The 230686-nt window shown below is 70.2% G+C and carries 206 protein-coding genes and 3 pseudogenes; 103 read left to right on the plus strand and 106 right to left on the minus strand.

Annotated features, from left to right (window positions below; all coding sequences use genetic code 11):
• Positions 1-167 precede the first annotated feature (167 nt).
• Positions 168-1019 carry a helix-turn-helix transcriptional regulator gene (locus K1T35_RS16655; RefSeq protein WP_255622010.1) on the minus strand — a complete coding sequence of 284 codons (852 nt, stop codon included), beginning with the start codon at positions 1017-1019 and terminating at the stop codon, positions 168-170.
• Between the two features lie 131 nt (positions 1020-1150).
• On the opposite strand from K1T35_RS16655, the gene K1T35_RS16660 reads away from it, so the two are divergent.
• From K1T35_RS16660 to K1T35_RS49765, 4 genes are all read left to right on the plus strand, one after another.
• The gene (locus tag K1T35_RS16660) at positions 1151-1594 is read left to right on the plus strand and encodes a nuclear transport factor 2 family protein (protein ID WP_220261047.1); all 444 of its coding nucleotides are present in this window, start codon (positions 1151-1153) and stop codon (positions 1592-1594) included.
• Complete coding sequence (locus K1T35_RS16665; RefSeq protein WP_220261048.1) at positions 1591-2439, plus strand: NAD(P)H-binding protein; 849 nt, start codon at positions 1591-1593, stop codon at positions 2437-2439. Before K1T35_RS16660 ends, K1T35_RS16665 begins: the two co-directional genes overlap by 4 nt.
• 244 nt (positions 2440-2683) lie before the next feature.
• Positions 2684-3373 (plus strand): hypothetical protein, encoded by a 690-nt coding sequence (locus K1T35_RS16670; protein ID WP_220261049.1) that lies wholly within the window; start codon positions 2684-2686, stop codon positions 3371-3373.
• 439 nt (positions 3374-3812) lie between these two features.
• Positions 3813-4214, plus strand: coding sequence for a DNA methyltransferase (locus K1T35_RS49765; protein WP_370645387.1), 402 nt, complete (start codon positions 3813-3815; stop codon positions 4212-4214).
• A gap of 340 nt (positions 4215-4554) precedes the next feature.
• Here K1T35_RS49765 and K1T35_RS16680 read toward each other — a convergent pair whose 3' ends face one another.
• Positions 4555-5565: an NmrA/HSCARG family protein gene (locus tag K1T35_RS16680; protein ID WP_255622013.1), complete on the minus strand. Its 1011-nt coding sequence runs from the start codon at positions 5563-5565 to the stop codon at positions 4555-4557.
• 93 nt (positions 5566-5658) lie between these two features.
• Between K1T35_RS16680 and K1T35_RS16685 the strand changes: the two genes are divergently transcribed.
• Complete coding sequence (locus K1T35_RS16685) at positions 5659-6444, plus strand: AraC family transcriptional regulator (RefSeq protein ID WP_220261051.1); 786 nt, start codon at positions 5659-5661, stop codon at positions 6442-6444.
• 453 nt (positions 6445-6897) lie between these two features.
• Here K1T35_RS16685 and K1T35_RS16690 read toward each other — a convergent pair whose 3' ends face one another.
• Positions 6898-7833: a sigma-70 family RNA polymerase sigma factor gene (locus tag K1T35_RS16690; protein WP_220261052.1), complete on the minus strand. Its 936-nt coding sequence runs from the start codon at positions 7831-7833 to the stop codon at positions 6898-6900.
• Between the two features lie 70 nt (positions 7834-7903).
• Between K1T35_RS16690 and K1T35_RS16695 the strand changes: the two genes are divergently transcribed.
• On the plus strand, positions 7904-8461 hold the full coding sequence (locus K1T35_RS16695; protein WP_220261053.1) for a dihydrofolate reductase family protein: 558 nt from the start codon (positions 7904-7906) through the stop codon (positions 8459-8461).
• A gap of 622 nt (positions 8462-9083) precedes the next feature.
• Here K1T35_RS16695 and K1T35_RS16700 read toward each other — a convergent pair.
• From K1T35_RS16700 to K1T35_RS16710, 3 genes are all read right to left on the minus strand, one after another.
• Positions 9084-9779, minus strand: a complete 696-nt coding sequence (locus tag K1T35_RS16700; protein ID WP_220261054.1) for a Clp protease N-terminal domain-containing protein — start codon at positions 9777-9779, stop codon at positions 9084-9086.
• Between the two features lie 448 nt (positions 9780-10227).
• Complete coding sequence (locus tag K1T35_RS16705; RefSeq protein ID WP_220261055.1) at positions 10228-10443, minus strand: hypothetical protein; 216 nt, start codon at positions 10441-10443, stop codon at positions 10228-10230.
• 524 nt (positions 10444-10967) lie between these two features.
• Positions 10968-11678, minus strand: a complete 711-nt coding sequence (locus K1T35_RS16710; protein ID WP_370645510.1) for an HIRAN domain-containing protein — start codon at positions 11676-11678, stop codon at positions 10968-10970.
• 24 nt (positions 11679-11702) lie between these two features.
• On the opposite strand from K1T35_RS16710, the pseudogene K1T35_RS16715 reads away from it, so the two are divergent.
• Positions 11703-11967 (plus strand): annotated as a pseudogene (locus tag K1T35_RS16715) (iron chelate uptake ABC transporter family permease subunit); the annotation flags it as partial.
• Positions 11968-12090: 123 nt separating this feature from the next.
• Here the strand turns inward: K1T35_RS16715 and K1T35_RS48875 are convergent.
• Positions 12091-12441: a hypothetical protein gene (locus tag K1T35_RS48875; protein WP_255622017.1), complete on the minus strand. Its 351-nt coding sequence runs from the start codon at positions 12439-12441 to the stop codon at positions 12091-12093.
• A gap of 62 nt (positions 12442-12503) precedes the next feature.
• Here K1T35_RS48875 and K1T35_RS16725 point away from each other — a divergent pair, with 62 nt between their 5' ends.
• A complete protein-coding gene (locus K1T35_RS16725) occupies positions 12504-13313 on the plus strand; it encodes a class I SAM-dependent methyltransferase (protein ID WP_220261058.1) in 810 nt (269 codons plus the stop codon).
• A gap of 497 nt (positions 13314-13810) precedes the next feature.
• Here K1T35_RS16725 and K1T35_RS16730 read toward each other — a convergent pair whose 3' ends face one another.
• The 8 genes from K1T35_RS16730 to nikE all read right to left on the minus strand — a co-directional run bounded on the left by K1T35_RS16730 (position 13811) and on the right by nikE (position 23117).
• Positions 13811-14254 (minus strand): Fur family transcriptional regulator, encoded by a 444-nt coding sequence (locus tag K1T35_RS16730; RefSeq protein ID WP_255622019.1) that lies wholly within the window; start codon positions 14252-14254, stop codon positions 13811-13813.
• A gap of 10 nt (positions 14255-14264) precedes the next feature.
• Positions 14265-15143 carry a metal ABC transporter permease gene (locus K1T35_RS16735; RefSeq protein ID WP_220261060.1) on the minus strand — a complete coding sequence of 293 codons (879 nt, stop codon included), beginning with the start codon at positions 15141-15143 and terminating at the stop codon, positions 14265-14267.
• Complete coding sequence (locus tag K1T35_RS16740) at positions 15140-15859, minus strand: metal ABC transporter ATP-binding protein (protein ID WP_220261061.1); 720 nt, start codon at positions 15857-15859, stop codon at positions 15140-15142. The genes K1T35_RS16735 and K1T35_RS16740 overlap by 4 nt, the downstream gene beginning before the upstream one ends.
• A 32-nt stretch (positions 15860-15891) precedes the next feature.
• Positions 15892-16836, minus strand: coding sequence for a metal ABC transporter solute-binding protein, Zn/Mn family (locus tag K1T35_RS16745; protein WP_220261062.1), 945 nt, complete (start codon positions 16834-16836; stop codon positions 15892-15894).
• A 141-nt stretch (positions 16837-16977) separates the two neighbouring features.
• Entirely contained in the window at positions 16978-17658 is a 681-nt protein-coding gene (locus K1T35_RS16750) for a cyclopropane-fatty-acyl-phospholipid synthase family protein (protein WP_220261063.1), read from the minus strand.
• 419 nt (positions 17659-18077) lie between these two features.
• Entirely contained in the window at positions 18078-19928 is a 1851-nt protein-coding gene (locus K1T35_RS16755) for an ABC transporter permease subunit (RefSeq protein WP_255622021.1), read from the minus strand.
• Positions 19925-21451: an ABC transporter substrate-binding protein gene (locus K1T35_RS16760; protein WP_255622022.1), complete on the minus strand. Its 1527-nt coding sequence runs from the start codon at positions 21449-21451 to the stop codon at positions 19925-19927. Before K1T35_RS16760 ends, K1T35_RS16755 begins: the two co-directional genes overlap by 4 nt.
• Positions 21452-21482: 31 nt before the next feature.
• On the minus strand, positions 21483-23117 hold the full coding sequence (gene nikE, locus K1T35_RS16765; RefSeq protein ID WP_220261064.1) for an ABC transporter ATP-binding protein: 1635 nt from the start codon (positions 23115-23117) through the stop codon (positions 21483-21485).
• A 400-nt stretch (positions 23118-23517) separates the two neighbouring features.
• Here nikE and K1T35_RS16770 point away from each other — a divergent pair, with 400 nt between their 5' ends.
• A complete protein-coding gene (locus K1T35_RS16770; RefSeq protein WP_220261065.1) occupies positions 23518-23796 on the plus strand; it encodes a hypothetical protein in 279 nt (92 codons plus the stop codon).
• A 281-nt stretch (positions 23797-24077) separates the two neighbouring features.
• On the opposite strand, the gene K1T35_RS16775 is transcribed toward K1T35_RS16770, so the two are convergent.
• Positions 24078-24365 carry a hypothetical protein gene (locus tag K1T35_RS16775; RefSeq protein ID WP_220261066.1) on the minus strand — a complete coding sequence of 96 codons (288 nt, stop codon included), beginning with the start codon at positions 24363-24365 and terminating at the stop codon, positions 24078-24080.
• Positions 24366-24597: 232 nt separating this feature from the next.
• Positions 24598-25554 carry a tyrosine recombinase XerC gene (gene xerC / locus K1T35_RS16780; protein WP_220261067.1) on the minus strand — a complete coding sequence of 319 codons (957 nt, stop codon included), beginning with the start codon at positions 25552-25554 and terminating at the stop codon, positions 24598-24600.
• A gap of 870 nt (positions 25555-26424) precedes the next feature.
• Here xerC and K1T35_RS16785 point away from each other — a divergent pair.
• From K1T35_RS16785 to K1T35_RS16810, 6 genes are all read left to right on the plus strand, one after another.
• Positions 26425-28035 (plus strand): helix-turn-helix transcriptional regulator, encoded by a 1611-nt coding sequence (locus tag K1T35_RS16785; RefSeq protein ID WP_220261068.1) that lies wholly within the window; start codon positions 26425-26427, stop codon positions 28033-28035.
• An 86-nt stretch (positions 28036-28121) separates the two neighbouring features.
• On the plus strand, positions 28122-29492 hold the full coding sequence (locus tag K1T35_RS16790) for an FAD-binding oxidoreductase (protein ID WP_220261069.1): 1371 nt from the start codon (positions 28122-28124) through the stop codon (positions 29490-29492).
• A 133-nt stretch (positions 29493-29625) separates the two neighbouring features.
• Positions 29626-30672: a trans-aconitate 2-methyltransferase gene (locus K1T35_RS16795; protein WP_220261070.1), complete on the plus strand. Its 1047-nt coding sequence runs from the start codon at positions 29626-29628 to the stop codon at positions 30670-30672.
• Positions 30673-30733: 61 nt separating this feature from the next.
• Positions 30734-31150 carry a DsrE/DsrF/DrsH-like family protein gene (locus K1T35_RS16800; RefSeq protein ID WP_220261071.1) on the plus strand — a complete coding sequence of 139 codons (417 nt, stop codon included), beginning with the start codon at positions 30734-30736 and terminating at the stop codon, positions 31148-31150.
• A 46-nt stretch (positions 31151-31196) separates the two neighbouring features.
• Positions 31197-32021 (plus strand): alpha/beta fold hydrolase, encoded by an 825-nt coding sequence (locus K1T35_RS16805; protein WP_220261072.1) that lies wholly within the window; start codon positions 31197-31199, stop codon positions 32019-32021.
• A gap of 347 nt (positions 32022-32368) precedes the next feature.
• On the plus strand, positions 32369-33208 hold the full coding sequence (locus tag K1T35_RS16810; protein WP_220261073.1) for a class I SAM-dependent methyltransferase: 840 nt from the start codon (positions 32369-32371) through the stop codon (positions 33206-33208).
• On the opposite strand, the gene K1T35_RS16815 is transcribed toward K1T35_RS16810, so the two are convergent.
• Positions 33189-36575, minus strand: coding sequence for a BTAD domain-containing putative transcriptional regulator (locus K1T35_RS16815; protein ID WP_220261074.1), 3387 nt, complete (start codon positions 36573-36575; stop codon positions 33189-33191). The genes K1T35_RS16810 and K1T35_RS16815 overlap by 20 nt on opposite strands.
• A 345-nt stretch (positions 36576-36920) precedes the next feature.
• On the opposite strand from K1T35_RS16815, the gene K1T35_RS16820 reads away from it, so the two are divergent.
• The 4 genes from K1T35_RS16820 to K1T35_RS16835 are packed head-to-tail and all read left to right on the plus strand — an operon-like array spanning position 36921 to position 40434.
• Positions 36921-37475 carry an OsmC family protein gene (locus tag K1T35_RS16820; protein ID WP_220261075.1) on the plus strand — a complete coding sequence of 185 codons (555 nt, stop codon included), beginning with the start codon at positions 36921-36923 and terminating at the stop codon, positions 37473-37475.
• Between the two features lie 28 nt (positions 37476-37503).
• Complete coding sequence (locus K1T35_RS16825) at positions 37504-38754, plus strand: NAD(P)-binding domain-containing protein (protein WP_220261076.1); 1251 nt, start codon at positions 37504-37506, stop codon at positions 38752-38754.
• 11 nt (positions 38755-38765) lie between these two features.
• A complete protein-coding gene (locus tag K1T35_RS16830) occupies positions 38766-39176 on the plus strand; it encodes a nuclear transport factor 2 family protein (RefSeq protein ID WP_220261077.1) in 411 nt (136 codons plus the stop codon).
• Positions 39130-40434, plus strand: a complete 1305-nt coding sequence (locus K1T35_RS16835; protein WP_220261078.1) for a cytochrome P450 — start codon at positions 39130-39132, stop codon at positions 40432-40434. Before K1T35_RS16830 ends, K1T35_RS16835 begins: the two co-directional genes overlap by 47 nt.
• A 156-nt stretch (positions 40435-40590) precedes the next feature.
• Here K1T35_RS16835 and K1T35_RS16840 read toward each other — a convergent pair whose 3' ends face one another.
• The 5 genes from K1T35_RS16840 to K1T35_RS16860 are packed head-to-tail and all read right to left on the minus strand — an operon-like array spanning position 40591 to position 44611.
• Positions 40591-42084, minus strand: coding sequence for an FAD-dependent oxidoreductase (locus K1T35_RS16840; protein ID WP_220261079.1), 1494 nt, complete (start codon positions 42082-42084; stop codon positions 40591-40593).
• A 32-nt stretch (positions 42085-42116) separates the two neighbouring features.
• Entirely contained in the window at positions 42117-42596 is a 480-nt protein-coding gene (locus tag K1T35_RS16845; protein ID WP_220261080.1) for a hypothetical protein, read from the minus strand.
• Positions 42597-42645: 49 nt separating this feature from the next.
• Entirely contained in the window at positions 42646-43350 is a 705-nt protein-coding gene (locus K1T35_RS16850; RefSeq protein WP_220261081.1) for a DUF4389 domain-containing protein, read from the minus strand.
• Positions 43347-44129 (minus strand): CPBP family intramembrane glutamic endopeptidase, encoded by a 783-nt coding sequence (locus K1T35_RS16855; protein ID WP_220261082.1) that lies wholly within the window; start codon positions 44127-44129, stop codon positions 43347-43349. The genes K1T35_RS16850 and K1T35_RS16855 overlap by 4 nt, the downstream gene beginning before the upstream one ends.
• The gene (locus tag K1T35_RS16860) at positions 44126-44611 is read right to left on the minus strand and encodes a DUF6653 family protein (protein ID WP_220261083.1); all 486 of its coding nucleotides are present in this window, start codon (positions 44609-44611) and stop codon (positions 44126-44128) included. The genes K1T35_RS16855 and K1T35_RS16860 overlap by 4 nt, the downstream gene beginning before the upstream one ends.
• Positions 44612-44827: 216 nt before the next feature.
• On the opposite strand from K1T35_RS16860, the gene K1T35_RS16865 reads away from it, so the two are divergent.
• Positions 44828-44992: a hypothetical protein gene (locus tag K1T35_RS16865; protein WP_220261084.1), complete on the plus strand. Its 165-nt coding sequence runs from the start codon at positions 44828-44830 to the stop codon at positions 44990-44992.
• Positions 44993-45104: 112 nt separating this feature from the next.
• On the plus strand, positions 45105-47378 hold the full coding sequence (locus K1T35_RS16870; RefSeq protein ID WP_220261085.1) for a LuxR family transcriptional regulator: 2274 nt from the start codon (positions 45105-45107) through the stop codon (positions 47376-47378).
• Positions 47379-47602: 224 nt separating this feature from the next.
• Here K1T35_RS16870 and K1T35_RS16875 read toward each other — a convergent pair whose 3' ends face one another.
• Positions 47603-48076 carry an NUDIX domain-containing protein gene (locus K1T35_RS16875; RefSeq protein ID WP_220261086.1) on the minus strand — a complete coding sequence of 158 codons (474 nt, stop codon included), beginning with the start codon at positions 48074-48076 and terminating at the stop codon, positions 47603-47605.
• 119 nt (positions 48077-48195) lie between these two features.
• The gene (locus K1T35_RS16880) at positions 48196-48924 is read right to left on the minus strand and encodes a hypothetical protein (RefSeq protein WP_220261087.1); all 729 of its coding nucleotides are present in this window, start codon (positions 48922-48924) and stop codon (positions 48196-48198) included.
• A gap of 2197 nt (positions 48925-51121) precedes the next feature.
• Between K1T35_RS16880 and K1T35_RS16885 the strand changes: the two genes are divergently transcribed.
• Positions 51122-51508: a nuclear transport factor 2 family protein gene (locus tag K1T35_RS16885; protein ID WP_220261088.1), complete on the plus strand. Its 387-nt coding sequence runs from the start codon at positions 51122-51124 to the stop codon at positions 51506-51508.
• 1363 nt (positions 51509-52871) lie between these two features.
• On the opposite strand, the gene K1T35_RS16890 is transcribed toward K1T35_RS16885, so the two are convergent.
• Positions 52872-53270, minus strand: a complete 399-nt coding sequence (locus K1T35_RS16890) for a tautomerase family protein (protein WP_255622601.1) — start codon at positions 53268-53270, stop codon at positions 52872-52874.
• Between the two features lie 167 nt (positions 53271-53437).
• Between K1T35_RS16890 and K1T35_RS16895 the strand changes: the two genes are divergently transcribed.
• Both K1T35_RS16895 and K1T35_RS16900 read left to right on the plus strand, forming a co-directional pair.
• On the plus strand, positions 53438-54100 hold the full coding sequence (locus K1T35_RS16895; RefSeq protein ID WP_255622025.1) for a winged helix-turn-helix transcriptional regulator: 663 nt from the start codon (positions 53438-53440) through the stop codon (positions 54098-54100).
• Positions 54101-54487: 387 nt separating this feature from the next.
• Positions 54488-54976, plus strand: coding sequence for a zinc-binding dehydrogenase (locus tag K1T35_RS16900; protein ID WP_255622027.1), 489 nt, complete (start codon positions 54488-54490; stop codon positions 54974-54976).
• A 26-nt stretch (positions 54977-55002) separates the two neighbouring features.
• On the opposite strand, the gene K1T35_RS16905 is transcribed toward K1T35_RS16900, so the two are convergent.
• On the minus strand, positions 55003-55890 hold the full coding sequence (locus tag K1T35_RS16905; RefSeq protein WP_220261091.1) for an MBL fold metallo-hydrolase: 888 nt from the start codon (positions 55888-55890) through the stop codon (positions 55003-55005).
• Between the two features lie 144 nt (positions 55891-56034).
• On the opposite strand from K1T35_RS16905, the gene K1T35_RS48880 reads away from it, so the two are divergent.
• Complete coding sequence (locus tag K1T35_RS48880; protein WP_370645388.1) at positions 56035-56574, plus strand: winged helix-turn-helix transcriptional regulator; 540 nt, start codon at positions 56035-56037, stop codon at positions 56572-56574.
• A 341-nt stretch (positions 56575-56915) separates the two neighbouring features.
• On the opposite strand, the gene K1T35_RS16915 is transcribed toward K1T35_RS48880, so the two are convergent.
• The 3 genes from K1T35_RS16915 to K1T35_RS16925 are packed head-to-tail and all read right to left on the minus strand — an operon-like array spanning position 56916 to position 60603.
• A complete protein-coding gene (locus K1T35_RS16915; protein WP_220261093.1) occupies positions 56916-59159 on the minus strand; it encodes a xanthine dehydrogenase family protein molybdopterin-binding subunit in 2244 nt (747 codons plus the stop codon).
• A 2-nt stretch (positions 59160-59161) separates the two neighbouring features.
• Positions 59162-60133: a xanthine dehydrogenase family protein subunit M gene (locus tag K1T35_RS16920; RefSeq protein WP_220261094.1), complete on the minus strand. Its 972-nt coding sequence runs from the start codon at positions 60131-60133 to the stop codon at positions 59162-59164.
• Positions 60133-60603 (minus strand): (2Fe-2S)-binding protein, encoded by a 471-nt coding sequence (locus K1T35_RS16925; RefSeq protein WP_220262661.1) that lies wholly within the window; start codon positions 60601-60603, stop codon positions 60133-60135. The genes K1T35_RS16920 and K1T35_RS16925 overlap by 1 nt, the downstream gene beginning before the upstream one ends.
• A gap of 276 nt (positions 60604-60879) precedes the next feature.
• Between K1T35_RS16925 and K1T35_RS16930 the strand changes: the two genes are divergently transcribed.
• The gene (locus K1T35_RS16930) at positions 60880-61332 is read left to right on the plus strand and encodes a MarR family winged helix-turn-helix transcriptional regulator (protein ID WP_255622030.1); all 453 of its coding nucleotides are present in this window, start codon (positions 60880-60882) and stop codon (positions 61330-61332) included.
• Positions 61333-61421: 89 nt separating this feature from the next.
• On the opposite strand, the gene K1T35_RS16935 is transcribed toward K1T35_RS16930, so the two are convergent.
• From K1T35_RS16935 to K1T35_RS16945, 3 genes are all read right to left on the minus strand, one after another.
• A complete protein-coding gene (locus K1T35_RS16935) occupies positions 61422-61685 on the minus strand; it encodes a hypothetical protein (protein WP_220262663.1) in 264 nt (87 codons plus the stop codon).
• A complete protein-coding gene (locus K1T35_RS16940) occupies positions 61682-61918 on the minus strand; it encodes a helix-turn-helix domain-containing protein (RefSeq protein ID WP_220261095.1) in 237 nt (78 codons plus the stop codon). Before K1T35_RS16940 ends, K1T35_RS16935 begins: the two co-directional genes overlap by 4 nt.
• Positions 61919-62058: 140 nt before the next feature.
• On the minus strand, positions 62059-63606 hold the full coding sequence (locus tag K1T35_RS16945; RefSeq protein WP_220261096.1) for an MFS transporter: 1548 nt from the start codon (positions 63604-63606) through the stop codon (positions 62059-62061).
• Between the two features lie 124 nt (positions 63607-63730).
• On the opposite strand from K1T35_RS16945, the gene K1T35_RS16950 reads away from it, so the two are divergent.
• Entirely contained in the window at positions 63731-66847 is a 3117-nt protein-coding gene (locus K1T35_RS16950) for a BTAD domain-containing putative transcriptional regulator (protein ID WP_220261097.1), read from the plus strand.
• Between the two features lie 261 nt (positions 66848-67108).
• Here the strand turns inward: K1T35_RS16950 and K1T35_RS16955 are convergent, their stop codons facing one another.
• Together K1T35_RS16955 and K1T35_RS16960 are read right to left on the minus strand one after the other, a co-directional pair.
• The gene (locus K1T35_RS16955) at positions 67109-67570 is read right to left on the minus strand and encodes a LysR substrate-binding domain-containing protein (RefSeq protein ID WP_220261098.1); all 462 of its coding nucleotides are present in this window, start codon (positions 67568-67570) and stop codon (positions 67109-67111) included.
• Between the two features lie 532 nt (positions 67571-68102).
• Positions 68103-68597 (minus strand): hypothetical protein, encoded by a 495-nt coding sequence (locus K1T35_RS16960; RefSeq protein WP_220261099.1) that lies wholly within the window; start codon positions 68595-68597, stop codon positions 68103-68105.
• Positions 68598-68608: 11 nt separating this feature from the next.
• Here K1T35_RS16960 and K1T35_RS16965 point away from each other — a divergent pair, with 11 nt between their 5' ends.
• The 4 genes from K1T35_RS16965 to K1T35_RS16980 all read left to right on the plus strand — a co-directional run bounded on the left by K1T35_RS16965 (position 68609) and on the right by K1T35_RS16980 (position 72939).
• Complete coding sequence (locus K1T35_RS16965) at positions 68609-68932, plus strand: hypothetical protein (protein WP_220261100.1); 324 nt, start codon at positions 68609-68611, stop codon at positions 68930-68932.
• Between the two features lie 173 nt (positions 68933-69105).
• Positions 69106-70599 carry an MFS transporter gene (locus tag K1T35_RS16970; protein ID WP_220261101.1) on the plus strand — a complete coding sequence of 498 codons (1494 nt, stop codon included), beginning with the start codon at positions 69106-69108 and terminating at the stop codon, positions 70597-70599.
• Positions 70600-70660: 61 nt separating this feature from the next.
• Positions 70661-71917: an aromatic ring-hydroxylating dioxygenase subunit alpha gene (locus K1T35_RS16975; protein ID WP_220261102.1), complete on the plus strand. Its 1257-nt coding sequence runs from the start codon at positions 70661-70663 to the stop codon at positions 71915-71917.
• Positions 71918-71928: 11 nt separating this feature from the next.
• Entirely contained in the window at positions 71929-72939 is a 1011-nt protein-coding gene (locus tag K1T35_RS16980) for a PDR/VanB family oxidoreductase (RefSeq protein ID WP_220261103.1), read from the plus strand.
• An 8-nt stretch (positions 72940-72947) separates the two neighbouring features.
• Here the strand turns inward: K1T35_RS16980 and K1T35_RS16985 are convergent, their stop codons facing one another.
• The 4 genes from K1T35_RS16985 to K1T35_RS17000 all read right to left on the minus strand — a co-directional run bounded on the left by K1T35_RS16985 (position 72948) and on the right by K1T35_RS17000 (position 77171).
• Positions 72948-74747: a potassium channel protein gene (locus tag K1T35_RS16985; RefSeq protein WP_220261104.1), complete on the minus strand. Its 1800-nt coding sequence runs from the start codon at positions 74745-74747 to the stop codon at positions 72948-72950.
• Between the two features lie 9 nt (positions 74748-74756).
• Positions 74757-75143, minus strand: coding sequence for a DUF6394 family protein (locus tag K1T35_RS16990; protein WP_220261105.1), 387 nt, complete (start codon positions 75141-75143; stop codon positions 74757-74759).
• Positions 75144-75510: 367 nt separating this feature from the next.
• The gene (locus tag K1T35_RS16995) at positions 75511-76308 is read right to left on the minus strand and encodes a transposase family protein (protein ID WP_220262664.1); all 798 of its coding nucleotides are present in this window, start codon (positions 76306-76308) and stop codon (positions 75511-75513) included.
• 128 nt (positions 76309-76436) lie between these two features.
• Positions 76437-77171, minus strand: a complete 735-nt coding sequence (locus tag K1T35_RS17000) for a class I SAM-dependent methyltransferase (protein WP_220261106.1) — start codon at positions 77169-77171, stop codon at positions 76437-76439.
• Between the two features lie 284 nt (positions 77172-77455).
• Between K1T35_RS17000 and K1T35_RS17005 the strand changes: the two genes are divergently transcribed.
• Positions 77456-77629, plus strand: a complete 174-nt coding sequence (locus tag K1T35_RS17005) for a hypothetical protein (protein ID WP_220261107.1) — start codon at positions 77456-77458, stop codon at positions 77627-77629.
• A 540-nt stretch (positions 77630-78169) separates the two neighbouring features.
• Here the strand turns inward: K1T35_RS17005 and K1T35_RS17010 are convergent.
• Both K1T35_RS17010 and K1T35_RS17015 read right to left on the minus strand, forming a co-directional pair.
• Positions 78170-78760 (minus strand): dihydrofolate reductase family protein, encoded by a 591-nt coding sequence (locus K1T35_RS17010; RefSeq protein ID WP_220261108.1) that lies wholly within the window; start codon positions 78758-78760, stop codon positions 78170-78172.
• Between the two features lie 151 nt (positions 78761-78911).
• Positions 78912-79286, minus strand: a complete 375-nt coding sequence (locus K1T35_RS17015; RefSeq protein ID WP_220261109.1) for a hypothetical protein — start codon at positions 79284-79286, stop codon at positions 78912-78914.
• Between the two features lie 210 nt (positions 79287-79496).
• Here K1T35_RS17015 and K1T35_RS17020 point away from each other — a divergent pair, with 210 nt between their 5' ends.
• From K1T35_RS17020 to ribA, 4 genes are all read left to right on the plus strand, one after another.
• On the plus strand, positions 79497-80081 hold the full coding sequence (locus tag K1T35_RS17020; RefSeq protein ID WP_255622032.1) for a TetR/AcrR family transcriptional regulator: 585 nt from the start codon (positions 79497-79499) through the stop codon (positions 80079-80081).
• A gap of 541 nt (positions 80082-80622) precedes the next feature.
• The gene (locus K1T35_RS17025) at positions 80623-86037 is read left to right on the plus strand and encodes an AAA family ATPase (RefSeq protein ID WP_220261110.1); all 5415 of its coding nucleotides are present in this window, start codon (positions 80623-80625) and stop codon (positions 86035-86037) included.
• 72 nt (positions 86038-86109) lie between these two features.
• The gene (locus K1T35_RS17030; protein WP_220261111.1) at positions 86110-86253 is read left to right on the plus strand and encodes a hypothetical protein; all 144 of its coding nucleotides are present in this window, start codon (positions 86110-86112) and stop codon (positions 86251-86253) included.
• A 703-nt stretch (positions 86254-86956) separates the two neighbouring features.
• Positions 86957-87703, plus strand: coding sequence for a GTP cyclohydrolase II (ribA, locus tag K1T35_RS17040; protein WP_370645389.1), 747 nt, complete (start codon positions 86957-86959; stop codon positions 87701-87703).
• A 7-nt stretch (positions 87704-87710) separates the two neighbouring features.
• On the opposite strand, the gene K1T35_RS17045 is transcribed toward ribA, so the two are convergent.
• Together K1T35_RS17045 and K1T35_RS17050 are read right to left on the minus strand one after the other, a co-directional pair.
• The gene (locus tag K1T35_RS17045) at positions 87711-88232 is read right to left on the minus strand and encodes a flavin reductase family protein (protein WP_220261112.1); all 522 of its coding nucleotides are present in this window, start codon (positions 88230-88232) and stop codon (positions 87711-87713) included.
• 83 nt (positions 88233-88315) lie between these two features.
• A complete protein-coding gene (locus K1T35_RS17050) occupies positions 88316-89257 on the minus strand; it encodes a LysR substrate-binding domain-containing protein (RefSeq protein WP_220261113.1) in 942 nt (313 codons plus the stop codon).
• A 254-nt stretch (positions 89258-89511) separates the two neighbouring features.
• Between K1T35_RS17050 and K1T35_RS17055 the strand changes: the two genes are divergently transcribed.
• The 4 genes from K1T35_RS17055 to K1T35_RS17070 all read left to right on the plus strand — a co-directional run bounded on the left by K1T35_RS17055 (position 89512) and on the right by K1T35_RS17070 (position 94627).
• Complete coding sequence (locus K1T35_RS17055; protein WP_220261114.1) at positions 89512-90984, plus strand: NAD-dependent succinate-semialdehyde dehydrogenase; 1473 nt, start codon at positions 89512-89514, stop codon at positions 90982-90984.
• Positions 90981-92420 carry a lyase family protein gene (locus tag K1T35_RS17060; protein ID WP_255622034.1) on the plus strand — a complete coding sequence of 480 codons (1440 nt, stop codon included), beginning with the start codon at positions 90981-90983 and terminating at the stop codon, positions 92418-92420. The genes K1T35_RS17055 and K1T35_RS17060 overlap by 4 nt, the downstream gene beginning before the upstream one ends.
• Positions 92421-92494: 74 nt before the next feature.
• Positions 92495-93250: an SDR family oxidoreductase gene (locus K1T35_RS17065; protein WP_220261115.1), complete on the plus strand. Its 756-nt coding sequence runs from the start codon at positions 92495-92497 to the stop codon at positions 93248-93250.
• A 30-nt stretch (positions 93251-93280) separates the two neighbouring features.
• The gene (locus tag K1T35_RS17070; RefSeq protein WP_220261116.1) at positions 93281-94627 is read left to right on the plus strand and encodes an MFS transporter; all 1347 of its coding nucleotides are present in this window, start codon (positions 93281-93283) and stop codon (positions 94625-94627) included.
• Positions 94628-94779: 152 nt separating this feature from the next.
• Here the strand turns inward: K1T35_RS17070 and K1T35_RS17075 are convergent, their stop codons facing one another.
• Entirely contained in the window at positions 94780-96168 is a 1389-nt protein-coding gene (locus tag K1T35_RS17075; RefSeq protein ID WP_220261117.1) for an FAD-dependent oxidoreductase, read from the minus strand.
• 468 nt (positions 96169-96636) lie between these two features.
• Positions 96637-97671 carry a zinc-binding dehydrogenase gene (locus tag K1T35_RS17080; RefSeq protein ID WP_220261118.1) on the minus strand — a complete coding sequence of 345 codons (1035 nt, stop codon included), beginning with the start codon at positions 97669-97671 and terminating at the stop codon, positions 96637-96639.
• A 201-nt stretch (positions 97672-97872) separates the two neighbouring features.
• Here K1T35_RS17080 and K1T35_RS17085 point away from each other — a divergent pair, with 201 nt between their 5' ends.
• The gene (locus K1T35_RS17085; RefSeq protein ID WP_220261119.1) at positions 97873-98616 is read left to right on the plus strand and encodes an IclR family transcriptional regulator; all 744 of its coding nucleotides are present in this window, start codon (positions 97873-97875) and stop codon (positions 98614-98616) included.
• A 25-nt stretch (positions 98617-98641) separates the two neighbouring features.
• On the opposite strand, the gene K1T35_RS17090 is transcribed toward K1T35_RS17085, so the two are convergent.
• Genes K1T35_RS17090 through K1T35_RS17100 form a run of 3 tightly spaced genes read right to left on the minus strand, consistent with a single transcriptional unit; the run spans position 98642 to position 101713 of the window.
• A complete protein-coding gene (locus tag K1T35_RS17090) occupies positions 98642-99715 on the minus strand; it encodes an NADH:flavin oxidoreductase/NADH oxidase (protein ID WP_220261120.1) in 1074 nt (357 codons plus the stop codon).
• Positions 99715-100509 (minus strand): alpha/beta fold hydrolase, encoded by a 795-nt coding sequence (locus tag K1T35_RS17095; RefSeq protein WP_220261121.1) that lies wholly within the window; start codon positions 100507-100509, stop codon positions 99715-99717. The genes K1T35_RS17090 and K1T35_RS17095 overlap by 1 nt, the downstream gene beginning before the upstream one ends.
• Before the next feature lie 55 nt (positions 100510-100564).
• The gene (locus K1T35_RS17100) at positions 100565-101713 is read right to left on the minus strand and encodes a CapA family protein (protein ID WP_220261122.1); all 1149 of its coding nucleotides are present in this window, start codon (positions 101711-101713) and stop codon (positions 100565-100567) included.
• A gap of 140 nt (positions 101714-101853) precedes the next feature.
• Here K1T35_RS17100 and K1T35_RS17105 point away from each other — a divergent pair, with 140 nt between their 5' ends.
• The 3 genes from K1T35_RS17105 to K1T35_RS17115 are packed head-to-tail and all read left to right on the plus strand — an operon-like array spanning position 101854 to position 105561.
• Positions 101854-103050 carry a dipeptidase gene (locus K1T35_RS17105; RefSeq protein WP_220261123.1) on the plus strand — a complete coding sequence of 399 codons (1197 nt, stop codon included), beginning with the start codon at positions 101854-101856 and terminating at the stop codon, positions 103048-103050.
• Positions 103051-103058: 8 nt separating this feature from the next.
• Positions 103059-104366 (plus strand): MFS transporter, encoded by a 1308-nt coding sequence (locus K1T35_RS17110; RefSeq protein WP_220261124.1) that lies wholly within the window; start codon positions 103059-103061, stop codon positions 104364-104366.
• Between the two features lie 7 nt (positions 104367-104373).
• On the plus strand, positions 104374-105561 hold the full coding sequence (locus tag K1T35_RS17115) for an amidohydrolase (protein WP_220261125.1): 1188 nt from the start codon (positions 104374-104376) through the stop codon (positions 105559-105561).
• A gap of 43 nt (positions 105562-105604) precedes the next feature.
• Here the strand turns inward: K1T35_RS17115 and K1T35_RS17120 are convergent, their stop codons facing one another.
• Both K1T35_RS17120 and K1T35_RS17125 read right to left on the minus strand, forming a co-directional pair.
• Positions 105605-107023, minus strand: a complete 1419-nt coding sequence (locus tag K1T35_RS17120; RefSeq protein WP_220261126.1) for an amidase — start codon at positions 107021-107023, stop codon at positions 105605-105607.
• Positions 107024-107120: 97 nt separating this feature from the next.
• Positions 107121-109436 carry a pyruvate dehydrogenase gene (locus K1T35_RS17125; protein ID WP_220261127.1) on the minus strand — a complete coding sequence of 772 codons (2316 nt, stop codon included), beginning with the start codon at positions 109434-109436 and terminating at the stop codon, positions 107121-107123.
• Positions 109437-109563: 127 nt separating this feature from the next.
• Between K1T35_RS17125 and K1T35_RS17130 the strand changes: the two genes are divergently transcribed.
• Positions 109564-110043: an Lrp/AsnC family transcriptional regulator gene (locus K1T35_RS17130; RefSeq protein WP_220261128.1), complete on the plus strand. Its 480-nt coding sequence runs from the start codon at positions 109564-109566 to the stop codon at positions 110041-110043.
• An 840-nt stretch (positions 110044-110883) separates the two neighbouring features.
• On the opposite strand, the gene K1T35_RS17135 is transcribed toward K1T35_RS17130, so the two are convergent.
• Positions 110884-111507, minus strand: a complete 624-nt coding sequence (locus tag K1T35_RS17135) for an alpha/beta fold hydrolase (RefSeq protein WP_220261129.1) — start codon at positions 111505-111507, stop codon at positions 110884-110886.
• A gap of 172 nt (positions 111508-111679) precedes the next feature.
• Between K1T35_RS17135 and K1T35_RS17140 the strand changes: the two genes are divergently transcribed.
• Together K1T35_RS17140 and K1T35_RS17145 are read left to right on the plus strand one after the other, a co-directional pair.
• Positions 111680-112255: a PadR family transcriptional regulator gene (locus K1T35_RS17140; RefSeq protein ID WP_220255862.1), complete on the plus strand. Its 576-nt coding sequence runs from the start codon at positions 111680-111682 to the stop codon at positions 112253-112255.
• 2 nt (positions 112256-112257) lie between these two features.
• Entirely contained in the window at positions 112258-113238 is a 981-nt protein-coding gene (locus tag K1T35_RS17145; protein WP_220261130.1) for an NADPH:quinone reductase, read from the plus strand.
• Between the two features lie 21 nt (positions 113239-113259).
• Here K1T35_RS17145 and K1T35_RS17150 read toward each other — a convergent pair whose 3' ends face one another.
• Positions 113260-114501, minus strand: coding sequence for a helix-turn-helix domain-containing protein (locus tag K1T35_RS17150; protein ID WP_220261131.1), 1242 nt, complete (start codon positions 114499-114501; stop codon positions 113260-113262).
• Between the two features lie 403 nt (positions 114502-114904).
• Between K1T35_RS17150 and K1T35_RS17155 the strand changes: the two genes are divergently transcribed.
• The 7 genes from K1T35_RS17155 (at position 114905) to K1T35_RS17185 (ending at position 128549) form a co-directional block, all read left to right on the plus strand.
• Positions 114905-115693 (plus strand): SDR family oxidoreductase, encoded by a 789-nt coding sequence (locus K1T35_RS17155; protein ID WP_370645390.1) that lies wholly within the window; start codon positions 114905-114907, stop codon positions 115691-115693.
• A 68-nt stretch (positions 115694-115761) separates the two neighbouring features.
• On the plus strand, positions 115762-122667 hold the full coding sequence (locus K1T35_RS17160; RefSeq protein WP_370645391.1) for an SDR family NAD(P)-dependent oxidoreductase: 6906 nt from the start codon (positions 115762-115764) through the stop codon (positions 122665-122667).
• Positions 122664-125279 carry an acyltransferase domain-containing protein gene (locus tag K1T35_RS17165; RefSeq protein ID WP_220261134.1) on the plus strand — a complete coding sequence of 872 codons (2616 nt, stop codon included), beginning with the start codon at positions 122664-122666 and terminating at the stop codon, positions 125277-125279. Before K1T35_RS17160 ends, K1T35_RS17165 begins: the two co-directional genes overlap by 4 nt.
• Positions 125276-125575, plus strand: coding sequence for a phosphopantetheine-binding protein (locus tag K1T35_RS17170; protein ID WP_220261135.1), 300 nt, complete (start codon positions 125276-125278; stop codon positions 125573-125575). Before K1T35_RS17165 ends, K1T35_RS17170 begins: the two co-directional genes overlap by 4 nt.
• Positions 125572-126384: an alpha/beta fold hydrolase gene (locus K1T35_RS17175; RefSeq protein ID WP_220261136.1), complete on the plus strand. Its 813-nt coding sequence runs from the start codon at positions 125572-125574 to the stop codon at positions 126382-126384. The genes K1T35_RS17170 and K1T35_RS17175 overlap by 4 nt, the downstream gene beginning before the upstream one ends.
• Positions 126381-127517 (plus strand): glycosyltransferase, encoded by a 1137-nt coding sequence (locus tag K1T35_RS17180; RefSeq protein ID WP_220261137.1) that lies wholly within the window; start codon positions 126381-126383, stop codon positions 127515-127517. The genes K1T35_RS17175 and K1T35_RS17180 overlap by 4 nt, the downstream gene beginning before the upstream one ends.
• 321 nt (positions 127518-127838) lie before the next feature.
• Positions 127839-128549, plus strand: coding sequence for a nuclear transport factor 2 family protein (locus K1T35_RS17185; RefSeq protein ID WP_220261138.1), 711 nt, complete (start codon positions 127839-127841; stop codon positions 128547-128549).
• Between the two features lie 264 nt (positions 128550-128813).
• Here the strand turns inward: K1T35_RS17185 and K1T35_RS17190 are convergent, their stop codons facing one another.
• The 3 genes from K1T35_RS17190 to K1T35_RS17200 all read right to left on the minus strand — a co-directional run bounded on the left by K1T35_RS17190 (position 128814) and on the right by K1T35_RS17200 (position 130559).
• The gene (locus K1T35_RS17190; protein WP_220261139.1) at positions 128814-129158 is read right to left on the minus strand and encodes a hypothetical protein; all 345 of its coding nucleotides are present in this window, start codon (positions 129156-129158) and stop codon (positions 128814-128816) included.
• Positions 129159-129300: 142 nt separating this feature from the next.
• Positions 129301-129531 (minus strand): 3,4-dihydroxy-2-butanone-4-phosphate synthase, encoded by a 231-nt coding sequence (locus K1T35_RS17195; RefSeq protein WP_220261140.1) that lies wholly within the window; start codon positions 129529-129531, stop codon positions 129301-129303.
• Positions 129528-130559, minus strand: coding sequence for a sugar-binding transcriptional regulator (locus tag K1T35_RS17200; RefSeq protein WP_220261141.1), 1032 nt, complete (start codon positions 130557-130559; stop codon positions 129528-129530). Before K1T35_RS17200 ends, K1T35_RS17195 begins: the two co-directional genes overlap by 4 nt.
• 173 nt (positions 130560-130732) lie before the next feature.
• On the opposite strand from K1T35_RS17200, the gene K1T35_RS17205 reads away from it, so the two are divergent.
• From K1T35_RS17205 to K1T35_RS17245, 9 genes are all read left to right on the plus strand, one after another.
• Positions 130733-132307, plus strand: a complete 1575-nt coding sequence (locus K1T35_RS17205; protein WP_220261142.1) for a DUF4038 domain-containing protein — start codon at positions 130733-130735, stop codon at positions 132305-132307.
• Between the two features lie 42 nt (positions 132308-132349).
• Positions 132350-133606, plus strand: coding sequence for an ABC transporter substrate-binding protein (locus K1T35_RS17210; RefSeq protein ID WP_220261143.1), 1257 nt, complete (start codon positions 132350-132352; stop codon positions 133604-133606).
• Between the two features lie 11 nt (positions 133607-133617).
• Positions 133618-134595: a carbohydrate ABC transporter permease gene (locus tag K1T35_RS17215; RefSeq protein WP_220261144.1), complete on the plus strand. Its 978-nt coding sequence runs from the start codon at positions 133618-133620 to the stop codon at positions 134593-134595.
• Positions 134568-135437, plus strand: coding sequence for a carbohydrate ABC transporter permease (locus K1T35_RS17220; protein ID WP_220261145.1), 870 nt, complete (start codon positions 134568-134570; stop codon positions 135435-135437). The genes K1T35_RS17215 and K1T35_RS17220 overlap by 28 nt, the downstream gene beginning before the upstream one ends.
• A 57-nt stretch (positions 135438-135494) precedes the next feature.
• Positions 135495-136382, plus strand: a complete 888-nt coding sequence (locus tag K1T35_RS17225) for a transketolase (RefSeq protein ID WP_220261146.1) — start codon at positions 135495-135497, stop codon at positions 136380-136382.
• Positions 136379-137341 carry a transketolase family protein gene (locus K1T35_RS17230; RefSeq protein ID WP_220261147.1) on the plus strand — a complete coding sequence of 321 codons (963 nt, stop codon included), beginning with the start codon at positions 136379-136381 and terminating at the stop codon, positions 137339-137341. Before K1T35_RS17225 ends, K1T35_RS17230 begins: the two co-directional genes overlap by 4 nt.
• Positions 137338-138792, plus strand: a complete 1455-nt coding sequence (locus tag K1T35_RS17235) for an FGGY family carbohydrate kinase (RefSeq protein WP_220261148.1) — start codon at positions 137338-137340, stop codon at positions 138790-138792. The genes K1T35_RS17230 and K1T35_RS17235 overlap by 4 nt, the downstream gene beginning before the upstream one ends.
• Before the next feature lie 27 nt (positions 138793-138819).
• A complete protein-coding gene (locus tag K1T35_RS17240) occupies positions 138820-139797 on the plus strand; it encodes a sugar phosphate isomerase/epimerase (protein ID WP_220261149.1) in 978 nt (325 codons plus the stop codon).
• Between the two features lie 271 nt (positions 139798-140068).
• Positions 140069-140905 (plus strand): TIGR03619 family F420-dependent LLM class oxidoreductase, encoded by an 837-nt coding sequence (locus K1T35_RS17245; RefSeq protein ID WP_220261150.1) that lies wholly within the window; start codon positions 140069-140071, stop codon positions 140903-140905.
• Between the two features lie 20 nt (positions 140906-140925).
• Here K1T35_RS17245 and K1T35_RS17250 read toward each other — a convergent pair whose 3' ends face one another.
• Positions 140926-141525 (minus strand): hypothetical protein, encoded by a 600-nt coding sequence (locus K1T35_RS17250; protein WP_220261151.1) that lies wholly within the window; start codon positions 141523-141525, stop codon positions 140926-140928.
• Positions 141526-142065: 540 nt separating this feature from the next.
• Between K1T35_RS17250 and K1T35_RS17255 the strand changes: the two genes are divergently transcribed.
• Both K1T35_RS17255 and K1T35_RS17260 read left to right on the plus strand, forming a co-directional pair.
• Positions 142066-143553: a DUF1996 domain-containing protein gene (locus tag K1T35_RS17255; protein ID WP_220261152.1), complete on the plus strand. Its 1488-nt coding sequence runs from the start codon at positions 142066-142068 to the stop codon at positions 143551-143553.
• Positions 143554-143666: 113 nt separating this feature from the next.
• Positions 143667-144104 carry a hypothetical protein gene (locus K1T35_RS17260; protein WP_220261153.1) on the plus strand — a complete coding sequence of 146 codons (438 nt, stop codon included), beginning with the start codon at positions 143667-143669 and terminating at the stop codon, positions 144102-144104.
• Between the two features lie 82 nt (positions 144105-144186).
• Here K1T35_RS17260 and K1T35_RS17265 read toward each other — a convergent pair whose 3' ends face one another.
• Positions 144187-144345 carry a hypothetical protein gene (locus K1T35_RS17265; RefSeq protein ID WP_220261154.1) on the minus strand — a complete coding sequence of 53 codons (159 nt, stop codon included), beginning with the start codon at positions 144343-144345 and terminating at the stop codon, positions 144187-144189.
• A gap of 269 nt (positions 144346-144614) precedes the next feature.
• Between K1T35_RS17265 and K1T35_RS17270 the strand changes: the two genes are divergently transcribed.
• Positions 144615-144812 (plus strand): hypothetical protein, encoded by a 198-nt coding sequence (locus tag K1T35_RS17270; protein ID WP_220261155.1) that lies wholly within the window; start codon positions 144615-144617, stop codon positions 144810-144812.
• Positions 144813-144815: 3 nt separating this feature from the next.
• Here K1T35_RS17270 and K1T35_RS17275 read toward each other — a convergent pair whose 3' ends face one another.
• Positions 144816-145160, minus strand: a complete 345-nt coding sequence (locus tag K1T35_RS17275; RefSeq protein ID WP_220261156.1) for a helix-turn-helix transcriptional regulator — start codon at positions 145158-145160, stop codon at positions 144816-144818.
• A 62-nt stretch (positions 145161-145222) separates the two neighbouring features.
• Between K1T35_RS17275 and K1T35_RS17280 the strand changes: the two genes are divergently transcribed.
• The 4 genes from K1T35_RS17280 (at position 145223) to K1T35_RS17295 (ending at position 148381) form a co-directional block, all read left to right on the plus strand.
• Positions 145223-146617: a rhodanese-like domain-containing protein gene (locus tag K1T35_RS17280; RefSeq protein WP_220262667.1), complete on the plus strand. Its 1395-nt coding sequence runs from the start codon at positions 145223-145225 to the stop codon at positions 146615-146617.
• Positions 146614-147339, plus strand: coding sequence for a rhodanese-like domain-containing protein (locus K1T35_RS17285; RefSeq protein ID WP_255622049.1), 726 nt, complete (start codon positions 146614-146616; stop codon positions 147337-147339). The genes K1T35_RS17280 and K1T35_RS17285 overlap by 4 nt, the downstream gene beginning before the upstream one ends.
• 315 nt (positions 147340-147654) lie before the next feature.
• Positions 147655-148032 carry a hypothetical protein gene (locus K1T35_RS17290; protein WP_220261157.1) on the plus strand — a complete coding sequence of 126 codons (378 nt, stop codon included), beginning with the start codon at positions 147655-147657 and terminating at the stop codon, positions 148030-148032.
• A 205-nt stretch (positions 148033-148237) separates the two neighbouring features.
• Entirely contained in the window at positions 148238-148381 is a 144-nt protein-coding gene (locus tag K1T35_RS17295; RefSeq protein ID WP_220261158.1) for a hypothetical protein, read from the plus strand.
• Here the strand turns inward: K1T35_RS17295 and K1T35_RS48890 are convergent.
• The 6 genes from K1T35_RS48890 to sigJ all read right to left on the minus strand — a co-directional run bounded on the left by K1T35_RS48890 (position 148378) and on the right by sigJ (position 152467).
• Positions 148378-148797, minus strand: a complete 420-nt coding sequence (locus K1T35_RS48890) for a hypothetical protein (protein ID WP_255622050.1) — start codon at positions 148795-148797, stop codon at positions 148378-148380. The genes K1T35_RS17295 and K1T35_RS48890 overlap by 4 nt on opposite strands.
• Positions 148798-148959: 162 nt before the next feature.
• A complete protein-coding gene (locus K1T35_RS17305; RefSeq protein WP_220261159.1) occupies positions 148960-149463 on the minus strand; it encodes a hypothetical protein in 504 nt (167 codons plus the stop codon).
• A 336-nt stretch (positions 149464-149799) separates the two neighbouring features.
• Entirely contained in the window at positions 149800-149934 is a 135-nt protein-coding gene (locus tag K1T35_RS48895; RefSeq protein ID WP_255622051.1) for a hypothetical protein, read from the minus strand.
• Between the two features lie 72 nt (positions 149935-150006).
• Entirely contained in the window at positions 150007-150441 is a 435-nt protein-coding gene (locus K1T35_RS17310) for an ester cyclase (RefSeq protein WP_220261160.1), read from the minus strand.
• A gap of 513 nt (positions 150442-150954) precedes the next feature.
• Positions 150955-151308: a hypothetical protein gene (locus K1T35_RS17315; protein WP_220261161.1), complete on the minus strand. Its 354-nt coding sequence runs from the start codon at positions 151306-151308 to the stop codon at positions 150955-150957.
• A gap of 208 nt (positions 151309-151516) precedes the next feature.
• Positions 151517-152467: an RNA polymerase sigma factor SigJ gene (gene sigJ / locus K1T35_RS17320; RefSeq protein ID WP_220261162.1), complete on the minus strand. Its 951-nt coding sequence runs from the start codon at positions 152465-152467 to the stop codon at positions 151517-151519.
• Between the two features lie 149 nt (positions 152468-152616).
• Between sigJ and K1T35_RS48900 the strand changes: the two are divergent.
• Both K1T35_RS48900 and K1T35_RS49770 read left to right on the plus strand, forming a co-directional pair.
• Positions 152617-153087, plus strand: a pseudogene (locus K1T35_RS48900) (carboxymuconolactone decarboxylase family protein); the annotation flags it as partial.
• A gap of 1213 nt (positions 153088-154300) precedes the next feature.
• Positions 154301-154669: a hypothetical protein gene (locus K1T35_RS49770; RefSeq protein WP_220261164.1), complete on the plus strand. Its 369-nt coding sequence runs from the start codon at positions 154301-154303 to the stop codon at positions 154667-154669.
• Between the two features lie 319 nt (positions 154670-154988).
• Here K1T35_RS49770 and K1T35_RS17335 read toward each other — a convergent pair whose 3' ends face one another.
• Positions 154989-155855, minus strand: a complete 867-nt coding sequence (locus K1T35_RS17335) for an LLM class flavin-dependent oxidoreductase (protein ID WP_220261165.1) — start codon at positions 155853-155855, stop codon at positions 154989-154991.
• A gap of 175 nt (positions 155856-156030) precedes the next feature.
• Between K1T35_RS17335 and K1T35_RS48910 the strand changes: the two genes are divergently transcribed.
• On the plus strand, positions 156031-156156 hold the full coding sequence (locus tag K1T35_RS48910; RefSeq protein ID WP_255622053.1) for a hypothetical protein: 126 nt from the start codon (positions 156031-156033) through the stop codon (positions 156154-156156).
• A 448-nt stretch (positions 156157-156604) separates the two neighbouring features.
• On the opposite strand, the gene K1T35_RS17340 is transcribed toward K1T35_RS48910, so the two are convergent.
• The 14 genes from K1T35_RS17340 to K1T35_RS17405 all read right to left on the minus strand — a co-directional run bounded on the left by K1T35_RS17340 (position 156605) and on the right by K1T35_RS17405 (position 169368).
• Entirely contained in the window at positions 156605-157339 is a 735-nt protein-coding gene (locus K1T35_RS17340; protein WP_220261166.1) for an SDR family NAD(P)-dependent oxidoreductase, read from the minus strand.
• 20 nt (positions 157340-157359) lie between these two features.
• A complete protein-coding gene (locus tag K1T35_RS17345; protein ID WP_220261167.1) occupies positions 157360-158466 on the minus strand; it encodes an alanine racemase in 1107 nt (368 codons plus the stop codon).
• Between the two features lie 16 nt (positions 158467-158482).
• Complete coding sequence (locus K1T35_RS17350; protein WP_220261168.1) at positions 158483-158947, minus strand: RidA family protein; 465 nt, start codon at positions 158945-158947, stop codon at positions 158483-158485.
• Positions 158944-159378 (minus strand): GntR family transcriptional regulator, encoded by a 435-nt coding sequence (locus K1T35_RS17355; RefSeq protein ID WP_220261169.1) that lies wholly within the window; start codon positions 159376-159378, stop codon positions 158944-158946. Before K1T35_RS17355 ends, K1T35_RS17350 begins: the two co-directional genes overlap by 4 nt.
• Positions 159314-159658 (minus strand): GntR family transcriptional regulator, encoded by a 345-nt coding sequence (locus K1T35_RS17360; protein ID WP_220261170.1) that lies wholly within the window; start codon positions 159656-159658, stop codon positions 159314-159316. Before K1T35_RS17360 ends, K1T35_RS17355 begins: the two co-directional genes overlap by 65 nt.
• On the minus strand, positions 159655-160335 hold the full coding sequence (locus K1T35_RS17365; RefSeq protein ID WP_220261171.1) for a haloacid dehalogenase type II: 681 nt from the start codon (positions 160333-160335) through the stop codon (positions 159655-159657). Before K1T35_RS17365 ends, K1T35_RS17360 begins: the two co-directional genes overlap by 4 nt.
• Before the next feature lie 190 nt (positions 160336-160525).
• A complete protein-coding gene (locus K1T35_RS17370; RefSeq protein ID WP_255622058.1) occupies positions 160526-162154 on the minus strand; it encodes a PucR family transcriptional regulator in 1629 nt (542 codons plus the stop codon).
• Positions 162151-163308: an N-methyl-L-tryptophan oxidase gene (gene solA, locus K1T35_RS17375; protein WP_220261172.1), complete on the minus strand. Its 1158-nt coding sequence runs from the start codon at positions 163306-163308 to the stop codon at positions 162151-162153. Before solA ends, K1T35_RS17370 begins: the two co-directional genes overlap by 4 nt.
• Positions 163305-164108, minus strand: a complete 804-nt coding sequence (locus K1T35_RS17380; RefSeq protein WP_220261173.1) for an amino acid ABC transporter ATP-binding protein — start codon at positions 164106-164108, stop codon at positions 163305-163307. Before K1T35_RS17380 ends, solA begins: the two co-directional genes overlap by 4 nt.
• Positions 164105-165004, minus strand: coding sequence for an amino acid ABC transporter permease (locus K1T35_RS17385; protein ID WP_220261174.1), 900 nt, complete (start codon positions 165002-165004; stop codon positions 164105-164107). The genes K1T35_RS17380 and K1T35_RS17385 overlap by 4 nt, the downstream gene beginning before the upstream one ends.
• Positions 165005-165013: 9 nt before the next feature.
• Positions 165014-165931, minus strand: coding sequence for an ABC transporter substrate-binding protein (locus K1T35_RS17390; RefSeq protein ID WP_255622059.1), 918 nt, complete (start codon positions 165929-165931; stop codon positions 165014-165016).
• Positions 165928-167403 (minus strand): aldehyde dehydrogenase family protein, encoded by a 1476-nt coding sequence (locus tag K1T35_RS17395; protein WP_220261175.1) that lies wholly within the window; start codon positions 167401-167403, stop codon positions 165928-165930. The genes K1T35_RS17390 and K1T35_RS17395 overlap by 4 nt, the downstream gene beginning before the upstream one ends.
• On the minus strand, positions 167400-168677 hold the full coding sequence (locus K1T35_RS17400; protein ID WP_220261176.1) for an FAD-binding oxidoreductase: 1278 nt from the start codon (positions 168675-168677) through the stop codon (positions 167400-167402). Before K1T35_RS17400 ends, K1T35_RS17395 begins: the two co-directional genes overlap by 4 nt.
• A 16-nt stretch (positions 168678-168693) precedes the next feature.
• Positions 168694-169368: a haloacid dehalogenase type II gene (locus K1T35_RS17405; protein ID WP_220261177.1), complete on the minus strand. Its 675-nt coding sequence runs from the start codon at positions 169366-169368 to the stop codon at positions 168694-168696.
• 143 nt (positions 169369-169511) lie between these two features.
• Here K1T35_RS17405 and K1T35_RS17410 point away from each other — a divergent pair, with 143 nt between their 5' ends.
• From K1T35_RS17410 to K1T35_RS17420, 3 genes are all read left to right on the plus strand, one after another.
• A complete protein-coding gene (locus tag K1T35_RS17410) occupies positions 169512-169685 on the plus strand; it encodes a hypothetical protein (RefSeq protein ID WP_220261178.1) in 174 nt (57 codons plus the stop codon).
• Positions 169682-170371 carry a GntR family transcriptional regulator gene (locus K1T35_RS17415; protein ID WP_220261179.1) on the plus strand — a complete coding sequence of 230 codons (690 nt, stop codon included), beginning with the start codon at positions 169682-169684 and terminating at the stop codon, positions 170369-170371. Before K1T35_RS17410 ends, K1T35_RS17415 begins: the two co-directional genes overlap by 4 nt.
• Before the next feature lie 214 nt (positions 170372-170585).
• Entirely contained in the window at positions 170586-171392 is an 807-nt protein-coding gene (locus K1T35_RS17420) for a GntR family transcriptional regulator (protein ID WP_220261180.1), read from the plus strand.
• A 15-nt stretch (positions 171393-171407) separates the two neighbouring features.
• Here the strand turns inward: K1T35_RS17420 and K1T35_RS17425 are convergent, their stop codons facing one another.
• The gene (locus tag K1T35_RS17425) at positions 171408-172646 is read right to left on the minus strand and encodes an aspartate aminotransferase family protein (protein ID WP_220261181.1); all 1239 of its coding nucleotides are present in this window, start codon (positions 172644-172646) and stop codon (positions 171408-171410) included.
• Positions 172647-172819: 173 nt separating this feature from the next.
• Between K1T35_RS17425 and K1T35_RS17430 the strand changes: the two genes are divergently transcribed.
• The 4 genes from K1T35_RS17430 to K1T35_RS17445 all read left to right on the plus strand — a co-directional run bounded on the left by K1T35_RS17430 (position 172820) and on the right by K1T35_RS17445 (position 179362).
• Complete coding sequence (locus K1T35_RS17430; RefSeq protein WP_220261182.1) at positions 172820-175669, plus strand: FAD-binding and (Fe-S)-binding domain-containing protein; 2850 nt, start codon at positions 172820-172822, stop codon at positions 175667-175669.
• Complete coding sequence (locus tag K1T35_RS17435) at positions 175666-177132, plus strand: NAD-dependent succinate-semialdehyde dehydrogenase (protein WP_220261183.1); 1467 nt, start codon at positions 175666-175668, stop codon at positions 177130-177132. The genes K1T35_RS17430 and K1T35_RS17435 overlap by 4 nt, the downstream gene beginning before the upstream one ends.
• A 707-nt stretch (positions 177133-177839) precedes the next feature.
• Positions 177840-178040 carry a hypothetical protein gene (locus K1T35_RS17440; protein WP_220261184.1) on the plus strand — a complete coding sequence of 67 codons (201 nt, stop codon included), beginning with the start codon at positions 177840-177842 and terminating at the stop codon, positions 178038-178040.
• A 524-nt stretch (positions 178041-178564) separates the two neighbouring features.
• The gene (locus K1T35_RS17445) at positions 178565-179362 is read left to right on the plus strand and encodes a formylglycine-generating enzyme family protein (RefSeq protein WP_220262671.1); all 798 of its coding nucleotides are present in this window, start codon (positions 178565-178567) and stop codon (positions 179360-179362) included.
• 154 nt (positions 179363-179516) lie between these two features.
• Here K1T35_RS17445 and K1T35_RS17450 read toward each other — a convergent pair whose 3' ends face one another.
• From K1T35_RS17450 to K1T35_RS17475, 6 genes are all read right to left on the minus strand, one after another.
• The gene (locus K1T35_RS17450) at positions 179517-181553 is read right to left on the minus strand and encodes a 4-oxalomesaconate tautomerase (protein ID WP_370645393.1); all 2037 of its coding nucleotides are present in this window, start codon (positions 181551-181553) and stop codon (positions 179517-179519) included.
• Positions 181550-182896 carry a 3-carboxy-cis,cis-muconate cycloisomerase gene (gene pcaB / locus K1T35_RS17455; RefSeq protein WP_220261186.1) on the minus strand — a complete coding sequence of 449 codons (1347 nt, stop codon included), beginning with the start codon at positions 182894-182896 and terminating at the stop codon, positions 181550-181552. The genes K1T35_RS17450 and pcaB overlap by 4 nt, the downstream gene beginning before the upstream one ends.
• Positions 182897-182926: 30 nt before the next feature.
• A complete protein-coding gene (locus K1T35_RS17460) occupies positions 182927-183751 on the minus strand; it encodes a CoA ester lyase (protein WP_220261187.1) in 825 nt (274 codons plus the stop codon).
• A 1-nt stretch (position 183752) separates the two neighbouring features.
• Complete coding sequence (locus K1T35_RS17465) at positions 183753-184928, minus strand: CaiB/BaiF CoA-transferase family protein (protein ID WP_220261188.1); 1176 nt, start codon at positions 184926-184928, stop codon at positions 183753-183755.
• A 14-nt stretch (positions 184929-184942) separates the two neighbouring features.
• Positions 184943-185797, minus strand: coding sequence for a MaoC family dehydratase N-terminal domain-containing protein (locus K1T35_RS17470; RefSeq protein WP_255622604.1), 855 nt, complete (start codon positions 185795-185797; stop codon positions 184943-184945).
• A gap of 120 nt (positions 185798-185917) precedes the next feature.
• On the minus strand, positions 185918-186859 hold the full coding sequence (locus tag K1T35_RS17475) for a LysR family transcriptional regulator (RefSeq protein ID WP_220261190.1): 942 nt from the start codon (positions 186857-186859) through the stop codon (positions 185918-185920).
• Between the two features lie 208 nt (positions 186860-187067).
• On the opposite strand from K1T35_RS17475, the gene K1T35_RS17480 reads away from it, so the two are divergent.
• The 4 genes from K1T35_RS17480 to K1T35_RS17495 all read left to right on the plus strand — a co-directional run bounded on the left by K1T35_RS17480 (position 187068) and on the right by K1T35_RS17495 (position 191214).
• On the plus strand, positions 187068-188231 hold the full coding sequence (locus K1T35_RS17480; RefSeq protein ID WP_220261191.1) for a hypothetical protein: 1164 nt from the start codon (positions 187068-187070) through the stop codon (positions 188229-188231).
• Positions 188232-188241: 10 nt separating this feature from the next.
• On the plus strand, positions 188242-190272 hold the full coding sequence (locus tag K1T35_RS17485) for a tripartite tricarboxylate transporter permease (RefSeq protein WP_220261192.1): 2031 nt from the start codon (positions 188242-188244) through the stop codon (positions 190270-190272).
• A 90-nt stretch (positions 190273-190362) separates the two neighbouring features.
• Positions 190363-190788 (plus strand): universal stress protein, encoded by a 426-nt coding sequence (locus K1T35_RS17490; RefSeq protein ID WP_220261193.1) that lies wholly within the window; start codon positions 190363-190365, stop codon positions 190786-190788.
• A 93-nt stretch (positions 190789-190881) separates the two neighbouring features.
• On the plus strand, positions 190882-191214 hold the full coding sequence (locus K1T35_RS17495) for a YkvA family protein (protein WP_220261194.1): 333 nt from the start codon (positions 190882-190884) through the stop codon (positions 191212-191214).
• Positions 191215-191295: 81 nt separating this feature from the next.
• Here the strand turns inward: K1T35_RS17495 and K1T35_RS17500 are convergent, their stop codons facing one another.
• Positions 191296-192213, minus strand: coding sequence for an NADP-dependent oxidoreductase (locus tag K1T35_RS17500; protein ID WP_220261195.1), 918 nt, complete (start codon positions 192211-192213; stop codon positions 191296-191298).
• Positions 192214-192477: 264 nt separating this feature from the next.
• Between K1T35_RS17500 and K1T35_RS17505 the strand changes: the two genes are divergently transcribed.
• A complete protein-coding gene (locus K1T35_RS17505; RefSeq protein WP_255622063.1) occupies positions 192478-193536 on the plus strand; it encodes a ferritin-like protein in 1059 nt (352 codons plus the stop codon).
• Positions 193537-193668: 132 nt separating this feature from the next.
• Here K1T35_RS17505 and K1T35_RS17510 read toward each other — a convergent pair whose 3' ends face one another.
• Positions 193669-193980, minus strand: a complete 312-nt coding sequence (locus K1T35_RS17510) for a hypothetical protein (protein ID WP_220261197.1) — start codon at positions 193978-193980, stop codon at positions 193669-193671.
• A 214-nt stretch (positions 193981-194194) separates the two neighbouring features.
• On the minus strand, positions 194195-194644 hold the full coding sequence (locus K1T35_RS17515; RefSeq protein ID WP_255622064.1) for a hypothetical protein: 450 nt from the start codon (positions 194642-194644) through the stop codon (positions 194195-194197).
• Between the two features lie 306 nt (positions 194645-194950).
• On the opposite strand from K1T35_RS17515, the gene K1T35_RS17520 reads away from it, so the two are divergent.
• Both K1T35_RS17520 and K1T35_RS49775 read left to right on the plus strand, forming a co-directional pair.
• A complete protein-coding gene (locus tag K1T35_RS17520; RefSeq protein ID WP_220261198.1) occupies positions 194951-195736 on the plus strand; it encodes a hypothetical protein in 786 nt (261 codons plus the stop codon).
• 41 nt (positions 195737-195777) lie between these two features.
• Positions 195778-196170 (plus strand): annotated as a pseudogene (locus K1T35_RS49775) (RDD family protein); the annotation flags it as partial.
• 78 nt (positions 196171-196248) lie between these two features.
• Here K1T35_RS49775 and K1T35_RS17530 read toward each other — a convergent pair.
• Complete coding sequence (locus K1T35_RS17530; protein WP_142100035.1) at positions 196249-196656, minus strand: YccF domain-containing protein; 408 nt, start codon at positions 196654-196656, stop codon at positions 196249-196251.
• Positions 196657-196856: 200 nt separating this feature from the next.
• Between K1T35_RS17530 and K1T35_RS17535 the strand changes: the two genes are divergently transcribed.
• From K1T35_RS17535 to K1T35_RS17545, 3 genes are read left to right on the plus strand one after another with little or no spacing between them, the layout of a single operon-like run.
• Positions 196857-199562 (plus strand): glucosidase, encoded by a 2706-nt coding sequence (locus K1T35_RS17535; protein ID WP_220261199.1) that lies wholly within the window; start codon positions 196857-196859, stop codon positions 199560-199562.
• Positions 199563-199594: 32 nt separating this feature from the next.
• Positions 199595-201712 carry a glycogen debranching protein GlgX gene (glgX, locus tag K1T35_RS17540; RefSeq protein ID WP_220262673.1) on the plus strand — a complete coding sequence of 706 codons (2118 nt, stop codon included), beginning with the start codon at positions 199595-199597 and terminating at the stop codon, positions 201710-201712.
• Positions 201713-201730: 18 nt separating this feature from the next.
• Positions 201731-201883, plus strand: coding sequence for a hypothetical protein (locus K1T35_RS17545; protein ID WP_220261200.1), 153 nt, complete (start codon positions 201731-201733; stop codon positions 201881-201883).
• 11 nt (positions 201884-201894) lie between these two features.
• On the opposite strand, the gene K1T35_RS17550 is transcribed toward K1T35_RS17545, so the two are convergent.
• Positions 201895-202095 (minus strand): hypothetical protein, encoded by a 201-nt coding sequence (locus K1T35_RS17550; protein ID WP_220261201.1) that lies wholly within the window; start codon positions 202093-202095, stop codon positions 201895-201897.
• A 371-nt stretch (positions 202096-202466) separates the two neighbouring features.
• On the opposite strand from K1T35_RS17550, the gene K1T35_RS17555 reads away from it, so the two are divergent.
• Positions 202467-202961 (plus strand): DUF1269 domain-containing protein, encoded by a 495-nt coding sequence (locus K1T35_RS17555; protein WP_220261202.1) that lies wholly within the window; start codon positions 202467-202469, stop codon positions 202959-202961.
• A gap of 14 nt (positions 202962-202975) precedes the next feature.
• On the plus strand, positions 202976-203278 hold the full coding sequence (locus K1T35_RS17560) for an amphi-Trp domain-containing protein (RefSeq protein WP_220261203.1): 303 nt from the start codon (positions 202976-202978) through the stop codon (positions 203276-203278).
• A 71-nt stretch (positions 203279-203349) separates the two neighbouring features.
• Here the strand turns inward: K1T35_RS17560 and K1T35_RS17565 are convergent, their stop codons facing one another.
• Entirely contained in the window at positions 203350-203946 is a 597-nt protein-coding gene (locus tag K1T35_RS17565; protein WP_255622068.1) for a potassium channel family protein, read from the minus strand.
• A 341-nt stretch (positions 203947-204287) separates the two neighbouring features.
• Between K1T35_RS17565 and K1T35_RS17570 the strand changes: the two genes are divergently transcribed.
• The 3 genes from K1T35_RS17570 (at position 204288) to K1T35_RS17580 (ending at position 207924) form a co-directional block, all read left to right on the plus strand.
• Positions 204288-206105 carry an alkyl/aryl-sulfatase gene (locus K1T35_RS17570; protein ID WP_255622070.1) on the plus strand — a complete coding sequence of 606 codons (1818 nt, stop codon included), beginning with the start codon at positions 204288-204290 and terminating at the stop codon, positions 206103-206105.
• Between the two features lie 96 nt (positions 206106-206201).
• Entirely contained in the window at positions 206202-207326 is a 1125-nt protein-coding gene (locus K1T35_RS17575) for an AI-2E family transporter (protein ID WP_220261205.1), read from the plus strand.
• 7 nt (positions 207327-207333) lie between these two features.
• On the plus strand, positions 207334-207924 hold the full coding sequence (locus K1T35_RS17580; protein ID WP_220261206.1) for a hypothetical protein: 591 nt from the start codon (positions 207334-207336) through the stop codon (positions 207922-207924).
• Between the two features lie 12 nt (positions 207925-207936).
• Here the strand turns inward: K1T35_RS17580 and K1T35_RS17585 are convergent, their stop codons facing one another.
• The 10 genes from K1T35_RS17585 to K1T35_RS17630 all read right to left on the minus strand — a co-directional run bounded on the left by K1T35_RS17585 (position 207937) and on the right by K1T35_RS17630 (position 218171).
• A complete protein-coding gene (locus tag K1T35_RS17585) occupies positions 207937-209256 on the minus strand; it encodes a peroxidase (RefSeq protein WP_220261207.1) in 1320 nt (439 codons plus the stop codon).
• A gap of 83 nt (positions 209257-209339) precedes the next feature.
• On the minus strand, positions 209340-209924 hold the full coding sequence (locus K1T35_RS17590) for a hypothetical protein (RefSeq protein WP_220261208.1): 585 nt from the start codon (positions 209922-209924) through the stop codon (positions 209340-209342).
• Positions 209925-210001: 77 nt separating this feature from the next.
• Positions 210002-211081, minus strand: a complete 1080-nt coding sequence (locus tag K1T35_RS17595; RefSeq protein ID WP_220261209.1) for a lipopolysaccharide assembly protein LapB — start codon at positions 211079-211081, stop codon at positions 210002-210004.
• Between the two features lie 5 nt (positions 211082-211086).
• Entirely contained in the window at positions 211087-212424 is a 1338-nt protein-coding gene (locus K1T35_RS17600) for a Dyp-type peroxidase (RefSeq protein WP_220261210.1), read from the minus strand.
• 12 nt (positions 212425-212436) lie between these two features.
• Positions 212437-213450: a DUF4331 family protein gene (locus tag K1T35_RS17605; protein WP_370645394.1), complete on the minus strand. Its 1014-nt coding sequence runs from the start codon at positions 213448-213450 to the stop codon at positions 212437-212439.
• A gap of 118 nt (positions 213451-213568) precedes the next feature.
• Entirely contained in the window at positions 213569-214147 is a 579-nt protein-coding gene (locus K1T35_RS17610) for a hypothetical protein (RefSeq protein ID WP_220261212.1), read from the minus strand.
• A gap of 21 nt (positions 214148-214168) precedes the next feature.
• Complete coding sequence (locus K1T35_RS17615; protein ID WP_220261213.1) at positions 214169-214465, minus strand: putative quinol monooxygenase; 297 nt, start codon at positions 214463-214465, stop codon at positions 214169-214171.
• A gap of 12 nt (positions 214466-214477) precedes the next feature.
• Positions 214478-216622: a xanthine dehydrogenase family protein molybdopterin-binding subunit gene (locus tag K1T35_RS17620; RefSeq protein ID WP_220261214.1), complete on the minus strand. Its 2145-nt coding sequence runs from the start codon at positions 216620-216622 to the stop codon at positions 214478-214480.
• A gap of 11 nt (positions 216623-216633) precedes the next feature.
• Positions 216634-217626, minus strand: coding sequence for a xanthine dehydrogenase family protein subunit M (locus K1T35_RS17625; RefSeq protein WP_220261215.1), 993 nt, complete (start codon positions 217624-217626; stop codon positions 216634-216636).
• Positions 217623-218171: a 2Fe-2S iron-sulfur cluster-binding protein gene (locus tag K1T35_RS17630; RefSeq protein WP_220261216.1), complete on the minus strand. Its 549-nt coding sequence runs from the start codon at positions 218169-218171 to the stop codon at positions 217623-217625. Before K1T35_RS17630 ends, K1T35_RS17625 begins: the two co-directional genes overlap by 4 nt.
• A gap of 109 nt (positions 218172-218280) precedes the next feature.
• Here K1T35_RS17630 and K1T35_RS17635 point away from each other — a divergent pair, with 109 nt between their 5' ends.
• Entirely contained in the window at positions 218281-218736 is a 456-nt protein-coding gene (locus K1T35_RS17635; RefSeq protein WP_220261217.1) for a hypothetical protein, read from the plus strand.
• Here K1T35_RS17635 and K1T35_RS17640 read toward each other — a convergent pair.
• Positions 218733-220022: a cation:proton antiporter gene (locus tag K1T35_RS17640; RefSeq protein WP_220261218.1), complete on the minus strand. Its 1290-nt coding sequence runs from the start codon at positions 220020-220022 to the stop codon at positions 218733-218735. The genes K1T35_RS17635 and K1T35_RS17640 overlap by 4 nt on opposite strands.
• Positions 220023-220207: 185 nt before the next feature.
• Between K1T35_RS17640 and K1T35_RS17645 the strand changes: the two genes are divergently transcribed.
• Positions 220208-221848 (plus strand): MFS transporter, encoded by a 1641-nt coding sequence (locus tag K1T35_RS17645; protein ID WP_220261219.1) that lies wholly within the window; start codon positions 220208-220210, stop codon positions 221846-221848.
• Between the two features lie 2 nt (positions 221849-221850).
• Here the strand turns inward: K1T35_RS17645 and K1T35_RS17650 are convergent, their stop codons facing one another.
• The 3 genes from K1T35_RS17650 to zwf all read right to left on the minus strand — a co-directional run bounded on the left by K1T35_RS17650 (position 221851) and on the right by zwf (position 225304).
• Positions 221851-223200, minus strand: a complete 1350-nt coding sequence (locus K1T35_RS17650) for a diacylglycerol kinase family protein (RefSeq protein WP_220261220.1) — start codon at positions 223198-223200, stop codon at positions 221851-221853.
• A 171-nt stretch (positions 223201-223371) separates the two neighbouring features.
• Complete coding sequence (locus tag K1T35_RS17655; RefSeq protein WP_220261221.1) at positions 223372-223854, minus strand: hypothetical protein; 483 nt, start codon at positions 223852-223854, stop codon at positions 223372-223374.
• Between the two features lie 67 nt (positions 223855-223921).
• On the minus strand, positions 223922-225304 hold the full coding sequence (gene zwf, locus K1T35_RS17660; RefSeq protein WP_220261222.1) for a glucose-6-phosphate dehydrogenase: 1383 nt from the start codon (positions 225302-225304) through the stop codon (positions 223922-223924).
• A 332-nt stretch (positions 225305-225636) separates the two neighbouring features.
• On the opposite strand from zwf, the gene K1T35_RS17665 reads away from it, so the two are divergent.
• The 6 genes from K1T35_RS17665 to K1T35_RS17690 all read left to right on the plus strand — a co-directional run bounded on the left by K1T35_RS17665 (position 225637) and on the right by K1T35_RS17690 (position 230616).
• Entirely contained in the window at positions 225637-227466 is a 1830-nt protein-coding gene (locus K1T35_RS17665; RefSeq protein WP_220261223.1) for a glycoside hydrolase family 15 protein, read from the plus strand.
• Between the two features lie 78 nt (positions 227467-227544).
• A complete protein-coding gene (locus K1T35_RS17670) occupies positions 227545-227820 on the plus strand; it encodes a DUF3040 domain-containing protein (protein WP_220261224.1) in 276 nt (91 codons plus the stop codon).
• A gap of 74 nt (positions 227821-227894) precedes the next feature.
• Entirely contained in the window at positions 227895-229097 is a 1203-nt protein-coding gene (locus tag K1T35_RS17675) for an AI-2E family transporter (protein WP_255622077.1), read from the plus strand.
• Between the two features lie 52 nt (positions 229098-229149).
• Positions 229150-229605, plus strand: coding sequence for a DUF6325 family protein (locus K1T35_RS17680; RefSeq protein ID WP_255622079.1), 456 nt, complete (start codon positions 229150-229152; stop codon positions 229603-229605).
• 47 nt (positions 229606-229652) lie between these two features.
• Positions 229653-229928 (plus strand): SHOCT domain-containing protein, encoded by a 276-nt coding sequence (locus K1T35_RS17685; protein ID WP_220261225.1) that lies wholly within the window; start codon positions 229653-229655, stop codon positions 229926-229928.
• A 16-nt stretch (positions 229929-229944) separates the two neighbouring features.
• Positions 229945-230616 (plus strand): GAP family protein, encoded by a 672-nt coding sequence (locus K1T35_RS17690; RefSeq protein ID WP_220261226.1) that lies wholly within the window; start codon positions 229945-229947, stop codon positions 230614-230616.
• Positions 230617-230686 lie beyond the last annotated feature (70 nt).

Genomic DNA, 230686 nt, shown 5'->3' on the forward strand with positions numbered 1-230686 from the left:
CGAGGTGGGGGAGGCGTTCGAGCTCCTGCGCAGCGGGCTGGTCGGCAAGGTTGCTGTGGAACTGGTCCGTTGACATCGCAGGCTGCCGAGGCCCGGTCGCCGCAGCGGTCCTCGATCGGCTGGTGCGACCGCCGGGGCTGCGGAGAAGATCCCTGCCGCGGCGACGGTCACGCCGGCGAGTCCTCTTCCCGCGACGGGGGTCCCAGCCGGGCGAGCGCGGCGGCGCTCGGACCGCCGGGGTCTGCGGTGTAGATCACGAGCCGCAGGTCGGTGCCGGGCAGCAGGAGGGTACGGCGTTCCAGCTCCAGCTCGCCGAGCTCGGGGTGATGCAGGCGTTTGCGCAGCGTCGGCCGGGGTCGCACGTCGTGGCTGCGCCATGCGGCGGCGAAGTCCGGGCTGTGCGCGGCGATCTCGTTGACCAGCTCGCCGAGCGCGCGGTCTGCAGGGTGGCGGGCGCTGGTCGCGCGTAGTTCGGCGGCGGATTGCCGAGCGAACTCGCCTTCCCCGCCGGCTGGGGCCGAGCAGAGGGTGTCGCCCAGCCGGACGGCCAGCCGCAGGGTGTTGCGCTCCTCGGCGGGCAGCAGCTCGAAGTCGGTGATCAACGCCGCCGCTGCGGCGTTCCAGGTCAGGATGTCCTCTCGTTCGTCGACCAGGTAAGCGGGAATGGGCCCGAGTTGGTGCAGCAGCCGTCGGGCGTCGGCGGGCACGGGCGCGCGGTCGGTGTCGCTGCTGGGCGGGGCTTGCCCGGCCAATCGGGACAGGTGCTCGCGCTCCGCGGTGGTGAGCCGCAGCGCCGTGCCCAGCGCTGCCAGCACCTGGGGCGACGGATGCGGTCCGCGGGCCTGCTCGAGCCGCTCGTAGTAGCTGGTGGACACCCCGGCCAGGCCTGCCACCTCTTCCCGGCGCAGCCCGGGCGTGCGTCGGCCACGCCGACCGGTCGGGCGGGTGCCCTGCACCTGGTCCGGGTGCAGCGCTTCCCGCCGGCGGCGCAGGAAGTCCGCCAGTTCGCCTTTGCTCACCATGACAGGTTGGCACGGCGGCGCCCGTTTCATCCACGGACCGCCGGTCCGGGGCTCACCCGTCCGTTCCGAAACCACGGCCTCGCCGCCACGTTGGTGTTCTCGCACCCACGAAACGTTGGAGGACCACGGTGTCACGCACACCTGAGGAGACATTCCGTCGGTTGCTGGATCTACTGCTGGCCAAGGACATGGATGCCATCGCCGACCTGTGGGCGGACCACGGCACCGCCGCATTCCCTTTTGCCGAGGGCGCCTCGCCCCGGCGGCTGGACGGGCGCGAGGCTGTCCGCGACTACCTGGCCGGCTATCCGGAACACATGGACGTGCAGTCCGTGCCGACGATCACCGTGCACCACACCCAGCAGTCGGACACCATCGTGGTGGAGTTCACCGCGCACGGCTACACGGTGCGCACTGGCGAGCCCTACCGGTTGGACTACATCACGGTGGTCACCACCCGAGATGGCCTGATCACCCGCTACCGGGACTACTGGAGTCCGCTGGCCGCGGCCGAGGCGGCCGGCATGCTGCCCGAACTGCTCGGCTCGTTGCGCCCGGAGGGCGCCCGATGACCGCGGTGCTGGTCACCGGCGGCACCGGGAAGACCGGGACCGTGCTGGCAGAGCTGTTGCGCGGGAGCGGTGTGCCGGTCCGGGTGGCCAGCCGCAACCCGTCGGCCGGTGACCCCGAGGCGGTCCCGTTCGACTGGGACGACCCGGCCACCCATCCGGCGGCACTGCGCGGGACGGACCAGGTCTACCTGGTGCCCCCACCCCACGCAGTGGATCCGATGCCGCTGGTCGGGCCGTTCCTGGCCGAGGCGGAACGCCTCGACGTGCGCCGGGTGGTGCTGCTCGGCTCCGCCATAGAATTGCCGAACGCCCCCGGCGCGCTGGAGCTGGCCGCGCGAGTGCGGGCCCGGCCCGGCTGGGTGGTGTTGCGCCCGTCCGGGTTCATGCAGAACTTCCTGAGCCCTCATCCGTTGGGCGACCGGATCAGGCGACACGGCGAGATCCGCACTGCTGCCGGTACCGGCCGGGTGGGGTGGATCGACGCCCGGGACATCGCTGCCGCCGCCTCCGCGCTCCTGACCGACCCGGACGGCCGCACCGCCGACCAGCGCGATTACCTGCTCACCGGGCCGAAGGCGCTCAACTACCAAGACGCAGCAGCGATCATCACGGCCCAGACCGGCCGGCCGATCCGGGTCGAGCCCATCGGGGTCGACGACGCGGCGCTCAGCTACCGGGCCACCGGGATGCCGACTTCGCTCGCCAACGCTCTCGCCGCAGTCGACGCCGGCCTCACCGCTGGCCGGGAGGACCGGATCACCACCGCCGTGCTGGACCTGACCGGCTGCCCACCCCGCACCTTCGCCGAGTTCGTCCGTGGCCACGCGACCGAGTGGGCGAACTGAGGGTCGTGGGAGCTACCCGATTATGGTGGCCGGGTGACGGAGGAGGCCAAGGCGGCCCGGCAAGACCGTAGGCGCCGCGGCCTCAGCCACCCCGGCCCGAGCGTTGTCGCGGCAACGGAGGCGGCGACGGATGTCAGAATCGTGCGCACCGCGGTATGTACGGAGCAGGTGAGCGGCGGCTTTGCGCTCTCACGAGGACCGCCCACCGAACCCACGGCGACGGCGCGGGTTGGTGCGCTGCGCGGTGTGCCAGCGCAAGATGTCGGGCGAGATGGTGCGCAAGAACGGGTACTACCGGTGCGCCGCACGAACCCTCGCGCCCGGATCGGCCGCGCTTGCCGACCACCCGCTCACGGTCAACCTGCGTGAGGACGTGATCGTCGATGCGCTGAACCGGTGGATCGGGCGCCTGCTCGACCGCGAGAACCTCGACCAGACCGTGGCGCAGCTGCTCGGCTCGCAGCCGGCCAGCGGGGTGCCGACCGATTCGAGCGCTGCGAAGGCCAAGCGGGCTGACGCGGAACGTCGCCTGCAGCGGTTCCAGGACGCGATCGCGGCCGGTGCCGATCCGGCCGCTGTCGTCGAGCCCATGAACCAGGCGCAGGCCGAACGAGCGGCAGCGCAGGCGGAGATCGACGCTGTCTCGAAGCAAGGCACGGCACTCGACGTCGCAGAGGTCTACGCCATGATCGACTCGCTGGGCGACGTGGGCGCCACGCTTTCGGAGGCCAAACCGACGGCACTCAACCGGCTGTACCGGGAGCTGAACGTCAGCGCCATCTACCTGCCAGAGGAGCGGGCCGTGGATGTCACGGCCCGACCCCGTGTGGATAGTGCGCGTGTCCGAGGAGCGAGGTACCCACACGCCCCCACATCCACGGCGGCAAGTCGGTGTGTGATCACGAGGCGTATCCCCGTGACGGCCGTGTCCTGAGGTCCTGCGAGCCCGCCCTGGGCACCGCAGACTGTGACTGAATGTAGTCGGGGTAAAGAAACCATGGCGCGGCCATGTCGAAGTCGCGACGTGGACACCGATCCGCAAAGGTCTCCACGGTTCACAAGACACGGGATCGGGCCCCGACGGACAAGGAACTGAGCAGTGTGACCGTCTGCCTTCCCGGCGGCCGCCCTCCTGCACAGGCGGCCTCCCCGGACTCTGCCGAGTCCGCCGTTTGCCACGGCAAGATCATATATTGGAGTGGTGATCAACAAGGCCTCAGGCCGATCATAGAAGAGCGTTCCCGTCAATCCGCCATTCAATGCAAATAACATTGTTTGACGACGGCGTGGAACAAATGTACAGTCCGAATGATTCGACGTTAGATGTCGATCGTTGGCGCCGACGGCACGGCCTGCGTCGGACGCAAGCCGACATGGAGGGTGGAGTGCGGCGGGACGGACCAATCGAAACTGGCGTCCTGTACTGTGCCGACAACCTCCGTCAGTTGACAGCCCTGCCAACCGAAACCGTCGACCTAGTATATCTAGATCCGTCATTCTTCTCGAATCGACGCTATGAAGTAATCTGGGGCGACGAGGCAGAGGTGCGGTCGTTTGAGGATTGCTGGGAAGGTGGAATTAACGTCTACGTAGACTGGATGCAACGGCGTTGCCGGGAGCTGCATCGCGTCCTAAAATCCACAGGGTCCTTGTACTTGCACTGCGATCCGCATGCAAGTCACTATCTCAAGGTCATGCTGGATGGAATATTCGGCATGGGCAATTTCCGAAACGAAGTAATATGGCGCCGTATGGGCTCTCACGCGAAGTCTTGAAGAGGGCTTCGGTGTTTTTCGCCAAGGAACTCGACCGCCCCGCGACGAAGTGATCCGCTACATCGACGAGCACAAGGATCGCTTCGGGGTCGAGGCCATCTGCCGGATCTTGCGTCCGGCACCGTTACGGGTGGCCGGCACGGTCAAGCCCGTGCCGGCCGTCTGCTCTACGGGTCCAGACGCGGGCGCGGCGGCCTCGCGGGCGTAGTCGGTGAGGCCCTTGGTTGGTGGCCTGGGACCTCCTGGACGTGAATCTTCACCTCGCCGTCGACCGGCGGCCTCTCGACAACCAGTATGCCGGCGTCGGCCTCGGGCACGCCCTGGGAGCTTCGTGACTACTTCAACCGTTGGCGGATGCGTTGACGTGCCCAGAGTGCCGAGACCGTGGGCACGATCGCGGGGCGTTCATCGCGGCCGGAGGCTCAGGAACCAGCCACGTTTGTGGCGCGGTCCAGCCGGTGGATCGGATCCACTCGGCCAGGTCCAGGGTGGCCGGCTCGATCGCCCGCACCACCGCAAGATCCGACGGGTGTTCCGCCGCCTTCGCGAACTGGCGGAACATCGCCCTGTCGAGGTCGCTGGGAAGCACGCTCAACGGGAGGGCCTCGTAACGTGCCGGGAGCCCGGCGCGCGCGCCGAACGCCGCGGCGATCTGAGGGCCCGTCAGCTCGTCGCCGACGAGCTCGACGGCTCCGCCGGGTGCCTCCGCGGTGTCGAGCAGGAGCGCGGCGGCGACCCGGCCGATGTCCCTGACCGAGATCATCTTCAGGGCGACGTCCTCCGGCAGCGGCAGTCTCAGCACGATCTCTCCGTGCTCCAGGCTCGGTGCCATCACCTCCATGAAGGGGGCCGGGCGAACCATCGCGGCCCTGAGGCCGGACTTCCTCAGATGCTCCTCGATCGAGTGCTTCGAGTCATGGTGCGGCACACCCGACTCCCGGTCCGCGCCGAAGACCGAGTTGAACACGACGTGCGGGACGCGTGCCGCGACCGCCGCGTCGACCAGCGCGGTGCCGATGCGGATCTCCGTCTCGACCTCTTCGAGGTTGTTCGCCTCCGGGGTCATGAAGTAGAACGCCTCGACCGCCGTCAGCGCGGCGGCCAACGACGCCGGGTCGTCGGTCCGGATGGCCGCCAGCTCGACGCCGCGGGCGGCCAGCGCCTGAGCCCGGTCGGACTGCGGGTTGCGGACCAGGGCCCGCACCGGGGCCTTGTGGTCCAGCAGCGCGTCGACCACCGCCCCGCCCTGTTGCCCCGTCGCGCCGAAGACTGCGATCGTGCCGGTCGTCTGTGTGGCGGTGGGGGAGGACGACGCGGGCGCGGCGTCCTCGAGCTTGATCTGTTGTGACATGTCTCCACGATGCGGTCTGCGGCGCCAGGCGCACCACCGGTATCGCGCCAGGTTCTTCCGATAACCCGCCAGTGGCGGGGTAGCCTCGATCGCGTGTCCGACCCCAGCGGCGAGCCGAGCTTCTGCACCGACGATGCGCCGTTGTCGGCGCCGCTGGCCCATGGCGCCGACGTGGCCGCGCACTTCCACGACTACGGCCAGCTCCGCTACGCCGCGCGTGGGGCCCTGGTCACAGCGACCCAGGTGGGCACCTGGGTGGCGCCGGCCAGTCGGATCATGTGGGTGCCGCCCTTCGCGGTGCACAGCAGCAAGGCGTACGGCGAGACGGACATCCGGGTGCTGTCGCTGCCCGTGACGCTGACCGGACAGCTGCCGGCCGAGCCGTCGGTCTTCGTGGCGAGCGCGTTGCTGCGCGAGGCCTATCTGGCTCTGATGAGTGAGGGCGAGCCGCTGGAGAGCCCCCGTGCGCGGCTGCTGATCGACGTCGTACTCGCCGAGCTCGCCCGCGCCGCACAGGAGCCGCTGCGCCTCCCGGAGCCGAGCGACCGGCGTCTCATGGCGGTCACCGACCTGCTCCACGTGGACCCAGCAAGCCCGGCGACCCTGGCCGAGCTGGGCCACCGCACCGGCGCCAGCGAACGCACCCTGAGCCGACTGTTCGGCAGCGAGCTGTCGATGAGCTTCCACCAGTGGCGCACCCTGCTGCGCATCCAACGGGCGCTGATCGAGCTCAGCGACGGTGCCTCGGTCACCGACACGGCGATCCGGCTGGGCTGGTCGAACCCCAGCAGCTTCATCGACGCCTTCACCGAGCTGGTCGGTCAGACACCCGGCCGCTATCGCTCGTCGGCTCGGTCCTCCCGCAGCTCCCATGGGTGAGAGGTTGGCGGGGTAGCCGTAGTTCCTGGCGGAACATCGGTCGCAGCCCAATTGTGCGGGAGCCCACGCTGGAAGGGTGACTCCCTCCGCCACCACCCAGAGCTCCTCGCCAGCATCGACGGCCTCGGCCGGTGCGACGCTGAGCGATCTCATCGTCCAGTCACGGTGTATGTGGTGCGTGCGGAAGCTCGGTTTGGCTCTGTCCGTGAGTCATGACCGCCGATGTGCGTGAGTTTCAACCGCAGCTGCGATGCGCCTGCCTGATCAATGTCGGTGAGATTTGACCGCACTTGCCGCCAGCGGGCGGCGTCGTCGGGGTGCCGGCTGGCCCCGTAACGGTCAGTCGGCGGACAGATGCGTTCGCGGGCGGCCGCGGCCGTCGGGAACTCGGCGCGGATGGTGGGCAGCCGCACCATCCGTCCCGTCGCGCCTGCGGCGCTCGACGCGATCCTGTCAGCTGATGACGACGGGAAGCTCGAATGCGGCGAAGACCGCGGGATCCTGGAAGACGACCGTGTGCGAGATCTTCCCGCCGGTGACGGTGAAGACCTGCAGCGTGTGCAGCCGGTGTCCGCCGTCGGGCTCCGGTGCGTACGCGGCGACGGCCGGCTGACCGTTGGCGGCGGTCGGCACCATCCGCCAACCCACGCCACGCATCGCGAAGACGCGCCGGATGAAGGCGCCGTAGTCGTCCCGGCCCACGTACCACAGCGGGACGGGCGGCATCTCCAGGATCGCGTCCTCGGTGAGCAGCTCGACCAGTGCGTCGACGTCGCCGGCCTCGAACGCCCGTACGTAGGCCTCCACCGCGTCGCGGACGCCGCGGTCTTCGGCAGGGGTGACCTCGTCCTCGACGACATCCGCCAACCCGGCTCGTGCGCGCTGCAGTGCGCTGTTGACGGAGGCGACCGACGTGTCGAGCAGCCCGGCGACCTCGGCCGCGCTGAACTCCAGCCCTTCACGCAGCACCCAGACGGCGCGTTGGCGAGCCGGCAGTAGTTGCATGGCCGCTACCAGCGCGAGCCGCATGCTGCCGCGTCGCACTGCCTGGTCCGCGGGGTCGTCGGGGAACGGCTGCAACCAGGGCACCTCGAACGATGGCAGCAGCGGCGCGTCGGGGTCGGTGCTCGGCGGGCCGAGCCCGGAGGGGAGCGGCCGGCGCGCCTTGCTTTCCAGCGCGGTCAGGCAGACGTTGGTCGCGATGCGGTACAGCCAGGTGCGGACCGACGCCTTGCGCTCGTCGTAGCGTTCGCGCGCCTTCCAGGCCCGCAGCAGCGTCTCCTGCACCAGATCCTCGGCCTCGTGGACCGACCCGAGCATCCGGTAGCAGTAGGCCACGAGCTCGCGCCGGTGCTGCCCGGTGGCCGACTCGAAATCGATGGCGCTCATCGCGATGAGTATCGCGGGCCCCGCCGGTATGTACGGCATCGAGTCACACCGACCGAGCGAGGAGTTCGTCATGGGCAATGTGATCGTCATCGAGTACGTCACGCTGGACGGCGTCGTCGAGGACCCGGACGGGTCGGGGGGCACACCGGCCGGCGGCTGGATGTTCCGACACGGCCCCGAGCCCGTCGAGGGCGACAAGTTCGGGATGGGGCCGGTGCTCGACACCGGCGTCATGCTGCTGGGCCGCACGACCTGGGATACCTTCTCGAAGATCTGGCCGAGCCGGACGGACGAGTTCTCGACCGCGCTGAACAACATCCCGAAGGTGGTCGCCTCGCGCTCGCTGACCAGCACCGACGCGTGGCAGAACTCGTCGCTGATCAAGGACGATGTGATCAGCACGGTGCGCAGGGAAGATCGGGATGTCATCGTCACCGGCAGTCTCGGCATCGTGCGCGAGCTCGCCGAGCACGACCTGATCGACGAGTATCGGCTCATCGTCCTCCCGACCGTCGCCGGCACGGGCCGTCGCCTGTTTGCCGACGGCACCCCGCCCGTCGACCTGGAGCTCACCTCGGTCGAGCAGAAGGGGGCCGGCGTGCTCCTGCGCTATCGCCGAGCTCGCTAGTGCTCCCCAGTCATGGTCCACGCGACCGAGGTCGGGTCGCCGATGCAGCAGCCCTAGGAGGGTCCTGAACAACTCGGGCCGTAGCGAGCGGCGTCCAGGTGGTGTCCTCGCAAGGCGGACGATCGCGCCGATACCGCTGTTGTATCGGCGCGATCGTCCAACGCGGCGAGGGCGCCGCTTGGGCGCCGCGCAGTAGGTCCGAGTTGTTCAGGGCGCTCCTAGGCGGGTGACGGTGTCGACGGTCAGCTCCCGGCCTCGGTCGTGACGACGAGCCACGTCAATGGCAGTAGATGCTGGGGTCGAGCAGTCAGAACAGCATGGTCTGCGCAGGGTCGATCCGCAGCAGGACAGCGCGCACCGCCGCGTCGTCCCAGCCGTCGCGGACCGCGGCGGCCAGCTGGCGGGATCGTTCGGCGAGCATCACCGCGCACCTCCGCGCCCCGATGCTGACACCGTTGCGCGCACTCGAGTGCGGTCAAAACTCACCGACATCGACTCCGGCCGTTCAAGGGTGCGGTCGAGACTCACGCACATCTGCGGTCACCACTGACGGACAGAATCATCGGTTCTCTTCGCGCTCACGGATTCGCTTGAGCGATCTCGCCACCCCACTGCGCCGGCCCTATCGGGATTCGACCAGGCGGCGGGCGACCTCGACACGGACTTCCTGCTCAGCCGTGGCCAGGTCGAGGCCGAGCTCCGCCAGCACATCGCTGGCCGAACCGCCGACGTGCAGCAGCCCGAGAAGGACGTGCTCGGTCCCCACGAAACCGTGATCGAGATCAGCTGCGGCGCGGGTGGCGTGCTCGAGCGCGGCCTTCGCCGGCGGCGTGAACGGCGGCTTCGCGGGCGGGGCAGCGGCTTCCGCGGGAGGAAGCTTCCCAAGGATGACGGTGTTCGCGGCGTCGGCGGAGCCAGCGTGCCGGATGATCAGCTCCGATCCGATTCCCTGGGGTTCTCCGAGGAGCCCGAGCAGGAGGTGCTCGGGTCCGACGTGCTGGTTGCGATGGTGGCGGGCGGCTTCTTGAGCAAGGACCACGACGTGGCGGGCGCGGCCGGTGAACCTGGAGAAGAGCCCACGACGGCTCTGCTGGGCGGCCTGCCGGGAGACCCCGAGCGCCTCACCGATCGCAGTCCATGAAGCTCCGGTCGTCTTGGCGGCGCTCACGAAGTGCCCGACCAGCTGATCGCCGGTATCGGCTAGGAGGTACGCAAGGTTCTGCGCCTTGGTGACGCGCTCGACCGGCGCGTCGGAGGGGACTGCTCGTTCGACCTCGGCGATCAGCTCGCGCAGGTGAATGCTCGGCGATGGCGGCATCTGTCAAGCCTGGATTGACGCCCCACTGCTGTCAAGCGGAGATTGACGCCGCATCAGCTTCGATGAGACCCACATCAGCTACCGCCGCCTCGGCATCAGCCTGCCCCCGTCGGCATCACCCCTGGTGAGACCGGACAGGTCCCTGAGGTGAGCTAGGCCGGCCACCGGGCGACGGGATCGGATATCTGGGTTTATCCGACGTGACGCCATGAGCTTCGATTGCGCCTACCTTATTCATAATCAATTTCACGATTGCGTAATCGCAACCGAGCAGTATCCAGTCGCCTCCGAACTGCCCCGGCTGCAGCCCGATCGTTGAGGATGTTGGCCTGACCAGGCGCCAAACCAGGCCCGTTCCTCGTCGTGACGGCGCAGTCAGCGTGCACGACCAGGCCGCATACCATCGCATGAGGGTGATCATCTGACGGTGGGCGACCTGGTCGTCTGGTCAGCCTGCCGGTGCGGTGGTCTTGCTCGGAGCCTCTTTGATGACGGTCGCGCGTAGTCGGTCGGCTCTGGTGGAGCCGAGTGCCCACTGTTCGATCATCTGCCTGCGCCCGGGCACCTGCCCGGTGATGCGTTCGCGCTCGCGCAGCCAGTCGAGGATGTGGTCGTCGGGCACTCCTCCGGCCGGGATGCGGTCGTTGTGCCTGTGTTCTGGCACGCTTGGCTGCCCAGCCGGGTTCGAGGCATCCCGCGGGTGTTGACGGGGCGCAGCGTGCTCGAGCTCGTACAGGTGCCCGTTCGTGCCCGCCGGTCCGTGCCCGTTGTTGGCCGTGGGCTCGGCGGGCACCTCGTTCCGTGGGTGCCTGGTCTCGCTGTCGTGGCGGGCTCCGCGGGTCTGCGGTGCCCGTGCTTGGCGACCGGGCTTGATGGGCAGGTGTCCGGGCGCGAGTTGGGCGTCGTTGGGCACATGACCGGTCAACTCGCCGCGCCGTGCGCCGGTGGCGATCGATTGCTGTTGGGTCGGGTATGCGACGAGCGCAACCAGTTCGAGTGTGATCGCTAGGCAGTTCGAGTGTGATCGCTAGGCAGATCGGTGGCCACAGGGCGACGACGAGGTCTGCGACTACTCAGCGGCGACGTGCCTGATCTCCGATCTGCTCCCAGACGAGTACATCCGCTCGAAGCCGGCGGCTTCCGGCGGCATTGCAGGCCCACGATGGCGTGGTGGCGAAGCGGTAGCGCCTACACCCCTTCGAACCAGTGGTCGTCGAGCTGGTGCGCATGTGCGACATAGAGCTTCCTCGTGACAGCGGCGCGATTCCCACTCACCAGCAGCCGTGCGGCGGTCACACGTCCGTGTGCCGCGAGGAACCGCACGGCGGGCAGGACGTCGCCGCTCATCTTCGGTGTCAGCTTCCCGACGCGCTCACCGTTGACACGCACCTCCACGATGTCCCGCGTCGCCCGAGCAAGCTGCTCAATGACGTGATGCAACGTCGCGTACACCCATTGCTGGCCGTCCGTGCCGGGGATCGCGGCGAGCTGGTCAAGGCGTGAGGTCGTGTCGTGGACTTGAATCGTCGACCCGTCGGGTAGCAGGACGTGCGGCTCTTGCGGTGTGCTGTTAGTGGGTAGCAGCAGGTGCGGTTCGTCGAGCGCAACGTGAACCCCTGCGCCGTATCGCGTGACCGTCGCGTCTTGGTTGGGGTCCCGGTCTTCGTAGTCGCCAGCCCAGATCCGGGCGGTGACCGTCGGTCGCCGACCTGATGCATAGATCTGGTCGAGCGCCGGGCGATACCGCCGTGCGTCCTCTCGCGGCAGGTAGCCGATCCGCTGTTCGTCGGTGTGTACCGCTACAGCGTGCGGATCGAAGCGGTTGGTCGGTTCACGAACGAACGTGGCTACTGCGCGGTGTTCGGTGCCCTTCGACGGTGTTCGGCTCCGACCACGGATCGAAGCGCAAACAGGTGCGCCCGCGCGATGGTCGCGGTCAGCGGTGCGATCGGGTTTCGTCGGGCTGGTCATGCCACACCTCGTCCGCCTCGTCGTCAGCGCGGGTCATGCACGGGTGCTCGTCGTGACCCCGCTCGTGGGAGCGATCTTCATCGAGTGGGTCGACGTGCTCTCGCGCACCCTTGTCGCGCCGCGTGAACTCCTGCTCGGGACCATCACCGCGCTGGTCGGGGTGCCGGTGTTCGTCGTCTTGATGCGCCGCAAGGCGTACCTGTTAGGGAGCCGCTAGTGGATGTCCGCCGGAACGGGCTATCCGTCGTCGTCGATGGGAAGGCCCTGGTGCGGGAGCTGTCCCTGGATGTCGCCGAGCGGCAGGTGGTCGGACTGATCGGACCCAACGGCAGCCGGAAATTCACCGCCCTGCGGTGCATCTATCGGGCGCTGCGCCCAACCGTCGGCGCGGGCTGGTCGGGGTGATGACGTGACTGCCCTGAGTCGATGCGAGAGCGCTCGCCGGGGTCGCAGCCCTGACCCAGGAGGGCGGATCGGATCGCGACTTCACCGTAGCCGAGACCCGTGGGACCTCGCCTGGTGGCGCGACGAACCCGACGAGCAGGAACGAGAAGACGATGCCGACGATCCCCGCGGCCAGTGCCTGCGCGAACGAGATCCCGAACCCGAGCGCGAACGCGCCGTAACTCAGCCCGAGCACGGCGCCGAGGCCGGTCACGATGATGAGGGCGGGCAGGTGCCAGGTGAGCACCGCCGGTTCGACGACGATCCCGCGGTTCGCTGCGAGGCGTCCGCAATGAATATCATTGCAACATGCCTGCTGCTCGCGTGAGCGACACCCGCCGCGCGTTCGACACCGCTGCAGCCGACTTCACTGCACTCGGGCACCACCTGTGGGGTCCCATCGGGGCGGCGACTGTGCGGGCAGCGGGACCGGGTGCCGGCGACCGCGTCCTCGATGCCTGTTGTGGCACCGGGGCTTCGGCCATTCCGGCGGCCCGTCTGGTCGGACCGGGCGGTGTGGTGGACGCGGTCGATCTGTCGGGTCCGATGATCGACGAACTGCGCAGGTTGTCGACGGGCCTACCGCAACTGCGCGCTCATCAGGCCGACGTGACGGGGTGGGATGATGGTGGCTACGACGTGGTTCAGTGCGCGCTCGGCGTCTTCTTCTTCCCCGATATGACGGCCGGCGCCGAATGGTTGATCGGCCTGGCCCGCCCAGGGGGGCGGGTCGTGTTCACCATCTGGCGCGGCGCGGCGATGCAGGCCGCCGGTCGGCATCTCGGCCGCGCGGTGGCCGCGGCCACCGACACCCCGATGCCCGGTGAGCGGAAGCCTCACCTGATCGACCGGATCAACCAGCCGGACAGCTACGCCGCCTGGCTGGCCGAGCGCGGCCTGGCCAACGCCGAGGTCGTGGTACACGAGCTGTCCTTGACCATGACCCCCGACGTGGCATGGCTGGTGATCACCGGTTCTGGGTTCCGGGGGGCCCTCGCCGATCTCGATCCTGGCACTGTCGAGTCGGTGCGCCGGCATTACCTCGACTCCCTCCGTGCCGACGGGCTAACCGAGCTGGACGCCACCACACTGATCGGGGTTGGCACCACTCGGCCGTGATCCGATCGCACTGCGGCACGGCACCCGCACCGGAGGCGGGGCAGGCGGGCCGCAAGGCCCCGCATTCGATCGTCGATCACAGGAGCGCTCGACCTCGCGCCGCGCGAACTCAGCACCTCGCTGCGGCGCGCATTGCCGACGAGACCCTCGGCAATGCGTTCACGACGATCGTGGTCACGGGTCGCTCGTAGCGGCGCAGATTTACGCGGCATCCAACCGTCGCTCTCCCGAACCCGGCATGCAGAAGGCCGTGGCGGCCGTCGCCCGCGGTGGGAAATCGCTGGTCATCGACCAAGGCTCGGTCATGTCCGGATGGTGTCGGCGCGGATGGCCGGCTCGACACTCCAGGGGGTGCACGACGGCCTGGAGCTCGACGCCACCGACCAGGTCCCCGCGCTGCGCGCTGGGCACTTTGTTCGGGACACCCGACACGTCGAGGTCGCCGTCGCCGTCGCCGTCGCCGGAAGAACAGGAGCGGGCGGGGCATGGATTGCTCGTCAGGGTGCCTTCGATGAGTCGGTGACCGCGTCACGGCAGTTCCTGCAGATGCCGACGACGTCGGTCTGCCGCGGGTCGGGCATGAAGTCCTCGTCGGCGCGGATGCGATCGAGCACCGATTCCAGCTCGTCGGCGGGGCGCTCGACGACGGTCCGGCAATCGCGGCAGACCAGGTGGTGATGTCGTCCGTACCGGCAGTGGCGGTAGCTGTCCTGGCCATCGAGGTGGAACACGTGGACCAGGTCGACAGCGGCGAGGGCGTGCAGCGTGCGGTACACGGTGGCCAGCCCGATTCGGTGCCCCTGCTCGCGCAGCAGGAGGTGGATGTCGCCTGCGCTGAGCGCCTGAGCCCGCCCGTCCAGGACGGCGAGCACGGCACACCGGGCCGCGGTCGCCGTGAGTCCCGCGCGTCGAATCTCTGCTGCTGTGTCGTGATGTGTCATCGCTTCCCCGTCAAAGGGTGGATCGGCCCGGCCGCCCGTTCGCCGGCGACACACGGCCGGTGTGTCGAATGCGGGTGCCGACGGAGCGGACCAGCGCGGCGAGGGCGACCTCCGTGGCGGCGAGCACACCGACGGTGGGTCCCGCGGGCAGCCCGAGGTGATAACTCACCATCAACCCGACCAGTCCGGCCGCGACGCCCAGGCCCGCGGCGAGGAACAGGACACGCCGGATGCGGAGGGACAGCAGCCGAGCTGCCGCGGCGGGTGCGATGCAGAGGGTGAGCGCCATCAGTACCCCGACGGTCGTGAGGCTGATGACGACGACGAGGCCGAGAGCAACGATGACTGCGGTGTCGACCAGGCCTGTTCGTATGCCGAGCGTGCGGGCGTGTGCGGCGTCGAACGTCGTGGCGACCAGCAGGGGTAGGGACGTCGCCACCGCGAGGACGACCAGTCCCGCGACCACCAGCTCGGCGATCACATCGGCGGTGGTGACTGTCAAGGGATTGCCGAACAGCACGTGTGTGAGTGCACGGGGATCGGCCGACTGTGAGACGCCGATGATGCCGAGCGCGAACAGGCACTGCCCGGCGACCCCGATGGCGCTGTCCTCGGAGAGCCGGACGTGGATCACCAGCACTGCGACCAGTAGCGCCATCGCCATCGCGGCGACGAGCCCGCCCACCAGTAGCGACGCTCCGAGCAGCGCCGCGGCGGCCACACCCGCGAGGATGGCGTGGCTCATCGCGTCGGTCAGGTACACCAGACGCCTGGTGGTCGCCCACACGCCCGCGACCGGGGCGGCGACCCCGACGGCGAGCGTCGCGGCGCACGCCCGTTGCATGAACGGGTATGCGAGCGGCTCGGTCAGCCAGCCGGCGACGCTCACGGCAGCACGCCTCCGAGCACCGCGGGTATCGACGGTTCCCCGGCGAGGCCAGTCGCCAGGATCTCGTCAGCGGGTCCGTCTGCGAGCACGCGACCGTCGAGGAGCACGGCCCGCCCGAACACCCTGCGCGCCAGCGGCAGGTCGTGGAGCGCACAGCAGACCGCCGTGTCCGCGGCGGCGAGATCGGTCAGCGTGGCCAGTACGGCGTCGAGGCTGTCGGCGTCGAGCCCGTCGAACGGCTCGTCGAGCAGCAGGAGGTCCGGCTCCTGCGCCAGCGCTCGTGCCAGCAGCACACGCTGCGCTTGGCCGCCGGACAGTGCACCGACTGGCCGCTGCGCCAACGCGCCCAGGCCCAGCCGGGCGATGGCCGTCTCGATGGCGTCCCGGTCGGTGGTGTCCGGACGCCGCCACCACCTCCGCGTCGAGATCCTGCTGGTCGCGACCGCCTGCCAGACCGAGATCGGCAGGTCCCAGCGCGGCGTTGCACGCTGGGGGACGAAGGCTATCCGCACATCGGAGGACGGCGATTCGCTCCTGGCCGGGGGAACGCGCTCCGGAGATCGCCGGACGATGGTGCCGTCGTGGGGGACGAGACCGGCGAGGGCGCGTAACAGGGTGGACTTGCCGACCCCGTTTCGGCCGACGAGGGCGACCGACTCGCCCGCGGCCAATGTCAGGTCGACGTCCTCGACCGCCGTGATGTCCCCGTACCGCACGGTCAGACCGTGAGTCGCCAGAAGCAGCGGTTTCACGGGCAGCCCAGGCCCGCGTGCAGACGGTCGCCGTTGTCGGCCATCACGCTCAGGTACTCCTGGCCGGGGCCAAGAGCCTCGCGCGGGTCGAACTCCAGTGCGGCGAGCAGGTCGATCTTGGCGCCGATCGCCGATGCGACGGTCTGCGCCGTGTCGGGCGGCAGGGCCTCTTCGAAGAACACGGTGGTGACGCCGGCAGCCCGGGCAGTGTCGGTGATCTCGGCGAGGGTCTGCGCATCCGGCTCCGCGTCGGGCGACAACCCGGCGATCGCGACCTGCCGCAGCCCGTATCGATCGGCGAGGTAGGCGAACGCGGCGTGCGAAGTCACGATCGTGGACTGGGCGCAGCCGGTCAGATCCGCGCGTAGACCGGCGTCCAGGGCGTCGAGGTCGCGCTGCAGCGCGGCGAGGTTCGTCCGGTAGGCGTCGGCGTTCGCGGGGTCGGCTTCGGTGTAGGCGTCGGCGACTGCGCTCGCCATCGCCTTCATCCGCACCGGGTCGAGCCACACGTGCGGGTCACCGCCACCTGCGAGGGACTCCTTGCCCAGATCGGCGGGTGCTGGGAGGACGTCGACACCCGGGGCCGTGAGCAGGTCGCGACGGACGGCGTCGGTCGCGTCGGCGACAGCCTTCTCCACGTCCGGTTGGAAGCTCTCTCCGAGATAGAGCACCACCTTCGCCTCGGCCAGCGCCGCCATGCTCTGGCCATCCAGCGCCAGGTCGTGCGGCTCGGATCCGGGTGGGGTCAGGTTCGTCACGGACACCCGGTCGCCGCCGACCCGCTCGGCCAAGAACTGCACCGGGTAGAAGCTCGCCACCACCGGGAGCGCGCCGACCTCCGGCGCCGCGGCGGGTGCGACGCCGGCACAGCCGACGAGCACGAGCGCCACGACAGCGGCAACACAGGAGAACGGAAGGCGTGACGCGCGCGACTGACCCACGCAACGACACTATACGAAAATGACAACCGTTATCAACGAGTGGTCACTCCACGCGGCCTACACGTCCCTCGCGTTCGTCACGGATCGACCGATCGACCCGCACCGCTCGTCGACATCCTGCAGCGTCGCCAGGCAATCGGATCAGCGCCCGGCTCGGCGGACCAGCAGCACGTTGTCGACGACCACGGCGGTCTCGCCGTTCGGTCCGGTGGCTTCGCGTCGGGGCATGTCGGTGCGCACCGGTGACCACTGCCGCCGGTCGAGATCCATCTCGGCGAACACCTCGTCCGGAGTGGGGAAGTGGGTGTCGCGGTCCTGGTTCCACGACCACGGTGCGATCGAGCCGTGGTCGACGAGGAGGAGTAGCCCGCCGGGCCGCAGGGCGTGGGCCGAGGTACGCAGGACCTGGCCGCGGGGGAGCGCGAACGGCGTGTGGAAGTACTGCGCGGAGATCAGGTCGAACTCCCCGGACGGGAAGCCCGTGGCCACGTCGTGCTGCTCGGCGACGACGCGATCGCCCAGGCCGAGCTCCAGCGCCTGGCGCCGGACCTGGTCCACGGCGGTCGAGGAGATGTCGACAGCGGTGACCCGCCATCCGCGGCGGGCGAGCCAGATGGTGTCGCCACCCAGGCCGCAACCGAGGTCGAGAGCCGTACCAGGCGCAAGGGGGGCCACCGTCTCCACGAGCAGGGGATTGGCTCGGGCCGCCCACGGCCCCCGGTAACCGCGGTAGTGCCCCTCCCAAAATCGCTCGGATTCGGACGCGCTGTAGTCCGCGACCGTGCCGTCCGAGTCGGCGCCGACGTGCGGTTCGGTGCTCATGCGGGCTGCTCCAAGAAATTCGGTCAACCGGTCGAGTAGGCCGCCACAGCCGCGGATCGCCGCTGGATGCCGGCGCGCGACCTGTGACATCGCACGCTCCTCACTGTGTCGCCTCGGCCTACCGGGGCGCCGTTCGTTTGCCGTCTCGGCAAAGTTCCGGGTCAGGGGGGATCACCACGCCCTCCTGAGCCATCGCACGATCCACACAGCAGCTTTGGGCCGAGCGCCTTGAGAGCCAAGCACTTGTCACACGCGTACCGTCGATCCCGCTCGCAATCTGTGGTGGCGAGCGGGCCTGGAGAACGTCATGGCCGAGAGATTCTCCTGGATCGACGAGGCACTCCGAACAGAGTCCTCCCTCGAGACGGTGATGATGTGTCGCGATCTCTCGTTCTACCTGGTCGAGGGCACTCGCCCGATCACTCGGACCGGGCCGTGGCGTCCGAGGGACCTGCACCGCTACGTGCGGACAGCGACGGCGGTGTCCCTACCGGGGCGGTCCGGTCACAAAGCGGACCGAGCCGTGTTGGTCGTGCAGAGCCACCAACCCGTACGGTGCGCCCGGCGAGGCCGGACAGTGCAACCGCGAGCACCGAGGCGAGCACGAGGACGGCGGTCGGTGCGAGAACGGCCCATGGCGCGCGCTCGACGTACGGCAGCCCGTCAGCGAGCAGCTGACCCCACTCCGGGCTGGGCGGTTGCGGGCCCAGACCGAGGAACCCGAGCGCCGCGAGCGCGAGGACGACGCCGGGCAGGCGCAGCATCGCGTGCCGCACGAGCGGCCCGGCGACGGCGGGCAGAACGTGCCGGGTCAGCAGGCGGACTGGGCCCACGCCCAGGACGGGCAGGATCCGCACGTGCGGCTGGGCGCGGGCCTCGGCGACGAGTGCCGCGGTGTGCGCAGCGAGCGGGGCCCAGCTCACGATCGCCACGGCGATCGCGGCACCGACCGCGGACGGGCCGATGACCGCGGCCACCACGATCCCGGCGATGACCGGTGGCGCGGCATTGGTGACCTCGACCGGCCCGGTCGACAGCCGCGGGAACAGGCCGATCAGCACCCCGATCGCGAGGCTGAGGAGCACGACGGCCAGGGCGGTCCCGACCGTGAGCAGGGCTCCGTGGGCGGCGCGGGCGAACAGGTCGCGCCCGCTGGCGTCGGCGCCGAACGGCAGTGCCCACGACGGTGGCGCGAGCCGGGCGTGCGCCGACGTGTACGGGTCGCGCAGCAGGCCGACCCCGACGACCCCCGCCAGCAGCGCAGCCGCGCCGACGGGTACCACCCACCAGCGGCGCCCGAGAGCCGTCACCGGCACGGGCACCGGCACGTCGCCCGTACGCAGCGCGCCGCCCAGCAGGGCGCGGCCGACCAACGCGGCGGCCGTCCCGGCGACCGCAGCGACGGCAAGCAGCATGAGCACGCCGAGCTGCAGGGCCGGCAGGTCGAGCGCCGCGGCAGCGCCGAGGGTGGCGCGGCCGAGGCCGGGGATCGCGAAGACCTGCTCCGCCGCGACGGCCCCTCCGGTGAGCCCGACGAGGACGAGCCCGACCTGGGGCAGCAGCGCCGGCAGCGTCCGGCGGGCGACGGCGGCCACGATCCGCGCCCGTGAGAAGCCGGCCACCTGCCAGGTGCCGAGCCACGGCTCGGAGAAGGTGGCGGCCACGCCGTCCGCGAGCAGGCGGCCGACCAGGCCGCCGGCCGGCATGCCGAGCGCGAGCGCCGGCAGGACGGCGTAGTGCACGCCCTCCCAGCCGTAGGGCGGGAACCAGCCCAGCCACACGGCGCCGACCACCAGCAGCACCGCCGCGAGCAGGAACTCCGGCAGCGCGGTGCACGCCGCGGCGGCCCACCCGGACGTCCGGCCGGCCGTCCCGGAGAGGCCACGCAGCACCGAGGGCAGGGCGAGCAGCGCCGCGACCACGACCGCCACCACCAGGGCGAACGCCATCAGCGTGAGCGAGACCCCGAGCGCGGCCAGCATGCCCGGCAGGACCGGCCGCCCGGACACCCACGACGTGCCGGGGTCGCCGGACAGCAGCCCGCCGATCCAGCGGCCGAACAGCACCAGCGGGCCGGCGTCGAGGCCGAGTTGTTCGCGGATCGACGCCAGCGCCTCGGGCGTGGCCTCCTGCTCGGCAGAACGCGCCCGCAGGATCGCCAGCTCCGGGGAGCGCAACGACAGCCAGGGCAGGATCCCGATCAGGAACACCACCGCGCCGGCGGCCAGTACCCGGCTCGTCCCGACCACGACGGCGTCCCGGCGGATCACGGCGCGGTACCCGCCACCGTCGAGCCCGGCATGATCAGCTCGCGCTCCCGCGGGTCGCGCGCCACGCCGGAGACGCGCGCCGACTCGCCCTGGATCACGCGCTCGTGCAGCATCGGGACGGCCGCGTCGGTGGCGAGTACGGCTGCCTCGGCGCGCAGGATCGACGCGCGCCGCTCGGGCCCGGCCGGGGTGGCCGCCGCCTGCCGGACGGCGGTGTCCACGCCCGCGTCGCATAGCTGGGAGATGTTGAACGAGCCCTCGCAGGTGAAGTCGCTGGCCAGGTAGGCGACGGGGTCACCGGAGTCGAGCACGGTGGCGCGGGACAGGATGAACGCGTCGAACGCCCCTGCGAGCGCGTCGGCCTCGATGAACGAGTACTCGCGCACGTCCTGCGTCACGACGAACCCGGCGGCCTCGAGCTGCTGCTCCAGCAGCACCGCGACCTCGGGCAGCTCGGCGCGGTCGGTGAAGGTGCCCAGGGTGATCGGCACGCCGGTCACCGGGGCCGGCGCGGGACGGCTCGAGAGGGCGCCGGCGTACTCGGCGGTGTCGCGACCGGGAGCCGCCCAGGGCAGCGCCGGACCGAGCAGGCCGGCCGCGACGTCGGCGCGGCCCTCGTACACGTTCTGCATGAGGGTGGCCCGGTCGATCGCCGCCCGCGCGGCGGCCCGGACGGCGGGATCCGCGAACGGACCACGCTCGGTGTTGAGGTAGAGCGTGTTGGTGCGCGGCATCGGCACCTCGTGCACCAGCGCGGGGTCGAGAAGCGAGACCTGGCCCACCGGGATCGCCTCCACCACGTCGGCGGTGCCGGTGCGCAGCGCGGCTGCTCGCGCCCCGCCGTCCGGCACGAAGTCGACGTCGATGCCGCTTGCCGTGGCCGGCTCGCCCCAGTAGCCGTCGAACCGGTCCAGGGTGGCGCGGGACGTGCCGTTCACCGCGGTCAGCACGAACGGCCCGGTCCCGCCCCGCACCGGGTCGACGGTGCCGTCGGGCCGGTAGGCGGCCGGGGCGAGGATCGACAGCTGCGGGCTGGACAGCCGCTGCGGCACGAGCGGGTCGGGATCGGTGGTGCCGACGAGCACATCGTCGCCCTCGGAGCGTGCGGTCAGCTCGACCCCGTCGAGGATGCGCGGCGGCGGCGCGGCCTGGGTGGCGGCCGTCAGCACCGTGGCGACGTGCGCGGCCGTGAGCTCGGTGCCGTCGTGGAAGCGGACGCCGTCGCGGATCCGGAACCGCCACGTCCGCTCGTCGACCTGGGCCCACTCGGTGGCGAGCGCCGGCTGCGCGTCACCGTTGGCGTCGAGCACGACGAGGGTCTCGGCGGTCCGCCACCGGGAGAGCTTGAACGCGTCGTCGCTGAACGGGGACAGGCCCGAGCGCGGCGGCTGGAGCATCGCAACGCCGATGCGGCCCTCGCCGGCACCGCTCGGCGTCGCCGGGGTGGAGAAGCATCCGGTGAGCAGGAGCCCGCAGGCGGCGAGTGCGGCGCAGAGAACGCCACGGGAACGGGGGAGGGACACGGATCTCCTCGGGAAGGTGCGATCGGGACGGTCAGGCGGCGGGGATACCGGCTGGCGGGAGGTCGGGGACCGCTTCGAGCAGCTCTTGGGTGCGGGGGTGCTCCGGCGCGGCCAGCAGGTCTGCGGTCGGCCGGTCCTCGACCAGCTCGCCCTCGGCCAGCACGGCGGTCCGCTCGCACAGCGCCGCCACCACGGACAGGTCGTGGGAGACCAGCAACAGCCCCATGCCGGTGTCGGTGCACATGCGCTCCAGCAGGGCGACGACCTGGTCGCGCAGGGGGAGGTCGAGGCCGCTCACCGGCTCGTCGGCGATCAGCACAGCGGGGCCGGTCGCGACTGCTCTCGCGATCGCCACTCGTTGGGCCTGGCCGCCGGACAGCTCGCCGGCCCGCCGCGCGGCGCAGTCGGTGGGCAGCCCGACCCGGTCCAGCGCCGCGGTCACGGCAGCCCGGTGGTCGCCCGGGACGCGCAGCCGGGCGAGCGGTTCGGACACCAGGTCGGCCACGCTCATCCGCGGGTCGAGGCTGCTCGCGGGATCCTGCGGGATGTACTGCACCGCGTGCCGGTACCAGCGCAGTGCAGCGGTTCGGGCGGGGCGGACGGCACGGCCGCGGAACTCCACCGTGCCGGCGTCCGGGGTGTCGAGCGCGAGCAGGATTCGCAGGAGCGTCGACTTGCCCGAGCCCGAGACGCCGACGAGGCCGACCCGTTCGCCCGCGCCCACGGCGAGGTCGACACCGCGCAGCGCCGGCACCGGGGGCGGAGCTGGGCGCGGCCAGGAGCGGCGTACGCGGTAGCTGCGGTGCAGGCCGGTCGCCCTGAGCAGCGCCGTCGGTGTGCTGGCCGGCGCGCGCCGGGCGGGTGTGAGGCGGGTCGCCTGCGCGGTGTCGACGAGCAGCCGGGAGTAGTCGTGCCGCGGCTCGGCGAGCAGCTCGGCGATCGGCGCGTCCTCGACCACGCGTCCGCCGGCGAGCACCACCGCGCGGGTGCACACCTGCGCGGCAGCGGCGAGGTCGTGCGTGATGAACAGCAGGCCGGCGGCCGAGGCGGCCATCCGGTCCTGAAGGACCTGAAGCACCTGGCGCTGGCTCACCACGTCGAGCGCCGTGGTCGGCTCGTCGGCGAGCAGCAGCTGCGGCCTGCAGGCGAGCGCGAGCGCCATGCACACCCGCTGGCGCTGCCCGCCGGACAGCTCGCCGGGATAGCCGCGCAGCACCCGCACCGGATCGTCGAGCCCGACCGACGTCAGCAGCTCGGCCGCCGCCGAGCGGGCCTGCTGCGGGGAGAGCCCTCCGTGGTGGCGCAGCGGCGCGACGAGCTGCGCGCCGATCTGCACGAGCGGGTTGAGCGCGGTTCGGGAGTCCTGGAAGAGCGCCGCGACCCCCGCGTCGCGGCTGCGGCGGGCGGCGGGCATGCCGAGCACCTCCGCCCCGCACACGCGCACGCTCCCGTGGGCGCTCGCGGTCACCGGCAACCGGCCAAGCACCGCGGCGGCCGTCAACGACTTGCCGGAACCCGAAGCCCCCAGCAGGGCCACACGTTCGTGCGCGGCCACGTCCAAGTCGATCCCGTCGAGGATCCGACGGCCGCTGATCTCGACGACCAGGCCGCACACGACGAGCGGGCACCGCCCGCCCTCGGCCCCGTCCCGCTCGTCGAGTGTCACAGGCGGGAATGGTAACGGTTTTCGTTGTATGATCTACCACCTGTCGCCGTGGCGCGTGCCACGCTCTGGGCTCCGCCAGGCTCTCCCCGCTATTGAAAACGGTTATCGTTGCGTGACATGGTGGGTGGGTGAACCTGGCCAGCTGCGCATGGCGTCGGATCGAGCCGGCCCGGATCGCCGGCTCGTCACTCGTGTTCGAGAACGGTCGCGGAGTCGGAGCTCGGGAGCGCCCGCGAGCCTCCGGGTTCTCCTGTGCGGGCATGCTCGTTCTCGGTGGCTCGCTCTCCGCGCCGGGTGAGTCGGGACCGTGAATCCTCGGGTGGGGTACACGCTGGTACTCTGCGGCGAGTCGAGATGTGCCACGGAGGTATACGACCGCGCTGTCGCGGCGTTGCGCCGCGTGGTTCGCTCCAGTCGGCTCGGTGTGCTGGTCGTCGCCCAATGTCCTGTCGGGCACCTCGCCTGCGGGCTGCGCTCGCCGGGCCCGATGCTGGTGCTCCAACCCACTGATGTGCGACAGCGCCCGATCGGTCCCGCGGTGCGCGTCGGTCCCTTGCTGACCGACGAGGATGTCGCAGCCGTCGAGGGCTGGGTCCGCGACGGGCGATTCGACGCGGAGCTCCTTCCCGAGCGACTCGCGTCACTTCACCGGATGATGCGCGCGTACGTGCGCAACTGAGCCGCGCTTCGGCGGTGTCGGATCGGCGGGTTGAGCCTCTTCCCGGTCCTCGAACCGGAGGAGACGAGAGCGGTCGTCTGACTTCGACGAGAACCGGTGCGATCATCCCCGCGTTCACCCACCCGCTCCAGCTCGTCGGCGTGCTGGCATGTGATCTCGACGCTAGACCGGATGACGTCGCCGACCCGGCCGCGGCCAGCCCGGTCGCTGCCTTCCTTCCGAAGAGCCTTCTGTCGGCGCGGGCGGTCTGCGAGCTCGCGCGTTCGCGGAGCCAACCTGTGTCAGCACGGCGGGTAGTTGATGCGCCCCCATCCCGCGTTGCCCCGCGCGCGGCCGCCGTCGCGCGGGCGCCCGCGGCGGGCCTGCACCAGCAGCACACCGGCTGCGATGCTCTGTGCGCCGAGCCCAGGCCACCCCGATCCCGGTGACGCCCACGATGGCGCGAGGAGCCGGTGACGGCCGTCCATACCGTCCCGGTGTTGGGGGATGCGCCAGCTGCGCAGGAAACCGGACCGCGACGGCGGGCGGCTGCTGCGGGCGGGAGCGGGATCGTCCTGCAACGTCGACATCGGGCCTTCCCTCGCGGTTCCCCGAGGCGCCACTCGCCTGGGGTGATCAAACTGTGCGGGTCGGGCGCTGAAGTCGCGCTGAGAGTCAAGCGATTCCTGAGGCGCACTGCGGCGAGGTGGTCGCAATGTGGTCGCACCCGGCCAGGCCGCGGCCACTGTCGTCGTGCGGTGTGCCGTGGTGCCCACCGGCCGGTGAGGGCTGGTCGATCATCGGGTGGTCGCAATGTGGTCGTCAGGCGGCCTGCGTCGGGTCTTCGGCCGAGGTGAGCGCGGTGTCGATGGCGTCGACGGCTTGCTGGGCGACGTGACGGAGCAGGTGGCCGTAGACCTCGGTGGTGGTCGACAGGGTCGCGTGCCGCATCGTCTTGGACGCCATCGCCAGCGGGACCTGCGAGGACAGCATGGTCGTGGCGGCGAAGTGGCGCAGGTCGTGCACCCGGATGTGTGGCAGGTCCGCCTGGTCGGTGAGCTGATGGAGGTGCCGGAGGACGTACTCGGGTCGCAGGGGTTGCCCGTCGCGCCGGGTGAACACCAGGTCCTGGTCGCGGTAGGCCGGGCCGGTGGCCAGTCGGAGGACGCGTTGCCGTTCGGCCTGTCGGTGCAGGGCGCGGACGGCGCGGGCGGAGAGCCCGATCCAGGTGTGGCTGCTCTTGGTCTTGGGTGTGGTGCACACCGGGGTGGCGTTGTTGATGTTGGACAGGGTGTAGCGCACGAGCAGGACTTTGGCGTCGAGGTCGACGTCGGCCCAGTGCAGCGCGAGCGCTTCGCCTTTGCGTAGGCCAGTGCAGAGGATGAGCTCGTAGAGCTCGGCGAGTGGGTCGTGGATCTGGGCGCAGTAGTGCAGGAAGGCTACGGCTTGCGCCGGTGACCAGCAGACTCGTGGGCTCCGGCGTGGACGGGGGATGTTGGCGTAGCGAGCCGGGTTGTGGATGAGCCGGTGGTGGCGGACGGCGTCGGTGAGTGCGCTGGACAGCGTCGCCACGCAGCGGTGCAGGGTGATGCGGCCGCGCCCGGCGGCGAGTTGGGCGCGAACGAAGCCGGCGATGTGGTGGTGGGTGAGTTCCTCGAGCCGGATGGCGCCGAGCGCGGGAACGAGGTCCTTGTGGACGTAGTCGAGGTAGCGGGCCATCGTGGTCGGTTTCAGTGACCGTTGTTTGATCTCGAGCCACGCCTCGAGATACTCGGCCACGGTTTGGCGGTCATCGACGTGGATGCCGGCCCTTTCACAGGCCAGCACCCGGTGCAGCGCGGTGCGGGCCTTGGCCTGGGTGGGGAAGCCGCAGCGGCGCAGGTCATGCGGCGGCCGTCGATCGTGGGGAGGTCGACGGCGAAGGCCCAGCGGCCGTGGCGGCGGTTGGTCAGCTCGGGGCAGCGGGCACCGAGCTGTTTGCCGGCGTTGTCGCGGCAGGCGCAGCGGCGGTAGATCCGGCCTCGGTTCGGGTTCCGGCACATGATCGTGATCCCTCCATGCCTCTCATCGGCCCGCGGGTGTCCCGCGGGATGACGAGGGTGCGCCGGGTGCGACCACATCGCGACAACACCGGTCATCGATGCAGGTCAGCGGTCGAGCACTTGTCGCCATGTCGAGTGACTGGTTCGGATGCTTCAAGATCCGGCGTTCCCATCCTCGCGCAGATCCCGTGCCGTGCCCGCGTATCGAGGTCGCCCACCTGCGGGAGCGGTTCCACTACGCCGACAACTGTGCCGGGCCCCGCCGCTGAACGGTGTTAGTGAATACCGGCCTGGCGCGTAGTGTCGCGGTCGGACCTGCTTGCGCAGGGTGGCCCGTCGCTGGGCTCCCTGCGGCGTGAGCTGCACCGGGCCCCGACCGGACCTGAGCCTCTGACCTCGCTCGGCGCCCCCTCCGACAGGCTCGGGCCCGCGTTGCGTCGTCCGGTGCCAGCCGTAGCCCGGTACCAAGCAAGAAGGAACCCGGTGGGAATCCGGGACTGCCCAGGAGCGTCGCTGCCGCGGAGCCCGTCCGGCTTCGGCGTGGCCCACCGGCTGGTGCGTCATTTGGTCTCTTGTCGGGTGGGGCCGGGCCCATGATGCTGGTCGGATGCTCAGTGAGTCAGATCCGCTGGCGATGGGCCGAGTGGCGCTCGCGCAGGCGGCCTGGCCGAGGGCCCGCGTCCATTTCGAGGCGGCGGCGGCGTTGGGTGATGCCGCTGAGGCGTGGGAGGGTCTGAGCTGGGCGGCGTGGTGGCAGGGCGATCAGGACGTGACGTTGTCCGCGCGCGAACGTGCCTATCGTGCTTATCGAGGGAACGGCGATGTGTGCGGCGCGGCGCGGATGGCGATGTGGCTGGGTTCTGACCACCTGAAATTCCGTGGTGATGACGCGCTCGCATTGGCCTGGGTGGCGTGCGCCCGGGCGCTGGTGAGCGGCCACGCGCCGTGCGCCGAGACGGGCTTCGTCAGGGTGTTCGAAGCGGATATGGCGTTGCTGGCCAAGGGTGATCCGGCATCCGCCGAGCGCCTGGCGCGGGAGGCGCTCGACCTGGCGCGGGGTATTGCGGACGTGGGAGTCGAAGTCGTCGCGCTAGCGGTCCTCGGTAGTGCCCTGGTCACCTCGGGGGCGGCCGAGGAGGGCCTGAGCCGGCTGGACGAGGCGGCGGCGTTGGCGGTCGGCGGGGAGTTCGCTGAGACGATCGCACCGGGTTGGGCGCTGTGCCACACGGTCTCGACGTTCGCCGAGGTCGGCGACTTCGGGCGGGCTGCGCAATGGTGTCGTGCCCTGCACAGCTGGTCGGCGACCTGGCACGCGCGCCTCTTCTTCGGGGTCTGCCGCACTGCGTACGGTCAGGTGCTCGCCGCCGGCGGCGACTGGCCGAACGCTGAGTTGGAGCTGCGGAGCGCACTGGCCGACCTGAATGCGACACGCCCGGGGCTGGTCGCGCCGACCGCTCTGCGGTTGGGCCTGCTGCGGGCGCGGCAGGGCGAGCTCGCCGAGGCCCGCCGGTTGTTCGAGACGGCGCTGCCGCTGCCGGCGGCGATCGCCGCGCTCGGCGAGCTGGACCTGGCCGGCGGCGATGCTGCGGCGGCGGCGGACGCGGCGGACCGCGCATTGCGCCGGATGGCAGACGCGAGCGTGTTGGATCGGCTGCCAGCGCTGGAACTGCTCGCGCGGGCGCGCGCGGCCGGCGGGGACAGGGCTGGCGCGGCGGCGGCTGCCGAGCAAGTGGAGTGTCAGACAATGCGGTTCGCGACGCCGTACATGCGCGGTCGCGGGCGGCTGGTGCGCGCGGAGGTGCTGTTGGCGGGGGGCGACCACGACGGCGCCCGGCGGGCCGCCGAGGATGCCGCCGACCTGTTCGGCGCCTGCTCGGCGCCCTACGAGGCAGCCCAGGCGCGGATGCTGCTGTCGGAGGCGCTGGCGGCACTGGGGCGCCGCGAACGCGCCGAAGCAGAAGCACGCTGCGCGCGGGAGGCGTTCGCGCTGCTCGGTACGCGCAGGCCGAGACGGCCGGCCGCATCCGAGGAGCTCAGCCTTCGGGAGGTCGACATTCTGCGCCTGGTGGCGGGCGGATTGGGCGATGCCCAGATTGCCGAGCGACTGTTCCTCAGCGTGCACACCGTGCACCGGCACGTGGCCAACATCCGCACCAAGCTCGATGTGTCCTCACGCGCGGCGGCGGTGGGACACGCCACCCACCACGGCATGCTCTGAGGTGCCTGATGGCCGTTTCCGGCCATCACACGTGATGGCCGATTGCGGCGAAGCGGCATGGCAGGTGCCGGCGCGAGCCTTACCCCATGACAAGCACCCTCACCGCCAGTGCCGACGAGCTGCGTTTCCGTCTGCACGGCGGTTTGCATGAGCCGGGTGACTCCTACTACGAGGACAGCCGCACACTGTTCAACACCATGATCAACCGGCGGCCGCGGTACGTGGCGGAGTGCCTGGCGGTGGACGATGTGGTGGCGGCGCTCGCGTTCGCCCGCGGCCATGACCTGCCAGTAGCCGTCCGCGCCGGTGGGCACTCGGTGGCCGGGCTGTCGCTGTGTGACGACGGCATTGTCCTCGACGTGCGCGGCATGGCCGACATCGACGTCGACCCGGGTCGGCGCATCACCCGTGTGGGCGGCGGTGCCCGCTGGGCGGACCTCGACCGCGCGACGCAGGCCCAGGGGCTGGCGACCACCGGCGGACGCGTCTCCACGACCGGCGTGGCCGGGCTGACGCTCGGCGGTGGCTCCGGGTGGCTGGAGCGCAAGCACGGCTTGGCCTGCGACAACCTGATCGGCGCCGAGCTGGTCTGCTGGGACGGCCGGATCGTTCGCGCATCCAGTGAAGAGAATCCCGAGCTGCTGTGGGCGCTGCGCGGCGGCGGCGGGAGCTTCGGCGTGGTCACAGCGCTCGAGCTGGCTCTGTACCCACTCGGACCTGAGGTGTTCGGCGGCGTCGCCCTGTTCGCCGCCCATCGCGCCCACCAGGTGCTGCGCACCTTCCGCAACGTCATGCACCAAGCCCCCGACGAGCTCTCGCTGGCCTGCGCGTTCATCACCGCGCCCGAGGAGGACGACGTCCCGACGGAGCTACGGGGACGCCCGGCCATCGCGATCCTCGGCATGTGGGCGGGGAGCGTCGCAGACGGCGAACGGGCGCTGGCACCCATCCGGGCGCTGGGTCCGGCCGCCGACTTCTTCGGCCCCACCGGCTACGCCGACTTCCAGTGCTCGGTGGACGACCCGCCCGGCTACCGCAACTACTGGACCGCCGAGAACGTCGTCGACCTGCCCGACGAGGCCATCGACGCTTTGACACGGCGCGCGGCCGAGCTGCCGGCCGGCCCCTCGCAGCTGTTCATCGTGGCCTGGGGCGGGGCGGTCGATCGGATCGGCCCGGAGCACTCACCGCTGGCCGGCCGCGACGCGGGGCTCATCGTCCACCCCCTGCTGCTGTGGGAGGACCCCGCCGACGACGAGCGCAACCGGGCCCTCGCCCACGCGTTCCGCACCGATCTGCGTCCGTGGTCGACCGGCGCGACCTACCCGAACTTCCTCGGCGACGAAGGCAGCCAGCGGATGCGCGCCGCCTACGGCACCAGCACCGAGCGGCTGGCCGCCGTGAAGGCCGAATGGGATCCGCACGGCGTCTTCCGCACCCACCAAAACATCCAGTAGCCAGCCGCAGCCGCACTCACCGAGTGCGGGTGCATCACTCCGCGCACCCGACTTCACGACGGGCGACGCGACAGCGGGCCCGCCGAGCGTCGTGCGGAACCGGCCGTGAGCCGGCACAACCGAAGGATGGATCATGGATCAGGACAAGTTGACGGAGTTCCTCGGCCGCTTCACCGCTGACCTGGGCGCGACCGGCTCCGCCGGCCTCGCGGTGATCGGCAACCGGCTCGGGCTGTACCGGGCACTCGCGCAGGGCCCGGCGACGCCGGGTGTACTCGCCGAGCGCACCGGCTGCCACGAGCGCTACCTCACCGAGTGGCTGAACAACCAGGCCGCCGGTGGGTATGTCAGTTACGACCTCGCGACCGGTGAGTTCTTCCTGTCCGACGAGCAGGCGTTCTGCCTCGCCGACCCGAGCGGGCCGAACATCTCGGCCGCCTTCCTCATCGCGCTCGGCTACCTGCGCGCCGAGCCGCGGATCACCGAGGCGTTCCGCACCGGCGCCGGTCTCGGGTGGCACGAGCACCACGAGGACGTCTTCGTCGGGTGCGACGCCTTCTACCGGCCGGGTTACGTCGCTGAGCTGGTACCGAGCTGGATTCCGGCACTGGACGGCGTGGCGGAGAAGCTCGCGGCCGGCGCCCGGGTGGCCGACCTCGGCTGCGGCCTGGGTTCCTCGTCGGTGCTGATCGCGCAGGCGTACCCGAACACCAAGGTCATCGGCTCGGACTACCACGCCGAGTCGATCGAGCTGGCGCGCAAGAAGGCCGCCGACGCCGGGGTTGCCGACCAGGTCGAATTCGAGGTGGCCACGGCGCAGACCTTCAGCGGGACCGGCTACGACCTCGTCACCATGTTCGACGCCCTGCACGACATGGGCGACCCCGTGAACGCCGCCCGCCGCGTGCACGACGCCCTGGCGCCCGACGGCACCTGGCTGCTGGTCGAGCCGAACGCCTCGGACACCGTCGAGGAGAACTTCAACCCGGTCGGCCGGCTCTACTACGCAGGCTCGACGTTCCTGTGCGTACCCAACGGCCTGTCCCAGCCGGGCGGCTACGCACTGGGCGCGCAGGCCGGCGAGGCAGCGATCCGTGAGGTCGCGGCAAAGGCCGGGTTCACCAGGTTCCGACGGGTCGCGGAGAGCCCGTTCAACGTGGCGTACGAGATCCGGCGATAGCCGGACGGCGACCCAGGTCCGAGATCCAAAACCGATCCATTCACAGCCGAGGAGACCCGTCATGGAAAAGCTCGCCATCGTCGTCCGGGACGACGGCTACGACAAGATGCTCACACCGCTCACCTTCGCCTACCTCAGCGCGAGAAAAGGCGTGCAGGTCGACATCCTGTTCGTGCTCTGGGCGGTACGCGCCCTCACCAAGGAGGGCGCCGCCGCACTGGAGATCGACGGCCGGCATGCCGCGGACGCGGCCGCGCTCCGCCGCACGCTGGTCGAGGACGGCGACCCGACCGACATCCTCGACTGGCTCACCCTCCTCGCCGGCACCGGCAAGGTGAACCTCTACGGCTGCCGCCTCGCCGCCGCCACCTTCGGCGTCGCCGAGTCCGACCTCATCCCGGAGGCGGCCGGAATCGTCGATGCCGCCTGGTTCCTCGAGGAGAAGGCGATCGCCGCGGATCACTGCCAGTACTTCTGATCGCGGACACCAACCGCCATCCCCGTCACGAGAGAGGACCATCATCATGCCCACGTTCATCGGCTCCCGGGGCCGGATCTTCCACGACAGCTGGCAGCCCGACGGCGCCGCCGCCCGCGGCGCGGTCGTCCTGCTGCACGGCTACGGCGAGCACCTCGGGCTCTACGACGCGCTCGCGCGCAGGCTCGTCGGCGACGGCCTGGCCGTGCACGCGATGGACGCCGTCGGCCATGGGCGCAGCGACGGCGAGCGTGCCGTGATCGCCTCGTGGGGTGAGTTCGCCGACGACGCCCGCAGGCTCGTGCACCTCGTGCGAGCGCAGCACCGCCACGTGCCCCTGGTCGTGATCGGGCACTCCGGCGGCGCGCTCGCGGCGATGCTGCTCGCGCTTCGCTCACCGCAGATGCTCGACGGGCTCGTGCTCTCCGGCGCGCCGCTGCTCGCCCAGGAATGGATCAACGCGGAGCTCGCGACCGGCGCCGCCGAAACCGAAGTAGGCGATCCGACCGAGTGGATGAGCACCCACCCGCGGTACGTGCACGCCCTCCTGCACGACCCGCTGACCTGGAAGGGCGGGTTCCGGCGGGAGTCGCTGCTCGCGGTCAGGGCCGTATGGCCGGAGGTCGCCGCCGGGCTCGCCGAGGCCCGCCCTGCCCTACCGGTGCTCCTCGTCCACGGCGAGGCAGACCCGATCGTGCCCGTGACCGACGCGCACGCCGTGGCGCAGACCCTGCCCCAGGCGACCCTCCGGGTCTTCCCCGGGGACCTGCACGACGTACTGAACGAGCACGATCGCGACGCCGTCCACGACGTCGTGGCCGCGTTCCTCGGCACGGTGCTCGCGGGCCGACGGACACCACTCGCGTCCTGAGTGCCCTGGGATCACCAACAGGCCTCGAGCGGTGCGACGAGGAGCCGGCGCGAATCGCGAGCGACCCGGCGATGAAGCCCTCCGCGCGGACAGCGCCGAATGGTGGGATCCGGCTCGCGCGGCCTGCCGCCTTGGTTGGGCGTCCCGAGACAGACCACGGACAGGCCGGCGGTGCGCCCGCCGCAGCGGCGGAGTCGCGGCGATCGTGAACCGGGTGGGCGGAACCGCGCGCCCGCCATGGCGCCCGTAGGCCACTGAGCAGCGGATTTCACGTGCGCCGAGCACGGGCGCATACCGCCGGCTGCACGCTCGGGACCGCACCTGTTTCTCGAGTCCGTGGAGACGACATGACCACCAGCAGTGCCGGCGTGTCCGCCGTCCAGCGGCTCGAGGCGAAGCACCGCGCCATGTGGCCCTCGCGTGACTACCTTGGCATCGCGGCCGAGCTGATCTCGGAGCTCGGCCCGGAGCTCGTCGAGGCCGGCGGGATCCGCGCCGGGCAGCGCGTCCTCTGCGTCGCGGCGGGCGCCGGGAACGGCGTGCTCTCTGCCGCCGCGATCGGGCCCGAGGTCGTCGCCTCGGATCTGGCTCCCGGGCTCCTCGAGCGCGGCAGGCGCACTGCCGTCGAGCGCGGGCTCGCGGTGGAGTGGGTCGAGGCGGAAGCCGAGGCGCTGCCCTTCCCGACCGGTGGCTTCGACGCCGTGATCTCGTGCGTGGGCGCGATGCTCGCCCCGCACCACCGCGCGACCGCCGACGAACTGCTGCGCGTCTGCCGGCCGGGCGGGACGATCACGCTGGTGAACTGGACGCCCGAGGGTTTCATCGGCGGCCTCTTCGCGACCTTGGCCCGGTTCGCCCCGCTGCCGCCCGGCGCGCAGCCGCCGCTGCTGTGGGGTCGCGGGGAGCAGGTGCGCGAGCTGTTCGGCGACGGCGTCACGAGGCTCGCCGTGCGGCGCCGAATCACCGTGTTCGACCAGTGCGCCACCCCGCTCGAGTTCCGCGAGTACTGGAAGCGGACCTACGGCCCGACGATCGCGGTGTATGCGGCGAACCCCGGCGACCCCGAGCGCGTCGCGGCGCTCGACTCCGCGTTCCTGGAGTTCCTGGAGAGCTGGAACGTCGCCCCGGTGGGCCGACCGGCCCGCTGGGAGGCGCAGTACCTGCTGGTCACCGCGACGCGGGCGTGACGGGCGTGGCCTGCTCCATCGGGGTCGCGCCCATCGCCGCCAGGACGGCGCGGCCCGCGTCCCGCTCGGGGCCGCCCGCGAAGACCAGGGTGCGCGCCCACTGGTAGCGGCACCCGGTGGGCTCCAGCGCGGCCGCGGCGGCGAGTAGCCCGGGGCGGTCGCCGGCGGCGAGGGCGGCGGCGCGGTCGACGACAGCCGCGGCGATCGGGTTGTCGGCGGCGGTCGCCCGGGCGGCGGTCACGACGGCCGCGGCGCCGGTCTGCCCGGACAGGACGGCGGCCTCCGCCCGCAGTGCGGCGTACCAGGGGCGCCAGCGGACCGTGAACCAGGTCCGGAACTCCTCGGGCGGGGTCTGCAGCAGAGCGGCCGCCTCCGCCGGGCGGCCGCGATGCAGCAGCAGCCAGGCGTCGAAGAAGGCACCGAAGTTCTGCTCGGCCAGCCGCCACCCGGGCTTCGGGATCTCCAGCACCTTCACCAGGTCCAGCCATGCCGCCCGGGCGGCCTCGTCGCCGCGCAGCCCGTGTACCGCGGCCGCCGCGGCGGCGCTGACGCCGTGGCTGCCCCCGGCGGGGCGGCCCGCCCGCTCCCACCCGTCGCGGAACCGCTCGGCCAGCGCCACCGTCTCGTCCCAATCCCCGGCCAGGGCGGTCACCACGATGAGCCGGCTGGTGGCGAGGTGGCCCTCCTCGCGGTGGAAAGGCAGGTCGCGCGCCACCGCGGCGAGCCTGCGCGCTGCGATGAGGTCGCCCGCGGCCAGTACGGCCTCGGTGGCGAAGTGGTAGGCGTCGGCCAGCTCCACCCCGATCTCGGCCCGCACCGGCAGCGGAGCGAGCACCTGGGTGCGCCGCAGCACGCTCTCCGTCGCGCCGCGGATGTCGCCGCTGGCCAGCTGGATCGTGGCGAGCTGGTCCAGCGCGGCGCTCTCGACGATCGGGTCCTCGATGATGCGGGCGAGCTCGATCGCCCGTAGGGCGAGGGCACGGCTGCGCGGGTCGAGGTCGGGGATCACGGCCGCCTCGGCCGCGAGCACCTGGGCCTCCGCAGCCGGGTTGCCGCGGGCCAGCGGCCGTGCCTCGGTGAGCAGCGCCTCGGCGGCCCCGTCCGGGGGGACGGTCAAGAGTAAGCCGGGGAACCGGTTGAGGACGTCGGCCGCCTGCGCGAGGTCACGCGCCGCACCCGCCGGATCCGCTGCCCGCAGGGCCGCGTCGGCGGCCCTGCGGAACAGCGCCAGCGCGTCGTCCCCGCCGTGCCGGCTCAGCGCGGCGCCTGCCGCACTGCGCAGGGCCGCAGCGGCCGCGGCGTCGTCGCCTGCCCAGGCCGCCGCCTGCTCGTAGCGCCGCTGCGCCTCGCCGGGCATCCCGCGGGCGTACGTGAGGTCCGCGAGCACGACTGCGAGCCGGTGGGCTTCCCCGAGGTGCCCGCTGCGGGTTGCAGCCCAGGTCACGGCGCTGCGCATGTCGTCGGCGATGCGATCGAACGCGGCCCCCCACGCCAGGGGGTCCGTGCCCGCGGTCACGGCGAGCACCTCCCCCGCCTCCAGGCACCACGCCAGGTGCCGGGTGGCGGTCGCGTCCCGCTCCCTCGCCGCGACGAGCATTCCCGTGCCGTACTGGCGGATCGTCTCCAGCATCCGGTATCGGGTCCCGCCGGGGTCGGCGACCGTGGAGAGCAGGTTCTGGTCCACCAGCCGCGCCAGCCCGCCCCGCACGTCCTCCACGGGCGGGGGCGGCCGGTCCCCGGCCACGATGCGGGCGGCCTCCACGGTGAAGGGAGCGGCGAACACCGCTGTGCGGCGCAGCAGCGCCTGGTCGAACTCGCTGAGCAGCGCGTAGCTCCAGTCCAGCGCGGATCGCAGCGAGCGGTGCCGATCGTCGGCGCGGGCCCCGCCTGCGAGCAGCTGCAGCCGGTCGGCGAGACCTGCCTCCACGCCGTCCAGCCCGACTGCCGGCAGCCGCGCGGCGGCCAGCTCGATGGCCAGCGCGGTCCCGTCGAGGGCATCGCAGACCGCCGCGACGCGGGCGAGGTCGGCCGGGTCCGGCGGGCTCCCCGCCGCCGTGGCGCGGGCGCGAAACAGCGCCACCGCGTCGCCGTCAGCCGCGACCGAGAGCCCCGGCACCGGGAACACCCACTCGTAGGGCACCTGCAGCCGGGCCCGGCTGGTCGCCAGCACCCCCAGCCCGGGGGCTCCGGCGAGCAGGCCCTCCACCAGCGCGACCACCCCGTCCACGACGTGCTCGCAGTTGTCGAGCACGAGCAGGCACTGCCGGTCGGCGAGCCGGCCGAGGACGGTCTCCTCGGGTGAGCGGGACTGCTGCTCGCCCAGCCCGAGCCCCGCGGCTACGGCCGGAGCGACCATGGCGGGATCGGTCACCGGCACCAGATCGACGAATAGGACGCCGTCGGCGAACCGGTCGGCGACCTCGGCGGCGACGGCGAGCGCGAGGCGGGTCTTGCCGACCCCGCCCGGCCCGACGGCGGTCACCATCCGGTGCTCCTCGAGCAGGGCCGCGAGCGCCGCGCGCTCGGCCGCCCGGCCGACGAACGAGGTCAGCGGAGCGGGCAGGGCGGGACCGCGGGAGGCGGTGACACGGGAGGTTACGGGCGGCGGGGCGGGCGGGAGCGGGGCGACCGATCCGGGATCGCCGTCGAGGATCTGCTGGTGCACCGCACGCAGCGCGGGCCCGGGGTCGGCGCCCAGCTCCTCGACGAGCCGCTTCCGCACCTGCCGGTGGGTCTCCAGCGCGTCGGCCTGCCGCCCGCTGCGGTGCTGGGCGAGCATCAGCTGCCCGGCGAGGCGCTCGTCGAGCGGATGGGCGCGCAGCGCCGCGGTGAGCCCGGCGAGGAGTTCCGCGTGCCGGCCGGCGGCCAGCGCCGCGTCGTTGCGGTCGAGCACGACGGCGCGCTGCTCGGCCTCGGCCGCGGCCCGCACGCTCTGCGCCCATGGCGTGTCGATGCCTGCCAGCGGCTCGCCGCTCCACAGGCCCAGCGCCTCGTCGAACAGAGCGGCCGCAGCCGCGGCATCGCCTGCGCCCCGGGCCCGGGCCGCCAGGTGGCGGAAGCGATGCAGATCAACCGCCAGCGGGTCGGCAGCCAGCACGTAGCCGCCGGGCTCGCGGGAGATGCGCACGCCGTCGGCGTCCGCCAGCACCCGGCGCAGCCGGGAGAGGTAGGCCGCCAGCGCGTTGCGGGCCCGGTACGGGGGCCCGTCCGCCCACACCCGGTCGACGAGCTGATCGGCCTGCACCGGGCGGCCGACGTCGGCCAGCAGGGCCGCGAGGACCGACCGCTGGCGGGCGTGCCCGGCGTCGAGGTCGCGCCCGTCGAGGCGCACCGCGACGTCGCCGAGCAGCCGGAACTCCACCGTCACGCAGCTCACCGCCTGACCGGGACGCCTCGCCCAGCGCGACGCCCGATGTTCGGGGCGGGTCGTCGGCCGGGGTACGGGAGCGAAGGTCCTCGCCCGTCCAGTCTGGCCCGCCGGCCCGCCCGTGACCAGCATCTTTCACATTTTGCGAACTCCTGCCGAGCTCGTGGCGCGCATGGTCGGTCACGGCGGAGGTCGTCATGAGGATCGGCGCACCGGCCCGGCTGATACCCGGCCGACCGTCACAAGACCACGACAACGAGGGAACGGAACGACGATGGCTACCTTCCTGATAGAGCGCAACGTGCCCGGCGGGCCGCAGACCGCGAACTCCGACGGGAGCGCGTCATGACCACATCGGTCGTCGACAACGGTGTGAACGTCGAGGCGTTGCTCGGCGCGAGGGAGGCGTTCGCCGCCGCACCGGAGATCGCCCGCTTCCAGTGGCGCTCGACGGTGTCCTGGGTCACGGGCGCGCACAGCCGGTCCGAGGTCGAGACGTTCTTCGGCTTCGGCGAGGAGCAGCAGCACCGCTCGACCTTCGACTTCGACATCGACCACCCGCTGCAGTTCGCCGCGCAGGACAACGGGATCACACCGGTGGAGTACGTGCTGGTCGCGCTGGGCGGATGCCTGACGGCGGGCATCGCGGCGGTGGCCCAGCAGCGGCAGATCCAGCTGCACTCGGTGCAGGCCACGGTCAGGGCCGAGATGGACCTGCACGGCATCCTCGGGGCCGACCCGGACGTGCGCAACGGCTTCAGCGGGGTCAGCGTCGACTACCGGATCGACGCCGACGCCACGCCGGAGGAGATCGAGGCGATCGTCGCGCAGTCGCAGAAGCGTTCCGCGGTCTACGACATCCTCACCAACCCGACGGCCGTCACGGTCACCGTCTCCTGATCGGGCCTGCAGGCTCCGGAGGATCGCGATGCGGTACACGACCACGGTCGTCATCGGGGCAGGGCACTGCGGGCTGGCCATGAGTCGCTGCCTCGCCGAGCGTTCGGTCGACCACGTCGTACTCGAACGGGGCGAGGTGGCGCACTCGTGGCGCACCCAGCGGTGGGACTCGCTGCGCCTGCTCACCCCCAACTGGATGACCCGGCTGCCGGGCTTCTCCTACCGAGGCGACGATCCGGACGGCTACCTCGGCGCACCCGAGGTGGCCCGGCTGATCGAGGCCTACGCCGCGGTGTCGGCGGCGCCGGTGCAGACCGGCACCGCGGTCACCTCGGTCCGCCCCGATGGGTGCGGCTACCTGCTCCGCACGGACCAGGGGGACTGGCACGCCCGCACGGTGGTGGTCGCAACCGGTGCCGCCTCGGTCGCGACCGTGCCGGCCCAGTTGGCGGCGCAGGTCCCCGTCGGAGTCACCACGGTGACGTCCGCGGAATACCGCAACCCGGGCCTGCTGCCGGGCGGTGCGGTGCTGGTCGTGGGCGCTTCGGCGAGCGGCATCCAGATCGCCGAGGAGCTGCAGCGCTCGGGGCGGCCGGTCACGCTGGCCGTCGGCGAGCATGTGCGGATGCCCCGGACGTATCGGGGCCGCGACATCCTGTGGTGGATGGACGCGTCGGGCCTGCTCGACGAGCGCTACGACGAGGTGCCGGACCTGCTCCGGGCGCGCAACCTGCCATCGATGCAGCTGGTCGGCTCGCCGCAGCGGGCGACGGTCGACCTCGACGCCCTTCGCAGGCTCGGCGTGCGACTGGTCGGCCGGCTCGCCGCTGTCCGGGACGGCACGGCGCAGTTCTCCGGCTCGCTGCCCAACATGTGCGCGCTCGCCGACCTCAAGCTGGGCCGGCTGCTCGACACCATCGACGCATGGGCGGGGAAGGCAGGGGCCGACGCGGACCGCCCGGAGCGTTTCGCGCCGACCGAGGTGCCGGCACCCATCCCGCTGTCGGTGCGTCTCGCTGCCGACGAGATCGGCACGATCGTCTGGGCGACCGGCTTCCGGCCGGACCTGTCCTGGCTCGACGTCCCGGTGTTCGACCGCAAGGGCCGGGTCGTGCACGACGGAGGGGTCACGACCGCTCCCGGCCTGTACATGATGGGCCTGCCGTTCCTGCGCCGCCGCAAGTCCACCCTGATCGACGGCGCCGCCACGGACGCCCACGAGCTGGCCGCCCACCTGGTCGGGCACCTGGACGCCGTGGCTCGCCGCCGGGCGGGCTGAGCGGAGTCGTCATGCGACACCATCCCCTCGCGGCGCGCATCGCCGCAGCCGTCGCCGATCCCGATCCGCAGCGGTTGTCCACGGCGCTGACCGACACCGTCCGGCTGCGCGCCCTGCTACCCGGCGGCGCGATCGAAGCGCACGGGCGCGCGGACGCCACTGCCCTGTTCCGCGCATGGTTCGCCGACTTCGACACGGTCGAGGTCGTGGAGTCCGCCGCAGAGGCGGTCGCCGACCGGCTGCTGATCCACTACCGCCTCCACGTGCGCCAGGCGGAGACCCGCTGGGTGTGTACCCAGACCGCGATCTGCAAGGTCACCGACGGCCGCCTGGCCGTGATCAATCTGCTGTGCTCGGGCTTTCGGGAGATCACTGATGACGACGACGCACACTCGCCATCCAGCACTCGACGCGTGGGGTGACTTCGACCGGGACAACCCGTTCCCGCTGTTCGCGCAGGTGCGCTCGGCCGCCCCGGTGCACCAGGTCAGGCTCGCCGACGGGCACCCGGCGTGGCTGGTCGTGGGGCACGAGCAGGCCAAGGCCGCGCTGAACGACCCGCGCCTGTCCAAGGACATGCACGCCGCGCTGGCGCGCAGCGGCGAGGTCGTCGCCGAAGGCCTCCCCGGACCCGCGCTGGCCAGGCACATGCTCAGCGTCGACCCGCCCGACCACACCCGGCTGCGGCGGCTGGCGATGCCCGCGTTCAACAGGCGGCGCATCGACGCGCTGGAGCCCCGCATCCGGTCGATCGTCGACGCCCTGCTCGCCGACCTGGAAGCCCACGGGGGCGCGGACCGGCCCATCGACCTGGTGGCCGGCTACGCGTTCCCGCTGCCGTTCACCGTGATCAGCGAACTGCTCGGCATCCCGGAACCCGACCGCGCCGACCTCGGCAGCTGGTTCGGCATCCTGCTCGCCCCGTCGAACGGGCCGCAGCCACCGGCGGAAGCGGTGGAAGCGTCCCGATCGATCGTCGACTACCTCACCGCGCTCCTCGGCCGCAAGCGCGCCGAACCCGGCGAGGACATGGTCACCGACCTCGTCGCCGCCGCCGACCGCGACAACGCCCTCAGCCAGCAGGAGATGCTCTCCACGATCTTCCAACTCGTCGTCGCCGGACACGACACCACCACCAGCCTGATCGGCAACGGGACCGTCGCGCTGCTGCGCCACCCCGACCAGCGCGACGCGCTGGTCGCCGACCCCGGGCTCGTCCCGCGCGCCGTCGAGGAGTGCATGCGCTGGGACGCACCCGTGCCACACTCGACCTTCCGCTACACCACCGAGGAAGTCCGCATCGGGGACGTCGTCATCCCGGCCTTCGCCCAGGTCATCGTCTCGCTCGCGGCGGCGAACCGGGACCCCGCCCGATACCGCGACGCGGAGTCGTTCGACATCCACCGGTCCGACGGCGGTCACCTCGCCCTCGGACACGGCATCCACCACTGCCTCGGCGCCCCGCTGGCCCGGCTGGAGGCGCGCATCGCCCTGACCGCGCTGCACACCCGGTTCCCCGCGATGCGCCTCGCGGTCGACCCGTCCGCACTGCGCTGGGGGCACGGCGACGGGCTGGTGCTGCGCGGGCTGTCCGAGCTCCCGGTCGTCCTCGGGTCGCCCTCCTCAGCTGGTCCCCCCACCGAATGCCCCCCGAATAGTTCGGCGACGGACACCAGGTGATCGGCTACCGCGCCAGCGGGCGGCCGCCACCGCCTCGCCGCGCGACCGGACGTCGAGCTTGCCTCGGATCACCGGCACGTGGCGATTCGCGGTGTTGCGAGAGATCACCAGTTGGGCGCGCGCTGCCCGTCGGTCGAGTGGCCGGGTTGGCGGTACTCACGCTGACGCAGGCCGTACCTCGCTGGCCTCGACATGTGCGCTGGTGCCGCACCAGTGCGCGACCGCGGACCGGGCATCGTGAGCCAGGTCTGAACGGTCGTCGTCACCGGCCCATGCGACGTAGCCGTCGGGACGGACCAGGACCATCGCGGGCAAGCCTGCCGCGGCCGAGCGCTCGCAGCGCGCGAGCCTCACCTGCCTCCCGCCCGCGCTGGCGCCCACGCCGCCTGCGGTGGCCTCCAGGAGGACGAACCGTCCGTCCCGCATGAGCTCGTAGAGCCGCCCGTCGGTGCATCGGAGGTCGGGCATGCGGCGGCCGGCCCACGGGTGCGGGCCCGGCCCCGTGGCGGGATAGGTGATGCCGATGCCGGTCAGGCGACCGGCCATGGCCCTTCGGGTAGGGCCGAACCGCACGATCAACCGGAGGACCGTCGCCTGAACCGCCCTGCCGATCGCGGAGCGGCCGAGGATGAGCCGGTTGAACCCGTCTGTCAGCGCAAGGACCTGTGTGCCGACGCGGTGGCGCTCGTCCTGATAGCTGTCGATCAGCCAGGTCGGCGCCCGGCCGTGTACGGCGGCGGCGAGCTTCCAGCCGAGGTTCATCGCGTCCTGGATGCCGGTGTTCATGCCCTGCCCGCCGAGCGGTGAGTGCACGTGGGCGGCGTCGCCGGCCAGGAACACCCGACCGATCCGGTAGTGCCGGGCCTGCCGGCGCTCGCTGAGGAAGCGTGAGCTCCAACGCTGCTCGCGCATCCCGAAGTCGGTGCCGGCGATGCGGCCGAACGCGGCGCGCATCTCGTCCATCGGCAGCGGCTCGGTGAGGGGCACCTGCTCGCGCGCCCGGTCCCAGGCGATGGCGCGGAACCAGCCGTCGCCGAACGGCACCACGACGACCGCGCCGTTGTCGTTGCTGCTCGCGAACATGGCGTCCTGCGGCGGGTCGGTCAACCGGACGTCGGCGAGCAGGATGTGGGTCTCGTACTGGGTTCCGACGAAGTCCACCCCGAGCAGGCCGCGAACGGTGCTGTGCGCCCCGTCGCAGCCCACGACGTACCGCGCGGCCTGAACGCTGCCGTCGGCGAGCTCGACGACGACCTGGTCCGGGTCCTGCCGGAGCGCGACGATCTCGGCACCCTCGACGACGTCCACACCCAGCTCGCGGGCACGCTGCAACAGCAGCTGCTCGGTGCCACTCTGCGGCACGATGAGGATCATCGGGTATCGGGTGCCCAGCTCCCTCAGGTCGATGTTGGCGCCCGGCGCCGGCCCGACCTCGCGCACCACGACCCCGCGGGGCACCAGGTCGTCGCCCAGTCCCCGAGCGTCGAGCAGTTCGAGGGTGCGGGCGTGCACGGCGAACGCGCGGGTGATGTTCGGTTGCTCGGCGCGCCGCTCCACGACCCGGCAGCGAACACCCCGGAGGGCGAGTTCGCACGCGAGCATGAGGCCGGTCGGACCGGCCCCGACAACGATGACATCGGTGTCCTTCACGGAACACTCCTCAGATGGTGAGACGGTGGGTTTCAGCTGAAGTGGACGTAGGCCGCCGCGACGAACAGGGCGAACGCCGACCACGTCAGTCCGGCCCGGGCCCAGTTCAGGCGGAAGTACCGGCTGCGGGCCACGCGCCAGTCGGCGGGTGGTCGCAGCGGGTCCCAGCCCAGGATGACCTTGTAGTTCGGTTCGGCGAGGAAGGTGGAGGTCAGCAGCGGGCCGATGACGGTGGCGGTCAGCCCGAGCGCGGTGAGGAAGAATGCGGCACTCGTCGGTTGCCCACCGAGGCCGACGAGCGCGAGGGCCGGTGCGAGCACCAATGCGATGACGAGGACGAAGTTGGCCGGGGATCGCCGGGCGATCGGCAGGAACCGGCGCATGTCCTCGACGAAGCCGCCCGCGTCCCGCGCCGCATACATGGGGTGCAGGATCGTGGTCACGGTCAGCAGGAGCCCGGACCACAGCCCGGCTGCGACGACACTCAGCCCCAGACCGATATCGGCGATCATCGCGGTTGTCCTTTCCGGTCAGCGCAGGCGAGAGCGCCAGGCGGGCAGTTCACGATGTGCCGCCGGCGACGAGAGCAGGCGTTTCTCCCGTCGCGGGAGCAGCGGGGGGCGGCTCGCATCCGCCCTGGTCCAGCCGGAAGGGCGGGTACACATCGGTCATCAGCGCGACATAGACGAGGACCCGGAAAGCCCACCGGTCCAGCCCGATGACCAGGTCGAACAGGCCTGCCGGGTACCGCCGGACCACTGTCAGGTGGATGCCCGCGACCAGCACGAGTACGCCCAGTAGCCCGCCCGTGAACACCGCAGGCGACGTGGGGCCGAACCGGCTCACGGAGCCGAGCAGGATCCCGACGATCAGCAGGTGCGGGACGGCGAGCAGCCACTTCACCAGTACGAGCGGTCGGGACAGCCGCGTCGGGTACGCAACGTCCAAGCTCGCGGGATGGTCGGTGGCCCGGAGGCTGAACGGCGGGTACCTGTCGGTGCCGAGCGAGAGGTAGCTGTAGTGCCCGACGCGCCAGGTCCAGCGCAGCACACCGACGTTCACGTCGAACAACGCGCGCGGGTAGCGTCCGCTGACGAGGATCGACGCGCCCGCGACCACCGTCAGCAGGGCGAACACCGCCCAGAGCACGGTGAGGACGAGGACGTGCGGCAGTGCCAGCAGCCACTTGACGGTCCAGAGCCACCGCCCGGGCACCTCCTCGCGGCGGGCCTCGATCGACAACGGGTGCGCTGAGCTGGTGATCATGAGGACGCCTTGTCTGTCGAGGCGGAAACGGCGGACCGTCGCGGTAGCGCGAGGACGAGCAGCGGCACGACGAGGCTGACGGTGACGAGCAGCAGCGAGAAGGTTGTCGCGGCGGCCACCGGAATGACGAAGAGCTTGAAACTGTCGATGGCGGTGTGGAGCACGGCGGGCGCCCAGAGCGTCCGGCGTCCGGCCTCGTAGAGGTGGGCGAACGGCAGCGATGTGGCTGCCGCGACGGCCATCGCCCCGATACCGACCGCGAGGCCCGTGGTCAGCACGATCGGTACATGGGTTGCGGCGACCAGCGGCATGGTCCACAGCACGGCGGACCGGAAGGAGCGGCCCTCGCGCAGCCTGCGGAAGGCGTAGCCGCGCCAGACCAGCTCCTCGGCGAGCCCGTGAAAGGCGAACACGCCGACGAGCACCCACGGCCAGTCGGCGCGCAACGCCAACGTCGAGCCGCTGACGACGGCGAACAGCGGGTACACGCCCAGCACCATGGTCGAGACGCCGACGGCGGTGGCCAACGAGCGCCCGTCCGGGCGACCGAGCCCCCAGCGACGCAGGAGCCCTCTGACCGGTGCCGCGTACAGGACCCACTCGGCGACCACGGCGGTCAGCAGCACCGCCGCCGCGATCACGACGTGCCACCGCCCGCTGGAGTCGCCGGCCGCGGGGACGGCGAGCACGCCGTAGAGCACCGCGAAGCCGGCGAGGAACCGCAACCACGTCCCGGGTGATCCGACGGCCGGCCGCGGCATCGAGACGTCGGTGATCACGGGCTCGCCGGCATGTCGTCGTGCAGCAGCGCCATCCGGTCGAGGAACCAGCACTTCCCGGCCATGTGCACCGCCAGCCCGAAGAGGGCGATCCAGACGTCGAGCGCGACCAGACCCCACACGATGAAAGGCAGGCCGAGGGTGTTCATCGCGATCAGGACGTTCGGCGCGACCCGGTGTCGCGCCGGCACGGGGACGTGGTTGCGGTTGGCCCAGAGGGTCTCGCCCAGCACCGCCTTCGACGCCCAGTGGTCCGTCGATCGCGGGGGCGGGAACACCCGCGGGTTGATCGCGATCCAGGCGCAGACGACGGCGACGGGGATCAGGGACCACCAGCCGATCCAGGCGTAGGTCCAGATCGCCGCGACGAGCGCCGCAGGCACCGGGATCCGGGTGTAGACGCTCCACGGGTTGGCGTGGCGCTGCCAGGCGTCGCCCTCGAGCCCGAACGCCTTCGCCATCGACTTCTCCATCGCAGCCATCGCGGCCCTCCGTGTTTCGCCCGTCTCCGAGGCGGCACGGAGGAGCGTCGCGGCGACCCGGGTGGGCCCGCACCACCCACCCCGGGATCCACCCGGGTGGATGCCGGCGGGGGTGGTGTGCGACCCGACGGTGCGGAGCCAGGGTGGAGGTGACCAGAGGAGGCGACCGTGGTGTCGAGGTATCACCTGGCTCTCCGGGGTCCGATTCCCCGATCCGTGGCGGAGCTGATCCGCGTCCGGTTCGGGGACGTGACGATCCGGTCGGATCCGGGACGGACGGTGCTGGAGGGCCCGATCGCCGATCAGGCGGCCGTGCGGGCCCTGCTCAACCTGGTGTGGGACGCGGGCGGTGATGTGCGCCTTCTCTGGATCACGGCATGAGATCCGGCGAACCCGACTGATCGGGGGCGCGGACCGGGCGAACGGCGGTTACCGGGCATCCCGCACCTGCCACACTTGTGGCCACAGTCGAAGGCCGGCCGGGGGCCCGAGCATGCCGAGTCGTCGTGAGGCACCGCTGATCGCGGTGAAGCAGGCGATCCCGCCGGTTCGCCCCGCAGCGGTGCCGCGGCCGCGGCTGCACGCCGTCCTGCACGCCGGGCTGGATGCCCGCCTCACGGTCGTCGTGGCGCCGGCAGGGTGGGGAAAGACCACGCTGTTGTCCCAATGGGCCCAGGACCCGGCGATGCCCCGCGGCGTCACCTGGGTGTCATTGGACGAGGGCGACGACGACCCGGTCCGGTTCTGGACCTACGTCCTGACCGCGCTCGACCGCGACGTCGCCGGGCTCACCGGTGCACCGCTGGCGAGCCTGCTCGCTCCCGGGCTCGACCCGGTCGACCTCGCATTGCCGACGCTGCTCAACGAGCTCACCGCACTCGACACCGAGCACGTCCTGGTTCTCGACGACTACCACCTGCTCGATCACCAGGGCATCCACGAGGGCATGGAGTTCCTCCTCACCTACCTGCCCACGGCGCTGCGCGTCGTGATCGCCGGTCGCGCGGACCCACAACTGCCGCTGGCCCGGCTCCGGGCGCGGGGTGAGCTCACCGAGCTCAGGGCCGTGGATCTCCGCTTCACCGTCGAGGAGGGGACCGCCCTGCTGACCGCCGTCGGTGACACCGATTTCGATAGGGCGACCACGACGATGCTGTGCGAGCACACCGAGGGCTGGGCCGCCGGATTGCAGCTCGCCGCCCTGACGATCCGGGGTTCGCCCCACCCCGCGGCCGCAGCGGCAGCGCTCCAGGGCGACGACCGGCACATCCTCGACTACCTCTCCGACGAAGTTGTCGGCGGGCTGCCGGCCGAACATCGTGACCTGCTGGTACGGACGTCCGTCCTCGAACGGCTTTCGGGGGCGCTGTGCGATGAGGTGCTCGACCGGGTCAGCTCGGCCGCGATCCTGGACGCGCTCGCACGCGCCGACCTGTTCGTGGTGCCCCTGGACTCCCGAGGCGAGTGGTACCGGTGTCACCGACTCTTCCGAGACGCTCTGCTCCGCCGGCTGGAGCCGAGCGACCCCGCCGAGGCATACCGCGTCCTCGTCCGCGCCGCCGATTGGTTCCTTGCCCGCGACTACGTCGTCGAGGCGGTCGGGCTCCGCATCCGCGCGGGCGACGAGGACGGCGCGGCGGAGCTCCTGTGTTCGAAGGTGCCGGTGTTCCTCGAGCGAGGCGCCCTGTCCGCGTACCTCCATCTGGGCCGGCGGCTGTCTGCGTCGCGGGTGTTGCACGACCCGAGGCTGTGCGTGTCCTTGGCCTGGGCCGCGGGTCTGAGCGGACAGTTCGCGCGAATGGGGCCTTGGCTCGAGGCCGCCGAGCCGCTGATCGGCGACGACGGCAGCGAGCTGGACGGCTGGCACACCCTGCGCGGGGCGTGGGCAACGCTGCGCGCGGTCGAGGTCAGCGTGGTTCGAGCCGACGCCGAGGCGGCACTGGCGGCGGCAACTCTGGCCGTCGAGCTGGAGTCCGATCCGATGGTGGCGGGCTACGCCGTGGCGCGGACGGTCCTCGGCGCGATGCTCAGCTTCGCCGGGCGGACCGCCGAGGCGATCCCTTTCCTCGAGGATGCGTGGCATCGAGCCAGGGCACTCGACCTACCGGCCCTGCTGGGCCTGCAGGCCGCCAGCATCCTCGCCGCGGCACTCTCCGAGACCGCGCAGGTCCACCGGCTCCGCCGCCTCCTCGCGGAGGTGGCGCCCGCCGTGCAGGCGGCCGAGGACTTGTGGGGCACCGTGACGGCACCGGGGATCGTCCGGCTACGCACTGCCGAGGGTCAACTCGCCCACCGGGACGGCGACCTCGGCACCGCCCGCACCAAGCTTCGGCACGCCGCCGAGCTCGCCCGCCCGTACGGTGAGACACCGGCGCTGCTCGCGGCGTTGATCGCATTGGCCGGCGTGGAGCTCGACGACCGCGACCGCGCTGCCGCCCGAACGGCGCTGCTGGAGGCACGCGAGATCGTCGATACCGAGCCCGTGCTGCCGCACTTCGTCCGACTGCTCGAGGCCATGGAACGTCGGGCCGGGCGCGGCGCGGTGCGGGTCGCCCGCCGCACCGGTGTCCTGATCGAGGAGCTGACCGACCGCGAACAGGCGGTGCTGCGCGCGCTGACCAGCGATGCGACCCAGCGGGAGATCGGCGCCGCCCTCTACTTGTCGATCAACACGGTCAAGGGCTACACGAAGGTCCTCTACCGGAAGCTCGGCGTGGTCACTCGGCAGGACGCGGTCCGGCAGGCCCGGGCGCTCGGGTTGATCTGAGCGTCACAACCTGAACCGATGATCATGCTTGTGACAGGTTAGAGCTCGGGCCGCAAGGGGATCTCCCCCGACCTCCGACGGCATTGACTGCTTCGGTGGAGCAAATGTGGAGCACGGCATTGCGCCAAGTGGGTCTGAACGACGCTGAGGTGTGTCGTGCTGCACCGCGCCAAGCAATGGATTCTCTGTCTTCAAGAAGATCACGCGGTGGCCGCCCTATTCGTCTATGCCACGCCCCTCGCCAGGGCCTGCGCACACCACTCTGCTGGACGCCACTCCCCGACCTTCTCGAAGGATCGCCACAGATAGATATCCATCGGGGCATCCACCATCCCCGGGAGTGGCTGGAGGCGTGTGAGGTGCACTGGCTCCCCGACGGGAGCCCAGCCGCTTTCCTCCACTGCTTCGCGGGCTGCTGCTTCGGCAGGCTGCTCGTTCGCTTCTACTAGTCCGCCAAGCAGCTCGTAGCCCCACTCGTCGGTCGCGAAGCGGTGCCGGTGCACCATCAGTACCTCGTCATCATCGTTGACGAGAGCAGCAATCGCTACTGGCTTCATGTGAACGACGTGGTGCTCGAACCGACTTCCATCGGGTGTCTCGATATCGACGAGCGTCAACCGAACCCACTCATTGTCGTAAACAGTGTGCTCACCGAATCGCTTTGTTCGGTGAGCATCCGGCTGTCTTGGGTCGGTCACGGGCGACGAGTCTAGCAGCGGGAGAGCCACGCAGCCGTTCAAGAAACGGGCGTTCGGCGCGCAGCACGGTGATCAACAGATGCGCACATCACACAAGAAAAGAGTGCAATGGCGAAGCCTTAATGTGCAGAGGCGGACTCTTGTAGCAATGCGACGCAACGTTCGGACGCCAAAAACTCCCGCGCTGGGATACTAACCGCCCAGTGGCTATCGAATCGCTGCCGCAAGAACTGAGCAAGCTTCTCGCCTCGCGGTCGAACGCCTCCTAACTGTTCATGCGTATGGCCCGAGAACGCAAGATATATCGTTTCATCGTCGATGATGACCATACTCATAGGCTCTACGGCGCCAGCACCTGTATCTAATACGCGCACATAGTAGCTCGGAATACTATTGTCGAGGTCCGCTTGCGCGCGACACCACTCGACCATCTCCTTGTTGTTAACGGAAATGATCCTTCGAACGGTTCTTCTCCTAGTGCGAGCAAATTCGACAATGTCTTCAAAGTATCTTTCACATGCATCGCCAACTGCCTCACCGGGGGGAGCATCTCTGAAATAGGTTGCACGGATCTCACGCTTACCTCGACGCACTGACTCGGCAGCGGTAGTGTAAAAGTCTTGAGCGCTCTCAAAGAAGCTTTCGCGATTCCGCCCTCCACGTACCTCGACGCGAAGATCGCGCACCTGCTTTAGAATGAAAAACACGGCAGCGAAGAGGGCGGCCTCAAGTCCCTTTTCGAGCAATGGAAACACGTCTTTAAAGAAGGAGAGGAGAAAGCAAGCAACAAGGAAGATGGCGAGGGCCCACTCCTCGTAAACTTCAGACTTTGTTTCGGAGTTCATCATTGCACCCTCCTTGCTTCCTTGTGACGAGCGCACCCTTGACAGGGCTAAGCAGTGCCTCAGCCAAGTGGGGCGTCCCCCGATGTCGCTCTTGGTCGCAACCCGGATCATCCGGCCGTTCCCACCCGCTCATGCTCATCAAGCTCGCGAAGAGTCACTGCCGTGTTACCGCATGCGGCCGTCGCCTGGTGCACTCGCCCTGCCGTACCTTCTCCGAAGGCCGCTTCCCCGCCCAGTCGCACCATCTGGAAGGGGGAGCCATGTACAAACCGTGGTCCGCATCACATGCACAGCCACTACCGCCACTGGACCGCCCGGTCTGGATCGACCTTGAGGCGTTCTGGGGACCGCCCGACGACGGCACTGCTGAGGCTGACGATCCCCCGCCTGGCGGCCTCCTTGTCGCCACCGGACGCGTCCCCGGCCTACTGAAGCGCTGGGCTCGCTCCACGGACGGCCGGTGGTTCGGCCGCGTGAACTTCAAGATCACTGACTCATACGGCGCCCAAGTTGCCGAGCACGTGTCTGTGCTCGTGCCAGCACACGCGTTGAAACCTCGCCGGCGAGCGCATACCCAGCACTGCTGACAGCGCGCCCTGACAGCAACGACCCCAACATCTGGCCGACCGCCAGCGAACCCAGGCTCAAGGGCAGCCCAGGTCATCGACTGTCCCGGACCCTCGGAGACACCAAGAGCTCGATTTTGGTTCCGATGGCTCGTTGTGGACACCGGCAGACCACCCTCGTCCTGATCGCGTATCACCGCACGAACTTGACGCCTCTCCAACCTGGCGTGCAGAGAGTGCTTCGGGATGCTCTTCGGCGGGCGAATCATGCCCTTCAGCGCCTGGAGGAGTGGTTCTCATGGTGTGGACAAGATCCGACAAGATCTCGGCGGGTAGCTTGGTCATCGCCCTTCTGGCTCTACTGTACGGACCGGGAAAGGACTATCAAACAGCACAATCTGTTCCTTCGGCACAGATTGAAATCATGAAAGTATGTGAGACTGTGCTGAAGGGCCAGCCTCTGAGGATCCGACCGAAGAACCGGTACCTGGTCAGTCGACGACGGATGGAAAGCCGAACGAGGCAGAGTCGTTGGCTCCCCCCGCTCCAGATGTGCCAGCACCAAGCGGCACGATATACACAGCGTGTGATGTCCAGTCTATCGAGTCGATAGAACCAGACACAAGCCTCAATGGTAGAGCGCAGAGGACCATCTACTTTGATGAAGTGCAAATCAGAGGAGTATCCAATAATGTTCCCGCAGATAGAGATCTATGGATTGTACTCCGTCCGGAGGATGATGGACGATACTATCCAGTGGCACGCGCAAGAAAGCTAAGCGACGGCGCTTGGAGCCTAAGGAATTGGCCCTTTGATCGAATCCAAATACCCAAACCAAAGGTGACGTACGACGTATTCTTATATATGGCTGATAGTCAATCATCGCGCCAATTAGCAACCTGGGATGAAAGAGAAGACGGGAAACCTAGAGAGCAGTACGAAGGTATGCCGAGCCTCCCTCCCAACCTCGTCCTCCTAGGTTCAGCGTCGATTAAGCGGCCGACATAGCGCCTTTGGAGCTACCATGCTGGCCGGGTCAGGTCTAGGCCGGATGGTTTCGGCAAGGTTCGATCAAGACGCAACTGTGCTTATCTTAGGTCTTCTGATTCAGTTATCAACGATCATGCTCGCTCGCTTCCGGACTGGTGGCGGCCGATGTAGTAGTCGTGTAGCACGACCCCCAGATCAGCGATACCGAGGCCCACCTCGCCCCACATGCGTCCGCTGGCCACAGTCAGATTCACACCAACCTGCCGAGGCTTCGGTGAGCGAGGGGGTCGCCGGGTTGACAGCACGACCCGACAGCAACGAGCCCGGACTCGCACATCGGCCAGGCAGCTCAGGACCAGCATCGATCCTGGACAAGAACGAGCGCAGACGGCCTCAGACGGCCGAGCCGAGCCTACGGATCAAGGGGTAGGGGTACAGCTGCGAAGTACAGCAACGCCAGCTGTCGTGGGCAGCTCAGGCGATCTTCGACATGCCCCTGACCTCGCACGAAGCCCCTCGAAGCTCGATCGCCACGAGTTCACACCGAAGAGGTAGCGAGCGGGACGCATACACGGCCACTGTTCGCTGGCGCCGACCAGCGCTAGCCTGGGGCGCTTCCGCACCACGAAGGGGAGGGCGGACGAATGGCCGCGACCGAACCAAACCAGGTGATCGAGCAATTCGCGGAGTGCTTCAACTCGGGTGATGTTGAAGGCCTCGCCTCGCTGTACGAGGACGGAGCCGCCTTCATACCGCAGCCGGGCACAGTGCTCTCGGATGCCGCCGGATTGCGGGCAGCGCTCCAGGGCTTCCTGGACACGAAGGGAACCCTAACCATCGTCTCGACATCAGCGGTGGTCAAGGACGACCTGGCCCTGACGCACAGCCACTGGCGGCTCGACATCCCCGGTGGCGAGGCAATGGATCACACGTCGGCTGAGCTGGCCCGCCGCCAGCCGGACGGGACCTGGAAGTATGCCATCGACAATCCCTATGGGGGCGAAGTCCTCGGCGACCCAGCTGATCGATAGCGCTCGTCTCTGCGGTGCCAAGTGACACGATGAGTGACTAGGTGAGTGACAACCAACGCGACGTAGCGTGGACGCTGCCGGACGTCAATGGACGCTTGACCTGCACAGACGGCGCGAATACGCAGTACCTGGGGTCAAGGCCAGTGCCTGGGGGTCAAGGGGTCGCAGGTTCAAATCCTGTCGTCCCGACGGCGCGATGGGCGGTTCCCTTGCTACTGGGGAGCCGCCCATCAGTCTATCTACCAGCGGAAACGCCCGCTTCTAACGATCTTCAGTTGATCATTACTTGATCTTGCTCGGCTGTCCACCGTGGTCGTTAAGCGGCAAACAGGAGCGAATCTGGAGCGGCGTGCCCCCGGCTTTGACTGAACCCGCCATATGGGGTCAGCTTCCTTGTCGAGATCGCACCAAATGGGGTCAAGAGTGGCCGACGTCACATGGCGGCGGTTAGGGCACCGGAGCCGTCCGACGCCCGTGTTTCTCAGGTCAGAACCCGTCGCGGTGGTAACGCTGTAGGGGACTGCTGGACTGCGTGAGACGCCCACCCACTCGACGGGTTTGCGTGAAGACGATCGGGTCATGCTGAAGGCGCCCATCGGGTATACAGGGCGAGGCACGGGTTGCCAGTTGCTGATGAACGTGATCAGTCGCGCTCCCTGATCGTTCATGGTTGGCCAGCACGGGCAACGCAACCTGGCCGGTATGGGCACGCATCACTGGCGGCGGTCGCCGATGGCTCGGGCGAGGCAAGCGGGGCACACAGATATGCCAGGCCGAAGCGGTGCACCGCGACGCGCGGAGCCTGTCGATGGTCGCCGAGACTCCGAGGAATCGCGACCCGGGCCAGTCGCCGTCGCTGGCGCTCACACGCCGACTGCGGCAAGCGTCGTTTTTGCAGCACAGCCGCGCGGCGCCTCTACCAGCACAAACCGTCCAGTCTGACCCGGTCGGCTGATGTGGCCGCCCTTCTTGTTCGGGGCGGCGGCGAGCGCGAGGATCCGCACAGATCTCCGATCGGGTGACGGGGAGTGTGATCATTCTGGCGGAGGAGGCCGACGCCCGCGGCTTGGAACTCGCATGTCGCAGCGATGCGGGCGGAACGATGGTGGGATCGGGGAAGCTCGCAGGGCGCAGCCCAGCCCCCGCAGCTGATCTTCGCTCACATCGAGCGATGGATGGCCCGCAACTGCGGCCACGGCTCTTCAGGGGGGCTTCCCGGCGTTGGGGCGGCGTTGCCGTCGACGCCTGCGGGAATGCGCGACCTACGACTGCGACTGAGCTGGGAGGGATTGTCTGCCGTTCGAAGAGAGCCCGAGTGTGGCGAGCCGACAGATCGCGGCCCACCACACTCACGAAATGGTGGCTAACCGTTGAGCTGTCTGACGGCCTCGACGATCTCCGGGTCGTCGGACTGCAGCCGTCCGGCGAATCCGGCCATCTCCAGGGGGTAGTGGTTCATCATGATGAGCGTCTCGTCGGTGTTGGCCAGGCCGGAGTAGGCCTCGCCCACTGCCGCATGGATCTTGGCCGCCATCACGCGTCGGGCGTCGATGCTGTTCAGCTCGGGAGCCTCCAGGAAGCACATCGGCCGGGGCGGCTCGGCTCCGACCCGCCCGTCCTGGGCGATGTTCTCGGCCGGGTACTCCCGCAGCCACACGCGGACGTCCTGGAACTGGTAGGCCTCCTCGATCGCATCGCTGACCTGCCGCATCAGCTTCTGCTTGGTCCCTGCGTCCGCTCCGACCGGAGCGTCGATCAACATAATCGGCACCTGGACTCCTCGTTCCTTCGAGTCACTGCTCGGATCACCGGCTCGGCACCGGAGCGGTCGGTTCATGCCCCAACTGCTAGTCGAACAGTACGACTATGAAGTTGGAAAAAGCAACTATGAAGACGAACTGTCCGATCTCTGCTGGTAGAGTCGGGTCTGTGGTCGGCAGGCGGAAGTACGACAGCGACGGGTGCCCGATGGCCCATGGGCTCGATCTGATCGGCGAGCGCTGGGCGTTGCTGGTGGTCCGTGAGCTGCTGCTCGGGCCCAAGCGCTTCACCGACCTGCGGAGGGGTCTGCCCGCCGCCAGCCCCGACATGATCAGTCAGCGGCTGCGGGAACTCGGCGAGTCGGGGATCGTACGGCGTCGCAGGCTGGCCGCGCCCGCGGCGTCGTGGGTGTACGAGCTCACCGAGTGGGGCAGCGAGCTGGAGCCGGTGGCGCTCGCGCTGGCGAAATGGAGTAGCCGCTCGCCGGGCATGCACCCCGACGCCCCGATCGGGGCCGACTCGGTGGTGCTCTCGCTGCGTGCGCTTTTTGACGCCCCGGCGGCGCGCGGGTTCCACGCGGGCATCGCGCTGTGCCTGAACGAGGACTGGTTTCGGATCACCATCGCTGACGGCGAGCTGCAGGCGATACGGGGCGAGCCGGACTCCGGCGACGCATTGCTGCGTAGTGACCCCGATACCTTCTCCGCGCTGCTGACCGGCCGGGTCACCCTCGCCGACGCCGAGAATGCAGGCGCCGTGAGCCTGGAGGGAGACCGGGCTGCCGTGGAACGCGCGCTCCAGCTCTTCCCGGTGCCGGAACCAATTAGCTGACCCCAGTCCTCGACATGCTGTTTCGGTGCGATGATGCAGTGCCCGAGCAACGTGGGGTAGAGACGACCCAGGAGCCGGCAACTCGGCAGGCGTGAATCCGGCCACGCCAGCGACTCTTGATCATCGCGCATGATCATCCGGTCAGTGACCGGATATACACGGCCGGCCGTTCGGGACCTCGGCCGAGCTGGTGTGCGTCCCGGCGGCGCACGCGGTGCCGCTGCCGGCCGCGGCACCCCGAGGCGGACGGCGTCTGCCTCGGGGTGCCGGCACTCACGGCGCACCGCTGCGTGCACGCCGACGGCCCGGTCGAGGGCACGACGGTCCTCGTGACCGGGGGCGCGGGTGCCGTCGGCCGCTACGCGCTGCAGTTCGCCGCGCTGGCCGGTGCCACGGCGATCGCGACCGCCAGCACCCCGGAGAAGCAGGCGATCGCGCTCGGCCGGTGCGCGCCACGTCGTGGACCGCTTCGCGCCGGACGCCGCGGCGGCGGTGCGGGATCTGGCCGGTCCGTCCGGGGTCGCTCGCAACGTCGACGTCGCGTTCGGCGCCAACCTGCCGCTGGTCGACGCCGTCGTGGCGCCGAACGCGACCGTCGCGACGTACGGCTCGGACGCAGACCCGGCGCCCCGGCTGCCCTTCTACTCGCTGATGCGGCGCGGCATCACCATCCGCACGGTGCTGGTGTTCACCATGCCGGCGGCGGCGCTGGCGTCCGCGGTCGAGGAGGTCAGCGGCCTGCTCGCGAGCGGCCGCCTGACCCACGCCGTCGGTGGCACCTTCCTGCTCGACGAGGTCGTCGCTGCCCACCGGGCCGTCGAGTACGGCACTCACCCCGGCCGCGTCCTCCTGCGCATCGACGGCTCGCCGGCGTAGCGACGACGCCGTCGGGGAGGCACTGCTCAGCGCCCGCTGGCCCACACCCGCCGGGCCACGGGCGGCAGGACGCGGCCGAACACGTGGCCCGCGAAGTGCCCGCCGGCGAGGATCGTCGCCGGGTCCTCGAGCTGCGCGAGCAGCCGTTCGCGCGTCTGCGTGGCCTGCTGGGCGTCGTGGTCGAACAGGAACGACCAGCTGCTCTCGGTGACCTGGACCTGGCAGTGCATCACGTCGCCCAGCACGATCACCGTCCGCTCGTCGCGCCCGGTGGGGTCGGTGATCTCCAGGCTGCAGTGGCCGGGTGTGTGCCCCGGGGTGGCGAGTACCCGCACGCCGGGGGCGATCTCCGCGCCGTCGTCGACGAACGCGATCGCGGCGGTCAGCGGGGTCTGGACGGCGGCGAGATCGGGTCCGAGGAGCTCCTCGGTGCCCTTCCAGTGCTGCCACTCCGCGGCGCTGACCAGGTGCCGCGCCCGCGGGAACGTGAGGCCGTCGACGACCTGCCCGGGCGCGGCGTTCGGCGCGGGGGCGACGTTGCTGGTCCATCCGACGTGGTCGTGGTGCAGGTGGGTGAAGAACACGGTGTCGATGTCGTCGGGCCGCAGGCCCTCCGCCGCCAGGCCCGCCAGCAGGCGGCCGCCGTGGAAGGTGGCTACGTCGGGAACGGCGAAGTCCACCGCACCCAGACCCAGGTCGACGAGGATCGCCCGCTCCGGGGTGCGGACGAGGAAGGACCCGATGCTGACCGGGAACCGGCCGTCCTGGTCGAGGTAGGCGGCGTGCGTGGCCCAGCCCTCCGGCTGGCTGGCCGGGAACAGGACCGCGGGATCGAGCCGGCCGTGCCCGTCGGGCAGGTAGGTGAGGGTCGTGTCGCCTACGTGGACCTGGGCTCGCTCGGCGGGGAGGACCATGACTGCTCCTGGAGTCGGCGCGGCGGGCCGGTCCCGCCGTCGTACTCACTATCGGGCGGCTACTCTCCGATGGGGAGTACGCACTTGCAAGTGCGTCGGACTCGCGGCTGCCCGCCGTGCTCACCGCTGGTTAGTGTGGGGGCCGTGGCTCGGCATCCCGCGCAGCGCCGTCCCCGCCCGGGTAGCCCGGGGCGGGCGCGCGTCCCCCTCTCGTGGTTGCCCGACGGGCATCCCGCCGACGTCTACTCCGCACCGTGCCCGTCGCGGGCCGCCCTGGACCGGATCGCCGACAAGTGGACGGCGCTGCTGGTCGGTGCACTGTTCGCCGGCCCGCGCCGGTTCAGCGAGCTGCGGGCCGACGTCGACGGCATCAGCGAGAAGATGCTCACCCAGACCCTGCGCAGCCTGGAGCGTGACGGCCTGGTCGACCGCCAGGTCCACCCCGGGGTCCCGCCCCGCGTCGACTACAGCCTGACCGAGCTCGGACGCACCCTGGAAGCGCCGCTGGCGGCCGTGCGGGACTGGGCCGAGCGGCACATCAACGCGATCGAGTCGGCCCGCCTCCACCACGACCTGCCCCGCGGCGTTCCGCGGAACGCACCCGCACGGCCGCCGGCACCGTCAGGTCGACTGGCCCGCCCTGGCGGTGCGGAGCAGCTCCAGGACCACGCCGAGCAGCGGTGACTCCTGGCCCCCTCCCGGACGGCGGCGAACAGGTGCCGACGCGGGCTCTGGTCGCGCACGGGCCGGACGGTCAGCGCGGCGGGTAGGTCGTGCTGCGCCAGGCGCGGCATCAGCGCCACGCCGTCCCCCCGGCGACCAGCCGGGACAGGCCGTGCCAGTCGTCCACCCGGTGCGCGATCGCGGGCGTGAAGCCGGCGGCGGCGCACGCCGCCGCGGTGATCAACATTGCTGTTCCCGGTCAGGCTGCGGCGCCGCCTCGCCGGAAAATGGTGAGGCGGCGCCGAGCCGTCTGGGGAGCGGGGGTTCCCACGTGTCCCGAAGACCACCAGCCCGCCGTGGCGTCAGAGCAGCTTGTCCAGGGTGATGGGCAGGTCGCGGACCCGGCGACCGGTGGCGTTGAAGACGGCGTTGGCGATCGCCGCCGCCGACCCCACGGTGCCGAGCTCGCCGATGCCGCGGACGCCCGCCGGGTTGAAGGCGGTGTCCGGGTACTGCACGAAGTGCACGTCGATGGGGGGCACGTCGGCGTTGACCGGCAGCAGGTACTCGGCGAGGTTGGCGCCGGCGAACCGGCCGGTTGCCGACTCGATGCGGACGCTCTCCAGCAAGGCGTGGCCGATGCCGAAGATGACCCCGCCGACGATCTGACTGGTCGCTGTCTTGGGGTTGATGATCTGACCGGCGTCCACCACGGTGGTGAACCGCGACAGTCGCGGCTCCCCGGTCCAGCGGTTGACGCGCGCCTCGCAGAAGTGCGCGCCGAAGGAGTAGAACTCCAACCCCTGCTGGTCGGCTCCGAAGCCGATGCCCTCGGTGGCTTCGACGGCCGGGGTGCCGGTCGCCTGCAGCAGGTCACCGAAGCCGACCGTGCGGCCGGCGGCGGCGAGGGCGCCGTCGGCGTACCGCACATCCTGCGGGTTCATGCCGCGGAACGGCGAGCTCGGGTTCTCCACCGCCATCTGGATCAGCGCACGCTGGGCAGAGCCGGCCGCGAGCCGCAGTGCCGATGCGACGCTGGCGGTGGAGGCGGAGCTGACAGCGCCGAAGTTGCTCGGCAACGCGGAGTCACCGATCTCCGGGGTGATCCGATCCATGGGGATGCCCAGTGCGTCAGCGCCGAGCTGGGTCAGGACGGTCCACATGCCCGTGCCCAGGTCCGCGGTGGCCGTGGAGATGGTGGCGGTGCCGTCGGCCTGCAGGCGTATGCGTACCTGGCCCGGCAACCGCGACGCGGGGTAGAACGCGGTGGCCATGCCCATGCCGACCTGCCAGTCGCCGTCGGTGACCGCGCCTGGGACCGGGTTGCGCCGGGACCAGCCGAACTTCTCGGCCCCGACCCGGTAGCACTCGTCGAGGTGTTTGCTGGAGAACGGTTGGCCGCTGCCGGGGTGGACGGTGGCGTAGTTCTTCATCCGCAGCTCGAGCGGGTCCATCCGGAGCTGGACGGCCAGCTCGTCCATGGCGCTCTCGATCGCGAACGCACCGGGCTCCTCGCTCGGAGCGCGCATGATGATGCACGGCGGCGTGTCGGGTGTCACGACCCGCTGTCCGGCATGGATGTTGTCGCAGCGGTAGAGCGCCAGCGTCGTGCTGTTGGGCGCATGCGGTGGTGTCCCACCCAAGGCGGACGCGCTGGAGTGTGCCTCGTGCTTCACCGCGGTGAGCACGCCGCCGCGGGTGGCGCCGAGCTCCACGGTCTGGGCCACCGTCGACCGGTGTCCGGTGGCGGTGAACATCTGCTCCCGGGTGAGCACGGTGCGCACGGGCCGGCCGAGGTCGCGCGCCGCGGCCACCGTGAGGACGGCGTGCCCCCAGGTCTGCGCCTTGTTGCCGAAGGCGCCGCCGACGTACGGACTGATCACGTGCACGCTCGCCGGATCCACTCCCACGGCCTGCGCGATGGCCTGGGCGTGCCCGGTCGCTCGCTGGGTGCCGCTGTAGACGGTCACAGAGCCGCCTTGCCACACCGCCACGGTGGAGTGCGGCTCCATCGGGTTGTGGAGTTTGATCGGCTGGCTGTAGGCGGCGGACACGGTGACGTCGGCGGCGGCGAGCGCAGCGTCGACCGAGGCGACTCCGGGGGCCAGCCGGTCCACGATCGTTGGTCCGAAGAACTGCTCTTCGGCGACCGTGGCCTGCGGAATGTTGTCCTCGAACGAGGCCACCGGCGGTTGCGCGTCGTAGGTCGCCCGCACCAGCGCGGCGGCGTCGCGCGCCTGCTCGAACGTCTCGGCGACGACCAGCCCGATGACCTGCCCGTGGTGGTGCACCGCAGTGTCCCGCAGCGGCACCCAGTTCGGGCCGATCGGGAGGCTCTCGGTCTCGTTCAGCCCCAGCGAGCGGAACGGCGTGTAGACGGCCAGTACCCCGGGAGAGCGCTCGGCCGCCTCGGTGTCCATCGACCGGACGGTGCCTCGGGCCACCGTGCTCAGCACGAGGTAGCCATGGGACAGCCGGTCCACGTGGTTGTCGGAGGCGTAGGGGGCACCGCCGGTGACCTTGAGGCGCCCGTCGACCCGGTTGACCGGTGTCCCGAGCGGGGACTGCTGTGCTTTTGCTTCGCCCGCGAGTTCGCGCACGGCCATGCTCACCCTCCCAGACCCATCACGGCGCGGACGATGGTCCGCTGCAGCAAGGTGACCTTGAATTCGTTGTGCGCCAACGGGCGGGCGTCCGCCACGGCGCGTGCGGCGGCCGCCTCGACCACGTCCTGGCGCAGCGGCTGGTTGCGCAGCGCGTCCTCGACCGCGGGTAGTCGCCACGGCCTGGTGCTCACGCCGCCCACCGCGAGCCGCACGTCCCGGATGGTCGGCCCCACCAGATCCGCCGCGACGGCCACCGAGGCCAGCGCGAACTCGTACGACACCCGGTCCCGGATCTTGAGATAGGTCGATCGACGGGCCCAGGCGAGCCGGGGCACCAGCACCCCGGTGATCAGTTCGCTGGGGCGCAGGTCGTGTTCGAGGTGCGGGGTGTCGCCCGGCAGCAGAAAGAAGTCGGCCAGCGGCACGGTGCGGGTGTTCGCGCGGTCCCGCAGCTCGACCGAGGCGTCCAGCGCCACGAGCGCCACCGCCAGGTCGCTGGGGTGGGTGGACACGCAGGCGTCGCTGGTGCCGAGGATGGCGTGCATGCGGTTCTCGCCGTCGCGGGCGGGACAGCCGGTGCCGGGTTCTCGCTTGTTGCACGGGGTCGTGGTGTCGCGGAAGTAGCCGCACCGGCTGCGCTGCAGCAGGTTGCCGCCGATGCTGGCCATGTTGCGCAGCTGCCCGGAGGCGCTGGCCAGCAGCGCCTCGGCGATCACCGGGTAGGCGGCGGTCACCGATGGATGGGCGGCGATGTCGCTCATCCGCTCCAGCGCCCCGATGCGCAGCCCCTGCTGGTCCTCCTGAACACCGCGCAGGGGCAGCTGGTTGATGTCCACCACGTGCTGGGGTGTCATCACGTCGAGCTTCATCAGGTCCACGAGGGTGGTGCCGCCCGCCAGGTAGGCCGAGGCGTCGCCGGCCCGGCCGAGCGCCTCGTCGACGGTGTGCGGGACGGCGAAGTCGTAGGGTCGCATCAGCCACCCACCCCCGGGGCGGTCTTGATCGCCTCGACGATGTTGTCGTACGCGCCGCAGCGGCAGATGTTGCCGCACATGGACTCGCGGATCTCCGCGTCGGAGCCGGTGTGGCCCTCTCGCACCACCGCCACCGCCGACATGATCTGCCCGGGCGTGCAGAACCCGCACTGGAACGCGTCGTGGTCGATGAACGCCTGCTGCATCGGGTGCAGCCGGTCGCCGCTCCCCGCCGGGGCCAGGCCCTCGATCGTGGTCACCGGCCGCTCGGCGACCGAGGCGGCCAGCGTCAGGCAGGACAGCACCCGCCGGCCGTCCACGTGGACGGTGCACGCGCCGCACTGGCCGCGGTCGCATCCCTTCTTCGTGCCGGTCAGCTGTATCCGGTCGCGCAGCGCGTCGAGGAGGGTCACCCGCGGGTCGATCCGCAACTGCTCGGTGCGGTCGTTCACGTTCAACGTGACGTCGATCAGGTGCTCACCCGTCGGGTCGGTGTCCACGACCGTGGTACAGGCCGCTGCGGCGGTCATCGTCGCCGGCGCGCCGACCGCGACACCGGCTACTACGGCGGTGCGGCTCAGGAAGTCCCTGCGGGACACGCCTGGGGCTTGGTCTCGGTCGGCCACCGACCCTGGTGAGGGTTCCCTTGCCATCATCGCGACTCCAGGTCTCAATCAGCTGGGGAGAGTTCGAGGATTGGATCGAATCAAAAGTTTGATGCTCGTGAAGTCCCGTACCCTGCAGGCATGGGGCGGGCTGGTGAGGACTTGGTGGGGGTGACGTGCCAAACGGTGGGCTGGGCGCTCCGGCGGGCGGAGTTGGCCGTACAGGCAGTCAAGGAGCAGCGGCTGCGAGGGCTGGGCATGGCGTCGGCCCACTTCTCCCTGCTGATCATGATCCACAATGAGCCAGGCCTCACCGGGGCGGAGCTGGCCCGCCGCCTGAACGTCACACCCCAGGCGGTGGCGTCACTGGTGGCCAGGCTGGAGGACCGGGGTCAGCTGGAGCGCCGACCACATCCGCGCCACCGCCACGTGCAGGAGCTCCATCTCACCGACGCCGGCCGCGACGCGCTGCGCTCTGCCGTCCCCGAGATCGCGGCGATCGAGCAGCGGATCACCCAGGAGTTGGGTCCCGATGACGCCTCGCGGATGACCGCCCTACTCCATCGGATCGCCGACACGGTCGGGGACGACTAGCGCGAGCATCAAGCGTTTGACCGCCGGCACCTGCAGATCACCTGACGTCTGCGGTTACTTGGTCAGAGCGCCCATTGCGCGGTCGAGCATCACGGACATGGGGACGGGACGGCGCCCTCGCAGGCGACCCATCCGGTGGCTGCCGCGTCCAGGCACGCGAGCGCGGCGGCGACCAGCGCGTGGGGGCCGGGGTCTTCGGGCTGGTCGGGGGAAGCTCCCGCCCGTCGGGCGATCTCCGGGACGAGGAGGTTCTGCCAGCTCAGGTGCTTCTCGTAGTGCCGGGCCCGCAGCGACGGAGTCTCCTGGAGCATGCGCAGATAGGCGAGTGCCTGCTCGGGGGCTTCCTCGTTCATTCGGACGAGAACGTCGAACGCCCGGCGCAGCGCCTCCCATGTCGCTCGTGTTCCGGTCGGGCAATGAGCGCCTCGGCGATCCGGCGGCCCGATTCCTCCAAGCGGCCCAGGACGATGTCTTCCTTGGTGCCGAAGTGTCGGAAGAGGCTGGCGCCTGACAGGCCGGCCTGGGCGGCGATCTGGTCGACGGTCGTCTTGTCGAATCCCTGCTCGGTGAAGAGCCGGTGGGCCACTGCAACCACCGACACCATAGATCGTCTCGACCCGGTTCAGCTTCAGTGCGAGCGGTATGGCCTCCCTCGACTTGCCGTTCTGCGCACCTGAAAGCGTTGTGCCGGGGACGGGAAGGCCCGCGCCCCCGGCACTTGGTGGATCAGGCGCTCACGGTGGCCGCGCCATCGGGCTCGTCCGCGGGCACCTTGGCTGGCGGCACGTGCCGCAGCAGGGTGATCGCGAGCAGCGCCGCGCCCGCGACCAGCACCGCCGCCACCACACCGGCCACGTTGAGCCCGCTGGTGAACGCCTCCCGCGCTGTTGCCGCCAACGACTGCGCCGCGTCGCCGGGCAGCGCGGAAGCCTCGTTCAGCGCGCCCGACAGCGAGTCCGCGGCCTGGGCGGACAGGCCGGACGGCACCGTGGCGTGGTAGACGGCCGTGCCGATGCTGCCCATCACCGCGATGCCGAGCGAGACGCCCAGGTCGATGGAGGTGGAGCTGACCGCCGACGCGGCGCCCTGCTTCTCCTGCGGCGTAGCCGACATCACCAGGTTGGTTGTCAACGCCATCGTCGGCGCGATGCCCGGGTAGAGCAGGTAGAACCCGGTGATGAGCATCGGCAGCCCGGCGACGCTTTCGACCTGGGTCAGCACGATGTACCCGGCCATCGAGAACAGCGCGCCGACGGCCACCACGTACGCCGGCCGAACCTTTCGCGCCACGATCGGCGACAGCGTCGACACCACCACCAGCATCACCGCGGCGGGCAGGATCCACAGTCCCGCCGCCAGCGGCGACAGCCCGGCCACCTGCTGGAGGTACTGGGTGAACAACAGGTAGATGCCGCCGAGCGCGATGGCGGACAGCAGCCACACGCCCAACGCGCCGCTGAACGAGCGGCTCCGGAACAGCCGCATGTCGAGCAGCGGGGTATCCAGGCTGAGCTGCCGGCGGACGAACAGAACCCCGAATGCGATGCCGACCAGCGTCGCCACCACGGCCGTCACGGTCAGCCCCGACTTGGCGTAGTCCTTGACCCCGTAGACGAACGGCAGCAGCGCGGCCATGGACAGCAGCACGCTCAGCACGTCCGGCATCCGCTGCCCGGCAGCGTCCGGCGCCTTGTACTCCGCCACCAGCAGCGGTGCCAGGATCACGACCAGCGCCATCACCGGCACGCCGATCAGGAGCGCGGCGCCCCACCAGAACGCCTCCAGCAGCAGCCCGCCGAGCAGCGGGCCGAGCGCGACGCCGACCGACACCGAAGCGGCCCACATCCCGACCGCCGTCGCCCGCTGCCGCGGGTCCTTGAACATATTGGGGACCAGCGACAACGTCGACGGCATCACGGCCGCCGCCCCGACACCCATCAACGCGCGCGCCGCGATCAGCACCTCGATGTTCGGCGCGAACGCGGCGATCACCGAACCCACGCCGAACACGACCGCGCCGAGCAGCAGCACCCGCCGGCGGCCGACCCGGTCGCCGATGGTGCCCATGGCCACCAGGAGCCCGGCCATCGCGAACCCGTACACGTCGTTGATCCACAGCAGCTGGTCACTGCTGGGCCGCAGGTCGGCGGCGATGTGCGGCGTCGCCAGGAACAGCACGGTCTGGGCCACGAACAGCAGCGCGGTCGGCAGCAACAGCACGATGAGTCCGAGCCATTCCTTGGTTCCGGCCCGGTCACCGACTTCGACAGACATGGTAATTCTTTCCCTCGCTCGAACCGCGCGGGCGGTTGGTCCGCCCGTTGGGAACCACGGTGGCCGGTGCCGCTTCAGGGATCGTCCAGACCGACTTCGGGTCGCCTTCGGGTACCGTTCGACCGTGCGCTTCGGGGTGCTCGGCCCGCTCGCGGCATGGACCTCCGACGGCCGCCCGGTCCGGGTTCCCGAGTTGAAGGTCAGGTCGTTGCTCGCCCAGTTGGCGGTCGAGGCGGGCCGTGTGGTGCCCGCCGACCGGTTGATCGACCGCCTGTGGGGCGACCGGCTGCCCGCGAACCCCGCGGCCGCGCTGCAGACCAGGGTGTCCCAGCTCCGCGCCGCGCTGGACGACGCCGAGCCCGGCGCTCGGCGGCTCGTCGTCTCCCGCCCGCCCGGCTACCTGCTCGACGTCGCACCGGACGCGGTGGACGCCGGGCGGTTCGAAGCGCTACTCGCCGAAGCCGCCATGATCGGTGACCCGCGGGCGCGGGTCGCGGTGCTGGACGACGCGTTGGCGTTGTGGCGGGGTTCGGTGCTGGCCGACTTCGTCGACGAGGCATTCGCCCGGGAGGTCACGGCCCGGCTGGTCGAGATGCGCCTCACCGCGTGGGAGCAGCGGGCCGAGGCACGCCTGGAGTTCGGCGAGCCCGGGGTGCTGGCCGACGAGCTCGGCGACCTGGTGGCCCGCCACCCGCTGCGCGAACGCCTCCGAGCCGCCCACCTGCGCGCCCTGTACCAGGCCGGGCGGCAGGGCGAGGCACTGGCGGGCTACCGCGACGTGCGGGCCAGGCTGAGCGCGGAGCTCGGCGTCGAGCCGGGCCCGCGGCTGGCCGCGCTGCACCGCGCGATCCTGGAGCAGGACCCGTCGCTCGGCGGCGCGGTGGAGCCGCCGACGAACCTCCCGCACCTGCTCGGCGACCTGGTCGGCCGGGAAGCCGACCTCGGCGAGGTGCGGTCGCTGCTCGCGGCGGACCGGCTGGTCACCCTCACCGGCCCGGGTGGCGTCGGCAAGACCCGCCTGGCACTGGCCATGGCCCGGGAGCTGGTCACCGAGTTCCCGGACGGCACCTGGCTGGTCGAGCTGGCCGCGCTGCCAGCGGGCGCGTCGCCGGACGAGGTGGCCGCGCTGGTCGCGGCGAGCGTGGGCATCCGCGACTGCGTCGTGACCGACCTGGCGGGCACGCTCGCCGAGGCGTTGCGCGCCAAGCGGATGTTGCTCCTGCTCGACAACTGCGAGCACGTCGCACCGGCCGCGGCGGAGCTGGCCGCGGGGCTGCTGCGCGCCGCCCCGGGGCTGCGGGTGCTGGCCACCAGCCAACGCCGGTTGGCCGTGACCGGTGAGCTGCTGTGGACCGTGCCGCCGTTGGCCGAGCCCAGCGCCGTCGAGCTGTTCACGGCCCGAGCGGCGGCGGGCGCGCCCGGTTTCACCCTCGACGCGGACAACGCCGACGCCGTCGCCGCGATCTGTCGCAGGCTGGACGGCATCCCGCTGGCACTGGAACTCGCCGCCACCAGGGTCCGCGCGTGGGGCGTGCACGAGGTACTGGCGCGGCTGGACGACCGGTTCCGCGTGCTGACCGCCGGGCCCAGTGACACGCCCGCCCGCCAGCGGACCCTGCGGGCGATGCTCGACTGGAGCTGGGAGCTGCTGACCGAGGCTGAGCGGACCGTGCTGCGCCGGCTGTCCGTGCACGTGGACGGGTGGACGTTGAGCGCGGCGGAGGCCGTGTCCGGCGGCGGCGGCCTCGACGTGCCGGACCTGCTGGCACGCCTGGTCGACCGCTCGCTGGTGGCCGCCCCCATCGCCGACCCGCCCCGATACCGGCTCCTGGAGTCGGTCGCCGAGTACGCCTCGGCGAAGCTGCGTGAGGCGGGCGAGGTCGCTGAGGTCGAGCGACGGCACCGGGACCACTACGCGCGGCTCGCCGCGACCGCCGACCCGCACCTGCGCGGACCCCGGCAGCGGCAGTGGCTGCGCCGGCTTGACGCCGAGGCCGCCAACCTGCGTGTCGCGATCGACCACGCGGCCCGCGACGGCGAGGCGTTGCCGCTGGTCGAGTCGTTGGCCTGGTACTGGGTGCTACGCGGTCGGCTCGGCGAGGGGCGGCGGGCGCTGACCGCGGCGCTGGCAGCCGACCGTCCCGACGGCATTGCGGGCACGGTCCGGGTGTGGCACAGCGCGTTCAACCTGCTCATGGGCGTCGGGTCCGGGCTGGTGCCGCCGCCCGAGACAAGGCCGACCGGCGCGGAGGCCGCGGCCCGGCGGGCGCGGGCCGAGTGGTTCCTCGGTTTCACCGGCCTGGGCATGGGCGAGCTGAGCGTCGGCCACGACCTCGTCGCCGGGGCGCTGGCGGTGTTCGAGGACCAGGGCGACCGGTGGGGCACAGCGGCCGCCCACGGCACGCTCGCACGGTACGCGTTGGCGCGCAGCGACCTGGACGCGATGGCCCGGCACGGCGAGCGCAGCATGGCCCTGTTCACCGAGGCGGGTGACCGGTGGGGGCAGCTCCACGCGACGTTCGGCCTCGGCACGCACGCGGAGGTCATCGGCGACTACGACCGCGCGGCCGAGCTGCACCGCGGCGGCCTGCGGATCGCCGAAGAGCTGGGCCTGAGCACCGAGGTGTCGGACAAGCTGTCCGCGCTCGGCCGGATCGCGGTGCTGACCGGCGACCACGAGCAGGCCGACGAGCTGCACGAACGCGCCCGCGTGCACGCCGTCGCGCAGGGCTACACGATCGGCGAGGAGTTCGCCGATCTGGGCTTGGCGCTGAGCGCGCGGCGGCAGGGGCGGTTCGATGCGGCCGAGGCGTGGCTGCGCAGGTGGCTGGTCTACGACCGGCGGCTGGAGTCGGACATGGCGATCGCCCTCATCCTCGCCGAGCTGGGCTTCATCGCCGAACAGCGCGGTGACGCCGAGGCCGCCTGCGCCCTGCACCTGGAAGGGCTGGCGGCGGCGCGCAAGGCGGCCGACCCGCGTGCGGTGGCGCTGGCGCTGGAAGGGCTCGCCGGCGTGGAAGCGATCTGCGGCGCCCACGAGCGGGCGGCGCGGCTGCTCGGGGCCGCCGCCGCGCTGCGGGCACGGGTCGGCGCGCCGTTGCCGGCCGGTGAACGGGGGGACGTCGACCGGATCACCGCGACGTGCCGTGCGGCGGTGGGTGAGGACGCGTTCGCTTCGGCGTTCGACCACGGCCGAGTGCACGGCGAGTCCGAAGTGGACCTCCTCGTGGCCCACAGGTAGGGCGATGACTTGTTCGTGGGCCGGCTGACGGGAGTGGGCACGAGGGAACCGGGGTCGTGCAGCGGATGGGCGAGATCGACGACCCGACCGGAACGACCGCGCGAGCGGCACCACGAGGGGCAGGCAGCGGGCTCGATCCCCATTAACCGTGAAGGTCTGGACGGCGCCCGCAATTCATTCGAATGGCGCGCCCGCGCTGGTCGACCCTTGTTGACGGCCGGTATCGATGCCCATGCCATCACTTGGCAGCACATCGATCGGTCAGGGCTGAGTAGCAATGCCGGCGTTCCGGCCGGGCGTCCAGACCGCCATCCGCTCGGAGAACTGGATGAACTCCTCGGCGCGGCGGCTGAGACGGGCGGTATCGGACCATGCGACGACGACGCGGTACTCGGGCGCGGGCGGTGTGACGGGTTTGCAGATCAGTGGCAGCCCTTCGAGGCTGACGTCGATGGGCCAGTGCTGGACGAGCGTGGTGTATCCGGTGCCGCGGGCGACGAGCGACCGTACGACCTCGATGTTGGTGGACATGTGGGCGATGCGGATCGAGAGTCCGGCTTCCTCGATCATCTTGCGGGCGTTCTCCGGGCTCGGCGGCACGCCGTGGGCGATGAGGTCGTAGTCGGCGAGGTCGGCGATGGAGAGTGACGGGCGGCCGGCGAGTGGGTGGTCGGCGATCGCCACGAGGTAGCTCAGCTGGCGCAAGGAGAAGCTCGGGATCATAAGCCCTCCTTGTCCGCCCATCACGAGCTCTCGATTCCCAGCCGCTGTAACGGGTGTCACGCTCATCGTAAGTCCAGTTCAGCGAGGTGAGGGATCATGGCGGCACCCGTGCTCGACGTATCGCTCGACGATCTCGTCGCGGATCCTCGACGACCCGCTCACACCGCCGACTACGTCATCGTGCTCGAGGGTTTTGCGGTCGCAGCTGCGCGCCCTGCCGTCCCTGGCCGGTCCGTTCCCGCCCTTCGACCCCGACGGTGCGCCGGCAGACCCCGTCGTCCTCTTCATCGAGTGGCTGCGGAGCGCGATCGATGCCGGTGTTCCGGAGCCGCACGCCACGACCCTCTCGACGGTCGATGGCGATGGTCGACCGTCTGTGCGCGCGTCCTGATCATCAAGAATGTGGACGACAGGGGATGGCAGTTCGCCTCCAGCGCCGCCAGCACGAAGGGGTGCGAGCTCGCCGCCGGGCACCCTCGACACCGCTCGGTTGCAGACCGGCACCGGAAGCAGTACGTAGGCCGGCCGGCTTTCAGTCATTGATGTAGACCATGGACCGAACGGGATCGGAGTAGTCGACCACGACGTATCGGGAAGGATCCTCGTCGTGGGCCTCGAAGACCCCAGGACCAGGCTCGACGGTGCCGATGGTGCGGCCGTCGCCGATGTGCGCCGGGTACGCCAACGGATTCATCGGTGCCTCGAAGCGCGAGGCCCGGAGCAAGTCATCGACCGACTCTGGTGGTACGGCGATGGTGAAGTAGATCGACTTGTCCTGCCAGCAGCCGTACCCCACTCCGACCAGCTCTGCATCGGCTGTCAGCACGATGCCGGATCCAGCGAGGTGCTCGGGTATCCGCTCAGGCGGCGGCGCGCCACATGACACGATGCCACAGCCCGTAGCACCGGCCATGAGCAGAGCCGGAGCCAGCAGCGCAACCAGGCTGCGGCAGACTTGAAAGGAGAAGGACATGGTCCTCACGACCCGCCGCACAGCTGGCCGGTTGGGGTAGGCGAAGCGATCCACCCGCGACCCGTATGCCACCGCTACAGTGGCGCTCCGACCAGGCGCGCGCTGCTCGTTCCGGCGGACCGGCTCGGCTGGGCCGGCAGGAGACCGTCGTAACCAAGCCGAGCCGTGGCCTACATCCCGGCACCCCGCTCGTGTACGACGGGCCGGAGCACCACCTGCTGCAGGTCGAGCTCAGCGAGCAGCTCGGGGCGCTGCTGCACCTGCTCACCCTGCGGCAGCGGGAGGTGCTAGCGCTGCGTCGCCGGAGCACCGCGGCGATGGACGAGGTGCGCGCCGGCCTCCCCCGCCGCCGGGCCGAAGGCAAGCTCTGCTCCAAGCGTTCTACGTAATCACGGAGTCCCTCTCCGCCCTTCGGCGGAATTTCGCACCGTCGCACCCGTTCCGCGTTACCCCAGGTAGCAGCCTGGCTATCCGCTGGCCGGGAGAAGGCGACGCGCAGTGCGCAGATCCACGTCCCCATGGTCGGTCCGGCGACGGCGGCGGGACTCCGCGAGGAGGAGCGATGACGACCGGGAGCTTCGAGGGCGACGCCGCTCAGAACGAGGAGCTGCTCGAGGCAGGCCGCGAAGGTCACCCGCTCGTCCCCTACAAGGCCCTGTGGTCGGTCCTGCTGCTCGGGTGGGTCGTCAGCTACGCCGACCGGACGCTGACGGGTCCGGTCATCGCGTGGATGATCCAGAACAAGGCGGGCTTCATCGGGGATGCCGCCAACCCGGCGACGCTGGGCGGGCTCGTCGGATCGATGTTCTTCCTGGGCTACATGCTGACGCAGTACCCGGGTGGGCGGCTGGGTGACCGCTTCGGTCATCGAGAGATGATCATCGTGTCGCTGCTGGCGGCCTGCGTGATGACGATCGTGTCGGGCCTGGTCGCGGGGCTCGTGGCGTTCGTCGCCGCCCGCGTGCTGACCGGCCTCGGTGAGGGCGTCTTCTACTCCAACGACCGCACTCTGATCATCAACCACACCCCGGTCTCGAAGCGGACGCTCGGGCTGGGCGTGGTGATCGCCGGCCTCTCCGTCGGCCTCACGGTGGGCATCATCTTCACCCCGATACTGATCAACTGGGGGACCTCGCTCGGGATGGGTGGTGGCGCCTGGAGGATGCCGTTCTTCGTCTTCGCCGCGTTCACGTTCGTCGTCATCGTGATCGCGTTCGCGTTCTTCCGGGCGAAGCTCGGCGGGGCGATGCGGCTCGCTCCGCCGTTCCTGCGGTTGCTGCTGTTCTCGGCGCCGACGTTCGTCGTGATCGTCGGACTGTTCCTGCTGGCCGAGACCCTCCGGTGGCCGGAGTGGCTCACCGCGTCCGGCGCCACGCTCATCGCGCTGATCTACATCCTGGTCATCGTGCGCGGGGTGCAGCGGTCCGGCCGCGGTCCGGCGTTGCTCAACCGGAACATCTGGTTGGTCTACATCGCCTACATCGCGATCCTGTGGAACCTGTGGTTCTTCAGCTTCTGGTCCGTGCAGATTGTCCGCGAGGCGGCGGAGAGCAGCCTGGTGGCGGCCGCATTGACCGCGGCGTTCAACGCAGGCGCCGGGATCCTCGGCTTCCCGGCCGGTGGATGGCTGGCCGACTGGGCCGTCCGCACCGGCCGGGGCCGCAAGCCGCTCGCCCTGATCTGCACCGCGGTCTACTCGGTGCTCGTCCTGATCTTCGGATGGAGCATCTCCGGCGGCGAGCCGCCGTCGCTGGCGCTGCTGGGGCTGCTGCTGTTCACGTCGGGCGTCTTCTTCAACGCGCTGCAGCCGATCGTGCAGGGCATGACCGGGGACATGGTGCCGGCGAGCGAGCGCGGCTCGGCCTTCGGGATGCTGAACCTGATCTCCGAGATCGGGGCCGTGCTGAGCCCCGTGGTGAGCGGGATCCTGCGTGACGCCACCGGCAGCTGGGCGCCCGGGGTCTACGTGGCGGCCGGGATCATGATCGTTTCCTTCTTCCTCTACCTACCGGTCAAGGAGGCGCCCGCACACCACGAGGACCCGATTCCGGCCTAGCGGCCCGAGGGACCTGACCCGCACGCCACGAGAGAACGGGCCCATTGAGGAGACCGACGACATGTCCCGACCCGACGAGCAGACCGGCCACGCCACCTTCCGGGACTTCCCCCTGAACGCCTGGTACGCGGCCGCATGGGATCACGAGGTGGGCCGCAACTTGATGGCCAGGACGGTCGCGAACCGGCCGATCGTGTTCTACCGGACGACCGGCGGGCGGCCCGTCGCACTCGCCGACGCGTGCTGGCACCGGCTGGCGCCGCTCTCGATGGGCCGCCTGCGCGGCGATGACGAGATCCAGTGCGGCTACCACGGCATCTGCTTCGACGCGGACGGCCGTGCGACCTTCATGCCCGCCCAGGACACGATCAACCCCAGCGCCACCGTGCACTCCTACCCGGTCGTGGAGCGCCACCGCTACGTCTGGGTGTGGCCCGGCGACCCGGCGCTGGCCGACCCCGCCCTCGTGCCGGACCTGTACTGGAACGAGCACCCCGAGTGGGCGGGCGACGGCAAGACGATCCACGTCAAGTGCAGCTACCAGCTGATCGTCGACAACCTGATGGACCTCACGCACGAGCAGTTCGTGCACGGATCGAGCATCGGGCACGAGTCGCTGTCGGAGTCCGACATCGACGTCACCCACGGCGACCGGACGGTGACGGTCACCAAGTGGATGCACGGCATCGACCCGCCGCCGTTCTGGAAGCGGAACCTGCAGGACCGCTTCCCCGACTACGAGGGCCCCGTCGACCGGTGGCAGATCATCCACTACACCGTGCCCTCGACAATCGCGATCGACGTCGGCGTGGCGAAGGCCGGCGCCGGCGCTCCCGAGGGGGACCGCAGCCAGGGCGTCACCGGCACGGTGATCAACACGATGACGCCCGAGACCGACCGCACCTGCTTCTACCTGTGGGCGTTCGCGCGGGACTGGTGCCTGGACAAGCAGGTGATCACCACCCGGCTGCGCGAGGGCGTGTCCAACGTGTTCTTCGAGGACGAGCAGATGCTGGAGGCCCAGCAGCGCGGCATCGAGGCCAACCCCGGCTACGACTTCTACAACCTCAACATCGACGCCGGCAGCATGTGGACCCGGCGCATCGTGCAGCGGATGATCGCGGCCGAGTCGGGGACGGACGTCGAGAAGGGCTCCGACGACGCGGGGAACGCCGCGGTGTCGATGGGCGCCGTCACCAACGCGGCCAACGAACCGCGGCCGGCGGGTGGCGAGACCGGCCAGGGCGCGGAGATCGCGGGCGGCGTCGCCCGGCACCGCGAACAGCCAGCGGCGGGCCTCATGAGCCGCGGGATGTAGCGGAGCTCGCGATGGGAGCCACGAGCCACAAGCGGTGGCGGCGGGCGCGGGTCCTCGACGTCTGTGATGTCGCCCGCGAGGTCAAGCAGGTCGTGCTCGAACCGGAGCACCTGGAGGCGCCCGCCCCGCCGGGCAGCCACATCGACATCGGCGTCTACGTCAACGGGCGGGCCGACGTGCGCTCCTACTCCGTGGTCGGGATGGGCGGCTACGGCACGGAGCTGATCCTCGGCGTGCAGCTGGCGCGGCAGAGCCGGGGAGGCTCGGCCTTCATGCACTCCCTGCGGCGCGGCCGGGAGGTCTCGGTCACCCAGCCGCTGCAGAACTTCCCGCTGACCTACGGGCGCCCTGGCTACGTGCTCGCCGCGGGCGGGATCGGGATCACCGCGCTCGTGGCCATGGGCAGGGCGCTCAGATCGCGCGGTGCGGACTACCGGTTCGTCTACGGCGCCCGCTCGCGAGACCTGATGGCGTTCGTCGACGATCTGGTGGCCGAGCACGGCGACCGGATGGAGCTGCGCATCGACGACGAGGGCGGATCCCTCGACGTCGAGGAGCTGGTGGCGAGCGTCCCCGCGGGTGGGGAGCTGTACGTGTGCGGTCCGCCCCCAATGCTCGACGCCATCAAGGCGGCTTGGGCGAGGGCGGGCAGGCGGCCCGCCGGGCTGCGGTTCGAGACCTTCGGCAGCAGCGGGCGATTCGCGCCGGAGTCGTTCACGGTGCGGATCCCGCGGCTCGGGCTGGAGACGATCGTGAGCCACGACGTGTCGATGCTCGAGGCGCTCGAAGCGTGCGGCGCGGAGATGATGTACGACTGCCGCCGCGGCGAGTGCGGCCTCTGCCAGGTGAAGGTCCTCGAGATCGCCGGCGCCATCGACCACCGCGACGTCTTCCTCAGCGACGCGCAGCACGCGGCGGGGGACCGCCTGCAGTGCTGCGTGTCGCGTCTCGTCAGCCCGCGCACCGCCGGACTGGCGGACGCCGACGGCCGGCAGGCGGCCGTGACCATCGACATCCCGTGACACCGGCGTCACGCCACGCCCGAGAATCGCCGCCAGATCCAGCTGACCGGGACGTGCCGGCCGGAGACGACGTACTCCCGGGCGGCCTTGACCACCATCGTGGTGTCCACGGCGCGACGAGCCGCGAGACGACCGCAGAGCAGCAGCTCGTCGTCGGGTGCCAACACGAAGTCGTCGTCGGGCGTCAGCACGCACTCGCCATCGCGCATGACCATCAGCACGACCACGGGTAGCTGGACGTCGCGGTCGTCCGGGTCACGCAGGAGAACACCGAGACGCGCCTCACCGGTGTCGATCCACGGGATCAGGGCCGGAGCGTCGGCCCGGCTCAGCCGGACCTTCCACAGCGCATCGAGGCGACGACCGCACCGCTGCGTGATGCAGTCGACGAGGCGAGCCGCCCAGCGGTCGCCGCGCGCGGGCACCTCCTGGAGGAAGCGCCAGAGCAGCGGGGTGCTGAGCTGTGTGAACACCTCGTGGGCCAACACCTCTGTCGGTACGAGCAGGGAGTCCACGTTCATCGCCGCGAACAGCGGAGCGCTGGACGGGCTGTTCTGCCGGGCTGCCACGAACAGCCCGGGATTGACCCGACGGGCGGCGGTGACGAGGGAGAGGTTGGTGGTGTCGTTGTCCGTGCCCGCGACGAACCCGACGGCGCCCGCCACGTTCGCCTGTTGCAGCACCGCGGGCTCGTACCCGTGTCCGCGGACGATCCCGCCCTCGTGCGCCGCAGTGTCGGCGACCGGGTCGACGACGGTGACGTCGATGCCCTCGGCGCGCAGGTCCGGGATCAGTTCCCGCCCGAGCCGGCCGTATCCGCACACCACCCATCGACCCCGTTCGGGAGGACTGCCCCTGGCCGGGAGCTCGGTCCCGGGTCCGCTCTCCATCCAAGTGATCAGCTGGTAGGAGGCCGGCGCGCGGAGCGCGATGCGCAGGTGGTCGCCGAACCGGTCGAACGGGTTCACCACGGTCGGCGTGCCGAAGGCGGCCATGCGCTCGCCGATCGCCGGTGACATTGTGCGGGCGATCACCGGCAGGTCGGGTCGCAGCAGGGCGGCCGCCATCGCCACCGCCAGGTTGACCTCGTCGTCGTCGGTGAGCGCGAGCACCGCCTCGCAGTGCGGGTTGGCGAGACCGGCCACGCCGAGGTGGCCGGGATCGCGTGCGTCGGCAACTAGGCCGGGCACGTCCGCGTGGTAGGCAGCGAGCTCGAGGGCCTCGATGCGGTCCTCGTCGTCGTCGAGCACGACGAACCGTTTGCCGAGCGCGTCGAACGCCTCACCCAGCAGCTCGCCGGTACGCCCGTACCCGGCTATCAGGAAGAACGGCTCACGCAACCGGGCCACCATGCGCATGAAGTGCTGCAACGCGAGCGCCTGCCGGAACGCACGGTCCTGGACGAGTGCGAGAAGCGACCCGATGGCGTACGCCCAACCGATCACCGTCAGGTAGATCGAGACCGTGACCCACAGACGCTGCGCGTCACTGAACGTCTGCGGGAGTTCTCCGAACCCGATCGTCGAGGCCGTGTAGCTCATGAAGTAGAAGGCGTCGAAGATCGACATCCGCCACAGCTGCCCGTCCTCGGTCCGGCCGGGGACGAGTGTCAGGCCGAGGACGCTGATCGCGAAGATCGTGATGAGGACGATCAGCGGCGCGCGCATCCTGCGCAGGATCAGGAAGATCGTCGCCGACGCCTGGCTGGCGGAGGCTACGGGGATGCGCCTGCGCAATCCGGGGGAGAGCCGGTGGTCGTCGTCCCGGCCGAACAGCCGGAACCAGAATGCGAGGAGCGGATTGCTCACCCTCGCCCCCTAACGGCGGTGGAACGAGACGGTCTCGATGACGAGCAGCACCACCGACACGACGTTGGCGAACAGTGCCCCGCCCGAGAGGGACACCACGCTCGCCATCGCGGCGGCCGTGAGACCGTCGGTGGAGATGTGTGCCGCGTAGGTCCAGACGATCGTTGCGGCGATCAGCTGCAGGTCCGCCACCAGACTCGTCGCGAGGTGCACGGCGCCGATCTGGGTGCGGTCACCGAACTTCAGCACGGTAGCGATGAGGCTCACCACGACGGCCGCGAAGAGCTCGTAGACGTTGTGCAGCGCAGGATCGGCGATGTCGCCGATGAAGAACCCGAAGTTGAGCGTGGCCGCGAGCAGCACGAAGAAGCCGAACACGACCTTCTCGAGGTTCACCGGCCCACCCCTCGTCTGGCCCGAGCAAGGTGCGCACACGCTAGCCCCGCCGAGCGCAGCGCGCCCGGCAGCAGAATCCGACGCACCACGGTGACGGTGTCGGCGAGTCGGCCCCGGAGTAGGACGGGGGAGTGGCGCGCGCTGAGCCGGCGAACCGTAGGTGTCCGTCGCGCTCGGCGACTCGATCTCGATCGGCGAGTACGCGGGCGGCCGTGGGGACGTAGCGACAGATTGGCCAAGTGCGGCCGGGTTGGTGCCGCGCGCCTGCTCGTGCGTGGCCCGGACGCTGGGAGATCGCGTTGGCGTGTCATTGACCGGCGTGGGTGGAGCAAATGTGGAGCACGGCAGTGAGCCTTTGCCAACCTGATCAAGCGCTGGCGATCGTGAGGGTCTGAACCGCGGCCACGAGCTCGTCTGCGCGGCCTGGGCAGGACCGGATCTTGCGCAGGATCTTCCAGTTCTTCAGCTCCGCGTTGACCCGCTCACCCGGCCCGCGTCGGCGGGCGTGCGCGGCATTGACCTCCTTCTGATCCCGGGACAGCCGCCGGTAGCGGCCGGTGTCGGAGTCGAGGCGGCGGCGCCGCTGCGGGATCGCCACCGTGGAGCCGGCGCCTTGGTAGGCGGTGTCAGCGACCGTCGGGATCTCAGCCTCGGCGATCGCGTCGATGATTCCGTGCTCGCGGGCGGCGCCCATGTCGTGGCGAGCACCGGGCAGCGGCGGGGAGATCCACACCAGCCTCCCGATCGGGTCGGCGATGACCTGCACGTTCAGCCCATGGCACTTGTGCTTGCCGGAGTAGAACGCGCGATCCCGACCGCTGGCCATGCCGACCCGGTCGATCCGAAGCAGAGTGCCGTCGAGGATCACGAACGCCTTGCGCGAGGCGACCTCGATCGCCTGTTCCAGGGTGGGCGCCATGGCCGCGAGTAGCGCGAGCGCCTCTCGGATGTAGCGGTAGACCGTGGAGGTGCCGACCTGGAAGCCGCACGCCAGATCGGCATAGGTCTCGCCCTTGCGCAGGTAGGCCACCACCAGCAGGGCCTGATGGCCGGGCGAGAGCTTGCGCCAGCGGGTCGCACGCTCGCTGCGGTGGTGGCGAAGGGCATCGGCGAGCATGCCGAGTGCGCGACTGGACACGGTCATCCCGGACGGGTAGGACAGCACTCTGAAGCTCCTGGTCAGGCGAGTTGATCTAGGCAATCGCCCGTCTACCAGGGGCTTCACCCATTCGTGGTCACGCCACGCCGTACACCCGCTGACCAGCCCGTCCGTCAAGTTGGCAGAGGCTCAGTTTAGTGCGCGGCCGGGACCGTGCCGGACGCGTACCAGGCCCTCGCGTCGAGCGAGAACGGGCCGTCGGGCAGCATTTCCCGGCACCCATCGCGCACGCGCGCCCGCTGCTCGAAGGTCAGCGACGCGAGGTGCTGCCCGGATAGCCCGACCCCGTACGTGAAGGGCTCCCAGAAGTCGTCGAAGCCGGTGTAGTCGGCCTTGGCGAGTAGCGAACCGCCGATGACGTCCTCGAGCCCGGCGCGGCGGAATCGCTGCTCGATGTCACCCTCGGCGGTGCCGACCAGCGGCTGCTCGCTCTGGGCTCCGGGCTGCACGCGCCCGACTGCCGCCCAGAACGTGCGCAGCATCGTCATCCCGCCGGTGGCGATGTCCCACATACACGCGGCGACGGCGCCGCCGGGCCGCGTCACCCTCGCCATCTCGCGCACACCCCGGTCCGCGTCGCGCATGAAGCCGATCACCAGCGAGGACAGCGCGGCGTCGAACGTGCCGTCCGCCCACGGCAGCTCCTCGGCTGTGCCCTCGCGCACGTCGGCGCCGGGGTTGCGCTCCCGGCAGGCGGCGACGAACTGCGGAGCGGGATCAATCGCCGCCACGTTCGCGGCGCCGACGCGGGCGACCAGCTCGCGAGTGAGCCCGCCGGGCCCGCAACCGACGTCGAGCACGTGCATCCCGGACGCAACGCCAGTGGCGTCGGCCAGCGCGACGGCCAACGTCGGCGTGTAGCGACCCATGAAGCGGTCGTACTGTTCGGCCCGGGCGGCGAACTGCACCTCGCTACTCAATCTGAGCCGTATGTCGAGGTCAAGCCCCGTGCGACGGGCGCGTGCGCCTTCCCAGTTACCACGGCAACAGGTTCCAGCAGCCCTCATGGAACCGGCGGGGCCCGCCCAGTACTGCAACGGGTGCGCCCAGCGATCCACACGGTCGCCGACACCGCCTACCAACGGGCAGGCCCGACGGTGGCGGTTCCGCGGCGGCGACGGCACCTGGACCCGACACCGGCCGGTACCGGAGATTGTCCAGCGACGAGAAGGACGTCAACGAAGCCCACGCCAGCTGCCGCGGGCCGGGCGACCGATTCAACGCCGAACTCAAGAACTGGCCAGCCTCGAGCAAGATCCGCTCCAGCCCCAACCGCGCCGCCGAGCTCGTCGCCACAGCTCAGACCCTCATGATCGCCAACACATGATCAGGTTGGCAAAGGCTCAGTGCGCCAACATGACCTGCGCGACGCTGAGCTGCGTGGTACCGCACCAGGTCAAGCAGCGGATTCTCTGTTTCTGCAGGTCAGCGCGACCCGCTGACCGTACTGGCAGTCAGAGGGTCATGTACATGCCTCTACTGCACCGACCTGGCCTCTGATCTGGGCCTTCTGCGCCCCTCGGGCTGTGCGGGGGAAGTCGACCCCTTGACGATTCGTCAGGTTCGGGCGGACTTGACGACAGGTAAAGTCAGGCCTCCTGAGGGTTGCTGACGAGGATCCAGCTTTAGTCGGGATCTCGACGCTCATTGCGATAAATGCCAATCGCCGTCCAAATGGGGACCTAGAAATGTTGCGCAGGCTCCCACGGCTCAGGTGTCCGTCAATTTCGCATTCTTGTCACCGCTTGCGGCCGACGCCGCCGAATTCTGTGATATCTCGGGATTCGTCGAATGGGTTGGGTGCCGGTCGCCAGTGTTGGATCGGCACGACGCCTGGCTCGCTCGAGCGGTTGGGCCCGGATTTGGCTCACCCACCTCGCCCGCCCCTTGTTCGATACCTGAGAACGACGAGACCTGAGTCTTCGGGGTCGGCAGCGATGAGTTGCAGCTGGTGGCGATCGGTGACGTCCTTGAACAAGGGCTTGCCGCGCCCGAGGACGAGCGGATGCACGACGAGTCGGAGCTCTTCTATCAGCTCGTGGTTCATCAACGTGGATACGAGGCTGGCGCCCCCGACAACGAAGATGTCCTTGCCCGCACCAGCCTTCAGTGACCGCACGTCCTCGACTCCGCGCACGACCCTCGCCGTCTTCCACGTCGGCTCGTTCAACGTCGTAGACAGCACCACGTGAGGTGTCTGATCGGCCCAATTGGCGTAGTCGATCTCTCCCGGTGTAGGAGGCCGGCCAGTGAACTCCAGTACGCCTGCTGGGTCGGCCAAGATCGACGTCCAGTACTGCTCATAGCCGGGATACATCCCACCGCCGAGGACGCACGTGTCAACCTCGGAGGTTAGGTCCAAGTGGGCGTTCCAGTCCTGGACCCAGTCGAGTTCCCCTTTTGGTCCCTCGATGAAGCCGTCCAAGGTCACATGCAACGCGGCGATCATCCTTTTCATCGTGTCCTCCCTGTCGTTGGTGTTGTCAGGTGCCGGAGGGCCTGACCGCCAGCGCGATCAGGCGCAGACCTTGGACTACAGGGTCGTAATGCCGACGGGCCGAGGTGGCCTGCGTGGCATGGCTTCGTCGAGGTCGGCGTACTGCGACTGGTCACGACGGTTCGCCGTCGGCCAGGGCGGGCTGCTCGGCGGCGTCGATCGGGGTATAGGCGGGGCACCAGATCACGTCGGTACGGCGCAGGATGGTGTTCGGGATGGCGAGGATCTCGCAGCCGTCGTCGCCGCGTATCGCTGCGACGATCATGGATAGTCCGAAGAACAACCAGAGCGCGACCCGGTCGACCGGGCTGAGGAAGGTCAGCGCGGTGCCCAGCGCGAGCACCGCGGCAATCACCGCCGCGGCGGCCGCCGCCTGTGCCGCGGACCACGGTGTGCGGGTTCGGCCGGCAAGCCAGGCCCAGCGCCGGCAGGAGGCTTTGAGCACGACGACCGCCCCGAAGGCAGCGAGGGGCAGGACCACGAGCACCGCGGCGACGTCCCACCAAGTGACGCCGCCGCTCGGTCGGTCGAGCGTGAGGGCGACGCCAACGAGCAGCAGGCCAACCAGGAGTCGAATCGTCGTTCCGAGAGTTCCGATGCCTCGCGTGGGCGTCATCGCCGACCCTCCCCACGTGTTAACACCGACGTTAACACTCTAGAGTAACCCCAACAAGGTACGAGACGAGGTATCGCAGGCTTGACCAGGCCAAAGCTGCTGAACCGACCCGAGCGGCGTCGGGCGCTACTGGCAGCGGCCGCGCGTGCTTTCGCACGGGGTGGGTTTGCGGCGACCAGCCTGGCGGAGGTCGCGGCCGAGGCGGGAGTGAGCCGGGTGCTGATCTACCGGCATTTCGACTCCAAGGAGCAGCTCTATCGGACCGTCCTCGAGCAGACCCGCGATGACCTGATGCGGGCCACCGGGGGCCCGGACAAGCTCGAGCCGTCGAGCCTGACCGCCCTGGTCGAGTTCGCGCGGCAGCATCCGGATGAGTTCCAGTTGTTCTTCCGCCATGCGGGGCGTGAACCCGACTTTCGTGCTCATGCCGACTGGCTGCGGGTCGCGATGACCGAAACCACCCAGCAGTACCTGCGGGAGGTTCTGGCTGACCACCGGCTGCGCGCTTGGGCATCCGAGCTCGTGCCGTCGGTCGTCATCGAGGCGATCCTGGCCTGGATCGAGGCCGGATTTCCCCAGCACGACCGGGCCGCCGACACCATAGCCGCGGTGATCAGCGGTGTCATCGAGGCGATCGGCCAGGCAGGTCGGCCGGATGGCTCATGACCGTCGTAGCGATGCCCGCGAACCTCGTTGCGTGGACGGACGACGACGAGACGGTGCACCGCGGCGGGCCCCGGCGATGCGCCGCGTCAGTGCGAGGAAGTCCAGCCTCCCCACGGGCGTGCACACCACGACTTCGCCATCCAGCGTGACGTCCTTGAAGTGCTCGCCGAGCGCGGTGACGACCTCGGGGAAGTATCTGGTGAGGGGACGCCGCTGGCGGAACTGCGGCCGAACCCGCCGCCCTCCACCCGGGAGATGAGGCGATCAGCTGACTGAACCCCGGCGGTGCCTGCAAAGCCGGACCGAGGAGCTGCACAGCATCGTCGTCCGGCTCGCGGAGGATCCGATGGAGCAAGCCCAGACCTGTGGAGCTACAGCGGTGCGTCCAGGCCGTCCGCCGCGTCGCGCGTCTGATGGATAGTCGCCTTTGCTGAGGTGGTGTAGGCACGGTAGGACGTCGGCCGGGCCGCGTGTGGAGGTGGCGGATGGGGCAGAAGCGCTGATGGGCCCAGATCCGCCGGTTCGGGCCGAAACAGTCCACGTGAGCGCACACGCGCGCGTCACCCGACTTTCCTTCCCAGGGCGCGTGGTCGTCCGCAAGGAGCCGCTGGGGCCGGACGCACAGCGGCGACTGGCGCACGAGGTGGCGATGCTGGAGCGGCTGCGCGGGGTCGTCGGGGTCGCCCAGCTGCTGCGGGCGCCGCGGCATCCTGGGTCGATCATGCTGGCCGACGCCGGCGATACCAGCCTGGCCGGACAGGCCACGCCGTTGGCGGCAGGTGAGCTGATCGGGCTGGCGGTGGAGCTGGCTCGGGCGGTGGCGGGGATGCACCGGCGGGGGGTGATGCATCGCGACATCAGCCCGGCCAACGTCGTGCTCTCCAGTGACGGCGCGGTGTGCCTGGTGGATTTCGCGCTGGCGACGTCGTTCGCCGAACTGCGTCCCGAGTTCAGCCACCACGCCCGGATCGTCGGCACGTTGGAGTACCTGGCTCCGGAGCAGACCGGGCGCACGGGCCGGGCGGTGGACCAGCGCGCCGACTTGTACGCGCTGGGCGCGACGCTCTACGAGCTGGCCACCGGCGAGCCGCCGTTCGGGACCGGCGACCCGCTGCGCCTCACCCACGAGCACCTGGCGCGGGAGCCGAGACCACCGAACGAGGTGAACTCGGCCATTCCGATGCCGCTCTCGGAGATCATTCTGCATCTGCTGGAGAAGGAACCGGACAACCGCTACCAGACGGCCGATGGCCTCCTGCACGATCTGGAGCGGCTGCGGGACGGCGATGCCCGGCCGACGGAGTTCCAGCTCGGCGAACGCGATGTTCCGCTGCGGTTGCTGCCGTCGCGGCTGGTGGGCCGCGAGGACGAGGTGGCCGCGCTGGAAGGCACCTTCGAGGAGGCGCGGGCCGGCCGCTGCCGCGGGGTGCTGATCGGCGGGGCGCCCGGGGTGGGCAAGACCGCGCTGGTCGATCAGCTGCGGCCGGTGGTGACCGGCGGCGACGGCTGGTTCGTGACCGGCAAGTTCGACCAGTACCGCCGGGATCTGGAGTTCGACGGGGTCTACCAGGCATTTCGCGCACTGGGCCGGCTGCTGTTGGCCGAGCCGGAGGAGGCGCTGGCCGAAGTCCGGGTTCGGATCCTGGAGGCGGTCGGGGCGAACGCGGGCCTGCTGACCGCGACGGTGCCGGAGTTAGCGGCACTGCTGGAGGTGGCCTCGGATCCGGGAGATCCGCTGACCGCGCAGGTGCGCGTGCAGCGAGTGGCTGCGGAGGTGCTACGCGCGGTCGCCTCGCGCATCCGGCCGCTCGTCGTGTTCCTCGATGACCTGCAATGGGCCGGGCGGACCCCACTCGGCTTCGTCGATCTGGTGCTCGGCGAGGAACCGATCGAGGGCCTGCTGCTGGTCGTCGCCTACCGCGACGGCGACGTCGACGCGGCGCATCCGATGGTCCCGCTGATGGCACGGTGGCGGGACCAGGCCGACGTCCTGCACCTGCGGCTGGGGAACCTTCCTGAATCCGGCACGGCCGCCATGATCGCCGACATGCTGCACATCGACCAGGCCGCGGCGGCGGGCCTCGTCGGTGCGGTCGGGCCGCAAACCTCGGGCAATCCGCACGAGACGGCGGAGTTGCTGGGCGCGCTCCACCGCGACGGCGTGCTCACCGTCACGGCGGGCGGGTGGCGCTGGGACGAGGCGGCCGTGCGCGCGCACCTGGGCCGATCCACCGTGCCCGCGCTGTCGGCGGCGCGCATCGACGCGTTGCCGGCGCGGTCACGGGCGGTGGTGGAGGCGATGGCGTGCCTGGGCGGCCGTGCCGAGCTCAGCGTGGTGCAGACCGCGATCGGCGAGTCGGCGGACGTGGTGGGCGAGGCACTGGCACCCGCCCTCGACGACGGCCTGCTGGTGTTGGAGCCCTCGCCGCCCCCGGCCGTGCGGTTTCGCCATGACCGCATCCGGGAGGCGATCCTGCACGGGCTGGACCGGTCGCGCCGGCGCACCCTCCACGTGGCGATGGCACGGCGGCTGGCCGGTGTGCCCGAGCTGTTCGCCGCCGCGGCCGAGCAGTATCTCCCGGCGGTCGACACCGTCGACGACCCGCTGGAGCGGCGTCACGTCGTCGACCTGTTGCGGCGCGCCGCCGACCAGGCCGCGTTGATCGGCGATCACGCACTCGTCGATGCGCTGCTGACCGCGGCGCTGCGCCTAGCCGACCCCGATGACACCGCCACCCTGATCGAGCTGCACATCGGCCGCCACGCCGCTCGGTACGGCTTGGGGCGTCTGGAGGAGGCCGACGAGGAGTACCGCACCATCGAGGGGCTGTCCGCCACCGCGATGCAGCGCGCGGACGCGACGGCGGTGCAGGTGCGCAGCCTGACCCACCGCAACCGGTTCGCGGAGGCGGTCGGCCTCGGTGTCGAGTCGCTTCACGAGCTGGGCATCGCCGTTCCAGCGGCGGACCGGGTCGAGGCCGAACTCGGCCACCATGCCGATCGGTTGTTCCGGTGGTTGGATGACACCGAGGTCGCCGACGATGTGGCCCGGCCGGACATCGCCCACCCCGCGCTTCTCGCCGCGTCCGCCCTGATCGACGCGACGCTGCCGGCGGCCTACTTCGCCGGGAACTTCCCCATGTACGCGTGGCTGAGCCTGGAGGCGCTGCGGATCTGGATCGAGCACGGCCCGGCCCGTCGCCTGCTCGGCGCGGCGTGTCACGCCATACCGCCGACCCTGGTTCTGCACAGAGACTATTCGGTGATGTACCGGGCGAGGCGACGGATCGTCGCGCTGGGCGAAGCCCGCGGCTACGAGCCCGACACCTCCAGGGCCCGCCAGATGTTCGCCGCCGCGAGCTGCTGGGGCGAACCGGTCGAGAACACCGTGCGAGAGGCCCAGCGAGCCCGTGCAGGCCTGATCGCGGGAGGTGACCTGGCCACCGCCGGATACACCTACTACCTGTCGGTGGCTGGACTGCTCGACTGTGCGCCCACGCTGGATGCCTGCGCCACGGCGGCGGAGGAAGCACTGGCCTTCACCCGGCGTACCGGGAGCGAACAGACCGGTCAGTTGATGGACAGCTACCGGTGGCTGACCGCTGTGCTCCGCGGCGACACCTCCGCGGCAGCCGGTGAGGAAGCGGCACCTGACCGGTACCTCGGCAACCCGTTGGCGCTCTTCACCGCGCATCTCACGCACGCGATCGCCGCCGCCGTCCTGGACGACCAGCCCGGTCTGGCACACCACGCCGCGGCGGCGATGCCGCTGGTGGGGTCCGCCCTCGGCCTCTACCCGAGCGCCTCGGCGCACCTACTGCACGCACTGGCTCTCGCCGAACGCGCCCGCGGCCGCGACGACGAACGTGGGCCTCTGTTGTCCGAGCTGGACGACGTGGTCCAGTGGCTGGCCGACCGCGCGACGGACGCGCCGGACAACTTCCTGCACCTGCTGCGGCTGGTGGAGGCCGAGCGTGCCTGGGCGGTCGGCGAGTTCCGTGCTGCCGCGCTCGCTTTCGACGCCGCGCGCCGCAAGGCCGCCGACCGCAGGCGGCCGTGGCATCGTGCGCTGATCACCGAACGCGCCGCCCACTTCCACCTGGCCCACGGCCTCGACCAAACAGGCCATGACCTGCTCGGCCAGGCCCGCCGGCAATTCGCCGCATGGGGCGCGTCCGCCAAGGTCGCTCAGCTGGACTGGGCTTACCCCGCCCTGCAATCACACATCGAGCCGAGGGAGGGGCAGAGCGCTGACCAGCCGGCTGATCTCGTCCCGCGGCAGCCCACGGTCACGACCAGCACGCTCGATCTGCTGGGGATCGTGTCCGCGTCGCGGGCGCTCAGTTCGGAGACCAGCCTGGAGAGACTGCACGGTCGCGTGGTCGAGGTGCTCGGCGCGATGACCGGGGCCACCGCCGTCCTCCTCCTGTTGTGGGACGACGACCGGCAGGACTGGCTGCAGCCGTCAACAGGCACGGGCACCGAGTCGATCAGCGGAACCGGCCGGGAAACCGTGGTGCCGATGTCGGTGGTGCGCTACGTCCAGCGCACGGGTGAGCCACTGGTCGTGGCCGATGCCACCCGGGACGACCGCTTCTGCCGCGACCGGTACTTCGTCGACCTCCGCTGCTGTTCGCTGCTCGCGACACCCATCCTCAGTCGCGGCGCGCCGCGGGCGCTACTGCTGATCGAAAACCGGCTCATCCGGGGCGCGTTCACCACCGAGCGGCTCGACGCGGTCAAGCTCATCGCAGGCCAGCTCGCCGTCTCCCTGGACAATGCCCAGCTCTACGCCGAGTACCGCCGGATTGCCGAGGAGCAGGCCGCATTGCGGCGCGTGGCCACCCTGGTTGCCCAGGCGGCGTCGCCGGATGCGGTCTTCGCCGCGGTGGCAGCGGAGGTCGGTCGGGTGCTGGCCGTTGACCATGTGCACGCGATCCGGTTCGACCCGGACGGTGCGGTGACCGTCGTCGGGATCTGGAGTTCGAGCGGCACCGCCGTGCCCGTCGGCACTCGAGTGGGCCTGGGCGGGCGGAACGTGGCCACGCTGGTGGCCGAGACCGGCCGGGCGGCGCGGATCGACCGCTACGGCGCCGATACCTCGGGTTCGCTCGCCGACCTCGGCCGCAGGCTCGGCGCCCGCTCGCTGGCCGGCGCGCCGATCACGGTTCAGGGCCACCTGTGGGGCGTGATGACGGTGTCCTCCGTCCGGGAGGAGTCGCTGCCGGCGCACACCGAGGGGCGGCTGGCCGCGTTCACCGAGCTGGTCGCCACCGCCCTCGCCAACGCCGAGAGCCAGGCGCAACTGACTGCCTCCCGCGCTCGGATCGTGGCCGCCGCAGACCAGGCCCGCCACCGCATCGAGCGGGACCTGCACGACGGCGCCCAGCAGCGCTTGGTCTCGCTGGCCCTGCAGGCGCGCGCCGCGCAGGCGGCGGTGCCGTCCGAGGCGGGCGAGCTGGCCGCGCAGCTGGACAACCTGGCCGCCGGGTTGACCGAGGCGCTGGACGAGCTGCGCGAGCTCTCCCGCGGCATTCACCCGGCGATCCTCGCCGAAGGCGGGCTGTTCGCGGCGCTCAAGGGGTTGGCCCGCCGCTCCGCAGTTCCGGTCGAACCAGACGTGCGGGTCGACCGCAGGCTGCCGGAGCAGATCGAGATCGCCGTCTACTACCTGGTGGCCGAGGCGCTGGCCAACGCGGCCAAGCACGCGTACGCCTCCGTGGTGCACGTCGAAGTCGACACCGCCCACGGCGACGCCGACGACGTACTGCGGGTCCGGGTACGCGACGACGGCCGCGGCGGCGCCGACCTCGCCGACGGATCCGGTCTGGTCGGGCTCAAGGACCGGGTGGAGGCACTGGGCGGCCGGCTCGACGTGCAGAGCGCCCCCGGCGTTGGTACCACGGTTTACGCAGAGCTCCCCCTGGGCCCTCGTGGTCTTCGGTCGACAGGGTGAAGCGGTCCACGACCCGGCTGAGCTCAGCGGCCGGCCGGGTCCCTGTCACAGCGGCTGCCGGATCCGCGTGAGGTGCGGGGACGGGCGGTACCGGAGCAGGAGGACGTCGTCCTCGTGCAGGGCGTCGGCGAGCTCCAGCTGGTGGCGGTGCTCGGCCTCGGGGTGCGTGGCGATCCGGCCCGCGGTGCCCCCGACCCGCAGTGCAGGCGCGGCTGACCACGATGGCCGTGGGCCGACCCGCGCTCTTCGCGTCCAGCACGCCATGGCCGAGTTGTGGGGATCTCGTGGGGGCCGGTCCGCACACCGTCCTCGGGCGCGGCATTGGGCGCGTACGCCGCCGCCGTCTCGTCCGGGGTGCTCACGAGGGCCGACGCAGTGTCACTCGTGCTCACGCATGGGCGGCTCCTGGACCGCTTGCCCAAGGCCGACCGGCCGATGCTCGGAGAGGACACTCTCCACTTCGGTGGCCGTCCGGGGCGTTTCCCATTCGGCAGCAGCGTCTGCAGGATCCGCCACTGCCGGTCGGTCAGGTCTTTGCGTGCTCCGATCGATAGGCTGGCCAACGAGGTCTCCGGGCAGATGATGATCTACTTAGTCGTTGATCCATCTAGGCTGCCGACGACAGCCAGCTCACGACGCGTGGCCCTCGCGCTGCTCGCCGATCCGGCCGTAGCGCTTGGTGCACAGTGCTGGCCCGCGTCGAGGGGCCGCGGCTGAGCTGCGAGCGGGCGACGCGAACCGACCGTGATCGACTACGCGCGAGTCAGCACCGCAGACCAGAACACCGGCGGCCAGCACGACGCGGTGACCGCCGCCGGATGCGAGCGGATCTTCACCGACACTGCCTCCGGCAAGCTCGCGCGGCGCCCGCAGCTCGACGTGATCAGCTCGGCGCCCAGCCGGCCGGGATCCGGTCGCAGTGATCGCCGAGATCGTGGCGGCGGACGGCTCGATGGCCCGCTGTCGGACACTGCGGGCGTTCGCCGACGAGCACGCCCTGCCGGTGCTGGCCATCGCGGATCTGGTCCGCTACCGGCGCGCCACCGAGCGGTTCGTCGAACACGTGGCCACCTCGGCGATGCCCACGGTGTTCGGCGAGTTCCGGGCGGTGGCCTACCGCTCCACCATCGACGCCACCGAGCACCTCGCCCTGGTCCACGGGGATGCCGCCGCCTCCCGCAGCCCCCGCGGCGCGTTGGTGCGTGTGCACAGCGAGTGCCTCACCGGCGACATCATCGGCTCGCTGCGCTGCGACTGCGGCGCCCAACTCGAACAAGCCATGCGCGCGATCGCCGCCGAAGGCGCCGGCGCCATCGTCTACCTGCGTGGCCACGAAGGGCGCGGGATCGGGCTGGCTCACAAGATCCGCGCCTACGCCCTGCAGGAAACCGGCCTGGACACCATCGACGCCAACACCGTGCAGGGCCTGCCCGTCGACTCCCGCTCCTACGGCACCGGCGCCCAGATCCTCACCGACCTCGGCATCACCCGCCTGCGACTGATCATCAACAACCCCGCCAAGTACGGCGGCCTCGACGGCTACGGCTTGCACATCCTCGACCGCGTCACACTGGCCACCACTCCCAGCCCCCACAACATGCGCTATCTGCGCACCAAACAAGAACGCATGGGCCACGTCCTGGTGCTGAACGAGCACACCGGCTGACAGCCGGTCACCGCGCCGGCGGCGCGGTGAACGCGTAGGCGCCACGGTGGAACAGCAACGGTTCCCGCGTCTCGTCCGCTGCGAGGTCGTGCACCCGCCCGGCGACGATGGTGTGGTCGCCCCCCGGGTACTCGTGCTCGAGGGTGCAGTCGATCCAGGCGGCGACCCCGTCGAGGACGGGAGCGCCCGAGGGAGCGGGCCTCCACCGGACGCCCGCGTACTTGTCGGTGCCGGAACGGGCGAACGCGGTGCTCAGGTCCGAATGGTCGGCAGCCAGCACGTTCACGCAGAACCTGCCGACCTCGCGGATCCTCGGCCAGGTCGTCGAGGTCCCGGCCGGGCAGAACGACACCAGCGGCGGTTCGAGGGACAGCGAGCTGAACGACTGGCACGTGAAGCCGAGTGGCCCGTCCGGTCCGGATGCGGTGATGACCACGACACCGGAGGCGAAGTGGCCGAGGACCGCCCGCATCCGGGCTCCGTCGACCGGACGTGGCTCCTGTACCTCGTCGTACGTGCGTTCGGTCATGGACGAACGCTAAGTGGAATGCGGGCGGGCCTGATATCCGCGAACCGCGCGCGCACAGCCTCAGCGCGCGACCGAACGTCCCGTCACGCCCTGCCGGACGTTCGCCGGGCCAGGAGCGACCGGGTCCAGCTGTGCGCGGAGGCCCACTGCCGGAAGCCCTCAGCGGTCGGCTCGAGCGGACGGCGCGTCGAGACGAGCAACCCGATGTTCCGGTAGTGCCGGGGCACGATCGGCACCTCGGCGGAGCCGGCAAGAGGTCCGCCGTGGCGGGCGGGCAGGACCGCGATCCCGACACCCGCGGTTGCGAGCCCCCGCACGGTCTCGACCTCGTCGGTCTCGAACCCGTAGCGCGGCCGGACCCTGGCCGCGCCGAACAGCTCGTCGACCCTGCGGCGGAGGGCGATCCCCACGGAGAGCCCGACGAAGGTCTCGTCGCGGCAGTCGTACAGGCGGACCGACTCGCGGCGTGCCAGGCGGTGATCGGCCGGAACGACGAGGACGAACGGCTCTTGGAAGAGCTCCGTAGCGACGATGTCGACGTCGCTCTCCCGCACGGAGCTCATGGCGATGTCGATCGTTCCGTCGTGGAGCTTCTCGATCAGCTCCTCGTGAGCGGCCTGCACCAGCGCCAACCGGACGCGGGGCCGCGTGGCGCGGTAGTCACGCAGGAGTTCGGGAGCTCGGCTGGCTCCCATCGTCCGGAGGAAGCCGAACACGACCTGGCCCCGCCCCGGGTCGGCGGCCTCGTGGGCGCGCGCCACACCCATGGCCAACGTGGTGTGCGCCGACCCCACGGACTCGGCGAGCGCGACGCCGGCCCGGGTGAGTTCGATCCGCCTGCCGACGCGGTGCGTGAGCGCGACACCGACGGTCCGGCTCAGCGCCGAGAGCCAGCGCGTCGCGGTGGGCTGGGGCACGCCGACCGCCTCCGCCGCGGCGCTCAGGTGACCGCGCTCGGTCATGGCGTGCAGCAGCATCAGCCTCGGCATCAGATCCGACGCGACGGTCGACGACGGCGAGAGCATTCCGGCATCGTACTTCGCCTTCGACGCGCCAGTGCGAACTCGTGGCACCGCGACATCCGGTCCGGAACAGCGGGGTGACCAGAACTGAATAGGCGATCTTCGTTCGTGAATACGAGCAGGCGGTGACGTACGGATTGACGACGCGCGGTCCCGGCGAAAGGGCGCTGCTCGTCAACGCTGGTGACAACGGGAGTCCGACGCTGCACAGTAGCGGCCGGTCGGCTACCCGAGGCAGAACGAGGACTCCGAGGCAAATGAGCGGCACGCTTTCCGAAATCGAGTTGCTGGGCGGAATCGAAAAGGGGTTGCTGATCGGGGGGCGCTTCCGTCCCACGGCCGGCGGACGGACCTTCGCGGTGGAGAACCCGGCGACGGGGGCGACCCTCTGCGAGGTCGCGGACGGCTCGGCCGAGGACGCCGTCGCCGCCCTCGCCGCGGCGTCGGCGGCGCAGAGCTCCTGGGCGGCGACGCCGCCCCGCGAGCGCGGCGAGATCCTCCGGCGCGCCTACGAGCTCCTCGTGGCGCGGACCGAGGAGATCGCGCTGCTGATCACGCTGGAGATGGGCAAGTCGCTGGCCGAGTCGCGCGCCGAGGTCGCTTACGGAGCCGAGTTCTTCCGCTGGTTCTCCGAGGAGGCCGTGCGCATCCAGGGCGACTTCACCGTCGAGCCCGGTGGCTCGGGGCGGGTCGTCCTGATGCGCCAGCCGGTTGGGCCGAGCCTGCTGATCACGCCGTGGAACGTCCCGCTGGCGATGCCGACGCGCAAGATCGGCCCGGCGATCGCCGCGGGCTGCACGATGATCCTGAAGCCGGCCGAGCAGACTCCCCTGACGGCGTTGCTGCTCGCGTCGGTGCTGGCCGAGGCTGGTCTTCCCGACGGGGTCCTCAACGTCGTGACCACCTCCGACCCTGAAGCGGTCGCCACGCCTCTGATCCACGACACCCGCCTGCGGAAGCTGTCGTTCACCGGGTCCACGGAGGTGGGCCGGAAACTGATCGTCAGTTCGGCCGACCAGGTGCTCCGGACGTCGATGGAGTTGGGGGGAAATGCCCCGTTCATCGTGTGGGCGGACGCCGACATCGACGCAGCGGTGGACGGCGCGATGATCGCCAAAATGCGCAACATCGGTGAGGCCTGCATCGCGGCCAACCGGTTCTACGTGCACGCGGACGTGGTCGAGGAGTTCACCGACAAGCTGACGGCCCGGATGGGCAAGATGGTGGTCGGTCCGGGTGTCGACGAGGGTGTCGAGGTCGGCCCGCTGATCGACGCCGTCCAGCGTGACAAGGTCGCCGCGCTCGTCGACGACGCCGTGAGCCGTGGCGCTCGCGTGCACACGGGAGGCACGGCGCCGTCCGGACCCGGCTACTTCTACCCGCCGACCGTGCTGACCGGTGTTCCGTCCTCCGCGCGCATGACGAGGGAGGAGATCTTCGGGCCGGTGGCGCCGATCTCGGCCTTCACCGACGAACACGAGGTGCTCCGCGCGGCCAACGACACCGAGTCCGGCCTCGTGAGCTACGTCTACAGCCGCGACATCGGTCGGGCGATCCGCCTCGCCGAGGGCCTCGAGACCGGGATGGTCGGCCTCAACCGCGGCTTCGTCTCGAACCCGGCCGCCCCGTTCGGAGGCGTGAAGCAGTCCGGCCTGGGACGGGAAGGCGGCAGGCTCGGCATCGAGGAGTACCTCGAGGTCAAGTACGTGGCGCTGGACGTGGACCGGTGAGTGCCGAGCCGATCACGTCCGGCGCCAGTCTGCGCGGCCCCGCCCGGTCGTCCGCGTACCGGGAGGAGAACGACTTCGACGGGGCCGTGATCGTCCCCGCGAACGCCCTGTGGGGTGCGCAGACCCAGCGCGCGATCGAGACGTTCACCATCAGCGACCTGCGCCTCCCGCGGCGGTACACCGGCGCACTCGGAGCGCTCAAGCGAGCGGCCGCCCGGGCGAACGCCGATCTGGGGCGGCTCGACCCGGCGCTCGCCGAAGCGATCGTGGACGCAACCGGCGAGGTCGCCGACGGTCTCCTCGACGACCACTTCCGCGTCGACGTGTTCCAGACCGGCAGCGGCACGAACACGAACATGAACGCCAACGAGGTGATCGCCAACCGGGCGAACCAGCTGCTGGGCATGCCGCTGGGGACCAGACACCCGGTGCATCCGAACGATCACGTGAACCTCGGGCAGTCCTCCAACGACGTCACGCCCACGGTCGTCCACCTGGCCGCACAGACGGGGATCACCCACCGGTTGGTGCCTGCGTTCTCCCACCTGGAGACCGCGCTGCGCGCGCTCGCCGAGGCCACCGACGGGATCGTCAAGCCCGGGCGCACCCATCTGCAGGACGCGGTGCCGATCCGGCTCGGGCAGGAGTTCCTCGGCCACGCCGGACAGATCGAACGCAGCATCGACAGGTTCCGCGCGGCGCAGCGCGGCCTCGCCGAGGTTGCCCTCGGCGGCACGGCGGTCGGCACCGGACTCAACACCCACCCCGAGTTCGCCGGTCGGGTCGTCGCGGCACTGGCCGCGGAGTTCGGCGTGGAGCTGCGCGAGACCGACAACCACTTCCAGGCGCAGAACAACCTCGACGCCGTCGTGTTCGCCTCGGGCGCCCTGCGGACGGCTGCCGCCGGCCTCCTGAAGATCGCTGACGACGTCCGCTGGATGAACAGCGGGCCCCGCGCGGGACTGGGCGAGATCGAGGTGCCCAGCCTCTCGATGGGCTCGTCGATCATGCCCGGGAAGACCAACCCGATCGTCGCGGAAGCGGTGTGCCAGGTCGCGGCCAAGGTGATGGGCAACGACGCGACGATCGCCGTGGCAGGCGGCCGCGGCAACTTCGAGCTCACCGTGATGACCCCGGTCGCCGCCTTCAGCCTGCTGGAGTCGATCGAGCTACTGGCCGGCGCGGCCGTCGTGTTCGCCGATCGGTGCATCAGCGGGATCCGGGCCACGTCGGCGGGACCGGCGGCCGTCGAGCGAACTCTGATGATGGTCACCGCGCTCTCCCCGCGCATCGGGTACGACGAGGCGGCCGCCGTCGCCCGCGAGGCGCGCGCCAGCGGGCGCACGATCCGCGAGGTGGCCCGCGAGCGCACGGACCTGCGGGAGGACGAGCTCTCCGAGTTGCTCGACCCGCGGCGGATGACCGGCGTCAGCTGACGCGTGGTGGGCCGGCGGCTTTCGGCCGTCGCGAAGCCCGGTACCGAGAAACCCCAGCCCACACAGGAGCTGTCATGGAACTGTCCTTCGAGAACAAGGTCGTCGTCGTCACCGGGGCCGCAGGCGGGTTCGGCTCGGTGACCGCGCGGACGTTCGCCGACGCCGGAGCTCACGTCGTCGTCTCCGACATCGACACGGTCGGCGCGGAGAAGGTCGCCGCCGACCTGCCCTCGGCGATCGCGGTCACCACCGACGTCACCGACGAGGACGCCGTGCGAGGTCTCGTCGACGCCGCCGAGTCGGCGTTCGGGGGGATCGACGTCATGGTGAACAACGCAGGCGTGCCACATCGAGCCGGCGCCCTCGTCGACCTCCACGTCGAGACGGTCGACCGGCAGCTCGCCGTGAACGTGCGCAGCGTGTTCCTCGGCTGCAAGCACGCGGTGCCGGCGCTCCGCCGCAGGGGAGGGGGCGTGATCGTCAACGTCGCCTCGATCGCGGCGAAACGCCCTCGCCCGGGACTGACCGTCTACAACGCGACGAAGGGTGCGGTCATCACCCTCACCCGCGGCCTGGCCGTCGAGGTCGCCCCGGACGTGCGCGTCAACGCCGTCAACCCGGTCATCGCCGAGACCGGTTTCGTCAAGAGCTTCAGCGGTGCGGATGCCCTACCGGACGACCTCCGCTCGACCTGGGTCGCCGGCATTCCGATGGCGCGCACTGCAACGCCCCAGGACGTCGCCGACAGCATTCTCTACCTCGCGTCCGAGCAGGCCGGTTTCCTCACTGGCGTCTGCCTGGACATCGACGGTGGCCGCAGTATCCAGTAGTCCCGGATCAGGGAGATAGGGATGGCAACGATGCGTTCCCAACCGCATGCCCACAAGAAGCCGTCGGCCGCGAAAGTCGCCGTGGCGAGCTTCATCGGAACCACCATCGAGTGGTACGACTACCTCGTCTTCGGCGCGGCCACCGTCCTGGTGTTCAACCCGCTGTTCTTCCCCGCGCTCGACCCACTGGCAGGCACCCTCGCCGGGTTCGCGACGCTCGCCGTCGCCTTCCTCGCGCGCCCCCTTGGTGGGCTGGTGTTCGGGCACTTCGGTGACCGGATCGGGCGGAAGAAGATGCTCGTGCTCTCCGTGGTCATGATGGGCGCAGGCACGTTCGCCGTCGGGCTGCTGCCGACCTACGAGACGATCGGGACCTGGGCGCCGGTCCTGCTGGTCGTGCTGCGGTTCGTCCAGGGCTTCGCCGTGGGCGGCGAGTGGGGCGGCGCCGTCGTCATGTCCCTGGAGCACGCGCCGGCGCATCGCCGAGCGTTCTACGCCAGCTTCCCCCAGGCCGGCGTGCCCGCCGGGACCTTCCTGTCCAGCGGCGCGTTCTTCCTCGTCACCCTCATGCCCGAGGAGCAACTGCTCTCGTGGGGGTGGCGCATCCCCTTCCTGTCCTCGGCGCTGCTGATCGTGGTCGGCCTCTACATCCGCCTGCGCGTGACGGAGTCGCCCGAGTTCCTCGCGCTCCGAGAGCGCGGAGACGTCGTCAAGCTCCCGGCGGCCGAGGTCTTCGCCTCGTACAAGAGGGCGCTGGTCGTCGGGATGCTCTGCATGCTCGCCCCGAACACGATCTTCTACCTGGCCAGCACCTTCTTCCTGAGCTACGGCCCTGTTCACCTCGGGCTGAGTCGGGGACTCGTCCTCACCGCGCTGCTGGTCGCGGCCGCCATCCAGGTGGTGACCCTGCCGCTGTTCGCGATGATCGCCGACCGGACGGGCACGAGGAACTTCCTCATCGCCGGGTGCGTGGGCGTCGCGGCCGGCGCGTTCCCCGTCCTCCTCCTGTTCGACACCGGGACCGTTGCCGGCGTGTTCGCGGCCTACCTGCTCGCCCTTCCCGTCCTGCACGCCCTGGTCTACGGCGCGATCTCGGCCTTCACCGCCGAGCTGTTCCCACCGCGGGCGCGCTACACCGGCTCATCGGTGGCCTACCACCTGGGTGGCGCGGTCACGGCGGCTCCGGTGCCGATCGTCGCGACCCTGCTGCTGACCGAGTTCGGTTCCTCCTCGGCGATCGCCGTCTACGTGATCCTCGCTGCCGTGGTCTGCGGCCTCGTCATCGCAGCGGCTCCCGGGGCTCGGGCGCAGGTCGAGTTCCAGCCGGCACTATCAGAGGACGGTGTCGACCGAGCGGCGACCGCAACCTCGACCTGACGGTTCCAGGACGGCCGAGGCTGCGCGAGGGATGACGACCGGCCCTCGTGCAGCCTCTCCGACGAGCAACCACCAGTCGCGTCCGATCAAGACCGATGGATGAATCGGACCAACCACCGACGGTCCGCAAGCCATCGTGAAACCTGGACCCGTTACGGAGTCAGCCGTGCGTCGGCTTCGACGGCCTCGAACGCCTTGCGGGCGGCGATGAGCACCGGATCCCAGACCGGGGCGAACGGTGGCGCGTAGGACAGGTCCATGCCGAGGACCTCGTCGACGCTCATCTCGTTCCAGATGGCGGTGGCGAGCACGTCGATCCGTTTGGCGGCGCCTTCCCGGCCGACGATCTGACCACCGAGGAGGCGTCCAGTGCGTTTCTCGGCGAGCAGTTTGATCTTGATCGGCTGGGCGCCGGGGAAGTAGCCGGCGCGGGTGGTCGAGTCGACCGTGGCCCGCACGTAGCGGAGCCCGGCCGCGTCGGCCTCGGCTTCGGAGAGCCCGGTGCGGGCGACCTCCAGGTCGCACACCTTGGTGACCGCGGTCCCGACGACGCCGGCGAAGGTCGCGTAGCCGCCGCCGATGTTTATCCCGGCCACCCGGCCCTGCTTGTTCGCATGCGTGCCGAGGGCCACGACCACCCGCTGCCCGGACAGCCGGTGCACCGACTCGACGCAGTCCCCGGCGGCCCACACGCCCTCGACCCGCGTGCGCATCTGAGCGTCCACGGCGATGCCGCCGGATGTGCCGAGCGGGATGCCGGCCTGCGCGGCGAGGGCGACGTTGGGGCGCACCCCGAGCCCGAGCACGACGAGGTCGGCCGGGAGCCGCCGGCCGGCGTAGGTGCGGACCGCGACGGCGCGCCCGTCCCGCCCGGTTTCGATCTCGACGACCGGCTCGCCGAGGACGAGGTCGATGCCGATCCCGCGGATGGCGTCGGCGATGACCGTGCCGATGTCGGGGTCGAAGGTGCCGATCGGGGTGGGCGAGCGGTCGACGACGGTGACGTCGAGGCCGCGGATCTGGCAGGCCTCGGCGATCTCCAGGCCGATGTAGCCGCCCCCGACGATGACGACCCGGCGGGTCCGGTCGTCGCTCAGTTCGGCGCGCAGGGTGGCACCATCGTCCAGGGTTTGCACCCCGTAGACGCCGGACGCCTCGATCCCGGGAACGTCCGGGCGCATCGGGATGCTTCCCGCGGCGTAGACCAGCTGGTCGAACGGCTCGTCGTACTCCCGTTCCCGGTCGAGGTCGCGGGCGTGCACGGTACGGGCTGCCAGGTCGATCGCGACGACCTCGGTGCGGGTGCGGACGTCGATGCCGTTGGCGCGGTGTTGTTGCGGGCTGCGGGCGATCAGGTCCCTCTCGGCGCCGACCGTGCCGCTGATCCAGTAGGGGATTCCGCAGGCCGAGTACGAGGTGGCGTGGCCGCGTTCGAACGCAACCACCTGCAGCGAGTCGGCGGTCTGCCGTTTACGCGCCTGGCTGGCCGCGCTCATCCCGGCGGCGTCGCCACCGATCACGACCAGACGTTGTGAGGACATACGCCGAACGCTAGCGACGCATCGACGGCGGGCCAGGCGCAGCATGACGTGGGCAGCTCCGTGGCTCAGCACCGTGCGGAGGCGTCCGCTCACGACACGCAGTGTCCGACCATGCAATTGATCTTGCCGGTCCGGCCGGGCGGCTGGCTGCTTGCACGTCGAGTGCGGAGGTGGTTGTGGCGGCGTGTTCGTGCGGCCGTCTGCCGCCCGACGCCGCCGCGCACCGACAACGGCGAAAGCACCACGAAGACAACGTGATCGTGTTCGCCCGCCTCGCAGGCCCATAGCGCGCCGGCGCGCACGGCCGATGAAGGCCGCGTGACGGATCACGAAGACCCGCTCGGCGGGCACATCGGAGACCTCGGATTCCAGCCGACGTTGACAACTCTGGACGTGTTCAAGGGGGAGTTGCGCACTAACCACACGACTCGCGCTATCACGTGGCGGGCTCCGGCACCGGCGTTCCTCTCAGTCGATGGACAGGACGACCTTGCCGAAGCGCTCCGGCGAGCCCAGTCGGGCCTGGGCCTCGACCGCGGCGTCCAGCGGGTACACCGAATCGACGACCGGGGTGAGCGTGCCGTCGGCCAGCAGCGGCAGGAACTCGGCGATCTCGGCTCGATTCGAGGCATGGCAGCCGATCAGACTGATCTCCCGTCGGTACAGGACGGAGAGGTCCAACTCGGCGTTCCGGCCGGTGTGCGAGCCCATGCCGACCAGCCGGCCACCGTGGCGGGCCGAGAGTATGGATTTCTGCACGGTCGCGCGTCCGACCGTCTCGTGCACCACGTCGGCACCGAGCCCGTCCGTCAGCGTGCGCACCGACCGGTCGAAGTCCGGCTCCGACAGGTAATTGATCACTTCGTCGGCGCCGAGCGAGCGGACCTGCTCGACCTTCCGGTCACTTCCCGTCGTGGCGATCACCCTCGCGCCCAGCGCCTTGGCGACCTGCACCGCGGCGCTCGCGACGCCGCTGCCCGCGCCGACGACGAGCACGGTCTCGCCGGGCCGGACCCGGGCGCGGGTCTTGAGCATGTGCCACGCCGTCATGTACGCCAGTACCCCGGCGGCGAGCTCCTCGTCGCCGAGCCGGGCAGGCGCGGGGAGGACGTTGCGGACGGGCAGTGCGATGTACTCGGCGTAGGTTCCGTCGAAGTGTTCGCCGACGAACTGCAGGCGGGTGCAGCCGCTGTCCTGACCGCGGCGGCAGTTCTCGCACTCGTCGCAGGTCTTCATCGGGTTGATTCCGACTCGGTCCCCGACGGCGAGCCCGGCGACGCCGTCGCCGATCGCGGCGATCTCGCCCGCGCCCTCGACCCCGAGGGTCATCGGGGGCGGAGGCGCTTCGGGGAACCGGCCCTCCCTGACCAGGATGTCGGCTCGGTTCAACCCGGCGGCGCGCAGTCGCACCAGGACCTCGCCCGCGGCTGGTTCCGGCGTGGCCACCTCGACGACCCCGAAGGTCTCCGGTCCACCGAAAGCCGAGATTCGCGCTGCTCTCATCGCCCCACCTCGCTGAGTCATGCTGCAGTGTGGTACATCGTGCTGGTCCGTGGAACGTACGCCGCGAAGGGAATGCACGCCAGAGGGTGTGCCGGGATGTGAGACGGCTGCGCGTATGGTGGTACGGTCCAGGTTCGATCGGCGGGCACGAAGGTGTGGAATGTGACGGCGACGGAGAAACCGGCCAGCAAGGTTCGGTCGATGAACAGCGTGTTGAGCACCCTGCGCGTCCTCGAGGAAGTCGCCGCCCGCCAGCCCATCGGTGTTTCCGAGCTCGCGCGCGTCACCAGCATGCCGAAGAGTTCGGTCCAGCGTTGTCTGGTCACGCTGCAGCAGGCCGGCTGGCTGCGGATCGTCGACCCCGACCGCACGCGATGGGGCGTGACGATGAAGGCGCTCGCCATCGGGTTGCGGGGGACCGGCGAGCAGGATCTTCGCGATCTCGCTCGGCCGGTGATCAAGCGGCTCGCCGCCGAGACCGACGAGACGGTCCATTTCTCCCTGCGCGACGGTGACGACGTCATCATCATTGCGAGGGAGGACAGCGCGCAGGCCGTCCGCGTGATCGTCGAGGTCGGCACCCGCCTGCCGCTGCGGGCCACGTCGGCGGGGCTCGCGATCCTGGCCCGCCTCGACCCGCCGGAGGTCGGCGAGGTGCTGACGCACCCGGTCGAGGACTTCGCCGAGCCGATCCCGAGCGCCGACCAGCTCCGGGAGGAGATCGCCCGGACCGCCGAGCGGGGTTATGCGCTCAACGGTTCCGCGTGGTTCCGCCCGCACGTCGTCTCCCTCGGCGCGGCCGTCACCAACGCGACCGGCCGTCCCATCGCCGCGGTGACGTTGTCGATCCCGGAGATGCGTTTCCCGCCCGCCGAGGAGAAGGCGCTGGCGCGCCTGACCGTCGCCGCGGCGGACGAGATCAGCGCGCTGATCTCCGCCGTCTGAGCTCGTCCGTCTCGAACGGGGCGCGTCAGAAGGCCCGGTGGTACTGCTTCGGCCACGACTCGAGCGGGTCTGCGCCGCGGGCGCGCAGGGCCCAGTAGGGGTCGCGCAGCAGTGCCCGGCCCACGAGCACGACATCCACCAGGTCCGGTACCGCCTCGTCGAGGTGCTCCGGCTGGGAGATCTGCCCCGACGCCGCCGTGAGGAGTCCGGCCGCTCGGAAGCGCGGCCCGTAGCGCGCGTTGTGCAGGGGCGTGGCGGGGCGGGACGCCTCCGGGACCAGGGCGCCGGACAGCAGGTCGATCATGTCGACGCCCTCGCCGGCCAGTCTGCTCGCGACCACCGCCATGTCGTCGGTGGTGAGCCCGCCCTCGAGGAGGTCCTCCGCGGGCAGCCGGACGATGACCGGCTTGTCCTCCGGCCATCCCGCGCGGACGGCATTCACCATCTCCAGGGGGAACCGCATCCGCCGTTCCAGGTCGCCGCCCCACTCGTCGGTGCGGTGGTTCGTCAGCGGCGAGAGGAATTCGTGGAACAGGTACCCGTTCGCGCCGTGCAGCTCGATGACCTGGTAGCCGGCCCGGTCGGCGTTGCGGGCGGCCTGCTCGACGTCCTCCAGCACCCGGGTCCCGTCCTGCGCCGCCATCTCCGTCGGGACGGCCAGATCGGCGAACGGGATCGGCGACGGCGCGAGGGGTTGCCATCCGCCGTCCGCGGGGAGCACCGGGTGGCGCGTCCCGGCGTTGTCCCATGGCACTCCGTGGGAGCTCTTGCGGCCGGCGACGCCCAGCTGGATCCCGGGCACCGAACCCATCGCCGTGATCGCCGCCGTCAGCCGTCGGTGGCCTCTCACCTGCTCGTCGCGGTAGATCCCGAGGTCACTGATCGTCGTGCGCATGTCGGGGGCGACGGCGGTGCACTCGATCATGACCACACCGACACCGCCGGCTGCCCTGGACCCGTAATGCGCGAGGTGCCAGTCGGTGGGAGCGCCGGAAGGGTCGGCGGAGTACTGGCACATCGGCGAGAGCCACACCCGGTTGGGGACCAACACCTCCCTGAGCTGAAGGGCCGTCCAGACGGGCGAGGATGTGGAGAGCACTAGTCGAACCTCGCCGCCATGAGGAGCTTGGCGGTCTCCTCGGGAGCCTCGATCAGGAAGTGGTGGCTGCCCAGCTCGTGGACGACGAAGTCGATCCGCTCGCCATAGCGGTCGACCGCCGCCGGGTCGAGGAGGCCGCGAACGGCGAGCGTGGTGACCGGCTGCCGCACGGCGCCCAGCGCCTCGTCCATGTCCCAGCGCAGCATCCCGTCGAGGGCGGCCGCGCCCACCGCGGGCGGGATGCTCGACATCTTGCGGAAGATCGTCTCGCCGAAGTCCGGGTCCGTGTCCGGGACGGAGCCCATGACGACCAGGCCGCGCACGGCTGCCGGGAAGTCGTCCTCGAACGATCGCACCATCTGGCGAGCCAGCGAGTCCTCGACCGCCGGATAGAGGCCGAGGTAGTGGAACGAGTCGATCCCTATCACCTGCGTGACGATGTCGGGTCGCACCCGCGCGAGCTCGACCGCCACCGCACCTCCGAGGGAGTGTCCGACGACGGCGCAGCGCTCGACCGACTCAGCGTCGGTCACCGCGGCGACATCGTGAGCGAACTCCCGCATCGTCCATGCGGTGCGGGCCGAGCGGGAGTCGCCGTGACTGGCGAGGTCGACGGCGATCACTCGATGGTCGGCCGGCAGGAACGCGGCGACCTGGGCGAAGTCCGTCCGTCGACACCCCCAGCCGTGGACGTAGAGCCAGGTCGGCCCGTCCTCGGGGCCGCTCACCGTGTAGTGGATCGACGTCTCCCAGGCCCGCTGTACCGAGCGGGTGGATCCTTCGACGCTGGACATGACCGCCGAACCTCCTTGTACCACCATTGTGAACGGCGTATCGACTGACGGAACGTTAAGGCGCGGGTGACGAGGCGTCAACTGTCGGCTGCGGCATCTGTGCGACCGTGCTCGGGGAACCTCCGAAGTGGACGGTTCCATCCGGGTCCACGCGGACCGACGGGTCGAGTTCGCGGGAGGATCGCTCGACGAGCGCCCTGATCCTGGCGGCGGCAGCCGGCGCGGCGAGTCGTGGTTCGCCGGTGGCGTCGAGCGTGATCGGGGTGATGCGCAGTCGCGGCGGGCCCGCCGGAGGCATCTCCACATCGAAGGCGGCGCTGTCGAACCAGTCCGTCGCCTCGAAGAGGCGGGAGGCCCGGTAGGGGAGGCCGAAGTAGGTGTCGGGTCGTCTCACTTCGCCCGCGTGGAACAGGAAGTTGCCGAGCGAGTAGAGGATGAGCCCGTCGTTCCACCGCTCGACGGGGTGCAAGCAGTGGGGGTGCGTTCCCGCGACGACGTCGGCCCCCGCATCGACGAGTCGTCGGCCGAGGTCCTGCTGGTACTGCGCCAGCGGTCCCTGGTTCGGGGGGAGGTAGGCGAACGGAACGCCCCAATGAAGGCACGCGACGACCCGGTCGGCCTCGGACCTGGCTGCACGCACCCGGTTCTCGACCCGCACGACGTCGGTCTCCTGAGCGGCGCTGCGCACGAACGGCGGCGTGCCGGGTTGCTCCTGCAGAAGCGTGCCGTCGATCGAGAAGCTCTGGTCGATCCTCAGCGGGGCGACGCCGGGTCGGGCCTCCGTGGCGTTGGCGCCCGGGGGCAGGGTGGCGCAGAAGCTGAGCACGGCGACCCGCCCACCGGACGCGGTGTCGACGACGACCCCGGCATCGGCCTCCGCGAGCGTGCGGCCGCCTCCGGCGTGCCGGATGCCGGCGTCGTCCAGGGCTCGCATCGTGTTGAGCAACCCCTCCGCGCCGTGGTCGAGGGCATGGTTCGTGGCCAGTGAGACGACGTCGACGCCGATGGTGCGCAGCAGCACTGCGGTCGACGTGGGGAGCCGGATCGTCATCTCCTTCTCCGTCGGGTGGTCCGTGTCCACCAGCGGAGCCTCGAGGTTCGCGATCGTGAGGTCCCCGGTCCGCAGGATGCGGAGGGCCGAGTCGTCCCGCCGCTCTGCGGGCTCTCGGGCGAGGACGGTGTCGCCGACGAGAACGATCTTCACGGGCCTCCTTCGGGGCGCGCGGTGGTTGACAGGGGAGCGGAGCTCCGTTCGAATAGTGTGCCGCAAGGTAGCACGTGTGTTCCGCAGTGGTGAACGAATGCTCGCTCTGTCGATCCTCGAAGCCCCGGAGGCCAACCGCGATGGCACCCAGCCGGTACAGCGGATACCAGTCGTTCTCGTACCTGGAGGCGGGAACGGACTACACCGAGTTCGCGCTCTCGGCCGACGTCGACCGGCTTCCGGAGCACGATCTCGGGCTGGCGGAGGACGAGTCGGCGCGGGCGGAACGCCTCCTCGCCGACACCGTCGTGGTGTCGCTGCACGACCATCCGGTGCGGTTGCCTCGGCACGCGAGGACGGAGCTGCTCGACTGGAACCGCGAGGCCCGGCTCGCCTACGGCTACGTGGGTCTGAGCCGTTCCGGGCTGGACGCCGTGTTCGACAACCTCGGTTGGGGTGCCTGCGAGTCCCGCAACGGCTGGAAGTGGGACGACGTCATCACCGACCTCGGCATGCGGTTCTGCGACTTCGCGCACCAGGACTACGTCATCCGGGCCGAGTCGGTCGCCGACATCCGGCGCGCACACGCCGAGGGCCGGCTCGCCGTCGTGGCGGGCCTCGAGGGCGCGGCGCTGATCGAGAACGAGATCGACCGGCTCGACGTGCTCTACGGGCTGGGTGTGCGGCAGATGGGCATCGCCTACAGCGACGCCAACGCCCTCGGAAGCGGGCTGCGCGAGCACGGCGACGGTGGCCTGACCTCGCTCGGTCGGCGCGCCGTCCGTCGCATGAACCAGCTCGGGATGGCCATCGACGTGTCGCACTCCGGGGACCGGACCGCTCTCGAGGTGATCGAGGCCAGCGAGCGGCCCGTGCTCATCACCCACGCCGGGGCGCGCGGGGTCTGGGACACCCCGCGGATGAAGCCCGACGAGGTCATCCGGGCCTGTGCCGAGTCCGGCGGGATCATCGGGATCGAGGCTGCCCCGTACACCACGGTCAGCCCGCGGCACCGGCGGCACACCATCGAGTCGGTGATGGACCACTTCCGCTACTGCGTCGACCTGGTCGGGATCGAGCACGTCGCCTTCGGTCCGGACACCTTCTTCGGCGACCACCTGGACATCCACCACGTGATGAGCCAGAAGTGGGGCGTCGCCGACACAATCCGGTCCGGTCCGCGGTTCGAGACCGTCGAGGCCGTCGCCGGGATGGAGAACCCCGGTGAGTGCTTCCGCAACATCACCCGCTGGCTGGTCAAGCACGGCTACCCGGACGACGAGATCACCGCCGTCATAGGCGGGAACGTGCTCCGCGTGCTCGAGAAGGTCTGGTGAAGCGCGCCATGAACAGGAGGAAGGTTCTCGGCGCCGCGATGGTCGGGCACGCCGTCGAGTCCTACGACTTCGTGATCTACGGAGCGTCCGCGACGGTCATCGCCAAACATTTCTTCCCGAACGGGAACGCCACCCTGGCGATCCTGTCGACCCTTGCCGTCTACGGCATCGCCTTCGTGGTCCGCCCGCTCGGTGCGGCTGTGTTCGGCAGCATCGGCGATCGCCTCGGCCGACGCACAGCACTGTCCGCCGTCGTGCTGATCATGGCGGTGTCGACGGCGGCGATCGCGGTGCTGCCCGGCTACGCGACGGCCGGGGCCGTCGCCCCGCTGCTGTTGCTGTGCTGCCGCCTCGCCCAGGGCGTCTCCATGGGTGCCGAGTACACGAGCGCGGCCTCCTACGTGATGGAGCAGGCGCCCGCGCACCGGCGTGGATTGTGGGTCAGCGCGGTGAACAGCGCCACCTTCGTCGGGTCGGCATTCGCCGCGCTCGCGCTGCTCGCGCTGCAGCTGGTGTCGCCGGAGGCGTACGCGGACTGGACCTGGCGGTTGGCCTTCCTCTTCGGCGGCGTGATGGCGCTGGTCGGGCTCTACATGCGGCTGCGCCTGGAGGAGACGGCCACCTTCCGCGCCCTGGAGAGCAGGGGCGAGGTCGCGGTCAGCCCGGTGCGGGACTCCTTCCGCGACTGGCGGCTCTTCCTCCTGCTCTTCGCGATCTTCGCCCTGCTCGCCGTCGTCGTCCACAACCTCCTCGGCTACTTCCCCACCTACCTGGTGACGACCGGTGGTCTCTCCGACGGCACCGTGCTGACCGCCGGAGTCGTCGCACTCCTGTTGTGCGCCGCGATGTGCGTGCTGACCGGTGTGCTCGTCGACCGGTTCGGCCGCAAGCCGCTGCTGGTCGTCGGGGTGGTCCTCGCCGTCGTGGGGTCCGTGCCGGCGTACCTCCTGGCGAGCGGCGGGACGTTGCTCACCACGCTGGCCGCCGAGATCCTCCTGGTCCTGCCGGCCGCGGTGATCGGCATGTCGGCCACGATCATCGCGGTCGAGATCGTGCCACCGCGCATCCGCGCCACCAGCACGGCGCTGGCCTACAACATGGCGTATGCGGTGTTCGGCGGCACGGCCCCGATCCTCGGAGCGCTGCTCACCGCGTGGTTCGGCCGCCTTGCGCCCGGCGCGTACATCACGGTGCTGGCGGTGATCGCCCTGGTCGTCGTGGTGGTCGCCATGCCGGAGACGCGCAACCGCGCGGTGGTCGAACCCGACCCGGTCGAGCACGACGAAGAGTCCGAGGTGCTCCGTGGCGTCAGGTGAGGTCTCCATGTCCGCATCGGTGAAGGACCGGATCGCCGCCGAGTTCGCCCGGCACGAGCCCGCGGTCGTCGAGCTGTCGCGCCGGATCGGTGCGCACCCGGAGATCGCCTTCGAGGAGCACCGGACCGCCGCTGCCGTCGTCGAACTGCTGAAGGCGCACGGTGGGTTCGACGTCGAGGAAGGGGTGGCCGGGCTGGACACGGCCTTCGCGGCGACCGCGGGCACCGGGTCCCTCGCGATCGGCCTGTGCGCCGAGCTGGACGCGCTGCCGGGGATCGGGCACGGGTGCGGGCACAACATCATCACGGCGACGTCGGTGGCGGCGGCCCTCGCCCTTGCCCCCGTCGCCGACGAGCTGAACCTGACGATCCGGCTGCTGGGCACCCCCGCCGAGGAGGTGCTGACCGGGAAGGTGATCATGCTGCGCGAGGGGGCCTTCGACGGCCTGCACGCCGCGATGATGATGCACCCCACGCTGAAGGACATGGCCGCCCCGCACATCCGGGCGGTCCGGCACTGGTCGATCTCCTATCAGGGACGTACCGCGCACGCCTCGCGCCCGTTCGAGGCGCTCAACGCCGCCGACGCGGTGACCGTCGCGCAGGTCGCGATCGGGTTGCTGCGCCAGCAGAAGCGGGATGCGGACCGGGTGCACGCCTGGGTCAAGGAGGCGGGCACCGCCGTCAACGTCATCCCGGGCGCGGCCACCGTGGAATGCATGATCCGAGCCAACTCGCTCGACGACGTCGACCTGCTGTGGCCCCGGGTGCGCAGCTGTTTCGAGGCAGGCGCGCTCGCCGCGGGCGTCGGCATGGAGATCACCCAGCTGGCCTCGGTCAACGGCTTCCGCCACGACCTGGATCTGGCCGGACTGTTCCAGGCCAACGCCGAAGCGCTGGGCCGGACCTTCCCCGATTACGCCGACCGCTCGCTCGGGTCCACGGACATGGCCGAGGTCGCGGTCCACATGCCCGCGATCCATCCGGTCCTGTCGTTCGACTCCCCGCCCGAGGACGGGAACCACACCGCCGCGTTCGCCCGCACCGCCTCGGGACCCGAGGGCGCGCGGGCGATCCACGACGGCGGGCTCGCGTTGGCGTGGACGATCGCCGACGCGGCCCGGGACGGTGCGCTCCGCCGCCGCCTCACCGAGGCCGGCCCGTTCGTGTGGCGGGAGGAGCCGCCGGTCGGCTGACCGGCAGGGCAAGGGGCCGCCCGCCGGGCGGCCCCGTCCCGGTTCAGACGCTGACCGGGGTGAGGGCCTCACCCATCCACCGCGTGATGGCCGTGACCTTGGCGTCCGTGCCCGGCTGCCCCATCACCTGCAGGCCGAAGGGAAGACCGCCGACGCCCATCAGCGGCACGTTCACCGCGGGGGCGCCGAGCAGGGAGCTCGGGAAGTTGAAGCCCGGATCCCCGGTCGGCCACCGGACCGGTTCCTGCCCGGGCACGTCGCCCGACCATTCCGGCGCGGGACCGCTCGAGGTCGGCGCGATGACGGCGTCCACCCGAGGGCCGAGGAGCGCGTACGTGGCCTGCACCGCGGCGCGCGTGCGCAGGGCCTCCTCGTACCCCGCTGCCCCGAGCTGCTCCGCGGCCTCGATGAAGAACCGCTTGCCGCGTGCGCTGACGCCGTCGGGGGTGCTCGCCACGATGTCCCGGAACGCCCAGTAGTGCTCCCACGCCAGGATCGCGCTCCCGAGGTCCGTCACGCCCACGAGGGACCGCTCGAACCGCTCCACCACGGCGTCGTCGGCGCGCCGCAGGACCGTCACGCCGGCGGCCTCGACCTGCGCGATGACCTGCTCGAACGCTCCGCGGCTGATGGGCTCCAGCCGCTCCCAGGCCTCGGTCTCGATCACGGCCACCGTGCCGGGCCTGCGGGCGGGCGGCGGCGTGGCGGGACCGTGCAGGGCGGGCCGGCCCGGGTCGCCCCCCGCACGCGAGGCGATCGCGATCGCGATCAGCCACATGTCCTCCGGGCACGCCGCCAGGACGCCGTGCGACGTCATGCTGGCGGTCTGCCGCTCGCCGCGGTTGATGGCGCCCTGGGTCGGCTTCAGGCCCCAGGCCCCGTTGAAGCTCGCCGGCCGCATGAGGGAGCCACCGGTCTGCGTCGCGATCGTGGCCGGCACCATCCGCGCCCCGACGGCAGCGCCCGAGCCGGACGAGGATCCGCCCGGCGTGTGCCGCGGATTGAAGGGGTTGGTCGTGGGACTCGGCTCCGGACCGCCCAGCTCCGTGGTCACGGTCTTGCCGAGCACGACCGCGCCGGCCCGGCGCAGCGCCCACACCGCGGCGTTGTCCCGCTTCGGGAAGTTCCCCGCGAACGCCGCGCACCCCATCTGGGTGGGCATGTCCCGGGTCTCCAGCAGATCCTTGATGCCGATCGGGAGCCCGTCGATCGGCGACAACGGCTCGCCGTGCTGCCAGCGCCGCGTGCTGTCATCGGCCTGCTGACGGGCGCCGTCCGCGTTCAGGACGACCCATGCCCGCACGACGGGCTCGCGCTCGGCGATCGTCGCGAGGCACCGCTCCAGGTACTCGCGCGGGGAGTCGGTGCCGTCGCGGAAGGCCGTCACCGAGGTGTGGAAGCGCAGCCCCTCGAAGGTGGCCGGGTCGTAGGCGAGGACACCGTCGGCGCGTGCGGACGTCATGGGTGCTCTCCATCTAGCTGGACGGCAGCACATGTTCACTATCGCGGAACGGCTGTGCCGACTAGTGGCACATTCTCAGCTCACTGGAGTGGTCGTGTCAACCGAGGTCGAGGGCGGCCCCGACGATGCTGTCGGTGTCGAGTCCATGGTGGCGTTGGATGTCACGGAGATTGCCGGACTGTCCGAATCGGGTGACGCCGAGGTGGGTTGCCCGCACCTGGTGGATCCCGGCGAGGAACGCGAGCGTGTGCGGATGCCCGTCGAGCACGGTGACCATCGGTGCGGTACGTCGGGCTGGGAAGGCGGCGTCGAGGATCCAGGTCTCGCCCGAGGCTTGGCCGGCGCGGGCCTGTAGAGCGTCGAACAGCAGTCCGGGGCTGGTCACGCAGACGACGTCCACGGGGATGCCCATCGCGTCGAGCCGGTCCGCGGCGGCGAGTGCCTCGGGGACGGTGGCGCCCATCGCGGCGATCGTGACGGCGGGCGGTGTTGCGGAGCGGCGCAGCGGATAGGCGCCCGCCACGACCTGACGGCGGCGGCGCTCGCGGGCCGCGGGATCGGCGGGGACGGCGGCGAGGGTCTGGTCGACGGGGCGGGTGGACAGGCGCAGGTAGGCCGAGGTGCCGTCGGGTCGGCCGAGTCGGGCGAGTGAGGCGAGCAGGGTCCACTCGACATCGATGGCGAAGGCCGCTTCGTAAGCGGTGCAGCCGGGCTGCTCCAGCCCGACGGACGGGGTGGTGATCGATTGGTGGGCTCCGCCTTCGGGCGCAAGGGAGACGCCGGAGGGGGTGCCGACGAGGATGGACTGCCCACCGGCGTAGATGCCGAAGGACCAGGGTTCCAAGGCGCGTTCGACGAACGGGTCGTAGAGCACCCCGATCGGGAGCAGGGGTTCGCCCCAACGGCTCCAGGTGGCACCGAGCTCACCGAGGAGCCCGACGAGGTTGGTCTCGGCGATACCCAGTTCGAGGTGTTGGCCGGTCGGGCGTTCGCGCCAGTGCAGGATCGTCTCGGGGTCGTCGGCGAACCAGTCGGTCCGTTCCCAGGCGGACCAGACGCCGACCTTGTTGACCCAGCCGGCCAGGTTGGTCGAGCTGCTGACGTCCGGGCAGAGCGTGACGACTCGGCCGGCTGCGCCGGGGGCTGAGCGGGTGAGGTCGAGCAGGGCTCGGCCGAGCGCAGCCTGGGTGGTGGCGGTGCCCGCGGGGGTGCGGCCGAAGTCGGTGGGGATCGCGGGTGGGGGCGTGGGTGAGGCGGGTTCGCGACGTAGCCGCTCGGCCGTCGTGGCGCAGAGCAGGGCGGGCTCGGAGCCATCCGGGAACCGGGCCCATGGTCGGTCGACCGATCGGCCGAGCGTCTCGGCGAGATGCGTCATCTGCTCGGTCGTGAGCAGGGAGGAGTGGTTCTGCGGGTGGCCCTCGGTGGGTAGCCCGTGGCCCTTCACGGTGTACGCGAAGATCACGGTGGGCCGGGTGTCGTCGATCGCTGCCAGGGCGTGGTCGAGGGCGGCGAGGTCGTGGCCGCCGAGGTTGCGCACGGCCGCGTACAGCGTGGCGTCGTCCAGCCCGGCGACGAGCGTGGCCAGTTCGGGCTCGCCTGCTGGGACGCGCTCGCGCAGCTGTTCCGGCGTGCAGCGCAGCAGCCGCTGGTACTCCGGATTGGACATGTCGTCGATACGGTGGCGCAGCGTGGTGCCGCCGGGCCGGGTGAACAGCTCTTCGAGCAGGTGCCCGTACTTGACGGTGAGCACCTGCCAGCCGGCGGCGGCGAACATGCCCTGCAGCCGGGGGATGCCGATGTTCGGGACGACCCGGTCGAGGGACTGGCGATTGGCGTCGACGATCCAGACGACCTCGCCGAGCTCGGCGACCATCGGGTCGAGGATGGCCTCCCAGACCGCGCCCTCGTCCAGTTCCGCGTCGCCGACCAGCGAGTACTGCCGCCCGGTCCCGCCGTCGGTGCCCTTGGAGGCGAGGTAGCGGCGGGCGAGGGCACCCCAGATCGGCGCGGTCGCGCCGATACCGACGGAGCCGGTGGAGTAGTCGACCGGGTCCGGGTCCTTGGACCGTGACGGGTAGGCCTGCAGGCCGCCGAACGCGCGCAGTGTCGTCAGGTAGCGCTCGTCGAGCTCGCCGATCAAATAGTTGATCGCGTGTAGCACCGGCGAGGCATGCGGTTTGACCGAGACCCGGTCCTGCGCCCTCAGGTGGCCGAACCACAGCGCCGTCATGATCGTCACCATCGAGGCGCTGGAGGCCTGGTGGCCGCCGACCTTCAGTGCGTTCGGGTTGGGGCGCACGCGGTTCGCGTGGTGGACGATCGCGGTGGCGAGCCAGAGCACGTGCTGCTCGATCTCCCGCAGCACTGGAAGCGGGGGCGCGGTCGTGTCCGGCTGGCCTGCGACCGTCGTCATCAGGATCCTCCTCGTGCCATGATGTCCGCAGATGGCAGCACCATGGCGAGGTCTGCACAAGCGGCGGCGTCGATGTTGAGCAATATGCTCACTATCGACCTCACTGCGAAAGGGGAGGGCGGGCACTGTGCGCAGTCCGGAGGCGGTCGACGCCACTGACGCGCGGCTGCTGCTCGCGCTCACCGAGAGTCCCCGGGCCACCGTGCTGGCACTGGCCGAGCGCACCGGACTGTCCCGCAACACCGTGCAGGCGCGGCTCGCTGGTCTGGAGGCGCGCGGGGTGCTCGCGTCGTTCGAGCGGCGGATCGATCCGGCAGCGCTCGGCTACCCGCTCACCGCGTTCGTCATGATCCAGGTGACCCAGCGGATGCTCGACGAGGTCGGGGCCGCGTTGCGCGATGTGCCTGAGGTGCTGGAGGTGCTCGGGCTGTCCGGGTCGACCGACCTGCTGGTGCGCGTCGCGGCCCACGACGCGGACGACCTCTACCGGATCGCCGGCCAGCTGCTCGCCACCGATGGCGTAGAACGCACCACCACGTCGCTCGTTATGCGCACCCTCGTGGACCAGCGGACGATGCCGTTGCTGGAACGGATCGCGACCACATAGCTGACGGACCGAGGCACCCGTTGTGACGCCTCCTTGCGGAGGAGCCGGGTTGCGATGTGGCACAGCCAGAATCAGCGGTGGTTGTTCGATCGGCGAGCGTGGGGTGCGGGTGGCGGCGGGCATGTACAGCGGCTCCCTTTGGTGCGGTCACCCGCCGTGTCGGCCTCTCGATGCTGTAGCCAGCGAATCAAAGCTGGCGTGGAGGCGCCCGAGCTGCGTCGTACTGCACCAGTCCGAGCAGCGGATTCTCTGTTTTCGCAGGTCAACGCAATCCGTTGACCGTACTGGCAGTCAGAGGGTCACGTACATGCCTCTACTGCACTGATCAGGCCTCTGACCTGCGGTTTGACGGTGCTGTGGGTTGCTGGCGTGGTCGACCTCTTTACGATCCGTCAGGTCCGGGTGGACTTGACGATTGGTCAGGTTCGGGCGGACGTGGCAACTCGTCTAGTTTGTGCTCGATCGGTGGCGCACCGAGATCTCCCTGCCGAGCTTCGTAAAGATCCGACTTGCCTCCGTCGCGATCCGCGATGACCTCCCCTGATCGGCGCATCGCCCAAGCCCGGGCTGGGAAGCATCAAAGTCGGACAGGACGCCACCGGTAGCGGCGAAGATGGAATCGAATCCCACGCCAGCACGGCCACGGCGAAAATTCGGAGCTGACCGCGCCGCGGCCGTGCTGGGCCAATCTGGCCGAGTCGGACGGCAATACTCGACCGCCACAAGCCGAATCTACCAGTGCTCTTCGTGCTCGAACGAAAGCCGCTCCTGGTCCTCTGGCCGAAGAGCAACTCGCCGCGGAGATCGAGCCGTTCCAGCGTGCAGTTCAGAGTTTCGGCGCTAGGCTGCGAAACTGGACCGGCTCCGGGGAGCAGAGGCCTCGGGCAGGTTGACGGCACCATTCGGGGCCCACGTCGGGGTCGTGGACGCGCGGATGGCCCAGAACGGGGTCTGGCGGAACTCCTCGATGGCCTCGTCGGGGAACTTCAGGAAATTTCGCAGCCCAAGGGTGAGGGCCTGGTCGAGGTCGCCTGCCTGGACGGCCTCCTCGAAGGGGGCGAGGGCGTCGCCGCCGACGGGGCCGCCCAGCGGGATCGGGGGCTCGTAGAGGATGAACGCCGGCGGGGGCTGGTGCAGGGCGCGGGCGAGGGTGACCAGTCCGCCGTAGGAGTGGCCGAGCAGGATCGCGTCAGGGCCGGCGAGGTCGAGGACTGCGGCGATGTCGTCGGCCTCCCGCTGGATGGTGTGCTCGCTGTTGTCGCCGCTGGCTCCCCGGCCGCGGCGGTCGATCGCGTAGGTGGCGAAGTGCGGGGCCAGCAGGTCGGCGAGGATCTGCCAGTCCTGGGCGGCGTTGAGGGCGCCCGGGGAGACGACCAGGGGACGGCCCTGGCCTGTGACCGTGACGGCGATCCTTGTGCCGTCGGTGGAGGTCACGTAGGTCTGGCGGGGGGTAGCGGCAGTCATGATCTTCTTCCTTATGTCGTCGCGCTCCGCCGGGAGGGGAGGCTGATCCAGGCAGGATGCAGCGCGGGCGGGCCCACCCGGGGTGGCCTTGCAGGCGGTACAGAGGGGGCCTCCGAACTCACCATAACATCGAAACGATGTGCACATCGTTTCGATGTGAGATCCTGGGATCATGCTTGACCTCGCGATACTCGGCTTCCTCGCCGAGGGCTCCCTGCCCGGTCACGAGCTGCGCCGCCGCATCACGCACCTGACCGGCTACAGCCGTCCGGTCAGCGACGGCACCCTCTACCCGGCGATCAACCGGCTGACGAAGGCCGGGCTCATCGAACGGCGCCCCGCACCCGAGGCGGGCGGCGGCCGGTACGTGCTGAACCTGACCGCAGCAGGACGCGAGGACATGCTGCGGCGGCTGAGGGAACCGGCCGAGCACGAAATCACCGACTTCTCCCGCTGGTTCACGATCCTGACGTTCCTCTCGCTGCTGCCCGACAGCGCCGAGCAGCACGCCGTGCTGCGCCGCCGCCTGGACTTCCTGGAGGCTCCTGCCAGCTTCTTCTACGACGGCGACACACCGTTGCGCGCCGAGCAGGTCGCCGACCCTTACCGGCGCGGAATGCTGCTCACCGCCCGCGCCACCAGCCGCGCAGAACGCGCCTGGCTCCGCGAGGTCCTGGACGGCGACGGCATCCGAGCGGCGGACGAACAGCCCCACCCCCAGACCCACACCCGTGATCGGAAGGACTGAACATGTTTGCGTCCTGGTACGAGCAGCAGGGCCCGGCCGCCGAAGTGCTCCGGCTTGGTGAGCTGCCCGACCCCACCCCTGGTCCTGGTGAGGTCCGTGTCCGCGTCACCGTCTCCGGCTCCAACCCCGGCGACACCAAGAAGCGGCGCGGCTGGACCGGCTCGGCCATGCCCTATCCGCGGGTGGTCCCGCACAGCGACGCCGCCGGGATCGTCGACGCCGTCGGCGACGGTGTCGACACGCGCCGCGTCGGGCAGCGCGTGTGGGTGTACGGCGCGCAGTCCTACCGCCCCTTCGGTACCGCCGCTCAGTACACCGTCGTCCCCGGCGACCTCGCCGTCCCACTGCCCGACCACCTGTCCGACGACCTCGGCGCGAGCCTGGGCATCCCCGGCATCACAGCGCACCGCACCGTCTTCGCTGACGGCGCCGTCGACGGCACACTCGTGCTGGTCAACGGCGTCCTCGGCGGGGTTGGCTCACTCGCCGCCCAGCTCGCCCGCTGGGGCGGGGCCACGGTCATCGGCACCGTCCGACGCGGCACCGAACTGAACCGGATCGATCCCGCGGTCGTCTCCCACGCCGTCGCCCTCGACTCAGGCGACCCAGCCGCCGCGATCCGCGCCCACGCACCCGATGGCGTGGACCGGATCATCGAAGTCTCCCTGTCCGACAACGCCGACCTGGACGACGCCGTCGCCGCGAACGGCGCGGTCATCGCCGCGTACGCCACCCGCGACGACCGCACCGAGATCCCGTTCTGGACCCTGCTGTTCAGCAACGTCACCCTGCGCCTGCTCGGTAGCGACGACTTCCCAGCCGAGGCCAGACGCCAGGCCGCCCGTGACCTCACCGCCGCGGCCGCCGCCGGCGCTCTCACCGTCGATGTCGGCGATCGCTTCCCGCTCGCCGACATCGCCAAGGCCCACGACCGCATCGACGCTGGCGGCCGTGGCCGCGTACTGATCGACATCCCCCGGTAGAGAAACTCCGGCGGGACCTCCTCATCGGGACCTCTCCATCTGCGGGCCCCTGCGGGGGGCGAGCAGCATGTGTGCGCGCAGCGCGAGCTCCATCGTCAGCCTGGCGTCCGGATCGGTGAGCTTGTCGCCGAAGAGCCGGCGCAGCTGGTGGATCCGGTAGCGGACGGTCTGCGGGTGCACGTCGAGGCGGGCGGCGATCTCGTTGTGCGTGCCCCGGGTCTGCAGCCAGACGAGCAGAGTGCTCGCCATGCGATCGCGCTGCTTGGGCGTGAGGCCGGCGAACGCGGCATCGATTTGCTCGCGCAGCTGGTCGGTGAGGAGGGGATCGGCGAGCAGCAGCAGCGTGGCGAGGTGGTCCCGGCACCATGTGACATTGCCGGGCGGCTCGGCTCCGGAATGCGCCAGCGCGAGCAGGCGCCGGGCGAGCTCGAGGGAACGGTGACCGTCGGAGGGCGGGACGGGCGGGCCGACGGCGGCCCGCCTGTCGGCGACCAGGTCGGTGACGATCTGCCGGTCGTCCCCGGGGTCGGGGAGCACTACGCACGTCGGGCTTTGGAGACTGACAAGGGCATCCCGGTGCTCGCCCACGTCGCCGAGGCGGTCCAGGTCGCTGCGGCACTCCACGGCGACCGTCACGATCCGGTCCGGAACGGTCCAGCCGGCCGCGTCCGAGGCGGCGCGCAGCCATTCGTCTGCGATCGGTTCGGGCGCAAGGATAGCGCGCGTCAGCCGGCGCCGAGCGTGCTCGCGCGCATCCGCCGCCCTCGCCCGCGCCGCGGTTTCGGCCGCCCGGTATCCCTCGACGGCAGCGGCAGCGGCCTCGTCCACCGCGGCGAAGCTCGACTCGGCGATGATGAGCAGCGTCTCCGCGGACAAGCCGGTGGACCGGCCCTCGGTGCTGAGCTGTTGCCACGCCGCGCGCGTTCCGGCTCGTAGCGAGATCTGCATCCAGTCGCTCGTCCGGCCTGCCAGGAACTCGGCCCTGCCTGCCCTGCGGAACACCGACTCCCAGTCCACGTTCCGGGTGTCCCGATCGCGGGGTCGGCCGAGGATCTCGTCGATCGCGCTGTGCAGCTTGTTCAGCATGGCGTCGCGGAACTCGCCCTCGGGGATGGTCCGCTCGATCTCGGGGAGCGCCGCCCGGACCAGGGAGTCGGCGAGCGGCCGTAGCTTCTCGGCCAGCCCGGGCGGAATGTCGGTGCTCAGCCCGAGGGGTTCGTCGCCGGTCGCGACCGAGGTGGTCGAGTGGCCGGAAACGAACATGTTCTTCCCCCAGCGGTCGGGCTGCGCGATGGGCCGGCCGCGACGCTGCTGGCGGAACCCGCCTCCGGCGGCGACAGTATGGCGCAGGCACGGCACTACTCCAGAAGGAGTATCACCCGATAGGCTGAAAGTTGGGTGCTCCGACACGGAAAGTAACGGATTGCTCGCGCTGCGGTGTCGGTATGGGCGCCGAAAACTCCTGGCCGCGCCCGGATGTCCGGTCTGCTGGGCGTGAGTGCTCATCGGTTGACAAGAAATCCGGACGCTCGCCGAAAAGCTTGTGGCGGAGCGGCAATTGTTGACGGTCGGAATGTCGCTCGCATACGTTGTGCGCCCCGCTCACTTGTTGATGAGCGCTTCACGTCGGGGGACTTGTGGGAATTCGATGAAAATAGCCGGCAAAGTGGTTGTGGTCACGGGTGCCGCCTGCGGAATCGGGGCTGCGCTCGCGGCCAGGTTCGCGGACGAGGAGCCCCTTGGCCTCGTGGTCTCCGACATCGACCAGGACGGTGTCGAGCTGGTTGCCAGGAGGTTGCGCGAGTCCGGCGCGGGGGTTCTCGCTGTTCCTGCTGACGTCACGGACCGGGCTGCGGCGGAGAACGTGATCGCCGTCACCGAGCGTGAATTCGGGGCCGTAGACCTGCTGTGTTCGAATGTGGGAATCGCGACCGGAATGGGAGTTCACGCCCCGGTGGCGATATGGGAACGAGCGTGGTCGGTGAACGTGCTCGGGCACGTACACCTCGCCCAGGCGGTGCTGCCAGGCATGTCACGGCGCCGCCAGGGGCACATCGTGATCACGGCTTCGGCCGCCGGTCTGCTCGGGATCCCCGGTGACGCGCCCTACGCGGTCACGAAGAGCGCCGCGGTGGCCTTCGCCGAGTGGCTCGCCGTCACCTACAAGAGGGCCGGGGTCACCGTCAGCGCGCTGTGCCCGCTCGGGGTCCGTACCGACCTGCTGATGCCCGCGGTTGCGGCTGGTCACCGGAGCGCCCGCGCGGTGGCCGAGCTCGGCCCGATCCTCGAGCCCGCCGACGTGGCCGACGCCGTGGTCGCCGGAATCGCCGAGGAACGCTTCTTGATCCTCCCGCATCGCGAGGTCGGCCCGCTCTACGCCGGCAAGGCGGCCGACCCCGACGCGTGGATCCACCGGAACGCCTCGCCCGGACGGGCCCGAGGAAGGGACCTCTGATGAGAGCACGTGTCGTCGCTGTGACTCCGTGCGGGAGGCCGGACGCCCTCCTGTGCGCCGCCGCGAGCATGGCGGGCGCGCTCGGCGTGCTCGACCTCGGTGAGGGGGACCGGCGGGCGCTGGAACAGCTGGTGCTTGCCATCCGCACGGCCGGGGCGCGGCCGATGGGGATACGGGTCGCGGCCGGGTGCGGTGCGTCGATGGTGGACGTCTCCGCTGTGCTCGGCTCGGTCGTGCCCGACGCGGTGGTGATCGGGCCAGGGGCACCCTGGCCGGTCGCCCAGGCGGCGCAGCGCTGGCCGGTGGTGGCCGAGGTGACGTCGGTCGGACAGGCGCGGGCGGCCGTCGCCGCGGGGGCACGCGGTCTCGTCGCCCGCGGCGCGGAGTCGGGCGGCCGGGTCGGCGAGCTCGGCTCGTTCGTCCTACTGCAGCAGCTGCTGGCCGACCCGAACGTGACGGTGCCGGTGTGGGCGTGCGGCGGCATCGGCACGGCCACCGCGGCGGCGGCCGTCGCGGGCGGAGCGGCCGGCGTCGTCCTGGACACGCAGCTGGCGCTGATGCCGGAGTGCTCGCTCCCGGAGTCCGCCAAGGCCCGGATCGCCCTCAGCGACGGCACCGGGACCAGCCTGGCCGACGGGTACCGAACGCTCGGCCCCGCAGGCCTGCCGGCAGGGCAGGACAGCTACCTGGCGTCCCGGTTCGTCGAGCGCTACGGCACCACCGCCCGCGCCGTCCGCGCCATCGAGGACGCCATCGAGGACGCCATCGGCGCGGTGTCGCGGGTCGAGGAGGTCGCGGTCGCGCCCGGCTCGGCGCTCGCCCGCGCGCTGGGCACCGCCCTGCCCGTCGCGCAGGGGCCGATGACGAGGGTCAGCGACCAGGCCGGGTTCGCCCGTGCCGTCGCGGACGCGGGCGCGCTGCCGTTCCTCGCCCTCGCCTTGTCCTCGGCAGAGCAGACCAGGACGCTGCTCGAACAGGCGAGCGCCGCGCTCGGGGACGCGCCGTGGGGCGTCGGCGTGCTGGGTTTCGCGGCCGACGAGATCCGCACCGCGCAGCTGCGCGCGATCCGCGAGTTCCGCCCCTCCGTCGCGCTCATCGCCGGCGGGCGCCCGGACCAGGCGGCCGTGCTGGAGGACGCCGGCATCGCCACGTTCCTGCACGTTCCTTCCCCTGCGTTGCTGCGGCAGTTCCTGAAGGCGGGCGTGCGCAAGTTCGTGTTCGAGGGCGCGGAGTGCGGTGGCCACGTCGGGCCGCGTTCGAGCTTCTGTCTGTGGCAGGGCGCGATCGACGCCCTCGCCGACTTCGTCGACGCAGGCGGGGATGCGGGGGAGCTGCAGATCCTCTTCGCGGGCGGTGTCCACGATGCGCGCTCGTCGGCGATGGTGGCGGCCGCGGCCGCACCCCTGACCCGGCGTGGGGCAGCGGTCGGGGTTCTCATGGGCACGGCCTACCTCTTCACCGAGGAGGCCGTTGCCCACGGCGCCGTCCAACCGTTGTTCCAGCGGCAGGCGGTGGACGCGGTGGCCACGGTGCTGCTGGAGACCGCGCCCGGGCACGTCACCCGGTGCCTGCCCAGCCCGTTCACCAGCGAGTTCGCCGCGCTGCGCGGCGAGTTGCTGGGGAACGGGATCGCCGAGCGGGAGGTGTGGCAACGGCTCGAGGAGCTCAACGTCGGGCGCTTGCGCATCGCCAGCAAGGGTCTGCGCCGCGACGGGGGCGAGCTCGTCGAGGTCGACGAGTCCGCGCAGTACTCCGACGGCCTGTTCATGGCCGGTCAGGTTGCCGTGCTGCGGTTGGCGGCCACCGACCTCGCGACCCTGCACGCCGACGTCACCACGGGCGCGGTGGAGTTCCTCGCCGCGGGCTCCCGCCCGGCCGCGGTCACGAGTGACCGTGCCGCGCCGCAGCCGCTGGACGTGGCGGTCGTCGGGATGTCGGCGATGTTCCCCGGCGCGCCCGACCTCCCGGCGTTCTGGGCGAACGTCCTTGCCGGCGTCGACCTGATCACCGAGGTGTCTCGCGACCGGTGGGACGTCGAGCGGTACTTCACCGAGGACACCGCGCCGAGCACCGGTGATCGGACGTACTCGAAATGGGGCGGGTTCCTGCCGCGGATCCCGTTCGACGCGCTCCGGTACGGCATCCCGCCGGCAGCGCTGGCGTCGATCGAGCCCGTACAGCTGCTCGCGCTCGAAGCGGCCCAGCGCGCGCTGGCCGACGCGGGCTACGCGGACCGGCCGTTCGACCGCGAACGCACGAGCGTGATCTTCGGTACCGAGGCCGGCAGCGACCTCGCCAGGGCCACGACGCTGCGGGTCATGCTCCGGGCCTACCTCGACGAGCTTCCCCCCGAGTTGGACGCGCAGCTACCCCGCCTCACCGAGGACTCGTTCCCGGGCAAGCTCGCCAACGTCATCTCCGGCAGGATCGCCAACCGGCTCGATCTCGGCGGCGCCAACTACACGGTCGACGCGGCGTGCGGATCGTCCCTCGCCGCGGTGGACGCGGCCTGCAAGGAGCTGCTCGGCGGCACCAGCGACGTCGTGCTGTGCGGGGGCGCTGACCTGCACAACTCGATCGAGGACTTCCTGCTGTTCGCGTCGGTGGGCGCGCTCTCCCCGACCGGCCGATGCCGTCCCTTCGACGCCGACGGTGACGGCATCGCGCTCGGCGAGGGGGTGGGCTGTGTCGTCCTCAAGCGACTCGCCGACGCCGAACGCGACGGCGACCGCATCTACGCGGTGATCAAGGGCATCGGCAGCGGAAGCGACGGCCGGGCCATGGGCCTGACGGCCCCGCGCGCCGAGGGGCAGCGCAGGGCACTGGAGCGGGCCTACCGCAACGCCGGAGTGACACCGTCGCAGATCGGCCTGGTTGAGGCGCACGGCACCGGCACCGTGGTCGGCGACCGCACCGAGCTCACCACCCTCACCCAGGTGTTCACCGACGGCGGAGCCACCCCGGGCAGCTGCGTCCTCGGGTCGGTGAAGTCGCAGATCGGGCACACCAAGTGCGCGGCCGGGATGGCCGGCATGATCAAGACGGCGCTCGCGGTCCACACGGGGGTCCTCCCGCCCACCCGGATCGCCCGGCCCAACCCCGCCTGGAACCCGGACGAGAGCCCGTTCGTGTTCCGCACCGAGCCGTCGCCGTGGACCGAGCCAGCGCACGAGCGGACGGCCGCCGTGAGCGCGTTCGGCTTCGGCGGCACGAACTTCCACCTCGTCCTGTCCGGGCACCAGACCGCGGAGCTGGCCACGCACGCGCTCACGGCCTGGCCCGCGGAGCTCTTCCTCGTCCGCGGCGCGGACCGCACGTCCGCCGTGCGCCAGATGCAACGGCTGCGCACGCTGCTGTCGACGAACGACACCGCGGGCCGGCCGTGGGCGCTGCGTGACTTCGCACGGACCGTCGCCGGGTGGAGCGCGCTGGAGGCGTCCCCGGTGCGGCTGGCGTTCGTCGCCGGGGACCTTGACGAGCTCGCCCGGCTCGTACACGCCGTGACCGTCGGTGAGACACCCGCCGAGGTCCTCGTCGGGCAGGACGAGCCCGCCGGGGAGGTGGCGGTGCTGTTCCCCGGCCAGGGCAGCCAGCACCCCGGGATGCTCGCCGAGCTGTTCGTGGCGCTGCCCGAGCTCCGCCGGATCCTCGACCTCGGTGGGCCCGAGGTGGCCGCTCTCTTCCCGCCCGCGGCTTTCGGCCCCGAGGAGGCCCGCGCCCAGCGCGATCGGCTGCGCGCGACGCGGGTGGCGCAGCCGGCGCTCGGAATCGCCGGCATGGCCGTGCACGAGCTGCTGGCCCGGTGCGGCGTGCGGCCGGACATGTACGCCGGGCACAGCTACGGCGAGCTGGTGGGACTCGCGGCCGCGGGCGCTCTCGCGCCCGCCGTGCTGCTCGAGCTCAGCGTGGCCCGCGCGGAGGCGATCCTGGACGCGGCCGGGGACGACCCGGGCGCCATGGCCGCCGTCTCGGCGGCGTGCACCGACGTCGAGCGCGTGCTCGCCGGTGTTCCGGATGCCGAGGCGGTGGTCGTGGCCAACCACAACGCGACCGATCAGACGGTGATCTCGGGGCCGTCGGTCGCGGTCGAGGCTGCGGTGGCGGCGCTCCGGGAAGCCTCGCTGTCCGTCACCGCCCTCCCGGTGGCCTGCGCCTTCCACAGCCCGGTCGTCGCCGCCGCGGGTTCCGCGTTCGGCGCGGTGCTCGACGACACCCCGGTCGGCGAGCCGGACCGCCCGGTGTGGGCGAACCGGACGGCGGCCCCATACCCGCCCGGCCCAGGCGCCGTCCGGGCGGAACTGGCCGCGCAGATCGGCGCGCCCGTCCGGTTCGCCGAGCAGATCGACGCCATGTACGGAGCCGGCGCCCGCGTCTTCGTCGAGGCCGGTCCGGGAGCCGTGCTCGGCGGCCTGGTCGGCAAGATCCTGGACGGCCGTCCCCACACCGTGGTGAGCCTCGGCGAGGGCGGCCTGCGCGGCTTCCTCACCGGCCTTGCGCGGCTCGCGGCCGCCGGCGTCGACGTGCGGGCGGGTTGGCTCCACACCGGACGCCCCGGTCTGGACCTGACGTTCGCCGAGCCGCCCGCCCGACCGCGCTGGACGGTCGACGGCCACCTCGTGCGCGCCCAGGACGGCGACACCATCCCCGGCGGCCTGGCACCCGCCCGCCGCGTCCACCCCTTCGCGAACCCGAGGACGGAGAACTTGTCGAACTCGTCCGACCGCGACGCGCTCATCGCGGATTTCCTGCGCACCAGCCGGGAGCTCGTCAGCGCCCAGCGCGACGTGATGCTCGGCTATCTCGGCGCGTCGCCCGTTCCCGCGTCTGCCATGCCGGCGGCACCCCCTCTGCCGCAACCCGCAGCGGCACTGCCGGCGGCGAGCTCCCTGGCCGCCGGCAGTGCCGCTGCCCCCGCCGCGGAGCCGGAGCCGGCCGCCGACCCGCTGACCACGGTGGTGGCGGTCATCGGCCGCAAGACCGGCTACCCCGAGGAGATGATCGAGCCGGACATGGATCTCGAGGCGGACCTGTCCGTGGACTCGATCAAACGGACCGAGATCGCCGTCGAGCTTGCGGGCGCGATCGGGAACGGATCCGCGCTCGTCGACGAGCTGGTGCGCAGCCGCACCGCCACGGCCATGGCCGCGGTGCTCGGCGCGGGGGAGCCCACCGCCGCCGCCCCGAGCCCGGACGCGGCCCTAGTGTCCCGAACCGGAAGTCCACCACATAACTCGACGGCCCAGCTTCCCGCTGGGCGCACCGGCGAACCGGCCGAGTACACCCGGTACGAGGCGCGGTCCGCCGGCACACCCAGCGGAAACCTGGATCCGCCGATTTATGCACCGGACTTCCGGTTCGGGACACTAGCGTCCCGAACCGGAAGTCCACCGCACAACTCGACGGCCCAGCAACCCGGCGGCGCACCCAGCGGAAACCCGGATCCGCCGATCTACGCACCGGACTTCCGGTTCGGGACGCCAGCGGGCGAGCAGCCCGGCCGGTACCTCCTCGAGCTGGCGGACGCGTCCGCCGACGCGGACGTCGCGGTCTTGGTCGGGGCGACCATCGCGATCGTCGGCGGGGACCACCGCCTCGCCGAGGAGCTGGCGGGCCGGCTCTCCGCCAACGGCGCGCTCCCTGTCGTGGTCGACGACCTGCCGGAGTTGGAAGCGCTGCCGGTGCTCGACGGCCTGGTCTCGTTGCACGCCGTCGCCCCCGGTGTCGGTGGGTCGGCCGAGCCGGTGCTGCCGGCGATCTTCCCGCTGTTCCAGTCGGCGCTCCCGCGCGTCCGCTGGTGTGTCGCTGTCGCGAGCCCTGGCGGGCGGGCGTGGGGCCTCTCCGGGTTCTTCCGCAGCCTGGACCGCGAGTATCCGCAGGTACTGACCCGGTTGATCGAGTTGGATGCGGCAACCGAGGGGGAGCGAGTGGCCGAAGTGGTCACCGCCGAGCTGCAGACCGCCGAGGGCGGCCCGGTGGTCGTCCACGGCGCGCAACGGCGCGCCCCGCGGCTGGTCGCGGCCCCGTTGGATGGTCCCGCGGCAGTCGGCGCCAGCCCGGCCGTTGCCGGCGCCGCCGAGCTGGCCACGGTCGGCCTCGACCCGGACTCCGTCGTGCTGCTCGTAGGCGGCGCGCGCGGGATCACCGCGCGGGTCGCGGGCGCGGTCGCCGCCGCCACGCGCTGCCGCATCGAGCTCGCCGGGCGGACTGTCCTGCACAGCGAGCCGGAGCCGGCCGAGGTGGCCGCCGCAACCGACCTGACCGCGCTGCGCGGCGCACTGGCCGTGGCGAGCCAGCCCGTCGACGGGGCCGCTCGCAAGCTGGTCGCCCGCGATCCGGTCGAGATCGACCGGCGGGCCAGGGAGATCCTGGCGCGCCGCGAGGTCGACGCGACCCTGTCCGAGCTCCGCGAGCGAGGCAGCCTCGCCACGTACCACACCGTCGACGTGACCGACGGGGACGCGGTCGCGGGGCTAGTGAAGCAGGTGTACGCCGAGCGCGGCCGGATCGACTGCGTGGTCTTCGCGGCCGGGGTGATCGAGGACCGGCTCGTCGGGCAGAAGGACCCGGCCTCGTTCTCCCGGGTGTACCGGACCAAGGTGGACGGGGCGCGCGCCCTGCTGGGCGCGCTGGAGGAGCTGCCGGAACCGCCGCGATCGGTGGTGTTCTTCGGCAGTATCGCGGCCGTGCTCGGCAACCGCGGCCAAGCCGACTACGCCGCGGCCAACGCCGCGTTGGAGGCGATGGGTGCGGCGTGGTCGCAGCGCACCGGCATCCGCGCGGTGACCGTCCACTGGGGACCGTGGGCGCCGCGGGGCGTGCACGGCGGCATGGTCAGCGAGGAGCTGGCCCGCTCCTACGGCGCGCGCGGCATCGCCCTGCTCGAGCCGGACACCGCCGTGTCCGAGCTGTTCCGCGAACTTGCATGCGGTGACGTCCCGGCGGTTCTCTACACCGCGTCGGCCTGGTGGCGATGACCGGCCCGTCCGCCCTGCTGACCGAGCGGATGCTGCTGCTGGCGGCGCCCGACCGGGCCGGCCTGATCGCCGCGATCGACGCTGTCGATCCGGAATCGCCGCCGAGCGGCCCGACCCACCCGGGCCCAGGGCCACGGCTCGGCCTGTTCGATCCGACCCCCGAGCGGCTGGCGACCGCGCGGCGGCTGGTCGCCAAGGGACGGCCGGTGCGGCGGCGCAGCGACCTCTGGTTCAGCCCCGAGCCATTGCTGACACGGGGCGGCGGTCTCGCCTTCGTCTTTCCCGGCCTCGAAGGGGAGTTCGCCCCGCGCATCGACGACGTGGCCGAGCACCTCGGTCTGCCGGCACCCGACGCCGCCACCGCGAACCTCGTGCAGCACGGCGCGGCGGTGCTCGCCGTGGGCCGCCTGCTCGACGCGGCCGTGCGCCGGCTCGGGATCCGACCGACCGCGGTAGCCGGGCACAGCGTCGGCGAGTGGGCGGCGATGATCGCGGGTGGCATCGTCTCCGGCGCCGAGTTCGATGCGATGGTTGCGGGCTCCGACCTCGATGCGATGCGTGTGCCGGGCGTCGAGTTCGCCGTGCTGGGTTGCCCAGCCGACCGCGTGCACGGCGAGCTCGCCCGGTTCCCCGGGGTCGTGATCTCGCACGAGAACTCCGCCAACCAGACGGTGGTCTGCGGGCCCGAGCGCGAGGTGGCCGACGTCGTCGCGCTGCTGCGCTCCCGCTCGGTGATCTGCCAAACGCTGCCGTTCCGCTCCGGGTTCCACACCCCGATGCTGAAGCCATACCTCGGCTACTTCCGGGAAGGGGTACCGAGCCTGCGGATGCGGCCTGCCGACGTTCCGGTTTGGTCGGCCACCACGGCGGCGCCCTTCCCCGACGACCCCGCCGCGGCCCGAGAGCTGTGCCTGCGCCACCTCGTCGAGCCGGTGCGGTTCCGCCATCTCGTCACAGCGCTGCACGGTGCCGGCGTGCGCGCGTTCGTGCTGCTCGGCCCAGGCCAGCTCGGCTCGCTCATCGAGGACACGCTGCAGCACGACGTCCCGGACGGCGGTTTCCTCGTGATCCCCGCCAACTCCCCGCAGAGATCGGGCATGGACCAGCTGCGGCGGTGCGCGGTGGCGCTCTGGACGGAGGGCGCGGAACCCGACTTCACGGCGCTGGACCCACCGGCGCCGTCCCGTCGGGACGGAATCGCCCAGCTCGCGGTGCTCGGGGAAACGCTGCCGCTCGCAGCGGAGATGGCCACGTTCCTGACCCACACAGCCGAGTCGGTGGCGACGGTGCTTCGAGCAGCCCATCCGGGCACCTCGGTCCCGGCGTATCGCGAGGTCCTCGACGTCTCCCTGCGGGCGATGCCCTACCTGCGCGACCACTGCCTCATGCGGCAGCGGCCCGGCTGGCCCCAGGACGAGGACCTGCGCCCGGTCGTCCCGGCGACCACCATCGTCACGCACATGATCGAGGCCGCGGAACGCGCCTACCCCGGCTTGATCGCCGTCGCGGTCGAGGACGTGCGGTTCCACCGCTGGCTACTGGCGGTACCGCCCCGACGCGTGGAGATCGGGGTCGAGCACCGAGGGGCCGAGCGCGTGCAGGTCCAGCTCGGTGAGTACGCCGAGGGAACCGTGCTCCTGGGCGCGCGGCGCACGCCGGCATCGGAGGGCGCGTGGGCTCCCGGTGCGGGCGAGCGGCTGCCCGAGCTGACGGCACCGCAGATCTACGAGCAGGGCTGGATGTTCCACGGACCCGCCTTCCAGGGGCTGACCCGCTCGATCGCCGTCTCGAGGACGACCATGCGCGGCCTGATCACCGTGCCGGCCGCGCCGGGCGCCCTGCTGGACAACCTCGGCCAGTTCCTCGGCCAGTGGCTTGTGGAGAACCAGCGCGACCGGTGGATCGCCCTCCCGGCGCGCATCGCCCGAATCGACCTGCACGGGCCCGAGCCCGAACCGGGACAGCTCGTCGAGTGCTCCCTGCACGTGACCGGCCTCGATCAGGACTCGGTGACCGTGGACGGCCGGCTCTGCCGGAACGGGACACCGATCATGACGGTGCGCGGCTGGGCCGACCGGCGCTTCGACAGCGACGATCGTGGTGGGGCGGTGCACCGGCAGCCCGCCACCTCGACGGTCGCCGAGCGTCACCCGGACGGCTGGTGGTGGGCGGCCGAGCGGTGGCACACGCTGGCCTCCCGGGAGCTCTACCTCCAGCGCTACGCGGGGCACGAGGAGTGCGCCGAGTACGAGCGGCTGCTCCCGACCCGACGGCGGGCGTGGTTGCTCGAGCTCGTGGTGATCAAGGACGCCGTGCGGGGGTGGCTGTGGGACCGCGGCGCCGGCCCTGCCTATCCCGCGGAGCTCCGCGTGCAGCGGGATGCGTCCGGCCGGCGCCGGGTGTCCGGTCAGCACGGGCTCGACGTTCCCGATCTCGACGTCGCCGCCGCACATCACGGGGACGTCGCCGCCGCCCTGGTCCGGCCCGTCGGATCCGACCCTGCCCCGGAAGTCGGGATCACGCCGTGGGACGGCAGGGACGGCACCCGGATCACGAACCCGCTCAGCTCACGCGCGTACCGCGTCACATCCACCCGAGGAGACCTCTCATGACAGATGCCGCTGCCGTGTTCGAGGAGGTCCGGTCGATGGTGACGAAGCTGCTCGACCAGTACGGCCTCGACGACATCGAGATCACCCCCGACAGCCTGTTCCACGACGACCTCGGCCTGGAGAGCATCGACCTGGTCGCGCTCGGCGCCATGCTCGCCGAGCGCTACGGCGAGCGGGTCAACATCGCCGAGTTCCTCGCCGAGCTGAAGATCGACGACGTGATCGGGCTCCGGCTCGGTTCGCTCGTCGACCACGTCTGGTCGGCGCTCGCCCCGACAGCGAGCAGCAGGACGTGAGTTTCCTCGTCATCAACGGGGTTCGCACCCACTACCAGCGCGTGCCGGCGAAGGAAGCGCCCACGTTGCCGGCGCCGCAGGTGGTGTTCGTGCACGGGCTGGGCTACGACAGCCTCGCGAGCTTCTACCTCACGCTGGCCCCGCCGTTCGCCGCCGCGGGCATCGACGTGCTCACCTACGACCTGCGGGCCCACGGCCGCAGCGATCGGCCGAGCCGCGGGTACCGCCTCGAGGACTTCACGTCCGACCTGCGCGAGCTGCTCGACGGCATCGGTGTCACCGGGCCGGTCCACCTGGTCGGTAACAGCTTCGGCGGCACGGTCGCGTTCGCCTTCGCCGCGCGCTACCCGGAGCGGGTCCGCAGCATCGTCGCGATCGAGTCCGAGCCGCCGACGGCGGCGTGGTCGGAGAAGATGGCCCGCGCCCTGAACGCCGTACTCGACGAGATGGAGGCGGAGCGCTTCCTGGCATGGGTCTCCGACACCTACGGCCAGCACCACGCGCGGCTCACCCTTTCCGCGGCGGAGATCATCCGAGCGACCAGCATCATCGAGGACGTCCCCAGCGGGCCGTTCCTCGAAGAGACCGCGCTGGCCGCCTTCACCCACCCGGTCCTGTCCGTCCTGGGCAGCGAGGGGTTCCAGAGCGAGGACCTCCACGGCGTCGAGCGGCTCCTGCCTCGCTGCCGGACCGAGGTCATCGCCGGGCAGGACCACTCCGTACTCGTCGAGCGGCACCACGAGCTCAGGCCCCTGCTGCTGGACTGGATAGCCCGGCACGAACCGGCGATGTCGGGAGGCTCCCGATGAGCCGGTTCCTCATCGTGGTGCCGCCGTTCGTCGGCCACATCAACCCGATCGCGGGGGTCGCGGCCGAGCTTCGGGACCGCGGTCACGAGGTGGCGTGGGTCGGGGACGAGTCGGTCCTGCACCGGACACTTCCCGGCAGCTGGCCGGTGCACGGGTGCGGCGCCGCACCGCTCAGGCCGCGGCCGCCGGACCTGCGCGGGTTCGCGGAGCTGAGACACCTGTGGGAGCACGTGCTGGTGCCGCTCGCCGAATGGATGGAGCCGACGGTGCAGCGCGCCCTCGACCGCATCCGGCCGGATGTCGTCATCGCCGACCAGCAGGCACTCGCCGGCGCGCTGGTGGCGGCGCGTGCCGGGGTTCCGTGGGCCACGTCGGCGACGACGTCCTCGGAGCTCGTCGATCCGTTGAAGGACGTGCCCCAGGTACGAGGCTGGTTGACTGGTCTGCTCACCGCGCTGAAGCAACGATTCGGTGTGGCGGCCGCGGGTGATCCGCGGTTCTCGCCGCATGCCGTGATCGCGTTCACCACGGAGGCGCTGGCTGCCGAGCCCGTCGTGCCGGCGCTGTTCGTGGGGCCCATCCGGCGGCGGCCCACAGCCGAGGACGGGCGGTTTCCGTGGGGCCGGCTCGATCCCACGCGTCCGACCGTGCTCGTCAGCATGGGTACCGCGAACGCCGACGCGACCGGAGACTTCCTGCGCAGGTGCGCCGCGGCATTTCGCGCGCGACCGCACGTACAGGGCGTGTTCGCCGATCCCGGTGACAGCCTGCGTGATGTCGCCGGCGACTTCATCCGCCTGCCGTGGCTACCCCAGCAAGCCCTCATGGGCCACGTGGATGCCGTCGTCTGCCACGCGGGGCACAACACCGTCTGCGAAGCGCTCGCCTGCGCCGTGCCGCTGGTCCTCGCCCCGGTCCGAGACGACCAGCCACTGATCGCCGAGCAGGTCGCTGTGGCCGGTGCGGGCCTACGGCTGCGGTTCACCTACGCGAACGCAGAGCACATCGGCAGAGCGCTCGACCGCGTCCTCACCGAACACTCGTTCACGGCCGCCGCATTGCGGATCCGCGACTCGTTCGCCGCCGCCGGTGGGGCGCCCGCCGCGGCTGCTGCCCTCGAGAAGCTCGTATGACAAGCGTTGCGTCCGTGTGCAATGCCCGTCATCCGGAGTGCGACACTCACTGGTTGACAAGAATACTGGTGGGGGTGGCCGGATTCTTGTGAGTAATTGGCAAGTGTTGACACTTCGGATGTTGCTCCCATACATTGGGCGCCCGCTCGCTCATTCGTTTCAGGTATCTCATGTTGGAGATTTCCGGGAATGCTATATGGACATAGCCGGCAAGGTAGTGGTCCGCACGGGCGGTCGGGTTCCGATTCGTATCGTCGCCCTTGTCGGCAGAACTCGCCGGGATTGTGCGTCGCCGCTCGGGTGCGGCATCGCCGTAACCACATGATCACCTTCGACGGACGGATGTCGATCGCCGTGAATGTGTCGCTGATGGAAGAGGAGAAAAGCATGGCTGTAGGTCGTGGTCGTCAGTTCTTCGGGAGTGTCGGTAAGCGTCAGGCGCTACGTGCCGCTTTGGCGGTAATGGCGGCGGTCGGACTCGGCGGCGGCATGGTCGGGGTTGCCCATGCGGACTCAGGCGCGCTGCTGTGTGGATATTCGACACTTGCTGTCGACTCGGGACCGGAGGTCGATGCGATCAAGCGGCTGAAGGCGAGCTACTTCTCGAACGTCGACGCGAAGGACTGGGATGGTCTGCGCAACCTGTTGGCGCCTGATGTGGTGGTGGACACGGTGTGCAGCGCCGGCCCTGTTTTTGCCGGCAGGGATCCGTTCGTCGCCTTCCTCAGGCTGACGCTCGGTGGGGCCGAAACGCATCACAAGGGATACGAGGGGCGTGTCCATCTCACGTCTGCGACGAGCGCTGAAGCCCTGTGGACGATGGACGACGTGCTGATCTTCGGCGGGACTCTCGGGGTGCACGGTTACGGGCACTACAGTGATCGCTATGTGAAGGTCGACGGGAGTTGGGTAGTCGAGTACTCCAAGCTCACCCGCAGTCGCTTCGATCTGATCAAGCCCGATGGCACGGTGATCGAGGCGGACGCTCCACTCGAGAAGGTTGTCGCGTTGGTCAAGGACGCTGTCGGGTAGTCATCGGGGTAGCGCTCCAGCAGGGAGGGCCTGCTGGGACGTCGGCGGGCCTGCCATCGCTTGTCGCCGGCCAGTGGGTCGCTGCGGAGCTGGCCACTTCTCCGGCATCGCCGGGTCCGTAGCGGGTCTCGCTCCGGCTCGGAGCCTCCGATTCCGATCAGCGCCCCGGGCTGGTGTGTGGATCATCAGTCGGGGACTGCCCCGTCTCACAGTCGTCTCACAGAGTGTGCGGACGGGGGTGGATTGGAGGCCCCTGCCTTGGGATTACTGCCGACGTCGGGGATGCAGGAAAGACCTGCTCGGGCTTCGCCCCAGTCCCCGAACAACCCCACCGCCAGCGGCGGGCGCGCCGACCGCCGCTGTGATCAGTTCCGCGAGCGCCGCCGCCTCCGCGCCCCGATCCAGCGCGTCATCCTCTGCGGTGGCGTCCGACCGGTAGGACGGCAGGCGCGGCACCGCCCGGTCGGCGATCACCTCCCACAGCCGCACCGTCTGGTCATTGCTCCCGGTGGCCAGGATCGGCCGGTTCCCGACCCGGCCCCACGACCCCCACACCACAGTGTCGGTGTGGCCGGTGAACTGGATCCCGAACCCACGACCGCGGCCCACATGAAGATGAACCCGAACAATCCCAGCAGGAGCAGGATCGTCGGGACGGACCGCAGCTCCCGCAGCAGCGACGGGCGGCTGGTGCGCGACGACCGGGGCACCACCGAGTCGTACCCGGTCGTACGGGCGGTTCTCTCCCGGGTCAGCAGGTGCTGGGCTGCCGACCGAGCACGCTCGGCGCCCAGGGTGGGCCGGGTCGCCGGCTGCAGCTGATCGGCGAGGCCGGGTTGCACAGCCCGACGCTCGCCGCGGAGACGGGTGCGAACCTCGTCTTCGCCGGCTGGAAGTGCCCGGGCCGGATACGCACCCCGCCCGGGTGGGCGCGCAGGGGGAAGATGTGGCCGGGCCGGCGGAGGCCCGACGGTGTCGTCATCGGCCGGTTCTTCCGTCGGTCTCTTCCGGGCTGCCTGCGGCCAGCCACTTCGCGGTGTGCAAGTCCGTCACCAGGACGTTGAGCCAGCCGCCGACGAGCGCGGCGCGGATGGCTCCCCACTTGCGCTGCCCGCCGGCGACGCCCACTCGCCGGGGGACCGCGTTCAGAGCGGCGGCGCTGATACCGAGGACACGCCCGTCGAGGTCGGCGGCGATGGGCTGCCCTTCGGCGTCGAAGAACCGCATGCAGATGTCACCGACGGCGCCGCGGCTGCGCAGCTCGTCCTGCTCGGCCGGACTGACCGCGTTGCCGCTCTCCCGCAGCAGCGGCGACGGCTCCAGGCTGCCGACGCCCACCAGCGCCGTCGTCAGCTCGTCGTAGGCCTGGATGACGCTCGCGATGTTGGGCTCGGCCGTGATGCCCCTGCGCATGTCCGCGCTCGCGAGGAGGCCAGGCGCCATCAGGTAGCTGGCCTCGGCCTTGGTGACCTGGGCCAGCCTCCCGGTGAGACGGGTGGCCTGCGACTGCGCGCTGCTGCTCCCGATGCCGCCGAGGATCTGCACCACGCGTTCGGCGACCTGGACCGGGCGCGGCCGCATGGCGTCAACGGTGGCGAGGAGGGTCGAGCTCCAGGAGGAGATGCCGATGTGCTCACCGCCCGTCAGCGTGGTCTCGAGGTAGGTGGCGGCGGCGGTCCCGATGGTGTGGAGGACGGCCGCTTCGTCGGCGGGGCCGTCGGTGTCGGCGACCACCACCTCGGTGAGCCTGAACCGGCGCTCGACCGCCTCCTCGAGCTCGGCGTGCACGCCGCGGGGCGAGACGACCGTCGTGCGGACGATCCCGACCTCCCCGGCCTGCTTGAGGAGCCTGGACACGCGCGGCTGGGAGAGGTGCAGCTGTGCGGCGATCTGCGGCTGGCGCATCCCACGCTCGTGGTACATCCGCGCGACCTTCGTCAACAGGCGGACGTGCTCGCGCGGGATCCCGGCCGCAGGGCCGTCCAGTTCGGCAGCTGGGCCTGCTCCCATCTGTGGTCCTCTCCTCGCGTCTCGGCCGGCCGACCCATCGAAGCATATCCATTCAGCCTTGCATGAGTTTTCGGGAAGTGGTTGACACGCGACTCGGACACCTCGGAACATGGTGCATGTTCAACTCTTCTCGAATAGATATTCACATCGACGTGTGTAGTGGGGTGGGAGCGTTGCCGGAACCGGTGCTGAAGGCCGTGGCGTCACCGTGGCAGGAGGCCGAGCTGGTTCTCGTCGCCGAGAACGAGATCGAGTCCCCCTACACCGCGGTCGAGGTGTGGGCGGAGTTCCGTCACAACTCGGGCGCGGTCCTGCGGCGGCCCGCCTTCTGGGACGGAGGCCGGGTCTGGCGGGTGCGCTTCGCGTCCCCGCTGCCGGACGGTGAGTGGACGTGGCGCAGCGGCAGTTCGCATCCGGACTCGGGCCTCGACGGAGTGACCGGGTCCGTGCAGGTCGATCCGTCCTCGACGGACCGCGCGACGGCGTGGGCCCACCACGGGTTCTGGCGGATGTCGCCGGGCGGGCGCAACCTGGTGCACGCCGACGGCGCCCCGGCCCTCCTGGTGGCCGACACCGCATGGGCGCTGCCGTGGCGGGCCACGGAGGAGCAGGTCCGCACGTACGCCGCCGACCGGTCCGGCAAGGCGTTCAACGCGGTCCTGATGATGACCGTGCAGCCGGACATGGGCGTCACCGGGCCCAGGGACCGGACCGTCGACGAGGGCTTCGCAGTCGCGTTCGAGGACCTCCACGAGGGCGGCCTTGAGCTGCTCGACCCGGCCTACTTCCAGTACTTCGACCGGCTCGTCGCGATCCTCGTCGAGCACGGGATCGCGCCGGTCCTGCAACCGGTCTTCCACGGGTTCGGGTGGAAGGGCAAGGGGACCGCCGGACCGGTGGTGCCACCCGCGGACTACGCGCGGTACTGCCGCTACCTCGTCGCCCGGTACGGGGCGCGCCCCGCCGTCTACCTGGTCGGAGCCGACGGGGCGGGAACCGAACCCCAGATCGGCGCCGGTGGGGCGGAGATCCAGGCGTGGGACGACTACGGGCAGCCCACCGGCATCCACTACCGGCCGCACGCCACGAACCGCGCGTTCCAGGACGCCGAATGGCTCGACTTCCAGTGGTGCCAGACCGGGCACACCGGTGAGCACGTGCCCGAACGCGTCGCCGATATGTGGCGCAACCAGCCCGTCCGCGCTGTCGCAAACGGGGAGCCGACCTACGAGCACTCGGGCCGCTGGGGCAAGGCCGAGGGCTGGTGGCAGGGCCACGAGGCCTGGAGCAACCTCTGCGCCGGCGGCACGATGGGCGTCGTCTACGGGGCGGGCAGCCTCTGGCAGTGGCGGCTGCACCCCGACGAGCCGGGCCATGAGCCGTATTTCCTCGCAGATGGCGCCGGGTGGCGGGAAGCGCTCGACTTCGAGGGATCCACGTACGTCGGGCTGGTGGGGCGGATCCTGCGTGGGCTGCCCGTCACGGACATGGCGCCGACCTGGGAGGTCGCGCTCAGCCCCCGCGGTCTGCTCGTACCGGGCGTGCTCTACATCGGCTATGCGGCGCAGGGCGGCCCGCTGCGGATCTTCGATGGAGCGGACCTGCCCCGCCGCTACCACGTGGTCGATCCCCGGACCGGTGCGGTGATCGGCACAGGTGAGCGGGAGCGCGCCGCCGATCCGGTCCCGGCCGAGCACGGCCGGCCGCTGGTCTACCTGCTCTTCGAGGGCGAGTACCCGGGCGCATGACAGCGGCCGCGTATGACAACAACTGGTGAGAGGACTGCAACGATGCGGTTGAGGACGTCCATCGTCGCGCTGCTGGCCGCGGCCGGCATGCTGCTGAGCGGCTGCGGAGGCTCCGGTGGTCATGGCGACACCGTGGAGCTGAAGTGGTGGTTGGTCACACAGCAGGACACCGCCCAGGCCACCCTCGACGAGCTGATCGACAACTTCGAAGAGGCCAACCCGGACATCACGATCTCGCTCGAGACCCGGTCCGTCGACGCCCACAAGGACGCACTGCGCACGTCGGCGGGTACCGACGCCGGACCCGACATCTTCTACATGTGGACGGGCCCAGGGCTCGGCGGCGAGTTCGTCCAGGCGGGCGTCAGCAAGGACATCTCGAACTACTACGAGCAGTACCGCTGGGCGGACCGGTTCACGCCCACCACGATCGAGCCCTACACGCAGTACGGCGGCCACCACGGCGTGCCGTGGACGCAGCGCGTGCAGGTCATCTACTACAACAAGCGCCTGTTCCAGCAGGCGGGGATCACCGCCGAGCCCACGACGTACGAGGAACTGGTCACCGCCGCGGACCGGCTGAAGGCTGCCGGCATCACCCCGATCGAGTTCGGCGGCTCGGTCAACTGGCACGTGATGCGCCTGCTGGACAACCTGATCGAGACCGAGTGCGGCCCGGAGAAGGCCGACCAGCTGACATCGCGGACCGCGAGCTGGGCCGGTGAGCCGTGCGTCGACGTCGCTTTCACCGAGCTCAAGACGTGGTCGGACAGCTACTTCAACCAGGGATTCATCGGTATCGACAACGACGAGTCGTCGGTGCTGTTCCACACCGGCAAGGCGGCGATGGCCCTCGAGGGTGACTGGTTCACCACCCAGATCACCGACGGCGGCGGCAACATCGACGAGATCGGCATCTTCCCGTTCCCCACCGGCGCCGACCGGCTCTACGGCTTCTCCGAGGGGATGTACATCGGGGCCCGGAGCGCACACCCGAACGAGGCCGCGAGGTTCCTCGACTACCTCACGTCCGCCGAGGTGCAGAGGTCGATCGGCGGCGTCTTCGCCGCGACGTCGGTCAACAAGGACGCGACCTCGACGGGTGACGTCGGCCCGATCCGCCAGCGCTTCGCCGAGCTTGGTGCCACGAGTTCGGGTTTCCATCTCAACAACGACCAGAACTTCCCGCTGAACGTCACCACCGAGTACTGGCGGATCCAGAACTCCGTGCTCACCGGGAGCATCGCGCCGGCCGACGCGGGCGAGGCGCTGCAGGCGTTCATCGACGGAAACGCCTGACGGAGCCGGACGTGACCACCACAGGTACCTCCGTCGCAGCGCGGTCCACCGCGTCCGGAGCGCGCAGGCCGGCACGGTCGGTGTCGGACGGATCCGGGGGCCGCCGCCGGCTGCCCCACGAGATTCGCTCGGCACTGCCGTTCCTCGGGCCGGCCCTCGCGCTCTACGGCGTCTTCCTGCTGTACCCGATGGTCTCCGCGATCCGGCTGAGCTTCTTCGACTGGAACGGCTTCGCGACCTCCACGCCCCGGTTCGTCGGAATCGACAACTACGTGCGGCTGTTCGCCCAGGATCCCGTGTTCTGGACCGCGTTCCGGAACTCGGTCGTCTGGGTGCTGCTCTCGCTGGTGGTCCCCACCGGGCTCGGCCTCCTGATGGCGATGGCGCTCAACCGGCGCATGCTGGGCCGCAACCTCATGCGGTCGGTCTTCTACATCCCGGCGGTGCTCGCGTCGATCGCGGTCGCCACGATGTGGACCTGGATCTACAACCCGATGTTCGGGCTGCTCAACCAGACGCTCGCCGCCGTCGGGCTCGAGGGCTGGGCCCAGGAGTGGTTGGGCAACCAGACCATCGCGCTCTACTCGATCTTCGTCGCCTTCGTGTGGCAGACCACCGGTTTCAACATGGTTCTGTTCCTCGCGGGGCTGCAGACCGTGCCTCCCGAGTTGGTGGAGTCGGCCCGGGTGGACGGGGCGTCGCCGTTGCAGGTGTTCCGGCACGTCACGCTGCCGGCCCTGCGTCCCACCACGGCCGTGGTCCTCGTGCTGACGACGATCAGTTCGCTCAAGGTGTTCGACTTGATCGTCGGGATGACCGGGGGCGGGCCCGCGCAGTCCACCCAGGTCCTCGCGCTCTGGTCGTACACCCAGTCGTTCGGCAACCACGACTTCGGAATCGGCAATGCCGTCGCGACCGTCCTGCTGGTCATCAGCCTGGCGCTCGTCGTGCCCTACCTGCTGTGGACGACCCGGAAGGCGGCGTCGTGACGGTCTCGACCGAGCGCAGGCGGGACTACACCCTCGTCGGGCTGTGGATCGCCCTCGTCGTGAGCTGCGTCGTGTGGGCGCTGCCGTTCGTCTTCATCGTGCTCACGTCCTTGAAGAGCACCGGCGAGATCTCCGGCGGCTCGGCGTGGGCGCCGCCCGAGCAGTGGCGGTGGGACAACTACCCCGACGCGGCTGACCGAGGCGATCTCGTGACGAGCTTCGGCAACAGCCTGCTCATCGCCTGCATCAAGGTGCCGCTCGGGCTACTGGTGTCGGCTGCCGCCGCGTTCGCCCTCGCCCGGCTGGCGCTGCGGTGGCAACGGGCCGTGCTGCTCGTCGTGACCGTCGGTGCCATGGTGCCGATCCAGGTGGCGCTCGCGCCGCTGTTCACGACGATGTCGGCCCTTGATCTGCTCAACTCCGACCTTGGGATCATCCTGCCGTACCTCGCGTTCGGCATCCCGTACCAGGTGTTCTTCCTCCACGGGTTCTTCCGGGCCATCCCGATGGAGCTCGACGAGGCGGCCCGCATCGATGGTGCGTCGAACGCGAGGCTCTTCTTCCGGATCATCCTGCCGCTGGCGAAGCCCGCCCTCGCCGCGCTGTTCATCCTCGACTTCGTCGCCACCTGGAACGAGTACTCGATCGCGCTCACGCTGCTGCAGGACCAGGACACGTGGACCGTTCCTCTGGCGCTCCAGGGCTTCAGCAGCCAGTTCACCAGCTCCTACGGGCAGCTGAACGCGTTCATCGTGATGTCGATCCTGCCGGTGCTGGTCGTGTACCTGCTCTTCCAGCGGTACTTCACGCAGGGCGCCCTGGCCGGAGCGGTGAAGGGCTGAACCTTCCGATCATGCACATCCGGTTCCCGCACGCACGCACGAACGAACAGGTGACGAATGCTCATTGTGGACGAAGCGCAGGTCGCGGAGTGGCGCGAGTTGCGAGAGCGGGTCTGCGCCGCAGGCCCCGATGAGCAGGTGGACCTGCTCCGCGGCCAGGCACGTCGCATCCGCCGCTCGATCATCGAGATGATCGACGCCGCCGGGCAGGGGCACATCGGCGGCGACCTGTCGGTGACTGACATCCTGACGACGCTCTACGGTGCGGTCCTGCGGATCGACCCCGCCGACCCGCACCGACGGGACCGCGACCGGCTCATCCTGAGCAAGGGGCACTGCGCAGCCGCCCTCTACTCCTCGCTCGCGTTCGCCGGGTACTTCTCACCCAGCGAGCTCGGTACGTTCATGAGTCCGTTCTCCGCGCTCAACGGGCACCCGAACCGCACCAAGGTCCCTGGGGTCGAAACCAATACCGGGCCGCTGGGTCACGGCCTGCCCGTCGGCGTCGGCGAGGCGAAGGGCGCCAAGATCCTGCGGGCCGACTACCGCGTCTTCGTCGTTCTGGGTGACGGTGAGATGCAGGAGGGCAGCAACTGGGAGGCGCTGATGTCCGCCGCGCAGCACCGGCTCGACAACCTCACCGCGGTGATCGACCGCAACCGCCTCCAGCAAGGGGCGAGGACCGAGGACACCAACGGCCTCGATCCCCTCGACGAGCGGCTGGCCGCCTTCGGCTGGGAGGTGCGGATCATCGACGGCCATGACCACCTCCAGTTGCTCGACGGGTTCGCGCCCTCGACGACCGGCCGCCCGGTCGCGGTCATCGCCAACACCGTCAAGGGCAAGGGAGTGTCGTTCATGGAGGACAGGGTCGAGTGGCATCACAAGGTGCCGGATCCCGATCAGGTGCGGGCCGCACTCGACGAGCTCGCGGCCACGGCATGAGCGAGCTGACGATCGCCGACGCGCCCACCTACGACAACCGCGTCGCATTCGCCGAGGAACTGGCCGATCTCGCCCGCGCCGACGAGCGGATCGTCGCGGTGTGCAACGACTCCGTGGGATCGAGCAACCTGGTCGCCTTCAAGCGGGAGTTCCCGGATCGGCTCGTCAACGTCGGTATCGCCGAGCAGAACATGGTGGGCGTCGGTGCCGGACTCGCGGCCGCCGGCCTCGTCCCGTTCGTCTGCGCCGCGGCGCCGTTCCTGACCGGGCGGGCGCTGGAGCAGATCAAGGCCGACGTGGCCTACAGCCAGCACCCGGTCATCCTGTGCGGAATGAGTCCCGGTATGGCCTACGGGGAGCTCGGCCCGACCCACCACTCGGTCGAGGACCTGTCGTGGCTGCGACCGCTGCCTGGCCTGGACATCGTCGTCCCCGCGGACCGCCGGCAGACCCGGCTCGCCGTCCGCCACGCCGCGATGCACCCCCGGGCCACGTTCATCCGCGTCGGTCGCCACAAGGTGCCCGACGTGACCACGGACGACGACGTGCTGGCGCGTGGAAAGTTCCTCCTCCAGCGACCTGGCGGCGACGTCACCGTGATCGCCACAGGGACGATGGTCGCGCGCGCTCTGGACGCCGCCGACCGGCTCGAGGTGAACGGCGTCTCGGCCCGGGTCCTGAACGCGGCGTACATCGCCCCGCTCGACATCGACGCCATCACTGCCGCCGCTCGACAGACGCGGGCGATCGTCACCGTGGAGGAGGCGAACGTTGCGGGTGGTCTGGGCGCCGCGGTCGCGAGTGTGGTCTCGCAGCTCGAGACCGGCGCGCGCGTACCGATGCGCATCCTCGGCCTGCACGAGTTCGCCCCCACGGGGTCGACCGACCTGCTGTTCGAGTACTTCGAACTCACCGCCCCCCGCATCGCCGACGCCGCACGGCAGCTGCTCGGACCATGACCGCAGTGGATGCCCGGTACGTCATCGGGGTCGACCAGGGCACCGGATCGACGAAGGCGATCGCGGTCGATCGGAGTGGGCGGATCGCCGCACGGACGGGCGTGCCGGTCGGGCTGCAGCACCCGAGGCCGGGATGGGTGGAGCAGGACGCCGGTGAGATCGTCGCGAGCGTCGAGACCGCGCTCACCACGATCGCGGCCGAGCTGGATGCGCCGGTCACGGCAGTGGGGCTGAGCTCCCAGCGTGAGTCGGCGGTGCTGTGGGAGACCGCAACCATCCACCCGGTTGGACCGATGCTCGGGTGGCAGGACCGGCGGACCGCCCACGCGGGGAGGAGTCTCGCCGACACCGGCATCGGCCCCCGGGTGCGCAACATCACCGGTCTCCCGATCGATCCCATGTTCTCGGCGTTGAAGATCGGCTGGCTCCTCGACGCCGTGGACCCGGACCGGCGCCGGGCCACCGCGGGCGAGCTCACGGCAGGCACCGTCGACTCGTGGCTCGTCGCGGCGCTCACCGGCGATCGGCGCATCGAGGTCGGCAACGCGAGCCGGACCCAGTTGATGTCGCTGGCCGATGCCCGCTGGCATCCTTGGCTGCTCGAGCAGTTCCGCGTGCCAGGCGGCGTCCTGCCCGAGATCGTGCCGTCCGACCGGCACACCTCGTTCATCCGGACGATCCCTCGGCTGCGCGGAGTGCCGATCGCGGCAGTGCTCGGCGACTCGCACGCCGCGCTCTTCGCCCACGGCGTCCGCGCGCCCGGCACGGTCAAGGTGACCTATGGGACCGGCTCCAGCCTCCTGGGGATCGGCACCACCAACGGCGCCGCGGGCCTCGTCGACACCATCGCCTGGGGCCTGCCCGAGCCGACCCGGGCGTTCGAGGGCAACATCCTCTCGAGCGGCGCCACGCTCGTATGGCTGGCCGGCCTGCTGGGATGCACGCCCGAGCGCCTCGCCGATCTGGCCGTGGGCGCCCGCCCCGACCACGGAGTGGACCTGGTCCCGGCATTCGGCGGCCTCGGCGCCCCATGGTGGGACGACGCAGCCCGGCCGGTGCTGACGGGGTTCGCGTTCGCGACGACCGCCGCCGAGATCGCCCGAGCCGCCCTCGAGTCCATCGTCCTCCAGGTGGAGGACGTCGTGGCGGCCGCGGATGCTACCGGCGGACGGATCGACACGATCCTCGTCGACGGCGCCCCCGCCTCCAACGACCTGCTCGCCCAGCTGCAGGCCGACCTGAGCCGACGACGCGTCGAACGGACCGAGATCGCGGACCTCTCCGCGCTCGGGGCGGCTCATCTGGCGGGACTCGCCTGCGGGGTGTGGACCAGCGCCGAGCTCGAGGTGCTGCCGCGGCCCCGCACCGTCTTCGAACCGTCCCTGGAGCCCCGCATCGTGGAACGACGTCGCGCTTCGTGGAACGCAGCGCTCGCCAAGGCACGGTCCTGACCCATCCCCAGATCCGAAGGAGAAGACGTGAGCGGCAAGCAGAGGTATGGCGCGGGGATCTGGCACTTCGCCACCTACGTCGACCGCTACGCCACCGACGGCTACGGCGACCCGCGCACCGTCCTGGACGCCATCCGGCTCGCCGGGCAGGTCCGGGACCTGTCCGTGGTCGACCTCAACTGGCCGTTCTTCGGTGGCGAGTTCACGAACGACGATGTGTCCAAGGCGCTCGAGGCCGCCGGGCTGGGCGTCATCGGGATCACCCCGGAGATCTACACCCGGGTGTTCGCGAAAGGTGCGTTCACGAACCCGGACCCGGGGGTGCGCGAGCTGGCGCACGACCTGGTGACGCAGGCGGCCGATGTCGTGCGCCACTTCGGGGCGGAGTACGTCAAGCTGTGGCCGGGTCAGGACGGGTGGGACTACCCGTTCCAGGTCGACCACGGCACGCTCTGGAAGCACTCCCTCGACGGCGTCGGCCGGCTGGCGAGCGAGAACCCCGACCTCAAGTTCGTGATCGAGTACAAGCCGCGGGAACCACGTGTGCACATGAGCTTCGACTCGGTGGCCCGCACGCTGCTGGGGATCGAGAAGATCGGCCTGCCGAACGTCGGGATCCTGCTCGACTTCGGCCACGCCCTGTTCGGCGGGGAGTCGCCGGCCGACTCCGCCCAGCTCGCGATCGACCACGGGCGCCTGTTCGGGATGGACGTCAACGACAACCTGCGCGGCTGGGACGACGACATGGTCGCCGGCACCGTCCACCCCGTCGAGCTGTTCGAGTTCTTCTGGACCCTGGAGAAGAACGACTGGCACGGGGTGTGGCAGCTCGACCAGTTCCCCTTCCGCGAGGACAGTGTCGAGGCTGCGAACCAGGCGATCGACTTTCTCAAGCGGATCGAGCAGGGACTGTCCCGGCTCGACGCCGAGGCGCTGCGCGAGGCGCAGGCGGACCACGACGCACTCACCGCGCATCGACTCGTCCAGGCCGCGCTGTACAGGTAGCGGCGTGGAACGTCGAGATGCTCGGCGATCTGGTCCAGGGGGAGCCCGGCGAGCTCGGAGCGACGCAGCGCGCCCCAGAACCCGACCGGCAGCACACCCGGTCCCGCAGCCCGGCAAGGTCCGGTTCGGCGGGCGGGCCGCGGGTCTGCCAGGTCTTGGTGGTCGGGCAGGCGTCGAGCACGTCCAACAGCTGCGGCGGGGTTAGCGGGGCGGCCGTCGCACTAGGATCGACATCGAAGATTGAACCGGGGGTCCAATGGTGTCGAGCGGTGTGAACTTTGCTCTGTACGGCCTGCATCGAGGCAGTAGCGCGGACCCGACCACGATGGAGCGGCGCGCGCGTCTCGCCGAGGAGGCCGGCTTCGAGTCGCTGTGGGTCGGCGATCACATTGCGCTGCCGGTGGGTGCGCCGGATCCCGCTGATCAACCGCGCATTGAAGCGGTCGTGGCTCTCTCGTACCTCGCCGCGGCAACGAGTCGGGTGCGCCTCGGCTTCGGCGTCATCGTGCTGCCGCAACGGCAACCCGTCCTGCTGGCCAAACAGGTTTCGTCGATCGACGCACTGTCACGGGGTCGGCTGATCGTCGGAGTCGGTGCTGGCTATCTGGAACCCGAGCTGCGCGCGCTCGGCGTGCCGCTCGCGGAGCGAGGGGCGCGAACCGACGAGTACCTCTCGGCAATGCTCTCCTTGTGGGGCGACCAGACGCCGTCGTTCGACGGGCGCTTCGTCTCGTTCACCGATGTGCTCCAACGCCCGCAGCCGGTCCAGCGACCACATCCGCCGATCGTGATCGCCGGTCACTCGGCGGCGGCGTTCCGCCGTGCCGTCACGCAGGGAAACGGTTGGTACGGCTGGGAGTTGAGCGTCGACGAGACCGCGAGCGCGCTCGCCGCGCTTCGCCAGGCAGCCCAACGACATCAGCGTCCTGCGGCACTCGGCGACCTCGAGATCACGATCACCCCTCCCGGCCCGATCACCGTGGAGACCGCTCGACGGTACGCCGAAGTCGGCGTCAGCCGGCTGCTCCTCCAGCCGCACACGATGGACGGCTCGGCCATGGACGAGCTGATCAAGACAGCGGGAGACACCCTCATCGGCAAGGCGTGACCGTCAGCCGACCTCCAGCCTCACATGCCACCAGTGGTGACGCCGACGTGCGTGGACACCGGCCGTTCCAGCCAGCGCCACAGCGGGATGAGGGCGACCAGGTACCCCGCCGCGCTGACGGGGATCAGATCCAGTGTCACCAGTGGCAGGAAGCTGGACACCAGCACCACGGCCACACTCCACCAGGGCAATTTGTGCTCGTGGGCCAGCATTGCGATGAGCGCGATCATCCCGACGTAGAGCAGTTGCGGACCCACCTGGTAGAAGGCCAGGTCGACCCCGGGCAGGGCGTGGAATTGGCGGCTTAGTTCGCGCATCTCCGCCTTGTCGGCGGCGAGTAGTCCCTCCACGATGTCGGCCACGAACTGCACGATCGACGCTGCCGCCCCGACCAGGGTGACGATGGTGACTGCGTCCCTGCCTGGGCCGGGTGTGAGCAGGCGACGGATGCCGAACACCAGGAAGACGAAGAGGGTCAGGCCGGCGAGGTTGGCCAGGTGGGCGGCCTGCCAGTCCACACCGGGCCCGTACGTACCGTCCATTCGGCCGATCAGCCGGATGACCCCGTAGGCGAGCATGCACAGAGGCGCGGCCACCACGGCGAGCCTGGCGATTCCCATGCCGCGATCTTGGTCGCCCCGGCTGTGCGGGGCATCAGGGCGACCCCTGACCTTGTGCCCGTTTCGCCAGGGGAGCGTTCGTATCCAGTAGCTGGCCGTCGCGCAGCTCGTCCGAGCCGTCCGTCCGCTCGGGCCCGGTTGCGAAGATCGCGTAGCGAGATCCACAAGCCGTTCGGCAGCTACACGTGCGAACGTGGCAGATCGAGCCCGTGCCATTACAGCGCCGACCTTCCTTGATGAGGCACTAAGCTGACCCAAGTCTTACGATTCAAAGAATTACGATCCGATGTTCGTCTGTGAATGACCCGGCATCGCGTGCCGCTGGCGAAGTTCTTAGACCCAGAGCTGCCTCGCGGGCTAATCTGGCGTGCATTCGGCTTAATTCTCAGCCATTCGTCGCTCCGCGTGCACTGCTGAGCCCGTGGCGCTCTCAGATTTGTGTGTTTGATCGGTGTGTGGCTTCTAGCGTCGCGCCATGACGTAGCCGGTCCTCATCGCCCTTGAGACCGACTGTGCCGCTCCCCGACCGAACGGAGAAACATGTCCCCGACCAACACGAAAGAGAATCGTAAGATCTTACGTAGACTGATCCTCGCGACGGCCGCAGTTGTTGTATGCAGCCTCCCTACGGGGAGCGCTGCCGCGGCCGCCGCCGAGCTGCCGGTCGCCGCCCAGAGCTACGGGTCGCGATCCGGCGATGAGCCACCGGATCGCAGCTCGCGAGGCAATCGTGGGCAGAGCTCCGACGGGCAGGCCGGCAACGAGCGGGCCGGTGACGAGCGGGCCGGTGACGAGCGGGCCGGTGACGACCAGGCCGGCGGCGAGCGGGCCGGTGACGACCAGGCCGGCGGCGAGCGGGCCGGCGGCGAGCGGGCCGGCGGCGAGCGGGCCGGCGGCGAGCAGGCCGGCGGCGAGCAGGCCGGTGACGAGCAGGCCGGCGATGAACAGGCCGACAACGAGCAGGCCCGTGACGAGCAGGCCGGCGATGAACAGGCCGACAACGAGCAGGCCGACAACGAGCAGGCCGACAACGAGCAGGCCGACAACGAGCAGGCCGACAACGAGCAGGCCGACAACGAGCAGGCCGACAACGGCAATGAGGCCGCCGGCCCGGTGGCCGAGGACTTCGTCGACATCACCACCGTCGAGTCCAACGCAGCGGAGAACGGGAACGGGCTGGCCGCGAACGGGGACAGCGGTTCGACGGGCATCTTCACCACGTCCTGCGGTACGAACGCCAACAACCTGTTCAACACCGACAACCTGATCGTGGCGCCCGGTGTCGAGAACGGTGCCCACCACACCCACGACTACGTGGGCAACCAGGGCAACGACGCCTTCGCAAGCAACGACGACCTGGCAGGCGCCGATACCTCCTGCCAGAACCAGGGAGACAAGTCGACCTACTACTGGCCGGTGCTGCGCCAGCAGGACGGCACCGACGAGTTCGACGCCGACCAGGCGGGCGGTGGCGCGGAAGGCAACGTCGGCACGATCCTCGAAGCCACCGAGGCCGAGATCAGGTTCGTCGGCAACAAGCAGAGCGACGTCGTCGCGATGCCGAAGTTCCTGCGCATCATCACAGGCGACGCCAAGGCCTTCACGAACGGCGACGCGAATGCCAACGCCTCGTGGAGCTGCACCGGCTTCGAGGACACGCAGCTGACGGACAAGTACCCGATCTGTCCGGAGGGCAGCCAGGTCGTACGGACGTCCAACTTCCAGAGCTGCTGGGACGGTGAGAACATCGACAGTGCCAACCACCGTGACCACGTGGACTTCGTCCAGGAGGACGGCGACTGCGCCGACGGTTTCCAGGCGATCCCCCAGCTGCAGATTCGACTGGTCTACGACGCCCAGCCGCCGACCATCGAGAACGGACAGGTGCAGAACCCGTTCGCGGTGGACGGCTTCCCCGAGGAGCTGCACAAGCCGATCACTGACCACAACGACTTCATCAACGTCTTCGACGAGGAACTCATGAACCAGGTGGTCGGCTGCATCAACAGTGGCCGGCAGTGCCGATGACGCTGAGCGGGCGAAACGGGTGACAATGTGAGGGATGCCGGTGGCGGAATCCTGCCATCGGCATCCTTCGGCACCGGCGATTTCGTTTCACGGAAAAGGGACCGGAGGAAGAGATGAGGTTGGCACAACTGAGGCTGACTGCGGCCGGTGTCATGGCGGTACTGGCGCTGTCGGGCTGCGGGTCCGACGGTGACGAGGCCATACCGGAGACGGCGACCGGCAGCCTGGAGCAGCTGGCATCCGAGGTGGACTGCCCACCGGACATCCAGACGGACGAGGCCGACATCCGCCAGGCGATCTGCCAGACCGGTGACGGCAGGTTCATCCTCGTCACCTTCGCCACCGACCAGGGCCAGCGCGAGTGGCTCAACGCGGCCCAGGACTACGGCGGTCACTACCTCGTGGGTGCGAAGTGGGTCGCCGTGGGCGAGACGAAGGTGGTCACGGCGCTGCGCGGCCGGCTCGGTGGGGCCATCGAGGAGGGCCTTTCGCACCACTCCGGGAGCACCGGTGGTGGGGGAGCGGAGACACACCCCGGCCATGACGGCTGATCAGCAGATGCCGTGCCAGGTCTGCGGAAAGTGAATGAGTGAGCGACTTCCGCGGCAAGCCTGATGGCGTTGAAGGTTACGATCAGGTTGATCTCCACGACGCGGGCGAACCGGTCGAGTCCGCTCGGCGACGAGGCAGGTCGACCAGGACGATCTTCAGGCCGCGGCGGCCAGCAGCCTCTCGGCCGTGGCGAGTCGCCAGCTGCTCGATCTCGGGGGCGAAGGTCAGGTCGATGGCCACTGTCTGACCCTGTCTGCTCGGGCCGCGGCGTTGGTCATGCGTAGTAACCAGTGGTGCCCGCTCGGTCGGTGCTCACCCCACCAGCCGTTCCATGCCCGGCTGAGGGTGGACGGCCGGCTGTACGGGCTGGCCACCCACCAGCTCAACATCGCTAATGGCAGCTTCCACGCCGGTCGCGCGATCGCCGCCGACGCCGGCATCGACGACCGCTTCGCTCGTGATCTACCGGGTTCGGCGACGCCAACCGGCTGTGTCTCACCGCCGCCACCGTGCGCCAGGCTGTCCTCGGTCCGTACCGGCCGCTGGTCCGCACCCCGTTCCTGACCACCGACAAGCTGTGGCTGGAGACCGATCCGCCCCTCGACCTCGACATCGACGGCGAAATCCGCGGACGCACGCCCGTGCAGATCACGCCGGAGCCCAACGCCCTGCGCGTCATGGTCAGCTCTTCCTTCAGGGACACGTGACCCTTAGCTGCGCACAGGTGGGAGCGCGGCCTGCAGGGTGGCGACGCGGTCGCGGAGGGCGTCGCAGACCACCTCGCAGAGGGTGAACACTGTGGGGTCGTTGATCGCGTAGAGCGCGCTGTTCCCGGCTTTGGTGCGCTCCACCAGGCCTTCGCCGGCGAGGACGCCGAGGTGTTTGGACGTGTTCTGCTGGCCCATGCCCAGCCGCGCGGCGAGCTCACCGACGCTGGCGGGTCCGCTGGTGCGCAGCGCGTCGAGCAGTCTGATCCTGGCCGGTTCGGACAGCACGCGGAACCGTTGGGCGACCAGGGTGACGACGGGCTCGGGCAGCGGAGTGACTCGGTCCACTCCTCTATCGTATCTACAACTGTGTAGTGGTATAGATGTAGATACTTGAGGAAGGGGACGTGATGATCCACGTCGAGACGATCGAGACGACCAGCCTGGGAGACCGCAGCTACCTGGCCCACGACGGGCGGGCCGCGATCGTGGTGGACCCGCAGCGCGACATCGACCGGGTCCTGGCCCTGGCGGGTCGGCTCGGGGTGCGGATCACGCACGTGGCCGAGACCCACCTGCACAACGACTACGTCTCCGGCGGCCTGGCGCTGGCCCGGTTGACCGGCGCGCGGTATCTGGTCGTGGCGGCCGACACCGTGGGCTTCGAGCGGGTGCCGGTCGCCGACGGTGCCGAGGTTCGGGTGTCGGAGTCGATGCGGCTGCGGGTGGCGGCCACGCCGGGGCACACCTTCCACCACCTCTCCTACCTGCTGGACGGCCCCGACGGCCCGGTGGGTGTCTTCACCGGTGGATCACTGCTGTTCGGTACCACCGGGCGCACCGACCTGCTGGGCGCCCAGCACGCGCACAGCCTGGCCGAACACCAGCACGCCTCGGTGCAGCGACTGGCCGACCTGCTGCCCGACGGCGCACGGGTGTGGCCCACCCACGGCTTCGGCAGCTTCTGTGCGGCCACCCAGTCCGACGCACCGAGCTCGACGGTCGGGCGCGAGCGGGAGGTCAACCCGGCCCTGCGCCTGGCGGCCGACGACTTCGTCACCCAGACCCTCGCCGGGCTGGACGCCTATCCGGCCTACTACCAGCGCATGGGCGCGGCCAACAGCGGCGGCGCCGACCTGATCGACCTGACCCCGGCCCGCCGGGCCGATCCCGCCGAGCTGGCCGCGCGGATCACCGCCGGCGAGTGGGTGGTCGATCTGCGCTCCCGCAAGGCGTTCGCCTACCGGCACCTGACCGGCACCGTGAGCCTCGGCCTGGACGGGCCGATGGCGACCTGGCTGGGCTGGATGGCCCCGGTGGACGCCCCGATCACGCTGCTCGGGGACAGCGAGCAGCAGGTCGCCGCCGCCCAACGCGAACTCGCCCGCATCGGCATCGACCGGCCAACGGCCGCGGCGACCGGCACCCCCGAGCAGTGGGTAGGCGACGACCGCCGCCTCGGCACGCTGACCACGGCCACGTTCACCGACCTCGGCGCCGCTCGCGCCGGCCGTCCGCCCCACGGCCTACCCGCCCCCGAGGTGGTGCTCGACGTGCGCATGAGCAACGAATGGCACCGCGGCCACGTCGACGGTGCGGTGCACATCCCGCTGCCCGAACTGCCGGACCGCCTCGACGACGTACCGGCCGGGGTGGTGTGGGTGCACTGCGGCTCGGGCTACCGCGCCGCCGCCGCGACCAGCCTGCTGCAGCGCGCCGGCCATCAGGTCGTGCACATCGACGACGCCTACGCCACGGCCGCCGACGCCGGCCTGACCATCGTTCCGGCCCAGGAGAACGCGTGAGCGACACCGGTGAACGGGCCGCCCTGGATGCGGCCACGCTGCAGCCACTGCTCACGGCGGGACGCGGTCCGCAGATCATCGACGTGCGCACCCCCGGCGAGTTCGAGACCGCGCACATCCCTGGCTCCGTCAACGTGCCCCTCGACGTGCTGCGCGAGCACCGCGACGAGCTCGTGCAGCACCTCGACGAGCAGGCCGTCCTCGTCTGCCGCTCAGGGCAACGGGCCGCCACAGCCCGCCAGGCCCTGACTACCGCCGGGCTGCCCAACGCCCGGATCTTGCAGGGCGGCCTCGCTGAATGGCAGTCCGCCGGCGCCCCGGTGCGCACCGGCCGGACCCGGTGGGACCTCGAACGGCAGGTCCGGCTCGTCGCCGGCTCCATCGTGCTCGTCGCCGCACTGACGAGCGCGGCGTTCGAGCCAGCGAAGTGGATAGCCGCGTTCGTCGGCGCCGGCCTGACCGTCGCCGCCCTGACCAATACGTGCACCATGGGCATGCTGCTGGCCAAACTGCCGTACAACCGCGGTCCGCGCACCGACCTCGACGCCATCGTCGCGGCCCTGGCCGACTCGCGGGTCGGCCCATCCTCTCGACCAGTTCGAGGCTGGGCCCGCAGCCGGCGGGCTCCGTCCGTGATGTACGGCGGGCGAGGACTTTGGCATACCTCGCGAACTTGTCGTCGCCATCAGCACGTGGGACAACGACATTCAGAATGTCTATAACCCGGACGACCCGGCCGGCTCTGGGTTCTCGGACGATGTGGCCACTGTGGCATGGCACGAGCGCGGCGAGCGGCTAGCTGAGCGGCTCGCCGCCTCGCTGGGGGTGCGCACCGAATTCCACACTGCACGGGGTGGCCGCGTTTTCGGCGGATGAGCGTGGTATCAGCGCGGCGGGTCCTGCAGCGCGTTGTTCGTGAAGTCCGAGCTGACGTCGGTGTAAAGCGGGGCCGTGCGGCCTCAGGACTGCACGAAGATCCGGGTTTCGCGCCATCGTCGATCGGCGTCTGTACTGTGTTCCTGGGAGGGGCGACTTGCATGGACATCTCCAAGATTGCGGAGCGCCTGCGCAGGCGAGCCGCCGAGCTGGAGCAGCGGCCACCGCTGGAGACGTTGCGGGATTTCGTTCGCGGCCACGTAGATGACGCTGAGTCCCTCGACGAGATCCGAACCGACCTCCGACGGCTCGCCGCCGTGAATACTCGGAGCTTGAAGCGTGCCTTGCGTGCGTTCGACGCGATCCTCGCCGAGCCGCAGTCACCCGGGCTGCTGTCTTGGTTGGTGGCGTGGGATGCCAACTGGGTGTTGGATGATGAAACGTCGGATGAGGCGGCCGCCGCGTTTCTGCGGCAGTTGGCGGACATTCTGCGGGAGGTCCTCGCGGAGGCGGAGCGGCGGGCGAGTTCAGAGGCATAGCCAAGCCGGTCTGACTGATGTGGGGCGGGTGGAGCGAGTCGACCTGGCCCCTGCCGCGCGGAGGACCCTGGACGCTGATGGGTGAGCTTGGCCGTGTTCCTCACGGGAATTTGTGGGTCGCGTGTAGCCGGTGTGGGCGGCGTTGGCGTGTTCGGCCCTTTTCGCTGCGGTCACGACGTTGCCGAGCAGGTCGGCGATCACGGGGATGCGGGAGTTCGGCGGCGAGTTGGAGCAGAGCGGCGTTGCGGTCGGCGCGTGGGTCGATGCCGAGCGCGGCAAGTCGGTGGCGGAGGCTGGCCGGCGCAAGTGGCCGTTTGGCCGTCAGCCGCTTGATGTGGTCGCGGTCTAGATCGGGAAGTGCCGCAGCTCGGGCGAGGTGAGAGGTGGCTCGTTGCTGAGACCGTTTTCGTCCAGCGCGTTGAAGATGTGTAGGCCAGACTGGGCGGTCTGCAACCAGATCCCGCTGGTGAGCCAGACGGAGTGGATGTCGGTCGGCTGGTCCACCCTCCGTGTCGTGAAGAGGTGTTCGGTCACGTCGATCTGGACAGCGGCGTGGCCGATGATGTCGCTCAGGGCAGGGTGGGCCTGAGATCGCCATTCCAGTGGCCATGTGACACAGGCGTGTGGGGTGACGGTGTTCACCGGCCGTGGGTTGAGCAGGGTGACGTCGACGTTGTCGCGCTTGCGCAACCGGTTCGCCGCGAGCGTGCCCGCGTAACCGCCGCCAACGACGACGACCCGGTGAGTGGTGGCCTGTGCAGGCACGGTGGGTTCCCCTCTCGATCTCGACGACGAGCCACCGATCAACCCGCAACTGCTTTGCTTCGCAGGTGGTGCCTCACCTCTTCGACTACGCACGACCTCGGAATGTGAGGCGAGGCGCCTCATACGAGCGGCGAGTCGATGACAGAGCAGCCCACGACGACCTCAGCGGGTGATCTCGGCGCGCATCCGCTCGTTCGGGGTGGCGATGTCCCAGAAGCGCACGACCCCCCGCGCGTTGCTGTAGGCGCCGGTACCGCCGGTGATGGCCATGTCCAGCGGGCTCGCACCTTTCCGCCAGACGGACTGTATCGTCACGGAGCCGTCCTCGAACTCCATCGTGATCACGCACTGCGTATCGACCTGGTCGCCCTCGACGTGGATGACCTGGCACGAGCCGCCCCCGTGCACACTGCGGCCGTCCTTGACGCCGTTCCCGGAGTAGACGTCCATGTCGCCGACGCTCACTCCCGGCGTGCCGAGATCGAGCACCGCCCACTGATCGGTCACGACCGCGAACTCGATGACTTCGACCTGGCCTCCGGTTTCGGCGTCCGTCTGGCCGGTGGCCGTGCCGCAGCTGCCGATCACGGTCGTGAGGAGCAACGCGGCGACGGTCCTCGTGAGCGCCGCCGTGGATCGGGTGTTGCTGACATCTCGCTCGGACATGCCAGTTCGACAGCGGTGGCCGTTGCGATGTGATGCGACGTGACGCGTTTCACGCGGTCCGCGTCTGCCGATGGTGGCGGCGATCCGGTTGACCTCGGCCAGCCGGGTGTCCGGTACGGCGTGCTGCGTAGCCACTGAAGCTGGCGGCCGACCCCCGGGCCCCGCGTATCGCCAGGCGGCTGCCGCGGATCGACCGGGCCTCAGTAGCAGCGGATCTCGTAGACCGCCGCGGACGGGTAGCCGTTGGTGGACTGGACGACGAGGCGCAGCGCCGGGGCCGTGACCGGTTCGGGCAGCCCGTGCACTCGCCGCGGGACCCGTTGCCGCGCACGGTGATCACGTCGTGCCAGTACTGGCCACCCGTGCCTGCACGCTGTAGCCGCGGGTGGTCTGCCGGTCCGGCCACAGCGGCGGTGTCCGGTCGTACTCACGCAGGAGATGCTCGGGTTCGTCGTGCGGGCGGGCTGCCACGTCGGAACTCGATGACTATTGTCCCCCCATTCTGGGATCATTCGGATGTTGACTCTGTCGACCGGGTCAGCGTTAGGCAGGGACGAGACCGAGTTGTCGCATCTGGGAGGCGACGTCGACGACTCCCCACGTCTCGGCGACGCGGCCGTCGACGATGCGGCCGATGAAGATCTCGTTCCAGGTGATGGACTTGCCGGTAGGCGCCACGCCCATGTACTCGCCCTGGTGGGTTCCGTTGACGGTGTTCCGGCTCACCACTTTGTCTCCTTCGGCAATCACGTCCTCGACCTCGACATGGAGGTCGGGGAACGCGCGCAGGAGCACCGCCCACAGCTGTTTCATCAACTCCGTGCCACTGGCGTTGACCTTCAGCGGGGTGCGGATGAGGACGTCGGGGTGGAAGACCTCGTCGATCGTGGCCGAGATGACCTCGGTGTCGCCGCTGTTGATGGCCTCGTTGAGGCGCCGCAGCATCGCCTTGTTGTCGGCTTCCTGGATGGATGACATGTGTGGCTACTCCTTAGGTGTGCTGTCCATGGCTGCCTCATCGAGGGCGTTGGGTGGGTCAGAAGCTGTAGGGCCTGCTGGACGGCTGGCTGTTCGAGCTGTTCGGGCACGAGAACGTGCACTTCGACGATCCGGATGCGCGCACGCCGATCCGGTCTTCTGTGGTCACCGGGACGTGCGGCACGACCTGTTGGACGAGGCGGTGGCGTTCGCGGAGTACGTGGACCGGAGCGCGGATCTCCGCGCGTCGTATAGCCGCCGAGGCGAGGGGGCTGCTGGGTGGGATGAGGCAGATTCATCGCGACCTCGACAGGTCGGCGGGCGAGCGGGCCCGGCTGCTGACCGAGGCCGCTGGAGTACTCGCCGAGCTCGATGCCGAAGTTCGGCGTGGTGCACGGGTGCGCCAGTATGCCTTGGGGAGCGCTCGGAAGATCCTCGACCAGCCTTACCGGGCCAAACCGCGTGGCTTGGTCGACGATCTGATGGCAGCCTTCCGCCCGAAGCCATCGTCCATTATTGAGTCGCTGCAGATGAGCTGCTGGCCCAGGTCTGGGCCAGCATCACTGTGCCGCCCGCCAGTATGAGTGCGCCCAGCGGGACGTGGACTGCCGCTGTTCCCATCCAACCGATCACGCCCTGGGCGATTGCCAGAGAAAACCCGACGGCGCTGGTGATCAAGAACCGCGCGTTCCCGCCGCCGGTTCGCCAGACCAGAATCGCGCTGATCAGTTGTGCGAGGCCGGCGAGATAGACCAGTAGCGCGCCCGCGTTGTGGATGTCACGTCCACCGGGAGTCGACAGCAGCAGTCCGGCGGTGACCGCTTGGATGACCAGCGCGGCCGTCCACAGAGTCGCGGTGATGCGCATGAGAGGGAGGAATCTCGACGTTGCCACGGGTAGTGCTCCTTCCGGTGGCCGCGACGGTCTTCATGCGCGGCGCAAGGCAAAGGTTCGAATATCCGAGCTAGTTGGTGGAGCACGCGGCGATGGGGACTTTGGCAAGACGCGAAGAAGGGCTTGCTGCTGTCGGCCCGCAGCCGGGGGTTCACGGGATACGCCATAGCTTCAGTGCGTGTCAGTTCGTGGTCCAGGGTCGGAGTTTCTCGGGGTTGCGTATCGCCCAGATCTGTGTGATGCGCCCGTCTGCGAAGTCGAACGCGTACACGGTCACGGTGGTGCCGTTGTGCTGGGCGATCAGGCCGGGTTGGCCGTTGACGGTGCGTTCCAGGATCGTCAGGTTGGATAGCGTGGCGGCGAGGTCGACGAATGCGCGCACGATCTGCTCGCGGCCTACGGCTGGGTGGGGTAGGGCCGTGGCGAGGCCGCCGCTGTCGGCGATCGCGGTGGCGTTCGGGTCGAGGAGGCCGATGAGGGCATCGATGTCCCCGGCTTCCCAGGCCTGTTTGAAGTCTCTGACGATGTCGGCCTGCTGGGCTGTCGGGGTCGGGGTTGTCTGTGAGACGCGGACGCGGCGGCGGGCCGAGGAGGCCAGTTGGCGGCATGCCGCCGGGGTGCGGCCAACGATCTCGGCTACTTCGGCGAAGGAGTAGCCGAAGACGTCGTGCAGGACGAGCGCGACGCGTTGGGCCGGGGTCATCGATTCGAGCACGACGAGGAAGGCCATGGTGATCGACTCGTCGAGGGTGATCCGGTCGGCCGGGTCTGCCGTGGTGCCGCCCGCCTGCCCGTTGATCCACTTCGAGGCATCGGGCAGCGGTTCGGGGATCCAGTCGCCCACGTAGCGCTCTCGCCGGGCTCGCGCTGAGCCGAGCAGGTTGAGGCAGATGCGGCTGGCGACCGTCGTCAGCCAGGCGCCGGGGGATTCGATGGCCTCCTGCTGCTGGGGGGACATGGCATACCAGCGGGCGTAGGTCTCCTGGACGGCGTCCTCGGCCTCGGCCAGCGAACCCAGTAGCCGGTAGGCGAGATTGATCAACTGACGCCGTTCGCTCATGATCGCGCTCAGGCCTGGATCGAGCGGGTCATCTCTGCGAGGGCCCTGTCCTGGCCCGGATGGGGTGGTCATGGCGCCGGCGGCTCCTCTCGTCGCATCTACCCCTTCAGCAGTCCGACAAGACAGCCCACCGAACCGTGAGGTCCGAGCCCGCCTGACATTCGCCAGGGCTGGGTTGTCGTACTACCAGAGACGAACACACCAACCAGCGGGAGAAGCACATGGACGCGCGCATCAGCCTCTACGAGACCACAATCGGCGTGAAGTACGCCAAGCGCCTCGTCTCCGCGGCTCAAGCCATAGCCGAGTCGACCCTTCCCGCCGCGACGCAGGAACTGGTCAGGCTTCGAGCCAGCCAGATCAACGGCTGCGGGGCGTGCACCGACATGCACACCAAGGACGCCGCTCACGCCGGAGAAAGCCAGCTTCGCATTAATCTGGTGGCGACCTGGCGAGAAGCAACCGTCTTCACCGAAGCCGAACGCGCAGCCCTCGAACTCAGCGAGCAAGGAACCCGCATCGCCGACGCAGCGGGCGGCGTCACCGACGAGGCTTGGGCCAACGCCGCCCAGCACTACGACGCGGAACAGCTCGGGGCGCTGGTAGCGCTGATCGCCGACATCAACACCTGGAACCGCCTCAACGTCATCACCCGCCAGCCGGCCGGTGACTACCAACCCGGCCAGAAGGGCTTCTTGGTGCGGAGACGGGCCCGGGCACTCGGCTGCCCTCCGGAAGTGCCTGCCGTCGGCGACCGCGAGGAAGCACTCGAGCTCCCGGAGGTCCCAGGAAGACGACAGGGCAACCCGCGATGTCGGCACTTCGGCCTTTACCTCTGTGTTGCCGATGGAACGTACGCCGGGCCACCTGTTGCGACGAGCGCAGCGTGGGGTTATGCCCGGGCACCGGCTGGGCGTGGTCGGGCACATGCGTGGCGACTTGGCGGGCAGCGTGCTTGTGATTGGACGGTGCTTGGTCGGGGACGCGACAAGCGCGATCAGTTCGAGCGTGATGGCCAGGCAGACCGGTGGCCACAGGGCGACGACGATCCCCGCGAGTCGGCTGTGCGGCGGCGAGGTTGGCGGCGATGGTCGCGGCCATGCCGGCCCAGAACGCGGCCCATGGCCCCCGACTCGACGGCTTCGTGGCGGTTGCGTCGGACCCAGATTGACGACGAGCGCGGCTAGGAGCATGCCGTCGGTGGTGAGCGCGAGCCAGGGCGCCATCACGAGAGCGGTGCCGGCGTGGCGGGGCCAGGGGCCAGCCGCCGAGCGGAGCAGGTCCAGGTCCGGGCCAGAAGTAGGTGCGCGACATACCGATCGGCTCGAACAGCTGTTGGCGGGCGAACGAGCGCCAGCGGCTGGTCGGCCGCGCGCCGGATGAGCACCTCCAGGTAGAGGTAGCCGGCGTTGGAATAGGGCGAACGGCGTGCCCCGCAGGGATTCCACCCCGCGGTGCTTGAGCGGCTCGTCGAACCCTGGCTCGGCAACAACGGCCAACCCGCGCTCTACCGGCAGGTCGCGGGGCGACCAGCGCTACACCGGCGAGATCCAGGGCCGCTACGGCGACATCGACCTGCCCGTGCTGGGCTGTTGGGTGCCGACGAAGCCTGGATTCCCGTCGACAAGGGCGAGTAGCTGGCCGCGAGCATCCCAGGGGGCGAGCTGGTGCTGTTCCCCGGCGCCGGTCACCTCGTGCAGGAGGACTCACCGGCCGAGCTCACCGCGATACAGGCGACTTTCCTTGCCGGGTAGGGAGTTCAGGCGCGGATCCGGTCGAGCAGAGGGACGCCGTTTGTCGTCATCATCGCAGTGAGCTGGTCGCCGTCGAGGAGCGGCGTCGCCTTGATGTCGCGGGTGGTGATGACCGTCTCGGGTGTCCACGGCCAGTCCGTGCCGTAGGGAAGTGGGAGGGATCGGTCATCGCCAGCAACGCTGTACCCCCACGTCCCCGACCACCGGCTCCCAGTCACCCCAGCCGATCGACCCGTTCTACTGCCAGCCCGGCCTGGCGGGCGCGCACGAAAGGGGCGGCGTCGAGGGACAGATCGGCTGGTTCCGCCGCAACCACCTCGTCCCGATCCCTGAGGTCGACTCACTCGCGGAGCTCAACGCCCAGGTTGAGGCCTGGGACGCCGCCGACGACGCGCGCCGGGTCGGGTCGCGTCCACGCACGGTCGGGGAGATGTTCGCCCTGGAAGCGCCGCTGCTGGCGCCGCTACCGGTCGAGCCGTTCGAGACCGGACGGGCACTAGCCCTACCCGCGCAGCGGTGAGAAATCGTGATGCGGTGTGCCGCAACACAGCGCACGAACGCCACCCGACCACCCTAGAAGGCACCGATTAGTGCCCCAAAATCACCGACCCCGACCACGAAACCTCAGGTCAACGAGGCGCGACCCCACTGAACCCGCCATCCGTGAGCCAAGTCGGGACTCATTCCTCGCCTCCCGATGTGGCGAGTTCAGTGGTGGCCGCGATCCGGGAGTCTGCGGGGCCAACGCTCTGGACCGCATCCCGGTCCGACCGGAGATGATCGCGGCAGGTCAGAGGCGAGCAGCTCCAGCATCACGGGGTGAATTTCTGGCGCCTGGTTCAGCGATCGTGGGTGATGATTTCCTCAGCTACCCAGTGGGCGACGCCACCCGGGCAGGGGTTGGGCAAACCGAGGGTGATGTGGGTGAAACCGGCGTCGAGTGCCCGGCCGATCGCATCGCGGGTGATGCCGGGTTGGTCGTAGCAGACTTGCAGATGCATCGACCGGGTGATGGAGGTGGGGTCGCGGCCGATTTCGGTGCAGATCTGGCTGAGCATGGCGCCGCGGGCGGCCGCGTCCTTCGTGTCGTCGCCGACGATGTTCCACAGGTCGGCGTGTTGTGCGGCAAGGCGCAGTAGCGGGGCCGAACGCCCCCCAAGGAGGACGGCCGGATGCGGTCGCTGCAGCGGTTTGGGGTCACCCAGCGCCTTGGTGAGGTGGATGTGAGTACCGGCGAAGTCGAACGGCTCGGTCTCCGTCCACAGTCGACGGATGACGGTCAGCGCTTCGGCTAGGCTCTCCACGGCGTTCGGGGAGTCGTGGAAGGCGAGGCCGTGTGCGTCGTACTCGCGCCGGGCCAGGGGGTGGCCTGGTCGCGATCCGGCGCCGATACCGAAAACGAGCCGTCCTCGGGAGATGATGTCGACAGTAGCGGCGATCTTGGCGAGTACGGCCGGCGGTCGGAAGCGGTTGCTGGTGACCAGGACTCCCAAACCTAGTCGTCGAGTCTGAGCCGCCAATGCCGACAACAACGTCCAGCTTTCGTAAGTGGGTCCGTTCCCCGTGGGCGTCATCAGGTGATCGGACAGCCACGCGTGTTCGATCTGGGGTATCGCGTCGGCCGCGAGCCAGATATCCAAGATCTCGTCATACGTGGCGTGCTGCGGCGCGGTCAGGATGCCGAAGGTCACTGGTGTCTGAGACATGAATCCTCGTAGTCCGGGAGTTGCCAGTCGCCGCCTCGGTCCTGTGTCGAGAACCTCGCGACGAGGTCGGGGATGCGCAGCAGGCAGGCCAATGCCGGGCGTCATGGCGGCAACTCAATCTATAGGTGATAGGCCGGTCCCGTGCATGGTTGCCTATCGCTGATAGGTTGTCAACGTGCGCAAGCTGAACCGTGCGACAGTCATCGCCGAGGCGCTCGACCTGCTCGACGAGGCCGGCCTGGCGGTGTCGAGCTGTTCCTCGGCGGCATCGCCGTCCTTGCGATCCTTTCGCTGGTGGTGAAGGCGCGGGCCGGCGTCAAGAAGGCACGGGCCGCCGCGGAGATTGCTCGGGTCGGTACGAGCCCGGTGTCGCTGGTCGGGCATGTGCTGCTCACCGCCGGCTTGATCGTGGGGACGCAGTGGTCGGTGATCACCTACGCGGCGGACAACCTGACGTTGCTGCTGGTGGTGCCCGCGGTGCCGGCATGGCGATCCCGAATACGAGAGTCGGGGCCCTGCTTCGGGCCGGACCGCGTCAGAGCCAGGCGATGGCCTGAGCGTCGAAGAGGTCGGGGTCGCTCTCGACGGGCAGCACGCACACCACGTGCCCGCCGGGCACACGCAGGATCCGGCACTCCAGCCGGTCCGGCGCCTGCTGCGGACCTCCGGCGGATGCAGGCCCTGTGCCCGGAGGCTCGATGGGCGTGGTTCACCGACTCGCGCGGCTTCCCGCTGATCGACCCGTCCGGTCAGAAGGCGGTGTACCCGCCGTCGACGGGAAGGACTGCTCCGGTGATGTACGACGACTCCGACGATGCGAGGAAGAGGACCGCGTCGGCGACCTCTTCGGCGGTGGCGAGGCGTTGGAGCGGGATCTGAGCTTCGCGCTCGCGGCGGTAGGCCTCGGGGTCGGGGCTGCGTTGGATCGATGCTTCGATGATCGGGGTGGCGGTCAGGCCCGGAGCGACGACGTTGACGCGGATGTTACGCGGGGCCCATTCGATCGCCGCGCCCTTGGCGAGCATGATCAGGCCTCCCTTGGCGGCGGAATACAAGACTTCCCCGGCTTTGCCGACCATGCCGAGCCGTGAGCCGACGCAGACGAACGAGCCTCCTGCCGAGGGCATCAGCGGCGCGAAGTGCTTCATCACCAGGAAGGCGCTGAGCAGGTTGCTGTGGAGCACGTTCTTCGCGTCGTCGTAGGCCATCTCGGTGAGCGGGCCGCTGACCTGGAGGCCGTGGTTGAGGACGACGACGTCGACGGTGCCGAGGGACTCGGCGGCCCGGCGGGCCAGGCCTTCGACGAACGCCTCGTCATTGAGGTCTCCGGGGACGTACAGGTCGTCGGGCTGGGCGGTGTCGAGTCGCTCCGTGCGGCCGGTGAGGAGCAGTCGCGCGCCCTCGCGGCGGAAGTGGGAACTCACTGCCTTCCCGATTCCGCTGCTGGCGCCGGTCACCAGGGCCGTGGCCTTCTCGAGCCTCATGTCATGTACTCCTTGGTCAGTCAGCTGAGGAATCCGCGGGCGTCGACCGGCCACCGCTGCAGCGAGGTGCCCGCGCTGTCGGTGACGAGCAGCTCCTCGAAATTGATCACGACCGGGCAGACGTGGTTCGGCACCACGGGTACGACGGTGCCGACGCCGGGGCGGAACTCGCCGGCGGGCAGCGCGAGGAAGCCGTGATACTCGTTGAGCTTGGCCAGGACCGCGTTCGTGCCGGCGACGCCCCCGTAGCCGCGCTCGAGGTCGCCTTCGCGCCCGAGCACTTTGGTGCCTACATCGAGGATGACCTGGTCGGGAACCCAGTCGCTGACCACTGTGCCAGCGACGAACAGCGCGATCTGATCCTCGCTGCAGGCGCCGAGCCGGAAGTTGTTCCGGTCGCAGAATACGTACTCGCCGGGACGGATCTCGGTGATCAAGCTGCTGGTGGAGAACTCGACGGTGGGTGTGGAGCCTGCACTGACCACCTCTGCGGTGACCCCGACGTCGGCGAGGCTGCGCAGCGCTGTGGTGAGTGCGGCCTCCTGGTCCTGCGCGGCGCGCTTGCGAGCGTCCCGACCGGAGCTGCCGTGACCTGGATAGGTGAAGACGCCAACCGGCACCAGGCCGCGCTTGCGGGCGGCGAGCGCGAGGTCGCCCGCGACCTCGGGTGGCGCCCCGGAACGACGGGCGCCACAGTCGACCTCGACCACGACCTGGAGCCGGTCCGGTTCGTCGCCCATCGCATCGGCGAGTGCCTCGACGGCCGCGACGTTGTCGACGCCGACCCGCAGCCGGGTGGTTTCGGCGAGCCGGCGGATCCGCGTCCCCTTCGTTCCCGCCGGCCAGACCGGATAGGCGAGGAAGATGTCGTCGAACCCGGCCGCGGCGAAGACCTCGGCCTCACCGACATTGCCCGCGGTGATGCCGACCGCCCCGGCCTCGACCTGGCGCCGACCGACTTCCACACACTTGTGCGTCTTGACGTGCGGCCTGACGTCGAGATCGTGCTGGGCGGCGAAGCTCTGCATTCGGTCGATGTTGTCTTGCATGACGTCGACCAGCACGATCGGCGCGGGGGTGTCGACCCGCTCGACCAGCGTGTCGAGTACTCGTTGGAGCCGGTGCACGCTGTACTCCTCGCTTCTAGACCGCGGTGCAGACCATCTGGATCTCGACAGGACTGTTCCGCGGCAGCCCGGCGACACCGATCGCGGTGCGCGCGTGCCGTCCGTTCTCGCCCAACACCTCGACGAGGAGGTCACTGGCCGCGTCGGCGACCCGCGACTGCTCGCCGAGCTCCGGGGTGCTGGCGACGAAGACCAGCATCTGCACGATCCGGACCCGGTCCAGGTCTCCCACCGCCTGCGCAGCGGCGGCGAGCGCGTTGAGCGCGGCCTGGCGCGCGAGCCCCCGCGCGGTCTTCGCGTCGACGTCCCGGCCGACGATGCCCTGGCCCAGCAGCTCGCCGTCCTTGTAGGGCAGTTGGCCCGAGATGTAGATGCTGGAGCCCAGCGTCCGGTGGTTCACGTACGTCGAGTCGTCACCGAGGCCGGGAAGGTCCAGACCGAGGGCCTGGAGCCGCTCCGAAGCCGAGCCGGTCTCGATCATTTGCGCGGTTCTCCTTGCGTCTTGCCTTGCAGCGCCGATTGGAAATGGCGGGCCAGTTCCTGCCGGAACCCCTCGATGTCGCCCTCGAGGGCAGTCGCCATCAGTCTCTCGTGCTCGGCGGCAATATCATGCGGGTCGCTGTACGTGTGATGGTCGACCGTGAGGTAGAGGCGCAGCTTGGTCTCCCAACCGTTCCACAGACTCTGCAGGACGCCGTGCCCCGAAAGATCGTAGAAGAGCCTGTGGAAGCGAAGGTGCGCGTCGATGCTGGCCGGAACGTCATTCTTCTTGGTGGCCCGGTGGAGCTCCTCGATGGTTTGCATCAATCCCGGCCGCTCAGGACCGCGCAGCGATTCAGCGGAGAGCTCAGCGGCGTACGGTTCGACAAGTAGGCGGATCGATGCGATCTCGGCGACCTCCCGAGGGCTCACCCTCCACGACGAACGCCCCGTGGAAGGGGATCTTCACGATCAGCCCTTCCTCCTCCAGCCTGGTCAGCGCCTCGCGCAGTGGGGACCGGCTGATCCCGAGATCTGCGGCGATGTGCGCCTCGCGTAGCTGTCCACCAGCAGGCACAGTCCCGTCGAGGATGGCGGCGCGCAGCACGCGGTAGACGCCGTCCGGCGTCGTCGTCCGCTGCTCCAGCCGCTTGAACTTGGGGTTCATCCCGCCGCTTCCCTTGGGCCGGCCGTTGCCCGACAGGCCGGTCAAGGTCGCGGCAGGCCGAGAAGGACGGGGAGGTCGGCGATGTCGGTGATGCGCTCGTAGCCGAGCCACGACTCGTCGTGCTCGAAGCCGCGGTCGACGTACACCTTGTTCCTGATGCCCGTGACCGCCGCAGAGCGGTGGTCGTACATCGGGCTCGCGGAGACGTGCACGATCTCGTCGGGTGTCGAGCCGAGCTTGTCCAGCATGTACTCGAATGCACGGAGCCGTGGCTTGTAGACGCCCATCTCCTCGGCGCTGATGACGTCTTCGAACGGGGCCTTGAGGTTCTCCGCGAGGCGCAGCGCATGGGCGGTGTCGCTGTTCGTGACGATGACCAGCGGGTACGCCTCTGCCAGGCGGTTCAGTGCCTCGGTAACGCCCGGGTACGGGCCAAAGGTGGGGACGTGGTCGTACACCGCCCGCGCGTCGTCCTCGCGGTAATCGAGGCCGAGCCTGCGCGAGGCGCGTTCCATGGAATCGGCGACGATCTGGTGGAACGGCTTGTAGTCGCCCATGCACTCGTCGATCCGGTACGCCTTGCAGGCCTGTAGGAAGTCATCGGCGATCTCGGGCGGTAGTCGGTCGCCCAGCACCTCACGGATCGCGTCGTTGATACGGAACTGGATCAGCGTTCCGTTCATGTCGAACGTCACGAACCTCGGCTTGCGATCGAATCCCATCGTTCCTCCAAGCTGCCGTGTCGGCTTGTCGATTGTCGACCATAACTGTATGCTCGTCAACTGTCAACAGTTTGCCGGGAGCGAAGGTGGACCTCGTCGAGCAGAACACCGTCGGCGTCGGCGCCTCGGGTCGCAACGGCGGCATGGCGACCACCGGCATGTCGATCGGCACGTTCGTGCGTGGATCGCGTCAGGTCGGATCTACGGGCTGGTCGTTGCGCGCCCGCGGCGCCCCGCTCATCCGTAGAACGTCGCGGGCGATGAGTGCCACGTGCAGCGCGGTTCGTTCCTCGCCGGATTCGAGGTCGCAGCCGAGCATCCGCTCGATGGCGTCGAGGCGCTGGTAGAGCGTCTGTCGGGAGAGGCCTCCACGGCGCGCGGCCGCCGTCTTGTTGCCCGCGGCGTCCAGGTAGTGGCGCAGGGTCGGCGCGAGCTCGGTGAGGTGTCGGGCGTCGTGAGTGAGGAGCCGCCCGATCTGCTGTTCGCCGTAATCCTGAACCCGGACGTCCTCGCGCAGCGCGTACAGCAGCTGTCGCAGGCCGATGTCGGCCAGCTCGTGGTAGGGCTTGCCGGCAGTGCCGGGGAGAACCGACTCCGCGATTCGGATCGCGTCGCGGATGGAGCGGGCGGCGTGGGTGATGCCGGCGCCCTCGGAACCGACGCACACCACCGCCTGGGGATCGGCGTCCGTCGCGGCGCGGGCCAACCGCTCGACAGCGGGCCGCCAGTCCTCCTCGTGGCGCAGGGCGAGTAGCACCCCGATGCGCCCGGGCGCGAGCTCGCCCACGAGTGCGGAGCCGTGGTCCGCCTGCAGCTCCTCGGCAAGCAGGCTCTCGAGCTCGGGTTGGGTCGCGGTGTCCACGAGGACGGCGAGGAAGCGGCGGTCGTCGGGCAGGCCCAGCGCGGCAGCACGTGCGCCCGCCTCGGCGGGGGATCGGTGCCGCCCGTCGGCGATGTCCCGCAGCAGGTTGCGGTGCGCGGCGCGTTCCCACGAGGTGGAGTGGATGAGACGGGCGATCGTCAACGTCATCGCCGCCCGCTCCAGGACGGTGCCGTCCTCGGGCCGGAAGGCTCGCCCCGCCGGGAGCATGACCAGGCGGCCCCACCGTTCGCCCTGGTACTCCACGGGAGCCACCAGCCAGCCCTCGGGGCCCTGCACGGAGGGCGCATCGCAGCGGGGCGCCGCCCTGGACCGGCCTTCCCATGCGTCGAGCGCCCGTTCCACGCTGCCACCGGCCGGCTCGCAGATCACGGCCTGGTGCACCAGGTTCTCCAGCACCACCGTGCGTCCGCTCATCTCCGCGGCCGCCCGCAGGACGTCCTCGGCGCAGGCGCCGCGCAGCGTCAGCGCGGTGAACGCCTCGTGGATCTGCTGCGTCCGGTGCAGGGCCGCTGCCTGGCTGCCGAGGATGAGAGCGTGGACGACTTGGGTGACGTCCACGAAGTTGACGTCCTTGGACAGGGTCACCAGCGGCAGCCCGCGGCGTCGGCACGCCTGGACCAGGGAATCGGGTGGTCGGTGGAACCGCCGGACGAGCTCGATGACGAGGCCCGCCGCGCCGGTGTCGGCGAGCTCGTCCACGTAGCGGCGGACCAGGGAGGGCTGCGTCGGCAACGGCAGACCGGTCGTGAGGACGAGCTCTCCGCCCTTCAGGAACGAGGCCGGGTCCGTCAGCTCGGTGATGTGGACCCAGCGCACGTGCCGGTCGAGCGCGGCCTCTCCGGCGACGACCTGCGGAACCCCGACGGCCATGACCGGAAGTGCCAGCACGTCTGCGACGGTGAGCGGGCCGCAGGCCGGCGGGGTCTGGTCGATCACCGCGCCATTGTCGACGCGAACCGCCCGGGATCGGCGAACCGCAGCGTGCCCTCCAGGTCGGGGTGGGGCGGACGGCCCAGCGCCCGTCGAGCGATCAGCGATCCGACCCCTGAGGCGATCTTGAACCCGGCACCGGAGAACCCGGTCGCCAGGAACGTGCGGGGACGGCCGGGAACGCTTCCGATCACCGGCCGCCGGTCGGCGGTGTAGAGGTCCGGGTAGGAGTCGGACCTGACGATGCTCGGCACCAGGCCCGGCAGGAACGCACCGACGGTCAGCTCGCTCTCCGCCACCTCGGCGTCGGTGAGCTCGCGAGCCACGTCGTCCGCGGAGGACGCGGGCACACCCCGGCCGTCGAGGGTGGCCTTGACCGTGGCGCCGTCGACGGACGGCGCCCCGTACATACCCATCCCGTCCTGGATCCTGATGAAGATCGGGAATCGGTCCGGCGTGTAGCTCGCGGGCTCGCGCGCGAGGAACCAGGTGAGGAAGATCCGGCGTGGTTCGACGGCGTCGGCGACCTGGGCCGGCAGCAGGTGCCGCGACCACCCGCCCGCCGCCACGACAACACGCTCGAACGTCCAGCTCGACGAGCCGGAGATCACCCGCACGCCGTGCGCTTCCTCGTGCAACTCGTCCACCGGTGTCGAGGTCAGCACCTGCGCACCCTGGCTCTCGGCCGCCGCCACGGCCGAGAGCACCGCACGGTCCGTCCGCAGGAACCCCGCGCGCGGATCGAACACGGCCGCGTCGTCGTCGCCCACGCGGTGCTGGGGATACCGGGCGCGCAGCGCCGCGGCGTCCAGCAGCGTGTGCGGCGCGCCCGTCTCCCGGACGTTGCGCAGCATCGCGTCGATGTAGTCGCCGTTCCGGTCGCCGATGGAGAGGCCGCCGCACTGGGTGAGGATCTCCTGCCCCGATTCGGACTCGAGCTCACGCCACAACCGGAGGGAGCTCTCGAGGACGGGGGTCAGGTCGTGTTGCTCCCGGAACGTCATGCGGAACAGCCGGGAGTCCCCGCCCACGGCGCTGCGGCCGTGGGCGGGGGTCCGTGCCTCGAAACCGACGACACCGCCCGACAGCTTGGCCGCCTGCCACAGCGCCATGCTGCCCGCGCTGCCCAGGCCGATGACCGCCAGCTCGCCGTCCGTCATGTCAGTACTTTCTCCAGGAACGACTGTGTGCGCTTCTCCTTGGGCGCGGAGAGGACCTCGCGTGCGTCGCCGCGTTCGATGACCAGGCCTTCGTCCATGAACAGCAGGCTGTCGGCGACCTCGCGGGCGAAGCCGATCTCGTGGGTGACCACGACCATGGTCATGCCCTTGGTGGCCAGGTCCTTCATGACGCCGAGGACCTCACCGACCCGTTCCGGGTCCAGCGCGCTGGTGGGTTCGTCGAAGAGCATGATGCTGGGTTCCATGGCCAGGGCGCGGCAGATCGCGACGCGTTGTTTCTGCCCGCCGGACAGCTGCCCCGGGTAGTGGCGTTCGAACCCGGCCAGCCCGACGCTGGCCAGCAGGCAGGTGGCCTGCTCCTTGGCGGTGGCCTTGGGGGCGCCCTTCACGAGCACCGGTCCGGCCATGACGTTCTCGGCAGCCGTCATGTGCGGGAACAGGTTGAACCCCTGGAAGACCATGCCGATGTGCTGGCGCTGCGCCGCCAGCGCCGCGGGGGACAGGGCGATGTACGCCGAGGGTGTTTCCCGGAACCCCAGGTCCTCACCGTTGACCCGCAGCACCCCGGAGTCGACGGTTTCCAGGCCGTTGATGCACCGCAGCAGGGTGGACTTGCCCGACCCGCTCGGGCCGACGATGCAGGTGATCTCCCCGGCCTCGACGGTGACGTCGATACCGGCCAGCACGAGGTGGGAACCGAACGACTTGCGGATCTCCCGGCCGACGATCGTGCCTTCTCCGCTGGGCTGTGTTGTTGATTCGCTCGTGAGCTCGCTCATGCCGGCACCTCCAGCTGCTTCGCGGCCGCCCGGCGAGCGCTGGCGGGCACCCGGTCGGATCGCCCGTAGTACCTCTCGATCATGGACTGGGGGATCCCGAGCGCGATCGTCATCGCCAGGTACCAGAGGCTGGCGACGATCAGCAGCGGGATGGTCTCGTAGGTGCGGGCGTAGATCAGCTGCGCGCTCTGCAGCAGGTCCGCGACGCCCAGCACGCTCACCAGGGAGGTGCCCTTCAACATGCCGATCAGCTGGTTGCCGGTGGGCGGGATGACCGCCGGCATGATCTGCGGGAGCAGCACCGCGCGCAGCTTCCTGGAGAAGCTCATGCCCAGCGAGTCGGCCGCTTCGATCTGTCCCTTGTCGACCGCGGCGAAACCACCCCGGATGATCTCCGCCATGTAGGCGGCCTCGTTCAGGGTGAGCCCGATGATCGCGGCGGTCAGCGGACCGATCAGGGTGTTGGTGTCGATCTGGTATTGCCATTCGGTGAAGGGGACGCCGAGTGACAGGTTCGGGTACAGCGCGGCGAAGTTGAACCAGAAGATGAGCTGGACAAGCACCGGCGTGCCGCGGAAGAAGGAGATGTAGCCGATTGCGACGGCGGCGACGGGTTTGTTCTTGGAGTCCCGCATCAATGCGAGGACCAGCCCGATGACGCAGCCCAGGATCATGCTGACCGCGGTGAGCATCAGGGTGATCCCGATGCCGCGCAGGATGGATTCGTGGGTGAAGTATTTCGCGACCACGTCCCATTCGTAGTTGGGGTTCGTGAGCACGCTGTAGGTGAGTGTCCCGGCGATCAGCAGTGCGGCGAGCCAGGACAGGTAGTCCCGCAGTTGGCGGGGCCGGAGGCGTTTCTTGTCTTCCGGACGGATCTCACGGGTCTCGGTCATGGCCGGCGCCTAGTGCAGTTTCGCTTCGGTGATGCCGAGCCCGTCGAGTCCCCACCGGCCCAGCGCCTCCTCGTACTCGGGAGTGCCCATGATCGACTGGATGGCGGCCTGCACCGCGGGGGACAGCTCGCTGCCCTTGGGCAGGGCCACCGAGACCGTGGACTCGTTGACCTGGGGGGAGAGCACCTCGAACCGGTTAGGCTGCTGGGTGGCGGCCCAGCCGAGCGAGGTGGTGTCGTAGTAGACGGCCTTGATCCGGCCGGAGGCAAGCTGGGTCATCGCGTCCTGCACGCTGGGCAGGATGATGCCGGTGATGGCCGGCTTGCCCTGGTCCTCGCACTGCGTCTTGGACAGCTCGGGCAGGCGCTTGGTGGCCTGGATCGACCCCTTGGTCACCACGACTTCCCGGCCGCACAGGTTGTCGACGGCGAATCCGTCCGGGTTGCCCTTGGCCACCGCGACGGAGCCACCGGTCTTGAAGTAGTCGATCATGTCGACGACCGCGACCCGCTCCGCGGTCGCGGACATCGACGTCACGGTCATGTCGTACCGGTTGCCCTGCAGCGACGGGATGATGGTGTCGAACCCGACGTCGACGATCTCGAGCTCCAGCCCGAGCTTCTTCGCGATCAGCCGCGACATGTCCGGGTTGAACCCGATCGGAGTTCGACCGTCTTCGGCGAGGAACGTGGTCGGCGGGTACTTGAGCTCCATCGCGACCGTGAGCGTGCCCTTGTCCTTGGCCGACTGGGAGAGCAGCGCCCTGGCGTTCTCGTCGACGGCCACGTTGACCGAGATGTCGTCGGTCTGGCTCGACGCCGAGGCACCCGGTGTCGCGGTGTCGGCGCTTCCGCTGCCACACGCCGCGAGGCCCATCGCAGCGATCGCGGCCAGCGCCGCAATCTGGATCGTTCGGATCGACTTCATCGTGTCTCCTCGTGCCCCGAAATGTTGTTGACGATGAAGGACTTCGATTCCGTCATCGCCGCGATGGCGTGCTTGATGCCTTCCCTGCCGATCCCGGCGCGGCCGAAGCCGCCGAACGGCATCGCATCGATGCGGAAGTCACTGGTGTCGTTGACCAGGACCGCCCCTGCGACCAGCCGCTCGCTGATCCGCAACGCCGTGGCGACGTCCCGCGTGAAAACCCCCGCGTGCAGCGCCTGCGCCGAGTTCGCCCGGCTGATTGCGTCCTCGACCGTGTCGAAGGCGAAGAGGCAGACGACCGGTCCGAACACCTCCCCGACCGCGATCCGGGCGTCGCCCGGAACCTTGCCGAGCACCGTCGGGGCGTGGAAGCCGCCGTTCCTGGTGCCGCCGGCCAGCACCTGCGCCCCCCGGCCGACGGCGTCGGCCACCCACTCCTCGACCCGCCGGGCCTCGCCCTCATTGATCATCGGGCCGACCTGGGTGCGCCTGCTCTGCTTGCTGCCGACGACGAGGGCACGCGTCTTGGCCACCACGGCCGCCGACACCAGGTCGAACAGCTCGCGTGCGATGTAGACGCGCTGCACCGACAGGCAGTTCTGGCCGGCGGCCCCGAACGCCCCACCGACGATCGCGGCGGCCGCCGCGGCCGGGTCGGCGTCCGCGCACACGAGCGTCGGGTTGTTCCCGCCCAGCTCCATGAGCAGCCGGCGGGGTCCTGCCATCGCCGAGATCCGGGCGGCCGTGGCCGGGCCTCCGGTGAACGAGATGAGGTCGACCTCTGGGTGCGTGACCACGTGCCCGCCGGTCTCCGCCTCCCCGCACACCACCGCCAGCCGATCCCCCGGGACACCGGCCTCGAGCAGCACGTCGGCGAGCGCGAGCGCGGTGAGCGGGGTCGCCTCGTGCGGCTTGAGGATCACGCCGTTGCCGGCCAGCAGCGCCGGCCCGAGCTTGTGCGCCACAAGGTTCAACGGGTCGTTGAACGGGGTGATCGCGGCGACAACGCCGACCGGCGCGCGGACGAACCAGCCGATCCGCCCGCCACCGCGGTCGGTGTTGTCGAGCGGCAGCGTCTCGCCCGTGAGCGCGTCGGCGCACTCGCCCGACAGCCGCAGCGTCTCCACCGCCCTGGCGACCTCACGCTCGGCCTCGACCACGGTCTTGCAGCCCTCCGTGGAGATGAGCCGGGCGAAGCGTTCCGCCTGGGCCGCGAGCCGGGCGGACGCCTCGGTGAGGGCCGCGCGGCGCCGGTGCAGCGGCCAGTCCCGGCTCAGCCCGTGCCGCAGCGCCGTGGCCGCCCGGTGCACATCGGCGCGGGAGGAACGGGCGACCTGGCCGACGAGCTGTCCGTTCTCAGGATCGTGCACGGCCATGGCGAGTTCCGTGGTCTGCCACTGCCCCGCGATGAACGCCCCACCGGGCGGCCCGATTGCCGTCGCCGGTGCGATCGGAACGGCGGCGGCGGTCATCGGACCAGGTCCGCAAGCCGGGCCCCGCCACCGATGAGGGGGAGGAACCATGGCCGGCCGAAGTGCCCCGGCACCGGGGGGAACCGCAGCGCGCCCCAGGGGTTCGCGGAGCGGTCGCCCCCGAGGTACGCCGCCATCGCGGTGCCCATGTGAGTGGCCATCTGCACGCCGTGCCCGCTGTAGCACAGCGAGTAGAAGAGGCCGTCGTGCTCGCCGGCGTGGACCATCTGGTCCATGGACAGGTCGACCAGCCCGCCCCAGGTGTAGTCGATGCGCGCGTCGGCAAGAGTGGGGAACACGGTGCTCATCGCCTTGCGCAGCACCTGCCCGCTCTTGAGGTCGGAGTCCGGGCTCGACGTCGCGAACCGGGCCCGCCCGCCGAACAGCATCCGGTTGTCCGGAGTGAGCCGGAAGTAGTAGATGAGGTTCTTGCTGTCCGACGCCATCCGGCGGTTCGGCAGCAGCGTCTTCACCACGTCGTCGGACAGCGGCTCGGTGACGATGATGAAGCTGCCCACCGGGATCACCCGCCGCTGCAACCAGGGGAAGGGGCGGCCGGTGTAGCCGCTCGTGCCCACCAGCACCTGCTTGGCCCGCGTGATGCCGCGGGTGGTGTGGACGTCGTGGACGGTGCCGCTCACCCTGCGCAGCTCGGTGACCGCGGCGTTCTCGTGGATCCCGGCGCCGTGCTGAACAGCGGCGGCGGCGAGCCCCTGGGCGAACCGGGCGACGTGCAGCCCCGCGGCCTGGGGATCGACCGTGGCGCCGTGGTAGAAGTCGGACCCGATCTCGGAGTGGATGTCGGCCTTCGGCACGAGCTGCACGTGGTGGCCGGCGAGCTCGGCGAGCAGCGCCTGGCTGCGCTTCATGCCCTCGTAGTGCGCGGGCTTGTAGGCCAGCGTGAGCTTGCCCGTGCGTTCGAAGTCGCAGTCGATGCCGTGTTCCTTGACCAGCGACTCGATCGTGTCGATCGCGCGGTTGTACTCGAGGAACATGGCCGTGGCGGGCCGCTCGCCGTAGCGCTTGACGGCCTGCGCGAAGCCGATGGCGAGCCCGGTGGTCGCCATCCCGCCGTTGCGGCCCGACGCCCCCCAGCCGACGGTGTGCTGCTCGAGCAGCGCCACGCTCGCGCCCTGCTTCGCGAGCTCCAGTGCCGCGGACAGCCCGGTGAACCCGGCGCCGACGACGGCCACGTCGACCTCGGCCGGGATCGGGTTGCGCCGGAAGTCCCCGGCCGGTTCGGCCGTGTCCAGCCAGTAGGACGTCAGTTTCATCGTCGCTGCCCTTGCCTCAGAGCCCGAGCAGGGTGTTCAGCTCGTCGAGCGACTCGACGCGGACGTACCCGTACGTGCTCGGCGGGTCGTAGCCGCGGTCGAGGAGCACGGTGTTGGTGATGCCGAGGTCGGCGCACGGCATGATGTCGTAACGGGTGTGGGACGAGACGTGCAGGATCTTGTCCGGCTGCGTCCCCAGGCTGTCGAGCATGTACTCGAATGCCTTGTACCTGGGCTTGTAGGCCCCGGCCTGCTCCGCGGTGTAGACGGCGTGGAAGTCGGCTCCCAGCCGCGGGACGGAGATGTCCAGGAAGGCGTCGTCGGCGTTGGAGAGGATCACCAGCGGGAACTCGCCTGCCAGCTTCTTCAGCGGGGTCGGGATGTCGGCGTGCGGGCCCCAGGACCGCACGGCGTCGCCGAACTCCTTGCCAGAGCCCTCCGGGACCTGCAGTCCCCACCGGCGGCAGACGCGCGTGAACGAGTCCTCCAGCACCTGCTCGTAGGCGTAGTAGGAATCGCCGCAGACCTGGTCGTAGCGGTAGGCGCGGAACGCCGGGACGAAGGCCTTGAACTCCTCCGCGGTGAGCTGGTCTCCGAGCAGCCTGCGGGTGGTCGACTGGATCTCGAAGTTGATCAGGGTTCCGTAGCAGTCGAACGTGATGTAGTCGGGCCGGATCTTGATCTCGGGCACTGGCTCTCCGATCTCGTCTGCCTGTCGGCGCGGTTGCCGCGATGTGCGGCGGGCCACTGATGCCGCGGGACATTAAGGTGTAGTCTCGCCAACTGTCAACAGGTCGACAGGTCGACACCGCGAAGCGTCACCCGGGAGGACCCATGCACCCCACCCCCAGCGCCGGTTCGGTGGGCAGTCGCATCGCCGACATGCTGCGCGCCGTCGGGGTGACCGTCGACGGTGCCAGCCGCCATTCCCGCCTGGCAGGGCTGTTCCGCATGGGAGGGCAAGTGGTGGACGTCGGCACATCGAGGGAAGGCGGCATCGGCGGATGACCGGAGTCGAGAACATGGTGCCCCTGTCGCTGCGGGGGACGTCAGCGGTGATCGCGGATCAGCTGCGGGAACGGATCCTGGACGGCAGTTTCGCGCCGGGGGAGCAGATCAGTGAGGTGCAGCTGGCGGCCCGATTGGGGATGAGTCGCGGGCCGGTGCGGGAGGCGGTGCAGCGGCTCGCGCAGGAGGGCTTGCTGGCCAGTCACCGGAACCGGGGTGTGTTCGTCGTCGATCTGGATGTCGGCGACATCGAGGACGTCTACCGCGGACGGCGCGCCGTCGAGAAGGAAGCGGCGAGCACCGTGCACGAACGCGGGATCCCGGCCGGCCTCGCGGAGCGGCTCGAAGGCATCCTGCGGAACATCGAGCTGCACATGAACGCCCGCGACTGGCCGAAACTGGCCCGCGAGGACCTCCATTTCCACGAGACGATGGTCGAGGCGGCGCAGAGCCCACGCCTGTCCCGCATGTTCTCCACGTTGGCCGCCGAGACCATGCTGTGCATGTCGGCTTTCGACGACCGCTACATCCGGCCGCCAACGGCCGTGGAGGAACACCGGCGGTTGCTCGACCGGCTCCTCGGCGGCGACCTCGCGGAGATGCTGGCGGAGATCGATCGGCACATGTCCCACTCGGTCGACTCGTTGACCAGGGCCCGCCGGGAACGGGACGGCGACGGGTCGTGATCACGTGGTCATGTTCGCGAACTCGACGGCCTCCGGGCTCTCGAACTCGCGGTCCTCGACCGAGAGCCCGGCCTGGACCAGCCGGCTCGCGACGAACTGGTCGTCAACACGTCGACATGCCGACAGTGGACTGTCGTCCCTCGTCGAGATCGTGGGCTACTACGATCTCGTCGTGGTCACGGCCGCTTCTCACGGCGGGCTCGCGGGTTGATCAGTGCCCGACGTGCTTGGCGCGATGCGCAGCTCGTCCGTTGCGGAAGGTCGTCGACAAGCGACAGGGATACGTTGGTTCAGCGCCACGTGTCGGCACATCCAGGGAAGGCGGCATCGGCTGATGACCGGACTCGACAACATGGTTCCCGTGGCGCTCAGGGGGACCTCTGCCGTGATCGCGGATCAGCTGCGGGAACGCATCGTGGACGGCAGCTTCGCGCCCGGGGAGCAGATCAGCGAGGTGCAGCTGGCGGCCCGGTTGGGGATGAGCCGCGGGCCTGTGCGGGAGGCCGTGCAGCGGCTCGTCCAGGAAGGACTCCTGGTCAGCCAGCGGAACCGGGGCGTGTCCGTCGTCGAGCTCGACGTCAGCGACATCGAGGATGTCTACCGCGGCCGGCGTGCCGTCGAGAAGGAAGCGGCGAGCACCGTGTACGAACGGGGGATCCCGGCCGGCCTCGCGGAGCGGCTCGAAGGAATTCTGCGGAACATCGAGCTGTACATGAACGCCGGCGACTGGCCGAAACTGGCCCGCGAGGACCTCCATTTCCACGAGACGATGGTCGAGGCCGCGCAGAGCCCACGCCTGTCCCGCATGTTCTCCACGCTGAGCGCCGAAACCATGCTGTGCATGATGGCTTTCGACGACCGCTACATCCGGCCGCCCACGGCGGTGGAGGAGCACCGGCGGTTGCGAGACCGGCTCCTCGGCGGTGACCTCGCCGCGATGCTGGCTGAGATCGACCGGCACATGTCCGACGCGGTCGAGTCGCTGTCCAGAGCTCGCCAGGAACGGGACGGCGACAGGTAGTCGCGCCGATCGCTTCTACCCGGCGATCACGGCGCCGATCTCGCGGACCATCGCGCGGAGCTCCTCGTCCGTCGTGATGAACGGCGGGCTGATCTGCAGGGTGTTGCCGCGCAACGGACGCGTGATGAACCCGCGTTCCACGAGCTCGTCCGCGGCGGCCTCGGCGCTGAGGTGCTCGGCGAGCGTGACTCCGCCGAGCAGCCCGGCCACGCGGGTGTCCGTCACGCCGTCGCAGGTGCTCAGGCGGCTGAGCTCGTCGGCCAGCAGGAGCTCCAGCTCCGCCACCCGCGGCAGCAGCTTCTCCTCCTCCAGCAGGTCGATGTTGCGCATCGCCACGGCGCAGGCGGTGGCGTGGCCGGAGTAGGTGGAGCCGTACCGGAACGTCGGCGCCCCGTCGCGGTAGAACGGCTGCCAGACGCGCGGCGCGACGAGCACACCGCCGAGCGGCGCGTAACCCGAGGTCACGCCTTTGGCGAAGGTCACGAGGTCCGGCTGGAGACCGTAGCGTTCGCAGGCGAACATGACACCAGTGCGGCCGAAGCCGGTGATGACCTCGTCGACGATCAGCAGGATGTCGTTGTCGCGGCAGATCCGCTGCAGTCCCTCGAGGTAGCCGGGTGCCGGCGGGTTGACACCGCCGGTGCCCTGGACGGGCTCGGCGACGAGCGCCGCGATGTTGTCCCCGCCGATCTCCGCCACGGTGCGCTCGACGGCTGCGATGTCGTCGGTCGACACCCGCGCCGTCTCCGGTACGAGGGAGTCGGTGCCGTACCCGGCGCGGTTGAAGTCCAGACCCGCGATGCTGGTGCCGTAGGCGTGCAGGCCGTGGTACGCGAACTCGCGGCTGAGCACGACGGTCTTTCCGGGCCGACCGTCCTGTTGCCAGTACCGCCGCGCCAGCTTGCACGCCACGTCGATCGCGTCGGACCCGCCGCTGTTCAGGATCACCTTGGCGTCCGGGACGGGGGACAGGGCGGCGAGGCGCTCGGCGAGCTCGACGGCACGATCGTTGAGGTAGCGCCCGAACACGTGGTAGGTCTCCAGGCGAAGCATCTGGGCATGGGCCGCCTCGGCCAGCTCCGGGCGGGCATGGCCGACGTTGGCGTGCCACAGCCCCGCCGTTCCGTCGAAAAGGGCTCGCCCGTCGGCGGTGTAGACGTAGCTGTCCTTCGCCCGGGTGATCACGAGCTGGCGGCCGAGCACGGACGGCATGTGGGCCTGGGCGCTCCAGAGCGCGGGAGCGTCGGATGTCATTCGTGAGCCTCCATCTTCGGGTTCCCCGACGCTACGTCCGGTCCGCTCCCGGTTCGGCTTGACAGAACGTCCAGAACGGAGCCCTGAATCGGACAGACCATTCGTTGTCGGGGCCTCTGCCGCGGATCAGTCTCGGGTAACCGCATCCATTCACCACCGCAGACGGGGAGACCATGACCGCCGGTGCACTCGCCCGTCTGCTCGCCGATACCGCACCGGGAATGCGGCTGGAGACCGCGCCCGGCGGGATCGCCCCGTACGCCTACGACGCGTCCAACTACCGGGTGCCGCCCGTTGCGGTGGCCCTTCCACGCTCGGCGGACGACGTGTGCGCTGTGCTTGGTGCCTGCCGGGACGTGGGTGTTCCGGTCACCGCGCGCGGTGGTGGGACGAGCATGGCGGGCAACGCCGTCGGCCCCGGGGTCGTGCTGGATTTCTCCCGCGAGATGAACCGGATCCTGGAGATCGATGCGCTGGCGTGCACGGCCCGGGTCGAGGCCGGGGTCGTGCTGGACGAGCTGCGCAGCGCCGTCGCGCCACACGGGCTGACGTTCGGCGCGGACCCGTCGTCGCACAGCCGCTGCACGCTGGGCGGGATGATCGGCAACGATGCGTGTGGCAACCGGTCGGTGCGCCATGGGCGCACCAGCGCGCATGTCGTGTCCCTGGAGATCGTCACGGCCGACGGTGTCCGGGCGGTCGCCGACCACACCGGGCTGCGTCCCGCCGATCCCGACGACCACCACGCCAACCGGCGCGTCGCGGAGATCGTGGCCGAGCTTGGCGGCCTGGTCGCGGACAACCTGGAACCGCTCCGCACCGAGCTGGGCCGCATCCCCCGCCAGGTCTCCGGCTACCAGCTACACCACCTGCTCCCGGAGAACGGCTTCGATCTGGCCCGTGCCCTGGTCGGCACGGAGGGCACCTGCGCGGTCGTGGTGGCCGCGACGGTCCGGCTCGTGGCCACGGCGCCGGCCTCGGCCCTGCTGGCGCTGGGCTATGACGACGTGGTCGATGCCGCCGAGGACGTGCCGGAGATCCTGACGTGGTCGCCGACGGCTGTGGAGGGCATGGACGAGGCGATCGTAGCCACCATGCGGGCACGCCGCGGCCCGGACTCGGTCACCGGGCTACCCGACGGGCGGGCGTGGCTCTACGTGGAGCTCGACGGTGCGGACGAGGCCGAGGTGGCCACCCGTGCGGCCGATCTGCTCTACGCGCTCAAAAGCAACGGGCGGATGCGCGACGGCACGGTCGTGGAAGGCGACGACCGGCGGCGCTCGCTCTGGCGGGTTCGCGAGGACGGCGCGGGGCTGGCCGCGCGCCTGGTCGACGGCGGCGAGTCGTGGCCGGGGTGGGAGGACGCCGCGGTCGCCCCGGAGAACTTGCCGGGTTACCTGCGTGACTTCCGCGCGCTGCTGTCGGAGCACCGGTTCACGGGAGTCCTCTACGGACATTTCGGCGCGGGTTGCGTGCACGTGCGAGTCGACTTCGACTTCGCCACCGATGCCGGTCGGGCCGCGGCCCGAGGGTTCCTGGAGGAGGCGGCGGCGCTCGTCGTGCGGCATGGCGGGACGCTGTCGGGTGAGCACGGCGACGGGCGGGCGCGCGGCGAGCTGCTGAAGATCATGTACAGCCCCCGGGTTCTTCGGGCGTTCGCCGCCTTCAAGCGGATCTTCGACCCGGACGGTGTGTTGAACTCCGGTGTCATCGTGGCGCCTGCGGCACTGGACTCCGATCTGGCGCTCGAGTTTCCGCAGCCGGACGGCCGCCCGACGCTGTTCACGTTCCCGCACGACGAGGACGGCTTCGCCGGTGCCGCCCGCCGATGCGTCGGCATCGGCCGGTGCCGCAGCGACACCGGCGGCGTGATGTGCCCCAGCTACCGCGCGACCGGCGACGAGCTGCACTCCACGCGCGGCCGGGCGCGGATGCTGCAGGAGATGCTGCGCGGAGACATCGTCCGCGACGGCTGGCAGTCCACCGAGGTTCGCGACGCCCTCGACCTGTGCCTGTCGTGCAAGGCCTGCTCCACCGACTGTCCGGTCGGCGTCGACATGGCCACCTACAAGGCGGAGTTCCTGCACCAGCACTACCGGCGCCGGATCAGGCCGCGGTCGCACTACTCGCTGGGATGGCTGCCGCTCACCTCGGCGCTCGCGAGCTACGTCGCGCGGCCGCTCAACGCCCTCCTGCGCGGGCCAGTGGGAAAGCTGGCTGCGCGAGTCGGCGGGGTCACCACGCGCCGGGCGATCCCCGCGTTCGCGCCGCGGCGTGTCCTGCGATCCGCGCTGCAGAGCGGTAGTGACGATCCCGCCGCGCTGCTGTTCGTCGACAGCTTCACGCGTGCCTTCCGCCCCCGGATCGCGGCCGCTTCGGCACGCGTGCTCGACGCCGCGGGAGTCCCGTGCACTCCGGAGAACGGTCTGTGCTGCGGTCTGACGTGGGTGAGCACCGGTCAGCTGTCCGTGGCCCGCCGGGTCATGGCCCGCACGGTGGCGCGTCTCGACCGTGGTCGGCACCGCGAGCTCCCGATCGTCGTCGCCGAGCCCAGCTGCGCCGCCGCGCTGCGCCGCGACGTCCCGGAGTTGCTCGGCACCGACGCCGCCCGCCGCGTCGCAGCCCGCGTGCACACCCTTACCGGCGCACTCATCGCGCTGTCCACCACCGGCTGGCGGCCCGCCGTTCCCGAGTCGGTGCTGCTGCAGACGCACTGCCACGACTACGCCACCTTCCCCGGCGCCCGCCCTCGTGACCTCCTCACCGGGCTCGGCGTGCGGACGGTGACCGAGGCGGAAGGCTGCTGCGGCCTGGCAGGCAACTTCGGCTTCGAGGACCAGCACTACGACACCTCGATGGCCGTCGCGGACCTGTCCCTCCGGCCACGACTCGACGAACTGGCGGATGCCGTCGTCGTGGCCGACGGCTTCAGCTGTGCCACCCAGGTCGACCACATTGCGGGTGACCAGGGCGTCCGTGCGCTGCATCTGGCAGAACTACTCGACCCAGGAGAAGAAACATGATCGACGTGCCGAAGCAGCTGTTCATCGGCGGCGAGTGGCTGGACGCTGTGGACGGCGCGACGATGCCCGTGGACGACCCGGCGACCGGCGAGATCGTCTGCCACGTCGCCGACGCGGGACCGAAGGACGCGCTGCTGGCGGAATCCTCGGCGGTGCGGGCCCAAGAGGAGTGGGCGGCCACGGCGCCCCGGGCGCGCAGCGAGATCCTGCGGCGCGCCTACGAGATCATCCTGTCCCGGATCGACGATCTCGCGCTGCTGGTGACCACCGAGATGGGCAAGCCGCTCGCGGAGTCGAAGGGCGAGGTGGCGTACGCGGCCGAGTTCTTCCGCTGGTTCTCCGAGGAGGCCGTGCGCGTCGAAGGCGGCTTCGGCACGCTCCCGGACGGCCGCAACCGGATGCTGCTGATGCGGCAGCCCGTCGGGCCGTGCCTGCTGATCACGCCGTGGAACTTCCCCCTTGCCATGGGCACCCGCAAGATCGGCCCCGCGATCGCGGCGGGCTGCACCATGGTGCTCAAGCCGGCCCCGCAGACTCCGCTGTCGAGCCTCGCCCTGGCCGGCATCCTGCGCGAGGCCGGCCTGCCCGACGGCGTGCTCAACGTCGTCACGACGTCAAGGGCCGGGGAGGTGATCGAGCCGTTGCTGCGCGGGGGACGCATCAGGAAGCTGTCGTTCACCGGGTCGACGCAGGTCGGGCGGCTGCTGCTGGCCCAGTGCGCCGACACTGTGGTGCGCACGTCGATGGAGCTGGGTGGCAACGCGCCGTTCATCGTGTTCGACGACGCCGATCTCGACGTGGCGGTCGACGGCGCCATGGCGGCGAAGATGCGCAACATGGGCGAGGCGTGCACCGCTGCCAACCGCTTCTTCGTCCACCGGTCGGTCGTGGACGAGTTCGCGGAGCGGCTCGCCACCCGGATGAACTCGCTCGTGGTCGGGCCGGGAACCCTGCCGGGCGTGGACGTGGGACCGCTGATCGACGAGGCGGGCTGCGACAAGGTGGACCGGCTCATCGAGGACGCCGTGCAGCGCGGCGCTCGGGTGCTGGTGGGCGGGACCAGGGCGGACGGGCTGGGTCGCTTCTACCCGCCGACGGTGCTGACCGATGTGTCCCCGGACAGCGACCTGATGTCCACCGAGATCTTCGGGCCCGCGGCGGCGATCCTCACGTTCGAGGACGAGGACGAGGTGGTGCGGCGGGCCAACGACACCGAGTGGGGCCTGGTCGGGTACGTCTTCACCCGGTCGCTGGACCGGGCACTGCGCGTCAGCGAGCGCCTGGAGGCCGGCATGGTCGGCCTCAACACCGGGCTGGTGTCCAACCCGGCGGCGCCGTTCGGCGGAGTCAAGCAGTCCGGACTGGGTCGGGAGGGCGGCCGGATCGGTATCGAGGAGTTCCTGGAGTACAAGTACGTGGCGATGCCGGCACCCGCCACCGCACGCCGTTCCCACGTCGGGTAGCCATCCGGCTTGCCCCTGGGCAAGGACGACCCGAGTCCACCGTCACCGCCGGCAACGCGCCGGGCCGGAACGACGGCGCCGCAGTCTGGATCCTCGAGGCACCGGTAGCGCAGCAGCGTCGCCCAGCCGGGATACGCCTTCGGCGGCTCGACCTGCTCGACCCGGTGGCGGCTGTGCCTTCAGGAAAGGTTCTTGCCCCGCCCGGCGGCATGGAGAGGCGATCAACGCCGTCGACCGTGACCGCCCGCGAGCCATCACGATGCTGCGCTCACTCATGCCGAACCGGATGAGATCGGAGACAAGCCGGGCGCGGGTGACGGACTGTTGGCAGCAGCCTGTGCAAGCACCGACGCAAGCCTGGCCATTCCCGAGCCGGGGCTCGAAAACACCGGGACGGACAGGGCTCCTGGCTCGAGAGTGGCGACCACCCGTGCCATTGACGCCTGGGCGAGCACGATCACGTCCACGTCCACCGCGAGATCCATGAGTGCCTCACCAATGAGCTCGTCGTGCCTTGCGCCATCGCCTGCCCGACCACCTGGCGTACGCGGTGTCCATCCGGTCGATTCGCAGGAGGCGAACCAGGCCGTGACGCGGTGGCCGTGAGATCCGGGGATGGCCTACCGGGCGCTCCGTCCGTGTCACTCGATCGAGGGATCGTTGCTGTGGGGAAGCGCCGCGAGGCTCGGGCCATCCAGGATCAAAGTATGACGGCTGCGGGGGCGTTCGAGGTGATCGACTTCATGGAGCAACGGCCTGCGCTCGTCGCCGAGCTGTTGCGTGTGCACGTCGACGACGGCACGGGCCACTGTGCCGGATGCTCGTGGCGGCAGGCGGCGGTGCCGATTCACCCTTGCGGGATCCGGTGGTACGCGGAGCGTGCCGCGGAGGCGCTGCGCTGTCGCTGAGAGCCCTCCGGCCGATGGTCAGCGCTGCCGACCTCAGCCGTGCATCGAGCTCACCCGACTCGACCTCGGATCCGGCGGCGAAGTCACCGCGGCACGGTCGGTGACAGCTGGGGATCGTGCGGCGACCAGCACGAGCACGGCGACCACGACGACGAGCACGTAGGCGCGGTAGTCCAGCCGCGCTCTGCGGATTCGTCGCGGGTGCGGTCGCGGCGAAGCCACCACCCGGTTCCGGGTCTGCTGTCAGCTCCGGGCTGCCGGCGTTCTACCTGCCGAGAGTGCAGGCCCGGCCCTTCGCCCTTGACCGCCTCGCTCACGAGTCTCATCGTCTGTCGAAACCAGCTTTCCGCTTGTCGGAAGAAAATCCGTCGTGTCCACCGTCGTGCGCTAGCCCGTCAGCGAGGAATGCGTCGGCAGCGAGGACGTAGGCTCCCAGCGTGTCCTCGTGTTGCCGCCCCGCCCGTAACGGCGCCGAGTCCGTCGATCGCTCCCCCGTGGCCGTCGGGAACGTGCGGCTCGACGGGATGATCGAGCTGCCGGGCGGCACGTTCCGCATGGGCACCGACGACCCGGACGGGTTTCCCGAAGACCGCGAGGGCCCCGTCCGGGAGGTCTCGGTGGGGTCCTTCGCGATCGCCGCGCACTGCGTCACGAACGAACGGTTCGCCGAGTTCGTCGACGCCACCGGCTATGAGACCGACGCCGAGCGGTTCGGCTGGTCGTACGTGTTCGCCAAGTTCCTGCCCAAGGAGCTGCGGCGGGCCTCCCCACGCCTGGACGGGACGCCGTGGTGGTGCGGGGTGACCGGGGCGCAATGGCGGCGCCCCGAAGGGCCGGGGAGCGACCTCGACGGCCGTGGGAACCACCCGGTCGTGCACGTGTCCTGGCACGACGCCGCGGCATTCTGCACGTGGGCCGGTGCGCGGCTCCCGGCCGAGGCGGAGTGGGAGTACTCGGCGCGGGGTGGGCTGGACCAGGCCCGCTACCCGTGGGGCGACGAGCGCACGCCCGGCGGCGAGCACCGCTGCAACATCTGGCAGGGGCGGTTCCCCGTGCACGACACCGCGGAGGACGGATTCTCCGGCACCGCCCCGGTCGACGAGTTCGAGCCCAACGGGTTCGGCCTGTACAACATGGCCGGCAACGTGTGGGAGTGGTGCGCCGACTGGTTCGACCGCGCCGAGCAGAACCGCGCCATGCGCGGGGGCTCTTACCTGTGCCACGAGTCGTACTGCAACCGCTACCGGGTGGCCGCCCGCACCGCTAATACCCCCGACAGCTCGGTGGGCAACCTCGGTTTCCGCTGCGTCGTGGCGCGTTAGAGCCAACATCACGATCTCGCGCAGCACCACCGGCGCGAAGAACGCCACGATGAAGGCCAGGTCGATTCCCACGGATTCGAGCCGGACCGGCGGCAGGACCCGGCGCACCGGCGCGACCACCGCCCGGGAGCGCAGTCCGGCCGCGTTCGAGGTTCTACCGATTGCGGGACAGGCCGGTCCGGCCGACGACCTCCTTCCACCTGGCGACCTCCTGCTCGACGAGCTTGCTGAGTTCGTCGGGAGGACCGGCCGCGATGTCGATGCCCTGAGTGCTGACTCGGGCGACCGAGTCGGTCTGGGTGAGCACCTGATTGAGCCCGGTATTGATCTCCTCGGCGACGCGGCCAGGCGTGCCGGCGGGTGCGAACAGGCCGTACCACTGGGTCACCTCGACCCCGGTGACCCCGGCCTCGTGCAAGGTCGGCACATCGGGAAGCGAGGCCGCTCTGCTCGGGCCGGCGATTGCGAGCGCGTAGAGCCTGCCGGTCCTGATCCATGGGTGCGCAGTCGACAAGCTCGAGAACATCAACTGGGTTCGCCCGGCCACGGTGTCGCTGAGTGCGGCGGACGACCCTCGATACGTCACGCCGGTGATGTCCACGTCGGCGGCCAGTTTGAACAGTTCCGCGGCGAAGTGCGGGGCCGTGCCATCACCCGCCGACGCGTAGCTGTGCACGCCTGGCTCAGCCTTGAGTCGGTCGACCATCTCCTCGACCGTTCGCGCCGGCATGCTCGGACTGCTCACCAGCACCGTCGGCGAGTAGCCGATCAGGCCAACCGGCTCGAAGTCCGCGACCGGGTCGTAGCCGAGTCGCTGCAGCGCCGGGTTCATCCCGTGCGTGGCGACGTAACCGAGCAGGAGCGTGTGGCCGTCCGGGGCGGCACGTGCGACGTACTCACTGGCGATGGAGCCGTGCGCGCCTGCGCGGTTGTCGACGACGACGGACCGGCCGAGGATCGGTCCCAGCCGGTGGGCGATCGCGCGGGCGATCGCGTCATTCGCACCGCCGGCCGGTGTCGGGACGACGAGCGTGATCGGCCGGTCCGCACGGGCGGGCACAGCGGCGTTGCCCGCCGGCCGGTCGGAGCGGGCGCGCGAGAAGACGTACCCGGGCACGTGGAGCTCGCCTTCGAAGATCTTGCGGGCCGTGCGGACGAGGCCGGCCCGTCGCACGCTGATCTCGCCCTGCTCGTCGACCAGTTCGACCCCGACCTCGATCCGACCCTGCGGATGCAGGATCACGATGTCGTGGGCACCCGACGACACGTCCTCGAGATGGGCCACCGTGCCCGGCAGCGCGAACGCAGTCGCCACACCGATCGCGCCGGTGACCGCATGGGACGCGTGCGCGCGGTGGGGCGTGAAGTAGCGCGAGGTCACGCTCATCGGACCGGGCCCGTCGCTGACCAGGACCGGTTTGGGCACGACGCTGCCGGAGACGTCGCCGAGGCCCATCATCCGGCCGGCCGCTCGGCGCAGGACCTCCAGCCGGCTTCGGAGCGTCGGGTGGGCGTCGAGCTCCTCCGGCGTCTCACGTCCGGTGACGCCGAGGTCTGCGGCGCGGGCGATCATCAGTGGCATCGCGGCGTCGATGCAGGTGACCTCCACCCCCTCGATGACGTCCACCCGGTGACCGGTGGGAAAGACCGAGCCGGTGGTCGCTCCCCAGGCATCGAGGAAGTCGAGCCGGATCGGCGCGGCGGCGCCTGCGACCCCGTCGATGCTCGTGTCACCGGCGTAGGTGACGCGCCCGCCGGGCGTGTGGACCGTGGCGTCGATCCGCGATCGGGTGTTGACGTTGAACACCCGCACGGTCGTCGTGCCGTCCTGGGCGGGCACGAGGCCCTGTTCGATGGCGAAGGGGGCGACACCGGAGAGCATGTTGCCGCAGTTGGGGCGGGTGTCCACGGATCGCTGACCGACGCCGACCTGTGCGAACAGGTAGTCCACGTCGCAGCCCGGCTCGTTCGAGCGCGAGACGATGGCGACCTTGCTGGTCAGCGTGCTCCCGCCACCGACGCCGTCGAGCTGCAGCAGGTCCGAGGCGCCGATCGCGCCGATCAGGGCTTCGTCGCGCTCGACCTCGTCGGCGGGCAGCCATTCCCGGAGGAAGAAGGGACCGCGGGAGGTCCCGGCGCGCATGAGCACGCAAGGAACCACCCGGCTCCCGGAGGAACTCGTCGCGCTCACGCGAGTCGGTCGAGGACCCGGTCGACCATGACTCCGGACTGGCCGAGGTAGCCCGCCGGGTCGAGCAGCTTCGCGAGCGCCTCACGGTCCAGGTGCTTGTTGATCTCGTCGTTCTCGGCCAGCAGGTCGAGCAGCGGACGCCCCTGCGCGACCGCGTCCCGGCAGATGTCGTAGACGAGGTCGTGGGCGTACTCCCGACCGATGTAGGGGCCCAGCCCCATCATCACGGCCTCGCTCATGACCAGCCCGCCGGTGAGGTCGATGTTGCGGCGCATGGCCTGTGGATCGACCTCGAGCCCCTCGACGATGGACCGGGCCTGCCGGAGCGCGCCGGCCATCAGACAGAACGCCTCCGGCAGGACAATCCACTCGATCTCCCACGGGCCGGTGGACCGCTCGTGGTCGGCGACCATGGCGTCCATCAGCGCGGCCGAATGCTGGCGCACCACCGAGATCGCCGCGTGGATGTAGCAGCTGCTGATCGGGTTGCGCTTCTGCGGCATTGTGCTGCTGGACCCGCGGCCGTGCGCGAACGGTTCGTACACCTCGCCGACCTCGGTCTGCATCATCAGCTTGACGTCCATGCTGAGCTTGCCCAGGGTGCCGCCGACCAGCCCGAGGAACGCGCCGACCTCGGCGATGTTGTCCCGGATGGTGTGCCAGGCGATCACCGGCTGGGCCAGGCCGAGCTCGGCGCACAGGCCCGCCTGGGTCTCCATCGCCCCGTTCTCCAGCGACGCCAGCGTGCCGGCGGCGCCGGCGAACTCGCCGACCAGCACGCGCTCGCGCAGCTGCACCAGTCGCTCCCGGTGGCGCTCGATCGCCGACAGCAGGCCCGCCATCTTGTAACCGAAGGTCACCGGGATCGCCTGTTGCAGGTTGCTGCGCCCGATCATCGGGGTGTCGCGGTGGTCCCGCGCGAGGGTGGCGAGCGCCGCGGAGATCGCGGTGAGCTCGCCGTCGACGAGGTCGAGGGCCTCCCGGATCTGCAGCACGGTGGCGGTGTCGGTGATGTCCTGGGTGGTGGCGCCCCAGTGGCAGTACTCGCCGAGGCCGTTCCGGCACAGGCGGTTGACCTGGGAGACCACGCCGAGGATGGGGTATCCGATGCGCTCGGTCTGCCGGCGCAGCTCGACCATGTCGATCTGGTCGAGCCGGCAGTGGCTGACGATCTCGTCGGCGGCCTCCTGCGGGATCAGGCCCAGCTCGCCCTGCACCTTCGCGAGAGCGGCCTCGATGTCGAGGTAGCACTGGGTCCGGTTCTCGTCGGACCAGACGCGCCGCATCTCGTCGCTGCTGAAGATGCCCTGGAAGATCGCGGAGTCGATGATGGTGGACGGCACGGATGCGCTCCGATCAGGTGTGGGTGGGGGTCAGCGGCCGGCACGCCGCAGCGTCCGCTGCGCCTGCCGGACCACCGGGAGGTCGATCATGCGGCCGTCGAGCCGGGCGGCTCCCGGCGACGCGGCGTCGGCGGCGAGCACCCGCTCAGCCCACGCGACCGCCTCCGGAGCCGGCGCCAGCGCGGCGTGGATCGGCGCGACCTGGGATGGGTGGATGCACAGCTTGGCGCCGAACCCGCGGCGCCGGGCCCAGGCCAGGTCAGCGATCAGCCGGGCCTCGTCGTCGAGCTGGGGCGTCACGCCGGCGACCGGTCCGGCCAGGTCAGCAGCCCGGGAGGCGACCGCCAGCCGGTCAGCGGCGTAGCCGAGCCCGTCCGGGCCGTCATCCAGGTCGAGATCGAGGTCCAGGGCGTAGTCGAGGGTGCCGAACACGAGGCGCACCACGCCCGGACCCTGCGCCACCTCGTCGACCTGCGCGACCCCGCGCGCGCTCTCGACCAGGGCGAGCACGGCCGCGTGCGGCGCGAGCCTCCGGACCGCGGCGGCGTCCGCAGCCGACTCGGCCTTGGGCAGCATCACGGTCGGCAGGCCGGCGTCGGCGACGAGCGCCACGTCGTCGGCGAAATGCGGCGATGCGCGGCCGTTGATCCGGACGACGCAGCGGATCCGGTCGGCGACAGCGGCGGCTGCCGCCCACGTCCCGACGGACTCGCGGGCGGCATCCTTGGCGTCCGCGGCGACCGCGTCCTCCAGGTCGAGCACGACGGCGTCAGCGCCGCTCGCCAGGGCCTTGCCGAAGCGGTCGGGACGGTTCCCCGGGACGAACAGGTAGGTGCGCGGCTCCGGGGCGGGCATGTCACACCACCGCCGCGTCGTGAAACGCCCTGATCTCCGCGGCGTCGTACCCCAGCTCGGCCAGGACGGCGTCGGTGTGCTCGCCGAGGGACGGCACGGGGTCCATGCGCACGTCCGTTCGGCTGCCCGGGGGCAGCAGCGCCGGCACCGTGCCGGCCGACGTGCCGACTTCGCGCCACCGGTCGCGGGCCTCGAGCTGCGGGTGCTCCCACACCTCGTGCATGGTGTTGAGCCTGGCGTTGGCGATTCGCGCGGCCTCCAGCCGCTCGAGCACCTGAGGTGTGGTCAGCACCCCGAACACGTCGTCGATCACCTTCTTGAGTGCGTCCCGCTCGGCGACGCGTGCGGCATTGCCGGCGAACCGCGGGTCGTCGGCGAGTTCGGGCCGGCGCAGCACGACCTCGCAGAAGGCCTTCCATTCGCGCTCGTTCTGCAGCCCCATCACCACCGACCCGCCGTCGCCGGTCGCGAACGATCCGTACGGGTAGATCGTGGCGTGCGAGGACCCGGTCCGCGGCGGGGGCGGCTGCCCCTCGAAGGCGTAGTAGAGCGGGTAGGACGTCCACTCGGTCAGCGACTCCAGCATCGACACGTCGATGTGCTGGCCCCGGCCGGTGTGTTCGCGCTGCAGCAGCGCGGCGAGGATGTTCGTGTAGGCGTACATGCCGGCGGCGATGTCGGCGATCGACGGGCCCGCCTTGGACGGCTCATCGGGCGTCCCGGTCACCGACACGAACCCGGCCTCACTCTGGATGAGCAGGTCGTAGGCCTTCTTGTCGCGGTACGGGCCGTCGGAGCCGTAGCCGGAGATGTCGCAGACGATGATCCCCGGCTTCTGGGCGGCGAGCCGCTCGTAGCCGAGCCCGAGCCGCGTCGAGGCGCCGGGGGCCAGGTTCTGCACGACGACGTCGGCCTTCTCCAGCACGAGGCGCTGTAGCGCGGCGGCCCCGTCGGGGTGTTTGACGTCGAGTGTGACGCTCTCCTTCGAGCGGTTGGTCCACACGAAGTGCGAGGCCAGCCCGCGCACGCGGTGGTCGTAGCCGCGGGCGAAGTCGCCCGATCCCGGGCGTTCGATCTTGATGACCCGCGCGCCCAGGTCGGCGAGCTGACGGGTCGCGAACGGTCCCGCGATGGCGTGCTCCAGCGTCACGACGGTGAGGCCCTCGAGCGGCAGCATGATCTTTCCTTTCCTCAGCGCACCGTCGCGACGGCGTCCATGGTCAGCCAACCCTCGTGGTCCTGCGCCCATAGGCGTACCGTCCCGTCGTCCTGTGGCTCGCCGCTGACGCGGAACGGGTGCAGGTCGAAGGTCGGGCGGACGGCGCGGAAGCGGAAGGCGGCCACGTCGGCGTCGGGTGCGTTGCGGCGCAGCAGGTCCAGCAGGAGCGTGGCGAGCAGCGGCCCGTGCACGATGAGCCCCGGGTAGCCCTCGACCTCGGTGACGTAACGGCGGTCGTAATGGATGCGGTGCCCGTTGAAGGTCAGCGCGGAGTAGCGGAAGAGCAGGACGTCGTCCGGGACGATCTCGCGCTGCCATGCGGCTCCGGTCGCCGCTGGCGTGGGCGGCGGCTCGACCTCGTCGGGCGTCTTCTCGGCGCGGTAGACGATGTCGTGGTGTTCCGCCAGGGCGGGGTCCGGGCCGCCGTTGCTGCGCACCTCGTGGCGCACCGTGACGAACACGAGCGGCCCCGTGCGGCCCTCCTTGGCCACGACGTTCTCGATCGTCGACGTGCGGACGATGTCGTCACCGACCCGGAGCGGGCTGTGGAACGCGAAGCGACCCCCCGCCCACATCCGGCGTGGCAGCGGCACCGGGGGGAGGAAGCCTCCGCGCTCGGCGTGCCCGTCGGGTCCGAGCTCGGACTGCCGGTACATCGGCAGGAAGTAGAGCCAGTGCCACAGCGGCGGCAGCGGGGTGCCGGCCGGCACTGGCTCGACCGGGTAGTCGAGCGTGGCGTGCAGGGCGGCGACGGGCGTCGGCCCCACCGTGTCACGCACCGACTCGGTGCGCCCGATCCACTTCGTGAGGTCGACCGCGTCCGCCATGGCCACCTGATGCCTCCTGGTCGAGCGACTCACCGTGACGCCACTCAGCGTGAAGGCCGGGGTCGTGAAGCACCATCACGAATCGGCACAACCCCGTGTAGGAGTGCTACAAACGCTCGCTCAGTCCGGCCGGTAGGTCGCGCCGGTCTCGACGAGGACCGCGTGGAATGCCGCCCCGGCGGCCGTGTCCACCCGGTCGGGACGGTGGGCGACGAGGACGCGACGGGCCGGCACCCGCGGGCCGAGCGGGATCACCCGCACGTTGGCGATCCGGTTCAGCACCGCAGTCCGTGGCGCCACGGCGATGCCGAGTCCGACCCCGACCATCGCCTGAGCCTCCTGGTAGTCGTTGGCCCGGAACGAGACCCTCGGCTCGAAACCGGCCGCGACGGCACTGCGCCGCAGCACCTCGACGACCGGGTGGTCCGAGCGGACGATCCAGTCCTCGTCGACGAGCTCGGCCATCTCGACCCGACGGCGGCGGGAGAGGCGATGGTCGGCGGCGACGACCAGCACGGTGGGGTCGTCGAACAGCTTGGTGAGGTTGAACCGGGACGGATCGAGCCTGCGCCACTCGTAGTCCCAGAGCAGCGACAGATCGACCGTGCCGTTCTCCAGCCACTCGACGAGCTGCGCCTCGCGGCCGCTGAGGATGTCCAGCCGGATCGCGGGGTGCAGCTGCTGGAACCGTCGCACCACCAGCGGCAGGAACGAGCTGGCGACGGTCGGGAACGTGCCCAGCACGAGGCGGCCGCGCCGCAGCCCGGCGATCTCCTGCAGGTCCGCCTCGGCCGCGGTGAGCTGGCGCAGGACCTTCCTGGCGTGCAGCACCAGGACCTCGCCTGCCTCCGTCGGGGACATCCCCCGCGCGTGGCGCTTCATCAGTGGTTGTCCCACCTCGCGCTCCAGCCGCCGAAGCTGCTGCGAGACGGCCGACGGGGTGTACATGAGGGCATCGGCCGCGGCGGTGACGGACCCGAGCTCCACGACCGAGAGCAGCACCTGCAGCCGCTTCACGTCCAGCACGAACGACGCCCCTCCCTGCACCGGCGCGGAGAGCAACCGGTGGCACATCGTACCGCGAGAATGAAGCAGCGCTTCAGACCTCTGCAGAAACACGCGATGGTGCTGCACGCTGCTCGGCCCCATAGTCGGTCGCGTCGAAAACGGTGACCATGCGAGGTCGCTGCACAAGGAGGTGAGCGATGCCGAACTACGCGTCCCCCACACTGCGCGCCCGAGAACCGGTCGACGCGGGGGTAGCGGGGCCATGACCACTGTCACCCCCGCGTCGGCGCAGCAGAGCGCCGACCCGCCGCCCCTCAACCGCCGCACCGCGGTCGCTGTCATGGCCGTCTTCACCGTCCTGGCCGTTGTAGCCGCGATCTTCGGCGGCGGTCTGCTCAGCCGGACCGCCACCACCACCGACGGGGACTTCGCCGGCGAGACCGTCGAGGTCGTCATCCCGCTCGCCGAGGGCGGTGGCACCGACACCTGGGCCCGGTTCGTGGGTCAGGGCCTCACCCGCGCGCTTCCCGGTCAACCCGGCTTCGCGCCCGTCAACGACGCCGGAGGTGAGGGCATCGCCGGGACCAACCGCTTCTTCGCAACCGCGGAGGCCGACGGCACCCACCTGCTGGTCAGCACCGCCACCAGCGTCGTCCCGTGGCTGCTCGGCCGCTCCGAGGTGCAGTACAACTTCGGCGACCTCACCCCGGTGCTGGCCAACGGCACCGGCGCGGTGGTCTACGCCCGCACCGGCGCAGGCGTCAACGGGCCTCAGGACCTGGTGAACCGCGCCGCACCGCTGAAGTTCGGCGGCATCAGCGCCACCGGGCTCGACCTGACCACGCTCGTCGCGTTCGACCTGCTCGGCACCGACGTCGAAGCGATCTTCGGGTTCGAGGGCCGCGGCCCCGTCGGGCTGGCGCTGCAGCGCGGCGAGATCGACATCGACTACCAGACGACCTCCGCTTACGGGCCCAGCGTGCAGCCCCTCGTGGATTCGGGAGGAGCGGTGCCGCTGTTCTCGCTCGGCCAGATCGACGCCGCAGGCAACGTCGTCCGCGACCCGAACTTCCCCGACATCCCGACGGTCGTGGAGGTGTACCGGACGCTCAACGGCACGGACCCGTCCGGACCGGCGTACGAGGCCTACCGGGCCCTGCTGGGCGTCACCTACACCTACCAGAAGGCGATGTGGGTGCCGCAGGACACGCCCCCGCAGGCGACCGAGCTGCTGCGTCGCTCGGCCGAGCAGATGGGCGCCGACCCGGTTTTCAACGCCGAGGCCGAGAAGGTGCTCGGTGGCTACCCGATCGTCGCGGACCCGCGGCTGCCGGAGCGGATCGCCGAGTCCTACCGCGTCGACGACGAGGTGAAGGGCTATGTCGTCGGCCTGCTCGGCACCCGCTACCACGTGACGATCGACTAGGAGAGCGACGATGCTCGAATCCGCACTGGCCGCCCTCCAGTCACTGGCTGATCCAGGGCTGCTCCTCATGCTCGTGATCGGCGTCGCGGCAGGCCTGGTGATGGGTCTCATCCCGGGGCTGGGCGGCACTGGCGCCGTGGCCATCCTGCTGCCCGTCACCTTCGGCATGGAAGCCCCGCAGGCGCTCGCCCTGCTGATCGGTGCCCTCGCCGTGGTGCACACCTCCGACACCGTGTCCGCGGTGCTGCTCGGCGCGCCGGGTTCCGCCTCGGCCAGCGTCATCATGCTCGACGGCTACTCGATGGCCCGCCAGGGCCAGGCGCGGCGGGCCCTGTCGCTGGCCTTCCTGTCCTCGATGGCCGGTGGCATCATCGGCGCGCTCGGCCTGACATTGGCCATTCCGCTGGCCCGCCCGCTCGTGCTGTCGTTCGGCAGCCCGGAGCTGTTCATGCTGACCGTCCTCGGTGTCGCACTGGCCGCCGTTCTGTCCCGCGGCAATGTGGCCAAGGGCCTCGCCGCCGGCCTGCTCGGCCTGCTTCTCGGCACCGTCGGCACCTCACCGACCACGGCCGAGTACCGGTTCACCTTCGGCAGCCTGTTCCTCGGCGACGGCCTCTCCCTCGTCGCCGTCGCCCTCGGGATCTTCGGCCTCGCCGAGATCGCCAGCCGGGTCGGGCAGCGCGGCCACCCCGAGCAGCCGATCACGCTCGGTGGCACTTACCTGGAGGGCGTGCGCGAGTGGCTCACCCACTGGACGCATGTCATCCGGGGCGCGCTGATCGGGATCTGGGCCGGCGTCCTGCCCGGGATCGGTGCCACCGCCGGGACCTGGATGGCCTACGGCCAGGCCGTCGCGACCGCCAAGGACAAGCGCAAGTTCGGGAAGGGCGACCCGCGCGGCATCGTCGGCCCGGAGAGCGCGAACAACTCCGTCGAGGCCGGGGACCTCATCCCGACGCTGCTGTTCGGCATCCCCGGCGGCGTGCCGGCGGCGATGCTGCTCGGCCTGCTGCTCACCTACGGCATCCAGCCGGGCCCGACCATCATCACCGACCACCTCGACCTGATGTACCTCATCGTGTGGTCGTTCGCGATCGCCAGCGTGCTCGGCGCCGCGCTGTGCTTCGGCGGCACCCGGTACCTCGCCCGCCTGACCACCGTGCCGTTCGCGGTGCTCGGCCCCGGCCTGGTCGTGGTCATGCTGCTCGGCGCATTCCAGGAGAGCGGCCAGCTCGGCGACCTGTGGGTCATGATCGCGCTCGGTGTCTTCGGCTGGCTGCTCAAGGCCACCGACTACCCGCGGGCCCCGTTCCTCATCGGCTTCGTGCTCGCCGTTCCGCTCGAGCGGTACTACTTCCTCACCGACAGCGTCTACGACGGCGCGTCGTGGCTGCTGCGCCCGTGGGTGCTCGTCTTCCTCGTCATCCTCATCGCACCCCTGGTGCTCGCCGGCATCCGCCGGCTCCGGGCCCGGCGGCACGCGGACGTCGACGACCCCGAGCGGGGGGCACCGCCGGCCGATGAGGCGGGCGAGCTCACCAACACGGGATGGTCGCTGGCCATCGCGCTGGGCATGCTCGCCGTCTTCGCCATCGGGTGGTTCGTCTCCGCGGACTTCTCTCCGGACGCCCGGCTCGTGCCCAGGCTGCTCTGCGCCGGCGGTGTCATCGTGGCGCTCGTCCTCGTCTACCTCGAACTGAGGGCGCGGCGGACGGTGACCGACACCGGGCAGCCCGTCGGAACACCCACTGCGGCAGGTTCCGCCGTCGCGGTGGCAGAACCCAGGACCGAGACGCGTCGTGAGTTCGTCCTCGTCGCTCTCCGGATGTTCGCGTGGATGGCCGCGTTCCTCGTGCTCGTCACCCTCGGCGGCTACCTCGCGGCGCTGCTGCTGTTCATCCCGGCGTTCCTGCTGTTCGTTGCCCGTGCCCGGCCTCGGACGGTGGTCATCTACACGCTCGTGACGGCGCTGCTGATCCTGGCCCTGCCCGCACTGATCCACATCGATCTGCCCGTGGGGCTGCTGGGCGCCCTCGGTTGAGACGTCCCTTGTGCACTGGCTCGGAGCGGCGCGCCGCTCCGAGCCAGGTGCCCTCCCCACGAGCCTCATCACAGCCTGGAAGGAATCGTCATGACCACTCCCGTCGCCACCGGCCCGATCGTCGTCGGCTTCCAGTCAACGCCGGAAGGACACGCGGCCTTGCGCCAGGCGGGCCGCGAGGCACTGCTTCGGAAGCTCCCCCTGCTCGTCGTCGATCTGTCCAAGGAAGGCCACGACGCGACTCCCTCGACGATCGAAGCCGACCTCGCCGAACTCCGGGCGGAGTTCGATGCCGCAGGACTTGCCGTCGACATCGCTCCCCCGGAGCCCCTCTTCGAGCACAGCGAGCACGTCGTCAAGGTCGCGCAGGAGGTCGAAGCAACGCTCATCGTCGTCGGGCTCCGCCACCGCACCCGCGTCGGCAAATTCCTGCTCGGCAGCTCGGCGCAGCGGATCCTGCTCGAAGCCGATTGTCCTGTCCTCGCAGTGAAATCCGCTGCCGACTCGCACACCTAGTGGCTCGACACGCAGTGTCGACCAGGTAATTGATCTCGCCTGCCGGCCTCGCGGCATCCGGCGGCGTGGCCCAGGACCCGGCAGACTGGGGCCATGCCCGACTGGCTGCGCACCACCCTGCTGATCGTCGGTGTACTCGGGTTGCTCGTCGTCCTGGTGCTCGGGTACGTGATGTGGCGCTACCGCGTCCCGCCGCGTGGCCTGATCGCCATGGGTGCCGCGGCGGTCTACCTCGTCTCGCCCATCGACGTCGTGCCGGAGGCGGTCCTCGGTCCGCTCGGGCTGGTCGACGACGCCGGCGTCACCGTCGCGGTGGTGTTGTTCGTCTACAAGTTGGTGAAGGCGCACCGCCTCCTCAGCGATGGCGGGGTGGACCTGGGTCGACTGGGTCGGCGAACCCCGCACCGCGATCGCGACTCGGCCTGATTCCGCCTCGTCATCGGCAGTGCCGCTGTTGGCGTAGTTCGGTCGGTGGCATGTCGGTGTTGTTGGCCTGCTCCAGAGTGCTCAGGGGCGCACGCGAATGACGGTCTTGCCCTTGCGCCGCTCGGTCGGGTTGAGCGCAGGGACGGCGTCGTCGAGGGTCGCGACGGTTCCGATGTGAGTGCGGAGGCGCCCGTCCCGCACCCGGTCGACGATCTCCACCAGCTGATTCGGAACGGACTCGACGACGAAGTCGATCGCGAGGCCGTCGACCGGGCGAGCCTCGGCGGGCCCGACCACCGACACCAGCGTCCCGCCAGAGCGGATGATGCTCGCCGAGCGCCTTTGGATGTCACCGCCGATGACATCGAAGACCAGGTCGACCCCGCCGATGTCCTCGAGTTCCTCGTTGTCGAGGTCGAGGAACTCGTTCGCGCCGAAGTCGAGTGCGGCCTGGCGGTCGACCGCCCGCCCGGTACCGATGACGTAGGCGCCGAACTCCCGGGCGAGCTGCGTCACCATGGACCCGACCGCGCCGGCGGCACCGTGTGCGAGGACGCTCTGCCCGGCCTGAAGACGGCCGTGGTGGAACAGGCCCTGCCACGCGGTCAGGCCGGAGATCGGCAGACTGGCACCCACCGTGAAGTCGACGTTCCCGGGCAGCGGCGCGAGGTTGCGTGCCTCCACGGCCGCGTACTCGGCCAGGGTTCCGTCGCGGTGCCAGTCCGTGATCCCGAACACCCGCTGTCCCGGCGAGAGTCCCGTCGTGCCGTAGCCGAGGGAGGAGACCATTCCGGCGAACTCGTGGCCGATGATCGCCTGGGTTCGATCGTGACCGAGGCGATCGACCCACGTCGAGGGCCACTCCCACTCTGCAGGGACGAAGCCGGACGCATGGACTTCAACGACGACGTCGTTGATCGCCGGCGTCGGCTCAGGCCGCTCCGTGAGTGTGATCCCGGCTGCTTCCGAGGCCTGGTCCGTAGCGACGATTGCCTTCATCGGTGCCTCCGTGGGCCTACGCATCGGTATCAACGCGGTGACTGCCTGTTCAGACCTTGCGCGCAATGGAAGTGGGCGACGGCCCTGGCCGCGATGAGCGTGCGTGGGCGAAGCTCGCGCACATCTCGGCCGCGGTCTCGGCCCGGGGCACGGGGTAGGGCGACCGCCTGCGAGGGGCGTCGCGGTCCTGTGTCACAGACGAGGGTGGGATCCGGTCCTTCCTCGGGACGGGCGTGTGCCCCGTCCGACCGAGGAAGGACGACCGTGACGCTCTCCACCACCGGCATCTCGACGCTCGACGAGCTGCGCACGCATCTGCAGTGGGCGCTCGAGCTCGAGCACTCCACCCTCCCGCCGTACCTCTGTGCGCTGTACTCCCTCGATCCCGACCGGAACGCCGAGGCCGCACAGGTCGTGGGCACTGTGTTCGCCGAGGAGATGCTGCACCTGCTGCTGGCGGCGAACCTCCTGAACGCCGTGGGTGCGGACCCGGTGCTCGACGCGCCGCACCTGCTGCCTTCCTACCCACACCCGTTGCCGCACAGCGATGGATCCGTGCAGGTCGGGCTCGGCCCGTTCGGTCCCGAGGCGTTGGACCTGTTCCTGCGGATCGAGCAGCCGGCCCGGGTGGACGCCCCGGCACAGGCCGACGGCTACGCCACGATCGGCCAGTTCTACACGGCGATCGAGAACGGGCTGCGCGAGCTGTGCGCGACCCTCGGGGAAGAGGCCGTGTTCAGCGGCGACCCGGCGCGCCAGATCAGCGACGTCCACTTCCGGCGGGGCGGCGGCCGGGTCATCGCCGTGGTGGGCCTCGCGTCGGCGCTCGACGCTCTCGGCGAGATCGTCGAGCAGGGTGAGGGCGCGACCCGCACGGAGGTCTGGGACGGCGACCGGGACGTCGTCCACCCGGATCGGGACGAGGTCGCGCACTACTTCCGCTTCGTGGAGCTGAAGGAGGGCAGGCGGTTCCAGGCGGGAGACACGCCACGGTCCGGTCCCACGGGCGAGGCCCTCGTCGTCGACCTCGACGGCATCGCGCCGATGCGGCCGAACCCGCGCACGACCGACCACGCGCCGGGCAGCCCCGTCCGGCAGGCGCAGGAGGAGTTCAACCGCACCTACTGCCTGCTGCTGCAACAGCTGGAAGAAGCCTGCACCGGCAGCCCGTCGCGACTCGGGGCCGCGATCGGCACGATGTACGCGGTGCGGGAGCAGGCGCTGGCGTTGCTGCGGATGCCCGACGGCAACGGCGGCTCGACGGCGGGTCCCACCTTCGAGTGGGTGCCGAGGGATCGGCGCAGCGCGAGCACGCACGAGTAAGTCCTCCACGCCCGCTCGTGCCCGTCGGCGAGCACCCGGATCAGACGGAGAGGCCTCACGACACGCCGGATCGAGGCGCACCCGCTGCATCGGGCGCTCGACGGCGACGGCGCAGTCGCCCCGCTGTCCGGCTCATCGGTTCTCGTCGACGCCTATGGCCTGGTCGATCACGACGGTGAGCCGCGCGATGAGGGACTCGCCTTCCGGGACTGTCAGGACACCGGCCTCGACGGCCCGGCCGACCTCGTTCCCCAGCACCGCGTACAGATGCATCGGCCAGCACGCGCGGGCCCAGCTCTCGAGCGTGGCTGTGTCGTGGCGACCCACTGCCGGTTGCGCCGGAAAGGGGCCGCGCCCCGAAGCGTCGTCGTCCTCGAGGGCGAACTGGTCAGGCACGGGCTCGGAGGCCAGTCGTAAGGCCGGTGGATGGTTGACGGGGCGCACCTCGGGGCTCCTCATGGGGTGTTTCGGGGCTGGAGCAGCGTTCGGTTGGCGCGGGCATCACGTGCTGCGGCTGATGCGCCCGGTCGCTCGACGCTTTCGGCTGAGGCATCTGCCGCCCGCTCCGGCGGCCGGGCGCGATGTCGATGACCGGCGGCGGTACGCGCACCGCGAGCAGCCGGAAATCGGCACCCGCGGACTCGGAGGCGGTGGCGCGTCAGCGACGGGCGGCTTCGCGGTCGTACGAGCAGAGGGCCCAGATCACGGACACGTCGAGCGCGATGATCAGCAGTGACCAGATCGGGTAATAGGGGACGAACAGGAAGTTGGCGAGCATGCTCAGGCTGGCGAGCCCGATCCCGATGACGCGTCCCCATAGGTGGCCCACGAGCACGGCCGCACCGGCAACGGCGACGAGGGCGCCGACGAGCAGGTGGATCCAGCCCCAGGCCGTGACGTCGAAGGAGAACACGTAGTTCACACCGACGACGTACAGCTCGTTCTGGAAGAGCGCCACCAGCCCCGCGACGGCCTGGAAGACCCCTGCGATGATCATGACTGTTCCGGCGAACAGGGCGAGCCCGCTGGCCAATGGCGAGATGCCGCTCACGCTGCGCACTGTGGCATCGCGATAGTCGGCCTGGCTGCCCTGGTGCGATGTGGACATCGGGCACCTCCTCCTCGTGTGGTTCGCGGCGATCGTTGCTCTCGGAGCCCGCAGGTCCCTCACCCGTGACGGGTGAGCCGGGCGATGGAGCCTCCGCCCGCGCTCGGCCCGGGCCCGAGCCGGCCGTGTTGCGGCGCCAGGGGCGCCCGGAGAGCGGCGCAATCGTTCGCCTCGCGCAGCTGGCTGATCTCGGCCGCGATCTTGCCGGCCGTCGGCCGGTCCGGAGGTCGTCATCGCCTTCAGTCCTGCGGATTTTCGCCCGCTCCGGGTGAGGCCGAGGCGTGGAGTCCGACGGAGCGTGGGAGCGTGCGCGATGACGAGCGGCGGGGCGACCGACCCGACGAGTCTTCCGGCGGTAGAGGGGACACGGCTCTGGGCGTCGGGGCCGCCCTCGCTGACCTGGTGGGCACGCTCGCCGGGCCCGTCCTCGCCGCTGCAGGCACGGTGGTCACGCTCGGCATGCGGATGTCCCGCCTCGGAGCGGGGGAGCAAGTGATGGCAGGCCTCGCCGATCGCGGGGGACAGGTCCGGGCCGAGCTGGCGCGCGCGATGCGGGAGAACGTCCGCCGGCTCGTGCTGGCGGTGGTCGATGTCGTCGACCTGACCGAGCTCGTCCGCCGGAATGTCGATCTCGACGCGCTCGCCCGTGGAATCGATGTGGACGCCATCGTTGCCCGCGCCGACCTCGACGCCGCGGTGAGCCGCGCTGATCTGGATGCCGTGGTGGCCCGCGTGAACCTCGACGCGATCCTCGACCGCATCGACCTCGACGCGATCGTCGCCAGGGTCGATCTGGACCTCGTCACATCCCGTCTCGATCTCGACGCGATCGCGAGGCATCTCGACGCAGATGCGGTCGTCGGGCGCGTGAACCTCGACGCCGTGGTGGCCCGCCTCGACCTCGCCGGGATCGCGCGCCAGGTCATCGACGCGATCGATCTGCCGGAGATCATCCGTCAGTCCAGCAGGGCGTTGTCCTCGGAGACCGTGCGCGGCCTCCGGGCGGAGGGGATGCACGCCGACGACGCGGTTGCCCGCTTCGTCGGCCGGGTGTTGCGACGGCCGGATCCCGAGCGGCCTGCGCTGCAATGAGCGAACGTGCGAGCGAATCAGCGGCACAGCGAGGGCGGCAGATGAGTGCCACTCCTGGGCCGTGTCGCGCCGGCGTGGTCACCCGGCTTCTCGCCGCCGCCGTGGACCTCGCCGTGGTCGTGCTGCTGACCGTGTTGGTATACCTCTCGATCGCAGGCGCCCGGTTCGCGTGGTCGCCCCTCGCGTTCACCTGGCCCCGTCCGACGACGGAGGTCACCGTTGTCTTTGCCGGACTGATCGCGACCGCCTACCTCACTGTGGCGTGGGCCACGACCGGGTGTACCTACGGCGCCGGCCTGCTCGGGATCCGGGTGCTCGCGCGACGGGGCGGCCGGCTGGGCTGGGCCCGGGCGTTGGTGCGCGCATTGGCGTGCGTCCCGTTCCCCGTCGGGTTGCTGTGGTGCGCGATCAGCCCGACGCGCCGGTCGGCACAGGACCTCGTCGTCGGCTCGATCGTGATCTACGACCGGCAGCCGATGTTCGCATCCGCACCGGGCGAGACCCCTGCGGCGTCAGCGCACCACGGGATACCGGGTGGCCTGCGCGTCGTCCGTGGGCACGATGATCCTCCCGAGCGGGACGAGCGAGACCGGGATCAGCTTCAGGCTGGCCCAGGCGAGCGGGATCCCGATGATCGTGACCGCCAGCGCGACGGCCGTGGTGAGGTGCGCGAGCGCGAGCCACCAGCCGGCGAAGATGATCCAGATGACGTTGCCGATCGTGGACGGCGCCCCCGCGTCCTCGCGGCGCACGAGTTGCCGGCCGAAGGGCCACAGCGCGAAGTCCGCGATCCGGAACGACGCCAGACCGAACGGGATCGTGACGATGAGGAGGCAGCAGACCACTCCGGCGAGGACGTAGCCGATCGCCAGCCAGATCCCGCAGAGGAGCAGCCAGATGACGTTGAGCACGGTTCGCATCGCGGTCCTCCATCGACGAGGTCCCTCTGAGCGTGCATCGGGCCGTGGCCCGGCCGCCTCACCCGCGTCGGGCGGCTCGTACCCCGGTGTCGGCCACCGCGGTCCTGACGAACGACCGGTTCGCCCTCAGCGGATGAGTTCCCGGAGATGTCGAGGTCCGAGACTCGGCCCTGCCGTGGGGCGAACCAGGGGAGGTCGCGGTGGGAGCCGAACGCGAACGGGCCGAGGGATTCGGGCACGTCGAGGGCGGGCACGCGAGCCCCTGGTATCTCTGGGGGCCGTACCTCAGCGAGCGGCAGTGGGGCACGGTCCGCGAGGACTACAGCGCCGACGGTGAGGCCTGGACCTACCTCCCGCACGACCGCGCGCGATCCCAGGCATACCGGTGGGGCGAGGACGGCCTCGCCGGGTTCAGCGACATCGAGCAGCGGTTGTGCCTCGGGCTCGCGCTGTGGAACGGTCGCGACCCGATCCTCAAGGAGCGGGCGTACGGGTTGACCGGATCGGAGGCCAACCACGGCGAGGACGTCAAGGACTATTGGTGGTACCTAGACGCCCTGCCCAGCCACTCCTGGAACCGGTACCGCTATCACTACCCACAACCTGCTTTCCCCTACGAGCAGCTGCGCGCGGAGAACGGCAGGCGGGGCAAATTCGATCCCGAGTACGAGCTCCTCGACACCGGCGTGTTCGACGACGACCGCTACTGGATCGTCGAGGTGCATTACGCGAAGGCTGATCCCACCGATCTGTTGATGAGCATCGAGGTCACCAACGCAGGCCCGGCGGCCGACGTGCTGCACGTGCTCCCCACGCTGTGGTTCCGCAACACCTGGTCCTGGGAGCTCGACGCACCCGTGCCCGTGCTGGAGGCCACCGGTTCGCAGTCGGTGACCGTGCCGCACCCGTTCCTCGGCGACCTCGAGCTCGTCGCCGGACCGGGTCCCGATGGCGCCGACCCCACCCTGCTCTTCTGTGACAACGAGACGAACACAGCGCGGCTGTACGGAGCGGACCCAGGCCCTCGGTTCCCGAAGGACGGCATCAACGACCACGTCATCGCGGGCGCGGCGACGGTGAACCCGGAGCGGCGCGGCAGCAAGTGCGCGGCTTGGTACCGGATCGAGGTCGGACCGGGCGAGACCGTCGAGCTGCGGCTACGGCTGCGTCCGGCAGGGGTGCCACCGGAACCGGCCGGCACGGTGGGCACGGACTTCGAGCTGGTCCGAGCCGCACGGCGGGCCGAGGCCGACGAGTTCTACGCCGAGCTGACGCCACCCGCCGCGTCCGCGGACGAGGCGGCCGTGATGCGCCAGGCATTCGCCGGGATGCTGTGGAGCAAGCAGCTCTACCACTACGACGTGGCGCGCTGGCTGGACGGCGACCCGAACGAACCGCTCCCGCCCGGCTCACGGCAATTCGGCCGTAACTCCCGATGGCGCACGTTCAAGGCCTTCGACATCATGTCGATGCCGGACAAGTGGGAGTACCCCTGGTTCGCGGCATGGGACCTGGCCTTCCACTGCGTCGCGTTGGCGCACGTCGATCCCGCGTTCGCCAAGTCCCAGCTCCTCCTGATCTGCCGCGAGTGGTTCCAGCACCCGAACGGCGCGCTGCCCGCGTACGAATGGGACTTCGGCGACGTCAACCCGCCGGTGCAGGCGTGGGCCGCGCTCGAGGTGTTCGCCATCGACGGCGGCCGGGACATCGAGTTCCTCAGCCGCGTGTTCGACAAGCTGCTGGTGAACTTCACGTGGTGGGTGAACCTCGAGGACTCCGACGGCTCGAACCTGTTCGAAGGCGGCTTCCTCGGGCTGGACAACATCGGTCCGATCGACCGTTCGCACCTGCCGGATGGCTGGGTGCTGGAGCAGTCCGACGCCACCGGGTGGATGGCCACCTACGCCCTGTCGATGGGCACGATCGCGCTGATACTGCGCCGCGCCGGACAGCGGTCGGCCGATGATCTGGTGCTGAAGTTCCTCGAGCACTTCGCCGCGATCCGCGACGCGATCGACTCCCAGGGGCTGTGGGACGACACCGACGGCATGTTCTACGACCGGCTCGCGACGTCCGACGGCCAGCGGGTGCCGGTCAGGACCCGCTCGATGGTCGGCATCATCCCGATGCTCGCCGCCGGGGTCGTCGACGAGCAGATGCTGGACCGCGTCGAGGCAGCCGGGAAGTACTTCACCGAGTTCCTGGACCGCGAAGGGCTGCGGGACCGGCAGAAGCTCGTCAAGCTCGGGCTCCTGCGCGGCGGCCCGGACCAGCGCCAGCTGCTGCTCAGCGTGGTCAGCGCGGACAAGCTGGAGCGGATCTTCCGTCCGCTGTTCGACCCGGCCGAGTTCCTCTCGCCGTACGGTCTGCGCGCCCTCTCCGCCTATCACCGCGAGCATCCCTACGAGCTCGACGTCCAGGGGGTCCGCGCCACGATCGACTACGAACCGGCGGAGTCGACCACTGACATGTTCGGCGGCAACTCCAACTGGCGCGGCCCGGTGTGGTTCCCCCTCAACTACCTGGTGGTCGAGGCGTTGGATCGATATCACCGGTTCTTCGGCGACGACTACGCGGTCGACTACCCGACCGGCTCGGGGCACCGGATGTCGTTGGGTGCGGTGGCGCGGGATCTCCAGGATCGCCTGATATCGATCTTCCTGAGGGGTGCCGACGGCCGGCGGCCGTGCTTCGGCTGGGTGGACCGACTGCAGGACGATCCGGCATGGCGGGACAACCTGATGTTCAACGAGTACTTCCACGGCGACAACGGAGCCGGGCTCGGCGCGTCCCACCAGACCGGGTGGACCGGCGTGGTCGCCGATCTCATCCGCCGCAGGCACGGCGCGACCGAATCGATCGGCACCGTGCTGCGCCGGATGCGCGACGAAGGGGTGCGATCGTGACGACCACGGTGACGTCAGCCCTTCCCGGGAGCATGTTCCCGCTGGGTGCGACCCCATCGCCCGGTGGCACGAACTTCGCGGTCGCCTCGGGTGCGGACGCGGTGGACCTCTGCCTGTTCGACGACGACCAGATCGAACACGGCGGGGAGACCCGGGTCGAGCTCACCCAGTACGACGCGGGCGTCTGGCACGGTTCCGTGCCGGGTGTCCGCCCCGGCCAGGCGTACGGCTATCGGATGTCCGGGCCGTGGGATCCGCGCCGGGGGCTGCGGTACAACCCGGCGAAACTCCTGCTCGACCCCTACGCCCGGGCCATCAGCGGGGAGGTGCGGTTCGGGCCGGAAGTGCTCGCGCACCGGCCGGATGATCCGTACGCGCGCAGCGACCTGGAGTCCGCGGCGCACGTGCCGCGGAGCCTCGTGATCGACACGGGGTTCCGGTGGAGCGAGCGACCTCGGCCCCGGCACCGGTACTCGGACACGGTCCTCTACGAGGTGCACGTCAAGGGCTTCACCGCGAGTCACCCCGGCGTGCCCGCCGCGCTCCGCGGGACCTACGCCGGCCTCGGGCACGACGCTGCGCTTTCCCACCTGGTCAGCCTCGGCGTGACCACGGTCGAGCTGCTTCCGGTCCACCACAACGTTCCCGAGGCATTCCTGCCCGAGCGCGGCCTGACCAACTACTGGGGCTACAACACGATCGGCTACTTCGCCCCGCACGCCGGCTATTCCGCAGCCGTGCGCGCCGCACGCCCCGGTGGACAGGTCGCCGAGTTCCAGGCCATGGTCGACGCCCTGCACGGCGCCGGGCTGGAAGTGGTGCTCGACGTGGTGTTCAACCACACCGCCGAAGCCGATCACCTCGGCCCAACGCTGTGCCACCGCGGCATCGACAACGCCGCCTACTACCGTCTCGACCCGGCGGACCCGAGCCATTACGTCGACACGACCGGATGTGGCAATTCGCTCAACGCGGCGGACCCGTTCGCCCTGCAGATGATCATGGACTCGCTGCGCTACTGGCTCACCGAGATGCGGGTCGATGGATTCCGCTTCGACCTGGCGCCGACGCTCGCCCGCGAGCAGGGCGGCTTCGACCGCCTCTCGGCGTTCTTCGACCTGGTCGCGCAGGACCCGGTCGTCGCCAGGGCCAAGCTGATCGCCGAGCCGTGGGACGTCGGCCAGGGCGACAGCTACGACATCGGTCGGTTCCCGCCGCTGTGGCGGGAGTGGAACGGCCGCTACCGCGACACCACGCGTGATTTCTGGCGCGGCCACGACGGCCTGCTCGGCGATTTCGCGACACGCTTCGGCGGCTCGTCGGATCTCTACGGTGGCCGGGGCCGCCCCCCCACCGCTTCGGTCAACCTGATCACCGCGCACGACGGGTTCACCCTGGCCGATCTCGTGTCCTACGACACCAAGCACAACGAGGCCAATGGTGAGGACAACCGCGACGGGTCCGACGACAACCGGTCGTGGAACTGCGGCGCCGAGGGTCCGACCACCGACCCGGTCGTGCTCGCCCTACGCGGGCGGCAGCAGCGAGCCATGTTGACGACGTTGATGCTGTCCTTCGGGGTGCCGATGCTGCTCGGCGGCGACGAGCTCGGTCGCACGCAGCAGGGCAACAACAACGCCTACTGCCAGGACGGCCCGTTGACCTGGTTCGACTGGGACCACGTCGATGAAGAACTGCTCACCTTCACCCGGCACCTGATCGCATTCCGGCGGGGCCACCCGGTGTTCCGGCGCCGGCGGTTCCTCTCCGGGATCGATTGGCAGCAACTGCGCTGGTACACACCGGCCGGAGAGATCGTCACCGGCGAGGAATGGGCTGATCCGGGTGCCCGCAGTGTGGCGATCTACCTCGACGGGGTCGACGAGCCCGACCATGCCGAGGACGGTGCCCTGCTCCTCGACGACGACTTCCTCGTGCTGGTCAACGCCTGGTGGGAGCCGCTGGAGTTCGTGATACCGCCTACCCGGGACGGGCAGGTCTGGGAGCCGGAACTGGACAGCTTCGAGCCCACCGGCGTCGCTTCGCCGGCAAAGCTGGGCGCCGGCGATCCCGTCACGGTCAACGCCAGGTCATTGGTCGTGCTCCGCGGACCCGTTTCACCAGTGCCGGGCGAGATGAATGCCGGCTGATGGCGCAAGGCTGACGGTATGACCACCGAGCATGTCGAGATCGGGCCCGCGCCCCGGACTCCGCCCGGCGGGCAGCCGAGGGCGCGCGCCGCAACCGCGGCGGCCGAGCAGAAGCTCGTAGGTGTGCAGCCGGAGAGCCTGGTCCCCACCGTGCGCGGCCCCCGGATCTGACCTCCGGGCGATCACATTGCCTGCGTCGTCATCCCGCAGTTTCCGAGCTGGAGGTGTCTCCGCTCCCATCGGGCACCGCAACAGGTGCACAGGACGTCAACGGCGCCGTCCGGGTAGCTGCGCAGCACGGAGATGTCGATGACGCCGGCGGGCGTGTCCAGCCGGTAGCGCTTCCCCGCTCGACCGGCATCAGGCGATGGCGATGCGGCCATGGTGTGCCTCCTCGGAGGGACGACCGAGATGTCTCGGCCCCGCCGGGGGCGACGTTAACGGCGGGCGAGAGCGTTCTGACCGTCCGCCACGGGTGAAGCTCCGGCCGCGCGTCGCGGTTGAAACTGCTTGCGATCGTGTCCGAAGGCACGGCGGGAACGACGGAGGCTGCTGTGCGCCACGGGGTCCTGCTGCTCCTGGTCGGATGGGCCGCGATGAGGTTCACGATCGCAGTGCTGCCGGGCGTCTCCAACCGGACGGTGCGGTAGCAGCGGGAGGCTCACCTCCCACATTCGCCCCTCCGGGGTGATGGCGCGGCGGGTCGCGGTCACCAGAGTGCGTGACGACCGATCGATCCTGAGGGAGGACGGGCATGGCAGCGACCTTGACGGTGTGGAAGTTCGACACGGTGCACGGAGCGGAGAGCGCTCTCGGGCTCCTCCAGCGGATGCAGAAGGAGGAGCTGATCACGATCAACGACGCCGCGTACGTCTACTGGACCGAGGGGCGGAAGAAGCCGAAGACGCAGCAGCTGCACAGCCTGGCCGGGGCCGGGGCACTGGGCGGCAGCTTCTGGGGTCTGCTGTTCGGCCTCATCTTCTTCGTTCCCCTCCTGGGCATGGCGATGGGGGCCGCCATGGGGGCGATCATGGGCTCGATGTCCGACGTGGGCATCGACGACTCCTTCGTCCGCCAGGTGCGGGAGCAGGTCACGCCGGGCACATCGGCGCTGTTCGTCATGAGCTCGCACGTCGTCGTCGACAAGGTGCTGGACGAGTTCAAGCAGACCGGCGCCACCCTCCTGTCGACGAACCTGTCGAACGAGCAGGAAGCCAAGCTGCGCGAGGCCTTCGCCGAGGCCGAGTGAGAACGGAGCTCGTGATGTCGGACGTCGAGATCAGCCGGAAAGAGTCACTCACCCGGCACGAGGCGGCACGCAGGCTCTCCGCGCTGGCCGATGCGCTCGACGCAGGCGGCCACGTCGAGGTCGAGCTCGGCGCCAGCACCGTGAAGCTCCACGTTCCCGACCACGTCCGGTGCGAGGTCGAGGTGGAGGTCGACGGCGACGAGGTGGAACTCGAGGTGGAGTTCAAGTGGTCGACCGCGTCGGCCGAGCCGGAACCCGCCGCGACGCCGCGCGAGCACGCCCGCGCCGGCAAGGCCGCGGCGCGGTCACACTCCTGACCGGCGCACTCCTGACCCGGCCGTCGGTGGCCTCACCCGCAGCGGGCGGTACAGCCGCGGCGGGTGAGCCGTCACCCGCGATCGGGCGCGTCCGGCTTCCGGCCGTCCGGCGGAACTGCCATTGCCGAGCTTTCGCTCTCCCGGCGCCGAACCGCCGTCTGCACCGCGGTCAAAAGGATCTTCGCAACCAGCCCGACGACCACGAGGCCTGTGATCATCTGGAACATCGTGAGAATCCGCGCGAGTTCGCTCCGCGGTGCGATGTCTCCGAAGCCGACGGTGGCGAAGACGGTGACCGTGAAGTAGAGCGCGTCGGTCCGGCCCAGCGCCTCGCTGAAGCTGTCCGGGGCATCGCGGGAGATTCGCAGGTAGGTCGAGGCGAACAGCACAAGGAGCATCGGGAGGCCGATGGCGACGGCCTGGATGGCACGCAGCCGCGGGACGTCGGACGTGAGGATGGCCCGCACCTGCCAGGCGATGACCGCGGCGAACGCCACCAGGCCGAGCCCGAACCCGATCCAGGTGACGGCATCGAGTGGCCGGTCCAGCGGGATGGTGTAGTACACGAGCACCAGCACCGTCACCGATGCGCCTGCCCGCAGCAGGGACGCCACGACCAGGCGCTTGCGGGCGGCTGGGGTCAGCTCGTCGTAGTGCTTCCTCGTCACCGGCCCCGCCTCCGATGTCGGTAGGGGTGGGCATCGAACCTGCCCGGCGAATACGGCGGGGGCCTCATCCGTCAGGGATGAGGCCGCGCGCAAGCCGGTCGCCAGCGCCTCCGGACTCGGAGCCGAGGAACACGGAATGTTGTTCGACCGGGTCGAGGGCGCGGTGGCCGCATGGTGCGTATCCCGGGGGTAACGACCGCGGATCACCTGTAGTGAGTGACGCGGACGGGGCCACGAGACGCGAGGGTCGGCGTCGACCGGACACGCATCGACGAAGGGCAGCGCTCATGATTCAGAAGCCGCCGACCCGGTCCACCGAGTCCGCCCATCGGGAGCTGTCCATGACGCTGCCGTTCGGGGACACGGCGGACGTCGATGACGCCGCTCGGGGGTTCTTGGGGTCGTGGGAGCCGGGGGTGGTTCGTGCTGCGGACGGCCGGGCGGTGTGGGAGAGCGACAGCTATGCGTTCCTGAACGGCGAGGCGTCGGCGACGGTCAACCCGAGCCTGTGGCGGCAGTCGACGCTGGTGGCGAAGCAAGGTCTGTTCGAGGTGGTCGAGGGCATCTATCAGGTGCGCGGTCTGGACCTGTCGAACATGACGATCGTCGAAGGTGACACCGGGTTGATCGTCATCGACCCGCTGATCTCCACCGAGACCGCGGCCGCGGCGTTGGCTCTGTACCGCGAGCATCGCGGTGACAGGCCGGTGGTTGCGATCATCTACACGCACAGCCACGTGGACCACTTCGGTGGCGTCTTCGGGGTCGCCACGCAGGATGACGTCGACGCCGGGAAGGTTCAGGTGATCGCCCCTGAGGGCTTCACCCAGCACGCGGTCGAGGAGAACGTCTACGCGGGCACGGCGATGGCCCGTCGCGCGGGCTACATGTACGGCGCGGCGCTCGCGCGCGGCCCTCAGGGCCAGGTGGGCGCCGGGTTGGGGCAGACGACGTCGACCGGTGAGATCGGGCTGATCGTGCCCACCCACGACATCGCCACGACCGGCCAGACCCTCACCGTGGACGGGGTGGAGATCGAGTTCCAGATGGCACCGGGGACCGAAGCTCCCGCGGAGATGCATTTCTACTTCCCGCGGCACCGCGCGTTGTGCATGGCCGAGAACGCGACCCACACCCTGCACAACCTGCTCACCCTGCGTGGGGCCCTGGTACGTGACCCGCACGTGTGGTCGCAGTACCTGACCGAGGCAATCGAGATGTTCGGGACGCGGACCGACGTGGCATTCGCCTCCCACCATTGGCCGACGTGGGGCCGCGAGCGGGTCGTCTCATTCCTCTCGACCCAGCGCGACCTGTACGCGTACCTGCACGACCAGACCCTGCGCCTGCTCAACCAGGGGTTCACCGGGGTCGAGATCGCCGAGATGATCGAGCTGCCGCCCGCCCTGACGGACTCGTGGAGCACCCACGGCTACTACGGCTCGGTCAGCCACAACGTCAAAGCGATCTACCAGCGTTACATGGGCTGGTTCGACGGCAACCCGGCCCGGCTGTGGCCGTACCCGCCGGCCGAGCTCGCCACCCGCTACGTCGGCGCGCTCGGGGGCATCGACCGGGTCGTCGAGCTCGCGCGGGCGGCGTTCGACTCCGGCGACTACCGCTGGGCGGCCACCCTGCTGGACCACGCGGTCTTCACCGACCCGGACCACGGCCCTGCCCGCGAGCTGTACGCGGACACCCTCGAGCAACTGGGCTACGGGGCCGAGAACGGCACGTGGCGCAACTTCTTCCTTTCCGGCACCACCGAACTCCGTGAAGGCAACTTCGGCACCCCGGCCGTCACGGCCGCGCCCGCGATCGTCGCCCAGCTGACCCCGGCGCAGCTGTTCGACTCGCTGGCGATCTCGGTCAACGGACCCCGCGCGTGGGGCCTCGACCTGTCCCTCGACGTGACGTTCACCGACATCGACACCAATTACCGGCTCACCCTCCGCAACGGTGTGCTCGTCCACAGAGAGCGACCGGCCGACAACACCGCGGACATGACCCTGACCTTGACCACCAGCAGGATGCTCGGGCTCCTCGGAGGAGATACCACCAGTCCGGGCGCCGACATCGCGGGGGACGAGAAGGTTCTCGAGTCGCTGCTGGACGTGCTCGAGAGAGGCAACCCATCCTTCAACATCATGACGCCGTAGGCGGCGATGTCAACAGATTCCACAACCCCCTCAGCACCGCCGGCCGCACCGAAGATGGCCGAAGGTGGCAGCACCACGACTGCTGATGGCGTTCCCATGACGAGGTACCCGCGGGCCGCCATCATTCTCGTCGGCCTGGCCGGGGCGACCGTCGCGGGGATCGGCATCAGCAGCCTGCGGGGAATCCTGGCTCCGACGCTCCTCACGCTCGTCCTGACGATCTGCGCGGCTCCCGTTCGCGCCTGGCTGCCGGCGCGCGGCGTGCCGAGGGGAATCGCCACACCGGCCATCGTCCTCGTCGTGTTCGGGGTGCTTGCCGCATTCGTGTATGCGATCGTGATCGCCTTGATCCAGTTCGTGGCGATGCTGCCGACCTATTCGGATCAGTTCACCCAAATCGGTGAGAGCATCGCCCGATGGCTGGGGAGCGTGGGAATCGATCAGGCGCAGATCCAGACCATCGTGGCAGGTGTCGACCCCCGGAACATCGTGGCAACGGTGGCCGGTGCGTTGGGCGGAGTCGCGGACCTGACCGGAGCGCTGGTGATCGTTCTCACGATGATGATCCTGATGGCGGCGGATTCCGCGTACGCCCGCGTGATCTTCGGCCAGCTCGGAGAGGTCAACCCGGACTTCATCGCGGCGATCACACAGTACACGTCGAACGTGCGGCGGTACATGGTGGTGACCACGTTGCTCGGCATCGTGCAGGGAACGCTGAACACCATTGCGCTGGCCTTCCTGGGCGTACCGTCCGCACTGTTGTGGGGGATGCTCTCCTTCCTCTGCAGCTTCATTCCGAACGTCGGCTACTTCATCGCCCTCGTTCCGCCTCTCTTCTTCGGATTTCTGGTGGGAGGCTGGTCGACCGCGATCGCAGTGTTGGTCGTCTACGCCGTCATCAATGCGGTCGTGCAGTCGATCGTCCAGCCGCGGGTCGTCGGCCAAGCGGTTTCGCTGAGCCAGACGGTGACATTGTTCTCGGTGCTGTTCTGGGCTGTGATCATCGGTCCGATCGGAGCCATTCTGGCGATCCCGCTGACGCTGCTCGCCAAGGCGGTTCTCATGGATGCGGATCCGCGTGCCCGCTGTTGGCAACCTGCCGTCGGGCCAACGGTCGAGACCCGTGCCCTCCTGAGCGCCGAGGTGGCGCAGGAACGAGCGAATCGACAAGCAGCGCGTACGGCGACCGAGCCGGCGCCGCCACCGTTGAAGGGATGAACCCGTCATGGATCCAGCGCAGACAGCCCTACCTGCCGGCGTGCTCCTCCTCCTGGTGGGGCTGGTGCTGTGCTTCGCCGGGGGCCGTTCGCTGCGGCTGACCGCGCTCTGCGTGGGCTTCGCGCTCGCCTGGGCGTTCGCCGACCTGCTCGGCGCGGACGGGCTCGTCGGACTCGTCATAGCCGTCGCCGGGGCGATCGCCGGGCTCGTCCTCGTCTCGTTGGTGTTCAGGTTCGCGATGTGGGTGATCGGTGGACTTGCCGGCGCCACGATCGCGCTCAAGATCTACGTACACGTGGGCCTGGGTGAGGGCAGTGCACTGGTCGCGGTGCTCTTCGCGGCGGCCCTCGGTCTGATCCTCGGATTCCTGGCCGACCGGCACCGAGCGCCTTTGCTTGCCGCCGTGACCGCGCTCAGCGGCGCGAGCATCATCCTCAACGCGCTGGCGACCCTCGCCCCGACCGGCCTCGGCTTCCTCGGTCAACCCACCACCGGCGCGCAGAGTGCACTCGCCACCGCCGCCTGGGTGATCTTGGCTGTTGTCGGATGGCTCGTCCAGAACCGCGCGCTGCGCACCAGGGCTGAGCGAGTCTCCTGATCGGCGACGTGCTCAGTTCTCTAGCTCGGTGAGCCAGCTCAGGGCACGGAGACCCGGAAGGAAGCAATACTCGCCGCCGCGGGTGACCACGAAGCTTGGCAGGTTCTGCAGGCGGCGTCGGACGGGCTTCTGTGGGATGGTGACGGTGCCGGTTCCGTCGTGGTGCCCGGCCACCGGGTCTTTTTCGCCCGAGTATCCGATGAAGTTGCCATCGTTTATCCACTCGGACTTGATGAACTCGAATTGCCGGTCCAGGTGGGCGCCGATGAAGGTCCCGACGAGACCCCGATCGGCGCCATCGTCTTCGAGAACGCCCTCCGGCAGCGGCGGGCCGTAGCTCGTGCCGCGGCGGATGATGCGGTGCAACCGTGCCGCTCCGATGATGTTGGCATCGCGCGGGTTGGCGCGTCGGATGTGTGCACCGGCTGGACACTTGAAGCCGCGGTCGTCGTTTTCCCGGTACAGGAAATCGTTGTTGCGGTGCGGATCTGTGCCCAACGCGGGATCGTCCTGGTCCGGGGAGAGGGTCAGCGGCGCTCCGCTCGGCCAGCGCCCGATCATCTTCGCCGCCAGTCGCGCCTCCTCGTCGAGGCTGGTGGTGTTCGCGCGCAGGTACTGACGCCAGGCCGCGACCTTGGTGTGGAGCTTGCGGACCGCCAGGTAGGTCCCGTTGCGCCCCAGGACCTCCGGCTGCGGCATCGGCGGCAGATTGCCGGTCTCATCGGGATAGCCGAGGATGAACTCACCAGCCTTGAGGGGGGCTTCCTGGGGATTGGATCCGGGTATCCCGGTCCCCTCGATGCCCGGATAGCTGATGCCGTCGCGGAAGCCGAACGACGTGCGCCCGGTGGGGAGCTGGTGAACATCCTGCTGCCAGATCACCTCGACACCTGGCGTCTCCCGGTAGGCGGCGCGGGCTCGCTCCAGCGCCTTCTCCAGACGCGCCGCATCGGGCGAGAGCCCACTCACCACGATGTGAACATCGGGAGTCCCGAACGGTGGCTCCCAATGCACCGGATCACTCTCCCCGACATCGCCGAGCACGTCGGCCCGCGCGGCCATGCCCTGCCGAAACGGCAGTGGAAAGCTGTCGAGCGATGCCTGGGGCACCCCGAGGGCTCGTAGTCCGTGGTACGTGAAGGCCACACCAGCCCAGGCGTCCTTATTCGGGTTGGCGCTCGGGAGTCCACCCACGACCGCCGGGAGCAGCCGCCGCAGCAAGGCACGCCCGGCGTGGCGGTCGTCGACGCGCAGGACGAGAAACTTGCCCACGTACGGTGCCGGCCGGTGGTGAAGAGCTCCGCTCTGGATGTCGTCGATCTCCAGACCCACGCTCGGAGGGCTGCTGATTGCTGATGCCTTCATGATTGTGCCTCCAAGGCAAGGTCACTGCGGCGCGGCCAATGTGGTGGTCTTCAGCTCGCGGCTACGTCGAGCAGTTCTTGGAAGGCTGGGGTGGCCAGCAGCGCCGCGTTGGCGGGGTTGTCGAGTGCCGCCTGGAACTCGGGAGTGTCGAGCACGGCCTGAAAGGACTCATTCACGCGTTGATCCTTCCAGATCTGACTGACGGTGAGATCGGGATACGAACCGCTGAAGACGAGCGCCGGCTCCTGCTGGGAGACAAACCAGTCCTTCACGTTGGGATCGGTAATTCCGGGGAACCCTTCCGTGTGTCGAAAGACCATGTCGAAGTTCTTTGCAATCGACGTCGTAGCGAAGTCGTCGATGTAGGTGTCCCACGACCCGTCGAATTCGCTGGCGAACATCAACCGCGTATCATTGTCGAAGATCACATGCCGTGCGTAGTGCAGTGTCCCGACCTCGCGCAGTGCATCTCGGCTCAACTGACTTTGGTCTCTCATGAGGGCGAACACCTCGCGCAGCGCATCCGCGTGGCCCTGCTTGATCTTGCAGAAGACGGTGAACTCGCTTGCCACTCCATCTGTCATGCCTGGCCGCTCCGGCTGAGCTGACCGGTTGGCTTCTGTCCCTGTTGTCATCGGATCTCTCCATGTCACGTGGGCGCCTGGATCCTGTTGGTTCGGCACAAGTGAGGCAGCGTTGACCGTGCAACGCATCACCCGTCCTGGGTGGTGGTCGTGCTTCTCCACGAGCTGTCAGCTGTGAGCTGCGACGGGAAGGTCGTCCGCTCCACGCTGGATTGTTGTGCCCGCTCGGCGCGAGCGCGTAGCTCGCGGGCGCGGGGCGTCGGGCGGGTGTCGAGATTGAGTTTCGCGAGCTCGGTCGCCCGGTCCGGGTTCTGGCCGGCGGCAAGCCAGAACAGTGCCGCGTGGTCGGCGAAGGCAGCCGGATGGCGGGAGATCAGCTCGTCGTAGCGGCGGGCTGCGTGGTCGCGCCAGTGGTCGGATTCTGCCGCGCCGACGGCTTCGAGCAGCCCGGCGAGGTTCGCGGCGTAATCCGGGTCATCGGATGATGCGGCGAGCGTCCGGAACCGTTCGATGGCGCCCCGCAGGTTGCCGTCGCAGGCGTCGATCTCAGCGATATGTCCTTCGGCTGGTGCGTAACCCGGTACCCGATGCACGGCGGCCGCCAGGCATGCCCGGGCCTTGGTCCGGTCGCCCTCGACGAGCCACATGTGTCCCTCCTGAAAGTCCAGCGTCGCGAGCGGGAACGGGGACACGCCGCTGTGGAGATCTCGGCTCTCGCGGAACAGCCGCTGCGCCGGGCCCACCTCGCGACGCTCGGCGTGGAGTGCGGCCAACGCGCCGAGCGAGTCGAACGTCTCCCGCCGCCCGGCTGCGTCCCGGCGCATCACGAGGGCCTCGTCGTACCGGCCGAGCCCCTGGTGGATGGCGGCGCGTTCGTCGTTCACCGCCGCCGGGTCCATGCCGTGTCGCTGCGCGTCGTCGAGATCGAGCCAGGCCGCGGAGAAGCGGTGCAAGGCGCTGCGGGTCCGGGCCCGCGCGAACAGCGCGCGCCCATCGTCGGGGCGGTCGCGCACCAACCGCTCTGCCAACTCCGTGGCGCGCTCGCTGTCCGCGACGCGCCCGAGCAGGTGACCGCGAAGGATCAGCAACTCGACGAGGTGCGCGCCATCAGCGATGGGCGATGCGCCCGTCCCGGTCCGCAACTGCAGCCCCTCGATCTGAGCGCTGAGGTTGCGTATCGCGACGACTCCGCTGGTCGTCGTCGCCACTGGAGTCAGGTGTCCAGATCGGCAAGCCATTGCAGGGCACGCAGACCGGGCATGTAGAAGTACTCCCCGCCTCGGGTGACGACGAATGCGGGCAGGCCGCGCAGTCGCCGGCGGACGGGTTTCTGGGGGATGGTGAACTCGCCGCCGTCGTCCTGCCCCGCGGCGCCGATGGGGTCCCGTTCGGTGCCGGAGCCACCGAGGAAGGTCGACGTGTTCATCCATTGGCTCTGGACGAACTCGAACTGGCGTTTGATGTCGGCGCAGATGAACACGAAGACGGTGCCGCGGTCGGCTCCGTCGTCGTCCAGCACGCCTTCGGGCAGTGGCGGACCGTAGCTGGTACTGCGGCGCAGCAGCCGGTGGCGCCGGACGTCACCGAAATCGAGGCCGTCGCGGGGATTCATCCGCCGGATATGGGATCCCGGCGGCGTTCGGAAACCCCGGGCGTCGCCATCGGCGTCGTAGAGGAAGTCGTCGTTTCGGGCCGGGTCCGCCCCGAGCGCGGCGTCCTCACGGTCCGGTGCGAGCGCCAAGGGTGCGCCGCTGGGCCACCGTCCCATCATCTTCGCGCCCAGACGCTCCTCGCCCGCGAGGTCGGTCGAGTTCTGCCGAAGGTAGCGCCGGAACGCGGCGACATCCTGGTAGACCTTGCGAACCACGACATAGCTCCCGTTACGGCCCAACACCTCGGGGCTGGGCATCGGCGGGAGGTCACCGGTTTCGTCGGGGTAGCCGAGAAGGAACTCGCCGGGCATGATCGGCTTTTCTCGGGTGTTCGTGCCCGGTACTCCGCTGCCGTCGATCGCGGGCTGGCTGAGACCGTCCGCGAAGCCGAACGCCTCCTTCTTCGTAGGAAGCATGTGGCAGTCCTGCCGGAACACCAGTGACACGCCGAGCCCGGACTGCGCCGCCAGGGCCTGCGCCAGCACCTCGTCGAGCCCGCCGCGCTCGGCGGCGACGGCGAGGACACCGACGTGGATCTCGGTCGATCCGAACGGTTGCTCCCACTGCCGGGGGGCACTCGCGCCGACGTCGTAGAGCTCCGCCGCGCGCGCAGCCATGCCTTGGACGAACTCCGGGGCGAAGCTGTCCAGCGATGCGGCCGGTACGCCGAGCGCCTTCAGCCCTTGGAAGGTGAGTGCGACGCTCACCGTCAGCTCCGCGTCCTGGCCGACGGGTTCGGCCGCGGAGCGGATCATCGGGAGCGTCCGGGCGAGCAGCGCCCGCCCGTCCTGCGGGCTGCTCACGGTGAACAACAAATACGTCCCCACATACGGGGACGGGCGCGGCCGTAGGACACCCGCCTGGACGTCGTTGAACTCGAGGACGGTCGTGCTGGTCATGACGACTCCGGATCAGGCTGTTTTCGCCGGGTTCGGCGGCGCCACATACGGGAAAGTCTTCGACGCGGGAACCGTGGCCTGGTCCGCGCTGTCGCGGATCCGCGGACCGTTGCCATTGTTGATCAGCAGCGTGTAGTAGGTGTCGAGGAAGTCGTCGTTGAGCGAGCGACCACCGCAGCTGGTGTGGTCACGGCCCTCGAGCATTGCCTGCTCGATCTCGAAGTAGCTGTCCTCGGTGAACGGCTTGGAGATGTCCACGACGAGGAAGTCCTGGAGCAACAGATCCGTCAGCGGGTGGTTGCCGTTCTGCGTGAACGGCCAGTCGACCTTCCCGTCGAGACCGTCGTAGAAGCGGAAGTTGGCGTTCAGGCGTGCGCGGTAGGCGCCCAGGTAGTGCGTGCCGAGTGCGAACGCGTCTTCCTCGTTGTAGAGATCGCGGATGTCGACGTCGCGGTTGACCGTGTCGTAGGCGTTCCACTGCATGCCGATGTTCTTGATCTCCGGGCGGCCGACGCGTTCGAGCCGGACCGGGCGCTTCCCGATCGAGAGGGTCTCGGCGACCACAGCGAACAGCGGGCCGGCACCGAGCTGCGCACGGTCCACGTCGATGACCAGAGCCAGGACGTTCGCCCCCGACAGACCGTTGGGCCGGTCGTCCTGGAAAGCCATCCGGCCGGTCTCGAGGGTCTCCATGATCGAGGCACCGTCGAAGATGAACGGGTCCGACGCCAGCCCCGCGAAGACGCGCAACCCCGGCCCACACCCGCCGCCGCGGTCGCCGACCGTCACGTTGACCGTCTCGCCCGTCGGCGTGATGCACCGCCCCCGCTGCCCGGCAAGCTCGTCGTCCGCCGCGGCGTCGGGCTCGTCGAAGACGGTCCGGAACACGATCTCCTCAGCGTCGCCGCCGACCGCGAAGTGCGCTTCACCGCGCGTCCCGGCGACGGTGACCGGGCGCAACCGGAACCGGACCTCGACCGCGTCGGAGAACAGCGCAGTCGGCCCGGCGAGCGGAAACACCGTCATCACCAACACCAAGTGCCCGGGCAGCTCGGGGCTGGGAAAGGCGAACATGTCGCAGATGTCGCAGGCGGGATCCGCGAGGCCTCTGGCCCCGGAGAGGTGATCCGACATCGCGGCCGGCTCAGTCGGCAGCGAGGTTGAGCAGCTTCTGGAACGCCGGGGTGTCGAGCAGCGGCTTCAGAGCCGGGTCCTCGAGCACGCGAGCGAACTCCGGCGTGTCCAGTACCTCCTGGAAGGCCTCGGACACGGCCAGTGCCTTGCGCACCTGCTTGGCCGTTGCATCGTACAGACGTGTGTAGTCCAGCGCGGAGATCTGCTGCTCGATGATCCAGTCCTTCGCCCGTGGATCGCGGATACCACCCTCGGGATAACCCTCGACGTGCACGAAGAGCGTGTCGAATGTGACCTGAGAAGTCCGCACGAAATCCTCGATGTAGAGATCCCAGTCGCCGTCGAAGCTGGTGCAGAACAACAACCGGCGGTCATCGTCGAACAGCACCCACCGCATTTCGTGCAGCGTGCCGACCTCGAGGCCGAGCTTCTTGCGTTCCGCGTCCGGTCGCGCGCCGGAGTGCTCCAGGAGTTCGCGCAGCACCGCTTCGTGACCCGGCTTGACGTTCAAGATCGCCGTCAGCTCGGTGGTCGGACCCTGCCGCCTACCTGGCCGTGCCGGAGCGACGGGCTGGGAATCTGTCGACATGATGACGCCCTTTCTGGTAGTTCAGATTTCCGGGTGCTCAGCGAAGACCGAGAGCTTCGGCTTGCCCACGAGCACCGCCGCGAGTTTCACCGCAGCTCCCGGACCAGCGCGCCACGCGCGGTACGCGGCATCGTGCTCGAAGGACTCCCACTTCTCCATCATCACCAGGTGCGCCGGATCGTCCCGGTCGACGAGCACATCCGCGGACAGACAGCCATCGAACGCCCTGGTGTCCTTCAGCGTCTCGCGCACGATGTCGTACGAGGTTTGGAGAGACTCCGCGTCGACCTGAACCTCGAGAAGAGCGACGACGGCCATGATTCACCTTTCCTAAGCACGTATTGTGATACCGGGTGGAGCGGTCGATGCCGAGCGGTCATGCGGCAATCGACGCACGCGCTCGAGCGTGATCGGCAGGGTGCGTACCCGTATGCCGGTCGCGTGGTGCACCGCATTCGCCACTGCTGCCGCCGTCCCCACGATGCCGAGCTCACCGATGCCCTTCACACCCATCGGGTTCTGTTCGTCGTGCTCCTCGATCCAGTACGCCTCCAGGTTCCGGATATCGGCATTCGCCGCGATGTGGTAGCCCGCGAGGTCGCGGTTCGCGAAGTCCCCGTACCGCGGGTCGACCTCCAGCCCCTCGTGCAGCGCCATGGAGATGCCCATGACCATGGATCCGAGGAACTGGGAACGCGCGGTACGGGCGTTGACGATCTGCCCGGCGGCGAAGACGCCCAGCAGCCGGTCCACGAGCACCTGGCCGGTCTCGATGCCCACCCGCACCTGGCAGAACTGTGCGCCGAACGTATGGCGGGCGAGCGGCTTCTGCTGCGCGACGTCCTCGGTCGTGTCGGCCGCGACCTCGACGCCCGCGGACGGGATCGCGCCGGAGCGCTGGTCCAGTTCACCGAGCAGCGTCTCGCATGCCTTGGTCACTGCCCAGCCCCACGACGCTGTGCCCATCGAACCACCGGCCAACGGGGCCGAGGGCAGGACGCTGCGACCGAGTTCCACGGTGACGCGCTCGGGAGTGGTCAGAAGTGCGTCCGCCGCGACCTGGGTCAGCGCTGTGCGCGATCCCGTCCCGATGTCGACCGCGGCGAGCCGAACCAGGAACGTCCCGTCGGGGTTCGCGCGGGCGCTCGCCGTGCTGGGCCGGATGTGCACCGGATGGTGGCTGGAGGCGACGCCCGTGCCGATCAACCACGGCCCGTCGCGCCGGACACCGGGGGTCGGATCGCGGCCTTCCCAGCCGAAGCGGCGCGCACCCTCCCGAAGGCATGCCACGAGGTGACGGCTGCTGAAGGCCAGGCGGGATTCGGGTTCGACCTCCGCGTCGTTGATGATCCGCAGCTCGACCGGGTCCATGCCGAGGACGTTGGCCAGCTCGTCCATCGCGGACTCCAGCGCGAACATGCCGGGGGCCTCGCCGGGCGCCCGCATCCAGCTGGGGGTGGGCATGTCCAGCCGCGCCAACCGGTGGACCGTGCGCAGGTTCGACGTTGCGTACATGACGCGCGTGGCGGTGACGGTCTGCTCGCAGTACTCCCGAATCCGCGAGCTCTGCTGCAACGAGTCGTGCTCCACGGCCACCAACCGACCGTCGGGGTCGGCGCCGAGCCGAATCCGTTGGATCGTGGGGGTGCGGTAACTGACGAGCGGGAACATCTGCTGCCGCGTCATGGCCAACTTGATGGGCCTGCCGACAGCTCGGGCGGCCAAGGCTGCCAACACGCTCGGCGGCCGCAGCACGGCCTTGGAGCCGAACCCACCGCCCACGTGGTCGGCCACGACGTGCACGTTGTCGACCGAGATCCCGAACAGACCGGCCAGTGTCGTCGCGGCGACCCAGGGCCCCTGGGTGGCCTCGTACATGGTGAGCGTGTCGCCCTCCCACACCGCGATGGTGGAGTGCGGCTCGATCGGGCTCGCGTGCTCGGGCGGCGTGGTGTACGTGACGTCGACAGCAGCGGCCGCCGTGGCCAGCGCCGCGTCGACGTCGCCTCTTTCGGTGGTCCCGGCGAAGCCGCCGTTGACTGTGTCCGGGGCGTAGATCGCCGGGTCGTCGGGGCGCAGCAGGACGTGGTGCGCTACCTCGTCGTACACCACCCGCACGGCCGCGGCGGCCTCGCGCGCCGCCTCGAGTGTCCGGGCGGCCACCGCCGCAACGATCTGGCCCCGGTATCCGACGTCCTCGCTCTGCAGCACCGCCAGCCCCGGATCCTCCACGGGGTGGAGCTTCGGGACCGAACTGCTGTCCAGCACGGCGACGACGTCCGGTTTCGCCAAGGCCGAGCTCGCGTCGACGACACGCACGCGCCCGGCCGCGATCGTCGACTGGACCGGCCACAGGTACAGGGCGTCGCGTACCGGATGCTCGTAGGCGTATCGCGCGGCACCGGTGACCTTTGCGACGCCGTCGACCCGCGCCACGTCGGCGCCGACGCTCTTCTCGGCGCCCACTGTCCCCATGATCGACATGGCTAGACGGCTTCCAGGAGGTCGAGCACGGTGGTGCTGACGACGTCGACCGCGAGCCCGATCTTGAAGGCGTTGTGGGGGAGAGGCGTCGCCGACGAGAACTCGTCCTCGCCCGCCGCGCGCAGCGTCTCCTCGTCGGGCCGCTGCCCGACCAGCGCCCGTTCGATCCGGCGTGCCCGCCAGGGCACCGGCGCGACGCCGCCCAGCGCGATGCGAACGTCGCGCAGTCTCTTGTCGGCGTCTGCGGCGACGACCGCGGCGACCGACACGACGGCGAAGGCGTACGAGGCGCGGTCGCGGATCTTCCGATACCGCATCACCGCACCTGGAGGCGGTGGCGGCAGCTCGACGGCAGTGATCAGGTCGCCGCCTTCGAGTACGGTCTCGCGGTCGGGCGTGTCGCCGGGCAGCCGGTAGAACGCCCCGAGCGGGATCGCGGCCTGGGCCCCGCCCGCCCGCCGTACGTGCACGACGGCGTCCAGCGCGGCCAGCCCGACCACCATGTCGGAGGGGTGCGTGGCCACGCAGGAGTCGGAGGTGCCGAGGACCGCGAGGTCGCGGTGGTGTCCCTCGATCGCCGAGCAGCCGGCTCCGGGCGTCCGCTTGTTGCAGGGCTTGGTGATGTCCTGGAAGTACACACATCGGGTGCGCTGCAGCAGGTTCCCACCGGTCGTCGCGGCGGAGCGCAGCTGCCCGGACGCCCCGGCGAGTACGGCCTCCGACAGCATCGGGAACCGTTGCCGGATCCCGATGTCGCCCGCCAGGTCGGCGTTGCGGACGGTCGCGCCGACCAGCGCGCCGCCATCCGGGCGGTGCTGGATCCGATCGAACGGCAGCTCGGTGATGTCCACGAGGCGTGCCGGCCGCGCCACGCCGAGCTTCATGAGGTCGATGAGGTTGGTCCCGCCGGCGAGGTAGGTCGTGTCGGGCTCGGCGACTGCGAGCGCGGCCGCCTGCGCCGGGTCGCTTGCCCGCACGTACGTGAAGGGCCTCATCCGGACCTCCGTGCGGCGTCCAACACGGCGTCGACGATGCCGACATAGGCGCCGCACCGGCAGAGGTTGCCGCTCAGGCGCTCGCGGACCTCGCCGGCGTCGAGTTCGGCCGCCGATGAGACACCTGCTTCGACATCGCCGGTCACATGGCTCGGCCAGCCCTTGTCGGCTTCGGCGAGCGCACCGATCGCGGAGCAGATTTGCCCCGGCGTGCAGTAGCCACACTGGAACCCGTCGTGGTCCAGGAATGCCTGCTGCAGCGGATGCAGCGTGCCGTCGGACGCGGCGACACCCTCGATCGTCACGACGTCGCGGTTCTGCACGGCCACTGCCAGCGTCAGGCAGCTGTAGATGCGCCTGCCATCCAGCAGCACCGTGCACGCCCCACATTGACCGTGGTCGCAGCCCTTCTTGGTACCCGTGATGCCGAGCTGCTCGCGCAGCGCATCGAGCAAGGTCACCCTGTTGTCGAGGACGACGTCCCATTCCCCGCCGTTGATGCGGAGTAGCACGCGGCTATCGGTGCCGTCGCTCGTTGTCGTCACTCCGAGATGGTCGCGCCGTCACGTCACCCCTTCCTCACCCGCGGGGGGTGAGCGCGTTCACCTCGCAGGGGTGACGCGTGGGCAGCCAGCTGCGCGGAAGATCTGGACGATGATCTGGGCGTTGCTGGCCGCGTACCTCACGAAACGACCGGCCTGGGTGCAGGCGGTCGTCGTGGGTCTGTGCACGGGCCTCTTCGTCGCTGCCGGGACGTACGCGAACCAGCGGGACCCGTTGATCAACTCTGTGGTCCTCTTGGTGCTGGCCGTTGCTGTCGTCGCCGGCGCTGGCTTCTATCTCGCGCTCCGTGCACGGCTTCGCCACGGCTGGGCCGCGGGCAGACCCCCGCCGACCTGGGTCAATCTCGTCTACGCCGCGGTGTGGCTGCTGTCCCTGATCGTCGCGGTCCGTGCGCTGTTCGGCGCCGGTGGCCTGAAGGTGGCTGTGCTCGCGATCGTGCCGATCGTGCTGCTGGCCCCACCCGCCCTCGTCGGTATCCGCGCCCTTCTCGGGCGGTCACCGGCGCACGACGGCGACGCGCCGAGGGCCGGGGGGCAGCCCGGCTAGCGTTCCGGTGAGCCGGACTCACGGACCCCCGGTGGGCCGAGACGGCGGGGCAGCCCGCGGACAGGTATGTCGGGGACCGGGTCGCCTGGCTCGGGTTCGCGGGTGTCGACCGCCTTGCCGTACCGCGCGGCCATGGGCGCAGCGCTGGCACCGTGCGCGAGCACGCTCAGAAACACGGTCACCGCAATGGCGACGACGGCCGGATCCGCCTGTGGCCCGAGTTCTTCCACGGCGAGCAATGCAAACACCAGGGACGCCAGGCCTCGGGGACCGAACCAGCCGACGAACAGCACTGTTCTTCGGTCGAGGCCTGCGCCGATGAGGGCGAGCGCAACGGGAAGCATCCGCACGACGGTGAGGCTGAGGACGGCGTACAACGCAGTGGTCAAGTCCACACCTTCGAGCACGATGGGTACCGCGATCACGCCGAACGCGATCCACACCAGGAGGGAGACCAGGCCGCTCGCCTGCTCGAGGAACAAGACCTCCACGGGGCCACGCCGGCCCGCCGCAGCGCCGAAGGCCAACCCTCCGCAGAACGCGGCGACGAATCCATTCCCGCCCACGACCAGCGCGCCGGCATAGGAGCAGACGGCGAGCGCGAGAACCGCGATACCGGCGAATTCCTCAGCGGACCATCCCCTGTGGCGCGCCCACCGCAGTAATCCGCCGCCGACAAACCCCACAGCTACGCCCACGATCACCCCGACAGCCAGCTCGACCAGCGCCTTTCCCATGCCCGGCGCCTCGGCGAGTCCCTCGGCGGAGGCTGCCCCCGCGATCGCGACCACGACAAGGGGAGTGGCGATCCCATCGTTGAGGCCACTCTCCACCGTGATGAGCCGACGCACCCGGGACGGCACCGCCGGGTTCGTCACGACCGGAACACCCAGTGCCGCGTCAGTGGGCGCCAGAGCTGCCGCAACGAGCAGGGCGAGCCACACGCCCTGCCCGGGGACGAGCCAGAGCGCCAGCACCCACCCGAAGACAACCGTCAGCGGCAGGCCGATCCCGAGTAACCGCGCGAATCGTCCGAGATCCTTACCGAGGTCGGGAACTCGGACTCGCGCTGCGTCGGAGAAGAGCACCCAGACGAGGGTGACCTCCACCAGTGGTTTGAGAGTTTCGGGCGCCGATGGCGTGTGGAACAGGCCGAGCGCCGCGAGGATCGCGCCGACCGCCACGAAAACGATGGGGGCCGTCAGGTCGGCCCGCTCGAGCCGCGCCGAGACGGTCCCCCACGCGAAGATCGTCGCGGCGACCAGCGCCACCGCTGCTATGTCCAAACCCGTCTCCCAAGCTCCACTGGCATGCCCGGACCATCGCGACGCCGCAAAGCGTCTGCATCACCTGTGGGGGATGGTCCGTCCCGACCGGCGGGGCCCCTCATCCGTCAGGGATGAGGCCGCTCGCGCATCGCCGCCGCACCATCGGCACTGCACCCACGGCGGGATCGGTGACGGAGGCGGCGATGAGCAGTGAGGCACCGGCAGGCCCTGCTACGGGCAGGGCGGGCTCTGTGCTGCTCACCCTCGCCGCAGGCCAGTTCCTGATGACCCTCGACAGCTCGGTCATGAACGTCGCCATCGCCACGGTGGCGAAGGACGTCGGCACGACGGTGACCGGCATCCAGGCGGCCATCACGCTGTACACCCTGGTCATGGCGATGCTGATGGTGACGGGCGGCAAGGTCGGCTCGTTGATCGGGCGTCGGCGCGCGTTCACGATCGGCTGCATCGTCTACGGCGCCGGCTCGCTGATGACCGCGGTGGCGCCGAACCTGCCGGTCCTCATCATCGGATGGTCCGTGCTGGAAGGCATCGGGGCGGCGCTGATCCTGCCCGCGATCGTCGCGCTGGTCGCCGGCAACTTCCCGCCCGAGGGCCGCCCGCGCGCGTACGGGCTGGTGATGGGCGCGGGCGCGATCGCGGTCGCGGTCGGCCCGCTGATCGGCGGGGTCGCGGCGACGTACTTCTCCTGGCGGTGGGTGTTCGTCGGGGAGGTGCTCGTCGTGGCCGTGATCCTGGTGCTGGCCCGCCGGATCCAGGACGCCCCCCTCGAGGGTCGCACCCGGTTCGACGTGACCGGATCCGTGCTCGCCGCAGTGGGGCTCGGGCTGGCGGTCTTCGGCGTGCTGCGATCCGCGGAGTGGGGCTGGGTCGTCCCGAAATCAGGCGCATCGTCGCTGCTGGGTGTCTCGCTCACGGTGTGGTTCGTGATCAGCGGACTGCTCGTGGTGTGGGCCTTCCTCGAGCGGGAGTCGCGCCTGGAGGAGGCGAGCCGGGATCCCCTGGTCAAGCCGTCGATGTTCAGCAACCGCCAGATGATGGGCGGCCTCCTGATGTTCTTCCTGCTCTACCTGGTGCAGGCGGGGCTGTTCTTCACGATCCCGCTGTTCCTGTCGGTGTCACTGGGCCTGACCGCCATCGAGACCGGGCTCCGGATCCTGCCGCTGTCCATCACGCTGCTCGCCGCTGCGGTCGGGATCCCCAAGTTCTTCCCGAATGCGTCCCCGCGCCGGGTGGTCCGGCTGGGCCTGCTGGCGATGCTCGCCGGCGTGGTCGTCCTGCTCGTGGCCATCGACCCGGCCGCAGACGCCCGGATCGTGACCGTGCCGCTGCTGCTCGCCGGGCTGGGGATCGGCGCGCTCGCGTCGCAGCTCGGAGCCGTGACGGTGAGCGCGGTGCCCGACGAGCTGAGCCCTGAGGTCGGCGGGCTGCAGAACACGGCGACGAACCTCGGCGCCGCTCTCGGGACCGCGCTCGCCGGCTCCATCCTGATCACGTCCCTGACCGCGGCCTTCCTGCTAGGGGTCCAGGAGAACCCGGCGATTCCCGAGCAGGTCAAGACGCAGGCGAGCGTCCAGCTCGCCGGTGGCGTCCCCTTCCTGTCCGACTCCGACCTCCAGGCGGCTCTGGACCAGGCCGCCGTGCCCGCGCCGGTCGCCGATGCCGCCATCGAGGTGAACCGCGACGCGCGGGTGGAGGGCCTGCAGTCGGCGCTCACCGTGCTGGCGCTCTTCGCGGCGGTCGGGCTCTTCGCCGCACGCCGGATCCCGGACCACCCACAACGCTCGGCACCCGCGGCCCAGCGGGCAGTGCGCGAATCCTGAGCTCACAGCTCCTCGTTCGTGCGGTGGTCCTCGCGGTGCAGCACGTCGGTCGTCGGAACCCGGCCCGCGGCGATGGCTGCCAGTGCACGAAAGCCGTCACCGGCCCGGTCGGGCTGCATTGCCGATGGCGACGCCCCGGGGTGCTGCGGGGCGATGCGGACGCGCAGCGCGCGGGGTCGGGTTCGGAAGCGGATCGGTGGGTCGAGCACGACGGCCTCGCCGTCGATTCCGAGCGGGACCGGTTGTGCCGAGTCGATGCGGAACGCCTGCGTCGACCACTGCCGCAGCAGTGAGGACGGCCCGTGCCCTGCCGTCCCGTCCTGGCCTCGGGCGGGTACCACGGCGACGCCGAGCTGCCCGGTGTCGATCCGCGGGCGGGTCCCGGAGCCGACGGCGCGGCCGAGCCGGTAGGGGTTGTTGGACACCAGGATCGTGGCCGCCGACGCGTGGGCCACACCATCAGGAGAGTTCCAGCGCAGGTCGAGTTCGGAGCCGGCGGGACCCAGGACCGTTGGCGCGGTGTCGAGCAACGTGCGGATCTTCGCGTCGCGGTAGCCCTCGCTCTGCACTGCCTCGGCGTAGAGGCCCATCGAGACGTTGTTGACGAACACCCGTCCGTTGACCTCCCCGAGGTCGACGATGTGTTCGCCGCCGTCGACGAAGGCGTCGAGGGCCCCGACGACGTCGTCGCGATCCACCCCCAGGTCGAGCGCGAAATGGTTGCGGGTGCCCGCGGGAATGCAGGCGTAGGGCAGGCCGTGTTCGGCGGCAGCTGTGGCGACGATGGCCTGTGTGCCGTCCCCGCCGGCCGCCGCGAGCCCGTCGGCACCCGCGGCGACGGCGTCGCGGACGAGTTGCTCGAGATCGTCGCCGCGGTGCAGCTCCACGGTCTTGATCCCCCGGGCGGCGGCTTCGTCGGCCAGCCCGACCTCGGCTGCCTTCCCGCCGCCGGACCACGGGTTGACGAACAGCACCGGTCGCCGCGGCCGATCGGCGGCAGGAAGGTGAACGTGCGCTTGGAACGCCGCACGGGCGGCGGTGTGCCAGATCGCGATACCGAGCATGAGCAGCATCAAGGGGAGCCAGCTACCGTTGCGGATCAGCAGCGCCGCGGCGCCCATGAGGGCCAGCACCGCCACGGCGATCCCCGCGCCGCGTTGCCGACCGCCTCGCACCACCCCGAACCAGGCCGCCCCCAGCGCGATCGCGACGCAACCGAGTACCCCGAGGCCCTCCGGGAAGTCGCTGATCGTTACCGCGGCGGCGAGCACAACCGTCAGCGCAGCGGTGAGCAGCGCAACCGCGGCGGCTGCGCGTTGCCTGCCGGATACGGAAGCCGCGGGAACGGTCATGGGTTCCCGCTAGCCTTTCTTGCCGAATCTCTTGGCGATCTTTGCTCGCACCTTGGGGTCCTTGGCCTTGCGCATCGCCTTCTCGCGCAGTTTCCTTCCATTCGATGAATTCGCGAAATTCGACAGCCTATTCATCAATGAACCCATTGCTACCTGCTCCTTTCTGTTCAGTCAGTCCAGCATGGTGGGTGATGCCGCTGAGGCCGCCTCGTCGAAGACGCAGAGGGCCCAGACCACGGCGAAGCCCAACATGATCCCGATGATCGACAGCGCGGGGTGGTGCGACAGCGACAGGAAGCTCACCCCGATGGCGGCGGCGGTCAGCGCGATCCCGATCACCCGTCCCCACAACGTCCCCGTGATGACGGCCATCCCCGCGAGACCCACCAGCGCGCCGGCGACGAGATGGATCCAGCCCCAGGTGACGGCGTCGATCGAGAACACGTGGACCAGGCCGGGCACGGTGGAAGTGCTCTGGAACAGCGCGCCCGTCCCGGTGACGATGTACAGCACGCCGAGCAGGGCCATCGCCAGACCGGCGAAGCGGGCGAGCCCCGTTGCCCACGATGTGGCGGTGTGCGGGGCCTGATCCGTGGCGACGGATTCCGGACCCGTGCCGTTCGCCTGCGGCTCGGTGGTCGGCTCGGTGCTCATTGCCGGAGTGTGAGCCGCCTGGACGGACGCCGGCCTCACCCGCGGGAGATGGCTCCGACCACTCCGGTCAGGCTGGGTCGTGCCAGGTGTCACCGTTCGGGAGCAGGCTGTCGGCCTCCTTCGGTCCCCAGGTGCCCCGCTGGTAGGTGTGCACGGGAACAGCGTCGCCGAGGACCGGGTCGACCACGCGCCACGCCGCCTCCACGGTGTCCTGCCGGGCGAAGAGAACCCTTTTCCCGTCGAGGGCGGCGCCGATCAGCCGGTCGTACGGGCGCATGTCCGCCCCGCCGTGCTCGGAGAAGACGAGGTCGTTCAGTTGCGGCTCGGCGCTCGGGCCGGGCTTCTTCCCGGCCAGGGCGAGGGCGATCCGGGTACTCGGCCAGATGCGGAACCGCAGCGCGTTGGTGAGGTTGCGGCCGGTCACCCCGAACATGGCGAACACGTCGAAGGGCACGCGGCGGAACTTGACGCTGATCTCGGTCGCTGTCACGGGCATGGTCTTGCCGGCGCGGATGAGAAGGGGCACCCCTGCCCACCGCCACGAGTCGAGTGCGAGTCGGACCGCGACGTAGGACTCCACGGTCGACAGCGGGTCGACACCGTCCACATCGCGGTAGCCGTCGTACTGGCCGCGGACGGTGTCCGCGGGGGTCAGCGGGCGGAGCGCGGACACCACGCGTGCCTTCGCGTCCAGCCACGAGTCCGGCCCGGAGCCGTCCGGCGGATCGGCGACCACGGTGGCCAGCACCTGCAGCATGTGGTTCTGCACCACGTCGCGGATGGCGCCGGTGGCGTCGTAGAAGTGCCCCCGGTCGGCGACGTCGAAGGCCTCGGCCATCGTGATCTGGATGCTCTCGACGTGATCGCGGTTGAGCAGCGGCTCGATCATCGAGTTGGCGAACCGGGCGACGAGGACGTCGTTGAGCGGATCCAGTCCCAACCAGTGGTCGACCCGGTAGATGGCGTCCTCCGCGAAGTACCGGTGCATCGTCTCGTTGAGAGCCACGGCACTTCCCAGGTCGCTTCCGAAGGGTTTCTCCACCATTACCCGGGCGCCCTCGGCCCGCCCCACCTTCGAGATGCCTTCGGCGATGCGGCTGAACAGGAACGGGGGCACCTCCAGGTAGAACAGGGCTCGCCGGGCGTCACCCATCTCGCGGGACATCTCCGCGTAGGTGGCGTCGTCGCCCAGATCCCCGTCCACGTAACGGAGCAGCCCGAGCATCGTCCGTGCCGCCGGCGACTCGACGTCCATGCCGTTGTCACGGACGGACCGCGCGGCGTAGTCACGGAAGCGGTCGAGGTTCCAGCCGCTCCTGGCGACCCCGATGATGGGAACGTCGAGCACCCCCCGGTCCACCAGTCCCACCAGGGCGGGGAAGGTCTCCAGCTTCGCCAGGTCACCCGTTGCCCCGAAGATGACCAGAGCATCCACTCCGTCTGCTCCCATGGTGCTCCCTGTGATCTGCCGATCGTCGGACACGGAGCCTCCTCAGATGGCGGTCGAGTGCGACGTCGAGGAAGCCCACGGTCCGGCGGCGCCGATGGCGACGCATCACCTCGCTGAGGTGAGTGCGGGCGGGCGTTCTGCCGCGCCCCAGCCGGAATCGGAGCGAATCGAGCATGCGGCGCGACCAGGTAGGAACCGGGCGGGGCTGTGGAGGGAACCGCAGTGGCTCGTCCGTCGCGGGTGATGCCTCGGCCGTCCCTTCCCGGGACGGTGACCGTGTCCGCGGGTGCCTGCCGCGGAGCGGGTTCTCGTTCGTCACGGAGGAGGAAGCGATGACCGAGGCAGCGATCGCCGACCACGGACTGATCGGCGACCTGCAGACGGCGGCGCTGGTCAGTACGGATGGGTCGATCGACTGGTTCTGCTGCCCGCGATTCGACTCTCCGAGCGTCTTCGGAGCCCTCCTCGACGACGAGCGTGGGGGCCACTTCCGGGTCCGGCCCAGGCATGACTGCGAGTCGAAGCAGATGTACTTCCCGGACACGGCCGTGCTCATCACGCGGTTCATCACCGAGGCCGGGGTGGGCGAGGTCGTCGACTTCATGACGCCGTCGGGCCGGGAGGCCACCGGGAATCACCGGCTCGTGCGGATGCTGCGCTGCGTCCGCGGCGAGATGAGCTTCGAGGTCGACATCGCGCCGCGGTTCGAGTACGGCCGCCGGGCGCACCGGACGGAGCTGACCCAGCACGGGGCGGTGTTCAGCACCGATTCCCTGACGCTGACCCTGCACGCGGTGCGGGAGCCCGACGACGCGCGCCTGGCGCAGGTCCGCGTCGAGGAGGGCGACGTGCGGGTGTCGATCGATCTGCGGGCCGGGGACGTGCGAGGTCTGGTGCTGGAGTCGGCGGCGGAAGGCCCGCCGCGGGAGATCCGGGTGGCAGAGTTCCAGCAGATGTTCGACGATACCGTCGCGTTCTGGCGCTCGTGGCTGGCCCGGTCGACCTACACGGGGCGCTGGCGGGAGACGCTTCAGCGCTCGGCGATCACTCTCAAGCTGATGACCTACGCCCCTACCGGCGGGATGGTGGCCGCTCCGACCACGGGGCTGCCCGAGCAGGTGGGAGGCGAGCGCAACTGGGACTATCGCTTCACCTGGGTGCGGGACGCGTCGTTCTCCATCTACGCCCTGCTGCGGCTGGGCTTCACCGAGGAGTCGGCACAGTTCAGCGGCTGGCTGCGGGACCGGGTGGCCGAGCGGGTCGGGGGCGAGGGCGGCCCGCTGAACATCATGTACCGGGTCGACGGGTCATCGGATCTCAAGGAGGAGTCGCTCGAGCACTGGTCGGGCTACCGCGGCTCGCGCCCGGTCCGGATCGGCAACGGCGCCTCCGACCAGCTCCAGCTCGACATCTACGGCGAGGCACTGGACAGCATCTTCTTCGCCGACGAGCGCGGCCTGCAGGTCGGGCACCGGGGCTGGATCGCGATCCGCGAACTCCTTGACTGGCTCGCCGAGCACTGGGACCAACCGGAGGAGGGCATCTGGGAGACCCGCGGCGGCCGTCAGGATTTCACCTACGGCCGACTGATGTGCTGGGTGGCGTTCGACCGCGGCATCCGGATGGCGGCCTCGCACGGCCGTCCCGCCGCCGTCGACCGCTGGCGCCAGGCCCGGGACGCGATCTACGACCAGATCATGACCAAGGGCTGGAACGCGCAACGGAATGCGTTCGTCCAGCACTACGCCAGCGATGTGCTGGACTCGTCGCTGCTGCGGATGTCCAGTGTCGGGTTCGTCGCCCCGCACGACCCGATGTGGGCCTCCACGCTGAGGGCGATGGACGAAGAGTTGGTCACCGACAGCCTCGTCTACCGCTATGACCCCGGCGCGTCGCCCGACGGTCTGCTCGGCTCCGAGGGCACCTTCTCCCTCTGTTCGTTCATGTACGTCGACGCGCTCGCGCGGGCCGGCAGGCTCGAGGACGCCCGGCTCGCCTTCGAGAAGATGCTCACCTACGCCAACCACGTCGGGCTGTTCTCCGAGGAGATCGCCCTCACCGGCGAGCAGATCGGCAACTTCCCGCAGGCCTTCACGCACCTGGCGCTCATCGACGCCGCGATCACTCTCGACGAGGCGCTCGACCGGACCGCCGGCGGATGACGGGGGAGTGAGGTGTCCGCCGTCGACCTGGCGCGCTTTCGGTTCGCCACCACGTCGAGGCAGCGGTAGGAGGCGGCGGTGGACCTGACCCGGCAAGAGCGGCGCGCGCTTCGCGCAATCGAGGAGGCCCTCGCAGCCGAGGACCCGGCGCTGGTCGAACTCCTGCGGGAGCCGCCCGCGCTGCGCCGGGTGCGGCTGCTGCGTCGGGCGAGGTGGGTGGTGGCCGCGATTGCGGCGACCCTTCTGCTCGTCGGGCTGCTGGTGTCGGACGCCGTTCTGCTGCTCGCCGGCGTGCTGATGCTGATCGTGTTCTTCGCGGTCCGGCGGTGGCTCCCGGCCTCGCTCAGCCCCTGACGACGGACCTTCGACGGCGCTTTCGCCCGCCACGGGTGACGTCGGGGTCCCGTACCGGTCCTACCGTCCCGGGGGTGACCACACCGGCAGCCAGTCCAGCCATCCCGGCCGCCCGCCTGCCCTCGGACGGTGGCCGCTCACGGCCCCCAGCACGGCAGGGTGGCCTGCCGCGGGCGATGGTCATCCTCGTCGGTGCGGCCGCTACGGTGATCGTCCTAGCAGGGGTGCAGGCAGTCGCGTGGCTGATCGGCCCAGCGTTCATGGCGCTGATCATCGTGATCGCCGTGGCGCCGGCGCAGAGCTGGCTGCGGCGCAACGGGTGGCCGGGATGGGCCACGACACTCGTGGTGCTCCTCCTCGTCTACGCGATCATGTTGGGGCTGGCCCTCGGCATCGTCTTCTCCGTTGCCCGGCTCGCGACCGAGCTGCCGAAGTACGCGTCGACGGCCGACGGCCTGGTGACGTCCGCGACCGCGCAGCTGGCCGCGCTGGGAGTGGGACCGGAGCAGCTTGCTCAGGCGAGGAGTTCCCTGAGCCTCGGCAGCTTCGCCGGCGTGCTCGGGTCGCTGCTGAGCAGCGTGGCCGGGCTGGCGTCCAACCTCGTGTTCCTCCTGGCGCTGCTGCTCTTCCTCAGCGTCGAGGCCGGGGGCACCGGGGACCGGCTGGCATCGATCGCGGCGGACCGGCCGAGAATCGCCGACGCGCTCGGACACTTCGCCTGGGGCACCCGGCAGTACCTGCTGGTGACGACCGTCTTCGGGTTGATCGTGGCGGTGCTCGACTCGGTCGCGCTGGCGCTGATGGGTATCCCGCTGGCGATCACCTGGGGCCTGCTGTCGTTCATCACCAACTACATCCCGAACGTCGGGTTCATCATCGGCGTCGTGCCACCCGCGCTGCTCGCGCTGCTGACCGGTGGACCGCAGCTGATGCTGATCGTCATCGTGGTGTACTGCGGGATCAACTTCGTGGTCCAGTCGATCATCCAGCCCCGGTTCATCGGGGACGCGGTGGGGCTGTCGGTCACCGTGACGTTCGTGGTGTTGGTGTTCTGGGCGTGGTTGCTCGGCCCGCTCGGGGCGATTCTCGCCATCCCGCTGACGCTGCTGGCCAAGGCGCTGCTCGTGGACATCGATCCGCAGGCCAAGTGGGCCGATGCGCTGCTGCGGGACACGCCGAAGGAACCGGACCCGGATGCGCCCGCGAAGAAGTCGCGACGCGAGCGGCGCAGCGAACGCGAGCAGCAGAAGCAGGACCTGAAGACCGCGCCGACGTGATCTCCGCTGTTCATCCATCGGAGGTGAGGCAGCGCCGTACGAAGGAGCCGACATGAGCGACAAACTGGACATGATGGGACCGGTCGACTACCTCGTCGTGGAGTTCCCGGATGCGCGGGTGCCGGGGGAGGTGCTGCAACGGATCCTCGAACTGGTCGACCGGGGTACCGTGCGCATTCTCGACCTGGCGTTCATCCGCAAGGAGGCCGATGGATCGGTGACCGGCCTGGAGGTCACCGACCTCGACGGCGATGGCGAGCTCGACCTCCGGGTTCTGGAGGGCGCGACGTCGGGTCTCGTCGCTGATGACGACCTGGACGAGGCCGCCGCCGCGATCGAGCCGGGCACCGCGGCCGCGATCGTGTTGTACGAGAACCTCTGGGCGATCCCGTTCGTGTCGGCGCTGCGCCGGGCCGGAGCCGAACTGGTGGCGAGCGGGCGCATCCCGGTCGCCGCCCTGCTCGACGCGCTCGACGTGGTCGAAGGGGTCAAGCCCGTCGACGCCTGAGACGGCGTCGCCACCGACCGGTCCCGACATTCGAGAGGACGATGAGCATGCCCGGTCTGCTTCGAGGAATAGCACGCACGGCGGTCGTCGCCGGCACGGCCACGGCGGTGTCCAACCGGGTGTCGCGGCGGCAGGCGGGCCGGTGGGCCCGGCAGGACCAGCAGCAGGCCGACGCGCAGGAACCCGTCGAGCCCCAACCCGCGACCGCCGGCGGCATGGACGACACGCTGGCGCAGCTGAAGCAGCTGGGCGAACTGAAGAGCCAGGGTGTGCTCACCGAGGCCGAGTTCCAGCAGCAGAAGAGCCGGATCCTGAACGCGTGACAGCGGTCTGGGCGACATGAGCACGGAGGCGCTCGTTCTCGCCCTGACCGCCGTGATCCGTCCGACGAGCGCGGCGGCCGTGTTCGCGATGTTCTCGACGCCGCGTCCGCAGCGCCTGCTGGTGGCCTACCTCGTTGCGGGGCTCGGGTTCAGTCTCGCCGTCGGGATGCTGGTCGTCGTCCTCCTCGGCGGGCTGCAGTCGACGCGCGCGTCCTCGGCGGTCCGCCCGCTGCTCGACCTCGTGCTGGGAACCTGTGCGCTGGGCTGCGCCGCAAGCGCATGGCTCGGGTGGCTGCCCCGATCCCGGCCTCGCGGCTCGGCCGAGCCGGACGGCTGGCTACGGCGCCGGTTGACGGACCTGTCGCCCTCCGGCGCCGCGGCCGTCGGTGTGCTCACGCACCTGCCCGGGCTCGTCTATCTGGCCGCGCTGAACGCGATCGCCGCAGGCGCGGGCGGCACCGCGAGCGGCGTGCTGCAGGTGGTGGTCTACAACGGCATCTGGTTCAGCGTTGCCATCTGGGCGCTGGTGCTGTCGGTGTACCGGCCGACCGTGTCCCGGGAGTTCCTCGAGCGGGTCATCTCATGGATCCGCGAGCACCAGCGGGTGATCACGATCGGGTTCTTCGGCGTGCTGGGCGGCTACCTGGTCGTGGTCGGCGTGCTCGGCCTGGTCGGCGACGCGTCCTGACGGCCCGTCGTGGTCGAGGTGCGGCTCGGCAGGGCCCCTTGGCCTACGTCATCCGTGACGGGCGAGGCAC

The organism is Pseudonocardia sp. DSM 110487 (genome assembly GCF_019468565.1).
Taxonomy (GTDB): Bacteria; Actinomycetota; Actinomycetes; order Mycobacteriales; family Pseudonocardiaceae; genus Pseudonocardia.

What these genes read in the sequence shown, in the direction of transcription:
- K1T35_RS17125 (WP_220261127.1), bottom strand. Translation starts at nt 109,436, where the DNA reads ATGACGACGGTCGCAGGCCAGCCGGACACGACCGCGCCCCCGCTTCCA.
- K1T35_RS17255 (WP_220261152.1), top strand. Translation starts at nt 142,066, where the DNA reads ATGTCCCCGACCAACACGAAAGAGAATCGTAAGATCTTACGTAGACTG.
- K1T35_RS16850 (WP_220261081.1), bottom strand. Translation starts at nt 43,350, where the DNA reads ATGATCACCAGCTCAGCGCACCCGTTGTCGATCGAGGCCCGCCGCGAG.
- K1T35_RS17495 (WP_220261194.1), top strand. Translation starts at nt 190,882, where the DNA reads ATGCCCGACTGGCTGCGCACCACCCTGCTGATCGTCGGTGTACTCGGG.
- K1T35_RS17165 (WP_220261134.1), top strand. Translation starts at nt 122,664, where the DNA reads ATGACCGGCCCGTCCGCCCTGCTGACCGAGCGGATGCTGCTGCTGGCG.
- K1T35_RS16805 (WP_220261072.1), top strand. Translation starts at nt 31,197, where the DNA reads ATGCCCACGTTCATCGGCTCCCGGGGCCGGATCTTCCACGACAGCTGG.
- K1T35_RS17180 (WP_220261137.1), top strand. Translation starts at nt 126,381, where the DNA reads ATGAGCCGGTTCCTCATCGTGGTGCCGCCGTTCGTCGGCCACATCAAC.
- glgX (WP_220262673.1), top strand. Translation starts at nt 199,595, where the DNA reads ATGTTCCCGCTGGGTGCGACCCCATCGCCCGGTGGCACGAACTTCGCG.
- K1T35_RS16975 (WP_220261102.1), top strand. Translation starts at nt 70,661, where the DNA reads ATGTCCCGACCCGACGAGCAGACCGGCCACGCCACCTTCCGGGACTTC.
- K1T35_RS16830 (WP_220261077.1), top strand. Translation starts at nt 38,766, where the DNA reads ATGCGACACCATCCCCTCGCGGCGCGCATCGCCGCAGCCGTCGCCGAT.
- K1T35_RS17435 (WP_220261183.1), top strand. Translation starts at nt 175,666, where the DNA reads ATGATCGACGTGCCGAAGCAGCTGTTCATCGGCGGCGAGTGGCTGGAC.
- K1T35_RS16945 (WP_220261096.1), bottom strand. Translation starts at nt 63,606, where the DNA reads ATGTCTGTCGAAGTCGGTGACCGGGCCGGAACCAAGGAATGGCTCGGA.
- K1T35_RS17615 (WP_220261213.1), bottom strand. Translation starts at nt 214,465, where the DNA reads ATGGCCGTCGTCGCTCTTCTCGAGGTTCAGGTCGACGCGGAGTCTCTC.
- K1T35_RS17095 (WP_220261121.1), bottom strand. Translation starts at nt 100,509, where the DNA reads ATGTCCAGCGTCGAAGGATCCACCCGCTCGGTACAGCGGGCCTGGGAG.
- K1T35_RS17545 (WP_220261200.1), top strand. Translation starts at nt 201,731, where the DNA reads ATGACCACCGAGCATGTCGAGATCGGGCCCGCGCCCCGGACTCCGCCC.
- K1T35_RS17430 (WP_220261182.1), top strand. Translation starts at nt 172,820, where the DNA reads ATGACCGCCGGTGCACTCGCCCGTCTGCTCGCCGATACCGCACCGGGA.
- K1T35_RS16680 (WP_255622013.1), bottom strand. Translation starts at nt 5,565, where the DNA reads ATGTCACAACAGATCAAGCTCGAGGACGCCGCGCCCGCGTCGTCCTCC.
- K1T35_RS17380 (WP_220261173.1), bottom strand. Translation starts at nt 164,108, where the DNA reads ATGAGCGAGCTCACGAGCGAATCAACAACACAGCCCAGCGGAGAAGGC.
- K1T35_RS17000 (WP_220261106.1), bottom strand. Translation starts at nt 77,171, where the DNA reads ATGGGTCGCTACACGCCGACGTTGGCCGTCGCGCTGGCCGACGCCACT.
- K1T35_RS17235 (WP_220261148.1), top strand. Translation starts at nt 137,338, where the DNA reads ATGACCGCAGTGGATGCCCGGTACGTCATCGGGGTCGACCAGGGCACC.
- K1T35_RS17365 (WP_220261171.1), bottom strand. Translation starts at nt 160,335, where the DNA reads ATGGGATTCGATCGCAAGCCGAGGTTCGTGACGTTCGACATGAACGGA.
- K1T35_RS16890 (WP_255622601.1), bottom strand. Translation starts at nt 53,270, where the DNA reads ATGTTGATCGACGCTCCGGTCGGAGCGGACGCAGGGACCAAGCAGAAG.
- K1T35_RS16750 (WP_220261063.1), bottom strand. Translation starts at nt 17,658, where the DNA reads ATGAGCACCGAACCGCACGTCGGCGCCGACTCGGACGGCACGGTCGCG.
- K1T35_RS17145 (WP_220261130.1), top strand. Translation starts at nt 112,258, where the DNA reads ATGTTTGCGTCCTGGTACGAGCAGCAGGGCCCGGCCGCCGAAGTGCTC.
- K1T35_RS17470 (WP_255622604.1), bottom strand. Translation starts at nt 185,797, where the DNA reads ATGGCGGACGCGGTCGACCTCACGAAGTGGATCGGGCGCACCGAGTCG.
- K1T35_RS16800 (WP_220261071.1), top strand. Translation starts at nt 30,734, where the DNA reads ATGGAAAAGCTCGCCATCGTCGTCCGGGACGACGGCTACGACAAGATG.
- K1T35_RS17055 (WP_220261114.1), top strand. Translation starts at nt 89,512, where the DNA reads ATGAGCGGCACGCTTTCCGAAATCGAGTTGCTGGGCGGAATCGAAAAG.
- K1T35_RS17665 (WP_220261223.1), top strand. Translation starts at nt 225,637, where the DNA reads ATGACCGAGGCAGCGATCGCCGACCACGGACTGATCGGCGACCTGCAG.
- K1T35_RS17010 (WP_220261108.1), bottom strand. Translation starts at nt 78,760, where the DNA reads ATGAAAAGGATGATCGCCGCGTTGCATGTGACCTTGGACGGCTTCATC.
- K1T35_RS17400 (WP_220261176.1), bottom strand. Translation starts at nt 168,677, where the DNA reads ATGAAACTGACGTCCTACTGGCTGGACACGGCCGAACCGGCCGGGGAC.
- K1T35_RS17105 (WP_220261123.1), top strand. Translation starts at nt 101,854, where the DNA reads ATGGCACCCAGCCGGTACAGCGGATACCAGTCGTTCTCGTACCTGGAG.
- K1T35_RS17580 (WP_220261206.1), top strand. Translation starts at nt 207,334, where the DNA reads ATGGATCCAGCGCAGACAGCCCTACCTGCCGGCGTGCTCCTCCTCCTG.
- K1T35_RS17445 (WP_220262671.1), top strand. Translation starts at nt 178,565, where the DNA reads ATGATCGAGCTGCCGGGCGGCACGTTCCGCATGGGCACCGACGACCCG.
- K1T35_RS17500 (WP_220261195.1), bottom strand. Translation starts at nt 192,213, where the DNA reads ATGAAGGCAATCGTCGCTACGGACCAGGCCTCGGAAGCAGCCGGGATC.
- zwf (WP_220261222.1), bottom strand. Translation starts at nt 225,304, where the DNA reads ATGGGAGCAGACGGAGTGGATGCTCTGGTCATCTTCGGGGCAACGGGT.
- K1T35_RS17080 (WP_220261118.1), bottom strand. Translation starts at nt 97,671, where the DNA reads ATGAGAGCAGCGCGAATCTCGGCTTTCGGTGGACCGGAGACCTTCGGG.
- K1T35_RS17530 (WP_142100035.1), bottom strand. Translation starts at nt 196,656, where the DNA reads ATGCGAACCGTGCTCAACGTCATCTGGCTGCTCCTCTGCGGGATCTGG.
- K1T35_RS16820 (WP_220261075.1), top strand. Translation starts at nt 36,921, where the DNA reads ATGACCACATCGGTCGTCGACAACGGTGTGAACGTCGAGGCGTTGCTC.
- K1T35_RS17620 (WP_220261214.1), bottom strand. Translation starts at nt 216,622, where the DNA reads ATGGGGACAGTGGGCGCCGAGAAGAGCGTCGGCGCCGACGTGGCGCGG.
- K1T35_RS16980 (WP_220261103.1), top strand. Translation starts at nt 71,929, where the DNA reads ATGGGAGCCACGAGCCACAAGCGGTGGCGGCGGGCGCGGGTCCTCGAC.
- K1T35_RS17605 (WP_370645394.1), bottom strand. Translation starts at nt 213,450, where the DNA reads ATGACGGTGTTTCCGCTCGCCGGGCCGACTGCGCTGTTCTCCGACGCG.
- K1T35_RS17575 (WP_220261205.1), top strand. Translation starts at nt 206,202, where the DNA reads ATGACGAGGTACCCGCGGGCCGCCATCATTCTCGTCGGCCTGGCCGGG.
- K1T35_RS17305 (WP_220261159.1), bottom strand. Translation starts at nt 149,463, where the DNA reads ATGTCCGAGCGAGATGTCAGCAACACCCGATCCACGGCGGCGCTCACG.
- K1T35_RS17315 (WP_220261161.1), bottom strand. Translation starts at nt 151,308, where the DNA reads ATGCGCATCACCGCGACTCTGTGGACGGCCGCGCTGGTCATCCAAGCG.
- sigJ (WP_220261162.1), bottom strand. Translation starts at nt 152,467, where the DNA reads ATGACCACCCCATCCGGGCCAGGACAGGGCCCTCGCAGAGATGACCCG.
- K1T35_RS17560 (WP_220261203.1), top strand. Translation starts at nt 202,976, where the DNA reads ATGTCGGACGTCGAGATCAGCCGGAAAGAGTCACTCACCCGGCACGAG.
- K1T35_RS17625 (WP_220261215.1), bottom strand. Translation starts at nt 217,626, where the DNA reads ATGAGGCCCTTCACGTACGTGCGGGCAAGCGACCCGGCGCAGGCGGCC.
- K1T35_RS17390 (WP_255622059.1), bottom strand. Translation starts at nt 165,931, where the DNA reads ATGAAGTCGATCCGAACGATCCAGATTGCGGCGCTGGCCGCGATCGCT.
- K1T35_RS49765 (WP_370645387.1), top strand. Translation starts at nt 3,813, where the DNA reads ATGGAGGGTGGAGTGCGGCGGGACGGACCAATCGAAACTGGCGTCCTG.
- K1T35_RS17415 (WP_220261179.1), top strand. Translation starts at nt 169,682, where the DNA reads ATGACCGGAGTCGAGAACATGGTGCCCCTGTCGCTGCGGGGGACGTCA.
- K1T35_RS17150 (WP_220261131.1), bottom strand. Translation starts at nt 114,501, where the DNA reads ATGTTCGTTTCCGGCCACTCGACCACCTCGGTCGCGACCGGCGACGAA.
- K1T35_RS17170 (WP_220261135.1), top strand. Translation starts at nt 125,276, where the DNA reads ATGACAGATGCCGCTGCCGTGTTCGAGGAGGTCCGGTCGATGGTGACG.
- K1T35_RS17340 (WP_220261166.1), bottom strand. Translation starts at nt 157,339, where the DNA reads ATGAGGCTCGAGAAGGCCACGGCCCTGGTGACCGGCGCCAGCAGCGGA.
- K1T35_RS17050 (WP_220261113.1), bottom strand. Translation starts at nt 89,257, where the DNA reads ATGCTCTCGCCGTCGTCGACCGTCGCGTCGGATCTGATGCCGAGGCTG.
- K1T35_RS16935 (WP_220262663.1), bottom strand. Translation starts at nt 61,685, where the DNA reads ATGAACGAGGAAGCCCCCGAGCAGGCACTCGCCTATCTGCGCATGCTC.
- K1T35_RS17690 (WP_220261226.1), top strand. Translation starts at nt 229,945, where the DNA reads ATGAGCACGGAGGCGCTCGTTCTCGCCCTGACCGCCGTGATCCGTCCG.
- K1T35_RS17230 (WP_220261147.1), top strand. Translation starts at nt 136,379, where the DNA reads ATGAGCGAGCTGACGATCGCCGACGCGCCCACCTACGACAACCGCGTC.
- K1T35_RS17160 (WP_370645391.1), top strand. Translation starts at nt 115,762, where the DNA reads ATGGCGGGCGCGCTCGGCGTGCTCGACCTCGGTGAGGGGGACCGGCGG.
- K1T35_RS17350 (WP_220261168.1), bottom strand. Translation starts at nt 158,947, where the DNA reads ATGATCGAGACCGGCTCGGCTTCGGAGCGGCTCCAGGCCCTCGGTCTG.
- K1T35_RS17460 (WP_220261187.1), bottom strand. Translation starts at nt 183,751, where the DNA reads ATGCCCGCCCCGGAGCCGCGCACCTACCTGTTCGTCCCGGGGAACCGT.
- K1T35_RS17685 (WP_220261225.1), top strand. Translation starts at nt 229,653, where the DNA reads ATGCCCGGTCTGCTTCGAGGAATAGCACGCACGGCGGTCGTCGCCGGC.
- K1T35_RS16835 (WP_220261078.1), top strand. Translation starts at nt 39,130, where the DNA reads ATGACGACGACGCACACTCGCCATCCAGCACTCGACGCGTGGGGTGAC.
- K1T35_RS17115 (WP_220261125.1), top strand. Translation starts at nt 104,374, where the DNA reads ATGTCCGCATCGGTGAAGGACCGGATCGCCGCCGAGTTCGCCCGGCAC.
- K1T35_RS17550 (WP_220261201.1), bottom strand. Translation starts at nt 202,095, where the DNA reads ATGGCCGCATCGCCATCGCCTGATGCCGGTCGAGCGGGGAAGCGCTAC.
- K1T35_RS17410 (WP_220261178.1), top strand. Translation starts at nt 169,512, where the DNA reads ATGCACCCCACCCCCAGCGCCGGTTCGGTGGGCAGTCGCATCGCCGAC.
- K1T35_RS17395 (WP_220261175.1), bottom strand. Translation starts at nt 167,403, where the DNA reads ATGACCGCCGCCGCCGTTCCGATCGCACCGGCGACGGCAATCGGGCCG.
- K1T35_RS16845 (WP_220261080.1), bottom strand. Translation starts at nt 42,596, where the DNA reads ATGATCGCCGATATCGGTCTGGGGCTGAGTGTCGTCGCAGCCGGGCTG.
- K1T35_RS16970 (WP_220261101.1), top strand. Translation starts at nt 69,106, where the DNA reads ATGACGACCGGGAGCTTCGAGGGCGACGCCGCTCAGAACGAGGAGCTG.
- K1T35_RS17250 (WP_220261151.1), bottom strand. Translation starts at nt 141,525, where the DNA reads ATGGGAATCGCCAGGCTCGCCGTGGTGGCCGCGCCTCTGTGCATGCTC.
- K1T35_RS17590 (WP_220261208.1), bottom strand. Translation starts at nt 209,924, where the DNA reads ATGACAACAGGGACAGAAGCCAACCGGTCAGCTCAGCCGGAGCGGCCA.
- K1T35_RS16785 (WP_220261068.1), top strand. Translation starts at nt 26,425, where the DNA reads ATGCTCAGTGAGTCAGATCCGCTGGCGATGGGCCGAGTGGCGCTCGCG.
- K1T35_RS17045 (WP_220261112.1), bottom strand. Translation starts at nt 88,232, where the DNA reads ATGACCGAACGCACGTACGACGAGGTACAGGAGCCACGTCCGGTCGAC.
- K1T35_RS16860 (WP_220261083.1), bottom strand. Translation starts at nt 44,611, where the DNA reads ATGGCTGCGATGGAGAAGTCGATGGCGAAGGCGTTCGGGCTCGAGGGC.
- K1T35_RS17645 (WP_220261219.1), top strand. Translation starts at nt 220,208, where the DNA reads ATGAGCAGTGAGGCACCGGCAGGCCCTGCTACGGGCAGGGCGGGCTCT.
- K1T35_RS17260 (WP_220261153.1), top strand. Translation starts at nt 143,667, where the DNA reads ATGAGGTTGGCACAACTGAGGCTGACTGCGGCCGGTGTCATGGCGGTA.
- K1T35_RS17480 (WP_220261191.1), top strand. Translation starts at nt 187,068, where the DNA reads ATGACCACTGTCACCCCCGCGTCGGCGCAGCAGAGCGCCGACCCGCCG.
- K1T35_RS17210 (WP_220261143.1), top strand. Translation starts at nt 132,350, where the DNA reads ATGCGGTTGAGGACGTCCATCGTCGCGCTGCTGGCCGCGGCCGGCATG.
- K1T35_RS17110 (WP_220261124.1), top strand. Translation starts at nt 103,059, where the DNA reads ATGAACAGGAGGAAGGTTCTCGGCGCCGCGATGGTCGGGCACGCCGTC.
- K1T35_RS17515 (WP_255622064.1), bottom strand. Translation starts at nt 194,644, where the DNA reads ATGTCCACATCGCACCAGGGCAGCCAGGCCGACTATCGCGATGCCACA.
- K1T35_RS16955 (WP_220261098.1), bottom strand. Translation starts at nt 67,570, where the DNA reads ATGATCCCGAGCTTCTCCTTGCGCCAGCTGAGCTACCTCGTGGCGATC.
- K1T35_RS16965 (WP_220261100.1), top strand. Translation starts at nt 68,609, where the DNA reads ATGCCACCGCTACAGTGGCGCTCCGACCAGGCGCGCGCTGCTCGTTCC.
- K1T35_RS17185 (WP_220261138.1), top strand. Translation starts at nt 127,839, where the DNA reads ATGATCACCTTCGACGGACGGATGTCGATCGCCGTGAATGTGTCGCTG.
- K1T35_RS16810 (WP_220261073.1), top strand. Translation starts at nt 32,369, where the DNA reads ATGACCACCAGCAGTGCCGGCGTGTCCGCCGTCCAGCGGCTCGAGGCG.
- K1T35_RS16665 (WP_220261048.1), top strand. Translation starts at nt 1,591, where the DNA reads ATGACCGCGGTGCTGGTCACCGGCGGCACCGGGAAGACCGGGACCGTG.
- K1T35_RS16795 (WP_220261070.1), top strand. Translation starts at nt 29,626, where the DNA reads ATGGATCAGGACAAGTTGACGGAGTTCCTCGGCCGCTTCACCGCTGAC.
- K1T35_RS16915 (WP_220261093.1), bottom strand. Translation starts at nt 59,159, where the DNA reads ATGGCCGTGCGCGAACTCGCGGGCGAAGCAAAAGCACAGCAGTCCCCG.
- K1T35_RS17085 (WP_220261119.1), top strand. Translation starts at nt 97,873, where the DNA reads ATGAACAGCGTGTTGAGCACCCTGCGCGTCCTCGAGGAAGTCGCCGCC.
- K1T35_RS16725 (WP_220261058.1), top strand. Translation starts at nt 12,504, where the DNA reads ATGCCTGCTGCTCGCGTGAGCGACACCCGCCGCGCGTTCGACACCGCT.
- solA (WP_220261172.1), bottom strand. Translation starts at nt 163,308, where the DNA reads ATGACGGACGGCGAGCTGGCGGTCATCGGCCTGGGCAGCGCGGGCAGC.
- K1T35_RS17310 (WP_220261160.1), bottom strand. Translation starts at nt 150,441, where the DNA reads ATGTCATCCATCCAGGAAGCCGACAACAAGGCGATGCTGCGGCGCCTC.
- K1T35_RS17680 (WP_255622079.1), top strand. Translation starts at nt 229,150, where the DNA reads ATGAGCGACAAACTGGACATGATGGGACCGGTCGACTACCTCGTCGTG.
- K1T35_RS16885 (WP_220261088.1), top strand. Translation starts at nt 51,122, where the DNA reads ATGGCCGCGACCGAACCAAACCAGGTGATCGAGCAATTCGCGGAGTGC.
- K1T35_RS17600 (WP_220261210.1), bottom strand. Translation starts at nt 212,424, where the DNA reads ATGACCAGCACGACCGTCCTCGAGTTCAACGACGTCCAGGCGGGTGTC.
- K1T35_RS17440 (WP_220261184.1), top strand. Translation starts at nt 177,840, where the DNA reads ATGACGGCTGCGGGGGCGTTCGAGGTGATCGACTTCATGGAGCAACGG.
- K1T35_RS17485 (WP_220261192.1), top strand. Translation starts at nt 188,242, where the DNA reads ATGCTCGAATCCGCACTGGCCGCCCTCCAGTCACTGGCTGATCCAGGG.
- K1T35_RS16825 (WP_220261076.1), top strand. Translation starts at nt 37,504, where the DNA reads ATGCGGTACACGACCACGGTCGTCATCGGGGCAGGGCACTGCGGGCTG.
- K1T35_RS17465 (WP_220261188.1), bottom strand. Translation starts at nt 184,928, where the DNA reads ATGCTGCCGCTCGAGGGCCTCACCGTCGTGACGCTGGAGCACGCCATC.
- K1T35_RS16790 (WP_220261069.1), top strand. Translation starts at nt 28,122, where the DNA reads ATGACAAGCACCCTCACCGCCAGTGCCGACGAGCTGCGTTTCCGTCTG.
- K1T35_RS17610 (WP_220261212.1), bottom strand. Translation starts at nt 214,147, where the DNA reads ATGTCGACAGATTCCCAGCCCGTCGCTCCGGCACGGCCAGGTAGGCGG.
- K1T35_RS17290 (WP_220261157.1), top strand. Translation starts at nt 147,655, where the DNA reads ATGGACATCTCCAAGATTGCGGAGCGCCTGCGCAGGCGAGCCGCCGAG.
- K1T35_RS17120 (WP_220261126.1), bottom strand. Translation starts at nt 107,023, where the DNA reads ATGACGTCCGCACGCGCCGACGGTGTCCTCGCCTACGACCCGGCCACC.
- K1T35_RS16700 (WP_220261054.1), bottom strand. Translation starts at nt 9,779, where the DNA reads ATGCCGCCATCGCCGAGCATTCACCTGCGCGAGCTGATCGCCGAGGTC.
- K1T35_RS17065 (WP_220261115.1), top strand. Translation starts at nt 92,495, where the DNA reads ATGGAACTGTCCTTCGAGAACAAGGTCGTCGTCGTCACCGGGGCCGCA.
- K1T35_RS17555 (WP_220261202.1), top strand. Translation starts at nt 202,467, where the DNA reads ATGGCAGCGACCTTGACGGTGTGGAAGTTCGACACGGTGCACGGAGCG.
- K1T35_RS17385 (WP_220261174.1), bottom strand. Translation starts at nt 165,004, where the DNA reads ATGACCGAGACCCGTGAGATCCGTCCGGAAGACAAGAAACGCCTCCGG.
- K1T35_RS17135 (WP_220261129.1), bottom strand. Translation starts at nt 111,507, where the DNA reads ATGACTGCCGCTACCCCCCGCCAGACCTACGTGACCTCCACCGACGGC.
- K1T35_RS16730 (WP_255622019.1), bottom strand. Translation starts at nt 14,254, where the DNA reads ATGACACATCACGACACAGCAGCAGAGATTCGACGCGCGGGACTCACG.
- K1T35_RS17335 (WP_220261165.1), bottom strand. Translation starts at nt 155,855, where the DNA reads ATGTCTCAGACACCAGTGACCTTCGGCATCCTGACCGCGCCGCAGCAC.
- K1T35_RS17650 (WP_220261220.1), bottom strand. Translation starts at nt 223,200, where the DNA reads ATGACCGTTCCCGCGGCTTCCGTATCCGGCAGGCAACGCGCAGCCGCC.
- K1T35_RS17490 (WP_220261193.1), top strand. Translation starts at nt 190,363, where the DNA reads ATGACCACTCCCGTCGCCACCGGCCCGATCGTCGTCGGCTTCCAGTCA.
- K1T35_RS17635 (WP_220261217.1), top strand. Translation starts at nt 218,281, where the DNA reads ATGATCTGGGCGTTGCTGGCCGCGTACCTCACGAAACGACCGGCCTGG.
- K1T35_RS17225 (WP_220261146.1), top strand. Translation starts at nt 135,495, where the DNA reads ATGCTCATTGTGGACGAAGCGCAGGTCGCGGAGTGGCGCGAGTTGCGA.
- K1T35_RS17655 (WP_220261221.1), bottom strand. Translation starts at nt 223,854, where the DNA reads ATGAGCACCGAGCCGACCACCGAGCCGCAGGCGAACGGCACGGGTCCG.
- K1T35_RS16690 (WP_220261052.1), bottom strand. Translation starts at nt 7,833, where the DNA reads ATGAGCGCCATCGATTTCGAGTCGGCCACCGGGCAGCACCGGCGCGAG.
- K1T35_RS17570 (WP_255622070.1), top strand. Translation starts at nt 204,288, where the DNA reads ATGACGCTGCCGTTCGGGGACACGGCGGACGTCGATGACGCCGCTCGG.
- K1T35_RS16870 (WP_220261085.1), top strand. Translation starts at nt 45,105, where the DNA reads ATGCCGAGTCGTCGTGAGGCACCGCTGATCGCGGTGAAGCAGGCGATC.
- K1T35_RS16905 (WP_220261091.1), bottom strand. Translation starts at nt 55,890, where the DNA reads ATGGTCCTCCCCGCCGAGCGAGCCCAGGTCCACGTAGGCGACACGACC.
- K1T35_RS16880 (WP_220261087.1), bottom strand. Translation starts at nt 48,924, where the DNA reads ATGATGAACTCCGAAACAAAGTCTGAAGTTTACGAGGAGTGGGCCCTC.
- K1T35_RS17195 (WP_220261140.1), bottom strand. Translation starts at nt 129,531, where the DNA reads ATGACGACACCGTCGGGCCTCCGCCGGCCCGGCCACATCTTCCCCCTG.
- K1T35_RS16920 (WP_220261094.1), bottom strand. Translation starts at nt 60,133, where the DNA reads ATGCGACCCTACGACTTCGCCGTCCCGCACACCGTCGACGAGGCGCTC.
- K1T35_RS17200 (WP_220261141.1), bottom strand. Translation starts at nt 130,559, where the DNA reads ATGGGAGCAGGCCCAGCTGCCGAACTGGACGGCCCTGCGGCCGGGATC.
- K1T35_RS17425 (WP_220261181.1), bottom strand. Translation starts at nt 172,646, where the DNA reads ATGACATCCGACGCTCCCGCGCTCTGGAGCGCCCAGGCCCACATGCCG.
- K1T35_RS17295 (WP_220261158.1), top strand. Translation starts at nt 148,238, where the DNA reads ATGCGGGAGTTCGGCGGCGAGTTGGAGCAGAGCGGCGTTGCGGTCGGC.
- K1T35_RS17075 (WP_220261117.1), bottom strand. Translation starts at nt 96,168, where the DNA reads ATGTCCTCACAACGTCTGGTCGTGATCGGTGGCGACGCCGCCGGGATG.
- K1T35_RS17070 (WP_220261116.1), top strand. Translation starts at nt 93,281, where the DNA reads ATGCGTTCCCAACCGCATGCCCACAAGAAGCCGTCGGCCGCGAAAGTC.
- K1T35_RS16775 (WP_220261066.1), bottom strand. Translation starts at nt 24,365, where the DNA reads ATGTCGACGTTGCAGGACGATCCCGCTCCCGCCCGCAGCAGCCGCCCG.
- K1T35_RS16930 (WP_255622030.1), top strand. Translation starts at nt 60,880, where the DNA reads ATGGGGCGGGCTGGTGAGGACTTGGTGGGGGTGACGTGCCAAACGGTG.
- K1T35_RS17140 (WP_220255862.1), top strand. Translation starts at nt 111,680, where the DNA reads ATGCTTGACCTCGCGATACTCGGCTTCCTCGCCGAGGGCTCCCTGCCC.
- K1T35_RS17280 (WP_220262667.1), top strand. Translation starts at nt 145,223, where the DNA reads ATGATCCACGTCGAGACGATCGAGACGACCAGCCTGGGAGACCGCAGC.
- K1T35_RS16695 (WP_220261053.1), top strand. Translation starts at nt 7,904, where the DNA reads ATGGGCAATGTGATCGTCATCGAGTACGTCACGCTGGACGGCGTCGTC.